217 protein-coding genes and 3 tRNA genes (1 of these 220 only partly in view) are annotated in these 224,087 nt (G+C 64.9%); 114 read left to right on the top strand and 106 right to left on the bottom strand.

Features of this window, described 5'->3' with window-relative positions:
* Window positions 1–46: 46 nt before the first annotated feature.
* Complete coding sequence (locus NDI89_RS13300; protein WP_277522093.1) at window positions 47–1,252, top strand: methionine adenosyltransferase; 1,206 nt, start codon at window positions 47–49, stop codon at window positions 1,250–1,252.
* Window positions 1,253–1,268: 16 nt separating this feature from the next.
* Here NDI89_RS13300 and NDI89_RS13295 read toward each other — a convergent pair whose 3' ends face one another.
* A complete protein-coding gene (locus NDI89_RS13295) occupies window positions 1,269–3,173 on the bottom strand; it encodes a serine hydrolase domain-containing protein (RefSeq protein WP_277522092.1) in 1,905 nt (634 codons plus the stop codon).
* A 235-nt stretch (window positions 3,174–3,408) separates the two neighbouring features.
* Between NDI89_RS13295 and NDI89_RS13290 the strand changes: the two genes are divergently transcribed.
* From NDI89_RS13290 to NDI89_RS13280, 3 genes are all read left to right on the top strand, one after another.
* Window positions 3,409–4,662 (top strand): MFS transporter, encoded by a 1,254-nt coding sequence (locus tag NDI89_RS13290; protein ID WP_277522091.1) that lies wholly within the window; start codon window positions 3,409–3,411, stop codon window positions 4,660–4,662.
* 72 nt (window positions 4,663–4,734) lie between these two features.
* On the top strand, window positions 4,735–5,913 hold the full coding sequence (locus tag NDI89_RS13285) for a tRNA sulfurtransferase (protein WP_277522090.1): 1,179 nt from the start codon (window positions 4,735–4,737) through the stop codon (window positions 5,911–5,913).
* 292 nt (window positions 5,914–6,205) lie between these two features.
* Window positions 6,206–6,817, top strand: a complete 612-nt coding sequence (locus tag NDI89_RS13280) for a DUF5804 family protein (protein ID WP_277522089.1) — start codon at window positions 6,206–6,208, stop codon at window positions 6,815–6,817.
* 72 nt (window positions 6,818–6,889) lie between these two features.
* On the opposite strand, the gene NDI89_RS13275 is transcribed toward NDI89_RS13280, so the two are convergent.
* Together NDI89_RS13275 and NDI89_RS13270 are read right to left on the bottom strand one after the other, a co-directional pair.
* Complete coding sequence (locus NDI89_RS13275) at window positions 6,890–7,576, bottom strand: hypothetical protein (RefSeq protein ID WP_277522088.1); 687 nt, start codon at window positions 7,574–7,576, stop codon at window positions 6,890–6,892.
* A gap of 147 nt (window positions 7,577–7,723) precedes the next feature.
* Window positions 7,724–8,707, bottom strand: a complete 984-nt coding sequence (locus NDI89_RS13270) for a PLP-dependent cysteine synthase family protein (RefSeq protein WP_277522087.1) — start codon at window positions 8,705–8,707, stop codon at window positions 7,724–7,726.
* A gap of 157 nt (window positions 8,708–8,864) precedes the next feature.
* On the opposite strand from NDI89_RS13270, the gene NDI89_RS13265 reads away from it, so the two are divergent.
* Together NDI89_RS13265 and NDI89_RS13260 are read left to right on the top strand one after the other, a co-directional pair.
* The gene (locus tag NDI89_RS13265; protein WP_277522086.1) at window positions 8,865–9,194 is read left to right on the top strand and encodes a VOC family protein; all 330 of its coding nucleotides are present in this window, start codon (window positions 8,865–8,867) and stop codon (window positions 9,192–9,194) included.
* 101 nt (window positions 9,195–9,295) lie between these two features.
* Window positions 9,296–9,670: a TlpA family protein disulfide reductase gene (locus tag NDI89_RS13260; protein WP_277522085.1), complete on the top strand. Its 375-nt coding sequence runs from the start codon at window positions 9,296–9,298 to the stop codon at window positions 9,668–9,670.
* A gap of 63 nt (window positions 9,671–9,733) precedes the next feature.
* Here NDI89_RS13260 and NDI89_RS13255 read toward each other — a convergent pair whose 3' ends face one another.
* The 6 genes from NDI89_RS13255 to thyA all read right to left on the bottom strand — a co-directional run bounded on the left by NDI89_RS13255 (window position 9,734) and on the right by thyA (window position 15,790).
* Window positions 9,734–10,126 carry a PIN domain-containing protein gene (locus NDI89_RS13255; RefSeq protein ID WP_277522084.1) on the bottom strand — a complete coding sequence of 131 codons (393 nt, stop codon included), beginning with the start codon at window positions 10,124–10,126 and terminating at the stop codon, window positions 9,734–9,736.
* Complete coding sequence (locus NDI89_RS13250; RefSeq protein ID WP_277522083.1) at window positions 10,123–10,353, bottom strand: P-loop NTPase family protein; 231 nt, start codon at window positions 10,351–10,353, stop codon at window positions 10,123–10,125. The genes NDI89_RS13255 and NDI89_RS13250 overlap by 4 nt, the downstream gene beginning before the upstream one ends.
* A gap of 109 nt (window positions 10,354–10,462) precedes the next feature.
* Window positions 10,463–12,658, bottom strand: coding sequence for a thioredoxin domain-containing protein (locus NDI89_RS13245; RefSeq protein WP_277522082.1), 2,196 nt, complete (start codon window positions 12,656–12,658; stop codon window positions 10,463–10,465).
* 309 nt (window positions 12,659–12,967) lie between these two features.
* Entirely contained in the window at window positions 12,968–13,471 is a 504-nt protein-coding gene (locus NDI89_RS13240) for a calcium-binding protein (RefSeq protein WP_277522081.1), read from the bottom strand.
* 760 nt (window positions 13,472–14,231) lie between these two features.
* Entirely contained in the window at window positions 14,232–14,777 is a 546-nt protein-coding gene (locus tag NDI89_RS13235) for a dihydrofolate reductase (RefSeq protein WP_277522080.1), read from the bottom strand.
* On the bottom strand, window positions 14,774–15,790 hold the full coding sequence (gene thyA / locus NDI89_RS13230; RefSeq protein ID WP_277522079.1) for a thymidylate synthase: 1,017 nt from the start codon (window positions 15,788–15,790) through the stop codon (window positions 14,774–14,776). The genes NDI89_RS13235 and thyA overlap by 4 nt, the downstream gene beginning before the upstream one ends.
* A gap of 176 nt (window positions 15,791–15,966) precedes the next feature.
* Here thyA and NDI89_RS13225 point away from each other — a divergent pair, with 176 nt between their 5' ends.
* The 4 genes from NDI89_RS13225 to purD all read left to right on the top strand — a co-directional run bounded on the left by NDI89_RS13225 (window position 15,967) and on the right by purD (window position 19,547).
* Window positions 15,967–16,554: a hypothetical protein gene (locus NDI89_RS13225; RefSeq protein WP_277522078.1), complete on the top strand. Its 588-nt coding sequence runs from the start codon at window positions 15,967–15,969 to the stop codon at window positions 16,552–16,554.
* Window positions 16,551–17,165: a DUF2238 domain-containing protein gene (locus NDI89_RS13220; RefSeq protein ID WP_277522077.1), complete on the top strand. Its 615-nt coding sequence runs from the start codon at window positions 16,551–16,553 to the stop codon at window positions 17,163–17,165. Before NDI89_RS13225 ends, NDI89_RS13220 begins: the two co-directional genes overlap by 4 nt.
* Before the next feature lie 124 nt (window positions 17,166–17,289).
* Window positions 17,290–18,108, top strand: coding sequence for a hypothetical protein (locus tag NDI89_RS13215; protein ID WP_277522076.1), 819 nt, complete (start codon window positions 17,290–17,292; stop codon window positions 18,106–18,108).
* Between the two features lie 146 nt (window positions 18,109–18,254).
* Window positions 18,255–19,547: a phosphoribosylamine--glycine ligase gene (gene purD, locus NDI89_RS13210; protein ID WP_277522075.1), complete on the top strand. Its 1,293-nt coding sequence runs from the start codon at window positions 18,255–18,257 to the stop codon at window positions 19,545–19,547.
* Between the two features lie 42 nt (window positions 19,548–19,589).
* Here purD and NDI89_RS13205 read toward each other — a convergent pair whose 3' ends face one another.
* The 4 genes from NDI89_RS13205 to NDI89_RS13190 all read right to left on the bottom strand — a co-directional run bounded on the left by NDI89_RS13205 (window position 19,590) and on the right by NDI89_RS13190 (window position 23,319).
* Entirely contained in the window at window positions 19,590–20,948 is a 1,359-nt protein-coding gene (locus NDI89_RS13205) for an aminotransferase class III-fold pyridoxal phosphate-dependent enzyme (RefSeq protein ID WP_277522074.1), read from the bottom strand.
* Between the two features lie 57 nt (window positions 20,949–21,005).
* Window positions 21,006–22,307: an MgtC/SapB family protein gene (locus tag NDI89_RS13200; protein ID WP_277522073.1), complete on the bottom strand. Its 1,302-nt coding sequence runs from the start codon at window positions 22,305–22,307 to the stop codon at window positions 21,006–21,008.
* A 122-nt stretch (window positions 22,308–22,429) separates the two neighbouring features.
* The gene (locus NDI89_RS13195; RefSeq protein WP_277522072.1) at window positions 22,430–22,705 is read right to left on the bottom strand and encodes a PadR family transcriptional regulator; all 276 of its coding nucleotides are present in this window, start codon (window positions 22,703–22,705) and stop codon (window positions 22,430–22,432) included.
* A gap of 467 nt (window positions 22,706–23,172) precedes the next feature.
* Complete coding sequence (locus NDI89_RS13190) at window positions 23,173–23,319, bottom strand: hypothetical protein (protein ID WP_007142875.1); 147 nt, start codon at window positions 23,317–23,319, stop codon at window positions 23,173–23,175.
* A gap of 445 nt (window positions 23,320–23,764) precedes the next feature.
* On the opposite strand from NDI89_RS13190, the gene NDI89_RS13185 reads away from it, so the two are divergent.
* On the top strand, window positions 23,765–24,490 hold the full coding sequence (locus NDI89_RS13185) for a DUF7117 family protein (RefSeq protein WP_277522071.1): 726 nt from the start codon (window positions 23,765–23,767) through the stop codon (window positions 24,488–24,490).
* Window positions 24,491–24,571: 81 nt separating this feature from the next.
* On the opposite strand, the gene NDI89_RS13180 is transcribed toward NDI89_RS13185, so the two are convergent.
* The 4 genes from NDI89_RS13180 to glyA form a co-directional block, all read right to left on the bottom strand.
* Window positions 24,572–25,465: a bifunctional methylenetetrahydrofolate dehydrogenase/methenyltetrahydrofolate cyclohydrolase gene (locus NDI89_RS13180; RefSeq protein ID WP_277522070.1), complete on the bottom strand. Its 894-nt coding sequence runs from the start codon at window positions 25,463–25,465 to the stop codon at window positions 24,572–24,574.
* 98 nt (window positions 25,466–25,563) lie between these two features.
* Entirely contained in the window at window positions 25,564–26,376 is an 813-nt protein-coding gene (locus NDI89_RS13175) for an alpha/beta fold hydrolase (RefSeq protein ID WP_277522069.1), read from the bottom strand.
* Window positions 26,377–26,458: 82 nt separating this feature from the next.
* A complete protein-coding gene (locus NDI89_RS13170; protein WP_277522068.1) occupies window positions 26,459–27,415 on the bottom strand; it encodes a hypothetical protein in 957 nt (318 codons plus the stop codon).
* Window positions 27,416–27,571: 156 nt separating this feature from the next.
* Window positions 27,572–28,819: a serine hydroxymethyltransferase gene (gene glyA, locus NDI89_RS13165; protein WP_277522067.1), complete on the bottom strand. Its 1,248-nt coding sequence runs from the start codon at window positions 28,817–28,819 to the stop codon at window positions 27,572–27,574.
* A gap of 156 nt (window positions 28,820–28,975) precedes the next feature.
* On the opposite strand from glyA, the gene NDI89_RS13160 reads away from it, so the two are divergent.
* Entirely contained in the window at window positions 28,976–31,159 is a 2,184-nt protein-coding gene (locus NDI89_RS13160; RefSeq protein WP_277522066.1) for a hypothetical protein, read from the top strand.
* A 6-nt stretch (window positions 31,160–31,165) separates the two neighbouring features.
* Here NDI89_RS13160 and NDI89_RS13155 read toward each other — a convergent pair whose 3' ends face one another.
* Window positions 31,166–31,303 (bottom strand): hypothetical protein, encoded by a 138-nt coding sequence (locus NDI89_RS13155; protein WP_277522065.1) that lies wholly within the window; start codon window positions 31,301–31,303, stop codon window positions 31,166–31,168.
* A gap of 264 nt (window positions 31,304–31,567) precedes the next feature.
* Here NDI89_RS13155 and tbsP point away from each other — a divergent pair, with 264 nt between their 5' ends.
* The 7 genes from tbsP (at window position 31,568) to NDI89_RS13120 (ending at window position 36,693) form a co-directional block, all read left to right on the top strand.
* A complete protein-coding gene (tbsP, locus tag NDI89_RS13150) occupies window positions 31,568–32,386 on the top strand; it encodes a transcriptional regulator TbsP (RefSeq protein WP_277522064.1) in 819 nt (272 codons plus the stop codon).
* A gap of 350 nt (window positions 32,387–32,736) precedes the next feature.
* On the top strand, window positions 32,737–33,027 hold the full coding sequence (locus tag NDI89_RS13145; RefSeq protein ID WP_277522279.1) for a hypothetical protein: 291 nt from the start codon (window positions 32,737–32,739) through the stop codon (window positions 33,025–33,027).
* Window positions 33,028–33,187: 160 nt separating this feature from the next.
* Window positions 33,188–33,892 (top strand): RNase P subunit p30 family protein, encoded by a 705-nt coding sequence (locus NDI89_RS13140; protein ID WP_277522063.1) that lies wholly within the window; start codon window positions 33,188–33,190, stop codon window positions 33,890–33,892.
* Window positions 33,876–34,508: a class I SAM-dependent methyltransferase gene (locus NDI89_RS13135; RefSeq protein WP_277522062.1), complete on the top strand. Its 633-nt coding sequence runs from the start codon at window positions 33,876–33,878 to the stop codon at window positions 34,506–34,508. The genes NDI89_RS13140 and NDI89_RS13135 overlap by 17 nt, the downstream gene beginning before the upstream one ends.
* Window positions 34,505–34,990, top strand: coding sequence for an Rpp14/Pop5 family protein (locus NDI89_RS13130; protein ID WP_277522061.1), 486 nt, complete (start codon window positions 34,505–34,507; stop codon window positions 34,988–34,990). The genes NDI89_RS13135 and NDI89_RS13130 overlap by 4 nt, the downstream gene beginning before the upstream one ends.
* Window positions 34,991–34,994: 4 nt before the next feature.
* Window positions 34,995–35,768 (top strand): archaeal proteasome endopeptidase complex subunit alpha, encoded by a 774-nt coding sequence (gene psmA, locus NDI89_RS13125; RefSeq protein WP_277522060.1) that lies wholly within the window; start codon window positions 34,995–34,997, stop codon window positions 35,766–35,768.
* Window positions 35,769–35,967: 199 nt separating this feature from the next.
* Window positions 35,968–36,693: a ribosome assembly factor SBDS gene (locus NDI89_RS13120; protein ID WP_277522059.1), complete on the top strand. Its 726-nt coding sequence runs from the start codon at window positions 35,968–35,970 to the stop codon at window positions 36,691–36,693.
* Window positions 36,694–36,722: 29 nt separating this feature from the next.
* Here NDI89_RS13120 and NDI89_RS13115 read toward each other — a convergent pair whose 3' ends face one another.
* The gene (locus NDI89_RS13115) at window positions 36,723–37,040 is read right to left on the bottom strand and encodes an FUN14 domain-containing protein (protein WP_277522058.1); all 318 of its coding nucleotides are present in this window, start codon (window positions 37,038–37,040) and stop codon (window positions 36,723–36,725) included.
* Window positions 37,041–37,353: 313 nt separating this feature from the next.
* Between NDI89_RS13115 and hflX the strand changes: the two genes are divergently transcribed.
* The 3 genes from hflX (at window position 37,354) to NDI89_RS13100 (ending at window position 40,296) form a co-directional block, all read left to right on the top strand.
* On the top strand, window positions 37,354–38,658 hold the full coding sequence (gene hflX, locus NDI89_RS13110) for a GTPase HflX (protein WP_277522057.1): 1,305 nt from the start codon (window positions 37,354–37,356) through the stop codon (window positions 38,656–38,658).
* Window positions 38,659–38,782: 124 nt separating this feature from the next.
* Window positions 38,783–39,940 carry a thiolase family protein gene (locus tag NDI89_RS13105; protein ID WP_277522056.1) on the top strand — a complete coding sequence of 386 codons (1,158 nt, stop codon included), beginning with the start codon at window positions 38,783–38,785 and terminating at the stop codon, window positions 39,938–39,940.
* The gene (locus NDI89_RS13100) at window positions 39,937–40,296 is read left to right on the top strand and encodes an OB-fold domain-containing protein (RefSeq protein WP_277522055.1); all 360 of its coding nucleotides are present in this window, start codon (window positions 39,937–39,939) and stop codon (window positions 40,294–40,296) included. The genes NDI89_RS13105 and NDI89_RS13100 overlap by 4 nt, the downstream gene beginning before the upstream one ends.
* A gap of 13 nt (window positions 40,297–40,309) precedes the next feature.
* On the opposite strand, the gene NDI89_RS13095 is transcribed toward NDI89_RS13100, so the two are convergent.
* Window positions 40,310–41,041 (bottom strand): DUF7547 family protein, encoded by a 732-nt coding sequence (locus NDI89_RS13095; RefSeq protein ID WP_277522054.1) that lies wholly within the window; start codon window positions 41,039–41,041, stop codon window positions 40,310–40,312.
* Between the two features lie 139 nt (window positions 41,042–41,180).
* Between NDI89_RS13095 and NDI89_RS13090 the strand changes: the two genes are divergently transcribed.
* The 4 genes from NDI89_RS13090 to NDI89_RS13075 all read left to right on the top strand — a co-directional run bounded on the left by NDI89_RS13090 (window position 41,181) and on the right by NDI89_RS13075 (window position 45,133).
* Entirely contained in the window at window positions 41,181–41,840 is a 660-nt protein-coding gene (locus NDI89_RS13090; protein ID WP_277522053.1) for a DUF7504 family protein, read from the top strand.
* A 191-nt stretch (window positions 41,841–42,031) separates the two neighbouring features.
* Window positions 42,032–43,840: an AAA family ATPase gene (locus tag NDI89_RS13085; protein ID WP_277522052.1), complete on the top strand. Its 1,809-nt coding sequence runs from the start codon at window positions 42,032–42,034 to the stop codon at window positions 43,838–43,840.
* Between the two features lie 63 nt (window positions 43,841–43,903).
* Window positions 43,904–44,656, top strand: coding sequence for a ribonuclease H-like domain-containing protein (locus NDI89_RS13080; protein WP_277522051.1), 753 nt, complete (start codon window positions 43,904–43,906; stop codon window positions 44,654–44,656).
* Between the two features lie 81 nt (window positions 44,657–44,737).
* Window positions 44,738–45,133, top strand: coding sequence for an acyl-CoA thioesterase (locus tag NDI89_RS13075; protein WP_277522050.1), 396 nt, complete (start codon window positions 44,738–44,740; stop codon window positions 45,131–45,133).
* Between the two features lie 15 nt (window positions 45,134–45,148).
* Here NDI89_RS13075 and ddfA read toward each other — a convergent pair whose 3' ends face one another.
* A complete protein-coding gene (ddfA, locus tag NDI89_RS13070) occupies window positions 45,149–45,442 on the bottom strand; it encodes a DdfA family disk-determining factor (protein ID WP_277522049.1) in 294 nt (97 codons plus the stop codon).
* 248 nt (window positions 45,443–45,690) lie between these two features.
* Between ddfA and NDI89_RS13065 the strand changes: the two genes are divergently transcribed.
* On the top strand, window positions 45,691–46,314 hold the full coding sequence (locus tag NDI89_RS13065) for a DUF7998 family protein (RefSeq protein WP_277522048.1): 624 nt from the start codon (window positions 45,691–45,693) through the stop codon (window positions 46,312–46,314).
* 6 nt (window positions 46,315–46,320) lie between these two features.
* The gene (locus tag NDI89_RS13060) at window positions 46,321–47,535 is read left to right on the top strand and encodes a hypothetical protein (protein WP_277522047.1); all 1,215 of its coding nucleotides are present in this window, start codon (window positions 46,321–46,323) and stop codon (window positions 47,533–47,535) included.
* 241 nt (window positions 47,536–47,776) lie between these two features.
* Here NDI89_RS13060 and NDI89_RS13055 read toward each other — a convergent pair whose 3' ends face one another.
* On the bottom strand, window positions 47,777–49,159 hold the full coding sequence (locus NDI89_RS13055) for a heme-copper oxidase family protein (protein WP_277522046.1): 1,383 nt from the start codon (window positions 49,157–49,159) through the stop codon (window positions 47,777–47,779).
* Between the two features lie 92 nt (window positions 49,160–49,251).
* On the opposite strand from NDI89_RS13055, the gene NDI89_RS13050 reads away from it, so the two are divergent.
* The 3 genes from NDI89_RS13050 to NDI89_RS13040 all read left to right on the top strand — a co-directional run bounded on the left by NDI89_RS13050 (window position 49,252) and on the right by NDI89_RS13040 (window position 50,316).
* Complete coding sequence (locus NDI89_RS13050) at window positions 49,252–49,680, top strand: MoaD/ThiS family protein (protein WP_277522045.1); 429 nt, start codon at window positions 49,252–49,254, stop codon at window positions 49,678–49,680.
* 93 nt (window positions 49,681–49,773) lie between these two features.
* Window positions 49,774–50,079, top strand: a complete 306-nt coding sequence (locus tag NDI89_RS13045) for a CGCGG family putative rSAM-modified RiPP protein (protein WP_277522044.1) — start codon at window positions 49,774–49,776, stop codon at window positions 50,077–50,079.
* A gap of 105 nt (window positions 50,080–50,184) precedes the next feature.
* Window positions 50,185–50,316, top strand: a complete 132-nt coding sequence (locus tag NDI89_RS13040) for a DUF7577 domain-containing protein (protein WP_277522043.1) — start codon at window positions 50,185–50,187, stop codon at window positions 50,314–50,316.
* 36 nt (window positions 50,317–50,352) lie between these two features.
* Here NDI89_RS13040 and NDI89_RS13035 read toward each other — a convergent pair whose 3' ends face one another.
* Window positions 50,353–51,570 (bottom strand): TIGR04347 family pseudo-SAM/SPASM protein, encoded by a 1,218-nt coding sequence (locus tag NDI89_RS13035; RefSeq protein WP_277522042.1) that lies wholly within the window; start codon window positions 51,568–51,570, stop codon window positions 50,353–50,355.
* A complete protein-coding gene (locus NDI89_RS13030) occupies window positions 51,567–51,929 on the bottom strand; it encodes an Htur_1727 family rSAM-partnered candidate RiPP (RefSeq protein WP_277522041.1) in 363 nt (120 codons plus the stop codon). Before NDI89_RS13030 ends, NDI89_RS13035 begins: the two co-directional genes overlap by 4 nt.
* Before the next feature lie 147 nt (window positions 51,930–52,076).
* On the opposite strand from NDI89_RS13030, the gene NDI89_RS13025 reads away from it, so the two are divergent.
* Entirely contained in the window at window positions 52,077–53,198 is a 1,122-nt protein-coding gene (locus NDI89_RS13025; protein ID WP_277522040.1) for a TIGR04053 family radical SAM/SPASM domain-containing protein, read from the top strand.
* Between the two features lie 450 nt (window positions 53,199–53,648).
* Here NDI89_RS13025 and NDI89_RS13020 read toward each other — a convergent pair whose 3' ends face one another.
* Window positions 53,649–55,487, bottom strand: coding sequence for an acetyl-CoA carboxylase biotin carboxylase subunit (locus NDI89_RS13020; RefSeq protein ID WP_277522039.1), 1,839 nt, complete (start codon window positions 55,485–55,487; stop codon window positions 53,649–53,651).
* Between the two features lie 163 nt (window positions 55,488–55,650).
* On the opposite strand from NDI89_RS13020, the gene NDI89_RS13015 reads away from it, so the two are divergent.
* The gene (locus NDI89_RS13015) at window positions 55,651–56,805 is read left to right on the top strand and encodes an SPFH domain-containing protein (protein WP_277522038.1); all 1,155 of its coding nucleotides are present in this window, start codon (window positions 55,651–55,653) and stop codon (window positions 56,803–56,805) included.
* A 31-nt stretch (window positions 56,806–56,836) separates the two neighbouring features.
* On the opposite strand, the gene NDI89_RS13010 is transcribed toward NDI89_RS13015, so the two are convergent.
* The 3 genes from NDI89_RS13010 to NDI89_RS13000 form a co-directional block, all read right to left on the bottom strand.
* On the bottom strand, window positions 56,837–57,610 hold the full coding sequence (locus NDI89_RS13010; protein ID WP_277522037.1) for a hypothetical protein: 774 nt from the start codon (window positions 57,608–57,610) through the stop codon (window positions 56,837–56,839).
* A gap of 280 nt (window positions 57,611–57,890) precedes the next feature.
* Window positions 57,891–58,241 (bottom strand): DUF8022 family protein, encoded by a 351-nt coding sequence (locus NDI89_RS13005; protein ID WP_277522036.1) that lies wholly within the window; start codon window positions 58,239–58,241, stop codon window positions 57,891–57,893.
* 4 nt (window positions 58,242–58,245) lie between these two features.
* Window positions 58,246–59,790: an acyl-CoA carboxylase subunit beta gene (locus tag NDI89_RS13000; RefSeq protein ID WP_277522035.1), complete on the bottom strand. Its 1,545-nt coding sequence runs from the start codon at window positions 59,788–59,790 to the stop codon at window positions 58,246–58,248.
* Between the two features lie 158 nt (window positions 59,791–59,948).
* Here NDI89_RS13000 and NDI89_RS12995 point away from each other — a divergent pair, with 158 nt between their 5' ends.
* On the top strand, window positions 59,949–61,292 hold the full coding sequence (locus NDI89_RS12995) for a sodium-dependent transporter (protein WP_277522034.1): 1,344 nt from the start codon (window positions 59,949–59,951) through the stop codon (window positions 61,290–61,292).
* A 143-nt stretch (window positions 61,293–61,435) separates the two neighbouring features.
* On the opposite strand, the gene NDI89_RS12990 is transcribed toward NDI89_RS12995, so the two are convergent.
* The gene (locus NDI89_RS12990; protein ID WP_277522033.1) at window positions 61,436–62,170 is read right to left on the bottom strand and encodes an SDR family oxidoreductase; all 735 of its coding nucleotides are present in this window, start codon (window positions 62,168–62,170) and stop codon (window positions 61,436–61,438) included.
* A gap of 126 nt (window positions 62,171–62,296) precedes the next feature.
* On the opposite strand from NDI89_RS12990, the gene NDI89_RS12985 reads away from it, so the two are divergent.
* A complete protein-coding gene (locus NDI89_RS12985; protein ID WP_277522032.1) occupies window positions 62,297–62,992 on the top strand; it encodes a glycerophosphodiester phosphodiesterase in 696 nt (231 codons plus the stop codon).
* 24 nt (window positions 62,993–63,016) lie between these two features.
* On the opposite strand, the gene NDI89_RS12980 is transcribed toward NDI89_RS12985, so the two are convergent.
* Both NDI89_RS12980 and NDI89_RS12975 read right to left on the bottom strand, forming a co-directional pair.
* A complete protein-coding gene (locus NDI89_RS12980) occupies window positions 63,017–64,840 on the bottom strand; it encodes an MBL fold metallo-hydrolase (RefSeq protein WP_277522031.1) in 1,824 nt (607 codons plus the stop codon).
* 157 nt (window positions 64,841–64,997) lie between these two features.
* Window positions 64,998–65,324 (bottom strand): TRAM domain-containing protein, encoded by a 327-nt coding sequence (locus tag NDI89_RS12975; RefSeq protein ID WP_277522030.1) that lies wholly within the window; start codon window positions 65,322–65,324, stop codon window positions 64,998–65,000.
* 222 nt (window positions 65,325–65,546) lie between these two features.
* Here NDI89_RS12975 and NDI89_RS12970 point away from each other — a divergent pair, with 222 nt between their 5' ends.
* Window positions 65,547–65,840, top strand: coding sequence for a PadR family transcriptional regulator (locus NDI89_RS12970; protein ID WP_226006274.1), 294 nt, complete (start codon window positions 65,547–65,549; stop codon window positions 65,838–65,840).
* 153 nt (window positions 65,841–65,993) lie between these two features.
* Window positions 65,994–66,239, top strand: a complete 246-nt coding sequence (locus NDI89_RS12965) for a DUF7861 family protein (RefSeq protein WP_277522029.1) — start codon at window positions 65,994–65,996, stop codon at window positions 66,237–66,239.
* A 42-nt stretch (window positions 66,240–66,281) separates the two neighbouring features.
* On the opposite strand, the gene NDI89_RS12960 is transcribed toward NDI89_RS12965, so the two are convergent.
* The 7 genes from NDI89_RS12960 to NDI89_RS12930 form a co-directional block, all read right to left on the bottom strand.
* Window positions 66,282–66,671 (bottom strand): secondary thiamine-phosphate synthase enzyme YjbQ, encoded by a 390-nt coding sequence (locus NDI89_RS12960; RefSeq protein WP_277522028.1) that lies wholly within the window; start codon window positions 66,669–66,671, stop codon window positions 66,282–66,284.
* A 62-nt stretch (window positions 66,672–66,733) separates the two neighbouring features.
* The gene (locus NDI89_RS12955) at window positions 66,734–67,759 is read right to left on the bottom strand and encodes a HEAT repeat domain-containing protein (RefSeq protein ID WP_277522027.1); all 1,026 of its coding nucleotides are present in this window, start codon (window positions 67,757–67,759) and stop codon (window positions 66,734–66,736) included.
* 126 nt (window positions 67,760–67,885) lie between these two features.
* The gene (locus tag NDI89_RS12950; RefSeq protein WP_277522026.1) at window positions 67,886–69,904 is read right to left on the bottom strand and encodes a SpoVR family protein; all 2,019 of its coding nucleotides are present in this window, start codon (window positions 69,902–69,904) and stop codon (window positions 67,886–67,888) included.
* A complete protein-coding gene (locus NDI89_RS12945) occupies window positions 69,897–71,225 on the bottom strand; it encodes a YeaH/YhbH family protein (protein ID WP_277522025.1) in 1,329 nt (442 codons plus the stop codon). The genes NDI89_RS12950 and NDI89_RS12945 overlap by 8 nt, the downstream gene beginning before the upstream one ends.
* Window positions 71,216–73,501, bottom strand: coding sequence for a PrkA family serine protein kinase (locus NDI89_RS12940; protein ID WP_277522024.1), 2,286 nt, complete (start codon window positions 73,499–73,501; stop codon window positions 71,216–71,218). Before NDI89_RS12940 ends, NDI89_RS12945 begins: the two co-directional genes overlap by 10 nt.
* 26 nt (window positions 73,502–73,527) lie before the next feature.
* Window positions 73,528–75,600 (bottom strand): PrkA family serine protein kinase, encoded by a 2,073-nt coding sequence (locus NDI89_RS12935; protein WP_277522023.1) that lies wholly within the window; start codon window positions 75,598–75,600, stop codon window positions 73,528–73,530.
* Window positions 75,597–75,827 (bottom strand): hypothetical protein, encoded by a 231-nt coding sequence (locus tag NDI89_RS12930; RefSeq protein WP_277522022.1) that lies wholly within the window; start codon window positions 75,825–75,827, stop codon window positions 75,597–75,599. Before NDI89_RS12930 ends, NDI89_RS12935 begins: the two co-directional genes overlap by 4 nt.
* Before the next feature lie 392 nt (window positions 75,828–76,219).
* On the opposite strand from NDI89_RS12930, the gene NDI89_RS12925 reads away from it, so the two are divergent.
* Entirely contained in the window at window positions 76,220–76,651 is a 432-nt protein-coding gene (locus NDI89_RS12925) for a DUF5820 family protein (RefSeq protein ID WP_277522021.1), read from the top strand.
* 97 nt (window positions 76,652–76,748) lie between these two features.
* Window positions 76,749–77,195 carry a UPF0179 family protein gene (locus NDI89_RS12920; RefSeq protein ID WP_277522020.1) on the top strand — a complete coding sequence of 149 codons (447 nt, stop codon included), beginning with the start codon at window positions 76,749–76,751 and terminating at the stop codon, window positions 77,193–77,195.
* A gap of 135 nt (window positions 77,196–77,330) precedes the next feature.
* Here NDI89_RS12920 and NDI89_RS12915 read toward each other — a convergent pair whose 3' ends face one another.
* Window positions 77,331–77,684 (bottom strand): winged helix-turn-helix transcriptional regulator, encoded by a 354-nt coding sequence (locus NDI89_RS12915; RefSeq protein WP_277522019.1) that lies wholly within the window; start codon window positions 77,682–77,684, stop codon window positions 77,331–77,333.
* Window positions 77,685–77,808: 124 nt separating this feature from the next.
* Here NDI89_RS12915 and NDI89_RS12910 point away from each other — a divergent pair, with 124 nt between their 5' ends.
* The 4 genes from NDI89_RS12910 (at window position 77,809) to NDI89_RS12895 (ending at window position 80,465) form a co-directional block, all read left to right on the top strand.
* Window positions 77,809–78,438 carry a flavin reductase family protein gene (locus NDI89_RS12910; RefSeq protein WP_277522018.1) on the top strand — a complete coding sequence of 210 codons (630 nt, stop codon included), beginning with the start codon at window positions 77,809–77,811 and terminating at the stop codon, window positions 78,436–78,438.
* Window positions 78,439–78,630: 192 nt separating this feature from the next.
* Window positions 78,631–79,242 (top strand): DUF1326 domain-containing protein, encoded by a 612-nt coding sequence (locus tag NDI89_RS12905; RefSeq protein ID WP_277522017.1) that lies wholly within the window; start codon window positions 78,631–78,633, stop codon window positions 79,240–79,242.
* Between the two features lie 21 nt (window positions 79,243–79,263).
* Complete coding sequence (locus NDI89_RS12900; RefSeq protein WP_277522016.1) at window positions 79,264–80,055, top strand: DUF2182 domain-containing protein; 792 nt, start codon at window positions 79,264–79,266, stop codon at window positions 80,053–80,055.
* 236 nt (window positions 80,056–80,291) lie between these two features.
* Window positions 80,292–80,465 (top strand): hypothetical protein, encoded by a 174-nt coding sequence (locus tag NDI89_RS12895; protein WP_277522015.1) that lies wholly within the window; start codon window positions 80,292–80,294, stop codon window positions 80,463–80,465.
* A gap of 132 nt (window positions 80,466–80,597) precedes the next feature.
* Here the strand turns inward: NDI89_RS12895 and NDI89_RS12890 are convergent, their stop codons facing one another.
* On the bottom strand, window positions 80,598–81,020 hold the full coding sequence (locus NDI89_RS12890; protein WP_277522014.1) for an SRPBCC family protein: 423 nt from the start codon (window positions 81,018–81,020) through the stop codon (window positions 80,598–80,600).
* 119 nt (window positions 81,021–81,139) lie between these two features.
* Between NDI89_RS12890 and NDI89_RS12885 the strand changes: the two genes are divergently transcribed.
* The 4 genes from NDI89_RS12885 to NDI89_RS12870 all read left to right on the top strand — a co-directional run bounded on the left by NDI89_RS12885 (window position 81,140) and on the right by NDI89_RS12870 (window position 87,058).
* On the top strand, window positions 81,140–82,060 hold the full coding sequence (locus tag NDI89_RS12885; protein ID WP_277522013.1) for an ABC transporter ATP-binding protein: 921 nt from the start codon (window positions 81,140–81,142) through the stop codon (window positions 82,058–82,060).
* On the top strand, window positions 82,057–83,940 hold the full coding sequence (locus NDI89_RS12880; RefSeq protein ID WP_277522012.1) for a PrsW family glutamic-type intramembrane protease: 1,884 nt from the start codon (window positions 82,057–82,059) through the stop codon (window positions 83,938–83,940). The genes NDI89_RS12885 and NDI89_RS12880 overlap by 4 nt, the downstream gene beginning before the upstream one ends.
* Window positions 83,930–85,078, top strand: a complete 1,149-nt coding sequence (locus NDI89_RS12875) for an ABC transporter permease (protein WP_277522011.1) — start codon at window positions 83,930–83,932, stop codon at window positions 85,076–85,078. The genes NDI89_RS12880 and NDI89_RS12875 overlap by 11 nt, the downstream gene beginning before the upstream one ends.
* 108 nt (window positions 85,079–85,186) lie before the next feature.
* Entirely contained in the window at window positions 85,187–87,058 is a 1,872-nt protein-coding gene (locus tag NDI89_RS12870) for a formate/nitrite transporter family protein (protein ID WP_277522010.1), read from the top strand.
* A 205-nt stretch (window positions 87,059–87,263) separates the two neighbouring features.
* Here the strand turns inward: NDI89_RS12870 and NDI89_RS12865 are convergent, their stop codons facing one another.
* Window positions 87,264–87,479, bottom strand: a complete 216-nt coding sequence (locus NDI89_RS12865; RefSeq protein WP_277522009.1) for a hypothetical protein — start codon at window positions 87,477–87,479, stop codon at window positions 87,264–87,266.
* 730 nt (window positions 87,480–88,209) lie between these two features.
* Here NDI89_RS12865 and NDI89_RS12860 point away from each other — a divergent pair.
* The gene (locus NDI89_RS12860; protein WP_277522008.1) at window positions 88,210–89,184 is read left to right on the top strand and encodes an aldo/keto reductase; all 975 of its coding nucleotides are present in this window, start codon (window positions 88,210–88,212) and stop codon (window positions 89,182–89,184) included.
* Window positions 89,185–89,428: 244 nt separating this feature from the next.
* Here NDI89_RS12860 and NDI89_RS12855 read toward each other — a convergent pair whose 3' ends face one another.
* Together NDI89_RS12855 and NDI89_RS12850 are read right to left on the bottom strand one after the other, a co-directional pair.
* Window positions 89,429–89,977, bottom strand: a complete 549-nt coding sequence (locus NDI89_RS12855; protein WP_277522007.1) for a twin-arginine translocation signal domain-containing protein — start codon at window positions 89,975–89,977, stop codon at window positions 89,429–89,431.
* A gap of 265 nt (window positions 89,978–90,242) precedes the next feature.
* Window positions 90,243–90,791: a DUF8170 family protein gene (locus NDI89_RS12850; protein WP_277522006.1), complete on the bottom strand. Its 549-nt coding sequence runs from the start codon at window positions 90,789–90,791 to the stop codon at window positions 90,243–90,245.
* Window positions 90,792–90,931: 140 nt separating this feature from the next.
* Between NDI89_RS12850 and NDI89_RS12845 the strand changes: the two genes are divergently transcribed.
* Window positions 90,932–91,345, top strand: a complete 414-nt coding sequence (locus NDI89_RS12845) for a helix-turn-helix transcriptional regulator (protein WP_277522005.1) — start codon at window positions 90,932–90,934, stop codon at window positions 91,343–91,345.
* A 41-nt stretch (window positions 91,346–91,386) separates the two neighbouring features.
* Here NDI89_RS12845 and NDI89_RS12840 read toward each other — a convergent pair whose 3' ends face one another.
* From NDI89_RS12840 to NDI89_RS12830, 3 genes are all read right to left on the bottom strand, one after another.
* Window positions 91,387–92,604, bottom strand: a complete 1,218-nt coding sequence (locus NDI89_RS12840; RefSeq protein WP_277522004.1) for an MFS transporter — start codon at window positions 92,602–92,604, stop codon at window positions 91,387–91,389.
* A gap of 98 nt (window positions 92,605–92,702) precedes the next feature.
* Entirely contained in the window at window positions 92,703–93,242 is a 540-nt protein-coding gene (locus tag NDI89_RS12835) for a CBS domain-containing protein (RefSeq protein WP_277522003.1), read from the bottom strand.
* A gap of 239 nt (window positions 93,243–93,481) precedes the next feature.
* Window positions 93,482–93,838, bottom strand: coding sequence for a DUF555 domain-containing protein (locus NDI89_RS12830; protein WP_277522278.1), 357 nt, complete (start codon window positions 93,836–93,838; stop codon window positions 93,482–93,484).
* 332 nt (window positions 93,839–94,170) lie between these two features.
* Between NDI89_RS12830 and NDI89_RS12825 the strand changes: the two genes are divergently transcribed.
* Together NDI89_RS12825 and psmB are read left to right on the top strand one after the other, a co-directional pair.
* Window positions 94,171–94,341 (top strand): hypothetical protein, encoded by a 171-nt coding sequence (locus tag NDI89_RS12825; protein ID WP_277522002.1) that lies wholly within the window; start codon window positions 94,171–94,173, stop codon window positions 94,339–94,341.
* Between the two features lie 249 nt (window positions 94,342–94,590).
* Window positions 94,591–95,322 (top strand): archaeal proteasome endopeptidase complex subunit beta, encoded by a 732-nt coding sequence (gene psmB, locus NDI89_RS12820; RefSeq protein WP_277522001.1) that lies wholly within the window; start codon window positions 94,591–94,593, stop codon window positions 95,320–95,322.
* A gap of 196 nt (window positions 95,323–95,518) precedes the next feature.
* On the opposite strand, the gene NDI89_RS12815 is transcribed toward psmB, so the two are convergent.
* Window positions 95,519–96,643, bottom strand: coding sequence for a Gfo/Idh/MocA family protein (locus NDI89_RS12815; protein ID WP_277522000.1), 1,125 nt, complete (start codon window positions 96,641–96,643; stop codon window positions 95,519–95,521).
* Window positions 96,644–96,921: 278 nt separating this feature from the next.
* On the opposite strand from NDI89_RS12815, the gene NDI89_RS12810 reads away from it, so the two are divergent.
* Window positions 96,922–97,617, top strand: coding sequence for a ThuA domain-containing protein (locus tag NDI89_RS12810; protein WP_277521999.1), 696 nt, complete (start codon window positions 96,922–96,924; stop codon window positions 97,615–97,617).
* An 85-nt stretch (window positions 97,618–97,702) separates the two neighbouring features.
* Here the strand turns inward: NDI89_RS12810 and NDI89_RS12805 are convergent, their stop codons facing one another.
* From NDI89_RS12805 to NDI89_RS12795, 3 genes are all read right to left on the bottom strand, one after another.
* A complete protein-coding gene (locus NDI89_RS12805) occupies window positions 97,703–98,995 on the bottom strand; it encodes a TIGR00341 family protein (RefSeq protein ID WP_277521998.1) in 1,293 nt (430 codons plus the stop codon).
* Between the two features lie 112 nt (window positions 98,996–99,107).
* Window positions 99,108–99,959: an eIF2B alpha/beta/delta subunit family protein gene (locus tag NDI89_RS12800; protein WP_277521997.1), complete on the bottom strand. Its 852-nt coding sequence runs from the start codon at window positions 99,957–99,959 to the stop codon at window positions 99,108–99,110.
* Window positions 99,960–100,040: 81 nt separating this feature from the next.
* A complete protein-coding gene (locus tag NDI89_RS12795; RefSeq protein ID WP_277521996.1) occupies window positions 100,041–100,364 on the bottom strand; it encodes a DUF5783 family protein in 324 nt (107 codons plus the stop codon).
* 116 nt (window positions 100,365–100,480) lie between these two features.
* On the opposite strand from NDI89_RS12795, the gene NDI89_RS12790 reads away from it, so the two are divergent.
* From NDI89_RS12790 to NDI89_RS12765, 6 genes are all read left to right on the top strand, one after another.
* Window positions 100,481–100,804 (top strand): DUF7969 family protein, encoded by a 324-nt coding sequence (locus NDI89_RS12790; protein ID WP_277521995.1) that lies wholly within the window; start codon window positions 100,481–100,483, stop codon window positions 100,802–100,804.
* 319 nt (window positions 100,805–101,123) lie between these two features.
* Window positions 101,124–102,200, top strand: coding sequence for an Mrp/NBP35 family ATP-binding protein (locus tag NDI89_RS12785; RefSeq protein ID WP_277521994.1), 1,077 nt, complete (start codon window positions 101,124–101,126; stop codon window positions 102,198–102,200).
* Window positions 102,197–102,454 (top strand): DUF7976 family protein, encoded by a 258-nt coding sequence (locus NDI89_RS12780; protein ID WP_277521993.1) that lies wholly within the window; start codon window positions 102,197–102,199, stop codon window positions 102,452–102,454. Before NDI89_RS12785 ends, NDI89_RS12780 begins: the two co-directional genes overlap by 4 nt.
* A gap of 230 nt (window positions 102,455–102,684) precedes the next feature.
* Complete coding sequence (locus NDI89_RS12775) at window positions 102,685–105,546, top strand: FIST N-terminal domain-containing protein (RefSeq protein ID WP_277521992.1); 2,862 nt, start codon at window positions 102,685–102,687, stop codon at window positions 105,544–105,546.
* 328 nt (window positions 105,547–105,874) lie between these two features.
* Window positions 105,875–106,882, top strand: a complete 1,008-nt coding sequence (locus tag NDI89_RS12770; protein WP_277521991.1) for a helix-hairpin-helix domain-containing protein — start codon at window positions 105,875–105,877, stop codon at window positions 106,880–106,882.
* Between the two features lie 211 nt (window positions 106,883–107,093).
* Window positions 107,094–107,696, top strand: a complete 603-nt coding sequence (locus NDI89_RS12765; RefSeq protein WP_277522277.1) for a uracil-DNA glycosylase — start codon at window positions 107,094–107,096, stop codon at window positions 107,694–107,696.
* Window positions 107,697–107,718: 22 nt separating this feature from the next.
* Here NDI89_RS12765 and NDI89_RS12760 read toward each other — a convergent pair whose 3' ends face one another.
* Entirely contained in the window at window positions 107,719–107,937 is a 219-nt protein-coding gene (locus NDI89_RS12760; protein ID WP_277521990.1) for a hypothetical protein, read from the bottom strand.
* A 113-nt stretch (window positions 107,938–108,050) separates the two neighbouring features.
* Here NDI89_RS12760 and NDI89_RS12755 point away from each other — a divergent pair, with 113 nt between their 5' ends.
* Complete coding sequence (locus NDI89_RS12755) at window positions 108,051–108,791, top strand: hypothetical protein (protein WP_277521989.1); 741 nt, start codon at window positions 108,051–108,053, stop codon at window positions 108,789–108,791.
* A gap of 41 nt (window positions 108,792–108,832) precedes the next feature.
* Window positions 108,833–108,916, top strand: a tRNA-Ser gene (locus NDI89_RS12750).
* Between the two features lie 525 nt (window positions 108,917–109,441).
* Here NDI89_RS12750 and citE read toward each other — a convergent pair.
* Genes citE through glmS form a run of 5 tightly spaced genes read right to left on the bottom strand, consistent with a single transcriptional unit; the run spans window position 109,442 to window position 114,766 of the window.
* Complete coding sequence (citE, locus tag NDI89_RS12745; RefSeq protein WP_277521988.1) at window positions 109,442–110,485, bottom strand: L-malyl-CoA/beta-methylmalyl-CoA lyase; 1,044 nt, start codon at window positions 110,483–110,485, stop codon at window positions 109,442–109,444.
* 54 nt (window positions 110,486–110,539) lie between these two features.
* A complete protein-coding gene (gene mch, locus NDI89_RS12740) occupies window positions 110,540–111,604 on the bottom strand; it encodes a 2-methylfumaryl-CoA hydratase (protein WP_277521987.1) in 1,065 nt (354 codons plus the stop codon).
* Window positions 111,597–112,868 carry a methylaspartate ammonia-lyase gene (locus tag NDI89_RS12735; RefSeq protein WP_277521986.1) on the bottom strand — a complete coding sequence of 424 codons (1,272 nt, stop codon included), beginning with the start codon at window positions 112,866–112,868 and terminating at the stop codon, window positions 111,597–111,599. The genes mch and NDI89_RS12735 overlap by 8 nt, the downstream gene beginning before the upstream one ends.
* Window positions 112,869–114,302, bottom strand: coding sequence for a methylaspartate mutase subunit E (locus NDI89_RS12730; protein ID WP_277521985.1), 1,434 nt, complete (start codon window positions 114,300–114,302; stop codon window positions 112,869–112,871). It lies immediately after the preceding gene.
* 8 nt (window positions 114,303–114,310) lie between these two features.
* Window positions 114,311–114,766: a methylaspartate mutase subunit S gene (gene glmS / locus NDI89_RS12725; protein ID WP_277521984.1), complete on the bottom strand. Its 456-nt coding sequence runs from the start codon at window positions 114,764–114,766 to the stop codon at window positions 114,311–114,313.
* A 164-nt stretch (window positions 114,767–114,930) separates the two neighbouring features.
* Here glmS and mct point away from each other — a divergent pair, with 164 nt between their 5' ends.
* The 3 genes from mct to NDI89_RS12710 all read left to right on the top strand — a co-directional run bounded on the left by mct (window position 114,931) and on the right by NDI89_RS12710 (window position 116,746).
* The gene (gene mct, locus NDI89_RS12720; protein ID WP_277521983.1) at window positions 114,931–116,106 is read left to right on the top strand and encodes a succinyl-CoA:mesaconate CoA-transferase; all 1,176 of its coding nucleotides are present in this window, start codon (window positions 114,931–114,933) and stop codon (window positions 116,104–116,106) included.
* 116 nt (window positions 116,107–116,222) lie between these two features.
* Window positions 116,223–116,492 carry a type II toxin-antitoxin system HicB family antitoxin gene (locus tag NDI89_RS12715; RefSeq protein WP_277521982.1) on the top strand — a complete coding sequence of 90 codons (270 nt, stop codon included), beginning with the start codon at window positions 116,223–116,225 and terminating at the stop codon, window positions 116,490–116,492.
* A 2-nt stretch (window positions 116,493–116,494) separates the two neighbouring features.
* Window positions 116,495–116,746: a type II toxin-antitoxin system HicA family toxin gene (locus NDI89_RS12710; RefSeq protein ID WP_277521981.1), complete on the top strand. Its 252-nt coding sequence runs from the start codon at window positions 116,495–116,497 to the stop codon at window positions 116,744–116,746.
* A gap of 251 nt (window positions 116,747–116,997) precedes the next feature.
* Here the strand turns inward: NDI89_RS12710 and NDI89_RS12705 are convergent, their stop codons facing one another.
* Window positions 116,998–117,162, bottom strand: coding sequence for a hypothetical protein (locus tag NDI89_RS12705; RefSeq protein WP_277521980.1), 165 nt, complete (start codon window positions 117,160–117,162; stop codon window positions 116,998–117,000).
* 426 nt (window positions 117,163–117,588) lie between these two features.
* On the opposite strand from NDI89_RS12705, the gene NDI89_RS12700 reads away from it, so the two are divergent.
* From NDI89_RS12700 to NDI89_RS12665, 8 genes are all read left to right on the top strand, one after another.
* A complete protein-coding gene (locus NDI89_RS12700; protein WP_277521979.1) occupies window positions 117,589–117,861 on the top strand; it encodes a hypothetical protein in 273 nt (90 codons plus the stop codon).
* A 213-nt stretch (window positions 117,862–118,074) separates the two neighbouring features.
* Window positions 118,075–120,267 (top strand): PAS domain S-box protein, encoded by a 2,193-nt coding sequence (locus NDI89_RS12695; protein ID WP_277521978.1) that lies wholly within the window; start codon window positions 118,075–118,077, stop codon window positions 120,265–120,267.
* Window positions 120,268–120,323: 56 nt separating this feature from the next.
* The gene (locus tag NDI89_RS12690) at window positions 120,324–120,650 is read left to right on the top strand and encodes a DUF5785 family protein (RefSeq protein ID WP_277521977.1); all 327 of its coding nucleotides are present in this window, start codon (window positions 120,324–120,326) and stop codon (window positions 120,648–120,650) included.
* 75 nt (window positions 120,651–120,725) lie between these two features.
* Complete coding sequence (locus NDI89_RS12685) at window positions 120,726–121,496, top strand: GTP cyclohydrolase III (protein WP_277521976.1); 771 nt, start codon at window positions 120,726–120,728, stop codon at window positions 121,494–121,496.
* Window positions 121,497–121,580: 84 nt separating this feature from the next.
* The gene (locus NDI89_RS12680; RefSeq protein ID WP_277521975.1) at window positions 121,581–122,189 is read left to right on the top strand and encodes a CBS domain-containing protein; all 609 of its coding nucleotides are present in this window, start codon (window positions 121,581–121,583) and stop codon (window positions 122,187–122,189) included.
* A 102-nt stretch (window positions 122,190–122,291) separates the two neighbouring features.
* Window positions 122,292–123,515, top strand: a complete 1,224-nt coding sequence (locus NDI89_RS12675) for a phosphoglycerate kinase (protein ID WP_277521974.1) — start codon at window positions 122,292–122,294, stop codon at window positions 123,513–123,515.
* The gene (locus tag NDI89_RS12670; protein WP_277521973.1) at window positions 123,484–123,999 is read left to right on the top strand and encodes a GNAT family N-acetyltransferase; all 516 of its coding nucleotides are present in this window, start codon (window positions 123,484–123,486) and stop codon (window positions 123,997–123,999) included. Before NDI89_RS12675 ends, NDI89_RS12670 begins: the two co-directional genes overlap by 32 nt.
* A 12-nt stretch (window positions 124,000–124,011) precedes the next feature.
* Window positions 124,012–124,085: transfer RNA gene (locus tag NDI89_RS12665), tRNA-Thr, on the top strand.
* Window positions 124,086–125,524: 1,439 nt separating this feature from the next.
* Here the strand turns inward: NDI89_RS12665 and NDI89_RS12660 are convergent.
* Window positions 125,525–126,556: a hypothetical protein gene (locus tag NDI89_RS12660; protein WP_277521972.1), complete on the bottom strand. Its 1,032-nt coding sequence runs from the start codon at window positions 126,554–126,556 to the stop codon at window positions 125,525–125,527.
* A 243-nt stretch (window positions 126,557–126,799) separates the two neighbouring features.
* Entirely contained in the window at window positions 126,800–127,420 is a 621-nt protein-coding gene (locus NDI89_RS12655; RefSeq protein ID WP_277521971.1) for a universal stress protein, read from the bottom strand.
* A 119-nt stretch (window positions 127,421–127,539) separates the two neighbouring features.
* On the opposite strand from NDI89_RS12655, the gene NDI89_RS12650 reads away from it, so the two are divergent.
* The 4 genes from NDI89_RS12650 to NDI89_RS12635 all read left to right on the top strand — a co-directional run bounded on the left by NDI89_RS12650 (window position 127,540) and on the right by NDI89_RS12635 (window position 131,207).
* Window positions 127,540–128,367 carry a DUF6159 family protein gene (locus NDI89_RS12650; RefSeq protein ID WP_277521970.1) on the top strand — a complete coding sequence of 276 codons (828 nt, stop codon included), beginning with the start codon at window positions 127,540–127,542 and terminating at the stop codon, window positions 128,365–128,367.
* 160 nt (window positions 128,368–128,527) lie between these two features.
* The gene (locus NDI89_RS12645; RefSeq protein WP_277521969.1) at window positions 128,528–130,099 is read left to right on the top strand and encodes a long-chain-fatty-acid--CoA ligase; all 1,572 of its coding nucleotides are present in this window, start codon (window positions 128,528–128,530) and stop codon (window positions 130,097–130,099) included.
* Window positions 130,099–130,899, top strand: coding sequence for an enoyl-CoA hydratase/isomerase family protein (locus NDI89_RS12640; protein WP_277521968.1), 801 nt, complete (start codon window positions 130,099–130,101; stop codon window positions 130,897–130,899). Before NDI89_RS12645 ends, NDI89_RS12640 begins: the two co-directional genes overlap by 1 nt.
* Window positions 130,900–130,991: 92 nt before the next feature.
* Entirely contained in the window at window positions 130,992–131,207 is a 216-nt protein-coding gene (locus NDI89_RS12635) for a hypothetical protein (protein ID WP_277521967.1), read from the top strand.
* Window positions 131,208–131,224: 17 nt separating this feature from the next.
* Here NDI89_RS12635 and NDI89_RS12630 read toward each other — a convergent pair whose 3' ends face one another.
* Complete coding sequence (locus NDI89_RS12630; RefSeq protein WP_277521966.1) at window positions 131,225–131,680, bottom strand: dCTP deaminase/dUTPase family protein; 456 nt, start codon at window positions 131,678–131,680, stop codon at window positions 131,225–131,227.
* Between the two features lie 105 nt (window positions 131,681–131,785).
* Between NDI89_RS12630 and NDI89_RS12625 the strand changes: the two genes are divergently transcribed.
* Both NDI89_RS12625 and NDI89_RS12620 read left to right on the top strand, forming a co-directional pair.
* Window positions 131,786–132,739 (top strand): mechanosensitive ion channel family protein, encoded by a 954-nt coding sequence (locus NDI89_RS12625; protein WP_277521965.1) that lies wholly within the window; start codon window positions 131,786–131,788, stop codon window positions 132,737–132,739.
* A 63-nt stretch (window positions 132,740–132,802) separates the two neighbouring features.
* Window positions 132,803–133,471 (top strand): O-methyltransferase, encoded by a 669-nt coding sequence (locus NDI89_RS12620; RefSeq protein ID WP_277521964.1) that lies wholly within the window; start codon window positions 132,803–132,805, stop codon window positions 133,469–133,471.
* Here NDI89_RS12620 and NDI89_RS12615 read toward each other — a convergent pair.
* From NDI89_RS12615 to NDI89_RS12605, 3 genes are all read right to left on the bottom strand, one after another.
* Complete coding sequence (locus NDI89_RS12615; RefSeq protein ID WP_277521963.1) at window positions 133,456–133,914, bottom strand: hypothetical protein; 459 nt, start codon at window positions 133,912–133,914, stop codon at window positions 133,456–133,458. The two genes, NDI89_RS12620 and NDI89_RS12615, sit on opposite strands and share 16 nt — an antisense overlap.
* Before the next feature lie 110 nt (window positions 133,915–134,024).
* Complete coding sequence (locus NDI89_RS12610; protein ID WP_277521962.1) at window positions 134,025–137,525, bottom strand: PAS domain S-box protein; 3,501 nt, start codon at window positions 137,523–137,525, stop codon at window positions 134,025–134,027.
* A 136-nt stretch (window positions 137,526–137,661) separates the two neighbouring features.
* A complete protein-coding gene (locus tag NDI89_RS12605) occupies window positions 137,662–138,114 on the bottom strand; it encodes a hypothetical protein (protein ID WP_277521961.1) in 453 nt (150 codons plus the stop codon).
* A 138-nt stretch (window positions 138,115–138,252) separates the two neighbouring features.
* On the opposite strand from NDI89_RS12605, the gene NDI89_RS12600 reads away from it, so the two are divergent.
* The gene (locus NDI89_RS12600; RefSeq protein WP_277521960.1) at window positions 138,253–138,786 is read left to right on the top strand and encodes a hypothetical protein; all 534 of its coding nucleotides are present in this window, start codon (window positions 138,253–138,255) and stop codon (window positions 138,784–138,786) included.
* A 49-nt stretch (window positions 138,787–138,835) separates the two neighbouring features.
* Here the strand turns inward: NDI89_RS12600 and NDI89_RS12595 are convergent, their stop codons facing one another.
* Entirely contained in the window at window positions 138,836–139,651 is an 816-nt protein-coding gene (locus NDI89_RS12595) for a mechanosensitive ion channel family protein (RefSeq protein ID WP_277521959.1), read from the bottom strand.
* 741 nt (window positions 139,652–140,392) lie between these two features.
* On the opposite strand from NDI89_RS12595, the gene NDI89_RS12590 reads away from it, so the two are divergent.
* The gene (locus NDI89_RS12590) at window positions 140,393–141,163 is read left to right on the top strand and encodes a creatininase family protein (protein WP_277521958.1); all 771 of its coding nucleotides are present in this window, start codon (window positions 140,393–140,395) and stop codon (window positions 141,161–141,163) included.
* Between the two features lie 37 nt (window positions 141,164–141,200).
* Here the strand turns inward: NDI89_RS12590 and NDI89_RS12585 are convergent, their stop codons facing one another.
* Together NDI89_RS12585 and NDI89_RS12580 are read right to left on the bottom strand one after the other, a co-directional pair.
* On the bottom strand, window positions 141,201–142,439 hold the full coding sequence (locus tag NDI89_RS12585; RefSeq protein ID WP_277521957.1) for an outer membrane protein assembly factor BamB family protein: 1,239 nt from the start codon (window positions 142,437–142,439) through the stop codon (window positions 141,201–141,203).
* Window positions 142,436–143,581 (bottom strand): outer membrane protein assembly factor BamB family protein, encoded by a 1,146-nt coding sequence (locus NDI89_RS12580; RefSeq protein WP_277521956.1) that lies wholly within the window; start codon window positions 143,579–143,581, stop codon window positions 142,436–142,438. Before NDI89_RS12580 ends, NDI89_RS12585 begins: the two co-directional genes overlap by 4 nt.
* Before the next feature lie 172 nt (window positions 143,582–143,753).
* Between NDI89_RS12580 and nikR the strand changes: the two genes are divergently transcribed.
* Window positions 143,754–144,179 (top strand): nickel-responsive transcriptional regulator NikR, encoded by a 426-nt coding sequence (nikR, locus tag NDI89_RS12575; protein WP_277521955.1) that lies wholly within the window; start codon window positions 143,754–143,756, stop codon window positions 144,177–144,179.
* Window positions 144,180–144,265: 86 nt separating this feature from the next.
* Here the strand turns inward: nikR and NDI89_RS12570 are convergent, their stop codons facing one another.
* Window positions 144,266–144,784, bottom strand: a complete 519-nt coding sequence (locus NDI89_RS12570) for a hypothetical protein (protein ID WP_277521954.1) — start codon at window positions 144,782–144,784, stop codon at window positions 144,266–144,268.
* A 213-nt stretch (window positions 144,785–144,997) separates the two neighbouring features.
* On the opposite strand from NDI89_RS12570, the gene NDI89_RS12565 reads away from it, so the two are divergent.
* From NDI89_RS12565 to NDI89_RS12550, 4 genes are all read left to right on the top strand, one after another.
* Window positions 144,998–145,375, top strand: coding sequence for a cupin domain-containing protein (locus NDI89_RS12565; RefSeq protein WP_277521953.1), 378 nt, complete (start codon window positions 144,998–145,000; stop codon window positions 145,373–145,375).
* A gap of 140 nt (window positions 145,376–145,515) precedes the next feature.
* Window positions 145,516–145,941: a hypothetical protein gene (locus NDI89_RS12560; RefSeq protein WP_277522276.1), complete on the top strand. Its 426-nt coding sequence runs from the start codon at window positions 145,516–145,518 to the stop codon at window positions 145,939–145,941.
* A gap of 97 nt (window positions 145,942–146,038) precedes the next feature.
* A complete protein-coding gene (locus tag NDI89_RS12555; protein WP_277521952.1) occupies window positions 146,039–147,190 on the top strand; it encodes an acyl-CoA dehydrogenase family protein in 1,152 nt (383 codons plus the stop codon).
* Between the two features lie 198 nt (window positions 147,191–147,388).
* Window positions 147,389–149,362, top strand: coding sequence for a PAS domain S-box protein (locus tag NDI89_RS12550; protein ID WP_277521951.1), 1,974 nt, complete (start codon window positions 147,389–147,391; stop codon window positions 149,360–149,362).
* Here NDI89_RS12550 and NDI89_RS12545 read toward each other — a convergent pair.
* The gene (locus NDI89_RS12545) at window positions 149,359–149,931 is read right to left on the bottom strand and encodes a HalX domain-containing protein (RefSeq protein ID WP_277521950.1); all 573 of its coding nucleotides are present in this window, start codon (window positions 149,929–149,931) and stop codon (window positions 149,359–149,361) included. The two genes, NDI89_RS12550 and NDI89_RS12545, sit on opposite strands and share 4 nt — an antisense overlap.
* A 298-nt stretch (window positions 149,932–150,229) precedes the next feature.
* On the bottom strand, window positions 150,230–152,203 hold the full coding sequence (locus NDI89_RS12540; protein WP_277521949.1) for a 3-hydroxyacyl-CoA dehydrogenase/enoyl-CoA hydratase family protein: 1,974 nt from the start codon (window positions 152,201–152,203) through the stop codon (window positions 150,230–150,232).
* A gap of 115 nt (window positions 152,204–152,318) precedes the next feature.
* On the opposite strand from NDI89_RS12540, the gene NDI89_RS12535 reads away from it, so the two are divergent.
* The 6 genes from NDI89_RS12535 to NDI89_RS12510 all read left to right on the top strand — a co-directional run bounded on the left by NDI89_RS12535 (window position 152,319) and on the right by NDI89_RS12510 (window position 162,199).
* A complete protein-coding gene (locus NDI89_RS12535; RefSeq protein ID WP_277521948.1) occupies window positions 152,319–153,464 on the top strand; it encodes an acyl-CoA dehydrogenase family protein in 1,146 nt (381 codons plus the stop codon).
* 906 nt (window positions 153,465–154,370) lie between these two features.
* A complete protein-coding gene (locus tag NDI89_RS12530) occupies window positions 154,371–155,117 on the top strand; it encodes a helix-turn-helix domain-containing protein (protein ID WP_277521947.1) in 747 nt (248 codons plus the stop codon).
* Window positions 155,118–155,207: 90 nt separating this feature from the next.
* Window positions 155,208–157,820, top strand: a complete 2,613-nt coding sequence (locus NDI89_RS12525) for a heavy metal translocating P-type ATPase (RefSeq protein ID WP_277521946.1) — start codon at window positions 155,208–155,210, stop codon at window positions 157,818–157,820.
* A gap of 295 nt (window positions 157,821–158,115) precedes the next feature.
* Window positions 158,116–159,996, top strand: a complete 1,881-nt coding sequence (locus NDI89_RS12520; RefSeq protein ID WP_277521945.1) for an L-aspartate oxidase — start codon at window positions 158,116–158,118, stop codon at window positions 159,994–159,996.
* 78 nt (window positions 159,997–160,074) lie between these two features.
* Window positions 160,075–160,665, top strand: a complete 591-nt coding sequence (locus tag NDI89_RS12515) for a DNA-3-methyladenine glycosylase family protein (RefSeq protein ID WP_277521944.1) — start codon at window positions 160,075–160,077, stop codon at window positions 160,663–160,665.
* Window positions 160,666–160,924: 259 nt separating this feature from the next.
* Complete coding sequence (locus tag NDI89_RS12510) at window positions 160,925–162,199, top strand: hypothetical protein (RefSeq protein WP_277521943.1); 1,275 nt, start codon at window positions 160,925–160,927, stop codon at window positions 162,197–162,199.
* A gap of 90 nt (window positions 162,200–162,289) precedes the next feature.
* Here the strand turns inward: NDI89_RS12510 and katG are convergent, their stop codons facing one another.
* The 5 genes from katG to NDI89_RS12485 form a co-directional block, all read right to left on the bottom strand.
* Window positions 162,290–164,437, bottom strand: coding sequence for a catalase/peroxidase HPI (gene katG / locus NDI89_RS12505; protein ID WP_277521942.1), 2,148 nt, complete (start codon window positions 164,435–164,437; stop codon window positions 162,290–162,292).
* Window positions 164,438–164,733: 296 nt separating this feature from the next.
* The gene (locus tag NDI89_RS12500) at window positions 164,734–164,988 is read right to left on the bottom strand and encodes a PRC-barrel domain-containing protein (protein ID WP_277521941.1); all 255 of its coding nucleotides are present in this window, start codon (window positions 164,986–164,988) and stop codon (window positions 164,734–164,736) included.
* 100 nt (window positions 164,989–165,088) lie between these two features.
* Window positions 165,089–166,432, bottom strand: a complete 1,344-nt coding sequence (locus tag NDI89_RS12495; protein ID WP_277521940.1) for a RimK family alpha-L-glutamate ligase — start codon at window positions 166,430–166,432, stop codon at window positions 165,089–165,091.
* Between the two features lie 90 nt (window positions 166,433–166,522).
* Window positions 166,523–167,992 (bottom strand): flippase, encoded by a 1,470-nt coding sequence (locus NDI89_RS12490; protein WP_277521939.1) that lies wholly within the window; start codon window positions 167,990–167,992, stop codon window positions 166,523–166,525.
* A 437-nt stretch (window positions 167,993–168,429) separates the two neighbouring features.
* A complete protein-coding gene (locus NDI89_RS12485) occupies window positions 168,430–169,182 on the bottom strand; it encodes a GNAT family N-acetyltransferase (RefSeq protein WP_277521938.1) in 753 nt (250 codons plus the stop codon).
* Between the two features lie 185 nt (window positions 169,183–169,367).
* Between NDI89_RS12485 and NDI89_RS12480 the strand changes: the two genes are divergently transcribed.
* The 6 genes from NDI89_RS12480 (at window position 169,368) to NDI89_RS12455 (ending at window position 174,371) form a co-directional block, all read left to right on the top strand.
* A complete protein-coding gene (locus NDI89_RS12480; protein ID WP_277521937.1) occupies window positions 169,368–170,450 on the top strand; it encodes a succinylglutamate desuccinylase/aspartoacylase family protein in 1,083 nt (360 codons plus the stop codon).
* Window positions 170,451–170,613: 163 nt separating this feature from the next.
* Window positions 170,614–171,039 (top strand): succinate dehydrogenase, cytochrome b556 subunit, encoded by a 426-nt coding sequence (gene sdhC, locus NDI89_RS12475; RefSeq protein WP_277521936.1) that lies wholly within the window; start codon window positions 170,614–170,616, stop codon window positions 171,037–171,039.
* A complete protein-coding gene (locus tag NDI89_RS12470) occupies window positions 171,039–171,404 on the top strand; it encodes a succinate dehydrogenase/fumarate reductase transmembrane subunit (protein WP_277521935.1) in 366 nt (121 codons plus the stop codon). Before sdhC ends, NDI89_RS12470 begins: the two co-directional genes overlap by 1 nt.
* Window position 171,405: 1 nt before the next feature.
* Window positions 171,406–172,278, top strand: coding sequence for a succinate dehydrogenase/fumarate reductase iron-sulfur subunit (locus tag NDI89_RS12465; RefSeq protein WP_277521934.1), 873 nt, complete (start codon window positions 171,406–171,408; stop codon window positions 172,276–172,278).
* A 3-nt stretch (window positions 172,279–172,281) separates the two neighbouring features.
* On the top strand, window positions 172,282–174,120 hold the full coding sequence (locus tag NDI89_RS12460) for an FAD-binding protein (RefSeq protein WP_277521933.1): 1,839 nt from the start codon (window positions 172,282–172,284) through the stop codon (window positions 174,118–174,120).
* A gap of 92 nt (window positions 174,121–174,212) precedes the next feature.
* Window positions 174,213–174,371, top strand: coding sequence for a hypothetical protein (locus NDI89_RS12455; RefSeq protein WP_277521932.1), 159 nt, complete (start codon window positions 174,213–174,215; stop codon window positions 174,369–174,371).
* Window positions 174,372–174,400: 29 nt separating this feature from the next.
* Here the strand turns inward: NDI89_RS12455 and NDI89_RS12450 are convergent, their stop codons facing one another.
* Window positions 174,401–174,595 carry a XapX domain-containing protein gene (locus NDI89_RS12450; protein WP_226006173.1) on the bottom strand — a complete coding sequence of 65 codons (195 nt, stop codon included), beginning with the start codon at window positions 174,593–174,595 and terminating at the stop codon, window positions 174,401–174,403.
* 270 nt (window positions 174,596–174,865) lie between these two features.
* Between NDI89_RS12450 and NDI89_RS12445 the strand changes: the two genes are divergently transcribed.
* Window positions 174,866–175,087: a MarR family transcriptional regulator gene (locus NDI89_RS12445; protein ID WP_277521931.1), complete on the top strand. Its 222-nt coding sequence runs from the start codon at window positions 174,866–174,868 to the stop codon at window positions 175,085–175,087.
* 232 nt (window positions 175,088–175,319) lie between these two features.
* Here the strand turns inward: NDI89_RS12445 and NDI89_RS12440 are convergent, their stop codons facing one another.
* Both NDI89_RS12440 and NDI89_RS12435 read right to left on the bottom strand, forming a co-directional pair.
* Complete coding sequence (locus NDI89_RS12440) at window positions 175,320–176,135, bottom strand: HD domain-containing protein (protein ID WP_277521930.1); 816 nt, start codon at window positions 176,133–176,135, stop codon at window positions 175,320–175,322.
* Window positions 176,136–176,203: 68 nt separating this feature from the next.
* Complete coding sequence (locus NDI89_RS12435; protein ID WP_277521929.1) at window positions 176,204–176,683, bottom strand: redoxin domain-containing protein; 480 nt, start codon at window positions 176,681–176,683, stop codon at window positions 176,204–176,206.
* A gap of 211 nt (window positions 176,684–176,894) precedes the next feature.
* On the opposite strand from NDI89_RS12435, the gene NDI89_RS12430 reads away from it, so the two are divergent.
* Window positions 176,895–177,209 (top strand): Sec-independent protein translocase subunit TatA/TatB, encoded by a 315-nt coding sequence (locus NDI89_RS12430; RefSeq protein WP_277521928.1) that lies wholly within the window; start codon window positions 176,895–176,897, stop codon window positions 177,207–177,209.
* Window positions 177,210–177,225: 16 nt separating this feature from the next.
* Window positions 177,226–177,298, top strand: a tRNA-Arg gene (locus NDI89_RS12425).
* Window positions 177,299–177,538: 240 nt separating this feature from the next.
* On the opposite strand, the gene NDI89_RS12420 is transcribed toward NDI89_RS12425, so the two are convergent.
* From NDI89_RS12420 to NDI89_RS12385, 8 genes are all read right to left on the bottom strand, one after another.
* On the bottom strand, window positions 177,539–178,780 hold the full coding sequence (locus NDI89_RS12420) for an acyl-CoA dehydrogenase family protein (protein ID WP_277521927.1): 1,242 nt from the start codon (window positions 178,778–178,780) through the stop codon (window positions 177,539–177,541).
* A 131-nt stretch (window positions 178,781–178,911) separates the two neighbouring features.
* Window positions 178,912–179,679 carry an SDR family NAD(P)-dependent oxidoreductase gene (locus NDI89_RS12415; protein WP_277521926.1) on the bottom strand — a complete coding sequence of 256 codons (768 nt, stop codon included), beginning with the start codon at window positions 179,677–179,679 and terminating at the stop codon, window positions 178,912–178,914.
* Entirely contained in the window at window positions 179,676–181,295 is a 1,620-nt protein-coding gene (locus NDI89_RS12410) for a long-chain fatty acid--CoA ligase (protein WP_277521925.1), read from the bottom strand. Before NDI89_RS12410 ends, NDI89_RS12415 begins: the two co-directional genes overlap by 4 nt.
* Window position 181,296: 1 nt before the next feature.
* Entirely contained in the window at window positions 181,297–182,013 is a 717-nt protein-coding gene (locus tag NDI89_RS12405; protein WP_277521924.1) for an ABC transporter ATP-binding protein, read from the bottom strand.
* Complete coding sequence (locus NDI89_RS12400; RefSeq protein ID WP_277521923.1) at window positions 182,010–182,777, bottom strand: ABC transporter ATP-binding protein; 768 nt, start codon at window positions 182,775–182,777, stop codon at window positions 182,010–182,012. Before NDI89_RS12400 ends, NDI89_RS12405 begins: the two co-directional genes overlap by 4 nt.
* On the bottom strand, window positions 182,774–183,964 hold the full coding sequence (locus NDI89_RS12395) for a branched-chain amino acid ABC transporter permease (RefSeq protein WP_277521922.1): 1,191 nt from the start codon (window positions 183,962–183,964) through the stop codon (window positions 182,774–182,776). Before NDI89_RS12395 ends, NDI89_RS12400 begins: the two co-directional genes overlap by 4 nt.
* A complete protein-coding gene (locus tag NDI89_RS12390; RefSeq protein WP_277521921.1) occupies window positions 183,961–184,854 on the bottom strand; it encodes a branched-chain amino acid ABC transporter permease in 894 nt (297 codons plus the stop codon). The genes NDI89_RS12395 and NDI89_RS12390 overlap by 4 nt, the downstream gene beginning before the upstream one ends.
* 23 nt (window positions 184,855–184,877) lie before the next feature.
* A complete protein-coding gene (locus tag NDI89_RS12385) occupies window positions 184,878–186,203 on the bottom strand; it encodes an ABC transporter substrate-binding protein (protein WP_345781971.1) in 1,326 nt (441 codons plus the stop codon).
* A gap of 336 nt (window positions 186,204–186,539) precedes the next feature.
* Here NDI89_RS12385 and NDI89_RS12380 point away from each other — a divergent pair, with 336 nt between their 5' ends.
* Genes NDI89_RS12380 through NDI89_RS12350 form a run of 7 tightly spaced genes read left to right on the top strand, consistent with a single transcriptional unit; the run spans window position 186,540 to window position 195,255 of the window.
* Window positions 186,540–190,355, top strand: coding sequence for an ATPase, T2SS/T4P/T4SS family (locus NDI89_RS12380; protein WP_277521919.1), 3,816 nt, complete (start codon window positions 186,540–186,542; stop codon window positions 190,353–190,355).
* Window positions 190,352–192,415 (top strand): type II secretion system F family protein, encoded by a 2,064-nt coding sequence (locus tag NDI89_RS12375; RefSeq protein ID WP_277521918.1) that lies wholly within the window; start codon window positions 190,352–190,354, stop codon window positions 192,413–192,415. Before NDI89_RS12380 ends, NDI89_RS12375 begins: the two co-directional genes overlap by 4 nt.
* A gap of 1 nt (window position 192,416) precedes the next feature.
* The gene (locus NDI89_RS12370; RefSeq protein WP_277521917.1) at window positions 192,417–192,953 is read left to right on the top strand and encodes a DUF7287 family protein; all 537 of its coding nucleotides are present in this window, start codon (window positions 192,417–192,419) and stop codon (window positions 192,951–192,953) included.
* A 4-nt stretch (window positions 192,954–192,957) separates the two neighbouring features.
* Window positions 192,958–193,578 (top strand): DUF7288 family protein, encoded by a 621-nt coding sequence (locus tag NDI89_RS12365; RefSeq protein ID WP_277521916.1) that lies wholly within the window; start codon window positions 192,958–192,960, stop codon window positions 193,576–193,578.
* A complete protein-coding gene (locus NDI89_RS12360) occupies window positions 193,572–194,024 on the top strand; it encodes a hypothetical protein (protein ID WP_277521915.1) in 453 nt (150 codons plus the stop codon). Before NDI89_RS12365 ends, NDI89_RS12360 begins: the two co-directional genes overlap by 7 nt.
* A gap of 2 nt (window positions 194,025–194,026) precedes the next feature.
* Complete coding sequence (locus NDI89_RS12355; RefSeq protein ID WP_425607760.1) at window positions 194,027–194,506, top strand: DUF7266 family protein; 480 nt, start codon at window positions 194,027–194,029, stop codon at window positions 194,504–194,506.
* Window positions 194,506–195,255 carry a DUF7289 family protein gene (locus NDI89_RS12350; RefSeq protein ID WP_277521913.1) on the top strand — a complete coding sequence of 250 codons (750 nt, stop codon included), beginning with the start codon at window positions 194,506–194,508 and terminating at the stop codon, window positions 195,253–195,255. The genes NDI89_RS12355 and NDI89_RS12350 overlap by 1 nt, the downstream gene beginning before the upstream one ends.
* A gap of 25 nt (window positions 195,256–195,280) precedes the next feature.
* Here NDI89_RS12350 and NDI89_RS12345 read toward each other — a convergent pair whose 3' ends face one another.
* From NDI89_RS12345 to NDI89_RS12305, 9 genes are all read right to left on the bottom strand, one after another.
* On the bottom strand, window positions 195,281–196,600 hold the full coding sequence (locus NDI89_RS12345) for a hypothetical protein (RefSeq protein ID WP_277521912.1): 1,320 nt from the start codon (window positions 196,598–196,600) through the stop codon (window positions 195,281–195,283).
* Window positions 196,601–196,739: 139 nt separating this feature from the next.
* Entirely contained in the window at window positions 196,740–197,648 is a 909-nt protein-coding gene (locus tag NDI89_RS12340) for a CheR family methyltransferase (RefSeq protein WP_277521911.1), read from the bottom strand.
* Complete coding sequence (locus NDI89_RS12335) at window positions 197,645–198,160, bottom strand: chemotaxis protein CheD (protein ID WP_277521910.1); 516 nt, start codon at window positions 198,158–198,160, stop codon at window positions 197,645–197,647. The genes NDI89_RS12340 and NDI89_RS12335 overlap by 4 nt, the downstream gene beginning before the upstream one ends.
* Window positions 198,157–199,425, bottom strand: coding sequence for a chemotaxis protein CheC (locus NDI89_RS12330; protein WP_277521909.1), 1,269 nt, complete (start codon window positions 199,423–199,425; stop codon window positions 198,157–198,159). The genes NDI89_RS12335 and NDI89_RS12330 overlap by 4 nt, the downstream gene beginning before the upstream one ends.
* The gene (locus NDI89_RS12325) at window positions 199,422–200,027 is read right to left on the bottom strand and encodes a chemotaxis protein CheC (RefSeq protein WP_226006140.1); all 606 of its coding nucleotides are present in this window, start codon (window positions 200,025–200,027) and stop codon (window positions 199,422–199,424) included. Before NDI89_RS12325 ends, NDI89_RS12330 begins: the two co-directional genes overlap by 4 nt.
* A gap of 34 nt (window positions 200,028–200,061) precedes the next feature.
* Window positions 200,062–203,763, bottom strand: a complete 3,702-nt coding sequence (locus tag NDI89_RS12320; protein ID WP_277521908.1) for an Hpt domain-containing protein — start codon at window positions 203,761–203,763, stop codon at window positions 200,062–200,064.
* On the bottom strand, window positions 203,756–204,964 hold the full coding sequence (gene cheB, locus NDI89_RS12315) for a chemotaxis-specific protein-glutamate methyltransferase CheB (RefSeq protein ID WP_277521907.1): 1,209 nt from the start codon (window positions 204,962–204,964) through the stop codon (window positions 203,756–203,758). Before cheB ends, NDI89_RS12320 begins: the two co-directional genes overlap by 8 nt.
* Window positions 204,961–205,323: a chemotaxis protein CheY gene (gene cheY / locus NDI89_RS12310; protein ID WP_006181855.1), complete on the bottom strand. Its 363-nt coding sequence runs from the start codon at window positions 205,321–205,323 to the stop codon at window positions 204,961–204,963. Before cheY ends, cheB begins: the two co-directional genes overlap by 4 nt.
* Before the next feature lie 136 nt (window positions 205,324–205,459).
* Window positions 205,460–206,257: a chemotaxis protein CheW gene (locus NDI89_RS12305; protein WP_277521906.1), complete on the bottom strand. Its 798-nt coding sequence runs from the start codon at window positions 206,255–206,257 to the stop codon at window positions 205,460–205,462.
* Window positions 206,258–206,611: 354 nt separating this feature from the next.
* Here NDI89_RS12305 and NDI89_RS12300 point away from each other — a divergent pair, with 354 nt between their 5' ends.
* Entirely contained in the window at window positions 206,612–207,070 is a 459-nt protein-coding gene (locus NDI89_RS12300) for a chemotaxis protein CheW (RefSeq protein ID WP_277521905.1), read from the top strand.
* A 46-nt stretch (window positions 207,071–207,116) separates the two neighbouring features.
* Here NDI89_RS12300 and NDI89_RS12295 read toward each other — a convergent pair whose 3' ends face one another.
* From NDI89_RS12295 to tfe, 3 genes are read right to left on the bottom strand one after another with little or no spacing between them, the layout of a single operon-like run.
* Complete coding sequence (locus NDI89_RS12295; RefSeq protein WP_277521904.1) at window positions 207,117–207,887, bottom strand: DUF5803 family protein; 771 nt, start codon at window positions 207,885–207,887, stop codon at window positions 207,117–207,119.
* A gap of 1 nt (window position 207,888) precedes the next feature.
* Complete coding sequence (locus NDI89_RS12290) at window positions 207,889–208,584, bottom strand: DUF2110 family protein (protein ID WP_277521903.1); 696 nt, start codon at window positions 208,582–208,584, stop codon at window positions 207,889–207,891.
* Window positions 208,584–209,108 carry a transcription factor E gene (tfe, locus tag NDI89_RS12285; protein WP_226006133.1) on the bottom strand — a complete coding sequence of 175 codons (525 nt, stop codon included), beginning with the start codon at window positions 209,106–209,108 and terminating at the stop codon, window positions 208,584–208,586. Before tfe ends, NDI89_RS12290 begins: the two co-directional genes overlap by 1 nt.
* A gap of 707 nt (window positions 209,109–209,815) precedes the next feature.
* Between tfe and NDI89_RS12280 the strand changes: the two genes are divergently transcribed.
* Window positions 209,816–210,829, top strand: a complete 1,014-nt coding sequence (locus tag NDI89_RS12280) for an MBL fold metallo-hydrolase (RefSeq protein WP_277521902.1) — start codon at window positions 209,816–209,818, stop codon at window positions 210,827–210,829.
* A gap of 35 nt (window positions 210,830–210,864) precedes the next feature.
* Here the strand turns inward: NDI89_RS12280 and NDI89_RS12275 are convergent, their stop codons facing one another.
* Window positions 210,865–211,140 carry a hypothetical protein gene (locus tag NDI89_RS12275; protein ID WP_277521901.1) on the bottom strand — a complete coding sequence of 92 codons (276 nt, stop codon included), beginning with the start codon at window positions 211,138–211,140 and terminating at the stop codon, window positions 210,865–210,867.
* A 194-nt stretch (window positions 211,141–211,334) separates the two neighbouring features.
* On the opposite strand from NDI89_RS12275, the gene NDI89_RS12270 reads away from it, so the two are divergent.
* Both NDI89_RS12270 and NDI89_RS12265 read left to right on the top strand, forming a co-directional pair.
* Entirely contained in the window at window positions 211,335–211,724 is a 390-nt protein-coding gene (locus tag NDI89_RS12270) for a cupin domain-containing protein (RefSeq protein ID WP_277521900.1), read from the top strand.
* A gap of 2 nt (window positions 211,725–211,726) precedes the next feature.
* Window positions 211,727–211,909, top strand: coding sequence for a hypothetical protein (locus NDI89_RS12265; protein WP_277521899.1), 183 nt, complete (start codon window positions 211,727–211,729; stop codon window positions 211,907–211,909).
* Between the two features lie 64 nt (window positions 211,910–211,973).
* Here the strand turns inward: NDI89_RS12265 and NDI89_RS12260 are convergent, their stop codons facing one another.
* Window positions 211,974–213,548: a class I adenylate-forming enzyme family protein gene (locus NDI89_RS12260; RefSeq protein WP_277521898.1), complete on the bottom strand. Its 1,575-nt coding sequence runs from the start codon at window positions 213,546–213,548 to the stop codon at window positions 211,974–211,976.
* A gap of 126 nt (window positions 213,549–213,674) precedes the next feature.
* Between NDI89_RS12260 and NDI89_RS12255 the strand changes: the two genes are divergently transcribed.
* Window positions 213,675–214,328, top strand: coding sequence for a hypothetical protein (locus NDI89_RS12255; RefSeq protein ID WP_277521897.1), 654 nt, complete (start codon window positions 213,675–213,677; stop codon window positions 214,326–214,328).
* Window positions 214,329–214,373: 45 nt separating this feature from the next.
* Here NDI89_RS12255 and NDI89_RS12250 read toward each other — a convergent pair whose 3' ends face one another.
* On the bottom strand, window positions 214,374–214,937 hold the full coding sequence (locus tag NDI89_RS12250) for a tRNA (cytidine(56)-2'-O)-methyltransferase (RefSeq protein ID WP_277521896.1): 564 nt from the start codon (window positions 214,935–214,937) through the stop codon (window positions 214,374–214,376).
* Window positions 214,938–215,146: 209 nt separating this feature from the next.
* On the opposite strand from NDI89_RS12250, the gene NDI89_RS12245 reads away from it, so the two are divergent.
* From NDI89_RS12245 to NDI89_RS12235, 3 genes are all read left to right on the top strand, one after another.
* Window positions 215,147–215,623 carry a cupin domain-containing protein gene (locus tag NDI89_RS12245; RefSeq protein ID WP_277521895.1) on the top strand — a complete coding sequence of 159 codons (477 nt, stop codon included), beginning with the start codon at window positions 215,147–215,149 and terminating at the stop codon, window positions 215,621–215,623.
* Window positions 215,624–215,677: 54 nt separating this feature from the next.
* Window positions 215,678–216,043 (top strand): cupin domain-containing protein, encoded by a 366-nt coding sequence (locus NDI89_RS12240; protein WP_277521894.1) that lies wholly within the window; start codon window positions 215,678–215,680, stop codon window positions 216,041–216,043.
* A gap of 89 nt (window positions 216,044–216,132) precedes the next feature.
* Complete coding sequence (locus NDI89_RS12235) at window positions 216,133–216,354, top strand: DUF8119 family protein (RefSeq protein WP_277521893.1); 222 nt, start codon at window positions 216,133–216,135, stop codon at window positions 216,352–216,354.
* Window positions 216,355–216,432: 78 nt separating this feature from the next.
* Here NDI89_RS12235 and NDI89_RS12230 read toward each other — a convergent pair whose 3' ends face one another.
* The 6 genes from NDI89_RS12230 to acs (NDI89_RS12205) all read right to left on the bottom strand — a co-directional run.
* Entirely contained in the window at window positions 216,433–216,894 is a 462-nt protein-coding gene (locus tag NDI89_RS12230; RefSeq protein ID WP_277521892.1) for a universal stress protein, read from the bottom strand.
* Window positions 216,895–216,896: 2 nt separating this feature from the next.
* Window positions 216,897–218,582 (bottom strand): sodium:solute symporter family transporter, encoded by a 1,686-nt coding sequence (locus NDI89_RS12225; RefSeq protein ID WP_277521891.1) that lies wholly within the window; start codon window positions 218,580–218,582, stop codon window positions 216,897–216,899.
* Complete coding sequence (locus NDI89_RS12220) at window positions 218,579–219,025, bottom strand: DUF4212 domain-containing protein (RefSeq protein WP_277521890.1); 447 nt, start codon at window positions 219,023–219,025, stop codon at window positions 218,579–218,581. The genes NDI89_RS12225 and NDI89_RS12220 overlap by 4 nt, the downstream gene beginning before the upstream one ends.
* 58 nt (window positions 219,026–219,083) lie before the next feature.
* Window positions 219,084–221,063: an acetate--CoA ligase gene (gene acs, locus NDI89_RS12215; protein WP_277521889.1), complete on the bottom strand. Its 1,980-nt coding sequence runs from the start codon at window positions 221,061–221,063 to the stop codon at window positions 219,084–219,086.
* A 267-nt stretch (window positions 221,064–221,330) separates the two neighbouring features.
* Window positions 221,331–223,550: a bacterio-opsin activator domain-containing protein gene (locus NDI89_RS12210; RefSeq protein WP_277522275.1), complete on the bottom strand. Its 2,220-nt coding sequence runs from the start codon at window positions 223,548–223,550 to the stop codon at window positions 221,331–221,333.
* A gap of 132 nt (window positions 223,551–223,682) precedes the next feature.
* Window positions 223,683–224,087: the 3' portion of an acetate--CoA ligase gene (acs, locus tag NDI89_RS12205; RefSeq protein WP_277521888.1), read on the bottom strand. Its footprint extends 1,596 nt past the window's final position; only the last 405 of its 2,001 coding nucleotides appear in the window; the start codon falls outside the window, past its right edge; it ends in the stop codon at window positions 223,683–223,685.

Here is a 224,087-nt window from a genome sequence, read left to right as displayed (position 1 = left end):
ATCTGTTTCCGCAAGTTATACGAACTCGCTCCGTCAAGTCCCGACAATGAGCGAGCGGAACATCCGGATCGAGTCGATCGACCGGCAAGCGGTCGAGGATCAGGAGGTCGAAATCGTCGAACGAAAGGGGATCGGACACCCCGACTCCATCTGTGACGGGATCGCCGAGAGCGTCGCCGGGGCGCTCGCACGCGAGTATCTCGATCGCGTCGGCGAAGTACTTCACTTCAACACCGACGAGACGCAACTCGTCGCCGGCGAGGCCGCGCCCGCGTTCGGCGGCGGCGAGGTCGTCGACCCCATCTACCTGCTGATCGTCGGCCGCGCGACCAAACACTACGAGGGCCGGACCATCCCCGCCGAGACCATCGCGCTGCGGGCCGCGCGGGAGTACCTCGAGACGAATATTCCCCAGCTGACCGTCGGCGAGGACATCGTCGTCGACGTCAAGCTCGGCGAGGGCAGCGGCGATCTGCAGGAGGTCTTCGGAGAAGACGAAGTCAGCGTGCCGATGGCCAACGACACGAGCTTCGGCGTCGGCCACGCGCCGCTGACGGAGACGGAACAGATCGTCCTCGAGACCGAGCGCCGGCTGAATGGGGAGTACGCCGAGGAACACCCCGAACTCGGACCGGACGTGAAGATCATGGGCAAGCGCGAGGGCGACGAGATCGACGTCACCGTCGCGGCGGCGATGGTCGACGAGTACATTGGGAGTCTGGACGAGTACATTGAGGCGGTCGAGTCCGTCCGCGAGTTCGCCGACGGCGTCGCGCGCGAGTACACTGACCGCGCGGTCGACGTCCACGTCAACACGGCCGACGACTACGACGAGGGCTCGATCTATCTCACGGTCACGGGGACCTCCGCCGAACAGGGCGACGACGGTTCCGTCGGGCGAGGCAACCGCGCGAACGGGCTCATCACGCCCAACCGCTCGATGTCGATGGAAGCGACGAGCGGGAAGAACCCGGTCAACCACATCGGGAAGATCTACAACCTGCTGTCGACGGAGATCGCCGAGGGGGTCGTCGGCGAGGTCGACGGGATCCGCGACCTCCGCGTCCGGCTTCTGAGCCAGATCGGCCGGCCGATCGATCGGCCCCACGTCGCCGACGTCCAGGTCGTCACTGACGAGAGCGTCTCGGTCGCGGACGTCGAAGACGACGTCGAGGCGATCGTCGATCGGGAACTCGCGGACGTCACCGAAATCACCCGCAGCGTGATCGCGGGCGAACTGTCGACGTTCTGACCGCCCGAGCCGTCCGCTACGGCCAGAACAGGTTCCAGTAGCGGAACAGCCAGAGCAACACCGCGAGCGCACAGACCACTGCGGTGTAGTGTACGCGGACCGGACGACTCCAGAACCCTTCGAGCCACGCCTGAACGACGTAGCCGACGGCCACGAGCGTCGCGGCGGCACCGGCGATCGGCAACACGAACAGCAGCCCGAATCCGCGGGGCGGTCGCTGGAGCAGCGAGGGTGCGTCGAGAGTCGACACGAGTGCGAAGGCGACGACGACCGCGGCGACGAACCCGAACAGCAATCCGCCGGCGCCCCCAGCAGCCAGCCGCGCCCGTCGCGGCGGTCCCGACCGCGACTGCGGCGACCCGCGATATCGGCGCACGGCCGCGGCGAGGGGCCATCCCAGGCTCCCCGAGAGCGCGACGAGGGACGCGCCGAGCGCGAGCCCGGCCTGGACGGACAGGTCATCGAGCCGCGTGATGGGCACGGCCGCCCACGGCATCCCGTCGCTCGAGAGCGCCGCGATGTCGTCCCCGTCCTCGTGGAAGACGAGCGTCCGCTGGCCGTCGACCCGACGAAAGACGAGCGGTTCGACCTCGACCCAGCGGCTGGTACTCCCGGTGTCCGTGACCAGCGTACCGTCGTCTTCGATTCGCACCTCCACATCGGCGGTGTACGTCGAGAGCAGCAGTTTCCCGTACGTCGTGTGCTCATGGACGGGAAACGGTCGGTAGCTGCCCTCGATCTCGTCGGCCCGTTCCGGCCGTCCCGCCGGCGTCAACGCCGCGTCGGTGGTCGGCACGTATCGATCGAGGAAGGCGTCCTCGAACGACCCCGCCGCCGCGCCCGTCTGACTGCCCTGAAACGAAACGAACAGGCCGAGGTCGAGTTCCGGAACGAGGACGAGCTGGCTCCCGTAGCTTGGCCCCGAGCCGCCGTGATACAGGATCCGTACGTCGTCCCTGATCCGTTCGAAGAACCCGAACGCCATCCCGTCGAGTTCCTCGTGAGGGGAGAACCACTGGCTGTGCATCATTTCGGTCGCCCCTCTGGAGAGGATTCGCCCCGCATCGGTGCGACCGGCCCCGAGATGCGCCAGCATGAACTGCGCCATGTCCGTCCCCGTCGACCACAGTCCGGACGCCGGCGGGACGTTGGAGTGCCAGGGAAGCGCATCGACGAGCGCGTCGCGGTCGTCCCCCTCGAGGTGGTCGGGAACGGGCGCGAACGTGCTTCGGTCCATCTCGAGCGGGGCGAATATCTCCCGCCGGGCGTACTCCTGAAACGACGATCCGTCGACGTCGGCGACGAGCTGTCCGGTCACCGCGGCCGCGTAGTTCGTGTAGCCCATGAGCTCGCCCGGCGGGCGAATCCGTGCCGGTCGGTAGCTGCTGATCGACTTCGCGAGCGGCTGGCGGTGAGCGAGGTCCCCGACCGTATCGTTTCGCGACCGGATTTCGAACCCGGGAGTGTGCGTCGCCAGATGAGCGAGCGTGATCGGGTCGTCGTACGCATCTGGAATCGACACCGACTCGAGGGAGTCGGTCACGTCGCTGCGGGGGTCGATCTCCCCGCGCTCGACGAGTTGCATCGCCGCGGTGAAGGTGACGAGTTTCGAGATCGACCCGGTCTGGACCGGCGTCTCGGTCGCAGTCACGTCCGTTCCGTCGAACACGGTCTCTCCGTATCCCTTCGAGAGCGCGACCGAGCCGTCGTGGACGACGGACACGACGGCACCCGAAGCGTCGGTCTCCGCGAGTTCCGACTCGACCGCGTCGTCCACGAAGGCCTCGAGGTCGTCGTGATCGACCGGATCGGGATCGCTATCCGTCGACTGCGCGCGGCTCGGGACGCTGCCGGCGGCCAATGCAGCGCCGGCACTGGCACTACCCGCGAGAAAACGCCGACGGTTGCAGGGAGAGGGCATTACGTAATGTGATTGAAACGGGACACAAATGTTTTCTGATACACATTAATACGGCAACAGTAAGCAGTCTCGTCGAGTCCCGACGGGCTCGATTCGTTCGACCGACAGTCGTCCGGTGAAACCGTTGCCGATGGCGATTGCACAGTGTGGGGGCCGGCAGCGCGCGACCCCATCGCAAGACCCAAATCGACCCGCGGCTTGCGTGTCGAAACGAAACGGGAGAGAGCGAGCACCAGTGTCACCGCCATCGAGCAGTTCGGATCGCGTCGTCTACGCCGTCGTCGCGAGCACCTTCTTCGTCGGTTTCGGCGGCGGGGTCGTCTTTCCGATCCTGCCGAACCTCGGCGAGGTGCTGGGGATCTCGGCGTTCATGGTCGGCGTCATTCTCTCGGCGAACCGCTGGACGCGACTGGTGGCGAACGGGCCGGCGGGCGTGCTAGTCGACCGAATCGGGACTCGAACGCCGTTCGTCGTCGGGCTGGCGGTCGAGGGGCTGGCGACGTTCGGCTACGTGATCGCGATCAGGTCCGCGACGCCGGAGCTCTGGTTCGTCGTGGCGCGGGTCACCTGGGGGATCGGGAGCGCGCTCGTGTTCGCGACGGCGTACACGATCACCGCCGACGTCAGCGAGGCCAGCTCGCGGGGCACGAGCATGGGCATCGTCCGGGCCGGGATCACGTTCGGCTTCCCCGCGGGCATGGTGCTGGGCGGCATCGTCAGCGAGGTCTACTCCAACGTCTGGGCGTTCGCCCTGGCTGCCTCCTTCGCCGGCCTCGCGAGCGTCATCGCGTTCTTCATCGTTCCCGAGACCCACGTCGAATCGACCGACTCGTCGATCAAACCCTGGGACTTCGAGACGACCCTGCCCGCGCTCACCGTCGGGCTGGTCAACTTCGGGCTCTACTTCGCGTACATCGGCGTCCTCTTCTCGACGCTGGTGCTCTACCTCGAGGTCGAATCGCTGACCCTTTCGGTCGAGCTCGCGGGTTACGGCATCGACTACGGGGAACAGGGCACTTCGGGTCTGTTGATGGCAGTGTCCGCGCTCTCGGGCGCGGTCTTTACCATCTCCGGTGGCAAGATCAGCGACGCCGTCGGCGCTCGGATGCCCGTCCTGATCGCGTTCCTCGCGACGAGCTGTGCCGGCTTCGTCGTGCTCACGCTCGCCCCGTCGTTGGGTGCCGTCGTCCTCGGCTGTATCCTGATCGGCGCTGGACAGGGCGGCGTCGGCGGTCCGTTGACGGCACTGCTCGCGGACCTCACGCCCGAGGATCGGATGGGCAGGGCGATGGGAACCAACAACATCTTCGGCGACGTCGGCGGCGGTCTCGGACCGCTGCTCTCCCTTCCGTTCGCCACCGCCGTCGGCTACGACGTGCTGTACGCCCTCAGCGCGATAATCCCGCTGATCGCCGGTGCCGTTCTCGTCGCCGGGATCTACTCGTACACCGGCAGCCTGAGCCCGACCGTCGAGGAATCGATCGCGTGACCGACGGTGGCCTCCTCGAGAGCGACCCCGACCTCGTAACCCCCTTATAGCCCGAACCGTCTATCACAGTCCATGCACCCCCCGGGAGCCGATACCGTCCTCGTCCGTCACGGGGACCTCAACACCAAGAGCAACACGGTCAAGCGGTACATGGAGGACCGCCTCGCGGAGAACCTCGAGGCCCTCCTCGCGGACCGGTCGATTCCCGGCGAGGTCGAGCGCCGGTGGAACCGGCCGCTCGTTCACACGAGCGCGGACGCCGTCGAGGCCGCGACCGACGCCGCGACGGACACCTTCGGCGTCGTCTCCGCGAGCCCCGCCCTGACCGTTAGCCCGGAAAAGGAACGCATCCTCGAGGTGGTCGAAGAGACCGCTCGCGAACACTACGACGGCGGGACGTTCGCGGTCGACGCCCGTCGGGCGGACAAGAGCCTCCCCTACGATAGCGAAGACCTGGCTCGCGAGGCCGGTACGACCGTCTGGGAGGCCGTCGAGGACGCGTTCGAACCCGAAGTCGACCTCGACGATCCCGATCTCACGTTCGGCGTCGAAGTGCGCGAGGACGTGGCGTTCGTCTACCTCGAGACGGTCGACGGACCGGGCGGGCTCCCGCTCGGATCGCAGGAACCGGTCATCGCCCTGGTCAGCGGCGGGATCGACTCGCCCGTCGCCGCTTACGAGATGATGAAACGCGGCAGCCCGGTCGTCCCCGCCTACGTCGACCTCGGCGACTACGGCGGAATCGACCACGAGGCGCGCGCCATGGAAACGGTCCGGATCCTCTCGGAGTACGCGCCGAACTTCGACATGCAGGTCTACCGGATCCCGGGCGGCGAGACGGTCGATCTCCTCGTTCGGGAGATGGAACAGGGCCGGATGCTCTCCCTGCGACGGTTCTTCTATCGCGCCGCCGAAACGCTGGCCGAGCGCATCGACGCGGACGGGATCGTCACCGGCGAGGCCGCCGGCCAGAAGTCCAGCCAGACGGTCCGGAACCTCGGCGTCACCAGCCGCGCCGCACGGCTTCCGATCCACCGCCCGCTGCTGACCCGGGACAAACAGTACATCGTCGCACAGGCCCGCGAGATCGGCACCTTCACCGACTCGACGATGAACGCGGGCTGCAACCGCGTCACCCCCGATCAGGTCGAAACCAACGCGCGACTGAAACCGCTCCTGCGGGCCGAACCCGACGACCTGCTCGAGCGCGCCGAGGAAGCCGCGAAAAATGCAGAACTGATCGAACCCTGAACCGGCGTCACGAATCTCGGTTTCACCCTCCTCGTAGCTGATGCACTGAACCACCGCTCGGGCGGGACTGAAAGGGGCTGATCCGATCGACGAAGACGGACGACGCAAGCACTACAGAGGTGAGCGAAGCGAACCTCGAAGCGCGCAGCGAGTCCATCGAGTCGATCGGATCAGGGGCTTTCACTACGGTCGCGGTCCCGGATAGATCCGTGTTACGACAACGGTCTGACCCCCCGAGGAACGCATCTAGAAGCCGAAACCGACATTACACCGTCGCTCCGACCACACAGTAGTGACCCGCGTCTGTCTCATCGGCGAGGCCGGGACCAACCTCCAGTACGAGCTGCTCTCCCGCGAAACGGCTCGCGAAGCGCTGGCGACCTACGACCTCGAGCGACCGTTCGAGAACTCGCTCGCCGTCCGGACGGTGAGCATCGGGGCCGCCGTCTCGCTGCTGAACGACCTCAACTGGTATCTCACCCGGTTCGTCGACGAGGTACTCGTCCAGGAGCCGAGCATCAGCGACGACGAGTGGCTCTCGCGGCCGCTGGCCACGGAGCTCCGAAACGGGGCCCTCGAGCCCGCCGAAACCGACGAATTCTGCAAGCTGTACGGGCTCGAGCGAGTGGACCCGGAGCCCGACACCCCTGCCGGAGCCGCCGATTCGACTCCGAGAACGGACGACGGCCCGAGCGGGGAGACCGACTCCGCGGGAGACGGCGAACCGTCGGGGGGCGCGGACGACTCGAGCGACGCCGACCGGCCGGGCGTCGCCGAGCCGACCCATCGGCTCGTCGAACCGCTGTACGTGCGCCGAACCGACGGCTCGCTTCCCGAATACGATCTCCGAGCTGTCGAGGAAACGCTCGTCGTCCGCCTCACCGAATCCGAATACACCCCCTGACGCGGCACCCGTTCGGAGCGCGGTCGCGCGAACACCGCCGATCGAGACGGAGGGACGATCTACGGGTGCCGGCTACTCCTCGCTATCGCTCGCGCTCGCGGATGCGCTGTCGCTCGCGATTCCGATCCCGTGGCTCTGTCCGTTTCTGTCGACGATGCTCGCGGAGACCGCCGTTAGCCGCTCGGAGTCGAACGTCGCTCGAACGAGGCGGCCGACGGTCACCTCCTGCGTGATACAGGCCTCGTCGTCGTCCGATTCCTCTCGAACCGCGGCCTCGAGGGCGAGCGCGTCGTCCCCGTCCTCGCCGTCCTCGATACCGATCGATTCGAGGGCCATCCCGTGGCAGGGGTTCGGCGCGCCGGCCTCGAGCGGCACCAGGACCGACGTCTCGAAGTCGGTCGCCTCGACGAATTCGGACAGTTCGTCCGGTGGTTCCTCCCGCTCGTCGAGCCAGTCTTCGGCCCCGGTGCGCTCGAGCAACAGGGACGCATCCGGCGATTCCGACCGGTCCGGGGACTGGAACGCGTGGGTTTCGTGCCCCGCCAGTTTCTCGGGCGGAGTCGATTCTCCATCGGTGTCGTCACCGTCGGTCGATCCCTCGTCACTGTCGCCGTTGCCGCCGCTGTTATCGTCCGAATCGCCGTTTCCGTTGCCGTTACCGTTCGATTCGTCGCCGGTGTCGTCGGAGAGACAGCCAGCCGAGAGCGCGAGTATGGACCCGGCTCCGCACAGCACCGTCCGTCTGGAGGGACGTGTCATCCTGATTCGCGATACGATGGGATGATTAAAGTGTATTCTGGAAGGTAAAAGAGTCATTTTCGCTAGGGAGATTCGGAACTGATCCTCCGCCTGCAGCGGGTGAAGCGGCCGAAGGCGACCGATAGAACGACGAAACCGGAGGTCCGATCAGTCGAAAAGTCCAGTCGAGAGATACCGTTCGCCGCTGTCCCAGAAGACGGTGACCACCAGCGGGCAATCGTCGGCCGCCTGTCCGCCGTCGGTCTCGGGCGATGCCGACTGTCGCCCCTCGTCGAACGCGGTCGGCACCTCGGGGCACGTGACGTCGGGGTCGGCGATCTCCCGTGCGACCCGCTGGGAGACGAGACTCGTCGCACCGCTGGACTGACCGACGAGGATCCCCTCCTCGCGTGCGAGGCGGCGACACTCCTCCTCGGCGTCCTCGAGTTTGACGGTCTCGACGCGATCGAGCAGGTCGAGATCGAGGTTGTCGCTGATGAAGCCGGGCCCCATCCCCTGGAACTCGTCGTGGCCGGCCTCGCCGGTCGAGAGAACGGCGTTTCTGGCCGGTTCGACGGCGACGATCTCGATGTCGGGGAACTCCTCGCGGAGTCGCCGTCCGATTCCGGATATCGTGCCGCCGGTCCCGACGCCGGCGACGAGGGCGTCGACCTCCCGATCGCCGACCTGTTCGACGATCTCCTCGCCGGTCGTCTGATAGTGGGCCTGCGGGTTCGCGGGGTTCTCGAACTGGCCGAGCTGGACCGCCCCCTCCTCCTCGAGTTCCTCCGCGCGAGCGCGGGCGTCTGCCATCTCGCCGTCGACCAGCTCGAGGTCGGCCCCGTACGCCGACATGATCTGCTGGCGTTCCTTCGATTTCGAGGCCGGCATGACGATCGTCAGGTCGTAGTTGCGAGCCGCAGCGACGAGCGCGAGGCCGATCCCGGTGTTTCCACTCGTGGGTTCCACGAGCCAGTCGCCGGGTTCGATCAGTCCGTCGCGTTCGGCGGCCCGGATCATCTCGCGGGCCGGCCGGTCCTTGGCCGAGCCGCCGGGGTTGAACGATTCGACTTTCGCGGCGACGGTCGCTCCCTCCGGCGAGTCGACCTGGACGAGCGGCGAGCCGATGGTGTCCAGGATGCTCCCTTTCATTGGCCCGCTGTAGGTGTTCGAGACGTAAACCGGTGCGGGACCTCGGCAGGACGTGCCGGTGTGTCGGACCGACCACTGGGACGCTGTCAGCGCCACCGATCGAGCCGGACACGATACCCGTTTGAAATTTTTTGACCCCGTGTCGCGACCAGCCGGTATGGACGGCATCGTCTTCTTTCGGACGGAGCGCCACGACGACGTGATCGACTTCTACCGCTCGCTCGGGGCTGACGTCTGGCTCGAGCAGCCGGACTGTACTATCCTCGAGGCGGGCGCGTTCCGGTTCGGATTCTGCGACAGGGACCGTGCGGATACCGACGGGATCGTCACGTTCGTCTTCGACGACCGCGACGGCGTCGACGAACGATACGAGCAGCTGGCCGACCGAGCCAACGGTGAGCCTGCGTTCAACGAGACCTACGATATCTACCAGTTCTTCGCGTCGGATCCCGAAGGGCGGACGGTCGAATTTCAGACGTTCGAGTGAGCAGCCGTTCGCCTCGGCGTTTCGAAATCCTCCGAGAGCTCGTCGAGACGCATCCTGCCAGAAACACTGCGGTTAAGCCGCCCGATGCACAACCCGTGTGTATGAGTCTCGAGACGATGCGGCCGAACCCCACGTGGGACGCTGCGTCCTACGAGGACGCGGTCGACACGCTCGCAGCGCGCGGCGACGAACTGGTGTACAAGATCTGGGCCGGGGACTGGTGCAAGGACTGTCGCGCCCTGTTGCCCGATTTCGGTGCGGCGCTCGAGGCGGCCGACGTTCCCGACGATCGAATTCAGGAGTTCAGTCTGGATCAGGACAAACAGGGTCCCGGCGTCGAAGAGTACGACATCGAATACATTCCGACGATCGTCGTCGAGAACGACGAGGGCGAGGAGGTCACCCGCTTCGTCGAGGAAGAGGACGTCCCGCCGGCGGTCTGGTTGGCTGGGGAAATCCAGGGGGAATTGGCATAACCGTTCCACTCTCTGCCTACAACGTCGGACAGCGAGTTGGGTATCAGTGAAGTCGTGAATCCATCAGTACGTTTCGACGGTCACCCCGAGTGCGCGGAAATCGTCGGTATTGGCCGTCAATACCGGCTCGTCGTATCGATCCGCAACGGCCGCGATCATCGGATCGACCTTATCAATTCCGCTTTGACCGCCGGCATCGATATCTGCTCGAGCGAGTAATCGACCGGCACGTTGGGCGACCTGATCCGTCTGTTCGATAACCGGATACATCCGAAGAGCGTTCCGAACTGCCCGACGCTCGTCCTCGTCACCGAAGGTAGCACCGTAGGAAAGTTCCATGACTACCGGTGCTGGGACCCGCTGGACGGTTCCCTCTTCGGACAACTGCTTCCCTTTCTCGAACGCGTTTCGCTGGCCATCGAAGAGATCAATAAGAAACGACGTATCGAGTATCATTCGAACCGCTCGCGAAGTTCCCTTTTATCCTCGACATCTCGCTGGCGTTTGTCTTCCAGATGATCTCGCATCGCGTCTGCTGTTTCGGAGGACAGGATGCCGGCAACGTCCTCTGGATCGGGGCCCCCGATAAGCCGGCGGAGCGTCTCTTCCATCGTTTCGTCCTCGCGTTTGTGAGACGTGACGAACTCGTGGAACTCCTCGGAAATTCGCACCGATTTGCTCATGCGTTGTCGTATACTCGGGTATACGACCTTATCAATGGTCGGGTGTTATCGAACTCGGCTGTGGACAGTCCGATGGAAAACTGCCCGCCCGGTTCGAACAGTAAACAGTCTAGAACGGACTCCCCGATTCGTCTCTCGTCTCGCTCGAGCCGACGGCATCGGCGTTCTCACCGAGCCACTCGAGGGCATCCTCGACGTCGTGGGTCGGCGGGGAACACGTCCGATCGCGGCAGACGTACAGCGTCGGGTCGCCGTCGCGCGCCTCGCGGCCAGCCCAGATCGCAGGCGCATCCCCGAGTCTCAGCTGATCGAGCCAGCTCTCCAGACCTGTTTCGGTAGACGGCCGAAGTGCGAAGAGTCGGTCGGGCAGATACCGCGACGCGAATCGCTCGCGCCACTCGTCGGGGAGTTCGTCGGCGGCGACCGTCACCTCGAGCGCGCCGGCCGCGAGCCGGTCGGCGGCGAGAGAGAGCGTCGCGTGCTCGATCGCGCTCGCCTCGATGGTGTTCGCGTGGGTCTCGAGGACGGTGGCGGCGATTCCCTCGAAGTCCTCGGCGGCGAAGGCGTCGAGCGCGAGCAGGGTTTCGACCGCGACGCCAGTTGCGGAGGGGGTCGACTGGTCGCCCAGTTCCTGCGGCCGAGTAACCAGTGACTCGCCGCTCTCGGGCGTGAAGTAGAGCGTCCCCCGGTCCGCGTCCCAGAACTCGGCCTCGACGACGCGAGCCAGCTCGAGGGCGAACGCGAGGTGGTCGACCTCGCCGGTTGCCTGATAGCAATCCAGCGCGCCCCGCGCGAGGAAGGCGTAGTCCTCGAGGTAGCCGTCCACCTTGACGTCGCCGTCCTTGTATCGCCGCGAGAGCCGCCCTTCGTCGTCGTCCCAGAGCCGGTCGCGAACGAACTCGAGCGCGTCGACGGCGGTCTCGGCGTACTCGTCCTCGCCGAGTACCAGCGCGGCCTCGGCGTAAGTCGAGATCATCAGGCCGTTCCAGCCGGCGAGCACCTTCTCGTCGCGGTCGGGTCGAGGCCGTTCCTCGCGAGCCTCGAACAGTTTCTGACGGGCGGATTCGAGTCGCTTCAGGATCTCGCTCTCCTCGAGATCGAACTGGGCGGCGAGTTCCGACACCCGAGCCACGCGGTTGGGCTGATTCCGGCCCTCGAAGTTGCCCGACTCCGAGATGTCGTACCGAGCGCAGAAGAGGCTCGCGTCGGTCTCGCTCTCGAGGACCTCGCGTACTTCGTCGGGCGTCCAGACGTAGAACGCCCCCTCCTCGCGCTCGCCGGTCTCGGGCGACTCGCTCTGGGCGTCGAGGGTGCTGAAGAAGCCGCCCTCGTCGTGGGTCAGCTCCCGGTCGACGAACGCGAGGGTCTCCGAGACGACCGTCGCGTAGCGATCCCGGCCCGTCAGCTGGTAGCCCGACAGGAAGGCTCGCGGGATCTCCGCGTTGTCGTACAGCATCTTCTCGAAGTGGGGAACCGTCCAGTCCCGGTCGACGCAGTAGCGGTGGAAGCCCCCGCCGACGTGGTCGTAGAGCCCGCCCGCGGCCATCGCGTCGAGGGCCTCCTCGAACACTTCGAGACACTCCTCCCGGCCGGTCCGGTCGTACGCTCTGGCGAGCACGCGCAGCCGAGCGGGCTGTGGGAACTTCGGCCCGCCGGATCCGAAGCCACCGTACTCGCGGTCGGCACTGCGGAGGATCGCGTCCGCGGCCGTCTCGAGCACGTCGCTCGAGGGCGGGCCCGCAGACCCGGGGGCATCGGCATCCGCCGCGTCCGGCGTCTCCTCGAGCCGGTCTTTCGCGGCGTCGGTCCACTGCTCGGCGCGGGTCTCCATCTCGGGGCGGTCCTCGTCGCTCGCCCAGGAGTCGCTGATTCGCTCACAGAGGTCGCGAAAGCCGGGCTGACCGCGTTGCTCCTCGGGCGGAAAGTAGGTCCCGATGAAGAAAGGCTTGCCCTCGGGGGTGAGCCACGCCGAGAGCGGCCAGCCGCCCTGCCCGGTCACGAGCTGGCAGACGGTCATGTAGATGCTGTCGACGTCCGGGCGCTCCTCGCGGTCGACCTTGATCGGGACGAAGTTCTCGTTGAGCACGTCGGCGACGGCTTCGTCTTCGAAGCTCTCCTCTTCCATGACGTGACACCAGTGACACGCCGAGTAGCCGATCGAGAGGAAAATCGGCACGTCCCGTTCGTTGGCGGCCTCGAGGGCGGCTTCGTCCCACGGCTGCCAGTTGACGGGATTGTCCGCGTGTTGGCGCAGATACGGGCTCTCCTCTTCGTCGAGCCGATTGCGCCGAGTGGGATCGTCCATGGGTGTTCCTACGGCCGACGCGGCTAAAAGCCACAGGTGATCCGGACCGACCGCTCTCCTCCCCGCTCGAGCGACGGTACCGATGCCACTCGAAAGGCTGAACGTGCAAGGTAGTCGAACCCGGACTCGAGCGGGTGCAGTGTCGAGTTCCGGAACGATCAGCCCTCGCTTCGGGACCGATTACTGATTCATCGGACTACTCCTCGGCTCCGTTTACCAGTCGTCTGGCGAGTGGTTCCACACGGTCGACGAACTGAGTCCGTACTATCGGCGCGCGGATAAAACGCGAGATGAAGGAAAATGATCGGATTAGTTTCCGACGCTGCTATTATCGGTCTCCGTCTCGTTGTTGCTTGGCGTAGCTACAGCGTCGTCTTCTTCGTCGTCTTCCTCGTCTTCTTCATCGTCTTCTTCGTCGGCGCTGCTATTGCCACTTTCACCCGGGGTGGCCTCGACCAGACTCAGTTCGGCGTTACGGAACTGGCCGTCCGCGCCCATCGTCTCGCTGTCGCCGGCACTGAGGTCGACATCTTCGGACATCAGGAACCCCAGTTGCGGGGCTGACCCGCCCAGGTCGTAGCTGATGATGTAGATGTCCCAGTCGTCCGGCGTGTCGAACTCGTCTTCCAGTCCGGCTTCGCTGAACAGTTCGTCCTTCGTTCCGTCGTTCAGCGCGGAAGCGACGGTGAACTCGACGCCGGGTTCGTAGTCGTCTGCGAACACGACCACGCTACCGCCGTCCTGGGCGGCTGCAGTTCCTGCACCTGCAGTTCCGAGCGCTACTGCGCCCGCAGTGAGGGCACCTTTTTTCATAAACGATCGCCGCGTGTCGTCGAATAATCCGCTGTCAGTCTCTTCTGTCATGTCTCTCACTCTGAGTCCCCTGTTGGGGGTAGATGCTTCTTCCCCCAATTTTCGCATAAGTGAGGACCATCGTTTCACCGTCCATGGAGCCTTGTGATCACAAATAGCTCTTTGCCCCCCTCTCTCGATCCCCTTTTCCCGGTTCCCGCCGAGAATGCGATTCGTGTCAGAAACGATTTGTTATCCGTCGGAACGGACTCGAGTAGTTGAATCTCTTAACTGTTACAAACCGTCTCGGACGGCGGCCGTGATCGGCCGGTCTCGCTCCAGTGGACGTCGGTCGAGGTGCTGTGATTCGCCTTCGATAGCCGGTCTGCAGTCGGGTTCGGTTCGCGTCACTCCCGAACCCGAAACAGATGGTTTCCTCGGAGTGATCACCGGAACGTCACCGCGCGAAACCCGTTTCATTTCACGGCCGTCACCGACCACGCCACGAGTCCGTGACTCCCCCGCGCCCACGGAACCGCCGAACGCCCGTTTCGATCCGCGGACAGTGCGAGAGAACGCCGGCCGACTTCGCGCTCCACTCTCGAGAACGAGCGGAGGCCGCTGACGGCATCGATTTCACGAAACGGGGCCGAATCACCTCCGCATCGTCCGGCTTCGTCGACCGGTGGGCCCGAAACGAGCCGCAAACGCCGAATTGCGTCGTCGGAAAGAGGGTATATATCGGGCTCGAGGCGATCGGCGGACGTCTCTCCCTCAGCACTCACTCCCCGCGGATGTACTCCACAAACGCGAACCCGCCGCGGTCGTCCCGCTCGAGTTCACGCCACTCCTCGCGATCCCACTCGGGGAAATACGTGTCTCCGTCCGGATCGTCGTGGACCTCGGTCACGACGAGCCGATCGACTGCGGGCAGGAACTGCTCGTAGACCGTCGCCCCGCCGGCGACGAAGATCCGGTCGGCGTCGCCGTGGCGCTCCCGCGCTGCCGTCTCCGCCGTCTCCACGGCCGCCTCGAGTCCGTGCGCTACCATCGCATTCTCCGGCGTCTCGAGGTCACGACTCGTCAGGACGACGGTCGTCCGGCCGGGTAGTGGTTCGCCCAGCGTCTCGAGGATCCCCTCGTAGGTCACCCGGCCCATGATCACGGGACAGTCCATCGTCGTCTCTTTGAAATGCGTGAGGTCGGCCGGAATGTGCCAGGGCATGTCGCCGTCCCGCCCGATAACGCCGTTGTCCGCGACGGCGACGATCGCGACGAGCTCGCGGTCCGTCTCGACGGACGGCACCTCCTCCCGATCCCCGCTCATTCGGCCACCGAGAACTCGATCCCGTCGTGGGACTCGTAGCCTCGAAGCTCGACGTCCTCGTATTCCAGTTCGTCGATCGAGACGTCCGCCACCTCGAGCGTGGGGCGCTCCAGTGGCTCCCGCGAGAGCTGCTCGAGCAGGCCGGGGACGTGATCGAGTCGTTCGTCGCCGTCGGCCTCGGGCGGCGTTTCGGACTCGAGCCACGCCTTGATGTCCAGATAGTCCTCCTTCTCGTCGGCGTCGGCCAGCTTCGACTGGAGGGCCTCGAGGTTCTCCGCGTACCAGTCGCCGCGCGCGCCGCGGCCGCAGTAGACGTGCGTGTCGACGACGGTGTGAGCGAAGGTCCCGGGCTCGAAGCCGGTCTGCTGGGCGATCACTTTCGTCAGAAGGGCGTAGGCCGCGATGTTGAACGGGATGCCGAGCGCGGTGTCGCCCGACCGCTGCGTGAGATGGCAGTTCAGCCGGTCGCCCTGCACGTTGAAGACGAACGAGTAGTGACAGGGCGGCAGCGTCGAGACGGCCGCGTTGGCGGGGTGCCACGCGTTGACCACGAGCCGCCGGGAGTTGGGCGAATCGGAGAGCGTGTCGATCACGTACTGCAGCTGATCGAAAGTCCGCCGGCCGTCCGCTTCCTCGGTCACCCACTGCTGGCTTTCGTCGGGCCAGGATTCGCCCTCGAGTCGCGCCTCGTCCTCGGGAACCGGGAACCGCCGCCAAAAGCGGCCGTACGCGGTATCCAGCCGCCCCTCGTCGTCGGCCCAGGCGTCCCAGATCTTGGTCTCCTCGCGGAGGTCGCGGATGTGTTCCGCGCCGGAGAGATACCAGCAGACCTCGTGGAGCATCGAGTTCCAGCGGTAGCCGTCCATCTCCTTGGTCGTGAGCAGCGGATACCCCTCCTGCAGATCGACCTCGTAGTGCTCGCTGAACGACGAAATGGTGTCGACGCCGGTCCGGTTGGGCTTGTGCGTCCCCGTCGTGAGGACCGCGTCGACGAGCTCGAGGTACTGTCGCATTGAGCGTGACGTTCAAACCGTGCGAATTTATCGGTATCGATCCGGGGACCGAATCGGTCGAGCGGACCGTGCTCTCGAGGCGGTCGATCGCCGCGATCCAGCGGGGGACGTCGCCGGCTCGTCTCTGCCGGATGCGTGGTTCGGATTTTAGTGTCACCGCACCGTCCTAGCAGGTAGTGACGCTCGAGGGTCTCGTCCACGACGAGCGGACGAACGCCGTCATCGGATGGGTACTGCTCGGAATCGTGGCGCTCGACGGGATCGAAGGGGTGCTGCGGGACGTCCCCCTCTGGGGCGGCTTCGAACTGATCGTCGTGGTCGTCGCGTCGATACCGGCGCTCGTGACCCGCGACTGGACGGCGATGGTTTCCTGGCCGCTCCTGTCGGTCGCCGCGATCGCAGTCGTCGCCAGAGCGGCCGGCTTTCCGCTCGAAGCGGCGGCGTATCTCGTCATCGCGACGCTCGCACTCGTCGTCGTCGTCGAACTCGACGCGTTCACGTCGGTCGAACTGACTCGACGGTTCGCGGTCGTCTTCGCGGTCCTGACGGCGGTCGCGCTGCAGGCGCTCTGGACGGTCGCCCAGTTCTACTCGGACCAGTGGCTCGGGACCGAATTCCTGCGTTCACAGACCGAACTCCAGTGGGACTTCGTCATCGTCACCGCAGTCGGGCTCGTTCTGGGCGGGTTCTTTCAGTGGTACGTCGCGCGATTCGAACCCGTCGGTGCCGTCGGCCGACCGACGAACGACTCGAGGTCAGCATGAGACTCGGCGAGACGCTCGGGCTGTCGGACTCTCAGGAGCGACGTATCGTGCGCGCGCTGCAACTCGTCTTGCTCGCGCTCGTCGGATACGGAGCGGCGACGGGCCGGTACAGCATCGCCGTGACGGCCGGTCTCGCGCTCGCGATCACGCTGTTGCCGGCGGCGTTGCGCCGGGAGTACGGGTACTCGATGGACGCCGGGCTCACCCTCTGGATCACGGGGGCGGTCGTCCTCCACACCGTCGGGGCGCTCGGTCTCTACGAGTGGTATCAGTGGTACGACGAGATCACGCACACGGTTTCGGCGAGCGTGATCGCGGGACTGGGTTACGCCTCGTTCCGAGCGGTCGAACTCCACACCGACGAGATCGACGTACCGCCGAAATTTCGATCGGTGTTCATCGTCGTGTTCGTCCTGGCGGTGGGGGTCTTCTGGGAGGTACTGGAGTTCGCCTTCGGCGGACTCGTTACCGTCTACGGGATCGACGACATCGTCACCGATTTCGTGTTCAACGCCGTCGGCGCGGTGATCGTGGCGGTCTGGGGGACGGGATCCGTCGGCGAGCTCGTGGGATTCTTCAGGGGGCGACTGCGCTCCGATTCGAACGGGTAGGTCGTCGGCAGTCTTCGGATCCTCGGTCGCGCGCGACCACTGTCGACGGCTGCAAGAGCCAGCACGAGTACTATCCTGTGATGGGGCGAACGGCCGCGTGCCCGAGAGGGACACTCGATTCACCATGACCGACCAGCCGATTCAGCAGTCACGGCGACGGTTCGTAACGCGGAGCGCAGCCGCCTCTGCCGCGCTGGGGCTCGGAGCGACCGGGAGCGCAGCGACGGGAGAAGCGACCGCACAGAACGAAGACGGGGGCACGGACGGCCAGTTCCGGGAGGGGATCGCGACTCGAGCGGCGTACTTCTCGGGTGCCGTCTTTCGGGTCGTCTCACCGCCGCTGAACGACTCGCCCGCCGTCGGCGACGTAGACGTGTTGGAGAGCTACGACGCGCGCGTCATCGAGCATTTCAATACCAACGATCAGGGGTATCTCTTCGTTCCGGCGGACGCCGCCGTCACGGAAGGCGAGGTGTACGTGTTCGACGACCGACTGCGGGACCGGGCCGCCGACGCGTTGGCGGTCGAGAACCTCCTCCGCGTCCAGTATCGGCCGCTCACCGGCGCGGATCTCCCGTTCGAGATCGAGGAGGGCGAGGACTTCGAGATCCTGGAAGGGGCCGGCGGTGAAGCGGCCGTCCGTCCCGACGACTTCTACTCGAAGGCCCTGTTCGAAATCACCTCGGGACCACAGGGCTGGATCCCGCAGGATATCGAGCAGAGCGGCCTGTTCACCGACTACAACACCGTCCACGCACAGTACCTGGGCACGAACGAGCGGTTCCTCTTCTTCCCGCAGGAGGGCGCGCAAACTGAAACCGACCGGCTGTACGTGATGCGAGACGACGCCGAAATCTTCGACCCGGCGGGCAATCTGGTCGCCGCCGAGTTCACGCCAGTCGACGAGGGGAGCCTCACCTTCGACGACGAATTCCTCCGATAGCAGCCGATCGTCGTCGATCCGAGCTCGTTCCGGCCGCCGGCTCGGTCGGCGTCACTGGCCGCCGCCGGAAAATATATCCACGGTTGTGGATACTTCCAGCCGACAAAAGAGCAACGCTTACAGGTTCGTGCGTTTCGTTTTCGACCATGCGAGAGAACGTTCTGTTGATCGGGGGTGGCGGCCGCGAGCACGCCATCGCCCGCGCGCTCGAGGACAGCGAGGCCGACCTGTACGCCTGTGCCGGCAACCGGAACCCCGGTATCGCCCGCATCGCGTCCGGGTTCGAGACGCTCGAGACGACCGATCCGGCGGCCGTCGTCGACTACGCCGAGGACGTCGGCGCGACCATCGCCGTCATCGGCCCCGAAGCGTATCTCGAGGCCGGCGTCGCGGACGCGCTCGAGGCCGCGGGAGTGTACCCGTTCGGCCCGAAAGAAGCGGAGGCCCGCATCGAGACGGACAAGGCGTTCCAGCGGGAGTTCATGCAGGAGAACGACGTTCCGGGCTGTCCGGACTTCGAGACGTTCGACGACATGGAGGCCGCGTGCGACTTCATCGACGAGTACGACGGCGACCTCGCGATCAAGCCCGTCGGTCTCACCGGCGGCAAGGGCGTCAAAGTCATCGGCGATCAGGTCACCGCCGAGGAGGGCAAGGCGTACATCCGCGAGTCCGACTACGACCGGATCGTCCTCGAGGAGCGGCTGATCGGCGAGGAGTTCACGGTCCAGGCGTTCGTCGCCAACGGCGAGTTCCGGACCGCGCCGGCGGTGCAGGACCACAAGCGCGCCTACGAGGGCGACGAGGGCCCCAACACCGGCGGCATGGGCAGCTACTCCGATGCGAGCGACGAACTGCCGTTCATGACCGAGGACGACTACGACGAGGCCGTCTCGATCATCGAGGCCACCGTCGACGCCCTCGAGGATTACCGGGGCATCCTCTACGGCCAGTTCATGCTGACCACCACCGGCCCGCGCGTCGTCGAGTTCAACGCCCGCTTCGGTGACCCCGAGGCGATGAACACGCTTCCCGTGCTCGAGACCGACTTCCTCGATGTCCTCACCGCCGCTCGCGACGGCGAGTCGCTGCCGGACCTCGAGTTCGCCTCCCGGGCGACGGTCTGCAAGTACGCCGTGCCGGAGGGGTACCCGACCGATCCCGAAGCCGGGGCGAAGGTCCAGGTCGACGAGGAAAGCGCCGGCGACGCGCTGCTGTACTACGCCAGCGTCGACGAACGCGACGACGGCATCTACACGACCACCTCCCGATCGTTCGCGCTGGTCGGCGTCGCCGACTCGATCCCCGCGGCCGAGGAGATCGCAGAAGACGCGCTCGCAGTCGCCGGCGAGGAGGGGCTGCGCGTGCGCCACGACATCGGCAAGGCGGATCTCATCCAGCGTCGAATCGATCACATGAACGAGCTTCGCGGGGAATAACGAGTCGACGCCGATAGGCGACGATACCGTCTCCACACCCACCTACGCTGCAATTTCGTCCGAAACGTCCGCGATCGACTCGAGCAACAATCTCGTCCCCAGCTCGATCTCCCGTTCGGTGACGTCCAGCGGCGGCAGCAATCGAAGCGTTTTGTAGCCACAGCCCAGCGTCAACAGGCCGCGGCGGAACGCGCTCTCGAGGACCGCGTCGCGGCGCGCTTTCGTATCGAACTCGACGGCGAGCATCAGTCCGCGGCCGCGGACGTCGATCGTGCCGGGCGCGTCACCGTCTTCGACGGCGTCCTCGAGTCGCATCCGCAGCTGGTCGCCTCGCTCGCGGACGTTCGCGAGCAGGTTCTCCTCGTGGATCGTATCGATCGTGAGCACGCCCTGCATGGCGGCGATGAGGTCGCCCGCGCCCCACGTCGAGGAGAGCCGACCCGTTTGCTCGGGGAACACGTCGGACCGCGAAATCGTCGCGCCCACGCGCAGTCCTTTCGCGCTGGTGATGACGTCCGGCGTGAGATCGAGGTGATCGACGGCCCACAGCTCGCCCGTGCGCCCCAGTCCGGACTGGATCTCGTCGGCGACGATCCGGAGCCCGTACCGGTCGCGGAGCGCCTCGAGGTCGCGGGCGAACTCGGGGTGGGCGACCCGGTAGCCGCCCTCGCCCTGGATCGGCTCGAGGATGAGGTAGGCGACTTCGTCGGGGTCGACGACGCCGCGTTCGGGGTGGAGCGCGTCCGCGACGACGTTGCCACCGGGGCCGTCCGTTCGCCATCGGGTCTCGTAGTCGTCGTCGGTCGCAGGGTACGGAACGCTGACGACGCCCGGGATTTCCGGAAAACCGCTTCGGTGGACGGCTTTCGAACGGTTGAGCGAGAGCGCACCCAGCGTCCGGCCGTGGAAGGCGCCATCGAAGGTGAACGCGCGGTGCCCGCCGGCGGCGTAGCAGATCTTGATCGCGTTCTCGACCGCTTCCGCACCGGAGTTCGAGAGGAAGACCCGGTCCATGTCGTAGTGGTCGGTCATCGCGATCAATCGATCCATCAGCTGCGTCGGGCCGGGGAACTCGGGGTCCTCGGGCGAGCCGCCCCCGCTGACGTAGAAGTCCTGTCCCGCGATCTTGAGCGGGTCGACGACGCCGAACTCGCGGAGCTTCTCCCGTATCGTCGGGTTGTTGTAGCCGAGCGGCGCGGCCGCGACGTGGCTCGTGAAGTCCAGCAGGACGTTGCCGTCGACGTCGGTGCAGAACGGGCCGACCGCCTCGCCGCTCGCGTCCCAGACGAACTCGTAGACGTACGTGCTCGGCGCGGCGAACTGATGGTGGTACTCGACCCACTCGCTGGCTCGTTCGCCGGGGATCGAGTCGACCTGTGGTTCGACCGTTGCTCGGTCCATACAATATCTACGCCAACCGTTAAATAAAAGTAATGTGTTCGAGCCGTCGAACCGGCGTTACACGACGACGAGGACTACCGCGGCCAATCCGCCGCCGACCAGCAGAACCGTGCTGTAGGCAGCGATCCGGTTCCGAAACCCGTCGTTCGTCGACGTCGCTGCCAGCAGCGCCTTGACGACGATGCTCGAGACCGTCGCGAGCAAGATCGCGATCGTCGCCTCCGGTGCCCCCAGTTGGCCGCCGCGATAGAGGACGACCGCGGACGTGGTCGCACCGGCGCTCGAGACGAACCCGCTGGCCACGGCGGTCGCGTAGAAGCCGAGCGTCCCGAACCACGTCTCGGCCAGCGACCCGAAGACGAGAACGACGAGGAAGACGGCGCCGAACCCGAGCGCGTTCTTGAGCGAGAACGGACTCTCGAGTTCCATCGGACCGGATTCGCTCCAGTCTGCGGTGAGGGCCGCGACCGCGAAGGCCAGCAGGATGACGGTTCCCAGCGGGACGATCGCTTCGATGAGGATGTCGGTGCCACCGCCCGCCGTGAATCCGACCGCGATCGCGAGGTTTCGGGTCGCCATGGCGGCGTTCGCGAGCAGGATCGCGGCGACGGCGTAGGAGGCCGCTTCGGGCCGCTGGTTGACGTGGTCGAGCATCGTCCCGACGACGGCCGTCGAGGAGGCCAGGCCGCCGAAAAAGCCGGTGATCGCGATGCCGCGGCCGCCGTAGGTCGAGACGATCGCGTAGTTGACGATCCCGATTCCCGCCACGGCGACGACCATCAGCCAGATGACCTGGGGCTCGAGCGGGATGGTGATGCCGGCGATGTCGAACTCGTATCTGGCCGGGAGGATCGGGTAGATGACGAAGGCGAGAATGGCGAACTCCGTGGTCGAGCGCATCTCCTGCCGAGAGAGTCCCCAGGCGAACTCGTGGAGCTCCCGTTTGAGTACCAACAGCAGCGACGAGAGAACGGCGACGGTGACGCCCTCGAGGATGAACCCGACGGCGACGAGCACGCCGATACCGTAGGCGACGAGCATCGACACCGACGTCGTCAGCGAGAGACCGGTATCGGCCGGATCCTCCTCGGTGAGCCCTTGCACGGCGAGCAAGATACCCTGGACGACGACGAGCACCCCGCCCAGAACGAGGAGCCCTTCGCCGATATCGCTCTCGAGAACGAGGACGGTAAAGACAGCGCCGAGCAGGCTGATCAGCGAAAACGTCCGGATCCCCGCGGACTTCTGGGACCACTCGCGCTCGAGTCCGAGGAACATCCCCAGCGCACTGGCCAGTGCGAGTCTGACGACCGTCTCCTCGAGGGGCGCGTCGGCGATCTGCAGCACGACCTCACTCACTGCTGATCGTTTGCCACGACCGTACATAAGCGACGCGCCGGAGCCGAGCCATGAAGGGGCCGGTAACGTAGCCACTCGGTGGAACGGAACGAGCCCTGACGGAATCGAACGACGTCCGAAAGCTACAGATCGACGTACTGAGCCTCCCAATCGCGGCGCGCCTCGAGTTCGCGGCGGCCGCGGCGGGTGAGCGTGTAGAAGTTCGTTCGACGATCGCGCCGGCCCTTTTCGACGAGGCCCTTGTCGACGAGGGTGTCGAGGTTGGGATAGAGTCGCCCGTGGTGGATCTCCTTCTCGTAATACTGCTCGAGTTCCTCTTTGATCGCCAGTCCGTGGGGCTCGTCCTCGCCAGCGATGACGTAGAGCAAGTCACGCTGAAATCCTGTCAGGTCGTACATTGGGAAAGTACCAATCTTACTTACTGTCGAATTTTAATAAGGCTATCGGGTTGTTTCGACCGAAAGGGGGCTATTACCAGTGAGCAGTCTCGTTTTCAGCCCGGTAGACTCATAACCCCCGTGACGAATCGACCGCTAAACCACACATAATGAGCAGTTCATGTTTACTGTTCAGGAATTGTATTACGGTACTATTATATGTTTGGGGGATGTATTAACGGGATTTATTATATGAATAATGGTTCGGCGGTGTCGACACTACGAGAGTAGCGATTTCGAAACAGGAAAGCAGATCGCGTGACGGAAAAGTGTCACGCGATCGCTTGCCGCCCTGAATTGGTCCCCGCTGACGCTTCGGCCCTCCAAGCGAAGCGTCACGTGGACGATGCTGTGGAGACTACTTAAATGTAACGACACGGTGCGGAGTAGTGGCCGACGAGAAACGACCCCGCCACGCTCGGGCGCGATTAGATGTGCTCTTCCTCGAGTACCCACCCGATCGCGCGCTTGTAGTACGTGAACATCTCCTCGACGCCGTCGTGTCGCATCTCGTCGCTCTCGAGGTGCTCTTTGAGGAATTCGTACTGCTCTCGGATTTCTTCTTCGTCGCGCATACCGGTGACTTTCGGCCGGGGAGGCAAAAAAGCCGTCACGCTGACGGTCGGTGGTGGCCGGGAGTGGGGGACCTCGCGCTCCGTTTCCGTCGGGAAGGACGGAGTTTCGGTGCTGAAACGATTCTCAATGGTCGTCCGGGAAGAGCGATGTAAGACGGAACTCGGCCTGCAGGAACCGATCGTGAGTTATCAGTCGCTCTCGTTTTCCGTCGTGGCCTTCGCTAGCTACCCGATAATACTGTATTGAACGACGCCGAACGATCGATGATTGTCACCGTGCTCGCATCTTCACGGGCGCGCCGTGTCACGAGAAAGGGGACAGCACCTCTCAGATCGCAAGGCTAACTCGAAGCCTCGTGAGAATCACTCCGTGGGTCGACCGGGATCGTCACTCCCGCGTGACGGGTCCGGTGGGACTTTTGCTGTCCCGACCGTAGCGACATCCATGAAGATCCGGGGTGAGCGCGAGTGCACGGAGTGTGGGACGCGCTGGTCGTATTACGAGACCGGGAGCGTCGGGTGTCCGGCCTGTGGGAGTCTGCGAAGCGTCGGCGTCGACGAACGCACCGAACACACCGATCTCGAGGTCGCGTTCGACCTCACCCCCGTTCGGAACGCGATCGACGAGACCTCGACCGACGAGCTCGCCGACCGGGCACGGGACCGATGTCGCGAGTACGTTCGCCGCCGGGGGTTCGTCAACGCCGGCACCCTTCGCGAACTCGACGACGACTACCTCGCCGCGATCGAACTCCTCCACGTCGCGGACATCGTCGCCCGCGAAATCACGCTCGAGGAGCGCGAGGAGCTCTACTTCCTCTCCCTGCTCCGGGATGCCGATCGAGGTGAGCGCCCCTCCGTGGAGGAGGTCCCGGAATCGCTCCAGGCCGCTCGCGGACTCGCGTACGCGAACGCGGTTCGCGAGTACCGCCGCGACGTCCGGACCTGGACGGAAGATCGGGAACTGACGGCGAGCGAACGGACCGCCCTCGAGACACTCGGCGAGCACGTCAAGCGGATTCGGATGCTCGACGGGGACGTCGATCCGCGGATCGCGGAGCGACTGATCGGCGCGACCCGCGACCTGGCGAACGGATTGCGCGGCGACGAGGTCGCACTCTCACAGGCCGAGGAACGGCTTGACGCGCTCGAGTTCGGGTCGATCGACTGACGGAACCGAACGAGCGATTCGGACGACCGACTGCAAAACGATCCGCAGAGACGACTTGCAAACGCGGTACCGGGTCGGAGTTCAGGGAAGCTCGACGTCGACGTCTCGCTGCAGGCTCGCGGCCTTGACCGTGTTGTAGAGCAACATCGCGCGCGTCATCGGGCCCACGCCGCCGGGGACGGGCGTGATCGCGCTGGCCTTCTCTTTCGCGCTCTCGAACTCGACGTCGCCGACGAGTTCGTAGCCCTTGTCGGTGTCCGCGTCGACGCGGTTGACGCCCACGTCGATGACGACCGTACCGTCCTCGAGCATCGAGCCGTCGACGAGTTCCGGGACGCCAGCGGCGGCGACGACGATGTCCGCGCTCCGGGTCTTCGCGGCGAGATCGTCGGTTCGCGAGTGACAGACGGTCACCGTCGCGTTGCCGTCGTCGGCCTTCTGGATCAGCAGATTGGCGAGCGGCTTGCCGACGATATCCGAGCGGCCGACGATGGTCACGTCCTTGCCTTCGGTGTCGATGTCCGCCGACTCGAGCAGTTTCTGGACGCCGTGTGGCGTGCAGGGACGGAAGCGGGCGTCGCCGGCGACGAGCCGGCCGACGTTCTCGGGGTGGAACCCGTCGACGTCTTTGATCGGGTCGACCCGGCGGATCACGTCGCGGTAGTCGACGTGGTCCGGCACCGGGGCCTGGACGATGTATCCGTGAACCTCGGAGTCCTCGTTGAGGTCCGCGATTGCGTCGTACAGCTCCTCGGGCGGAGCATCGCCGTCGACGTCGACGTGATGGCTCTCGATGCCGACCTCCTCGCAGTCGCGCTGTTTCATGTTCACGTAGGTCTGGCTCGCGGGGTCGTCGCCCATGAGCACGGTCGCCAGTCCCGGTCGCGAACCCGCGTCGGCCAGCGTCTCGATCGCAGCCGTCAGATCGTCTCGGATCTCGCTCGCGACGGCGTTGCCGTCGATGATCTCTGTCATTACTCGAGTGGGCGGCCGCGAGGCTCATTAATCCCCGGATTCGTGCTCAGAACAGCTCTATATCTGGCAAGAATATACACGCTCGTGTATATATCGTCTCAGAATCGCTCGTCGAGGAACGATCTGATCGCGTCGGTGGCGGGGCCCGGATTTTCGAGGTTCGACGTGTGGCCGGCCTCGGGAATCAGTTCCATCTCGGCGTCGGGGAGTTCATCGAGCATCGGCTCGGCTCTCGAGGGATCGATCGAGGGGTCCTCCTCGCCGTGGACGATCAGGACCGGAACGTCGATCTCCGAGAGTCGGTCCGTCACGTCCGGCCGGTCGAGCCAGGAGTGTAACTCGTTGTAGACCGCCGCGCCGGGATAGGTCGCCCAGCGGTCGACCCACGCCTCGACCAGTTCGGGGTTCTCCTCGCGGGTCGTCTCGCCGAAGAGGTACCCCGTCACGCCTTCCGCCAGATCCCGCGGGTTCGCATCGGTCGATCCCTCGAGCGGTTCGACCAGCTCGCCGTAGACCTCCCGTTCTTCGGCGGTGTGCGGCGCCGCCATCGAGTCGATCAAGACGAGGCCGTCGACGCGCTCGGGGTACTCGAGCGCGAACCGAAGGCCCATGAAGCCGCCCATCGACATGCCGGCGATGACGGCGCTGTCCTCGCCGATCCCGTCCAGTAGCGCATCGCAATCGTCGGCCAGATCCCGCAGATCGTAGCCCGGCGCGTATCGGTCCGTTCGCGCGCGTAGATCATACGCAACGGCGCGGTATTCGTCCTTCAGGGCCCTGAGTTGCGGTGCGAACATCGTCCGGTCCATCAGCGTCCCGTGTGCGAAGACCACCGGCTGCCCCTCCCCGACGTCGGTCGTCAGCGCGTCGGGTCTGGCTCGATACATGTCGGCTGCGGAACGCTCGGTCATGGGCAGAGATAACGTAACACATGTAGAAAAAGCTACGTCATCCGGAACGACGCGAGAGGCAGCGACCGATACCCCGGGCGGATCAGTTCGTCTCGCTTCGATCGGCGGTACCCGGTTCCGAAACGTCCCACTCGGCGGTGTCGCTCGCGTCGGTCACTATCAGTGCGTACTCGTCCTCGAGCCCCCGATACTCGGTCGTCCCCGCCGCGTCGATCAGTACGCTGGCCTGACGCTCGTGAACCGCCCGCGCGACGGCCAGCGCGTCGGGATCGACGTCGACGTCGTTCGCTTCGAGTTCGGGGCCCAACCGGTCCGTCCAGACGTCGGCCTCGAGCAGGCAGACGGCCCGGTGATCCGCGGAGAGCGGCGGGACGCCGGCGACGTGATCGCCCGTCCCGACCAGATCCAGCCGCTCGATCGCCTCGAGGAGTCCGACGACGTCGGTCTCGGCGACGTCGCGCTCGGTCTCGTCGAGGGCCGATTCGAGTACGTCGGCATCGATCGGCGCGCTCGTCGTCTCGGGGCGCGGTGTCGGATCGCCCCGTCCTTCGTGTTCGACGATCCCCTCCGCGACGGGATCGCTGTCGTCCGCGACGCCCGGCAGCGGTTCGGCGCGATACGAGCGGCCGTCGTCGAATCGAACCGGAACGAGTCCGATCGTCTCGCCGGCGGTGATGGCGTCGAACAGCAACGGGTCGTCGGCGTCGTACTCCTCGAGATCGAGGCCGAGTCCCGCCGGCGGGTCGGCGCGCACCAGCGGGTCCGGAACCGGCGCGACGATCTCGCCGTCCTCCTCGCGGAGTCGCCGCGGATACGGCGCGTCGCCGGCGGCCGCTTCCTCGATTCCGGCGAACACCAGCATCGGCTCGTCCCCGTAGTCGTCGACGTCCCAGTCGATGTGGTCGCCGCTCGACGCGCCCGCGTAGTCCGCCACCGGCGTCACCTCGATGCCTAGCGCCGATGCCGCCGTCTCCGTCGCCTCCCGGAGCTCGAGCAGTCGATCCTCGTCCAGAATCGTCCCAGTCGGGCGTGTGGCCATGGCGGCGGTACGGCGACTCCGTTGAAAAACCGCGTGCCGGCGAGTGACAGGGGTCCGCTCCCTCGAGCGGAGACGGAGTCGATGTCCCACTGGCTCGGTGCGGCACGGGGAAAAACGGTCGAACCGATGCGTCGGCGCGTAACCGATCGGGACGGCTTACTCGTACAGCGGGTTCTCCTCGCACAGCGTCGCGACTTCGTCGCGGACGGCCTCGAGGACGGCCTCGTCCTCGGGAGCGTCGACGACGCGGGTGATCAGGTCGCCGACTTTTCGACAGTCGTCCTCGTCGAATCCGCGCGTGGTCAGCGCCGGCGTGCCGGCGCGAATGCCGCTCGGGTTGAACGGCGAGCGCGTCTCGCCGGGCACCGTGTTCCCGTTGAGGACGATGCCGGCTTCCTCGAGCGCCTCTTCGGCGTCGCCGCCGGAGGTGTCCGGGTGGCTCTCGCGGAGATCGACGAGCACGAGGTGGTTATCCGTGCCCTCGGAGACGAGCGAGAGACCGTTCTCCGTGAGGGACTCGCCGAGAGCCTTGGCGTTCGCGACCGTCTGCTCGGCGTAGTCCTCGAACTCGGGCTCGAGGGCTTCCTTGAAGCCGACGGCCTTGCCGGCGACGTTGTGCATGAGCGGGCCGCCCTGTCCGCCGGGGAAGACCGCCGCGTCGATGTCGTCGGCGTACTCCTCGTCGCACATGACGATCCCGCCGCGACCGGCGCGGATCGTCTTGTGGGTCGAACCGGTGACGAAGTCGACGATGCCGACCGGCGAGGGGTGGACGCCGGCGGCGACGAGGCCGGTGATGTGGGCGATGTCCGCGAGGTGGAGCGCGTCGACGTCGTCGGCGGCCGCCTGAACGCGTTCCCACTCGATCTCGCGCGGGTACGCGGAGTATCCCGAGACGATGATGTCGGGATCGAACTCGGCGGCGTGGTCCGCCAGATCGTCGTAGTCGATGTAGCCCGTTTCGGGATCGACCTCGTACTGTTCGACCTCGTAGAGCTGTCCCGTGAAGTTCGCCGGATGGCCGTGACTGAGGTGGCCGCCGTGGTTCAGATCCAGGGAGAGGATCTTGTCGCCGGGCTCGAGCATCGCGAAGTAGACCGCCTGATTGGCCTGCGTCCCCGCGTGGGGCTGGACGTTGACGTGCTCGGCACCGAACAGCTCCGTCGCGCGGTCGATCGCGAGCTCCTCGACCTCGTCGGCGTACTGACAGCCGCCGTAGTATCGCTCGCCGGGATACCCCTCGGCGTACTTGTTCGTCAGCGCGCTCCCCTGCGCGTCGATGACGGCCTCGCTGGCGTGGTTCTCGCTGGCGATCATCTGTAGCGTCTCTCGCTGGCGGTCTACCTCGCCCTCGAGGGCGTCTGCGACGGCGGGATCGACGTCCCGAACCGGATCGTGGTTCATATCCGAAATGCGGTCTGGCGGCTGTATAAGTGTACCCTTCCCCGGCAAGTCGAGCCACTACCCGATCGGGAATCAGTTCCGTCCGAGCGCGGCTTCCCAGGAAATTCATCTCAGCCCGATACAACTAACTTGTCTCAGTGACATTCAGCCAACCGAATGATAGAGTGGGCGGTAGACGGCGACACCCTCCACGTCACCGACGCGGACAACGCCGAGCTAACGGTCAACGGTGACGAACTCGTCGTCGACGACTCCGGCGTCGACATCTCGCGTCCGGTCGACGACACGATCGTCCTGACGACGGACGAGCTTCGGTTCCCGCACGCGGTCGTCTACGCGTTCTCGCTCGGTCTCGAGGACCAGTACGAACTCGACCCCGGCGGGGACCCCCTCACGCTGTCTCCCGGCGAGTACGTCGTCGACGTCGACACGGAGATCAAGGCGTATCTCCGGTTTTCCGGCGGTGCAACGATCCAGAAAACCGAGGACTACGAGTCGATCATCGTCTCCTTTCCGGACCGAACTCGCGTTATCCTCGGCGTCCGGTGCCGTCACGAGTTCCCCGCCGGCACCATCACCGTCCCCGACTCCCCCTCGGCGATTGCTGAAGCCGTCACCCACATGGCCGCCTCGCACAAAACCGACGGACCGGACCGGTCGTACCCCACCCTCCGTGGCCACCCGTCGCTGATCGAGCACGGCGATTCCCTCGAGGTCCCGGAGTACATCCGGTCCGACACTCCCGAGAACGGGATCGAACTGATCGTCCCGCCGGACTACGAGTCGTTGTTCACGACTGCGCCGCTGGCGTACTACGTGCAGGCGACGGTGCGGACGACGGAGGAAGTGCTCGGGAACCGACCCAGGTCGGATCGTACCCAGCCGCGACTCCGACTGCTCGATCACGCGATCGAAGAGGAGCTTTCACCGATGCCCGAGCTGGAGCGCGACGTCGAGCGACTGCTCCGGAAGACGTTCTTCCTGGACTGCCTGGTGCGTAACGTCGGCCCCTACGGAACGAACCTCTCGGAGCGCAGCCTGCTGGATGCCCTCGGTCTCGATGCGGAGGCCCTGTACCACGCCTCGCTTCAGGATCGACTCGCCACGTATCTCGACGTCCCGTACGCGGCGATCAAACACCGCCTCCCCGAGTGGCACCTGTCGACGTACGTGACGCCGACCTACGACAGCGTCGAAACGCTGCCCTTCCTGCTCGATCGGTTGAGTATGATTTACACCCCTCGGACCTCCGAACTCGAGGGGCAGGAACTGGTCGAACGCTCCCTCGAGGACTTCTATCGGGGTCAGGGACCAGCTCCCAGCGCGGGGGCCGGGGCCGGAACCACTTCCCGAACGGGCGCCAGTAACGCGGGACCGATCGATTCTTACAGGGCCAGTACCGGACAGGTCGCCTCGGTTGACATCGTCAAACCCGAACTCCGGGGCGGCCGAGCGCACGGCTGGCTCGCGGACGGCGTTCCGATCGACGTCTTCAAATCCGCTCCCGAGGCCTACCACAACCGACTCGACTTCCTCGAGCGGGCGAGCGACTCGACCTCGATCTGCGTCGTGCTCAACGATCCCGAAATGGCCGGCGAACACGACGACGTCGCCGAGATCTACCGCCAGCGATCGGAGGACCTCTCGATGGACGTGACCGTCGCGGAGTCCCTCGAGACCGATGCGCTTGCCGGGATCTTCGAGGACGATCACGATTTCGTGCACTATATCGGCCACTGCGAGACCAGCGGACTCCGCTGTCCCGACGGGACGCTCGCGACCTCGAGTTTGAGCCGGTGTAACGCCCAGACGTTCTTCCTCAACGCCTGTGGCTCCTACTACGAAGGGATGCAGTTGATCGAAAAGGGGAGCGTCGCCGGTGCCGTGACGTTCACGAAAGTCCTGAACGACCACGCGGTCAAGGTCGGATCGACGTTCGCCAAACTGCTGGTCCACGGCTTCAGCATCGAGCGGGCGATGGGACTCGCCCGCAACCGAATCATGATGGGCAAGGATTACGCCGTCGTCGGAGACGGGACCCACTCGCTCGTCCAGGGTGAAAACCAGCTCCCGACGACTGCGAAACTCGAGGAACTCGACGAGATCGATGGCGAACGGCAGTACCTGCTGACGCTCGATTGTTACTCCACGCGGGTAACCGGCTCGTACTATTTCCCCCACACCGACGGTAACGAGTACGCCCACCTCTGCGGGAACGAATCCAGTTTCACCCTCACGGAGTCGGCGCTCGCAACCATGCTCGACGAAACGGCGGCGTCGGTGATCTACGACGGAGACATCTACTGGTCGAAAGAACTGAGTCGCCAGTTCGAACGCTGACTACGGTTACGGCCCGCCGTACGTACTGACGCGCTTCGCTCGTGCGGGAAACCGTCCCGTCGGACGATCGGTCTCTCGCATCGTTCGCGCTCGGTCGACCAGCTCCTGAACGACCCACCACGGTCGCACATGTCGAACACCCATACGATACCGACTAACACGCTTCCGATATATAGATATTGGTGATGCGGATACCAGTCAGACGATCGTCATACGCCGCGCCGATTGATCGAATTACCGACAGTGGCGTTCAACGTTCACCGACGCATGTAAGTGATAGCCATCATTCATCGGCGAACTAACGAATTATGGGACAAAAATTACCGGTACAGGCCCGAGAGGAGAAGTTCTGGTGTGCAAACGGCCACCAAAATTAAGTAGACCGCTCTCGATTACTTCTGTATAGGCATGACCTCGAATTTACTAAACCACCAGATTGACGATATCCTCGAGTCAGTGCTCGGGGATGCGAGCGGTGACGTGTACATGGTTAACCCGTCGCGGGACGCCATCGAAGAGTTCGTTTCCGTCGCGACCGCATTCGACGGCGACCTGCCGTCGGTACACATGCTCGCCGACGAGCGGACGCTGAAAGACGTCATGGACGACTTCATCGTCGCCTCGAACGCCGCCGACCTCATCAGCGAGGGCGCGCTGTCGCTGCGCACCCTCGACGAGGCGCCCGAGAACTCGCTGCTCGTCAGCGAGGACCGCGTCATCGCACTCGTCCACGCCGGCGACCGCGTCGGCGGGCTCATCACCGACGACGACAGCTTCGTCGACGACACCTACGACACGTACGCCGGTCGCTGGGAGGACGCCGCCGACTTCAATCTCCGGACGCCCCCGATCACGAACGTCCGCGAAACCCTCTCCGACGAGATCAGCCCCGCCGCCGAGGAAGACTTCACCGCCATCCTCAACTCGCTCGAGACCGCCCGCGGCGACGGCGACGGCCTCGACGAGGTCACCATCTCGCTGCTCGTCGCAGCCAAGAACGAAGCCCTGCTCTACGACATCAGCAAATGGGGCGAGGACGTCGGCATCGCCTCCAAGGCGACGTTCTCCCGAACGAAGACCAAGCTCGAGGACATGGGCCTGATCGACACCGAGAAGGTCCCCATCGACGTCGGTCGTCCGCGGCTCCGCCTGAAGATCGGCGACGACCGCCTCAGCGAGGCCGACAACGGCCAGCTCGCGACGGTCGCCCAGTCGATTCTCAACTAGAACCGAAATTTTACTCTGCGTTCTGGCGGACTGACGACAGCGTAGCTGTCGCACAGTCCGCCGTCACTCGGTAAAATTTCGATCAAAAGCACTCCTCCTTCCGTTCGTTCGTCCCTCCAGTCCTCACTCACATCAGTCGTCGGCCCGCTCGCTCACCCTTCGGGTTCGCTCGCGGTCGAGATCGTTCAACTGCCTGCCCTCCCCCGGGTCACGCGCCCTCACGTTCGTTCGGGCGCGCTCCCGGCCATATAATTCTATACTCGCTTCAATAACGGATTAGGAGTTCGTTCCGGCGGAGCGTACGGTCGGCAGATACATATCCGCCGTGATTGTAGTGTCGGCTCGATGTGATGATGGACACCCGGCAGCTCTATGTCGTCGGTTTCGGACTGGGACTGATCGGCAGTCTCGTGACTGTCGTCAGCCTTGCACTCGCTGAGTTCGTGACCAGCGCGGTCATCGGGCTCGGAACGATGTTCACCCTCGCGCTTGGTCTTGTCAACACCTTCACGAGGGAGGATTTCGATCGGGACCATTCGTTGACTTACCGCGTCGTCAACTGGGGCGGTGCCGTCATCGTGGTCGCTCTCGGCCTCCTGATGCTCACAGTGGGGATCGTCTCATTCAGGACGTTCGTGTGACGGTTCTCCCGTCATCGGCCGACTGCGTCACTCTCCTCTCTGGGACTTTCAGCTACGGCTTGGGACTACCGAACAGTCTTCCAGAGGTAGAATTCGGTGTTCGATAGGTCGGTGTCTGCATGGCGCAAACCCCAAGTCGACGCCGTGAGACGGGTCACATATGTACGAGGCCGTCCACGCCCATCCCGACGGACAGAGCACGGTCGCCCGCTTCGCGAAGACGGCGGCCGACTACGGCTACGAGGGCGTGGTCGTGCGCAACCACGACGACGCTCGAGCGACGTACGACCCCGAGCGGATCCGCGAGGAGTACGGGATCGACGTCGTCGAGGGCGTCGAGATCCGTGCCGACGATCCCCAGCAGGCGAGCGGGTCGGTGGGGAACTACCGAACGTCGGAGACGATCGTCGGGATCCACGGGGGGACGACGGCGCTGAATCGCTTCGCCGTCGAACAGGCGAAGGTCGACGTGCTCGCCCATCCGATGACCGGGAACGGGGACGTCAATCACGTTCTGACCAAAGCCGCCGTCGAGAACGGCGTTCGCCTCGAGTTCGATCTCTCGGGCGTGTTGCGAGAGAGCGGCGGTCGCCGCGTCCGGATCCTGCAATCGCTGCGAAAGCTCCGGGAGATCGTCGATCACTACGACGCGCCCTACGTCGTGAGCGCCGAGCCGACTTCCCACCTCGAGTTGCGAGCACCGCGCGAACTGAGAGCGCTCGGCGAGCGGATCGGCTTGTCCGGCGCGTTCGTCGACGACGGCCTCGCGGAGTGGGGACGGCTGGCCGAGCGCAATCGCCGCGTCGACTCCGAGTCGTTCATTGAGCCGGGGGTCCAACGGGGACGGTATGAAGAAGAGCCTTGAGGAACACGCCGCCCGCTTCGACGAGAAGGCCGGGGAGTACGACGACTCGAAGTCCGACGAGTACCACGCCTGTGCGAATCTCGTCGTGGAACACGCCGCTCCCGAACCCGACGACGTCGTCCTCGATCTGGCGACCGGAACGGGTGCGATCGCGCTCGCACTCGCCCCCGACGCGAAGCGCGTCGTCGGCCGAGACATCAGCGAGGGCATGCTCGAGGAAGCCACCGGGAAGGCCGCGGACGCGGGACTCGAGAACCTGTCGTTCGATCACGGCAGCTTCCGGGAGCCGAACTACGACGGGCCGGTCGACATCGTCACCTCGAACTTCGCCCTGCACCACCTCTCGGACGAGGAAAAGCGCGAGGCGATCGCCGTGATCGCCGACCTCGAGCCGCGCCGGTTCGTCCTCGGGGACGTGATGTTCTTCGGGGAGCCCGATCCAGAGGAGCCGTTTTACTCGCCCGAGGTCGACGATCCGGCGACCGTCGGGGAACTCGCGGACGCCTTTACCGACGCCGGCTTCTCGCTGACGGCGGTCGAGCGCGTCCACGACCAGGTCGGCGTGCTGGTCGCGGAGCGGAGTTCGACCGCGGACGAGGCGGGAGCCGAGGAATGAAACACCTTCCGAAGCATCTCCGGCCGCGCTGGCGCTATCTGGCCGTCGAACTCGAGACGTGGCCGGACGAGCGAATCGGGAGACGGTCTTTTCAGCGGGAGCTGTGGTACGCGGGCCAGAACTTGCTCGGCGATCCGGGGAGCGCCGACGCCGAGCTGTCGGTCGTCCGGTTCGGGTTCGCCGACGGACGGGGAGAAGCGATCGTCAAGGCCCGACGCGGAGAGACCGAGCCGGCACGCGCGGCCCTCGCCTGTATCGACGAGATCGACGGCGCTGCGGTCGGCCTCCGCGTCCGCGGTATCAGTGGCACGATCCGGGCCGCTGAAGAAAACTATTTAGGACGCGACGGGCAAGATTCGGGAGAGAGAAACGTCGTGTTCGGGAACGAAGAGCGAGTCGCCGTCCTGCGGGACGGCGTTGGGGACGTGCGACTCGATGAGGCGTTCGTGGGCGCGACAGACCTCGATTACGATTTAATGTGATACTATGCAGGGACAACAACAACAGCAGGCATACGACCGCGGCATCACGATCTTCTCGCCCGACGGCCGACTCTACCAGGTCGAGTACGCTCGCGAGGCGGTCAAACGAGGCACGGCGAGTATCGGCGTCCGAACGAACGACGGCGTCGTCCTCGCCGTCGACAAACGAGTCCCCTCCCCGTTGCTCGAGGACTCGAGCGTCGAGAAGATCCACAAGGCCGACGACCACGTCGGGATCGCCAGCGCGGGCCACGTCGCTGACGCCCGCCAGCTGATCGACTTCGCGCGCCGCCAGACGCAGGTCAACCAGCTGCGCTACGGCGAACCGATCGGCGTCGAGACGCTGACCAAGGAAGTCACCGACCACATCCAGCAGTACACCCAGGTCGGCGGTGCCCGACCGTTCGGCGTCGCCCTGATCGTCGGCGGTATCGACAACGGCGAACCGCGCCTGTTCGAGACCGATCCGTCGGGGACGCCCTACGAGTGGAAGGCGCTCGCCGTCGGCTCCGACCGCGGCGAACTCCAGACCTACCTCGAGGAGAACTACGACGACGAGGCCGACCTCGACGGCGGCATCCAGCTCGCCCTCGACGCGCTCGCGTCCGTCAACGACGGTTCCCTGCTCCCCAACGAAGTGGGGCTGGCGACCGTCGACGTCGAAACCGAGTCCTTCGAGCAGTTCGACCACGACCGAATCCGGTCTCACCTCGAGGAGAACGACCTCCTCGACACGGGCGAGGACGAGGACGAAGCCGACGACGAATCGGCCGAGTAATCGAGGCGTCGATTCCGCGCTCCGACGACCGTTTTTTACGCGATCGCTCCGGAGTACCGCGGCCGGCTACAGATCGCGACCGGCGGCGACTCAGTAGGGCCCCGGGCAGTCACGGCCCGACACGGCACACCGCGAACCGAGCGCGATTTCCCGGTCGGGTCGGGAAACACTCTTTTCATTGGCGGCGGAACCGTCACGTATGATTTCGCTTGACGAGGCAGTGACGGCGCGACTCGAGTCACACGGGGCGCGCTTCGAAGTGCTCGTAGATCCCGACGCGGCGCTGGAGATCAAACGCGACGAGTTCGACGGCGACCTCGAGGACGTGATCGCCGCCGAGGACGTCTTCGAGGACGCCTCTCGCGGAGATCGGCCGGCGGAGGCCGATCTCGAGAAGGTCTTCGATACCACGGACCCCCTCGAGATCATTCCCGAAGTGATCAAACAGGGGGAGATTCAGATCACGGCCGATCAGCGCCGCGAGATGCAAGAACAGAAGCGCAAGCAGTTGATCGATACCATCACGCGCAACGCGGTCAATCCGCAGATGGACAACGCGCCCCATCCTCCCGAGCGGATCGAGAACGCCCTGGAAGAGGCCGGCTTCACCGTCGATCCGATGGAACCGGTTCAGGAGCAGGTCGACGACGCGCTGGACGCGTTGCGGCCGGTGATCCCGATCCGGTTCGAGGAGGTCACCGTCGCCGTGCAGGTGCCCGCCGATCACGCGGGGAGCGCGCAGGCGAAGATCCGCCAGTTCGGCGACCTTGAGCGCGAGGAGTGGCAAAACGACGGTTCGTGGATCGGCGTGCTCACGTTCCCGGCGGGGCTCCAGAACGAGTTTTACGACACCGTCAACGAACACACGAGCGGCAACGCGGAGACGGAGATCGTGAAGGACAAAGACGATCTGAAGACGCGATAGCGGAATCGCCGCCGAATCGGCCGTCGTCGCTATCCGCGCTTGAATCCGACCAGAAAGCCGCCGGTGAAGCCAGCGCCGATCGACAGCGTCGAGATCATCGACTGGAGCCAGCTGATGTCCGCCGCGTCCTGTGCGCGCGTTTGGGTCTTCAGCAGGCCCGCCGACAGCCGGTTCCAGTCGACGATGAGGATCCCCTGTGACTCGAGGTAGCGAAAGAGCATCAACTGGACGCCGACGATGACCGCGAGGAGCTTCGCGAGCTTCTTCGTCGCGAACCCGATGAGGCCGCCGATAGCCGCGCCGCCCCCGAACTCGAGGCCGAGGGTCGTGGGGTCGAGATCTATCATTATACGATCCCTATCGAATCAGTTCTTATGACTGTTGCGGTCGGATGCGTCTCGGGAGCGTTCGAGCGGTCTCCGAGCGAATCCGAAGACGGTGGCGGGCGCGGGATTCAAGACGGTTCACCGCGTACGGATGCGTATGAATCACGTGCGTCCAACGGAGGTGCGCGACCGGCATCGTTGACGTAGTCCGGTCTCCGCGGCAGCGCCCGCGATACCAGTGGAACCGTCGTGTGCGAGCGAGGAGTCACACGGTCGACCAGCGACACCGCTCGGACCACTGCCGTCCGCGCCCGGGATACACACAGCCACTCGCATGAACACGATAGTCGTCAAACGCGTCGATTCCGGGACGGCCGACACGAGCGAGATCCGCGATCTGGCTCGCGCGGCGGGATACACCGTCGTCGGCGAGGTCACCCAGTCCAGACGCGCCGATCCGGCCCTCCAGATCGGTGAGGGGAAAGCGGAAGAGGTCGCCGCCCTCGTCGAAGAGACCGAGGCGACGACCGTCATCTTCGACAACCGGCTCGGTCCGTATCAGACGTACAACCTCGGACAGCTCTTCCCGGCAGGTGTCGAAGTCATCGACCGGTTCACGCTGATCCTCGAGATATTCGGCCAGCGAGCACAGACGCGGAAGGCCCAGCTCCAGGTCGAGTTGGCCGAACTCCGGTACGAACTGCCCCGCGCAGAGGCGAAGACGAGCCTCGCCAAGCGCGAGGAACACCCCGGCTTCATGGGCCTCGGTGAGTACGACGAGAGCCGCGAGCGGGACATCAAGGCCCAGATCAGCCGGATCAACGACGAACTCGAGCGGATCGAGCAGACCGAACAGCACCGCCGGGAGCGCCGGCGCGATTCGGGGTTCGATCTCGTCGCGCTGGCCGGCTACACCAACGCGGGAAAGTCGACGCTGTTGCGCCAGCTCGCGACCGACCTCGAGGTCGAGGAAAACGAGGAGCTCCATCCCGATCTGGACCCGACAGCCGAGTCCCAGGACAAGCTGTTCACGACGCTGGGGACGACGACCCGGCGCGCGGCGATCGATCGGCGGGACGTGCTGGTGACCGACACCGTCGGATTCATCAGCGATCTGCCCCACTGGCTGGTCGAGTCCTTCAAGTCGACGCTGGACTCGGTCTACCGGGCGGATCTGGTCTTGCTGGTCGTCGACGTCAGCGATCCGGTCGACGAGATCCACGAGAAGCTGGTCACCTCCCACGACACGCTCTACGAGCGCAACGAGGCCCCGATCGTGACCGTCCTGAACAAGATCGATCAGGTCAGCGACGAGGACCTCGCGGAGAAGCGCGAGGCCCTCTCGTCGCTCGCGCCGAACCCGGTCGCGGTCAGTGCCAAGGAGGGTCTCAACGTCGACGGCCTGCTCGAGCGGATCGACGACGAACTGCCCGACTGGGAGGAGGAACGGCTGATGCTGCCGATGACCGACGACACGATGAGCGTCGTCTCGTGGATCCACGACAACGCGAACGTCGACGACGTCACCTACGGCGACGAGGACGTCGTCGTCTCCTTCGAGGCCCGCCCGGCGGTGGTCTCGCAGGCGCGCTCGCGAGCGAGCGAGTTGCGGACGACGGCCGCGGAATCGGCATCCTGAAGCCGTCACCGGTTCGCTCGAGCCGACGGTATACGTCGATCCCGGACCGGTCCGGTTCCGCGCCGGGAGCGCGATCGATGTCGCGACCCTCACTTATAAATCGCTGACTCGAGTCCGGTAGGATATGGAACGTGTTGCGATTATCGGCGCCTCGATGACGCAGTTCGGGCAACGCGAGGGGGAGTGGATACAGGACCTCCTCGCGGAGGCCGGAATCGAGTGTCTCGAGGATGCAGGTGTCGACGCAGACGACGTCGAGCACCTGTACGTCTCGAACATGGCGAGTGGCGAGTTCGAAGGGCAGACGGGCGTCCCGAACGCGCTGGCACACGACCTCGACGCGATGCCGGCGTACACCCAGCGCGTCGATCAGACGAGCTCCAGCGGGGGTGCCGGGATCTTCGCCGCCTGGCAGTCGGTCGCCAGCGGGGCCAGCGACATGACGCTGCTCGTCGGCGGCGAGAAGATGACCCACAAGACGACCGGGGAAGCCACGGACGTCATCGCATCGCTGACACACCCCGTCGAGTACAAGACGGGCGTCACCTTGCCCTCGTTCGCCGGCCTCACCGCCCGCCACTACCTCGAGCGCTTCGACGCCCCCCGCGAGAGCCTGGGGAAGGTCGCGGTCAAGAACCACAAGAACGGCGTGGACAATCCCCACGCCCAGTTCCAGAAGGAGGTCGACCTCGAGACGATCCTCGAGTCGCCCATCGTCGCCGACCCGTTGCGGCTGTACGACTTCTGCCCGATTACGGACGGCTCCGCGGCGCTCATGCTCTGTCCCGAGTCGGTCGCACGGGAGTATACGGACGACTACGTCGTGATCTCGGGGATCGACGGGGCGACGGACACGCACGTCGTCCACGAGCGCGAGGATCCGACCGTGATGGGGGGCGTCGTCGAGAGCGGGAACGGCGCGTACGAGATGAGCGGCCGCAGTCCCGAGGAGATCGACGTGGCCGAGCTCCACGACATGTTCACCATCCTCGAGTTCCTCCAGATGGAGGGGCTGGGCTTCGCCGAACAGGGCGAAGCCTGGCAGCTCGTCGAGGAGGGATACACGGAGCGCGACGGCGAACTGCCGATCAACACCTCGGGCGGGCTCAAATCGAAGGGGCACCCCCTCGGCGCGAGCGGTGTGGCACAGGGCGTCGAAATTTACGAACAACTCGTCGGCGAGGCCGGCCCGCGACAGGTCGACGCGGACGTGGGACTGTGCTGTAACGTCGGGGGCTTCGGTAACTGCGTGATTACGACCATCATGGAGGCTGCACAATGAGCATGGACGCGACGCGCTACGAGGACGGATCGATCAGCTACCCCGGTCACCCGCGGGGACCGGGCGGGGCGGAACCGGTCGAAACGGTCGACCTCAGCGAATATACCGCCGAGGTCGTGACGTGGACGACCAGCACCGCGACGCCGCCCGGCGTCCGCCAGCCCAACCATCTCGCCATCGTCGAGTTCGACGTGGACGGCGAGTCAGTCCGCGCGATCGGGCAATTGACCACCGGCGACGTCGAGACCGGCGACGAGGTGCGGCCGGTGTACGTCGACGAACTCCGCGAGCCCGGTGCGGGCATCAGGGAACCGGAGAGTCAGGAGTGGGACGGCTACCGGTTCGAACCGGTCTAGCGATTAGGCCGTCTCACTGGTCGCCGCTTCCGTTTTCACCGTCGTCATCGGCATCATCGGAGTCAGCAGCGCCCGCGCCGTCGCCGCTCTCGCTCGAGTCGTCCTCTTCCCCGTACTGATCCCGGAGCGTCTCGAGTTCGGCATCGACGTCGACGGCCGAGTCGTCCTCGTCGTCGCGATCCGTCTCCATCTCGGGGTCGCTCGGCGGTCCGTCCGCGATATCGATGCCGACGCCGCCCTCGGACTCCGATCGATCGAAATCGGACGGATCCGACTCTCGCTCGGCGACGTCCCGAAGGCGGCTGTCGACGTCGTCGCGGAGTTCGCGGGCCTCCGCGAGGAGGTCGCGAGCCTCGTCGTCGGCGGGGAGTCCGCCGCCCGAGGCGGCACGCTGGAGCTCGGCCAGAACGGTATCGAGCTGCGAGAGCGTCGTCCGGCGGAGGTCACTCGCCCGCTCGCTCGTCGCCTCGGCGGCCGCCGACGTTCGGTCTCGGGCCGCTCGCTCTGTCCGAACGACCTTCAGGCTCCGCTGGAAGGCCTCGAGCGCGCGAACGCTGGTCTCGAGGACGGCCAGCGCGGCTGGGAGGGCGACTTCGTCGGTGAACCGCAGTAGCTCTCGGGGCGTCGGTGGTCGGAGCGACGGACGGCGACGCGAGCGCGAACCGTCGAGTTCGTTTCGGAGGTCATCGATGGTCCGCGTCAGTTCGCGAACGGCGTCGACGAGCTCGTCGTCGTGATCGGCCATACGAAATTTACGATCGCCGGTGTAAAAAACCGGCCGGTCGGAACGGCCCTCGGCGGCCAGTAATTGCCGCAGCTATCCTTTTTCGGACCGGTGTGTAGCCACAATTTTTATACGCGCACCGCGTGACCGATCGAACAGGATGGAAGACGAGCGAGGGGGAGTCGTGCCGGACCGTGCGTCGTTCACACGGACCCTCGGTACGCTCAAGCAGGAGGGGAGCAACATTTTGCTCGTCGGCGCGGCGGCGGGTACACACGAGACGGCCTGTCACCAACTGCTCGGTGCAGACGAGCGCGACTCTCGATACCGACTCTTCGTGACGGCGGGGGACGATCGAATGGCCGCAAGAGACGGGGATGACGTTGCGACCGACCGGGTCCGAACGATCGATTCGAGGTCGGTGCTCGAGATCGGCACGGCGACGGACGAGACCGAGACCGATCGCCCGTCGCTGGGAACGCTCGGGATCGAGATCGTCGAGACGATCAACGACTTCGACGATGCTGCGAACGGATTTTCACCGTCGGAACTTCGCGTCTGCATCGATTCGCTCGTTCCGTTGTTGCAGACGTACGACACCGAGACGGTGTTTCGGCTGCTACACATGACGACTGCACGGGTCGATCAGGCGAACGGAATGGGACACTACCACCTCCCGCTTGACCCCGACCACGACGCCGTCAACCTCCTCGAGCCGATGTTCGACGCCGTCGTCACGGTTCGCTCCCGGAACGGGACGGACGAACAGCGGTGGTATCTCCGCGAAACGGATACGACGACGGACTGGCTCGAGCTATAGGTCGCGACGATCGCGTTCGATTTCTAATAACAGATCCGACAAGACCGCCGTCGAAACCATCGACCGGAATTCCGCGGTCGGAAGTAGGACGGCTTTCCCGTCGGTTTTCGGCCGATGCGTCGCCAGCAGCATCGGTGTTCCGCCACAAGTTCTATATATCGAACGAACTATCCGTTCAAAGAGTAGCATACATGGTCGACGCTAGTACTGAGCTTCTCGGCGGAGCCGCCGTAACTGTCTTCCTCGCGCTCTTGTTCTTCGGCGTCGTCGTCCTCTGGGACGTCGCTCTCGCCCTCCGGAGCGTCGGTGACAAGATCGACAAGCTCGAGGACAATATCGACGACGATCTGACGGACATCGCGCACAGTCTGGACAATATGTCGAACGCGCCCCGCGGTGGTGGCGGAACGCAGCTTCACCTGAGCGGCGGCACGATCAGCTCCGGTGGCGACCCGAACCACCAGGCCCAGCAGCCACAGCACGCGGGCCAGCAACAGGCAGCAGGTCCACAGCAGGCTGCGGCCGGTCAGACGGGGTCGCCCGGCGCACCCGGGGCGGGGCCTCAGTCTCAGTCAGAGCACCACCAGCAGCCTCGAGCAGCCGGCGAACGGGCCGGATCGAGGGAGGAACGGCCCTCGAACGAACACTCCGCCGACCAGGACGCGGATCCCTCGGACGAAGCGGAGGGCCGAGAACCCGCAGACGAGACGGACGAAGCCGACGAAGGGGATACCGAGGCGTCGATGGAGGAGGCCGTTTCCGAGGAGCCTTCAGCATCGGATGCGGAACCAAATGCTGACGACGAACAGCCGCAACATCCGCGAGCCGAGCACAATCGCGGCCGATTCATCACGTCACCCGACCGAACCGCCTGGTACGCCACGCCACTGGACCGTGACGCGATCGACGCGGCCGGTCCGACGATCGCCGGCGCACTCCCCGACGGCTCGGAATCCGGAATCGACGAATCCGAAATCATCGCGGCGGGACCAGGTGACTCGAGCGAGTCGGATTCCTCCGACGAGGAGCAGACCGCGGCGACCCCCATGCCGGGCGCGGGGACGGAGACGGCGGTCGACGAGGACGCCGATGTCGACGACTCGACGGAGCCCGTTGCTGACGACGAGCCGACGGACGATACGCAGGCCGATTCGAAACCCGATGCCGACGAGGATCACGAGCCCGCGAGCGACGGTGACGAAACCACAGAGGAGAGTGACGAAGACGAGAGCGAGGTCGAGGCCGACGGGACGACCGACGACGGGATTCCGCAATCCCCCGACGAAATCGACGTTCTCGAGTTCGACGACGAAGCGGACGACGTCCCAGAGGACCCGTCGTCCGCCGACGCGGAAGGAGAGAGTTCGCCCGGCGATACCGACGGCGATGCCGGGCGTGAGACGGAGCGGAAAGCGGATCTTCCGGACGAGAAGGAGGCGGGAACCGACGTTCCCGATACCGTCGACGAGCGGAGCGAGACCGACGTATCGGCCCTCGAATCGACGACCGACTCGAAGGCAGCCAGAGAACCGGAGACTGAAACGACCGACTCCGAATCCGAGGACGATGGCGACGAACCGGCCGCGGGCGCGCTCTCGAGCTTCGAGTTCGAGGAGGGGCAGTTCGAGGCCGACGAGCCGGACGTGACCGTCGAGGAGGCCGTGGACACGATGAACGAGGACGCGCCGGCCCCGGAACTCTCGAGCCACCGATTCGACGTGCGGGCGGAGGAGACCGACGACGGCAGCGCGGTGCTGACCCTCGAGTTCGGTGCCGAGACGATCGATATCACCGGTTCGACGGAACGGTTACTCCAGTATCAGATGCAGAGCTTCGCGGAGAAGGACTCGACGCCCGACGCTGACGTCACCATCGGTCGAGACCGGATCGTGATCGAGATCCCCGACTCCGACGGCGGGGCCATCCAGCAGTGGGGCGAAGCGGCCGTCAGCATCATCGACCGGACGCTGTACCTCTCGGACAACAGCGACGACAGCTAAGCCGTCGGGACCGCGTCGCCGCCGATCCAAGCGTTTTTATTCACACCGTACCCCTGCACTGGTGTGCGAATCGAGAACAGTTTCATTCCCGTCCGCGGCGTCGGGGAAACCACCGAACGGCGCCTGTGGGAGAACGGCATCACCCACTGGGACGAGTTCGACGGCAGCGTCGTCGGGTCGACGCTGGCCGATCGGATCGAGACGTTTATCGACGACGGCTGGACTCACCTCGAGCGCGGGGACGTCTCCGTCTTCGCCGAGGCGCTCCCGGCGTCCAGTCGCTGGCGGTGTTACGAGAACGTCAGTTCCGAAACGTGCTTTCTGGATATCGAGACGACCGGACTCGACGCGTCGTGTAACGACGTGACGACCGTCAGCCTCCACCGCGGCGGCGAGACGAAGACCTTCGTCAAGGACCGCGATCTCACGAGCGAGCGCCTCGAGCGGGAACTCGACGACTCGGCGCTGCTGGTGACGTTCAACGGCCAGCGCTTCGACGTGCCCTTCCTCGAGACGTGTTTCGACGTCGACGTCGACGTTCCGCACGTCGACCTCATGTACCCCTGCAAGAAGCTCGGGCTCGACGGCGGGCTGAAAGCGATCGAGCAGGAAGTCGGTATCGATCGGGATATGCCGGATATCAGCGGGCGCGATGCCGTCCGTCTCTGGCACGAGTACGAACGCGGCGACGAGAGCTCCCTCGAGACGCTCGTCGAGTACAACCGAGCGGACACGCGCAATATGGAGCCGCTCATGGAGATCGTCGCGGATCGGCTCCACGAGAACGTCTTCGAGGCGGCGACGGCCGACGACTGAGCGCTCGCGTCCGTTTCCCAGCGATCTACGGACAGCAACGAGCAGCCAACTATACGGCGGCGAGTGCCGTACCGTCCGGTGATGGACGACTACAGCTACGAGACGACCGTCGACGTTCGGCTCCGCGACATCGATTTCATGGGTCACGTCAACAACGCGACCTACGCGACGTACCTCGAGCAGGCCCGAGAGGACTTCTTCCGCGACGTGCTCGATATCTCGCTGGTCGAGACGGACACGGTGTTGGTCCACCTCGAGATCGAGTACGCGAGCCCGATCGAGGCCGACGACACCGTCACGGTCGCGCTTCGCGTCCCGAAACTCGGTGACTCGAGCATCCCGATCGAGTACGAAATCCGAGCGAACGGATCGCAAGCGGCCAGCGCACACACCGTTCAGGTGCTCGCCGATCCGGACACTGGCGGGTCAAGGTCCATTCCGTCGGCGTGGCGGACGCGAATCGAACGACACGGGTGACCGGGGTAGCAGGGGTTACTCGAGGTCGCCGTCGCGATCGGAGACGTCGACGTCGCCGTCGTTCGTGACGACGACATCGTAGCCACAGAACGGGAATTCGACGCGCCCGGTCGGTCGGTCGCTGCCGTTTTCGCGGGTCGCAAAGAGCGAATCGAGGGCTTCCGGGTTGATTACGTCGTAGAGGGCGTCGTACTCCGGGGGCTCGAGTTCGACGGGATCGATCCCCTCCGCTTCGGCGACGGCAGCGATAACGTCGAAGCTAATAGACTGCGCGGCTGATGTGTCCGACTGATCGACTGAGAGTAGCATTGACCGGACCCTTTTTTCGATCGGATATAAATCCTCTGGCCCCAACCCGTGCTTGGACATCAATTGTGTACAAAGTATACCACTTCTGCACATCAATGTATTTATTTTAGTAAGAATAAGTAATAATTTTATGTAAGTCAGTATTTCTAAAACTGTTCAGGGGACGACAGTTATTGCGCAATCACCGGTTGTAGATGTTCGAATCACGGAAATCGCCGGGTCTCGGACCGCACGTGTCTCACTCGAACATGTTCGCAACGAAGTACTGGACGGCCCGCGACGAAGCACGGCGTACGATGAATCCCTTTTCGAGCGGCCGATCGACGGACGGGGATAGTTTCGACGAGCCGGGATCGTTCGTCGCCGACCACGTCCCGGATCCCGGAGCGTTCCTCGAGGGGCACGACCTCCTCGAGGGTGACGAGCACGTCGCGTTCCACGATATCACGCGAGACCTCTTCGAAGAGCGGGGCGTCTACGACGCGACCTTCGGCTACAACCTGGCGCGGCTCAACCTCGACCGGCGACATCCCGACGCGGGATACCGGTACGCGGTCGACGCCGACGACCCGAGCGTCCTTCGGGCGGAGTTCAGTCCGACCACCGAGTTCTGCCCGCAAGCCGACGCGCTCGTCAAGGGCTCGTTCCGCGCGTGGAACGGCCTGAGCGATCGCCACGAGTACGATCTCGTTCGCGTTCGGGTCCGCCCGACGCACCACCAGTCCGACTCGCTCAACGAGACCCTCGAGGAGATCGAAGCGCAGTACCGCGAGTCCGGCGAGGTCCCGAGCGAACCGGTCGGCGGATCGGCGGAGAGTACCACCGACCGGGGACAGGGGGAAGACCAGACGACCGTGCAGTCGCCCTTCTGATCACCGATGGGTTCGGAGGGCGGACCCGCGACCGCTACGGTCACGCGCTGGTCCCGAGCTTTCGTCGCGGCGGGCGTCGGCTTCTTCCCCGCGTGGCACGTCGCCGTCGCGATCGGCCTGCCGCGAACAGCGACGGTTCCGCTCGGCGTGTTCGGGTTCGTCTTCCACGTCGTCTTCGGCAAGGCCTACACGCTCGTCCCGTCGTACTTCGCCCGTGAACTGGCCGTTCCACACGCGCCGGCGGTCCATCTCCCGTTCGCACTGTTCGGGACGGTCGCGACGGTCGCCGCAGCGACCGGCATCGGTCCGCCGACGCTCGCGGTCGCGGGTGCGACGAGCTGGCTCGTCGGCTGTCTCGTCTTCGTCGCCGTTCTCTGTTGGACCGTCCGAGACAACCCGACGGGCCGGGAGACCGGCACCGGCACGACCGATACCCACCGGGTGCGGGTCGACCGGCTCGCGAACGCGGCCGTTCCCGTCGTGCTCGCGTACCTGCTCGTCGGGTCCGCCCTCTCTCCGGCCGCCGAAATCGGCCTCGAGCTACCGGGTCTGCCGGCGAACGGAGCGGCGGCGACCCACGTATTCGCGGCCGGAACGGCGGCACTGCTCGTGTTCGCGATCGGGTCCCGGCTGTTACCGCGACTGCTCGCGGCCTCAGTGAGGCCGCCGCTCGTCGCGGTCGTCTTGCTCGCCGGCGTCGTCGGCCCGGCGCTGCTCGCGGTCGATTTCCGAGGCGGATCCCTCTTTCACGCGGGTGCCGGACTCCAGGCGACCGCGCTCGTCGGCTTCGCCGCCGCGATTCTGGACCTGTCCCGACAGAGCGACCGTCGACGGGTCGGCCACCGGGCGATCGTCGCTGCGGGCGGCTGTGCTGCACTGGTGGCTGCGCTGGGACTCGCGTTCGCCTTCGCCCCCGCCTCGAGCCTCCCCGCCTCCGCGTTCGACGCCCACTACCGGCTCGCGGTCGGCGGCTTCGTCGGGCTGACGATCGTCGGCGTCACCTACCACTTCTATCCGCCGGCCGTCGCCGCCGCACCGGGGATCGGGGACCGGACTGCGAGGGCGTCGGTCGCGGCACTCGTCGCAGGTCTGGGACTCGAGGCCGGCGGGCTGCTCGCGTCGGTCTCGCCGCTGGTAGCCCTCGGTCGCTGGCTGGCGGTCCTCGGGGCGCTCCTCTACGCCGCGGTCATCTGGACGATCTTCCTCGAACGGGCGGGGTGACGGATCGGGCCGATCTACTCCGCTCGGCGCCCGAGCCAGCGGACCGCGGGCGTCGCGGTGATCCTGCGGACGACGGTCGAGATCGGGACGACAGCGCCTGCGACAGCCCACAAACCGTCGCCAGCGGAGTACGGCGACCGGTACCGGGTACGATCCGATCGAGGCTGCAGAAATCGCCCGTCGACGACTCGCCGTGCTCGTACCGTCTCCGAAACGCTGGCGTCGGTCGTCTCGTTTCCCGTTACTGCTCCGCCGAGACGCCGACATCGGGCTCTCCGGGGCTCGTCGCAGAGGAGTCGTCGCTCGAGCCGAGCCGACTCGCGAGCACGCCGGCGATCCCGTCAGGACCGTGTCGGTGGATGGTCAACAGCATGTTCGCGACGAACAGTGCGACGCCGACCGCGGCGAGGACGCTGCTGGCCGTGATCGCGGCCGCCGGAAGACCGGCGAGCGGGGCCACCGCGAGCCCACCGAATCCGCCGAGCGTCGTCCAGAAGTCGGCCCGCTCGAGGCGATCGTCGTAGAGGTCGTCGATCATCGGCACCTGTTCGAAGCCCAGCCGGTCGCTGTAGTGTTCGATCCAGATGATGAAGGGAACGATATGGTAGAGCGAGCCGATGACGACGAAGCCGAAGACGCCGAAGAGGAGGAGGTTCCGCGCCCCCGGATGGCCGAACAGCGACTCGAACGCCAGCGGATCGGCCCACCACGTGGGCCCCGCGAGGGCGATCCACGCGAACAGCGCCGCCACGACGACCCAGTACCGAGCCAGCATCGGGGACCGCTCGACCGTCGCACCGGCCAGCAGTCGGCCCACGACGACCGCGAACGCGAGGAGGCCGACGGCGAGGCCAACCGCGCCGACTCGAGCGAGGGGGTCGATAGCGAGTCCTCGCCCGAGCGCGAGCGCGGCGAGCCCCGCCGGGAAGCACACCTGCTCGAGCGCGAGCAGCCCCTCGTCGAGCCGATCCGGATCCGCCTGCGTGAACATTTTCGTCAGCTGGAAGAGCGCGCCGACGACCGTCGCGAGCAGGGCGCCGAACAGCGCGAGCGTCGCGTGGGAGAGATGGATTCCGGCTCGAGTCACCCCGATCGAATCGAACACCGGCGTCGTGAAGTCGATCGCCAGCGCGAGGCCGAGCGGCGCGACGAGCCCGAACGACGCGAGCGCGAGCGCGAAGTGCCGTTCGGTGAAATCGAACGGGCGCGCGCGTGAGAGCGTTCGCCCGACGTTGTAGACGAACGTCCAGATCCCGGCGAGCATGAGCGCACCGCCGACCGGAAGCCACGCGAGCGCGCCGGCGAGCAGCGCCGCTGCGAAACCGACCAGCCCGGCGACGAGGAGCCACAGCTGCGCGACCGCCAGCCGTCTCGAGTGAATCGTCGCGCCGGACCAGACGGGGACGAACTGCGTCATCGCGCCCATGATCGTCACCCCGACCCAGCCCACGAGCAGGAGGTGCAGGTGCGCCAGCCCGGAGAGGCCGGGCAGCGTCGCGACGGTCATCACGACCCCGCCACCGACGCCCGCGACGAGGAATCCCAGCGCGAGCACGAAGTGCCGCAGCGGGATCGCCATCGGCGGCTGCTGATCGGTCCGGAGCCCGCCCGGTATTCCGTTCATGGACGGGCGTACGCCCCGGACGGCCGTCCCCTTCCTCCCGAACACGTTCGGAAGTGAGTGTTTGCTCGCTCGTCCCGTACGACCGATGACCCATGGGAACCAATCAGGCAGCGACCGCCGGCGACCGACGATCGGACCAGACGAGCGACCGAGCGCTCGACACGACGACCGTGACCGTCCGCTGTACCGGTCACGTCCGCACCGCCGTCGGCACGCACGAACTCGAGTTCACCTTCGAAGGGGACCGACTCCGGGACTTCCTCGAGGACTTCTTCGAAGAGTACGACCTCGAAGACATGCTGATCGCCGAGACCGAAGCGGACGCGACCCACAGCGGCTGGGCCCCGGTGCCCGACGATCTGCCCGGAACCTGGCGCAAGAATCCGGAGGGCGACCAGACCAGGCCGTACGCGCGGGTGTGCATCAACGGCCGCTTCAACGAACACTGCGGCGGCTTCGAGGCGGAACTCACGGACGACGACCGCGTGGCGCTGATCTACCCGTTCATGTTCTGTTGTTGACCGTGCCGCTAGCAGCGGTGTGACGAGCGGTTCGTCACGGGGCCGAACCGGTTCGGCTCAGACCTTAGGCCCGTCCGGGACCGAGTCACATCTATGAGCGAAACCGCCTCCGACGTCGAACCCGTCACGCGCCGCGACCACGAGGCGTCGTGGTCGGCGAACCTCGAGGGACCCGAACACGCCGCGAACCGAGAACTCGTCGTCGAACAGGCGAAAGACGCGATCGACGCGACGGCCACGGGTTTCCACGTCAACCTCGTCACCCACGGCGAACACGGCCGTCCCGAATCGTATCTCTGGGAGGAACTCGAGGCCGCGTTCGAGGGGGTTCGGCTCGAGTACGTCGATCGGTGTGGCTGTGGCGGGCACGTGACCCGCGCCCACGTCGGCGACGACTGAAGGGGCGATAATCGGGGTGCCCGCTGCGGTCCCTCGCGACCGTGTCGTCGTTCCCTTGCGATCGTCAGGCGGAGGGCTATTTGTTCGCGTTCGATAGTGCCCACGATGGGTACTCGAACGCGGACGATCGACGAACCGGTCACCTGCCGGGCGTGTGGAACGGAGAACGAACACAGCTACACCTACTGCCGCCACTGTCTCGAGCAGCTTCCCGCGCGGCCCGATTCCAGCCGCTGAGCGAACCCGCCGTCCGAGAACTGCGAAGCGGCGTCGTCAATCCGCGGCACCGCCGACGACGGAGCCGCCACCTTCCCCGCGCACCTCGTCGTCGCGCAGGTAACACTGCGGATCCGGCGCGAAGAGGTCCCCGGTCGTCGCCAGCGCCCGCAACCGAGAGGCCCCGCGACAGATCGATTGATACTGACAGTCCGCACACTTTCCCGTCAGGCGTTGCTCGCGGTTTCGGAGCGCCTCGAGCAGCGGGTTCGACTCGTCCTCCCAGATTTCGCCGAAGGGACGATCTCGAACGTTGCCCAGACTGTACCCCTGCCAGAACTGCGTGAGGTGGACGTTGCCCTGATAGTCGACGTCGGCGACCCGCTCGCCCGTCGGGTCGCCGCCGTTTCGCTCGAGGTAGTCGTACACCGCCCGCGCTTTCGCCTCGCCGAAGTTCTCGCGCGCGTACTCGACGAGGAACGCGGCGTCGGCGTAGTTGCCTACGAGCAGGGTCTCGATCTCCTCGCCCCGGTCGTGATACTCGAGGGTCAGGTCGGCCACTCGTTCGATCGCCTCCCGTTTCTCGACCGGGGAGAGATCGGCATCGACGATCTCCGCGCCTCGGCCGCCGTAATCGAGGTGATAGAAACAGAACCGGTCGAGTCCCTTCTCCGCGAGCAGGTCGACGACCCCCTCGAGGTCCGGTGCGTTGGCCTCCGTGATCGTGTAGCGGAGGCCGGTCTTGAGACCGGCCTCGAGGCAGTTCTCGATACCGCGGACGGCGGCGTCGAACGCGCCGTCCTCGCCGCGGAAGCGGTCGTTTCGCTCGGGCAGGCCGTCGACGGAGATCCCGGCGTACTGGAGCCCCGCATCTCGTAACGCGTCGGCTTTCTCGCGAGTGAGCAGTGTCCCGTTCGAGGACAACACCGGCCGGAGGCCGCGATCGGCCGCGTAGGAGACGAGTTCGATCAGATCGTCGCGGACGAGCGGTTCGCCGCCGGAAAAGAGGACGACCGGCGCACCGTACGCCGCGAGCTGGTCGAGGAACGACTTCGCCTCGGCGGTCGTGAACTCGCCGGTTGCGGGTTCGGTCTCGGCGGCGGCGTAGCAGTGCGAACAGTAGAGGTTACACCGGCGGGTCGTGTTCCAGACGACGACCGGTCGCCGCTGTTTCTCCTCGGTGATCTGGGGTTTGTCCGACCCCTCGGCCGCGTCGTAGCGCAGGCCGTCTCCCTCGGCGTCGAGGTCACAGAGCAGCTTGCTGATCGAGATCACAGGCTGTTCACCTCCGAGGCACCGGCGGTCTCCTTGTAGACGCGCGGTTCCTCGCTCTCGTCGTCATCGCCGTCATCGTCGTCGCCCGCAGCCTCGTCTGACCGTTCTTCTGCCGTCTCGGCGAGGCCGCGCGTCGAGTACCGCTCGACCGCGTCGGCCGGACAGAGCCAGACGTCGGCGGCGTACCAGCCGAACAGGCGAGACGCGTGTTCGTGCGCCTCCGTCCCGCTCGCCGCGGCGACGCTGCCGACGTGGCGCATGGGGTCGTCCTCCGCGTCGCGAACGAAGACCTCCCACTGCCGAGTCGGGTTCCCTCGCTCGTCGCTCTCGACCGCCGACCGGCGTGCTTTCTCGACCATATCCGAACGTTCGAGACGATATCCAAGGCCGTTCCGCGACCTCCCAGCGCGCGGGAATACCCCGCCGATCGGACGAACATCTTCCCGTCTTCCCGAGCCGCGGGAACGAGAGGGGCGTTTTCGGTCGTCCCGTTCCCAGTCCCCGCTATGCGTCCCGGCACTCTCGACACGTCCGAGCGACCGTTCGTCCTCATCTGGGAGCTCACCCAGGCCTGCGGGCTCGCCTGCGATCACTGTCGGGCCGACGCCGAGCCCCAGCGACACCCCGACGAACTCTCGACGGCGGAGGGGAAGGAACTGCTCGAGCAAGCGGCCCGGTTCGGCGACGGCCAGCTGGTCGTCCTCTCGGGCGGTGACCCGCTCGTCCGCGACGACGTCGCGGAACTGATCGCCTACGGCGACGAGCTCGGTCTGCGGATGACGATCACGCCCAGCGGAACGGGGTCGCTGACCGCCGACCGCATCGAGTCGATGGCCGACGCCGGGCTCAAGCGAATGGCGGTCAGTCTCGACGGCGCTTCGCCGGAGTCTCACGACGCCTTCCGCGGTGAGGACGGGAGTTTCGAGGAGACGATCCGGGCCGTCGAGGACGCTCGAGCCGCCGGTCTCCCAGTGCAGGTCAATACGACGGTGTGTCGGCAAACCGTCGACGAACTCCCCGCGATCCGCGACCTGCTGACCGAGATCGGGGCCGTCATGTGGAGCGTCTTCTTCCTCGTGCCCGTCGGTCGGGGGCGCATCCTCGAGCCGGTCGCGCCCGACCGGGCCGACGCGGTGATGGAGTGGCTGGCCGAGGTCAGCGAGACGGAACCGTTCGGCGTCAAGACGACCGAGGCACCTCAGTACCGACGGGTCGCGATGCAGCGCGAGGCGGATGCGGACGGTGACGAGGGCGCGAACCCCGGCGTCAAGCGCCGGACCGGTATCGTCGCGGGCGACGGCTTCGCCTTCGTCAGTCACACGGGCGAAGTGTTCCCCTCGGGATTTCTCCCCGAATCGGTCGGCAACGTCCGCGATCGACCGGTCACCGAGCTCTACCGCGAGTCGGACCTGTTCCGGTCGCTTCGCGATCGCGATCAGCTCTCCGGCAAGTGCGGCGCCTGTCCCTATCGCAACGTCTGTGGCGGGAGCCGTTCGCGCGCGTTCGCCCACACCGGCGACCCGCTCGCGAGCGATCCGCTCTGCCCCTTCGTTCCCGAGGGCTACGACGGCCCGCTCCCCTGGGACGACGCGGACGGCGAGACGCGCGGCGTCTCGAGCGGCGACTGACATCGATTTCGGGCGCAATTCGAGTCGGACGGAATCGTGGGGTAGCCACGGTCGAGGCGTTTCGCGCGTCAGCCGTCCGACGGCTGTCCGATCGGCTGTGCGCTGCGTCTCGAAAAAATCGGTTCGACGGCCGCGACCGTGTCGGGTGAGTAAACAACCACTACTGCGGCACTGCCCCGCGAGTGGCACGGTCTCGGATCTCGTCGAGGCGATTCGCTGGAGTCGCTATACAGACACACGGGTTGACGTAGCGACTGCGGTCACCTGCACGCATCAACCGACGAGAACCCGGGTGGTGAATCGGGTTCGATGGAGCGCGGGCATCCGTCGACCTCCATCGCCGCTCGAATGCCTACGTCGGGAACGCGTGCGGATAGATCGATGCGACACCACTCCCTTTGCCGTTCTCCCGAAGACATTCGGACCCCCTCGAGTCGACGCGACGCCGGATTACTCGAGGACGACCAGCACGTCGCCCATGTCGACGCTATCGCCTTCCTCGACGGCGATCTGCGTGACCGTCCCGCCGCGGGACGCGACGATGTCGTTCTCCATCTTCATGGCCTCGAGGACGACCAGCACGTCGCCGGCCGCGACCTCGTCGCCCTCTTCGACTTCGATGTCGAGGATCGTCCCCTGCATCTCGGCGTCGACGGTCTCGCCTTCGCCCTCGAGTTCGGCACCGCCGTCGCTGCCCGAGCCGCCCGCGGGCTCCGGTCGGCTCGCCTGTCCGCCTGCATCCACGTCGCCAGCGGGGATAGCGGGTGCGCCGTGTTCCTCGAGTTCGACCTCGAAGCGTTTGCCGTTGACCTCGACGGTGAACTCGCGCTCGACGGCCTCCTCCTCGTCGCCGCCCGCGCCGCCGTCGCCGATGTCGCCGCCCCACTGCTCTTGGGCCTCTTCGATGCGGCTCTCCTCGAGTTCCTCGTCGAGGTACTTCGTGGTGTGCGTACTCTGCACGAACTCCTCGTCGGTGAGCATCAGCCGGTGGAACGGGATGATCGTCGGGATGCCCGCGATCTCGTACTCCCGGAGCGCGCGGAGCGAGCGCTCGATGCACTCGTCGCGGTCCTCGCCCCAGACGACCAGCTTCGCGATCATGGAGTCGTAGTCGGTGACGAGTTCGTCGCCCTGCCGCAGGGCGTCGTCGAGTCTGACGCCGATCCCGCCCGGCGGGTCGTACGTGTCCAGCGTCCCGCCGGTCGCGGGGGCGAAGTCGTCGGCCGCGTTCTCGGCGTTGATCCGGAACTCCATCGCGTGGCCGTCGATGTCGACGTCCTCCTGCGCGAAGTCGATCTCCTCGCCGGCGGCGACCTGGATCTGGCGCTTGACGATGTCGATGCCGGTGATCTGCTCGGTGACCGTGTGCTCGACCTGGATCCGCGTGTTGACCTCGAGGAAGAAGAAGTTCGCGTCCGGTCCGAGGGGACCGTCGCGGCCGGGCTCTTCCTCGACGAGGAACTCGACGGTCCCCGCGTTGGTGTAGTCGGCGGCGGCGACGCCCCGGCGGGCGGCCTCGCCGATCTTCTCGCGGAGCTCGTCGGTCAGCGCTGCGGATGGACCTTCCTCGATGACCTTCTGGTGACGGCGCTGCAGCGAGCAGTCGCGCTCGCCGAGGTGGCGCACGTTACCGTGTTGGTCCGCGACGATCTGGACCTCGATGTGGCGCGGCTGCTCGAGGTAGCGCTCGAGGTAGACCGAGTCGTTGTCGAAGTAGGCCTCGCCCTCGCGTTTGGCGCTCTCGAGCTGGTCCTCGACCTCGCTCTCGTCCCAGACGACCTTCATCCCGCGGCCGCCGCCGCCGCCTTCGGCCTTGATGGCGATGGGGTAGCCGTGTTTCTCCCCGAACTGCTTGACCTCCTCGGGGTCGGTGACTGGGTCGGTGGTCCCCGGAACGATCGGGACGTCGGCCTCCTGCATGATCTTGCGGGCCTTGGTTTTCTCGCCGAGCGACTCCATCGCACTGCTGGACGGCCCGATCCAGGTGATTCCCTCGGCGTCCTGGACTTTGCCCGCGAACTCGGCGTTCTCGGCGAGGAACCCGTAGCCGGGGTGGATGGCGTCGGCGTCGGCCTTCCGCGCAGCCTCGATGACGGCGTCGTGATCGAGGTAGGAGTCGGCCGCGCGGGCCGGTCCCACGTTGTACGCTTCGTCGGCGTAGCGCACGTGTCCCGAGTCCTTGTCCGCCTCGGAGTAGACGGCGACGGTCCCGATATTCAACTCTTCGCACGCCCGCATGACGCGGACCGCGATCTCCCCGCGGTTTGCCACGAGAACCTTCCTGAACATTCCTGTGGAAACCGTCGTCAGGGACCTACCTTACTTTTTCGCAACGGGTTCGACACCGCGACGGATCCCGCCCGTCGGCCACCGGCCTCCCGCGAGCCGATCGGAACGCGTCTCATGGTAGTTATGGGCAAGCGTTATCCGATCTGAGGACCTGATACACACGATGTACGAGTTCATACTCCGCCCGCTGCAGGCCCAGTCCGTGCTCGAGGATCCCCTCCTGATCGTCGGGCTCGTCGGACTCCTGCTCGTCGTGATCACGGTCTGGCAGATGGTCGAGATCGTCGACGCCTACGACAGAGCGGCGCTGACCGTTTTCGGGGAGTACCGCAAGCTGCTCGAGCCGGGGCTGAACATCGTTCCGCCGTTCGTCTCCCGAATTTACACGTTCGACATGCGAACCCAGACGCTGGACGTCCCTCAGCAGGAAGCGATCACGCGGGACAACTCGCCCGTGACCGCCGACGCCGTCGTCTACATTCGGGTCATGAACGCCAAACGCGCGTTCCTCGAGGTCGACGACTATCAGCGCGCCGTCTCGAACCTGGCCCAGACCACGCTGCGCGCCGTGATCGGCGACATGGAGCTCGACGATACGCTGAGCCGACGCGAGATGATCAACGAGCGGATCCGCACCGAGCTCGACGAACCCACGGATGAGTGGGGGATTCGAGTGGAATCGGTCGAGGTCCGCGAAGTGACCCCGTCCGCGGGCGTCAAGGGCGCGATGGAGGAACAGACCTCCGCCGAGCGCCGCCGGCGCGCGATGATCCTCGAGGCGCAGGGCGAACGCCGCAGCGCCGTCGAGAAAGCGGAGGGTGACAAGCAGTCGAACATCATCCGCGCCCAGGGTGAAAAGCAGAGCCAGATCCTCGAGTCCCAGGGTGACGCGATCTCGACCGTCCTCCGCGCGCGCTCGGCGGAATCGATGGGCGAACGCGCGGTCATCGACAAGGGCATGGAGACCCTCGCGGAGATCGGTCAGGGCGAGTCGACGACGTTCGTCATGCCCCAGGAGCTCACCTCGCTGGTCGGCCGCTACGGCAAGCACCTCTCGGGCAGCGACGTGAAGGGCAACGGGACGGACCTCGAGAGCCTCGAGTTCGACGACGAGACCCGTGAGCTGATCGGTCTGGACGACATCGCCGACATCATCGGCGAGATCGACGAGCAAGCCGAGATGGACGTCGAAGCGATGGAAGAACAGGCTCGAGCGATCAAGGAGGGGCAGGACGTCGGAATGGAGGCCGAAGATCCGATCACGATGTCGGAAACCGGGGACGGAGCCGACGCGGAACCGGGCGCCGACGCGGAGTAGCCACGCCCCTCGAGCGGGGGATCTGCCGCCGTCAGTCGGTAGTGCTCGAATTCACTCGTTCTTCGATCTCGTCACGGCCCTCCTCGAGCCACGCCGGTTCGCTCGGTTCGACGGCCGTGATCTCCTGTGTGAACTCCTCCGTGACGAATCGCCGGTCACCGTCGGCCGTCAGTTCGCCCTCGAGCGTGTAGCCCGCGAGATGGCCGTCTTCGGCGAGCGCGAGCGTGAAGGAGACGTTCTCGTAGCGCCCGAGTCGGTCGGTGTGGCCCTCGAGGCGATACCGCTCGTCCGATCCGTTCTCGACCGTGACGGTCTCGACTGCGTCGTAGGCCTCCTCCAGGGGGATGGGCGGAGCCGGTTCGATGGATCGGGTCGAATCGGCCGTGTACGTGACCGTTCCCGACTCGGTCGTTCGAACGATCGGCAGTTCGGTGTCGATCCAGTGATCGTCGATCACCGTTTCGGTCCCGTTTCCGGAGACGGTTCGCTCGACGCGGGCGGGCGATCCGGTCGGCGCAGCGACTACCGTTTGCGTCTCGCGCTCGACGACCGTTCCCGCTTCGTCCCGAACCACCGTCTCCCGGCTGCTCCGGTAGGATTCGTGATCGAACGCGTCGTAGTGCGCGCTGAGGAGGAGATAGCTGTCCGTCACTCCCTCCTCGGTGAGCCCCGGGAGGAGTTCGCTCTCGTTCGCGTCGTTCGCCGTGGAATCGGTCCCGTCGTCGACGAGGCCGCCACAGCCCGCGGTCATCACGACGAGGACGACCAGCAGTGTGACGGTATGGACACGCGTACTGTCAGGCATCCGTTTCAGTGTTCGAAAGCGGCAACGCGGGCAGTTGACGGGCCCCTGAACCGATATTTCGTTCTCGAGGACCGAATCGAACGAATCCGGACCGTTCAACCGACTGGTTCGCGGAGGGTGACCGTCCCATATAGTGTCAAACACCCTTCTATACTATGTCTTTTCTGCACTACCCCAACGGCTGCAAGCCGGCGTCTATGGGCGTGAAAAGACCGCTTCGGGGTCGCTGCCGGTGGAGAACCGCGATCGGATCGGTTCAGAATCGCCGTCGGGACCGCCGCTAGAACTGCTTCGTCCGCCCCGCGGCCGACCACGGATCGGTCGGCGCATCGCGCGGCACGCGGACCGTCCGGTGTTGCTGTGCGCGGACCCGACCCGCGAAGGCCCAGCGCTCGTCGTCCCACGTCTCCTCGCCCTCGGTCGCCGCCGCGGCGGCCGCGAGCGCGTGGTCGTGGAGGTGGGCACCGATCGCGGCGGCGATCGCTGCAGCTTCCTCGTCGTCGGCGTCGTCCGGGAGATCGAGCGTGACGTCCCCGGGCAGGACCGCCTCGAGTCCGGCCGCCTCGCCTTCGGCGGCGGCTTCGTCCGTGGACGGAGCCGCGCCGTCGGCGGTGGGCTGTTGTGAAGTCATCTGACTACAGCGGGATGTTGCCGTGTTTCTTGTCCGGGTTCTGTTCGCGCTTGGTTTCGAGCATCTCGAGGTCGCGGATGAGCCGGGGCCGGGTCTCCGTGGGGACGATGACGTCGTCGAGGAACCCTTTGTCCGTCGCGGTGTAGGGGTTCGCGAACTCCTCGCGGTACTCCTCGATGAGTTCGTCGCGGAGTTCGTCGGGGTTGTCGGCCTCCGCGAGTTCCTCTCGGTAGAGGATGTTGACGGCCCCCTGCGGGCCCATGACGGCGATCTCGGCGGTCGGCCAGGCGTAGTTGACGTCCGCGCCGAGGTTCTTCGACGCCATGACGCAGTACGCGCCGCCGTAGGCCTTCCGGGTGATGACCGTCAGCAGCGGGACGGTCGCCTCCGCGTACGCGTAGAGCAACTTCGCGCCGTGACGGATGATCCCGCGGTGTTCCTGATCGGTGCCGGGCATGTAGCCGGGGACGTCGACGAAGGTGACGATCGGGATGTTAAAGGAGTCACAGAAGCGGACGAATCGCGACCCCTTCATCGAGGCGTCGACGGTCAGCGTGCCGGCGTTGACCCGGGGCTGGTTGGCGACGAGGCCGACCGAGCGCCCGTCGAGTCGGCCGAAGCCGACGACGATGTTCTTGGCGAAGTTGTCCGCGACCTCGAAGAACGAGCCCTCGTCGACGACGCTATCGATGACATTGGTCATATCGTAGGGCTTCTGCGGGCTCGGCGGGACGATACTCTTGAGATCCTCGTCGCGGCGGTCGGGGTCGTCCCAGGGCTCGACGCGGGGCGGATCCTCGACGTTGTTCTGTGGCAGATAGGAGAGGAGCCGCTTGATATCGTCGAGGGCCTGCTCCTCGCTCTCGCAGGCGAACTGGGCGACGCCGGTCTTGCCGGCGTGGGTCATCGCGCCGCCGAGTTCCTCGTGGGTGACCTCCTCGCCGGTGACGGTCTTGGTGACGCCGGGACCGGTGATGTACATGTGGCTCGTGTCTTTCACCATGAAGATGAAGTCGGTGATCGACGGGGAGTAGACCGCCCCGCCCGCACACGGGCCCATGATCCCCGATATCTGGGGGACGACGCCGCTGGCCTCCTGATTTCGCCGGAAGATCTCCGTGAAGCCGGCGAGGCTCTTGACGCCCTCCTGAATGCGGGCCCCGGCGGAGTCGTTGAGCCCGATGACGGGCGCACCGACTTCCATCGCCATGTCCATCACTTTGCAGACCTTTTCGGCGAAGACTTCGCCGAGCGAGCCGCCGAAAACGGTGAAGTCGTGGGCGAAGACGAAGGTGGTCCGTCCGTTGACCTCGCCGTAGCCCGTGACGACGCCGTCGCCGGGGATCTTCTTCTCCTCCATCCCGAACTGGCTCGTCTGGTGGGTCCGGAGCTGGTCGAACTCCGTGAACGTGCCGTCGTCGAGGAAGTAATCGATCCGCTCGCGGGCGGTCATCTTCCCCTTGTCGTGTTGCTTTTCGATTCGGGCTTCGCCGCCACCTTTTCGGGCTTCTTCGCGGAGTTCCTCGAGTTCGTCGATGCGGTCTTCCATCGTCACGTCGGGAACACCCCTGCGCGATTCATACGCCGTTGTGCGAGGACCAACTGGAAAAGGATTCCGTAACACCCTCACGATTAATAACTCCCCATCTGGCAAATGATAGAACGGCCACGAAAAGTTATATAGGGTTGTTTTTTATAAAAGCGGGTATGGCACAACGCGAATCATGGGCCACACGAACAGGATTCATTCTCGCTGCAGTCGGAAGTGCAGTGGGGCTAGGTAACGTTTGGCGATTCCCGTATCAGGTGGGAGAGTACGGCGGCGCGGCGTTTCTCGTGTTCTATCTCCTCCTGATCGCGTTCGTCGGGTTCCCGGTCATGATGGTCGAGTTCGCGATCGGCAGGTACACCGACCGAAACCCCGTCGGCGCGATGAAACAGATCGGAAGTGGAGTCTGGTCGAAAATCGGCTGGGTGTTCCTCGTCGCCGGCTTCGTCATCCTCTCGTACTACAGCGTCGTCGCCGGGTGGATCCTCCAGTACACCGTCATCGGACTGCAGGGTAACTACGCCGCCGGCGGCGCCGGCGCACAGTTCGCAGCGACCACCGGCGGGCTGACGTCCGTGCTCACGCACGCGATCTTCATGGCCGCCGTGATCGGAATCGTCGCGTTCGGCATTCAGGACGGAATCGAGTTCTCGGTCAAACTGATGGTGCCCGCGATCCTCGCGCTACTGGTCGGGCTAGCGGTCTACGCCGGAACGCTCTCCGGCGCCGGCGAGGCGTACGCGTACTACCTCTCGCCAGATCTGGGAACGATGGCAGCTAACTGGACCGAAATCCTCCCCGCAGCGGCCGCACAGGCGTTCTTCACGCTGTCCCTCGGGATGGGCGTGATGATCACCTACGCGTCCTACCTCGGGGAGGATCGAAACCTCGCCAAGGACGGCGTCATCATCGTCGGCCTCGACACGCTGATCGCGTTTACGGCCGGGCTGGTCGCGTTTCCGATTCTCTTCACCGCCGACCTGACGGAGACCACCGACGGTCCAGGCTTCATCTTCGTCAGCCTCTCCGAGGCGTTCAGCAACATCCCGCTCGGCGGCGTCCTCGGTGCGATCTTCTTCGCGACCGTCTCGATCGCCGCCCTCTCGAGCGCGATCAGCATCATGGAGGTCGTCACCTCGTACCTGATCGACGAATACGGGGTCGACCGAAAAGTGGCAGTGGGTGCCCTCGGGACCGCGATATTCCTCCTGGGCGTTCCCGTGGCCTACGATCAGTCGGCGTCGTTAGTCTGGCTCGTTGTGTACGACGGGATCGCAAACCAGATCCTGCTCATCCTCGGCGGCCTGCTGTTGGCGATCTTCGTCGGCTGGTTCGCCACCGATCTCGGGCTCGAGGAACTCGACAAGGGCGTCCGGGACCTCGGCGCCTGGGGACAGGCCTGGATCTGGATCCTCCGGGTGCCGGTCATCGTCCTGTTGCTGGTGGTCCTCTGGCAGAACGCGACCGGCGTCTACGAGAGCTTCGTCGGCATCTTCGGCTGAGGTCGCGGATCGCCGACGTCGAACCGACTCGCTTTTTTCGGCCGCCGATACGACAGGTCCCGACGGGCGGTCGCTCGTACCGTCGGTCGTCGAACGCAGCGCCTGCCGTCGGCCGCTTCGCAGCGGGCCCAGGGCGGATCGATTCAGGCCTCGCCGTACACCGGCACGGCAGCACCGCTCGTCACCGCAGCCCCGTCGCTACAGAGGAAGGCCATCACGTCCGCGATCTCGAGGGGATCGACCCACTCGTCGTGATCCGCGTCGGGCATCATATCCCGATTCATCGGGGTGTCGATCACGCTCGGCATGACGCAGTTGGCCCGCACGGTCCCGCGATTCTCTTCCGCTAACGTCTCCGTCAGCAGCCGGATGCCGGCTTTCGTGATCCGGTAGGGGCCGTCGCCCTCGCCCCCCTCGAGCGACGAGCGGGCACTAATGCTCACGATCGATCCCTCCGTCTCCTGCAGATGGGGGACGGCGTGTTTCGACGCGAGGAAGGCCGTCTTCAGATTGATGTCCATCAGGAGTTCGAACTCCTCGAGATCGGTGTCCTCGACGTGGTCGCCGCCGCGCCACGTGCCCGCGATATTCAGGAGGTGGTCGATTCGGCCGTGGTCGTCGACGACGGACTCCACCAGTTCCGCGACGTCGCTCTCGTCGGTCAGGTCCGCCTCGTAGAAGGCGAGGTCGGGTTTCTCATCGGGTGCATACTCGAGCTGGCTGTCCTCCTCGTCCGGCGCGACGACGTCGACGGCACAGACCGTCGCACCCGCCTCGAGGAACCGGTCGACGGCGGCGCTGCCGAGCGCGCCGCTCGCACCGGTGATCACCGCGACGGTTCCGCTGAAATCGACGTCGAAATCCGTTCTCGCTGCCATACCAAACGGTGTGTTGTCCGGTCGCATCAAAGCCGGGGTGTGGTTACGAGTGGTACGTATCGGACTCGATACAGCGGCTGCAGTCGGGGGGACGACTGAAGTCGTCGCGACGCGATATCTCACTGAATGCGCCTCGTCGCCCACCGTGGATTCGCCGCAAGCGCTCCCGAGAACACGATCGATGCCGTCCGGACCGCTGCCGAGTACGCCGACGCCGTCGAGGTCGACGTGCGACGCTGTGGCTCCGGCGAACTCGTCGTCGTCCACGACGAGACGATCGATCGCGTCACCGACGGCTCCGGCGCAGTCGCTGAGACCGCACTTTCGGCGCTCAGGGACCGCACCGTCCTCGAGTCCGACGAGTCGATCCCGACCCTCGCCCGACTGCTCGAGGCCGCCCCGCCTGCCGTCGAACTCACGCTCGAACTCAAGGAACCGGATATCGCCGCGGACGTCCTCGACACGCTCGACGACGCTGCCGTCGACAACCGCGTCGTCACGACGTCGTTTCTGCCCGCCGAGTTGCGGACGATTCGCGACCGCGACCCGGAGCAATCGATCGGACTGCTGGTCAGCCGCCGCCTCGAGACGCCGGTCACGACGGCGATCGAACTCGACTGTGACGTGCTCGGCGCGAACCGGTGGCGCTGTCTGGCGACCGGGATCGTCCCGCGGGCGAGTGCGGTGGGACTCGAGGTTCACGCGTGGACGATCGACCGACGAGCGACGGCGGCACTGCTCGCCCGTCGCGGCGTCGACGGCGTGATTGCGGACCGACCGATCGACCTGCCGTCTCCCGAGCCGGGGTCGATGACACCGTGAGCGACGACGCCGGTCGGCCCCCGCTCAGTCCTCGAGCAGCCCGGCTCGCTCGAGTTCGTCCCGGACGATGTCCCGGACGTCGGCCTCGCTCCGCCCGGTATCCGTTCGCGCGGCGGCCACCTCCTCGTTCAGCGCGGCCATGATGTCGAAGACGTCCTCGAGTTGCTCGTAGGCGTTGTCGGGCTCGCTTTCGAACATCTCGGGGGACAGTGCCGCCGTCTCGGGATCGCCCTCCCGTTCGACGGCGATCGGCGTCAGTCGCCGGCTTCGCGTGACGCTGTCGACGCTGTCGACGTTCGTCGCGAGGTGGTTCCCGAGGTGTTCCTGCGCGTAGTCCGGGCCGTGGATCAGGGCGATCGTCTCCGGGTCGACGGTGCGGGCGAACTCGAGCAGGCCGTGCTGGGCGGCGTGACCGCTGAGACCGCCGACCGTCGTGACCCACTCGGCCGGAATCGTCACTCGCGTAGCGGGTTCGCTCGCGCCCTCGGTCGTGATCCAGGTCACGTTGTCGGCTGCGGGCCAGTCGGTCCCGAACGGAGTGGCGTCGGTCGTGAACTCTACGTCGTCCGTTCCGGCGTCGACCTGGTTCTGGATCGTTCGGCCGACCGTCTGCTGGGCCTGATAGCCGGTGAGCAACACCGTCGCGGAGTGAAAGCGAGACGCGAGCTCGACGAGATAGCGCGGTGAGTTCCCGCCGGTCAGCATCCCCGACGGCGAGACGATGATCGGTACCTTGCCCCCCGAAGACGGGTCGGCGTCCTCGAGGATCGCCCGCCGATCGGCGTCGCTCTCCGGGAACTCGACCTGCGGCGGCGAGAACGGGGTCGCATCGCCGCTCTCCCGCGCCCGGTTCGTGATCGCCTCGGACATGTACTCCGCGTCCGTGACGTACTCGTGATAGAGGGCCGTCGCCTCCTGTGCCATACCGTCGACCACGAGCCGGACGCGGTCGCTGAGGTCGCCGGGAAGCGTGTGCAGCCGATCGGAAAACAGTAACTGGAGGGTCTGGGACCGGCCGACGGCGAAGGTCGGGATCAGGACCGGCTCGCGATCGTTCAGTGCCCGCTCGACCGCCTCGTAGATGGTCGTCTGTGCGTCGCCGAACGACGTGTGGCTGTGTGTCGCCCCGTACGTCGACTCGAGGAAGAGGAGGTCGGCCTGCGGCGGCGGTGTGATGTCCGGCAGGTGGTCGGCGCGGCCGCCGAGATCGCCGGAGAACACGACGCGGTAGCCGCCCGTCTGGAGCACGAGCCACGCCGAGCCGAGCAGGTGGGCGGCGTTCCCGAGTTGAAAGACCAGCGGATCCCGATCGACCGCGTCCGCGATACCCTCGACCCGACCACCGCCGTAGTCGACGGGCTGGAAACGATCGAACACCGCCGAGACGTCCGCCTGCGTGAACCGCTGGCTCTTCCCGTCTCGGTTCGCCTCCCTGCGGTGGATCTTCAGCGAGTCCTCGAGCAGGGTTTTGGCGAGGTCGACCGTCGGCCGCGTCGCGATGATCGGCGCGTCGTCGTCGAGGAAGCCCCGGGCTTCGAGTACCGGCAGTCCGCCGCAGTGGTCGATATGCGCGTGCGTGAGGAAGACCGCGTCGACCGAGCCGGGCTCGAGCCCGCGGAAGTCGGGATAGTCGTCACCCTCCCCCTGATTCAGGCCGCAATCTACGAGGTAGGTCCCGTACTCGGTGTCGACCTGATAGCAGCTCCGGCCGACTTCGCGATCGCCGCCCCGCGGGGTGACGACGAGCGGCCTGTCCGGGGAGGGTCGGACGTCGGCGTGCTCGAGCGGATCGAACGTCTGATCGGCGTCGGCGGGAATCCACGGTGTTTCGGGATTTATTCCAGTCATTACCGTACTGTAAGTCCCGTCACATATGGGGTCTTCGGTTGCTCGAGGCGATCGGCCTCGGAGCGATGGAACTCACCGCCGGCTCGGAGCAGTGACCGTGCACTCCAGCGGTCGGACGGGCCGACAAGTGGACCGATCGGGCGGAAAAGGTCGTCGGCTACGAACCCGTTTCGACGAGCTCCGCCTCCCCGTAGGTCTCGTCGACGCTGGTAACCCGGACCGTCGCCTCGATCGCCGAAACGTCCGCCTCGAGGAAGAGGACGAATCCGCTCTCGGTCTTGCAGACCAGCGTCCCGTCGGATTTCCGGTCGACGATATCGACCGTCACGGTGTCACCCGGTTCGGGTTTCCCGCCCAGCGGCTCCCCGCACCGCCAGCAGTCGGTCTCGTACTCCGGAGCGCTTTCCGGCGCGTTGTTCGCCCCGCATCGAGGCGCGTCGCACTTGATGAACGAGTCGTGTTTCCCCGGTTGATAGCGTCCCACAGCGCTACCGAAGCTACTGGCCGATAAAAACGTGGCGCCGATACGGTACCGGCCCGGGACCGAGCACGTCGCGGGCCGGGTCTGCGAATCGGTCGTCGTCGGTCGCCGCGTCGAGGCGGGAGGCGGGCGAGCGCGTACCCGATCCCGCTTTCGGACGACGAGCGGATTATATCTCCCATCTGGTATCGGAATTGTTATGCGACAACAGAGTGAATCTCCGATATGTACGATCTCACCGGCTTCCAGCGAGACTTGCTGTACACGATCGCTGGTCAGGACGACCCGCACGGACTCGCGATCAAAGAGGAACTCGAGGACTACTACGAGAAGGAGATCCACCACGGACGGCTCTATCCGAACCTCGACGAAGTCGTCGACAAGAGCCTCGTCGAAAAGGGCGAACTCGACCAGCGAACGAATTACTACACGATCACCGCCCGCGGCCGCCGCGAACTCGAGGCCCGACGCCGGTGGGAAGACGACTACGTCGACGAACTGTTCTCGGACTCGGAGTGACGTCGGCGACATCCCGTCTCTGAGCTACTCGGACGGGCGTTTCGAGGATCGATCCGGAGTGGCTACTCTACCCGTCGCTTCGCGACTGGGCCAGCGCCGATCCGCCCGCGGGGATCCGCTATCCTCAACGTCCCGCCTGATGTCCGTTCACACGTGAACCACGACCGAATCCACGCTCGGAAACCGACGCACGATATCGAGCGCTGGTCCGTCGGGACGATCGAGCGGATCGACGAGCGGGACGGACACCACGTCTTCGACGTGCGAACCGACGAGGGAGACACGGTCGAGCTCGTCGTCACGGCCGCTATCCGGGAGTTGGTCGTCAGTAGACTCGACCTCGAAGGGAACGAGTCGCCGGTCGGCGCTCGAGTCTGGTATCGGAAACGCGGCGGCTGATACCTCGAGGCGGATCGCGAGCGGAAGCGATCGACGCGACTCCTACTGGCCGACGGTCGTCACGGACAGCGTTCGGGTTCGCGGCCCGTCACACTCGACGAGCAACACCGACTGCCAGGTCCCCAGCGCCAACTCGCCGTCGTCGATCGGAATCGTCACGTCGGGGCCGATCAAGGCGGCTCGAAGGTGCGAATCCGCATTGCCGTCCAGTTGGTCGTGCGCGTGGCCCTCGTCGGGAACGAGATCCCGCAGGAACGACTCGAGGTCGCCGCGAAGCCGCGGTTCGTCCTCCTGAACGACGAGCCCGGCCGTCGTGTGTTCGACGAAGGCCGCGCAGGTCCCCGACTCGAGGTCGTCGGGTACCCCCGCGGCGATGCGATCGGTCACGTCGACGGTCGTCAGTCGGGACTCGGTCTCGACGGTCAGTTCCATACTCGAGTGTAGGACGGCGAGGAGAGAGTCGGTTTCGGTCGAAGACGGGCGGGACAGTGACGTCAGGTGAGCCCCTTCAGCGCCCAGGTAGCGCGGTCGCGCACGTTCGGTGCCGGATCTTCGCTCGCGAGGTCCGCGAGTCGGGGAGCGGCCGCGTCGACCCGTCCGTGGCCGAGCGCGATGCAGGCGGTCGCTCGCACGTGTGGCTGCTCGTCCGTGAGTAAGTCGAGCAACTGCGCGCGAACCGGTTCGACCGCCGTGGGGATCTCCGCGGCGACGCGGGCGATCGTGACTGCGGCGACGGCTCTCGTGTCCGGATCGGGACGCGAAAGCGCCGCCCCGAGGTCGACACAGAGCGGTTCGACCGCGGCGGGATCGCTGTGAGCGACGTCGCCGAGGCATCCGATCGCCGCGTGTCGCAACGCTCTATCGTCGTGATCGGCGAGCGCGCCGGCGTGCGTGACGAACTCGAGGGAGGGCACCGTTCCGTCGGCTCGCACCAGTCGACGGAGCGCCCGGAGCGATGGGAGTCCGTTTTCGACCGGATTCGCCTCGAGTGCGTCGGTGAGAACCGCCACCGTCGGTTCGATCGCCGTCGGTTCCGCCGTCGAGACGGCGGCGATCGCCTCGAGCCCCTGCCGGTCGTACCCGCGTCGCCGCTCGAGTACGTCCGCGATCGCTTCGGTATGGTCGGCGACGACGTCCGGTCGTTCGGCCGCGACTGCGGCGATACATCGGAGAAGTTCCCGCGCGACCGGTCGGTCGGCGTGCTCGACGGCGACGGCCACGATCGACCCCGTCGACGGTGCGACGTCGGTCGGTGCCCGGGCCGCCAGATCAGCGAGACAGGCCGCGATCTCGTCGTGAAAATCGACCTCGGGGCGCTCGAGCAGCGTCCGGAGTTTCGGAACCGTCGGGGCACACGCCGCCGCGTCGTCCCCGTCGTCGATCGCGGTGCGGATGCGATCGACTGCGGCTCGTTGCTCTCCCGGATCCTCACTGTCGAGTCGTGCCAGGACTGACGGCAGGTCGACTCCGGTGGCCCCCCGGCCCCGGGGATCGACGGCCTCGTCCCCTTCCCCATCCATCGTGTCCCAGCATTCGACAAGTGAAGTAAAAGCGTTCTGGCTAACGGTCGCTGAAACGTCGTTTATTCCGTCACAAATGCGTCAGAAATGCCGGTTTCGGTTCCGAGAGTGAATGGGCCCTGACCCTCAGGCGAGCCACTCCTCGGGTTTGGTGTCGTAATCGACGTCGTCGGCCGCGAGGTGGTCGACCTCTTCCCAGGGGACGTCCTCGGTCGTCACCGTCTCGCCGTCGTATCGGATCAACTTCCCCTGCTCCTCGGGTTCCGGCTCGCGGTTGCGGCGCTTTGCGACCTCGATGTCGTGTTCGTCGACCTCCTTGACGATCGTCAGCAGGTTCACCGGACGGCCCCACAGTTCGAAGATCCGCTTGAGCGTCTCCGTGGCCTGCCCCAGATCGAGCATGACGCCGTTGTACTGGTGGCCCAGCAAGAGCTCGTTCGCGTTGTCGTAGTTGCCGTCGTACACCGCGATCGTCGGCTTCCCGAAGTTGGTGAACTGCAACAGGAGCTTCTTCTTGACGTCCTCGGCCGCGTCGCTGGCGACGTGGAACTGCCCCGTCGCCTGCGAGTGCTCGTAGGTGAAGTAGTTGTTCTCCGTGATGAACTCCTGGGTCAGGAACTCGTCGAGGAAGGTCACGTCGTTGTGACTCTCTCGAACGTCGAACATCCGGTCCCAGCCGGCGGCGAAGTCGACGTCCGCGAGCGCCTCCTCGACCGACGAGTAGCGGGCGTCGTCGAACAGGTAGCGACCGATCCGCTCGAGTTCGCTCTGGGTCACCCGGCCGAGGAACCCGCGGTTCTGGCGCTTGACCAGCGAGTAGTGACGCCGAGCCAGTCCCTCGTAGGTCAACACCTTCCAGGGATACTTTTCGACGTCGATCTCGCCCTCGCGGGCCCGCTCGAGCGCCTCGCGGTCGACCCACTCGTCCGGAACGTCCGCGAGCTGATCGAGCGTATCGGGGGTGACGTTTTCGATCGCCGCGGGCGGATCGAGGGTCTCGAGGACGTTCTCGAAGTCGACGACGTCGATGAGGTTGCGCCAGGAGACGCCCTCGACGCGCAGCAGGGCCTCGAGGACCTCCCGGCGGTTCGTGGTGTTTTCGACGTACTCCCACAGCTCCATCCCGAGACTGTAGGGGTTGAGGCCGCCGGAGGCGAGGACTTTCGCCATGTGATCGGCGTAGTTGAGGAACTCGTCGTCGCCGGCGAAGACCTCGTCGGTCATCATCGTCGACTCCCAGTAGGCCGCCCAGCCCTCGTTCATCACCTTCGTCATCTTCTGGGCGGCGAAGTAGTAGGCCTCCGCGCGCATCATGTCGAGGATGTCCCGCTGCCACTCCGTCATCTCGACCGCGCGTTCGGCCTCGTCGTCGTACTGCTTCCCGTGTTCGCGCACGAACGCCAGCAGGTCCTTCTGGGGCTCCTCGGGGAAGGTCGGTGCGATGTCTTCCTCCTCGAGCTTCTCGACCCACTCCTCGTTGAAGACCTCGCCTTTGATTTCCTCGGAGAGCTCGAGTTCGTCTAACTTCTCGGCGAGGTCCTCGTCGATCTCCGCGCCGGCCGGCCCGTCGACGTCGAGGCGGCGGCTGAACACCTGATGCTGATCGATGTTGTCCTCGAGCGAGAGACAGTGATCGATCCACTTCTCGACCTCGGCGCGGTCGATCTCGGGATCGGACATGTACTCGTCGATGGCCCGGGCGTGGCGCTCGAGCATCGCAGCGGCGTTGACCTGGTCCTCGTCGGCGCGCCCGCTGGTGAACAGGCCGAACCAGTCGTTGTTCGCGAAGAAGTCCGAGTGGGCCTCGACGTGGGTGATGACCGCCTTCTGGTCGGCGACCGTGTTCGACTCCTGGAGGAACGCGTGGGCCGGGTTGTCGTTGTTGACGATCTCGAAGGCCTTCCCGCCGGCGTACTGGCCCTGCTTCTGTTGCTTGTCGTACTGCATGCCCCACCGCCAGTGGGGGTATCGACTCTGGAACCCGCCGTAGGCGATGAGCTCGTTCATCTCGTCGTAGTCGATGATCCAGTACTTGACCGGGTACGGCTCGAGGCCGAGCTTCACCGCCAGGTTCCGGGCCTCGTCGACCGGTTCCTCGAGGTCGCTGGCGATCGCCTGTTTGCGGAATCTGTCTGTATTACTCATCGGTCTCACTCTCCGTCGAGAGGATGTCGTAGATCGCGTCGGTCACGTCCGACTCGTCGTTGACGTAGGCCACCGCGACGTCGTCGGCGTCGGTCCCGAAGTGGCGCTCAAGCTCCTCGGCGTGGGTGGCGTTGATCGCGTTGCCGCTGGGCTGGGTCTCCACGTAGGCGTGGAGGTTCGCCGGGATCCGTTCCATCATCGGGATCACGTGCTCTTCGGTGTCGTTGCTCGAGTTCTCGGAGTCCCCCGCCGCGAAGACGTAGCGGTTCCAGTCGGTCCAGGGATACTCCTCTAACAGTTCGTTCGCGAGCTCGTACGCGCTCGAGATCTTCGTGCCGCCGCCGCTGCGGATGCCGAAGAACTCGTCGCGTTCGACCTCCCACGCGTCGGCGTCGTGGGCGATGTAGACGAACTCGGCGTTGTCGTACTTGCCCTGCAGGTACCAGTCCAGCGGCGTGAAGGTCCGCTCGACGAGTTCCCGCTTCTTCTCGCGCATCGAGCCGGAGACGTCGCGGATGTTGACGACGACGACGTTCTTCTCCTTCTCCTCGATGATCTCGGGGTGACGGTAGCGCTCGTCTTCCCGGCGGAAGGGCACGTGTTTGATCCCCTCGCGGCGGATCTTCTGCTGGACGCTCTCGCGCTCGACGTTCGCTTCGACCTCCTCGATCGAGGACCATTTGCCCCGTTCGTCGTCCGGAATATCGTCGTAAGCCTCCTGGATCCAGGCCATCGACACCGGGAGGCTCTCGCCGCGAGCCCACTCGAAGACCTCGCGGGGGTCGATCCCCTCGACTTTGCAGAGTTCGCGCAAGAACTCCTCGTCGAAGTCCATCGCGAGCTTGCGCTTGAGCCCCTCCTTGAACATCCGCTCGAAGTCGAGCGTGCTGTTCGGTCCCGACCGAGTGAGATCCGTGAACGGACCCTCCTTCTCCTCGACGACTTTCTTGCCCTTCGGGTCGAGATCGAGGCCGAGCTCCTCGTCGAGTTCCTCGGCGAACTCCTCGGGATCCATTTCGTAGTACTCGTGCTCACCGCCCTCCTCGCCGGGGTCGCCGTCCTCGCCGTCGTCGTCGCCCGGCTGGGGCTGGGGCTGCCCGACCGGCTGGCCCGTATCGGGCGTACCGTCCTCGCCCTGCCCGACGCCCCCCTTATCGCGCTGGTCGTACTCGAACTCCGGCAGCGAGACGATCTTCACCGGGATCTTGATTTCGCCCGGCCGGCTCTGGCCGAGGTCGCCGTACTGAATGAAGTCGGCGAGGTCCTCGCGACGCTGCTCGCCCACCTCGCGGAATCGCTCGAGGTCGTCTCTCAGTCCCATCTGTAACTCACCTGTCCCATGACGTGTCGGCTGGTCAGTTCGGCCGAGGCCTCGGAGTAACCGAAGAGATCCACCATCGTCTCGATGGTGTTTTCCTTGACCGCGGCCGTCTCGGTCCCGCTTGGCGGGTCGCTCCACTGTCGCGGGTCGAAGTCCTCGAAGGTCCGCTCGACGTCGTCCCAGTCGTGGCTCTCGAGGACCGTCTTGATCACCGGAATCGCGGTGAGATCGACGTCCTCGACCGAGAAGTCCTCGTCGCGGTGCTCCCAGGCGTGGCGATTCAGCGACGTGATGACCTTCTCGCGGCGGAAGTTCCGGACGCTCTCGCGGGGCTGGTTCCCCTCGTATTCGGCCTCGGAGAACCGACCCAGGTGCTCGATTTCGAACAGCTTCATCGTCAGCGGATCGGGCTCGACGCGCTCGCCCCGGTCGTTGTACAGCGGTTCCTCGGTCTCCCAGGCGTAGACGTGTTCGACGTATTCGGCGACGGTCTCCTCGTCGACGCGTTTGTCGTGCATGATGGCCTCGATGACGTCGCTCTCCTGCTGGTCGTAGATGTAGTTCTTCACGGGGACGACGCGGTTCTCGAACTCCGAGCGTTCGCCCGTCGAGAACACCGGCGCGTCGATCAGCCCCTCGACCATGGCGTTCAACACGTCGCGGGGCATGACGACGTCCTCGACCGCGAGGTCGGCGTGGTGGCGGTCCCGGTCGGTCTGGAGCAACTCCGCGAGCGTGTCCCGCGTGTACGTGACCGGGATCCCGTGATCGCCGTCGTTGCCGTCGTCGTCGAAGTCGAACTCGTCCTTTTCGCGGCGGCTGTCGCCCTCCTGGAGGTAGCCCTGATCGTAGATCAACGCCTTGTCGACGAGGTCCAGCCCGTTGGGGAGGTTCTCCTCGTCCAGTCGCGTGGCGACCGCGTACAGCGCGGCCGCCTCGATGGCGTGGGGTGCGAACTCCTGCACGCGCGTCTCCCCGTCGCGATCCTTGACCGTCACCGTCACCGGGGCGCGGATCCGATCCGCGAGTTCGTCGTAGCTCCCGGCCTCCCAGACGTTCGTCTCGTCGGTCAGCTCGCGCCGGATGAGCTCCGTCTCGAGGCTCAGGTTCGTCAGGTAACCGAACCGGTGCTTATCGAGGCGACGCTTGAGCGCCTTCAGGGGGTCCATGCCGTTGCGATCGGAATGCTGGTTGAGCTGGGCCTCGAGATCGGGGTTCGAGATGATCAGCATCTGGGAGTCGACGTCCATGCCGATCCCCTTGTCCAGTTTGACCGACTGCTCGTCGGGGACGTTCAGCAGCTTCTGGAGCAGGTCGGCGTGCTGGGCCGCGTCCTCGACGACCGTGAGGACGCCGTTCCCCTGCGAGAGGACGCCGTCGTAGCTGAAGGCCTGCGGGTTCTTTCGGCCCCGCGAGTCGAGCTCCTGAAGCATGCCGTGCATCCACGAGCCGACGAGGCGCTCCTTTGGCGGGCCGTCGTCCTCGGAGTGGAGGACGCCGACGCCCTGGCCCACGTCGACCACGTAGTTCTTCACGCGGAGGTGGCTCTCGTCAGTGATCGCCGAGAACAGTTCCTCCTCGCCCTCCCTGCGGTATCGCTCCTCGAGGAAGTCGTACGCCTCGCGGGAGAACGGATCGAGTTGCGCGTCGACCTGGATCGGGACGTGATCGTCGAGTTCCCCGTTGAGTTCCGCGAGCAGGTCCTCGCGGACGTTCTCGGGGAACACCGAGAGCGGGTGGGCCTGCACGGGGCTCTCGTACCAGTCCTGGTCGTCGGGTGCGCTGACGTCGTCACCGTAGCTCAGTCCGCGATCGCTTCCCTCGGCGGTCGAGATGTTCCACTCGACCGTGTATCGGCGGCCGTCTGGCGTCTTCGAGTACTCGCGGAGCCCGTTGACCAGACAGCGTTTGAGCTCCGACTTGCCCGTCGCGGTCGGTCCCTCGAACCAGATGATCTTCTCGTCTTTCGCCCGGCCCGCGGCGATCGACCGCAGGTCGTCGACGAACCCGTTGAGTACCTCGGTGTTACCGAGGATGGCGTGTTCGCCGTCGTTGTGCGGGTCGTCGAAGAAGCGGTAGCGCTCCTTCTCCTCGCCCTCTTCGACGACGGTTCGGGTACCGGCGGCCTCGATCGCCTCGAGCAGGTACTTCGAGGCGTGGGAGGCGATCGAGGGGTTCTCGAAGATTCGATCGACGTAGGCGGCGAGGGTCATCGGCTCCTCGTAGGTCTCCTCGAGGGCGCGGTCGGCGTCGGTGACGTAGTCCTTGCCGGTCATGTTAGTCGACCTCGTGTCCGGTCATGTCAGTCGTCCATCTCGGCTTTGGCGACCTCCGCGCCGGCGAACTCGAGCACCTCCTTGGCTCCGCCCTCGGAGTACCCCTGTTCGATCAGCGCGTCGATCCACGCGGAGCGCTCGTCGTCGTCGAACTCGTTGGCGCTGACCAGCGCGGAGAAGTTGATGTTGTGCTTCTTGTCCTCCCAGAGCTTGCGCTCCAAGGCGCGGCGCAGGCGCTCGTTGTCCTGCGGGTTGAACGCCTCGCCCTCGCGGGCGCGTCGGGAGACCCAATTGCTCACTTCCTGCCGGAAGTCCTCCTTGCGGTCTTCGGGAATGTCGAGTTTCTCCTCGACGGAGCGCAGGAAGGTCTCGTCGGGTTCCTGCTCGCGGCCCGTGAGTTCGTCCTCGATGGTGTCGTCGTCGATGTAGGCCATCACGTGGTCCATGTACTTCTCGCCCTGGCGCTGGATCTCGTCGATGTCGTAGGCCAGCGCGTGGCGGACGTCCTCGATGGCTCGCTCCTTGTACTCCTCGCGGACCGTCTCGAGGTAGCGGTAGTACTTCTCGAAGTTGTCCTCGGGAATCGAGCCGTGGTGCTCGAGGTTCTCCTCGAAGAAGTTGAACACCGTCAGCGGCGAGAGGAAGCCGCGCTGGCGGTGTTTGGAGTCCATGATCGCTTCGGCGATCTCGTCGCCGATGAAGCGCGGCGAGATGCCGACCATCCCCTCGCCGATCTCGGCTTTCGCCTCGGCCTCCTCCTGGAGTTTCTTGATGTCGATGTCGTCGCCCTCGTCGATCTCGCCGTTGTAGGCCTTGGCCTTCGAGAGGAGCCCGACGGTCTCCGTGTCGGGCTCTTCGATGCGCGTGAGGACGCCGAAGAGACCCGCCATCTCGAGGGTGTGGGGTTCGACGTTGATGTCGGGGACGTCGGCGTTTTGCAGCATCTTCTCGTAGATGCTGGCCTCGTCCTCGTAGCTGAGGACGTACGGGAAGTCGATCCGCTTGGTGCGGTCGTTGAACGCCTCCATCTTCTCGTCGCCCTTCTTGTCCTTGTACTCGGGCATGTTGGTGCGGCCGACGATCACCTGATCGATGTCGATCCGCGGGTTGTTCTTGGGCTTGATCGTCTGCTCCTGGGTCGCGTGGAGGAAGTCGTAGAGGAACTCCCGCTGGAGTTTGAGCAGCTCCTCGCCGGAGAAGATGCCGCGGTTCGCGTTACAGAAGGCCCCCGAGTAGTCGAACGCGCGCGGGTCGCTCTCGCCGTAGATCGCGATCTTCGAGTAGTTGACGTCGCCGGTGAGCTCCGTCTCGTCCTGATTCTTCTTGTCCTTCGGTTCGAACGTCTCCAGCCCCTGGCGTTTGTTCTCGTCGGCGACGAAGCGGACGATCTCGACGTGGTTCTCGAGGACCTGCTTGAGGTCGTCGTCGTAGTAGGCGAGCAGCCTGTCCATGTAGAACTCGCTCTCGGGGTCGAGCGCCTGCTCGTTCTGAATCGTGTACGGCGCGTCCAGGTTCTCGTTGAGGTCGTCGATGACTTTCTGGCGCTGCTCCAGGGGAAGCAACACGAGCGGGTCCTGATTCATCGGGGACCGGACGGTGTCGTCGGCCGGATCCTGGTCCTGAATGACGTCACAGAGGTTCGTCCAGCGGAAGGTGTACATCCGCCCGTCGTCGCGCAGCGTGTAGTCCTCGAAGTACTTGCGGACCTGCTTGTCGAAGTGGGACTTCCCGGAGCCGACCGGCCCGAGCAGGAGCTTGATCCGGCGCTCGGGACCCAGCCGACGGGCACCGGACTTGACCTTGTTGACGAACTCGTGAATCGACTGGTGGATCACCTTCCCGTAGAAGGTGTTCTCGCCGTCGCCCAGCGGATCCTCGCTCGCGAGCTGGTACTCGACCATCCCTTCGGTCTCGTCGTAGGTGGTGCCGTAGTAGTCGAACATGTCCGCGACGCGCTGGTGCGCGTTGCGGGCCACCTTCGGGTCCTCGTAGACCTCCTCCAAGTACCAGTCGAAGGACTTGGTCTCCCGGAGGTCCGCGGGCATCGATTCCTTGTAATCCGTACTGAGCTGCTCGAGTGTTTCGATGTCACCGGTCATGGTATCATTGCCAGTTTCGGGGGTTCCCCGTCTGCAGTGCGGTCGTCCGTAACGGGACGGAACGGGTGCGTTGACGTCGTTCGACCAGCCGTCGCATCGCGTGGTCGAACCGTCGGAATCCGTCGCCTCGCGTCACCCGACGTGAGCGCGTCGTACTCGTCGGACTCCTCGAGTAGAGTCTCCCGGAGCGCAACCCTGTCGCGGGCGGCGTCGATCTGCCGTGTCATGTCGTCAATCACCACCTCACGTTGTGCGACGTCCCTCGCGGGCCTCACACAACGGCGCGCCGGGGACGGGCGCGGAGTGGAATCGGTCCGGCAAACGGATACCGATAGTATTTAATGAGTGGGTAATCCAGCCACTTAACCTTAGCCCCAAAAGGTATTTATCAGGACTTTATTTCAATCAAATATTGCGAGAACTATATTTTGACAGTTGGTACCACAGCACACGTTCGATGGGGTGCGGCATAAGTCGTCGGCCTGCAGTCTCCGACTCGAGGCGCGCGCGCCGACTCCTCGGAGGACGCGAGGCAGACCAACCAGCTGGCTCCGCCACCGATCCGAACGGGCGATCGCCCTGCGACGGGGATTTAGGCCCGGCAGTTCTAGCCGACGCCATGTCGGATTCGGAGACGGACGCGGAGCTGGACCGCTCGCGGCTACCGAACGCCTGGACCGTCTGGAGTCAGGGAGACCAGGGACGGCTCGTTCTCGCCTACCGTCCGGACGTCTTCGACGCGGCGGATTTCCCCGCGGCCTGCCTGCCGACGCTGTATCTCACGCACGGCAAGCGAACCCGGCGTCCCGGCGTCAACCCCGCCGATACCGCCGACTCCGAGGACTGGTACGTCACGCTCTATCTCGAGCCGGACGTCTCGCTGAACGAGACGCTCCGATTTCCGAGCCGGGAGGAGGCCCTCGAGCGAACGATCGAACTCGCCGCGGCGTTCGACGACGGCGAAATCGACTACCGGGGACTCTACCAGGTCCCTCGAGAGACGTACTTCGAGCGACTCGACGAACTCACCGGGCCCGACACTGACGACTGAGCGCCTCCGGATCCCGACTCAGGGCGGGTTCGTACCAGGCCGCTTCTCGCCCGGCCGGGACGTGACCCTTAACCGCCAGTGGCAACTACCACATTCCATGTCGACCGTTACGCTCATCGGCTCTCGGCTCGCCGAGCCGGGAACCGAGTTCGTCTACGAGGGGGAAGCCGACGGCTGTACCGGCTGCCCGTATCGCAGTCAGTGCCTCAATCTCGAGCCCGGAACGAAGTACCGGGTCACCGCCATCCGCGAGAACGCCCAGACCCTCGAGTGTGCCATGCACGACAGCGGGGTTCGAGCCGTGGAGGTCGAACCCGCCACGACGCGGGCCAACATCGTTTCGAAGGGGGCCTTCGCCGGCAGCAAGACGAGTCTCCCCGGAACCTGTCCCTACGTCGAGTGTCCGAGCCACGAGTACTGCGAACCCGACGGCGTCGACTTCGACGAGGAGTACCGCATCGCGGAGATCATCGGCGAGCCGCCACACGACGTCTGCCACCTCGATCGCTCGCTCGAGCTGGTCGAACTCGAGACGGACGAGTGACCGCCCGGCGAACGAGTCGAAATACGTTCCTGTTCTCCCGCCGTCTCGATTCGGAGTTCGGACCGCAAAACGAGATCGAATCGCAGTTCCTGTCGTGCGAGACACGAACGGACGCGGTTTCCGGGCCAGTCCCGTCTACTCCGCCTCGAGTTCGCTCTCGTCGAGCCACGAGCCCGCCCAGCACTCGATCTCGCTGAAGACCGGCTCGAGGGACCGACCTTTGTCGGTCAGGCTGTAGAAGGTGGCGACGGGGGCGTCCTCCTCGATGCGGCGTTCGACGAAGCCCATCTCACCGAGATCGTCGAGCACGCGCGAGAGGGTTCGGGCGTTCGCGCCCGTCGAGCGCTTGAGTTCGTTGAAGCGCTGCTCGCCGTCCAGCAGTTCGTGGAGCACGGCCAGCCGCCACTGGGAACCGATCTGCTCGAGGGACGTGATGACGGGACAGGCGTCGTCGTGTCGCTCGCGGGACTTCGTCTGGGGTGAGGACATGGGACAGCCTACGTCACGAACTGCTTTAGTAGTTCGCATCCGAACCGGGTATCACAATGTTAGCCGCTTGCGGCCGAGCGCACGAGATGTCCCCGAGGACGGACCGGCTTCCGGAGGGCGTCCGATGAGTGACGACGGGTCGACGAGTAGCGATGAGAGCACCGCCCTCGAGATCGACGCCGACGAGCACGAGGGGTCGCTCTATCGAATCCTCTCGAGTGCGGTCGTCCCGCGGCCGATCGCGTGGGTGAGCACCCGGAGCGAGGACGGCGTCGACAACCTCGCACCGTACAGTTTCTTCACCGTCGCCTCGGTCGAGCCCCCGATCGTGCTCTTCGCGCCGGTCGACGGTGCCGAGGGGCTCAAGGACACCCCGCGGAACGCCCGGGACACCGGCGAGTTCGTGGTCAACCTGGTCACCGAGGACCTCGTCGAAGCGATGAACGAGACTAGCGCCACCCTGCCAGCGGGAGAGAGCGAGTTCGATCACGCCGACCTCGAGCGCGCCGACTCGGCCGCCGTCGCCCCGCCGCGGGTCGCCAGTGCGAAAGCCGCCTTCGAGTGCACCCTCCACGACCTCGTCGACGTCGGCGGGTCGACCCTCGTTCTGGGCGAAGTTCGCCACGTCCACCTCGACGAGTCCGTCACCACCGACGGGAAAATCGATATCGACGAGGTCGAGGCCGTCGGCCGCCTCGCGGGGAGCATGTACGCGCGGACGAATGACCGGTTCTCGCTCGAGCGCCCGCCGTAGAGTACGGGGTTCGAGAAACACGTTCGAGGAGGTCCGACGAGGAAGTCCGGTTCTCGATCGGCGTCTTAGCCCCACGTCAAGAGCCACGGATACTGCTGAAAACGGCCAGCAATCGGCAACTGTGTGGATATACTGCCCTGCTAACTGAAGGATTTAATACGGCATATGTTGGCGTATCTCATGGGGTGGACAATGACCGATCGATGGCAACTCGAGGGAGACTACGTCGAAGCCTGTAACTGTGACGTCACGTGCCAGTGTATCTGGCTGGAACCGCCCGACGACGACGTCTGTACGGTGTCGCTGGCGTGGCACATACGGGACGGGAAATACGGCGACGTGGACCTGAGTGGACTGTCCGTCGGAATGCTCATCGTCACTGAAGCGGGCGTCATGTTCGATCCCGATACAGGGTGGGACGTCGTCCTCATCATCGATGAGGCGGCCGACGAGGACCAGCGAGCCGCGCTCGAGGACATCTATTTCGGCCGAGCAGGGGGTATCTTCGCTCCCGTTTCCGACACCCACATCGAGAGCGCCGAGGTCGCGACCGTCCCGGTCACGTTCGACCGCGACGGGGCGGACTTTGCCGTGGAGATGGGCGACACCGTCTCCATGGAGGTGATCGGGAAAACTGGCTTCAACGAGGAACTCGGTACCATCTCACCGCACCCGCTCACGAAGAGCCGAGAGATGCAGACTGGAAAATCGACGACAGCTACCGTCTCCTATGGCGACGAGTTCTCGTGGGACGTCTCCGAGAACAACTCGTATCTCGGCGACTTCGAGCTGACAAACGCCTGAGACGCTCTCTCGTACACGGTCATGCGTACACGCGAATCGCTTCGGGACCGATTCAGTCACCGACCCACTTCCGTCGTCGCGCTCGTGACGTACGTGATCGCTCTGTTCGCGTGGATAGCAGTCATCGAACACTGGGTTCCGACACCGGGATCGACACACGGGTTGGGTTTGTCCGACCCTGGGGCACCGGAAGCGATAGCGCTCTCGAACGGGGTCACCGGTATCCTCCTCTACCTGTGCATGTGGGGAACGATGATGATCGCGATGATGTATCCGTCCTCGGTGCCGCTCTTCCAGCTCTACTACGGGACGCTCGAGGGGACGACGAAAACGGGACGAGCGGCGCGGATGGCGGCGTTCATGGGGATGTACGCGCTGGTCTGGTCGCTAACGGGGATCGTTCCACTCGCAATCAACGTTGCGATTCCGGTCGCCGCCATCGCGAGCGAGCAGGGCGGCCTCCTGTGGGGCGGGGCGCTCCTGCTGTTGGCGGCGTATCAGCTCTCCCCGTACAAGTACCGATGCCTGCGATACTGCAGATCGCCGCTCGGGTTTCTCATGTCCCACCACCGGACCGGCGTTCGTGGTGCCCTCCGCATGAGCTGGCAGTTCAGCGTCTTCTGCGTCGGCTGTTGTTGGGCGCTGTTCGCGTTCATGGTGGTCGTGGGCTCGATGAATATCGTGTGGATGGCGCTCATCGCGATCGTACTCTCGCTCGAGCGGACGGTGACGTGGGGCACGTCACTGGCGTACGCGGTCGGGATCATCGCTGGCGTCGCCGGAACCGGTCTCGTCGCCATCACTATCGTGTAAGAGCGAGCTGGGGACGGGGGCCCTCGCATTCAAGAGATATCGAAAGCCAGTCTTGGGAGTCTGCACGCCCCGGACGTTTCAGACCGGGCCCGATGGAGTGGCGCTTCCGTTCTATGAATTGACTCATTGGAGTTCGTATCTAGCACAAATATGCTGGACGGGATGCGGGACGACCCGTGCTAGTCTCGCTCGATCCGAATCGAGTTCGTTATCCGCTGGAGTCTCTGAGAACGGTTGTGACCTCCCCAGAGTCCCGCTCCGACGAGGGCCAAACGCTGTCGAGTCGTGGCTACCGGATCACCGTCGACGACGGTCGTGACTCGTTTTTCGCGATCTCTCTCGAGGATCCCGACAACGAGGCGGCGTGGATCATGTCCGACACCGTCCGAACACTAGACGACGTGCGATAAGTCTGTTGTCGGGTTATCATCCCCGGTTGCCGTGTCAGAGAGGACCCCCCGACTGACGGTCAGCAGTTCGATTGCTTCTCGTAGGTATCCCCACTCCGACGAAGCGATGGCACTCTCGATCGGTTCGTACTGCTACCGGACGACTGTTTCGTCGACCTCGAGCAACGACTCGAGGTTCTCCACCGCCCGCAGGCAGACGGGGACGTACCCCGAGGCGAGCAGCGGGAGTTCGATGACGATCCGACAGCGTTTGTCGCCGAGCTCGTCGACCCGGTGTCCGGTCGCGGGGATCCCGGTGACGCGCCAGGTCCACCGGCGTTCCGTACACGAGGTGATCCGAAACGGAAGCCAGGCCCCGGGAACCCGGATCCGTCCGGTCGTGTCGGGCCGAATCCGGCGGTCCGTCGCTTCGACGCCGGTTATCAGCGGTGACCACTCCGGCCACTGCGTCGTATCGACGAGTGGGTCCCAGGCGTCGGCCGCGGGAACCTGGACGACCTGGGAGACCTCGAGGCGGCGACCGTCGACCGTTCGTGCGGTCCGAACTCGAGTCATAACCGGGGCTACGCAGCGCTCGGCTATGGGGTTTGGGTGGCTCGCCGAACGATCGCCTTCTCCTGACAGTAAACAGCCGCTAGATTTTACTGAGGCGGCCCCCTCCGTCGCGGTAACGAATGGCGATACTCGAGGTGGACGACCTCCGGAAGGAGTACGGCGGATTCACCGCGGTCGAGGGGAGCTCCTTCGAAATCGAGCGCGGAGAGGTCTTCGGCGTCGTCGGCCCCAACGGCGCGGGCAAGACGACCACGCTGAAGATGCTGGCGGGGTTGATCGAACCGACCGCCGGCACCGCCGTCGTCGCCGGTCACACGCCCGGTGAACCCGCAATGCAGCGACGGCTCGGCTTTCTCCCCGAGGAGTCGCCGCTCTACGAGGAGATGACGGCGGTCGACTACCTCGAGTTCTTCGCGGACCTCTACGACGTCCCGACGGACGCCGCCCGCGAACGGATCCACGACTCGCTGGACCGCCTGGACCTCGAGCACCGCGACAGGCGGATCGGCAACATGTCGAAGGGGATGCAACGGAAGGTCGCGATCGCGCGGGCGCTGGTGAACGACCCCGACGTGCTGATTTTCGACGAGCCGGCGTCGGGACTGGACCCGCTGACGACCAACTATATCATCGAGTTCACCCGCGAGCTGAGCGACGAGGGAAAGACCGTCGTCTTCAGCGCGCACAACCTCTTCCACGTCGAGAGCATCTGCGACCGGATCGTCATCATGAACGACGGGCGGATCGTCGCTCGCGGCACGCTCGAGGAGATCCGGGACGCCCACGGCGGCACCGAGTACCACGTCTACGCGACGGCCGACGGCAGCGAGGGCGTCGAGGACGGGCACTCGCCATTGGAGGTGACGCGCGAGAACGGGCAGGTTCGCCACGTCGTCGGCGATATGGCTGCCGTCGATGCGATTCGAGAGACCGTCGAAGCGGACGGCGGCCGCGTGACCGATATCCAGACGAAGACGCCGAGCCTCGAGGAGATCTTCCTCGAGGTCGCACGCGAACCGACGGCGGAGGCCGAGGCGTGAGCGGCGGTCGTCTCCGCAGGATCGTCGCGTCCGCACGCCGTCTCGCCCGGCAGTGCCGCGACGTCGTCGCCCGCACGAGCAGGATCGCCCGCTGGGAGGTCTCCCGGAGCGCCGGCACCGTCGATCGGAAGACCGTCCTGGCGCTCGTCGTGATGGCGCTGGCGATCGGGACCGCGGGCGTGTCGGTTTCCGACTCGGGACTCGGCCTCGAGCGGGAGATGTACGTCGCCGGCGTCGACGAGGAGAGTCGCTATTACGACGTGGCCGTCGAGAGCGAACAGTTCCGGGCAGTGCCCCTCGACGATATCGAAGCGGACGGCGGCGGAGACTCGACCGCCGAGACCGCGACGATTCGAGGCGACGCGAACGTCGACGTCGTCGTGACTCGAGACGGCCGCGTCGGACACGTCGGCGACAACGGGGCGGCCGCCTACGACGCGTTTCGCTCCGCCGTCGAGGACTACAATGCGGAATTGATGGACGATGAGGCCGATCAGGCGGCCGCGTACCCGGTGCTTGTTTCGCTCGAGTACCAGGAACGCGACCCCGACGGGTCGACCGACTCCGGAGCGGACGACGGAAACGACGCTGGGAGCGGGGACGGAACCGGCGGGAGCACCGACGGGGACGGCTCGGCGACTGGCGGCGGTGGCTCGAGCGGGACGGGTGACGGAGACGGTCGGATGCAGGTACCCAACGTCGGTGACGGCGGTACGTCGACGTCGGCGGGGACGCCCGGTTCGATCGCGCCGCCGTTCCCGTTCGAATCGCTCGTCCTCGCGTTCCTGTTCGTCGTGCCGATGAATTTCGTCATTCAGGCCTACGGAAGCACGATCATGGACGAGCGGGTCAAGCGACGGGGAGAGCTACTGTTGGTCTCGCCGGCGTCGCGGTACGAGATCGTCGGGGGCAAGACCCTGCCGTACTTGCTGGGGCTCGTCGGGATCGTCGCCGCAATCACGTACGCGATCGAAGGGGGACCGATCGCCGTTGCTGCGACGCTCCCGATCGCGCTGGTCTTCCTGGCGGCGACGTTCGCCGGCGCGATGCTGGCCCGCTCGTTCAAGGAGCTGACCTTCGTGACGGTCACGATCAGCGTCGTCCTGACGACGTACACGTTCATTCCGGCGATCTTCACCGACGTGAACCCGATCGCGCTGATCTCGCCGCTGACGCTGGTCGTCATGGACCTCCAGGACGAATCGGTTCGACTCGGAGAGTACCTGTTTTCGACCGCGCCGTTCTATCTCAGCGCGGTCGTCCTCTTCCTGCTGGGAATCGGTGTCTACCGCGAAGAGGACATGTTCGCCCAGAAGCCGATCCCGACCAAAGTCATCGACGCGATCGCGAGCCGCATTCACAGCCGGTGGAGCGTTCCGCTGCTGTCGGTCCTCTTCATTCCGTTCGTTTTCGCGGGTCAGTTGCTCGCCGTCGCCCTGTTGTTCGCCGTTCCGGAGACGGTGGCGGTCCCGGTCATCATTATTATCGCCGCAGCGATCGAGGAGGTCGCGAAGAGCATTCACGTCTACGCCGGCTTCGCCCGGTCGCGTTTCGACGCGACGCTGAAGACCGGTGTGGTGCTCGGCGTCCTCTCCGGAGCGGGCTTTTTCGTCGGCGAGAAGATCACCCACATCGTCCAGTTCGTCGGCCTGCCCGAACTAACGGTCGGAGCCGCCGCGTTCGGTCCGGCTCCGAGCGTCTCGAGCGAGCCGGTACTGTACCTCGCGGTCTTGCTCGCACCGCTCGTCTTGCACGTGCTGACGGCCGTCTGCTCGGCGATCGGTGCCAGCAGCGGTCGGAACGGCTATGCGATCGGGTTCCTCGTCGCGACCCTCGTTCACGCGGGCTACAACCTGGGGGTGCTCGCCCTTGTCGCGTGATCGCGGTCGCGAACGGGAGTCGATTCAGCGGGGTCCGAACCCGCCGGTCCGTCCCGACGGCGGTACCGAGTCGAGGTCGACCTGGGGGGCGCGCTGGGCGGTCGCTCGCCGGGAACTCGCCTCGCTGCGCTCGGAGAAGACGATCATTCTGGCGCTGTCGATCCAGCTGTTCATCGCCGCGTTCTCCTCGTTTCTGGTCGTCGGACTCGTCTCCCTGTACGATCCCGGCTCGGTCGACGGCTATCAGACCGAGATCGCCGTCACCGGCGACGACACCGATACGCTTCTGCGGGTTGCGAACGGACAGGACGGCGTCACGGCCGAGCGCTACGCCGACCGCGAGAGGGCCTACGACGCGTTCGACGACGGAAGTGTCTCCGCCGTCCTCGACGCCGACAGAAACCCCGACGGCCAGCTCAGCGTCAGGGCCATCGTCCCCGAGGAGGGGTTGCGCACGACGCTGCTCGTCGTCCAGATCCGGAACACGCTGGAGAACGTCGAACGCGTCGAGCGGCAGCGAAACGCCGACGACGGGCGGCTCGAGCGGTCGCCGGTACCGGTACCCGAATCGATTCAGGCGAGCCCCTACGTCGGCTTCACCTACACGATCTTGTTGCCGCTGTTGTGCTTCCTGCCCGTGTTCATCAGCGGCTCGATCGTCGTCGACTCGCTGATCGAGGAGCGCCAGCGCGGGACCCTCGAACTGCTCCGGGTCGCGCCGCTCTCGCTCGCGGAAATCGTCGACGCGAAGCTGGTGGCGACGGCGGCGCTGGCCCCGCTGCAGGCGATCGCGTGGTTCCTCCTGCTGGCGGTCAACGGGACCGCGATCGCGGCGCCCGTCGCCCTGGTCGTCCTGGTGGCCGCGCTCTCGTTGCTCGTCGTCACCGTCGGGGTCGCGGTCGCCCTGTGGGCACCCGATCGACGGCAGGCCCAGCTGCTCTACTCCATGGCCACCGTCGGCGCGCTGGTCGTGGCGACCGTCCTCCCCGAGCACCCCGCGAACACCGTCGCGAAGTTCGCACTCGGCAACCCGACGGCCGCGACGTGGGGCCTCCTCGCCGCGTACTGTCTGGTCGCGATGGGCGCGTTCCTCGCGCTCAGGCGGGGGATTGGCGGGCTCGAGCCGGACGCGCTGTAGGCAGACGTTCGTACAGTTCGGCCGACACGTCTACCAGAAGCAGAACGCTCCGTTCGTTGCGGTGCGAGATGCTAAACCATTAGTTCCTCTACCAACGCGTACCTGTTAATGAGCAATCCCAACGGACCGGATCAAGAGCGGGCGGACCGGGACCCGCCCAACGTGAACCGGCAGGCCGAACAGCGGCCGGAACAGGAACAGGTCCGAGAAGCCGTCGAGCGGTCCAGAAGCGGCGCGCCGGCCGTCGGCGCAGTCGTCCGCGATCGCTTCTCCTCCGACGAGATCTTTCAGCGGATCGTCGCCGCGGCCGACGAAGAGGTCACCTCGGGCGGGCGCGAACTGTTCTTCAGCGGCCTCGCCGCCGGCTTCGCGATCACGATTACGTTCTTATTGTACGCCACGCTGACGGCGACGACTGACGGACATCCGATTCTGAGCAAGCTGTTGTATCCGCTGGGATTCATCTACATCATTATCGGCGGCTACCAGCTCTATACCGAAAACACGCTGCCGCCGGTCGCGTTGACGCTTGAGCGACTGGCCAGCATCCCCGCACTGCTTCGCCACTGGACGATCGTTCTCGCGGGCAACTTCGCGGGCGGTGCGCTCGGTGCGATCGCGCTCTCGTACGGTAACGTGTTCGACGCCGACTCGGCGGCTGCTGCGATGGATCTCGCCGAGAAAGGCGTCAACACCCCGTGGTGGACACTGTTCTCCAAGGCCGCGTTCGCTGGGTTGATCGTCGCCGGCGTCGTCTGGATCGTCTACGCATCGCGGGACACGATCTCGCGACTCGTCGTCGTCTACCTCGCGTTCCTCGCCATTCCGCTCGGAAACCTGTTTCACGTCGTCGTTTCCTTCACGGAGATGCTCTATATGGTTTTGGCGGGGAATCTCGACCTGTTTGTCGGGTTGACCGGCTTCGTCCTGCCGGTCTTGCTGGGCAACACCATCGGCGGTATCGTCCTCGTCACGGTCGTCAACTACTTCCAGACCAGCGAGCACCGCCTCGAGTCGGCCCGCTTCGAGGGAGCCGACCGCCAGCTCTCGGTCAAGGAGTGGCTGTTCGGCAGCTACGCGGGCCGATCGTACGTTCCGTTGATCGACACCGCTGAAACCCACGCGAGCGACAACGGTGACTATCGGATCCTCGTTCCGATTTCGAACCCCCGAACGGAATCGACGATCGTCGACCTCGCCTGCAGGATGGCCAGCGGTCACGAGCACGCGACGGTCCACGCCGTCCACATCGTCCAGATGCCGGGTCGCACGTCCATGCGATACGGTGCGGGACAGACGGAACGAATCGTTTCCGAATCCGAACAACGGATGGAGAGCGTGCGCCAGCGGGCGGCGTCCTACGACGTCGACTTCGAGACGTCGACGGTCGTCTCCCACCGTTCGTTCGAGGACGTCTTCGACACCGCGGAACGCGAGAACGCCGATCTCGTGGTATTGGGCTGGGGCGACGACCGACCGTGGGGTCAGGGTCGCGCCGAAGGCCGAATCAACGAGCTGACGAGCAACCTCCCCTGTGACTTCCTGATTCTCAAGGATCGGGACCTGGACACCTCGCGCGTCCTCCTCCCGACGGCCGGCGGCCCGGACTCGGATCTGAGCGCCGAGGTCGCACGCACGCTGCGCGATCAATCCGGAGCCGAAATCACGCTCCAGCACGTCGTCGCCAGCTCCGACGATCGCGAGCGGGGCGAGGAATTCCTCGCCGAGTGGGCCGCCGAGCGCGACCTCGAGGACGCCGACCTCGTCGTGGACGATTCCGGCAACGTCGAACGCGCGATCTGCCGAGAATCGAAGAACCACTCGCTCGTCCTCATCGGGGCGACCGAGGAGGGAGTCATCTCGCGGCTGATGAGCGACTCGCTGCACATGGACGTCGTCAACGAGGTCGACAGTTCGGTCCTGCTGGCCGAGCGGCCGAGCGAGCGCACCGTCGTCCAGCGGCTGTTCGGTCACTGGTAACGAGAGCGATTTCGGAAGATACTCACCGTTTCACCGGGGCGTAATCGGACTCGAGCCCCGTTTCCGAGCCGACCGGTCGGTCGATGGTGGAGACCGCGTAGTGGTGTCGACGGTAGCGTGAGTCGACGCCGTGGTGGTGTGTTCGTGGTTCGACTCCCGATACGACCGATCGGCTGCTCAGCGAGGCTCGAGCGCCGAGCCCCAGTTACTCGCCGTCGTCGCCTTCGCCGTCAGTTCCGTGGACGCTCTCCTTGTGAATCAGTCCGGGCGCGACCGAACAGCCACAGGGTTCGACGGTGCCGCTGTGCGGGCCGCTCGAGGTCAGCGCGGTAATGGGCTGGCCGCAGCTGGGACACGAGAGGAGCGGTGACTCCGATCGGATTCCGTCTCCGTCATCGTCTGCCGTATCGTCACTACACATCGCGATCACCGCTCGCGGTTCGCAGCAGCGTTGAGACGCGTTCAGTCGTGTGGTTCTGTCGTCGTGCGGGACGTTTATATCCCGGTAGAATGAACGGAATCATGGCGTCCGAATCCTTCATCGGGTTGGGAAGCCACGTCTCGGGTGCTCTATCACCCGGGGCATTTCAATGCAGCCCCCGTGCCGCTGGAGACCGGCTTCCAGTTTTCAGTTTAACATGAAATTACTTATATCTACTGCTAACTGAACGAAACAGGAGAAGCCGACCGGCTCCGTTTCGGGTCGATCAACTGGCGTGTGGTGGCGCGCGCTGTCGGCCGTCCGAACGAAACGTGAGGACGGTCGTCGATGCCGTGCGAGGGATGAGCGAACGGCGAAGTCGTTCGAGAGGCGCTTTGCGCCGCTCGTGATGACGAGACGCCGTAGGCGTCTCGAACCACCGTGAGCGACGGGAGTGAGCGAATCGACTGGGGAGGGCGTGGCTATTCCCTGCTGCCACGATAGCAGGACACGTTCCGTTTTTCGTTCCACTTTACGACCGTCCAAGTCACGGCATGTCCTCCAGTTGACGGCCGCCTCGTCGTTCACAGTCGATCCGCCACAACCGGGCTCCCGCGCTGCCACAACAGACGCCCCGTGCGTTCGAGACCCGTAGACGGACCGAAATACATGCGTTGTCATCGATTGCCACAGCACGTACTGTTTTCTCCCCGGTTTCCGTACTGTCGCTATGGAGTACACGACCCTCGGTTCGACCGGGATGCAGGTGAGCCGCCTCTGTCTGGGCTGCATGAGCTTCGGCTCGAGCGACTGGCGCGAGTGGGTCCTCGAGGACGAGGAGAGCAAGGAGATCATCGACCGGGCGCTCGACCTCGGGATCAACTTCTTCGACACCGCGAACATGTACTCGCGAGGCGAGTCCGAGCGGATCCTGGGCGAGGCCCTCGAGGGCCACCGCGAGGAGTCGGTGGTCGCGACGAAGGGCTTCTTCCGGATGCGCGACGACGACCCGAACTCGGGCGGGCTCTCCCGGAAGGCGATCGAGCAGGAACTGGCCGCCAGCCGCGAGCGACTGGGAATGGACACGATCGATCTCTACCAGCCCCACCGCTGGGATCACAAGACGCCGATCGAGACGACGCTGCGGGCGCTCGACGACGCCGTCCGACGCGGACACGTTCGGTATATCGGTGCCTCCTCGATGTGGGCCCACCAGTTGGCCGACGCACTGCACACGAGCGACTCGCTGGGCCTCGAGCGGTTCCAGACGATGCAGAACCACTACAACCTCGTCTACCGCGAGGAGGAACGCGAGATGCTACCGCTCTGTCAGAAGGAGGATATCGGCGTCGTTCCGTGGTCGCCCATGGCTCGGGGCTACCTGACGCGCCCCAACGAGGAGATCGACGCCACGACCCGCGGCGAGACCGAGGAGCACATGTACGACCACCCCTATCGCGAGGGCGGCGGCCGGGAGATCAACGACCGTGTCGCCGATCTGGCCGACGACAAGCACGCGACGATGGCCCAGATCGCGCTCTCCTGGCTGCTGCACAAGGACTGGGTCGACGCCCCGATCGTCGGCACGACCAGCGTCGAGCACTTAGAGCAGGCCGTCGAAGCGCTCGAGATCGAGCTCTCGGAGTCGGATCTCGAGTACCTCGAGGAGCCCTACGAGCCGGTGCCGGTGTCCGGTCACAGCTAAGATCGGTTGTTCGTCCAGTCCGGCCGCGGTCGGCGGCGTCCCCGACGCAGTCGACGTGCTCTCGAAACCGTCGGCGAGACACAGGTCGCCTCGAAAGCGTGCCCTGCTGGCTCGCCGCGGGAACGCCGGCGAACGACGCGTTAAGGACGGCGTCAGCGCACTCTCGTTCAAAAAAGATCGCTCCGTGTAGCTCGCGTCCACTCCGTGTCGATCTATCCGCGATGGACTGTCCGTACGACTAGTGTCAGCCGGATTGCCACCAGTCGTCGTGGTCGAGGATCGACTGCGCGACCTCGTCGCTGATGGGGTTCGCGTTGATGGTGATGAGTCGCTGGTTGTCACTGAACGGCGTCCACTCCTGGTTCATCTCGAACACCTGCGGCCAGTTCTGGCCCTCCTCCGGCTCCGGAATGTAGCCGAGATCTTCGTTGAACTGACCGAGGTTGGTGTCCTCTGAGATGAACAGCGGAACGATCTCGCCGCTGTTGAGCCACCGAATGTGGTAGGTGTTGTAATCCGTGAACCAACTGTCCTGTATGTCTCCGTAGTTAGGGGTCCACTCGACGACATCGGAGACGATGGCGAACCGCGCCTCGGGGTGGAAGTTGTTGGCGAAGATGAGCGCACCCCACGATTCGTCGACACTGTCGATGACACCGTCGTCCTGAGCGGTCGCGGTGCCCGCTCCCGCACCGACGAGCGCCATCCCAGCGGTCGCTGCAGCACTCTGTTTCATGAACTTTCGTCGCGTCGACTCCTCGCTATCCGTAGTCGGGAATGACTCCTGATCCATAGTAGCCTCCACTCGCGACTAGCGCCTCAGTCGTCCAATAAGGACAGAGATAGTTTCACCGAGCACTCGACCATAGATACGGTTTCGGCTCGGACAGCCTCGCGTTGTGACCACGAAGTATTGGGCTGTGTCCAGTAATTCGGTTTTAGGACCATCACAGATATCTGATCGCGCGTTCAGCGACGTGCGTCGACACCGGACCGAAACGTCGCAGGTACGTGCGTTCAACAGTTCGAAACGCTGATATAAACGCTCGAGTCGGCCACTACGAGAGCCCCTCGACGGCCTCGATGAGTTCCGATTCGGTTTCCCACCGATACAGCCGCCCGTTCTTCTCGAGCAGGTCGAAGACGCCGTCCTGCATCCAGTTATAGGGTCGATCCTCGTCCGGATACGTTCGCTTGAGCACGTGCGTCTTCTCGAAGTACTCCTCGGTGCCCGCGAGCAGCCCCTGCTCGACGAGAAACCCGCTGGGCTCGCGCTCGGCGACCCCGACGACGTGGGTGACGAGGTCCGCGACCAGACAGAACTTCTGGATACCGTTCTCCCACTCGCCGCGGAGGTCGACCATTCGGAAGGCGTAGGCGTCCGATCGGCGGTTCAGCCGATCGACGACGAGGTTCAGTCGGCGGATCGGTTCCCGATCGTAGTTCCCGAGCACGAAGTACGACCGGTCGCTTTCGTACACCGGCCGTAACTCGCTCAACGCGTGGAGGATCTCCTCGTTATCGGTGAGCGAGAGCTCCTCGGCCTCGAGTCGCTCCGATGCGCTCGTGAGGACTGCCTCGGGGACCGGTGGATCGTCGTCTGTCATACCCGGCGATTATCGCGAATTGGGGATAGTAGTTGCCGTGTGATTTCCGTTTCCGATAGCGTCCGACGCTGCCGGCAGGTCACCCCAGAGTAATTTACTCGAGGATAAACTACTTGGTGCCACGCTCCGTAGCGGGCCGTATGAGCACTGACGTGGGGACTCCCGAGGGGGCGAACACGCGGGCACTCGTCCGGTTCGTGACCCAGGAAACGCGATTCGCACTGCTTTCCAATATTCTCCAACACCCCGACGGGCTGCCGTCGATGTACGAACTCGAGCAGCTCAATCCCAGCGTGAGCGACGCGACGGTCTACAAGCACGTCCAGAAGCTGATCGACGCCGGGATCGTCGAGTCGGTCTCGCTACCTGACGATCGACGACAGCAGGGCTACCCCTGGAAATTTTACCGATTGACCGACGAGGGACGCGAGTTCCTCGAGAACCACAACCTGCTCGCGGCCGAGGAGACCCTCCAGCGGATCTACGAGACGATTTCCGATAAGCCCGAGAAGATGGTCAAATACGAGAACGCGCCGCGTCCCGACCTCGAGTAGCGGTTCGCGTACCGATCGATCGAGGTCGCCCGGAACCAACGCTATCCCCTTCCGCCGGCCAACTTCTCCGATTCCGGCAGCGTTCGAAGCCTGAGCATGGCGATCGTCCCGATCAGCGGCCCGATCGCGAGCGGGGCGAACGCCCACTGCCAGCCGACGGCGCGCTGGACGATGGGGACGAGCTGGATCGACCCGATAGTGATGAGGAAGCCGACGGCCGTCTGGAGCGTCAGCGCGGAGCCGACGTAGCTGTCGTCCGCGAGTTCGGAGACCGCCGTCGAGAACTGTGCGGAGTCCGCGACGATGACGAAGCCCCAGACGAGCACGAAGGGGGCTACCACGGCGAGACTGGAGCCGTAGACCACTCCCGCGAGGAGGCACGCGGCTCCGGAGACGATCATCGACGCGCTGGTGACGAGCGATCGACCGACGCGGTCGGCGGCGGATCCGGCGAGCCACGCGCCGATTCCGCCGACGGCGATCGTCCCGAACGCGAGCAGCGCCGCGCGCTGTTCGGGGTTCGCCGTCCCGCTGGTCTCGAAGCTGGCCAGGAGGTAGACCGGGATCCACGTCCAGACCGCGTACAATTCCCACATGTGGCCGAAGTAGCCGGTGTTCGCGAGGACGACGCCGCGGTCGGAGACGATGCGACGGATCGCGCCCGGGTCGAAAGGCGCCGTTTCCGGCTGATGCGGGCCGTCCTCGTACGCCAGCGCGAGGAGCCCGCCCACCGTTGCGATGGCCGCCGTCCCGTACAACACGAGTCGAGGCTGTCCGATTCCGCCGGCGGCCCGGAGGAGGTGTGGCGACGCCGAGCCGACGGTGAGCGCGCCGACGAGGACGCCGATGGCGAGGCCGCGGCCCCGGACGAACCACGAGGCCATCATCTTCATGCCGGTCGGATAGACTCCCGCCAGCGCGACGCCAGTAAGAAATCGAAGGACGATAGCCGGGACGCCGCTGTCGACGGCACCCGCGATGAGGGCCGTCGACGCCGCGCCGGCGAACGCGCACCCGGCGAAGAGGGACCGCGGTCGGACGACGTCAGCGACGGTCAACGAGGCCGAAACGAGCGCGCCCACGACGAACCCGAGTTGGACGGCGTTGGTCAACCAGGCCGTCTCGGCGGGCGTGAGGTCCCACATTCCGGCCAGCTCCGGTCCGACCGCCGTCCCGCTGAACCACAGCGTCATCGCGAACAGTTCCGCGACCCCCACCAGGACGAGCGCGCGCCACTTGGTCCCAGCAACTGCTGCCATTGCTCCGAGATGCGGCCATCGTCAAATAAAGCCCGCGGCCGATCGAATCCGTCACAATCGGCCGTCCCATCGCGATGGAACGGCCGGCCCCGATCCGATCAGGACAGGCGCGCGGCGATATCGGCTTCGGTAATGATGCCGACGGTCTCGCCGGCTTCGGTGATCATCACGGCCTTGTAGTGCTCGAGGAGGTTGCTGATCTCGTCCAGAGTGGCGTCTTTCGAGACGGTCGGGAAGCTCTCGCTCATGTGTTCTTCGACGGGTTCGTCTCGGTCCTCGGAGTCGAGGTGGACGAGGTCGCCCTGACTGATCGATCCCACGGGAATCCCGTCCTGAATGACTGCCAGCTGCGAGTAGGCTTCTTCCTCCATCTTCTGGGCCGCCTGACTGACGGGATCGTCGGGGGCGACGCTGACAACGGCCTCGTTCATCAGATCGTCGGCGCGGATGACGTCGCTCTCGGCCTTCTCGAGGGCGTTGACGATCCGCCGGAGCGTCGACAGGCGCGGGTCGACGTCGCCGCCTTCGATGCGGGCGATCAGCGGCTGGGAGACGTCGGCCGTGTCGGCCAGTTCGCTCTGCGTGAGCCCGAGTTCGGTACGGCGCTGACGGAGATCCGCGGGCGTCGGGAGTTCCATACGCATCCATAACTACGGGTTATAGAAAGTACTTTGGGTTGGATCTAACTCGCGTGACAGATCGGACGACGGATCGAGACCGCACTCGCTTCCGAAAGGAGGAGAAGCCGAGCACCGCCCGATCGTCACGGATCGCGCACCTGTACGAACCGATCGCTCGAGAAACGACTACCGATCTCGGTCGGGTTCAGGGTACGGCGCGGCGTCAGAAGACGAACCGGGTACGCGACGGTGTGGCCTTACTCGTCTTCCGGTTCGGTCTCGATGATGTCGACGACCGACAGCGGCACGTCGCGCAGCGCGCCGCCGACCTCGCTCTTTGCGATTCGGGAGGCGTGCTCCTCGCCGTCGGCGTTGAAGACCTCCATCTCGAGTGCGAGGCCGACGAGCGCGGTGTCGGCCGCGATGAAGGCGGAGTCGAACGGTTCGCCACAGGCCGGACAGCCCGTCGCGCCGACCTCGACCTCGACGTAGTCCATGTCTTCGCTGTTGAGTCGCTTCCCGGCTTCGCTGACGGCGACGCCGATCGCGTCGTCGATCGCATCGACGTCACGAACGAGCCATGCCGCTTCCATCGCGACGAGATAGTTGCCCATACCGTTCCGACGGTCCGGGGGGTTTCCTGCTTTGCGGTTCGTCGGTGGCGTCGCCCCGTCGAGCCACCACGTCACACGCTCACTCGCGGCGCACTGGCGCTCGCGAGGTGCGTACGCGAACCGGATGATTCCCATAACTTACGAGAAATCACCCCATCGATTCCCTCAGCCATAGCCATGGATCGGCTCGAGTGCGCCTCGAGTTGTTCGCACGGAAAGTGAAATTGAACCGCATGCGGGCGGCGACCCGGTCGGGCACGAACGACCATTATGAATGAGATATCTGGGGGAAAGTTTATATATACCCTCCGTCTGGGCATCGGTGAACGTCGATGATATCCCGCGCGTACCACGCGACCCTGTTCGCACTGTACCAGCTGTGCATTATGCTCGGCATCGCCGCGATGCCACTCGCCATCGCCGCCCGGCAAGCCGGATTCACCATTCCGGTCCACCGCGTCCTCGCCAACGTCGAAGCGGCCTACGAGTCCGCACAGCACTGATCGAGCGGTAGACGCCGTCTGGTTTTGCCGCCCATCGACCGGCGAGCCCCTCGGCCGCCGACCCGATCGATCGCGGACCGCACCGCTGGACCGGTGCGCCGCTGAACCGACCCGAAGCGTGTCGAACTGCCCACCGCTCGAGTACCGATAGCGCGCCGCTCGAGCCATCTCGATTCCGAGCGCGCGGAAGCGGAAACCAGAGCGGTGACCGCCGGTGTTTTATACCGTCCCGGTCGTATGCTTCGATCAATGCATACGCCCACACACGACTCGGACTTCTCTCGGACGGTCGATAAGTTGGCCGACGATCCGAACCCCTACGAACCGGCGGTCGGATCGATGCCGGAAAACGATATGAGCCAGGCAGACCTCGACAACGTCAACAAGACCGGGACGACGACGATCGGTATCTCCACCGCCGACGGCGTCATCATCGCGACGGACATGCGCGCCAGCCTCGGCGGCCGATTCGTCTCGAACAAGAACGTCCAGAAGGTCGAGCAGATCCACCCCACCGGCGCGCTCACGCTCGTCGGCAGCGTCGGCGGTGCCCAGTCGTTCATCTCGACGCTTCGCGCCGAAGTCAACCTCTACGAGGCCCGCCGCGGGGAGAACATGAGCATCGAGGCGCTGGCGACGCTCGCGGGCAACTTCGCCCGCGGCGGCCCGTTCTTCGCCATCCACCCGATCCTCGGCGGCGTCGACGATCAGGGCAGCCACGTCTACAGCATCGATCCCGCCGGCGGCGTCATGGGCGACGACTACACCGTCACCGGCAGCGGGATGCAACTCGCCTACGGTCATCTCGAGCAGGCCTACGAACCGGACATGTCCAACGAGGAGGCGAAGACCGTCGCGGCCCGCGGCATCAAGTCCGCCGTCGAGCGCGACACCGGCTCCGGGAACGGCGTCTTCCTCGCGGAGATCACCGGCGAGGGCGTCGACATCCACGGCCATCACGACTTCGACGACGTGCTCTAGATCGGGAAGCGAGCGAAACGAGCGGTTTTTGCGGCTCTCTCGGGTCCGGACAGCGGTCGCACCGGTGTGGCTTTCGGCTCCGTCTCGGAGTTCCTCGCCCGTCCGTCGCGAGACATCGACACAAGCGGCGCGACCGGTGTTTCACCGGCTCCCGATCCGTCACAGACGAGAACCGAACGCAAAAGTATCGAGTCGGTCAGTCGAGCCGAGCCGCCTGCTCGAGTTGCGCCTCGCTGATACGGGAGTCAGCGAGCGTCGTCGCCCGGCCGGACTCGCTCGAGCGATAGATCGCGTCGATGACGCGCTGGACCGTCAGCGCTTCCTCGACCGTGTTCGTCTCCGGAGCGCCGGTCGTCGCGATCGCCTCGAGGAACCGTTCGTCCTGTTCGGTATAGCCGGTCACCGCGGCGTCGCCGGTCATGTCGACGTTGGCGTAGTGATCGCAGCCGGCCGTGCCGGCCTCGAGGATCCGCAGGTCGGTGTCGCCGATGTCGAACTGGGCGCCCGCATCGGTGCCGCGCACGCGGAAGTCCATGCTCTCCTCGCGGTTGGTCGCCCACGCGGCCTCGAGCGAGATAGTCTGGCCGTCGGCACAGCGGATGAAGGCGCTGACGGAGTCGTCGACGTCGTAGGTCTCCGCCTCGGCGTCCCAGTTGTCGCCGAACCCGTCGGGATCGGCGTACTCTTCGCTGGTACCGAAGGTTGTGCGCGAGACGCCGCTCACTTCGACGATCTCGGGGAAGTCGAGCGCGTAGAGCGCGAGGTCGAGCGCGTGAACGCCGATATCGAGCAGGGAGCCGCCGCCGGCGAGTTCGGAGTCGGTGAACCACGAGCCGGGGCCGGGAACGCCGCGCCGACGGACGTAGTTGGCTTCGACGTGGGTGAGGTCACCGAAACGGCCGCGCGCGTGTTGCTCGTCGAACATGGCCATCGACGCGGCGTGTCGGTTGTGGAACCCGACCATACAGATCCCCGCCGATCGGGCCGCGGCTTCCGCGATCCGCTCGGCGCTTTCCAGCGTGTGCGCGAGCGGCTTCTCGACGAGAACGTCCAGGTCTCGCTCGAGAGCCGCGACGGCGATCGGTTCGTGGAACCGGTTGGGCGTCGTCACGATGACGGCGTCGACCGCGTCGTCGGCGACGAGTTCGTCGTGGGTCTCGTACGTCCGCGCGCCGTACTCCTCGGCGAATCGGTCGCGTTGTTCCGGAACGAGGTCAGCGCCTGCGACGACGTTCGCGCCGAGTTCCGTCACGCTTCGCGCGTGGAGATTGCCCATACCGCCCAAGCCGACGATACCGACGCCGATCCCGTCGCCGATCATGTCCGAACCCTCGATCTCGGTGTCACAACAGCGTGGAGGGAGTGAGAAACCAGCCATTTCGACATCATTTGTGTTCGATCCCGTTCCATAGAGAGTGGCAGTCGGGCGATCGAAATAAGGGTTGTGACCGATTAATCTGTACAATCACTTCATATTTCACGAGTTACTATACTATTACGGAACCGAGTACCATATCGGGTGAATAAATATGGTATTTTTTCGTGAATGTATTCTCGCGAATCGGCCCAGCTAAGGCTCCGGCCGCGGACCGGACCGGTATGGTCACCGTCACGATCTGGAACGAGTTCCGTCACGAACGCGAGGACGACGAGGTCGCGGCCGTCTATCCGGACGGCATCCACGAGACGCTCGCCGACGCGCTCGCGGACGATCACACGGTCCGAACCGCGACGCTCGACGAGCCCGAGCACGGCCTCACGGACGAGGTCCTCGAGTCGACCGACGTGTTGCTGTGGTGGGGCCACGAGGCCCACGACGAGGTGAGCGACGCCGTCGTCGATCGGGTACAGGAGCGCGTGCTCGAGGGTATGGGACTGCTCCCCCTCCACTCGGCCCACTACTCGAAGCCGTTCAAGCGGCTCATGGGAACGTCCTGCAGCCTGCAGTACCGCGAAGACGGCGGCACCGAGCGGCTCTGGGTCGTCGACCCCGGCCATCCGATCGCCGACGGGCTCGCGGAGTCGATCGAACTCCCGAAAACGGAGATGTACGGCGAGCCGTTCGACGTTCCGGAACCGGACCGACAGGTGTTCGTCAGCTGGTTCGAGGGCGGCGAGGTGTTCCGCAGCGGCTGTTGTTACCGGCGCGGAAACGGCCGCATCTTCTACTTCCGGCCGGGTCACGAGACGTATCCCATCTACGAGAACGAGGCGATTCGGCGGGTGCTTCGCAACGCCGTCGAGTGGGCTGCCCCGACCGAAGGCTCGCCGCGGACGTTCGGCCAGCGGGAGTAGCCACTGAAAGTCAGTGTACAGCCGATCGAACGACGTTTCGATTAGTGTGTGAATCGTTTCAGTGGCACTAGGGGTCACGCCCGGGTCATCCGCTTCGCCGGGTCGCGACGAGCTCGACGACGACCTCGAGATCGACGTTCGCAGCCGCTTCCAGCCGTTCCCGAACCGTATCCGCGAAATCGGCCGGCAATCGCTCACCCGGCGGTCGTTCGACGAGGACGGTCACGACGGGGGTTTCGTCGGCGTAGACGTCGACGAGTTCGTAGTCGACGGCAACCTCCTGGAACTGTAGATCGGGACCGTCGGCCGGCGGGTCCTCGCTCATCGCTTCGAGTTCGGTCCGAACGTCGTGTTCGACCGCTGCAGTCTGATACGTGCCGTAGGTGACGCCACCGAGAACGACGGAGAGGACGGCGATCGCTACGAAGAGCACGATCACCCGGGAGCGAAGTCGATCGTAGACGCGCCCGATGTCAGCGGACCGGTGTGGCCTGTACCCGGACGCCCACAACAGGAGCAACGCCGTGAGGTTGATCGAGAGTATATTGACGAGCACGAGCGTGCCGGCTGTGAGGACGACCTCCGAATTCCCCCAGGCGATACCGAGTCCGGCCGTGGCGGCGGGCGGAACGAGCGCGACGGCGATCGCCACGCCGACGAGAACCGAGCCGACGTTGCGAGTGAGGCTGACGACGGCAGCCACACCGGATCCCAGCGCGAGGAACAGCGCGAGCACGTCCGGCGTGATGCGTTCCTCGATCTGGGGTACCGTCGTGATATCGAACCCCGGTGGAAGCAACACCGTTCCTCTGAGTAGCCAGCCGATTACTGCGGCTGTCGCGACTGCGACCGCGAGTCCGGTTCCCTGAAGCACGATACCGCGTGTCGCGAGTCCATCATCGTTAACGACGACGCCGACGCTCGCAGCGAGCGCGGGTCCCATCAACGGCGCAACGACCATCGCACCGATGATCGTCGCTGCGGAATCGAGCAACAGGCCGGCCGTCGCGATCGCCGTACTCACGACGAGCAGGCTGAAGTAGGTCGACGCCGCCGGTGCGAGATCGGCCGCTCGAGACTGGAGTTCCTCCCGGGAAATCCTGGTACCCGAAAACCGTCCCGTCAGAGCATCGGTTCGACTCGAGACGATCGTTTCAGCCTCGGTCACAACCGTGTACGAGCGGTCGTCGAGGCCCGCGTCTCGGAGGTCGGACAACAGCGGTTCGACGGCCGACGGCGGAACGGGGACCGAAACCAGCGCTTCGAACTCCCCGCGATCCGTGTCCCGCGAGACTGTGTAGTCGACGCCGGCAGCATCCGCCGTCTCGAGTACGAGGTCCAGCTCGCCACGGGGCACGAATACCTGTACGAGACGCATACGCCCACTACACCGGTGATCGGCATAGTCTATTGTCACACGATACCGACTATCAGACTCACGGGGAGATTCGATCGCTCCCGTCCGAGACGGAGACCGGAACCGGTCCCGCTCAGAACTCCTGGCGACCCTCGTCCGTAATAACGCTCTCGAGCAGGTCGACCGGCGTCGCGTCGTACGCGGGATTCTCGACGTCGAACCCGTCGGCAGGTTCGGGCATCACCTCGCTGCCCGGCCGGTACTCGTTCTCGAAGACGAACCCCTCGCTGACGATCTTCGAGGCCGAGCCCAGTACGGTGACCGGCACGTCCAGCTGTGCGGCCGTCGACGCGATCGGAAACGTGCCCACGCGGTTGTACAGCGTCCCGTCGACGATACAGTCCATGCCGACGACCACGCGGTCGCACTCCTCGAGATAGATCCCGTGTGCGCTGTCGGTGAGTAACGTCGGGTCGACGCCCTCGAGATCCGCGAGCGTCCGGGCGGTCTTGCGACCGATGTACCGCGGCCGGGCCTCGGTGACGTAGACGTCGAACGTCTTGCCGGCCTCGGTGGCCTGCTCGAGGGCCTCGATCACCGTCGAAGAATAGTCGTGGGTCAGGATCGTCGCGCCGTCCGCGAGGAACGCCGCGGCGTTTTCGGCGGCCAGTCGCTTGCCGGACTCGATCCGCGAAACGACCGCGTCGATCGTCTCGCTGGTGAGTCGTCGCGCCTCCTCGACGCTGTCGGGGTCGGCGTCGATCACGTCGTCGACGATCTCCCGAACGGCGTTCTGGAGCGACGCGTGGGAGGGGTTCGCCCGCCGCAACACGGAGCCGTTGCGCTCGAGCCCGCGGATGTACTCCTCGACGGTGGCGAACTCCCGCTCGGTCAGCTCCTCGAGGGCCCGGGCGGCGCGTACGGCAACCACCGAGGAGCTGTGCGTCTGCATCTCGCGGATTTCCTCGGCCGTCTCGTCGATCATACCCGGATGGTTTTCGGTCAGCGCAAAAGGTGTTCCGGGACCTCGCAGCCGTCCCGTCGCGATCCCGTCACTGGCTCGCCCTCACGCGGTCTCGTCGAATCCGAAAATCCGCCGTAGCTCGCGCTCGATCCGGTCGACGAACGCCTCGAGGACGGCCTCGAACTGTTCGTGCTCGGCCGCCGCCCCGGCTCGTTCTCGCGGGTTCTCGGGGAGCTCGACCCGGAATTCGCCGTCCCCGTCGTAGAATGGCTCACTCTCGCTGAGCACCTGTCGATCGATCGCGCGGAGCACCGCCGAATCGTACTGGCCGTGTAGCTGTTGGTAGGCCGCGGAGTAGGCCTCTTCGAGTTCCTCGAAATAGTAGACGTACTTCTCCTCGAACTTCTCGGGGTCGAACTCCGTCATAGGCCTCCGTCGGCACGCTGTCCGGTAAACCGTTCGGGATACGGTTCAACGATCGAGTGGCCGAAACACCAACCGGTGCCCGCAGGCTTACGTCCGCGAGCCCCCTAGATCCGCCGATGACCGTCACCGTCCGATACACCTGTCCTCACTGCAACGCCGTGGTCAGCCTCGAGCGACCCCCGGATCTGGCGGACCGGTCGGTCACGAAGGTCGCACAACCGGGTTGGGAGTATGCGAGCCCGGACGATCCCGACCGCGAATCGGCGGACGGGATCGAATTCCTCTGTGGCGAAGACGGCACCGTCACCGATCTCGAGGGGGACCCCATCGACGGCTGTGGCCGCCCCTTCTATCTGAATTTCGTGCGCTACGAGCGGGGAGTGGAACTCGATCCCGATCCGCCGACCTACGGCGGGCCGCGGTTCGATTTCAACGGATAAGTCCCTGTGACGTGGTTGAGTCGCACGTATTGGTCCCGCGAACGACCAGCGGGAGTGAGCGGCTTTTCTCCTGAACGAAGTGAACGAGGGCTCGGAAGAACTGCGTTCTTCCGGTGTTTTGGCCCAGATTTTTTCGAGCGGTTCGACCGAGCCCTGCGAGGGTGGTCGTTCGAAACGGCGGAGCCGTTTCGTGACTGAGCGAAGCTGGACGTACGTCCCGTCAGACTTCGCGATGTCCGGGAAACCGACGGTTTCTCAGCAACCCGAAGAAAAAAGGCGGGAACACAACCCTTTTCGACGCTGGCAAGTACCTAGTGACATGGACGAAGCCGCCGTTCGCGACCGCCTTCGGGCGGTCGAGGATCCGGAACTCGGCGACGACATCGTTTCGCTCGGACTCGTCAACGACATCACCGTCGACGGCGACGAGGTCGATATCGATCTCGCACTGGGCGCTCCCTACTCCCCGAGCGAGAGCGACATCGCCGCCGAGGTGCGCGAGGTGCTCACCGCCGAGGGCCTCGAGCCGGACCTGACCGCGAGCGTGCCCGATCGCGACGATCTCACGAGCGAGGAACAGGTACTGCCGAACGTCAAGAACGTCATCGCCGTCGCCTCCGGAAAGGGCGGCGTCGGCAAGTCGACCGTCGCGGTCAACCTCGCCGCCGGGCTCTCGCAGCTGGGTGCCCGCGTCGGCCTCTTCGACGCCGACGTCTACGGGCCGAACGTCCCGCGGATGGTCGACGCCGACGAGCCGCCGATGGCCACCGAGGACGAGACCCTCGTTCCCCCCGAGAAGTACGGCGTGAAACTCATGAGCATGGCCTTCCTCACCGGCGAGGACGACCCGGTCATCTGGCGCGGTCCGATGGTCCACAAGGTCATCACCCAGCTGACGGAGGACGTCGAGTGGGGCCACCTCGACTATCTCGTGGTCGACCTCCCGCCGGGGACCGGCGACACGCAGTTGACGATGCTCCAGACCATGCCCGTCACCGGCGCGGTCATCGTCACGACGCCCCAGGACGTGGCGCTGGACGACGCCCGCAAGGGCCTCGAGATGTTCGCCAAACACGACACGGTCGTGCTGGGGATCGCCGAGAACATGTCGACGTTCGCCTGTCCCGACTGCGGCGGCGAACACGACATCTTCGGCTCCGGCGGCGGCGAAGACTTCGCCGAGGAGCACGAACTCCCCTTCCTCGGCTCGATCCCGCTCGATCCCGCCGTCCGCGAGGGCGGCGACGGCGGGAAGCCGACGGTCCTGAAAGACGGGGACGACACGAGCGACGCGCTCCGAACGATCACCGAGAACGTCGCCAACAACACCGGGATCGTCCACCGGCAGGGGATCTCTCAGAGCCGTCGCAACGAGGCCGCTTCCCCCGACCGATGAGCTCGAGCGGTGACGACGAGGAGGCCGGCATCGACTCGGATGACGGCTTCGAGCCCGATCCCGAGCGCGTCGAACGCCTCCGCGAGCTCGCCGACGACGTTCGCGGTGACACCAGCGAGAGCAAACAGCTCGCGAACATCCTGTACCGGACCAGCGACCTCTACGACGAGCGCGAGGAGACCTCTCCCGAAGAAATCGTCCGCAACGTGAAGTTCATTCTCGAGGTCAACGAGCGGGGCGGTCTCGAGCGCTGAGCGCTCGACTCGAAACCGCTCTATCGAATCCGTCGGTTCGAACGACTGCAGGCGCGGCTCTCGGCCCACCAAATAATATGAGAAACAGACATGTTCGGCCGGTGAAACTGCTATACCGTTCTCATTGGTTCTCAAATGCTAGTAACAAACACTGTGTGTGTTTGACATACATTAAATTTGGCCGACAAGTTCTTACCTATTCTATTCGTTTGTCTCCTATGGACGATGGTTTGCAAACGGAGACAGGGGGTCCGAACTACGCCGTACAGTTCGGGGCGGCTCTCTTTGTCGCGGCAGTTGTCATGGCGGCGGCCGGACATTTCGGTGGCGTTCTCGGACTACTCGCTGGTGCGATAGTCGTCGGCGGGACGGGAACTGTCCTCGGTCGTCGCGTCGACAGTGAGCACGAGGACGTCGTTTCGAGCGTCGAAGCGGTGATCGACGAACCCGATCCGGCCGTCACTGACGGCGGGATTCGGGAACTGGATACCGCCTTCGAAAAGCGCGTCACCGAGAATCGCCAGCTCCGGACGCAACTCGACGACCTCGAGTCGGAGCTCGAGGGCACTCGGCACCGAAACGAACGTATCAAGTCCCAGACCGAAGCGTTACAGGACGCGATGCAGCTGTGTGCCGCCGGCCAGCTCACGCATCGGATCGATTCCGACGAGGAGTCACCGCTGGACGTGGCGGACGACTTCAACGAGATGATGGACGAACTCGAGGGAACGATGCGGCACCTCAAGGACTTCATCGCGCTCGTCGTCTCCTCGAGCAACGAAGTGATGTCGGGAACCGAAGAAGTCAGCGAAGCGAGCGACGAGATCAGCGCGACGATTCAGGAGATCGCGGAGGGTGCGACGGTGCAGTCCGAGCGCCTGCAGTCGGTCAACGGGGAGATGGAGAACCTCTCCTCGAGCATCGAGGAGATCGCGAGTCTCTCTGACGAGGTCGCGACGCTGTCCGAACGGACGACGGAAGTCGGTCGCCAGGGACAGGAAGCAGCGAAAACGGCGATCGATGGGTTGAACGAGATGGAGGACGGGTCAGCGGAAGCGGTCGAAGCGATCGAGACGCTGCAAACGGAGATGGAGGCGATCGACGAACTGGTCGAGTTCATCAGCGAAGTCGCCCGCGAGACGAACATGCTCGCGTTGAACGCCAACATCGAGGCGACTCGCAGCGGCGGCGACGGCTCCGGCGAAGGGTTCGCCGCGGTCGCGAACGAAGTCAAGGAGCTCGCTGCGAAGAGCAAGGACGCCGCCGAAAACATCGAGAAGCGTATCGCGGACATTCACGAACAGACCGAGGTCGCGACGAACACCGTTCGAGAGACCGAAGATCGCGTCGCGGAACACACCGATTCGGTCGAAAACGCGCTCGAGGCACTCGGGGAAATCGCGGAGTACGCCGAGGAGACCAACCACGGCGTCCAGGAGATGCACATGGCCGCAGACGAACAGGCGAAGTCGACACAGCAGGTGGTCGCGCTCGTCGAGGAGACGGCCACGATCAGCGATCAGACCTCGGACCTGGCCGAAGACGTCACGGCTTCCGCGGAGGAACAGACGGCCGCGCTCACGGACGTCTCCGACAGCACCAAACAGCTCGCCGAAAACGCGAACTGGCTCAGTGACACCCTCGACATGTACAAAGCGCGCCAGGACGTGCCGGCGATGGATCGGCAGTCACCGACCGAACTCGCCGGTTCTCCGTCCGAGGGACAGGCGTCGACAGGAAGTGGTGACGTCGCTTCGGCATCGTCGACGACCGACGCGACACCCGAAACGTCGTCCCGCTCCGAGACGGCCTCGAGTTCGCCGGAGGCGGCCGGCTCCGATGAGTTCACGTTCGGGAACACGACTGAGACCACCGGACTGCCGACGAAGTTCCAGACGGGGATGGCGACCGGTGACGATAGTTTCGATACGGGGCGTCGTGCAGCGACGATGGCGTTCGACGACTTGGGTACCGACCGCGTCGACTTCTGTCAGGTCTTCTGTTCGCCCGAGTACGAGTACGCCGACGTCCTCGAGGGGATTCGCGACGTCATCGGACCGGACGCGAAGTTGATCGGTGCGTCGTCGTCGGGCGAATTCACCGAGAAGGCGGTGTCAGACGGAACCGTGACGGTTTCGCTCGTCGCCAGTGACACGATCAAGTTCTTCACGGGACTCGGTACCGATCTCTCCGATGGGGTCGCGAGTGCAGTGAACGAAGCGGTCGAAACGCTCCCCGCCTCGGTCGATGGGTACCCGCACCTCTCGGCGATCAACCTCCACGATGGCTTGGCCGGGATCAGCGACCAGATCGCGGTCGTCACGCAGCGGAACCTCGGCCACGATGTCAGCTTCGCCGGCGGCTCCGCGGGTGACGACCTCGCGATGGAGGCGACGCACGTCTTCCACGGCGACACCATCGCGAGCGATTCGGTGGTCATCGGCCTCATGGCCTCGAAGGAACCCGTGACGATTACGGTCGACCACGGTCACTCACCCATCTCCGAACCGATGACGGTGACGAAGGCCGAGGGCGGAACGGTTCTCGAGATCGACGGCAAGCCGGCGTTCGAGGCGTGGCGCGAGTCGGTCGAGTCGTACCTCGCTGAGACGGGCCAGCAGGTCGACTTCGATGCCGTCGAGAACGAGAGCATGGAGCTGCTCGGACTCCTGACGGAGTTCGAGTTCGGAATCGAGGAAGGCCACGGGGCGATCAGTGACGGATACAAGATCCGCTGGCCCGGGTTACGGCTCTCGAAGGAGGGGCCGCTCGACTTCCCCGTCGGCGTCCCCGAAGGGACGGTGGTTCGCGTGATGCACAGCCCCGCGGACGAGCAGATCGTCTCCGCACGCGATACGGCCACTGCGGCGATTCGGGACGCACCCGGCAACGTCGCCGGCGGCTTCATCTACGACTGTGCGTGTCGTTCGATCATCCTCGGTGAGAACTTCGACGAGGCGGTGAACGCGATGGACGAGGAACTGGGAGTTCCCTTCAGCGGGTTCGAGACCTACGGCGAACTCTGCATGGAACGCGGACAGATGAGCGGCTATCACAACACGACCTCCGTCGTGATGTTGCTCCCGGAGTGAGCCTCGGTCGGGGTGATACCGTCACCGTCCTACCCGCGCCCCCTTGTTCTTCCTCTCCCGGTCGTATACTGCGTGTCGAGTCGATGGAAGGTGATTCAGCCGGGACTACGCCATGCCCGGCCCGAGCAACGGCGGTCTATCTACGATCGCGGTGAGAGATGAAACGCGAAACTGCGAGACGGCACCGCATCGAGATCGCATGCCAATCTGTGGTATCAAATACCCTCTAAAACCATTTAGGGGTTCGACTTATGCGTGTGGCCGCTGTCCGTCCGACCAGGAAACAGCGACGGGGCATCGATTCGTTCCGTCACTGGTACCACCAGCCATGACCGACACCACATCACCCATCGAACGCACGTTCGAAATGCAGCGCCAGTCGATCGAACAGAGCCAGCAGCTATTCCGGCAGGGACTCGCGTTCCAGGAGAACGCCGCCGAGACGTTCCTGCGGAACAGTATGGCGATGCAGCGAAGCGCCCAGCGTCAGGGAACCGAACTCGCCCGACAGCTCATCGACGCGCAGCTCGAGGCCCTCGAGTCGGTCCTCGACGAGGACGGGTACGACATCCGGTCGACCATCGACGAGGGATTCGAAGAGGGAACGGAACAGACACAGCAGCTCCTCAACGACGGATTCGAGCAGGTCGCGGAGCTGTTCCGGCAACTGCTCCACGCACAGCTCGACGCGCTCGAGTCGGCGCTCGACGGAAACGGGTCGGACGTTCGATCGACCGTCGACCGGCAGTTCGACGAGTTCGAGCGGAGCCAGGATCGGGTCTGGGACGAGTTCGAGACGGAATTCTTCCACGCGGTCGAGGATCTCACCGATCAGCAACGGCGGGTGCTCGCCGAGTCGATCGACTCGGTCCTCGACGCACAGGCGGAGACCGAACAGCAGACGATCGAGATCGTCGACCGAGCCGAGGAAACCGTCGGAACCGTCCAGCGCCAGACCGAAGAGGTGACCCAGAGCATCCAGCAGGGAACCGACGCCACGATGCGGACGGCGCAGGGCGAAGCCGAATCGGTCGCCGAGACGACTCGAGAGAGCGCCCAGGAAACGATCGACGACGCTGCCGACGCGACCGAAGAGCTGGCGGTCGATACGACGGACGCGATCGAAACCGCGTCCGAGCAGGGGGCAGACGCTACGGAGCGGAACCTGCAAGCCATCGACGGAGTCGGCCAGACCTACGCCGACCGGCTCGCGGAGGCGGGCATCGAAACTCTCGCAGACCTCTCCAGGACGGAAGCGAACACCGTCGCCGAGGCCGCAGAGATCTCCCAGGCCCGCGCAGCCGACTGGATTCAGGCCGCCCAGTCCCACACGTAATCGACCATCGAAGGCACTGGCCAGCGGGAGTCCGCATCCGGCAGTTCGGTTCGTGAGCCCATTTCGCCCGGCGCATCGTCGTCTGCCGACGCTGACGATCACCGACTTCGGTTCTGCGTGCCACCCGCCGGCCAGACGCGTTCCTTTTCTTTTCCGCTTCCGAAACGGGAGTGTGGACGCGAATCAACGGTCTCGAGCGAACCCCTACGGGATGGACGAGGCGTGTCGGAACTGCCCGGCGCTCTGTGAGACGCGCGCGCAGGTCGTCCACGGCTACGGCGACGTCGGCGCGGACTTCCTCTTCGTCGGCGAGCGACCGACGGATCGGGCGGACGAGGTCGGCGTCCCGTTCGCCGGCGAGGGCGGCAGCGACGGCGACGGCGGGCTGCGGCGGATGCTCGAGCGCCTCGGGCTCTGTGACGTCACGTCGCCGGCGGACGCGCCCGGGCTCGAGAACGTCTACCTGACGAACCTCACCCGCTGTCGCGATCCAGACCGGGAGCCGACCGACGAGGAGATCGGCAACTGCGACCCGTACCTCAACGCCGAGATCAGGATGATCAACCCCGAAATTCTCGTCCCCGTCGGCGAGCGCGCGCTCCGGGAACTCGGTGCGGAGTACACGACGACGCCGGTCGACGAGCTCGCGCTTCCGGACGACCACGCCGCGCGGATCCGGGGCCGCGGGTTCGAACTCGTTCCGATGATCGAGCCCAGGGAGCAGTCCGACGCGGAGACGCAGGCGTGGCTCGAGGCCTTCGTCGAACTGATGGCCTCCGATTACCGGCAGACGAAGGGGCGGCAGGAGCGGTGAGAATCAGCGACGGCGCGAGCGACTACCAGTAGGGGTTCGCACGCCAGCGTTTCGAGCCGATACCCGAGGCGATCAGCGCGCCGACGGCGAGGACCGCCACGACGAGGACGCCGATCGTCGGCGCGAAGAACGCGCCGGGTGAGTCGAGCAGGTAGCCGGTTCCGAATCCGTACGCGCCGAGGACTGCCAGCGCGGCGATGACGAGCGTTCCCAGCAGTCCGGCGATCGTTCGTTCGTCCATATCAGGGCCGAGGGACTACACCACTATAATTCGTTATCATTTCAGCGTCGGGATCCGTCGCTCGAGCCCCGAAAAGCGCCGCGTTCAAGGACCGTGCGATCGGAGGACGAAGCATGATCGTCGTCGTTCCGGTCGATCCGCCGCGGGCGGGGCTCGTCCTGTCCGCACTCGTCGACGGATCACCGCTCACCGAAACCGAAGCCGTCGCGCTCTACGAGGCGACCGTCGCCGACGTCCTGTGGGCCGTCTCCTCGAGCGGCGGCGACCTCCTGATCAACTACCGCGATGCGGAGACACTCCCCAACGCACACGCGGACGGCGACCCCGAAGCCGAGGTCCGGGCGCTCGCGCTGGACGCGCTCGGCGAGGACGCCGACGTGCGGTTCGAACGACAGGTCGGCTCGAGTCGCTCGGCCCGCGTCGGCAACACCGTCACGCACCTGCTCGAGGAAGAGGGTGCTCAGAGCGTGGGAGTGCTCGAGCCGACGGTACCGCTGGTGGGTCGGACGGAAATCGACGGCGCGGCGATGTCCTTGCGGCGTCACGAGGTCGTGCTGGGACCGTCGACCGGCGGGGACGCGTACTTCGCGGGCTTTTCCGAACCGATCGACTTTGCCGATGCGTATGCAACGCCCGAACTGTCGACGCTGGCTGGGCGGGCGGCCGATGCGGGACGGGGTGTGGGATTCGCGCCGATGCTTCCGACCGTCTCGAGCCCGGCCGGGTTGCGTGAAACCGTCGCCGGACTCGAAGCCAGACGGGCCGCCGGTCGGCCGGGTGCCGAGGCGACGGCGGCACTGGTGGACGAACTGGGGATTACTGTCGGGGAAGGCGGCGCGCTCGAGCGCGAATAGACCGACAACCCTTTTTGAACGTGTGGAGAACGGGTAAGTGAGGTGGGGTGGCAGAGCGGCCCAACGCGCCTGCCTTGAGAGCAGGTGGCTGTCAAGCCTCATGGGTTCAAATCCCATCCCCACCGTCTTCTCACGAGCACAATACGACGAGCACCGCGAGGAGTATCGCGAGTGAGAAGACGACACGTTGGGATTTGAATCAGGGAGGAGCTTGGCTCCGACCGTGGTTCGAATCCCATCCCCACCGTTTTCCGCGAGAGAATACGACGAACGCAGTGAGGAATCTCTCGAGCGGAGAAGGAACGGTGGGATTTGAATTAAGTCGCGCGCAGCGAAGCGAGCATGCCTGGGCGTAGTTCGAATGAGATACCCTAAACGAAAACAGCAGTCCTGCTATCGTGGTAACAGGGAATCGCCACGCCCTCCCCAACCGATTCGTTCGCTCGCTGTGCTCGCTCACTCATCCCTCGCACAACGTCGTCGGCCGACTTCGCTTTGCGAGGCGCTCAGTCGGCCGACAGCGCGCGCCACCGCACATCGGGAGGACGGATCAGGTGTCACAGAGAGAATTGACGTGCTACTACTGAGACGGATTTATCAGCTGAAATATGAGATCGGTTGATCGGCGAGCTCAGATCCTGCTCAGGACCTCAGCGGTAGGACAGCTCGAGCTCCCGCGCTCGGTCGAGCAACTCCGCATCGTAGTAGTCCTCGGTCTGTGCGGGTCGGATGTCGTCGATCGCGCGGACCTGCTGGACGGTGTTGCGGAAGTTCTTGAAGGTGGCTTCGTCGACCATCTGGCCGTCGATGGTGACCGCGCCGGTGCCCTCGCGTTTGGCCTCGTTGAAGCGCTCGATCTTGTGGACGTCGCGCTCGAGTTCCTCGGGCGTGGGCATGTGGACGGTGTTGGCCTGGATCGTCTGCTTGGGGTACAGCGACCAGGAGCCGTCGAGGCCGAGCTGGGCCTCGTGTTCGACCTGATCGGCGTACTCGTCGGCGTTGTAGTAAGTCAGGCCGGCGCGCTCTTTGAACAGGTCGTCGAAGGGGCCGCCGATCGAGAGCAGGCCGCCGGCGCTGGCTTCGTTCGAGAGCGCCTCGAGGAGGCCGTCCCAGCGGGGCATGCCGTCGCCGAGGTCGCGGCCGCCGAGTTCGGCCGCGTAGTCGACGGGGCCGAAGACGAGCGCGGTGAGTCGGGAGTCTTCACCGAACTTGGAGATCTCGCGCAGGTCGGAGCGGGCGCGGCCGGTCTCGATGATGATCGAGAGGCCGATCGAGCCGTCGTCGTAGCCGTGCTCGGCCTCGGCGTCGGCGACGACCTCGGCGGCGCGTTTCACGTCCTCGAGGCGGCCGACCTTGGGGACGACGACGCCGTCGATCTCGTCGCCGATCTCGCCGACGAGGCGGTCGATCTGGTTGCGGCCCTTGTCGCAGTACTCCTCGTCCTCGTAGCTCCACTCGACGCGGGGCCAGATCTCGCCGGGGAAGTCGTACTGGGGAACCTTCTCGATGGTGTTCTCGAGCCCCTCGGCTTTCATGTCCGGTGCCGTCCCGTCTTCCATGTCGGGGACGAGCCAGTCGGGGGCCTGGAACCCCTCCGCCTCGAGGGCGGAGGTCAGATACTTCGCCGAGTCGTCTTTCGGAACGGCGGCCGGTGCGGTCTGGAACGTGCGGCAGAGTCGAATGTCGTCAGTCATGTGTACGTGTCTGAGTTCGTAGTTGTCTGCAGTCGATTATGATGTTCGATCGTGTCAGTTAGAACGCTTTCGAATCTCGGCGGTTCGCGTCCCCGAGTAGACGGGTTCGTCGTCCTGGTTGAACGCGATGTGCTCGAACGTGACCGTCCCCGCCTCGTCGCTCGAGGCGTCGTCGTCGGCCTCGATCACGCGCGTAAAGGCGTAGACGGTGTCGCCCACCGCCACGAAGGTGTGGAACGATTCGTCGTCGAAGCCGACCTCGCGCCAGGTCTGCTCGTCCGAGCGAGCGTGGCCCAGTGCGGTCGATCGGGTCACGTCCCCGTAGGTGACGATGTTGCCCGACGGCGAATCGGCCATGACGTCGACGTTGTGGTGCTGTTTGGCCGTATTGAGCGTTGCCAACGGAAGTGAAGCGACGGTGACGTCGTCCTGCGTGCGACCGCGCTCGTGGCGGTAGGCGACGGCGGCATCGCGGTCGTCGGCCTCCTCGAGCGCCTCCACGAAGTCCTCGTAGTAGCCGCCCTCGGGTGCGACGAACTCGTCGGGGAGTTCGGGGCCGTCGCCGTCTCCTTCAGCGGCCGCCGCCCCGCTCCCGTCCGTCGCCATCGGCTCGCGCCGCGGAATCATGTTCGTCCGCTCGTAGGAGCAGAGGACGTCGCCGGTCTCGGCGTCCTTGCCTCGAGTGCGCCAGGAGACGATGCCGTACTCGGGTCGGGAACTCGAGGTCGCACAGTTGACGACCTCGCTCTCGACGTGGAGTTCGGTGCCCGCGTAGACGGGCGACTCGGGGAAGCGGACGTCGGTCCGGCCGAGGAAGTAGCCGCCCTTCTCGCTGAGGTCCTCGACGGTGATGCCGAGCGTCGCGGCGGTGAGGTAGTCCGGGTGGATCGGCGGTTCGTCGAACCCGCGCTCCGCGGCGGCGTCGCTCCGCCAGTAGGCGGGGTCGTGGTTGAGCGTCTGGCTCATCCACTGTTCGTTGCCCCACTCGGTGAGCGTGAGACCGGGGTCGTGCTCGATGAGGTCACCCTCCTCGAAGTCCTCGAAGCAGTTGCCCTTCTCCTTGGTCTCGACTTCCTCGAGCGCCTGTGCGAACGTGTCGGGGTCTGTCCAATCAGTCATCTGCAGTCACCTCGTCAGTCTGTTGTCGGTCCCGCTCGCGGCGGGCGATCGTCCGTCGCATCTCGTTCTCGACGATCATGTACCCCTCGTCGAAGCCCATGCCGGGCTTGGCGAGCACCTGCGCGGCGTTCGTCGCGAGCGCGACGTGGGCGCAGGCCCGCGCGGAGGTTTCCGTCTCGTTGCAGGTGCCGCCGAGGTAGGCGCGCGTGTCCGTCCCCTCGCAGTAGCGGACCGCCTGTCCGCTACGGTGGATGCCGCCCAGATCGGGCGTCTTCACCTGCACGAGGTCGGCTGCACCGGCGTCGACGAACGCCTGGACGTCCTCGAAGGTGTTACACCACTCGTCGGCGACGATTCCGACGCCGACGTTGGCGTCGGCGAGCCCCTCGCGGAGCTCGACCATCGCGTCGATCTGGTCCGCGCGGTTCCCGACGTCCATCGGCCCCTCGATCTGGATCGGGTACGGCGCTGCGGCCGCCTCGAGCGCGGCGAAGTAGTCGACGACCTCGTCGCGGTCGTAGGGAGCGCCGAAGATCTCCCCGATCATGCCGTAGACGTCGATGTGGAAGCGGGGCTCGTAGCCCTCGGGGCCGAGTTCCTGGGAGCGCTCGACGAGCCACTCCACGTACTCGAGGAGCGTCTCCCCGTTCTCGCCGATCTTCTCGACGCTGTTGATCAGGGCGTGGGGCAGGACGGGAACGCCCTTGACGAACATCTTTTCCGTATTGTTGTAGCGGTCGTCGCCGGACTGCCCGAAGACGGGCACCGGCTCGGTCGCCGGCTCGGTGCCGAGCGCGTCGGCCATCACGTCCGTGCGGGTCGTGTTCTCGGCCTCGGCGGCCGCTGCGAGCAGGGCCTGCGAGACGCCGTATCGGATCGCCGTGTGGAGGCGATCGCCGTCCACCTGCAGCTCCTCAAGCAGTTCCGCATTGGCGAGGAAGTCGGTCGCGTCACGACCCACGAGTTCGTCGGCGACGGGGCCCTCGATGACGGGCGCGTACTCCTCGGCCTGGAAGAGCGGGTCGCGGCCGCCGGCACCGGAGTACTGGACCGCGGCGCAGTCGCCCCGAAGGACGGAACCGTCCGCGAGTTCGATGTCGACGATGAGCGTCTCGCCGGCCTGGCGAATCTCGTCGAAGCCGTCGGTGACGGGCTCGCCCTCGTAGGTGAAGCCGTCGTGTTCCGCTCCCTGTTTGATCGCGCGCTGGTCGTCGAAGAAGAACCCGGAGTAGCCGGGCGTGGCGTGTAATCCTGTGATTTCCATTTAGACGTCACCCTGCGGTCGGCCGATGAGTTTGCCGTCGCTGATCGCGTCGACGTCGTCCGCGACCATCCGGAACGACTGGTCGCGGCCCTCGGTCGTGGCGCGTTGTGAGAGTCTGGCCTTGTGAATTTCCTTGATGTCGTCGTCCATCTCGAGATCGGCCCACTCGAAGATGCGGACGCGACCGTCGTCGTCCCGCGCGGGGAGGACGGCACCCTGTGCGCTGTCGCTCGGTGCGAACGGCACGTCGAGCGCGCCGGAGTCGAAGGCCTTGAGCGTGCCCTGGACGACGTCGCCGTCGCCGTGCTCGAAGATGGTGTCCATCAGACACCGGGTCTCGCGCTCGATGAGGTCCTGTTCCTCCTCGATACCGTCGATGTCGATCTTCTGCTCGATGGCCATGTCGATGACCTGCCGGGTCGTGCGGAGGCCGGCCGAGTTGGCTTCCATGGTCGGCACACCCTGGAACTCCTGGGGCGACTTGGTGATGACCTTGTCCGGCTGGGCGATGGCGGCGGTCATGCCGCCGAGGCTGATGACGCCGTTGGCGCGAGCCTCGTCCGGCGGGAAGCCGCCCATCCACTCGTGGAAGACGGTGGTGACGACGACCTCGTCGGGCAGGTACTCGTTGCCCAGCTTCTTGAGCGCGTGCAGCGCGGCCACGTCCTGGACGATGTTGCCGACTTGGCCGTAGCCGAGCGTGATCGATCGCACGCCCTGTGTCGCCGCCAGCTTGCCCTCGACGATCATGATCGCGATCGCGATCGAGGGCGGGACGAGGGTCCCGGTGAGGGGACCGAACGGCTCGCGGTTGATCCGCACGCCGCGTTCGGTGTAGGCCCCCGCCAGCCGGTCGACGAACTGCCACTTCTCGATGGTCTCCTCGAGCCCGTGGCGCTTCGTGTACGGAATGTTGTAGGAGATCGGGCCGCCCTCGAAGCTCTGGAAGCCGCCGGCGAAGGTGATCGCCGCGAGCAACCGGGCGTCGGGCGTCCCGTGACGGACCTCGATCGGCGCGTCGACCGCGTCGATCAGTTCCCGGCAGCCGTCGACCCCGTGGTTGACCGCGGGGAAGCCGTTCAGGGTATCGTCGCCCGTCTCGAGGGCCTTGTCGAGCCCCTGCTGGGCCTTCTCGTACTCGTTGTCGCGCGTGTACGAGTCGATCGTCGTCGGCAGGAGATCGGCCTGCCCCTCTTCGAGCAGGTACTGGAGGAGTTCGATCTGATCGTCGAGCCGTGGAACGCCGGCTCGCGGCTGCAGGAGGGGTTTGTCTGCCGACTCGAGGACGTCTGCGAATCGCTTGTGATCCGGCAGCGACTCGTGGTACTCGATGGCGTCCTCGAAGTCGACGCCCTCCCCCGTCGGCCAGTTCGATCGGATCTCTTCGTCGATACGCCGTAGCTCGTCGGACGGAATGCGTTCGTCTCGTATCATCTAGACATCTAGGAGGTAATAGTCGCTCGCTCCGACTCCGTCGGCGAGATCTGGAGGTCCTCGCGGAGCGCAGCGATCGCGTCCTCGGGATCCGTTTCGGAGTCGAACACGCGGTCGAACCCGAGCTCCCGGAACGTCTTCCGGGTCTGCTCGAAGTCGTCCTGTCCGACGGCGAGGTTACCGCCGATGTAGCTGACCGCGTCGACGCCCGCGTCCTCGAGGACGCTGTGGAATCCCTGGCAGTCCTGCTCGGCGTGGCCGTAGAGCGAGGAGACCAGTACAGCGTTCGCGTCGTGGGTCTTCGCCGCGTCGGCGAACTCCTCCTGAGAGGTCTGAACGCCGAGGTTCACGACATCGAAGCCGGCTGCACTGAAGGCTTGCTCTAAGATTGTGATGCCAACGACGTGGGCATCGGAGCCGATCACGCCGAGGACGACCGTTTGGGACATCGTATCCGAAACCATGATGGACCACCGTATAAACCTAATGATCTTCCATGATAATACTCCTTAAACATCCTAACAGCGTCTCTATGTTGGATGTTCACACGACCGTTGGTACGAAGAGACAAACTACATGATCGATGGTAAGGGTTTTGGTAGTGGTTTCGGAAGGGACGACTACAGATATGGGTGCACTCTCGAACCTTCGCGTGCTGGATCTGACCCAGGTGCTCGCCGGGCCGTACTGTACGATGTTGCTCGCGGACATGGGCGCGGACGTGGTCAAGATCGAGCGCCCGGGCGGCGACATGATCCGGTCGAACCCGCCGTTCGTCGACGACCCCGAGGACGAAGCCTACGGCGGCTACTTCCAGAGCGTCAACCGGGGGAAGAAGAGCATCGAACTGAACCTCGGCGACGACGAGGATCGCGCCGACTTTCTCTCGCTCGTCGAAGAGGCCGACATCGTCGTCGAGAACTACCGGTCGGGAACGATGGAGAAGTACGATCTCGGCTACGAGACGCTGACTGAGTACAACGAGGATATCATCTACTCCTCGATCCGCGGCTTCGGCGACCCGCGAACGGGCGAGACCGACCGACAGGGCCAGCCCTCCTTCGACCTCATCGCGCAGGCGCTCGGGGGCGTCATGGAAACCACCGGGCAACCCGACGGCCCGCCGACGAAGACCGGTCCCGGCGTCGGGGACCTCTTCACCGCGACGCTGAACTGCATCGGCATCCTCGCGGCGGTCAATCACCGCGAACAGACCGGCGAGGGCCAGTACGTCGACACCGGCATGTACGACTCGATGCTCAGCTTCACCGAACGCGCCATCTACCAGCAGTCCTACACCGGCGAGGCCCCTACCCGTCGGGGCAACTCCCACCCCACGCTGTTTCCCTACAACGCCTTCGAGACCGACGACGGCTACGCCGTCATCGCCGCCTTCAACAACAACCACTGGGCCGAGCTCTGCGACGTGATGGACCGCGAGGACCTCGCCGAAGAGTATCCCACCACGCCGGAGCGACTCGCGAACCGCGAGGACCTCCGCGAGGAGCTCGCCGACTGGGCCCTCGAGCAGACCAACGACGAACTCGTCGGCATGCTCGAGGGTCGGGTCCCCGCCGCACCCGTCCAGAACACCGAGGAGATCTTCGACGATCCGCACGTCCACGCTCGAGACATGCTCGTTCCCGTCGAACAGCCCGGCGCGGACAGGGACGTCGAGATCGCCGGCACCCCGATCAAAATGACCGAGACGAACCCCGAACCCCGCGGCCGCGCGCCGCTGCTCGACGAGCACCGCGAGGAGGTACTGGGCGAGACGTCCGACGCCGAAGCGGCCGACGACTGAGCACGCTCCGGAAGTATCTCAGCCAACGACTGTAGAACCGGGACGAGAAGCACGTCTCCTCGTTCCAGTCGCTGAGCCGAATATTTATACGAATCGTCGGACAACGTTCGAATACAATGGCCAGTTCGACGAGTGACGGGAGCGTTCACGACGGAGAGATCCGTCTCTGGCGGGAAGAGGACTGGTGGATCGCTACCGACGTCGAAACGGGCGTCACGACACAGGGCGACTCTCGAGGCGCTGCACTCGACAACCTCGACGAAGCAGTTGCATTGCACAACGGGGATACTGGTCGGGAACCTACCGACGCAGAACTCCGTAACCTGGGTATCGATCCCGCGGAGAACACGACTGGTGATCGAGACCCGCCAGACGTCCTCGAATAGGGATGGGGCGGCGCACGTTTTCCGGCAAAGAGGTCGTGAAAGTGCTAGTCAACGTTGGTGGATTCGAATGGCGTCGGACGACCGGTGACCACGCCCACCTGTATTACGAACACCCAACGAACGAAGACGATCGTCGGCAGGTAACGGTTCCGCTTCACGACGAACTTCGAACAGGAACGCTCCGTGATATCGCTGACAGCGCAGGTGCACGGGACTTCGAAGCGTTTTGTGACTGGCTCGACCACAACGCATAGTCCTTTAGTCGAGTACTCGTCTGACAGCAGTCGACCCCATCAGTCGCCGGCAGTCGAGCGTTCGGTCGGCGATTTCGTTGCCAACTAATTCGAGTGGGTAGTCGTACTCTACTGCGAACAGTCAGACTCGAGCGGCCCCGCATCCGAGCCGACCGGCCGACGAACGGTCTCGACGGAGTCGGTGGTGTGATGATCCCGAATGGGGTCGTCGACCGGCCGGCTGATCGTCGGGGACTCGAGTGAGCCCCGATCTAGTCTCGCTCGAGCAGGCCGGGCGGGACGGAGCAGCCGCAGGGACTGGCCGAGCCGGTGTGGGGACCGGTGACGGTGACGAAGCTGACGGGATCGCCGCAGCTGGGACAGTCGGGGAGCGGCGAAGAGTCCCGCCCGGGACTCGCGCCGACGTCGCCCTTCATCGAACCCTCCCCATCGCTCGAGGCCCCGAATACGGAGCCAATAACGGTTGTGGCAGGTGAGCCGGTTGTCGTGCGGGACGTTTATATCCCGGTAGTATGTATGGAATCATGCTTGCAATCCCTGTTCGGGATTTGGAAGCAGGCCTCGGGTGGTTCCAGCACCCGGGGCATTTCGATGCAGCCCTCTGTGAGGTCCGCTTCCGATTTAATCTCCAACCTGTCCCAACTTATAATTACCGATGAAAATTGGGATTTTCGACGGAGGCTCGAGTCCGATTGCCCTCGACTGCTCGAGCCATTGACGTTCCCGAGCGACTCCGAGTGACCGGTGCGGCTGTGTGCGGGTTCGAGACGGTCTCTCCCCCGATTCAGTTTCTGCGACGCGACGGAGCAGTTATACGCGCTGGCCGCCAGTAACGTATACTCATGCCGAACGAAATTTTCACAGACCCTGAGACTCCGGCCGACGAGTGGGCGGATATCCGCATGACCGATCCGGAAGCGAACGAGTGGGATGTCGATTTCGTCGTCGCCGGCGGCGAAGTAGGCTACGTCGACCTTCGGATACGACCGGAACTCCTCGCCTCCTTTATCGGCTGTCTCCTCGACGACGTCGACGACGATCGGGCCAGTGCGATCCTGGCCGACATCGCCGACCAGACCAACATCGATCTCGGCGATGGGACCGGTGAGCAGTAACCGGACCGAAACCCTGGCCCCCCGTCGACGCGGTTCGGGGGTACCCGCTCGACCGCGAGATCTCGAAACGCTGTCGTCGGTACGACCCTTTCCGATTCGACGACTTACCTTTGCGATACTAATTCAGAAAAATCGACCGAAGACGGCACATATCCGGAGAACTCGAGTGGGGTTGGCCCCAATCTATATGCCCGTCGTCCCGAGAGGGACTCCATGAGCATCCGAGACGAACCCTTCCCGGGAAGCGTCTCGATGGATCCGATCCGCGTATTACACGTGGACGACGACCCCGAGTGTACGGCGACGGTGGCCGAGTTCCTCGAGCGAGCGACCGTCCCGATCGAACCGCTGGGTGCGACCACCGCGAGCGATGCGCTCGAGCGCCTCGAGACGACCGAGATCGACTGCATCGTCTCGGCGTACGCGCTCCCCGACACGGACGGACTGACGTTTCTGGCGACCGTCCGGGAGTCCCACGAGGACCTCCCGTTCGTCTTCTTTACCGGCTCGGGATCGGAGTCCCTCGCGAGCGAGGCGATCGGTGCCGGTGCGACGGACTACGTGCCGAAAGGCGAGGGCGACGAGCAGTACGCGAGGCTGGTCGACAGAACTGTCAACGCCGTCGAAACGGCTCGTGCCCACCTGCGACGGGATCGTCAGGTACAGGCCATCGAAACCGCTCAGGAGGGTATCAGTCTGATCGACGCCGACGGACGGTTGGCGTACGTGAATCGGGCCTACGCCGACCTCTACGGCTACGACCCGGACGAGATGATCGGCGAGCACTGGGAGCTGCTCTACCCCGCCGAAGACGTCCGGGCCGCCCACGAGGAGATCATTCCGGCGGTGATCGATGAGGGTGACTGGCACGGCGAGACGACGGGTCTCCGAGCCGACGGCAGTACGTTCGTCGAATCCCACTCGCTCTCGACGACCGGCAACGGCGACATGATCTGCATGGTCCAGGACATTACGGACCGCAAGGAGCGCGAACGCACCCTCGAGCGCTACGAGACGATCATCGACGCGCTGGGTGACCCCGTCTATACGGTCGATGCCGACGGGCGATACGAGTTCGTCAACGACGCCTACGCCGAGATGACCGGCTACGAAAAACGCGAGCTCGTCGGGGAGCACGTGTCGTTCCTGCTCGACGGGGCCTCCGTCGAGCGGGGCGAAGACTGCGTCCGCTCGCTGCTCTCCGAGGACACCACTGGGTGCCAGGGGACCTACGAAATCACCGTCGAGACGAGCGACGGCGAGTCGATCCGCTGTGAGGATCACGTCTCGTTGCTCCCGCTGGAGGACGGCCGCTACAGGGGCGTCGCCGGCGTCGTTCGCGACATCACCGAGCGCACGCGGCGCGAACGCGAACTCGAGCAGTACGAGACGATCCTCGACACGATCCCGGACGAGGTGTACAGTCTCGACCCCGAGGGCTACTTCACCAGGGTCGTGCCGCCGATCAATGCCGACGTGACGACGACGGGGTACGCCCCGGAGGAACTGGTCGGCGAACACGTTTCGCGGATCATGGACCCGGACGATATCGCCGAGGGAGAGGCGGAAATCGTCGCGCTGCTGAGAGACGACGACCGCAAACACACCTCCTTCGAGATGGACATCATCACGGTCGACGGGACGCGGGTTCCCATCGAGAACCACATCGCGATCCTTCCGCCCGACGACGACGGACGGTTTCGGGGAACCGTCGGCGTACTGCGCGACATCACCGAGCGCAAGGCCCGCGAGCGCGAGCTGAAAGCACAGAACGAGCGACTCGACCGCTTCGCCAGTATCGTCTCCCACGACCTCCGGAACCCGCTCAACGTCGCGCAGGGCCGACTCGAGCAGGCCCGCGAGAACCCCGACTGTGACGGCGAGGACCTCGAGGCCGTCGCCTGGGCCCACGACCGAATGGCGGTTCTGATCGAAAACATCCTGGCGATCGCACGGGAGCGCGATCCGAGCCCGGAGACCGAACCGATCGAGCTCGCGACGCTCGTGGAAGACTGCTGGCGACACGTCGAGACGGCCGACGCGACGCTCCGAATCGAGACGGACGCCGTCGTTCGAGCCGATCGCGCTCGGCTGACGCAACTCCTCGAGAACCTGATCCGCAACGCCGTCGAACACGGCGGCCCCGAGGTCACGCTCACGGTCGGCGACTGCACCGACGGGGACGGCGATGGCTTTTTCGTCGCGGACGACGGCCCCGGTATCCCGCCCGCTGAACGCGAGAACGTATTCGAGAGCGGGTACTCGAGCGACGGCGGCGGAACCGGCCTCGGGCTCGCGATCGTCGAGCAGACCGCCGGCGTACACGGGTGGACCGTGACCGTCAGGGAGGGAGAACGCGGCGGTTCGCGGTTCGATATCACTGGTATCGATCTCATCGACCGGTGACGAGGCGACGGCTGCGAGGAGTAATCCTTTTGCGGGACCCCTACGCACGTTCGGGTATGAGTACCGATTGGCCGGTCGATCCCGACGGCGAGGAGGGCAGCGAGGGAATGCGCAAGTTCGACATGCGGATCATCGCGGACAAGGTCGACGAGGAGGAGGACTTCCCGATGGTTCGCGACGAATTCGTCGAGGAGTACGGCGACTACCCGATCCGGATCAATTACAAGACGGTGGTCCCGCTCAGCGAGATCTTCGAGTACGTCGAACCCGAGGAGTTCGAGACGCTGCTCGACATGCACAAGGCCGTGGGCGCGGCGATGCGCGAGGGGGACTTCTGGCTGTACCACCCGAAGGGGAAAAACCCCGAAAAGAAACACGCCTGAGCCCCGCTCTGCAGCCCCATCACGAATCTGGATTACGTATCACTTATACGACGGCGTTCGAAAGAGTCGGCCACCGTGACTAACACGCAGGTTACGCTCGTTCAGATCGACAACTACGGGCCGTGGACAGTGACGCCGGAGCCACGGCGGGAGGCCGACCTCCAGACCATGCAGTCCCGGCTGTTCGCGGATATCTCGCAGTTCGTCGGCAACCGCGGCGGGTACGTCTTCTTCACCCGCTTCGACAACATGATCGCGGTCACGAACGGCTGCTCGCTCGAGGACCACGCCCTCCTCCAGGAGTCGGTCGGGAACCGCTATCCCGTGACGCTCAGCCTCGGCGTCGCGACCGGCACGAGCCCCGTTCACGCCCTCTCGGACGCGACCGAACGACTGCAGGACGCCGGCAGCGCACAGGACAAGGACCGCCGCGAGTGTCTCGAGGGCCGTGTCATCGACGACCCCCACCGGACCGACGACGACGTCCAGATCGCCCACTTCGACGTGGTCAACGCGACCGGCAACTACACGGACGAACTCAACGCGTTCGACACCTTCATCGAGATCGAACAGGGCTACGCGGAACTCATGCGACACATGCGGTACACCCACGAGAGCCTCTCCTTTTTCGTCGGCGGCGACAACGTCATCGTCGTCTGTCCTGACCTCGAGAAAGGCGATTACGAGGAAGCGGTCTCCCACGTCGCGGAGGCCGTCGACGTGGAGATGCAGGTCGGCGTCGGCCGCGGAGTCAGCGCCCACGAGGCGGGCTTCGAGGCGAAACACGCCCTCGAGACCTGCCGGGCGGACGGCACCCGGGTCGAACTCGAGTGGGAAACGTCCTAACCACCGGAGTTCGTAGACTTCGCCGCCGGTTCGGTTAAGTGTGACGGAGGTAGCTTTTAGCCTGTTCGTGGGATTCATTCACACATGGAATCGGAACTATCAGTCAGAGACGTCTTGACGACCGACTACGTCGGCGTCAGCGAATCGGACTCGCTCCGCGGTGTCGTCCGGCTCATGCGGGAAGAACGAACGAGCTGCGCGCTGGTGGTTCGGGGCGCGGAACCGGTCGGCATCGTGACCGAGTGGGACGTGCTCGGGCTCGTCGCCGACGGCCACGATCCCGACGACACGACCGTCGGCGACGTGATGACGACGCCGGTTATCACGGCGGGTCCCGACCGGTCGCTCACCGACGTCGCTACCACGATGGCCCGACAGAACATCCGCAACGTCGTCGTCGAAGACGAGACCGGGATCGTCGGGCTGGTCACACAGCGCGACGTCATCGCCGCTGCGGGCTCGTTCCAGGCGACGATGACCCCCGCTCGCTCGAGCGAGCCGCCGATCGACCGCGACCGCGCGGTCGCCGACCCCGCAGCCGCTCCGCTGAACGACGAGGGCGAGACCGGCGTCCGCCCCAACGGCGGCGACGAGTACACGACCCAGGGCGTCTGCGAAGCCTGTGGTTCCCTCGCTGATTCGCTGTGGGACGCCAACGGGCAACTGGTCTGCTCCGACTGCCGGACAGTATGACCAGTTGACAGCCCGAAAAACGGCATGCGGAGTGTCAACAACCATCAGTCCGTATCTCTCCGATAGAAAGACCTTTCGGGAGGCGCGGTGGACAGGTCGATAATGATCGAGACCCTCGACGACCTGACCGTCGAAGGGACTACCGTCGGTGTCCGCGTCGACGTCAATAGTCCGATCGACGACGACGGGACGCTCGCGGACGACGCTCGACTCCGCGCTCACGTCGATACGCTCGCGGAACTGCTCGACCGCGGCGGCCGCGTCGCCGTCCTGGCCCACCAGGGCCGCCCCGGCGGCGACGATTTCGTCTCCCTCGAGTCCCACGCCGATCGGCTCGCCGAACTGCTCGGCCAGCCCGTCGATTACGTCGACGCGACCTTCACCGAAGCCGCCCGCGAGGCCGTCAGGGACCTCTCGAACGGCGACTGCGTCGTCCTCGAGAACACGCGCTTCTACAGCGAGGAGTACATGGAGTTCGACCCGGAGCGGGCGGCTCGAACCCACCTCGTGGAGGGGCTCGAGCCGGTGCTCGACGCCTACGTCAACGACGCCTTCGCCGCGGCCCACCGCTCGCAGCCGTCGCTCGTCGGCCTCCCGACCGTCCTTCCCGGCTACGCCGGCCGCGTGATGGAAACCGAACTCGACGTGCTGGGATCGATCGAGGAGACCAGCGAACCACGGGTCTACGTGCTCGGCGGCGCGAAAGTCTCGGATTCGATCGACGTCGCCTGGTCCGTCCTCGAGAAGGGGCTGGCCGACCACATTCTCACCGCGGGCGTCGTCGGCAACGTCTTCCTCGTCGCGGACGGCGTCGATCTCGGCGACGCGAGCTCGGATTTCATTTACGATCAGGGCTACTGGGACGAGATCGATCGCGCCGCCGACCTGCTCGACGCCTACGGTGACCGGATCGCGCTCCCCCGGGACGTCGCCGTCGACCGCGGCGAGGACCGCCACGAACTCGGCGTCAACGCCTTGCCGCCCGGCGACGGCGAGGCCGCGATGGACATCGGCGAGTCCACGCTGGACTACTACCGACGGATCCTCGCGGACGCGGAGACGGTCATCCTCAACGGCCCCGCCGGGGTCTTCGAGGACGATCGGTTTCAGACGGGGACCCGACGGCTCTACGAGGCCGCGACCGACATTCCGACGAGTATCGTCGGCGGGGGCGACACGGCCGCCGCCCTGCGCAGACTCGGCGTCGACGGCTTCTCCCACGTCAGTACCGGCGGCGGGGCCGCGCTACGGATGCTCACCGCCGAATCGCTTCCCGCCGTGACCGCACTCGAGAATGCACCCCAACGACCCGCAGCCGACGATTGAACCGGCCGCTCGGGACGACCTCGATGCCCTCGCCGAGCTCTGGGTTCGCCTCGCGCGGGACCAGCGTCAGTACGATGCGGCCGTTTGCGCCGATGCGAACCGCGAGACCATGCGCGAAACGCTCGCGGCGTATCAGGTCAACGACGGCCTGCTCGTCGCCCGCGTCGGCGAGACGATCGCCGGCTTCGCCTCCATTACTGTCGAGCACGGCTCGCTCGAGCTCGATACCGACCGCGGCCTGCTCTCGAATATCTACGTGAAACCCGACTATCGGGATCGCGGGATCGGCTCCGCGCTGCTCGAGGCCGCCGAAGAATCGCTCGCCCGGCGGGGCGTCGACGTGATGCTCCTCGAAGTGATGGCCGGCAACGAGTCGGCCCGTCGGTTCTACCGCCGCGAGGGGTACGACGAGTTCCGGGTGACGATGGGGCGCTCGCTCGCGGATCCGGACGAAAACGATACACATTCAAAGGAGGACGGCTAACCAACGGCCTGCGCCAGGGGAGCATGGGCGGTTCATGCACTCGACTTGTAATCGAGACTTCGTGGGTTCAAATCCCACCCCTGGCTTTTCTGCTCGCGAACGGACGTGAGCGAGCGAAACGTCTCTACGGGATTTGAAGCGAGAGCGGAGCGGAACGACCGTAGTTCGAATCCCACTTCCGATTTTCTCTCGAGACCGAGCCAAGGAGCCCATCCGTATCGCCGGCCACAAATCCGAATCCGCAAACGGGACCACTCTCGAGCGGAATCGCCGCTGAAACGCCACCGGTCGCAGCCCGATGGACCGGCGACTGTTCGAAAGGATTACATAATAGTGTGAGATATCCAACTATGGGGGTCACTCCCTGCCCCCGGCGGAACAAAAGGCAGTCCGTAGCGATCGGGACCGAAAGGGCCGGTGGACGCACGCGACAAAGCCTCTCGTGGCCGAGGACACGGCCGCCAGGGGCGACGTCCGTGTCGAAGCCCGTCGCTGATAGGGCCCGGTCGCCGGTCTGTCTCATCGAAAGCCCCCTGGGGGCGACGCGGGACGCCGAGGCTCGGCGATAACGCACCGTGCGGAAACCGAGTCGAAGAACTCCCGCGGAGCCGTCCGAACGCGTGCGGTCGGGCAGTCGCGACCGACTCGAGTACCACATGCTCGCCCCATACCGATTTATTCCGCCCTCGTCCGAGGTCCGGGACGGAAGGCCCACGCCGACCGGCTGTGTATCGAAACTGTTAATAGTGATATCTAACAACAATTAACCGCCTCTGCATCCCCATCCAGAGGCCCCCCTCTCCCCACTCCATCTTCCGTTTTGGGACAGCGAGTTCGAGAGTCCCCCCTCGCGACGAGCCGTCGGTGACCGCCGATTGAAACCGAAGCGGTCGCGGTTGCGTTCGTCGCAGCTCTCCGTCACGTGAGACAGGTGAGTCTGCCGAAGAGACTACCCGGCCAGTCTCGCGAGCGAAAGCGACCGGTAGTGCGCGATCAGCATGCTCGGGACGGCGATTCGGCGGTCGGCGAGCCGTTACCAGAGTCCGAGTTGATTGCCGATGACGAGAAACGCGAAAAACAGAGCCGCTATCGATACCAGAGCCGCAACCTCGGGCGAGCCGATCCGGTCGAGAAGCCGGTCTACTCGCCCTGGGCTTGCGGTAGTTCTCCCCATCGAAGACAGTTGGTCCTCACTACTTGCCATACGGTACCATGCGAACACACTCACAAAAAGATACCTGTCGCGGAACTGTCCCTGCGGAACTGGTTCGATCTGGAACGAGAGTTCTCCGGAAGAAGTAGCTCTCGTCCCGGATCGGTTCCGACGATCGCCGTTTCGAATTCGAGCGCAATCGGGTCGAATCGGCTGCGCCGATGGGAACTCGGCGCATCCACGACAGTCGGCTCGCTATCCTCGACAGATTCGACGACCCGAGGGGCTAGACCCGTCTGTCCTCGAGGGTAGCAGCCACCGCGAGCACCCCACCGACCTCGACGGCATCGTTCGTTTCGAGAGTCAAGATGCTCAGCCGGTGCCAGTCCCGTCAGCGGTGACGTCGACCTCCCAGAGGGACTCCGAAGTGAATCGCCCGTCCGTACAGATCACCCAGACGATGATCGGGCACGTCTGACAGAGGCCCTCCTCGACCGTCAGCGACACCGTGTCCGTGGTCCCGCTGATCTCGGACGTTCCGATGATCTGGTCCGCCTGGCCGAGCCACCAGACGACGCGCTCGAGCCGTCCGTCCGGATCGGCGACGTCGACCTCGAGGGCTGTCGGTTCCGCTCGATCGACGGGCAGCCGCCCTGGTTCCGGACGCGCGTCGTCGATCGTCGGTGACGGTCGCCCGTCGGGCGTGACGTTGACCGTCCAGTCGACCCGGTAGTTCCCGACATCGGTATCGATTCCGGCCGTTATCTCGTGGCGACCCGCTGACTCGGCCGTGTACTGCCAGTAGTGGGCGTGTCGCTCCGCGTAGTAGATCGACTGCCACGCGGGCCCGACCATCGAGTCGCCCACGCGGTCTCCGTTCGCCCACCAACTCGTAAACTGCGACGCGTTCGGATCGACGGCTCCCGCTTCGAAGAGAACCGTCGTTCCCGGCCGGACGGCGAGGTCCTCAGCCGGACGGCTCCGCTCGGCCTCGAGTTCGTCGACCCCGAGCACCGTGACCGTTCGCTCGGCCGAATCGCCGGCGGCCGTGACTCGAAGCGACACCTCGCGATCCTCGGCCGCCGGTTCGACCCGGCGGTTCCCGGAAAACGGCCGCTCCGTCTCTCCCGGGCCGAGCGTGAGGGTGACGGCTCCAGCCGGTTCGCCGTCGACCGTGTACTCGACGGTCGGACGCACCGACCGATCCGTCGCGTTCTCGAGTTCGGCCGTCCACTCGAGCGAGTCGCCGCCGTCGATCGGGTCGGTTACGTCCGCGAGTCGGACGATCACGCCCGAGCCGTCGGCGACCGGCCGTTCCCCGTCGGACCGAGATCGGACCGTGCGAGCCGAGACGGGACCGATGCCACTCGCCGCTGTGCCTCGCAAGAGCGATCGCCGATTCACGCTGTGTCCCCCATTCGTGACCGTCGACCGGAATCCCGAACAAAAAGCAGTCGCTTCGTTACGAGGGGATAACGGATCGTTTGCTCGGTATGGGGCCCCCGAACGGACGTTGGGTCTCCCTACTCCGTGGGTGGGTCGACGAACGCTCTCACCGCGTACTGGTATCGAGATTTCCCCGGGTTCGCTTCGGACTCGCGTCGAGTTCGCTTCGGGCGTGTGGTCGCTCGGCGTCGCGAACGGTCGTTACTCGGTTTCGGGTCCCGTCGCGACGCGCCCCTCGCTCGTGACGGCGTCGACGTGGACGTGAAGGGGTCCCCTATCGGTCTCGAGGGGCACGATCCAGGAGGCGCTGGTCCGATGTGGCTCCTCCGGAACGGTCACGTCCTCGTACCCCTCTCGCTCGGCCGTCTTTCGGGCGATCTCCGCGGCCTCGTCGGGGTCCTCGATCCGGATATCCTCGGTCAGACGAACGGTCACGACCGGCACGTCGGCCATTCGGACGATTCGCTCGGTAACGCTGCCGACCAGCACGCGGTCGAGCCCGGTCCGGCCCTGCGTGCCCATGACGATCATGTCGATCCCGTGGTCGTCGGCGTACGCGAGGATTTCCTCGTGAGGCACGCCCTGTTCGACCGCGGTGACGACGTCGACTCCCTCCCGCGTCGCTTCGGTCTCCACGCGCTCGACCGCCCGTTCCGCGGCCGGGATCGCCTCGTCGGTCTGCAGCGTTCCCAGTGGCCCCTCCGGAACGACGGACAGCGCGTGAACCGTGGCGTCGAACCGACCCGCGATCGTCAGGCCGTGATTGATCGACCGGCGAGTCCCGTCGCTCCCGTCCGTCGGGATGAGGACGTCCTGATACATGTTGCGGGAGATTAGGTGTGCGTTCGTAAATACCCTCGAGTCCGTCTGTACGGGGACGGTCCTCCACAGGAAGTCAACCGAACGACAGGAATATATATTTCGGACGATCAAGTGAAAATATGATAGGACGATTCAGACGCGGATTCGTCGCCGTCGATGCCAGCCTCGACGTGTTTCGAGCCCGTCCACGCCTCGCGATCCTCCCGCTGTTGAGCCTCGCCGTCGTCGGTAGCGCGTACGGAGCTATCGCCGTGGCGATGCTACACTACGGGCTCGTGACTGCCGTGTTCACCAACAATTTCGTGAAGTACGGTGCGATGTTTGCGGCAATCGCCGTCGCCTCGGGGATCGGGGTCTTCTTCAACGCCGCAGTCGTCCACTGCGCGGCTCGACACTTCGCGGGGGAAGAGCCGACCGCCCGCGACGGGCTGGCCGCCGCGTGGGACGCCCGCGGCCGGATCGCGAAGTGGAGTTTGCTGTCCGCGACTATCGGCACCGCCCTCTACATCGCCGAGGACAACGTCCCCGGAGTCGGGACGCTCACCCGGTCGATCCTCGATCTGAGCTGGGGGCTCCTGACGTTCTTCGTCGTTCCGGTGATCGTCACGGATCGCACCGACGCGCTCAGATCGGACCTGCGAAAGAGCGGCGGTGCGTTCTCCCGAACGTGGGGCGAGAGCATCTCCGCCACCGTCGGAATCGGGCTCGTCCTGCTTCCGGTGAGCGTGTTCGGACTCGTCCTCCTCGGCGTCGCGTTCGTTTCAACGCCGAACATCGGGGCGTACGTGGTGGGAATCGCGGGCGGCGCCCTCCTCGTCGCGACGATCGTCGTCGCACAGGTTCTCGGCATGATCGTTCGCACCGCACTCTATCGGTACGCGGCCACCGGCGAACGGGTCGGTCCGCTCGAGGACCTCGATCCGAACGGGGTTTTCCCCGAGGACTGACTCCATCCCGGCGGATCCCGGACCGCACGCCGAGTTCGATCCCCGATTTCTGTCACTATCCGATACGCGGCAACGCCCTTATCGCTGGTAAGGAAAGCCGCCGTCGTCGTCGAACGATGTAAATCTTTTTTACGATACACGCAAACGTATGGCACGGAGTATGACAAATCTTGTCACTAACGTCGCGGACGCCGTCGCGGACCACGGCGACAACACCGCGATCAGTTTTCGGGGGTCGGAGACGAACTACGAGGAGTTCTGGGGGCAAACGGGTGCCTTCGCGAACGCGCTCGAGGAGCGAGGGCTCGGCGAGGACGACCGGGTCGCGCTCTATCTGCCGAACGTCCCGCCGTTCCTGATCGCCTTCCACGGGACCCTTCGGGCCGGCGGCGTCGTCGTCCCGATGAATCCCCAGTACAAAGCTCGAGAGATCGGCCACCTGCTCGGCGACAGCGAGGCGAAAGTCGTCGTCGCCCTAGCCGACCTCGTCCCCTTCGTCAGCGAAGTCAAAGACGAGACGGACGTCGAGCACGTCGTCAGCATCGGCGGCGACGCCGAGGGCGCCACGCCGCTCGAGGAGTTCCTCGAGCCGGGCGATCCCGACATCGCTGACCGCGACGACGACGACGTCGCGGTCCAGCCGTACACGTCCGGGACGACCGGCCAGCCGAAGGGGGTCCAGCTCACCCACAGCAACCTCGCGTCGAACGCGAACTCGGCGTCGAAGCTCATTCCGGACGGGATCCGGCCGGACGACAAACAGCTCGGCGTGTTGCCGCTGTTCCACATCTACGGGATGACCGTCGTGATGAACACGGCGCTCTTCAACGGCGCTGCCTTTTACCCGATGGCCTCGTGGGACGCACAGGACGCCGTCTCGCTCATCGAGGACGAGGAGCTGACGATCATGCACGGCGTGCCGGCGATGTACAACGACGTCATCAACCAGCCCGACGCCGAGGAGTTCGACCTCTCGTCGGTACGGCTCTGTGGCGTCGGCGGCTCGGGCATCCCCGTCGAGGTCCTGCGCCGGTTCGAGGAACTCTACGAGCCGAAGGTCTACGAGGGGTACGGCCTGACCGAGACCAGTCCGATCACTCACTTCAACAGCCCGCTCGACGGCCGTCGCGTCGGTAGCGTGGGCAAAACCGTTCCCGACGTCGACTCGAAAGTCGTCGACGAGGACTTCGAAGAAGTCCCGCCGGTCGAGGAGGGGCCGATCGACGAGGAGAACGCCGATCTCCGCGATATCACCGGCGGGATCGTCGTCGCCGGGCCGAACGTGATGAAGGGCTACTACCGCCTGCCCGAAGCGAACGAGGAAGCCTTCACCGAGGAGGGCGGCCGGCGCTGGTTCCACACCGGCGACATCGGGTATCAGGACGAGGACGGCTTCTTCTACGTCGTCGACCGCGAGAAACACATGATCGTCACCGGCGGGTACAACGTCTACCCGCGGGAGGTCGAAGAGTTGCTCTTCGAGCACGAGGACGTCGCCGACGCCGCCGTGGCCGGCATCCCCGACGACCGCCGCGGCGAGACCGTCAAGGCGTTCGTCGTTCGCACTCCGGACGGCGACGTCACGGAGGAGGAGATCAAGGAGTACTGCCTGACCAACCTCGCGGAGTACAAGCACCCACGCGAAGTCGAGTTCGTCGAGGAGCTCCCGCGAACCACGACCGGGAAAGTGCAGAAATTTAAGCTTCGCGAGCAGGAGGGGGGTGACGAATAATGTCTCTCGGTGACGACGTCCTCCTCGAGATCGAAGACGAGGGGGTCGCGACGATTACGCTCAACCAGCCGGACCGACGGAACCCGCTCTCGGAGGGAATCAGCGCCGGGCTCAGCGAGGCCTTCGACGAGATCGAAGACAGCGACGCCCGCTGCGTGGTCGTGGAGGGCTCGGGCGGCTCCTTCTCGGCCGGCGGCGACATCGAATCGATGGTGGAGGGCATCGAAAACGAGGTTCCCGCCGACGAACGGGTCCGCACGCTCGAGCGGTCGACGAACGAACTGATGCGGCGGCTGGTCGAGTTCCCGGTGCCGACGGTCGCGGCCATCGACGGTCCCGCAGTCGGTGCCGGCGCCAACCTGGCGCTCGCCTGTGACATGCAACTCGCTACCGAAGACGCCGTCTTCGGATTCGTCTTCCGGCAGGTCGGACTGAGCGTCGACGCGGGGACTTCCTATCTCCTCCCCCGGGTCGTCGGCGAGAACGTCGCGAAGGGGCTCGTCCTCACGGGCGACATCATCGGTGCGGACCGCGCCCTCGATCTCGGACTGGTCAACCACGTCTACGGGGCCGAGGAGTTCGACGAGCGACTCGAGGAGTTCGTCGGGAAGATCGTCTCCGGCCCGCCGATCGCGCTGCGTCACGCCAACCGCCTCCTCGGCGAGGGCCTCGAGAAGTCCCTCGGGCAGGCCCTGACCGACGAGGCGACGGCACAGGGGATCGTCTTCGAGACCGAGGATCACGAGGAAGGCGTCAACGCCTTCTTCGAGGATCGCGATCCCGAGTACGAAGGTCGATAGGCCGGCCACCGCCGGTTCGGATGTGGCTCCGAATCGTTTCGTAACGGACGCTCTTCGAAATTATTTTGATGTTTTTGTTAGAACGCTTTCCTATGTCGCCCTCCCCGCTCCGCGATCTGATCCGGTCGCCTGCCGGAATCGTACTTGTTCTTCTCTGGCTTGTGACAATCGGATACGGTTTCGTTAGCCCCAGTTCCGTCTTCGTCTATTTCATCCTCCCGCTCGGCGTCCTTGGCGTAGTCGCTCTCCTATTCCTGTTTTATCGACTGGTGGTTGCCGTCGAACACATCGCCTACGAATCGGAGTGATTTTCCTCGAGACGCAGTTACTCGATCGATGCTGACCCGTTCCCGACGGGGACGAGCGTCGATACCCGCGCGTTCTCCTTGATCTTGAGCCCGCCGTCGGCGACCGTCAGCGGGATCAGGGGCAGGTGATCGCGGACCTGCATCGAGGGATGCGAGCCGCCGCGAGCGAGCAGTTCGTTGCGCGGCTGGAGCTGTGCCGGCTCAGAGAGGTCGGTGAGGAACTCGTTGTGCTGGAGCACGTACTGGCCGCCCTCGAGGTGCCACCAGCCGAACTCGTCGTGTGGGTGTTCCATCTCCGTCGGGACGGGCTCGAGGTCGGCGTCCTCGAGTTCGTCGCCGCCGAAGTCGAGGCGGCCGGCGGCGGCGACCTCGTAGACGGCGCTGACCGTCAGATCGACGCCGTGATCGGTGACCTGTACCGGTTCGTACACCAGGTTGTCGACGGCCTCGGAGAGGGGATGGTCGGGGGACATGTCGCGTGGAAAAACGGTTTCGAGAACAAAAAAGGATACTGTCAGTGACTCCACGGAGTCGCCGCCAACACAATCGTTTTCACTCGCGCATCGAAACCCGCTGGAGTGAACAGGCTCCTGGGGATTTTCTCGCTGATCGTTTCGGTCGTCGCCACGGTCGCTGCGAACGCGGTGTCGACGGGTGATCTGACGTGGCTCTCGACCGGGGGCATCGAAGGCGGCGTCATCGCACAGAAGACCCTGCTGGCGGTCGCCGTCGTCGCCGGAACCTACGGAATCTATCATCTGGTGCGGCATCTGCTGGTTCGGCGGATCGCGAGCAAGCGCCGTGCCCACGACGTGCGGAACGTGCTCCGCTTCGGTCTCGGTGCCGTGACGATCATCGGCCTGCTCGGCGTCCTGACGGAGCAGTGGGTCGGCGTGCTCTTCTCGCTGGGTATCGTCGGGTTCGCGGTTACCTTCGCACTCCAGCAACCGCTGTTCTCGCTGATGGGGTGGATCTACATCATGGTCAAACGCCCCTATCAGGTCGGTGACCGGGTCCGAATCGGGGACGCCAAAGGCGACGTGATCGAGGTCGACTTCCTCGTGACCACGCTGTGGGAGATCAACGGCGAACTCGTCTCCTCGAATCAGCCCTCGGGTCGGGTCGTGACCCTGCCGAACAGTACCGTCCTCTCGTCGGAGGTCTACAACTTCTCGTGGGAGGAGTTTCCCTACGTCTGGAACGAGATTTCGATCCAGCTCTCCTACGAGACCGACCTCGCGTTCGCCCGGCAGGAACTGACCGACGTCGCCGACGACTACCTCGGCGAACGTATGGCGCAGAACATCGCCCGCTACCGCGAACTCCTGGCCGAGACGCCGGTCGAACTCGAGGTTCGGGACGGTCCGACGGTCAACGTCGTCCAGCAGGAGTCGTGGGTCGAGCTCCGACTCCGATACCTCGTCCACCCGCGACGAGGGCAGCGGGCGAAAAACGACCTCTACGAGCGGATTCTCGAGCGATTCAAGAAGAATCCGGATCGGATCTCGTTCCCGGTGAGTCGGAACCGGTAACGGCTCCCGGGGAGTCCGGTCGGACTCCCCGAACCCTATGGGCTGGGGATCGTATACTCGTCCATGACCGACGTCCTCTCCGACGAGATTGCCCGCTTCGTGCGCGCAGTCGGCCCGGATCCCGACGAGACGCTGATCGAGATGGACGAGTACGCCGCCGCCGAGGGCTTCCCCCACGTCGGCCCCGATGTCGGCGCGTTCCTCCGATTCGTGGCCCGACTGAACGAGGCCGAGCGCGTCTTCGAGTTCGGCTCGGGCTACGGCTACTCGGCCTACTGGTTCGCCGACGCGCTCCCCGACGACGGCGAGCTCGTCCTCACCGAGGTCGACGAGGCCGAACTCGAGCTCGCCCGGGAGTACATGGCCGCGGGCGGGTACGACGGACTCACGACGTACGAACTCGGTGACGCGATGGAGAGTATCGACCGCTACGACGGTCCGTTCGACGTCGTGCTGATCGACCACCAGAAGGAACGCTACGCGGACGCGTTCGAAGCCGTTCGATCGAAGATACCGGTCGGCGGCGTCGTCGTCGCCGACAACGCGATCACGGCGAGCGTCGTCGACTTCGACGCGCTCCTCGAGTGGGCCGAGGGCGGCTCGCCGACGGCCGTCGACGAACACACGCGGGGAGTGATCGACTACCTCGAGACTGTCGGCGCGGATCCGGCCTTCGAGACGGTCGTCGTTCCGCTCGGCGAGGGGATCGCAGTGAGCTATCGAGTCGAGTAATCGGACGTCTCGCCGTCGAACACGGCGTCGTCGGGGTCGTCGACGGGGACGGAGGAGCCGTACTCCCGGAAGCCGAGAAAGATCGTCGCTCCGGCGGCACCGAGCAGCGTGGCCCACGTGGCCCCCGACACGGCGACGACCGTCACCAGCGTGGGGCCCGGCACGGTCGCACCGATCGCCTCGAGACCGATCGCGTGGATCGCAGCGATTCCCAGAAACGCGATCCACAGTCCGAGTGCCGTGTGAGCCAGGGTCTGCCGGGTCACGGATTCGGCATCGCGTGCGAGACAGTAGACGCCGCCGACGGCGAGCCCGGTCGCTCCGAGCGTGAACCCGACCCCGTCGACGACGACGGTCGCAATGCCGGCGACGGCGAAACAGGCGAGTGACGCGGCGAGCGGGAATCGGTCCGAACCGTCTCTCGTCGGAATCACGTCGGACACGGCTTTGGCGAGTTGAGTAGGCGGCCGGTTATATAGCTGTTGGCTGGCCTCCTCGAGCGGATCGCTCGAGCCTCGGTCGTGGCGTCGCCGGTCTCGGTGCCCCGGGGTGCTCAGTTCGCGGCCGCGTCGGTAGCTGACAGGGTAATCGAGAACGTCGCCCCGTCACCGGGTTCGGAGTCGACCCGGATCTCGCCGCCGTGGCGCTCGACGATCCGGTGACAGAGCGCGAGGCCGATCCCCGTTCCGTCGTGGGTCTCGTGACTGTGGAGGCGCTGGAAGACGCGGAAGATCCGGTCCTGATCCGACGGGTCGATGCCGATCCCCTCGTCGCGGACCGAAATCTCCCAGTCGCCGCCGTCGCGGTCGGCGCTGACGTGGATCCGCGGGGGTTCGTCCCCGCTGTACTCGATCGCGTTCGCGAGCAGGTTCTGGAACACCTGTCGAAGCTGGCTCGCGTCGCCGGCGACGCGAGGGAGCGACTCCGCCGTGATCTCGGCGTCCGTTTCGTCGATACGGACCTGGAGATCCTCGCGGACGGCCGCGAAGACCGCATCGAGATCGACCGGCTCGAGCGGGTCGCCCTGCGTTTCGACCCGGGAGTACGCCAGCAGGCCGTCGATCATCTCGCGCATCCGCTCGGCACCGTCGACGGCGTAGTCGATGAACTCCTCGCCGTCCGCGTCGAGCTCGTCCGCGTACCGTCCCTCGATCAACCGGAGATAGCTCGTGACCATCCGCAAGGGCTCCTGCAGGTCGTGCGAGGCGGCGTATGCGAACTGTTCGAGTCGCTCGTTCGATTCCTCGAGCTTGCGCTGGTACTCGGTTCGCTCGGTGATGTCCTGGACGACGAGCATTCCACCGGTGACCTCGCCGCCGGTCCGGACGGGGAGGGTCGTAGCCCGGAGCTGCCGGTCGCGGTAGGCCAACTCGAAGGATCGCTCGTCGCCCTCGAGTGCGGCCCGAAAGTGCGGTTCGATCTCCGCGACCAGTTCGTCGGGGTAGCGTTCGTAGATCGACTGGCCGATTGCGGTTTCCCGATCGATGCCGATCTCACCGAGGAGCTGCCCGCCGGCGGCCGTGTACCGCAGTTCGTCGTCGAACAGGGCGACGATCCCGTTCGGGAAGTTCTCGGCGAGAGTTCGATACCGCTGTTCGCTCGCCTCGAGTCGACGCTGTCGTTCCTTCCGTTCGGTGACGTCCCGAACGACGCCGATCCGTTCGCCGTCAGTACCGGTAGACGCGATCGACGTCACCGTCGCCTCTATCGGAACCCGATCGTCGGATTTCGTCTCGAGTTCCGCTTCCACCGTCGGCAGCCGGGTCTCGTCCGCGGCGATATTCCGGGCGAGTTCCATCACTTGCTCGTCGACGACGAGCGAGGCGTGGCGCCCGAGCAGTTCAGCGCGATCGTACCCGGTGAGAGACTCGTAGGCCTCGTTGACCGTCGTGAACCGGCCGTCGTCGTCGAGCACGTAGATGCCGTCTTCGACGGTTTCGATTATCCGCTCGTACTGCTCCAGTTGCCGCTCGCGTACCTTTCGATCGGTGACGTCTCTGAAGTAGACCGACAGTCCCGTCTCGGAGGGGTACGCCTGGATCTCCATCCAGATCTCGAGCGTCTCGGAGTAGCGCTCCCACGACACGGGGCGTTGGGTCTCCATCGCCTCCCGATAGCGGTCGGCCAGATCGGATCTCGTGCCGTTCGGGAACGTCTCCCAGATATTCCGGCCGACGAGTTCCGACTCCGAATAGCCGAGCAGCGTCGCCGCGCGATCGTTGACGTGCGTGAACCGCCACTCGTCGTCGAGCGCGTAGAACGCGTCCGAGACGCGCCCGAGTATCTCGCCCAGCTCGGTCTCGAGTTCCCGCTTGCGGCGTTCGAGGCGTCGCTCCTGTTCTTTGAGCGCGGTGATGTCTTCACCGGCGGAAATGACTCGCTCGAGCGACCCGTCGGGACCGAGGACGGGAACGGCGGTAATCGAAAACCACGTCTGCTCCCCGGACGCCCCTTCGATCAGCAGCACCTCGTCGCGAACCGGATCCCCGGTCGCCCTGACGCGTGCCGAGGGACCCTCCTCGGAATCGATCCGCTCCCCATCGGCGTCGACGACGGTCTGCCGAGCGAGGAGGTCGGTCTCGCCGAGCGCCTCGCCGGCGAGCCCGAGCGCCGTCTGCGCGTGTCGATTCGCCAGCACCGTCTCACCGTCGGCGTCTTCGACCGATATCGCGACCGGAGCGGTCCGGAGGAGCGCCTCGGTCTGCGAGCGCTCGCGCTCCAGCGTCCGTTCGTGACTGATGCGATCGAAGGTCATCTCCAGACTCGAGGCGACGATCTTCGCGAGCGAGAGATCGGCGTCGTCGAACGCGGTTCGCTCTTCGGAACCGATGATGACGACCCCGTGATCGCCGATCGGGAGACAGATTTCGCTCCGAATCGGCGTCTCCGGGTTGTAGACGTCCGAGTCGGCTCTGACGTCGTCGTAGATAGCCGGCTCGCCCGACTCGAAGACGCGCCAGGCGATGCCCTCCCCGTCCGCGAACGTCGGGTGCTCGTCGATCAACTCGCCGGCCGCTTCGGACCAGGCGATCGGCTCGAGCACCGCCGTTTCCGGATCGTGGAGGAAGATGCCGTTGACGTCGAGGTCGAGAACGTCGACGAGGTGACGACAGGCTCGATCTGCGACCCCTTCGCGCGTGTCGGCCTCGAACCAGTCGCGAACGGTTTCGTTCAACCGGCGGAGCTGGGAGGCACGCCGGTGCCGACCGGTGATATCGTAGTAGAGCTCGACTCGACCGCCCGCGTACGGTCCCGATTCGATCGGACTGCTCCGGTGCTCGAGCCAGCGCTCCTCGCGGGTATCACCCCCCGTGACGTGACATTCGAACCGCTCCGTGTCGCTGTCGTCGTCGTAGGTCGACTCGAGAATCTCGACGAACCGATCCGAGTCGTCGATTCGCGTGCGGATCGTCTCGTCGACCAACTGCCGTTTGTCCCGGCCGATCACCGGCGTCGAGTCGAGACCGAAGTATCGTTCGGTGGCGTCGTTGATCCACGCGACGTCGAACTCCGGGTCGAGCACGAATACGCCGACGTCGGCCCCTTCGAACACTGTCGTAATCGCATCGAACGACGGGTCACCATTCGCTTCGGATTCCGGATCGGCGTCCCCCGCTCGAGGCTCGATTCCTCGGACGAGGCCGACCGTTCCCCGTCGATCCTCGCCGGCCGGGACCGTTCCGAGTCGGAGTTCACAGCGAAGCCAGCTCTCGGTCGCAGTTCGAATTCGACTCTCGACGACGGCGGTGGTGGGTTCGGGGGGACCGTCGCCATCGGCCGCCGCTTCGCCGGATCCGGCCGACGAATCTCGACCGAGGGCCTCGATTCCGGATTCGCCCAGCAGCAGCGAAACGTGCTCGCCGCGGATCGCTTCGCGGGCCCGGCCCGTCATCTCGAGGAGGGTGTCGTCGATCGCAACGATTCGATCCTCGTCGTCCAGCTGAAACACGCCGTCCGGAACGGTATCGACGAGCGTCCGATACCACTCGAACGCCGCTCGATCGCCGTCGTCGCTCCAGGGAACTGGATCCGTCTGTTCCACCCGTTCGGTCATTGGCTCACAGAGGCCGCTCGAACGGATAAGCCCAGCGCCGAATACGCCACTATTCGAGTGTTTCACTGCTCCTTACAACAGAATTCGGCGGTCGTACTCTCGGTAGCCGATCGACAGATCGGCCCGTCGGATCGTATTACTCGTCGCCGCCGTCAGTGAGGACCCGTTCCTCGGGCGTCGGTCGGCCGGGATGGATCCCGTACCAGGCGAAGGCGTAGAGGACCGTCATCGCCACCGCACAGCAGACCATCGCGCCCGCGATGGACTCGAGGGCCAGGCCGACGACCGGGCCGGCGAACGCGTCACCGACGGCCGCTGCCGACTCGCTGTCGGGTGCCGTCGCGAGCGCGTAGGGGAGAAACGCCGCGAAGGCGAGCAGCCACCATCGTTTCGCTCCGCGGCGGAGTCGTACCGTACTGGACTCCCGTGCTGTACTCGTGACGCCGGCGACGCCGAGCGCGATCAACAGGAGGGCCGGAACGGTTCGAGCCGAGGTGTCTAAGCCGGTATTAACCGCGACGCCGGTCGCGACGATCGCTACCGACCCGGCGAGGACCGGAACCGAGTGGTTTGGGCCTGAACGAGGCATTCTGAGGCCCGGTAGTAATCGATTGCACAAAACTCCCGCGGACCGGCGATCGTCCGGATCGACTGACTTTCCGTCGGGAGACCACATCGGTACAACAAAGGACGTATTACCGGTGCCCGCAACTCGAACGTGAGACCAATGAGGGAACGCGACGGAGCCGAACCCGCGACGGCTCTTCGGCAGCGCGTGGCGGCCGCGACGGATCGGATAACCAGCGTCGTGTCGCGAGTTCCGGGAACCGCGATCGCGCGGTCCGCGGGACGATTCTGGCAGCGACACGCTCGGGAGCGCCCCGACCAGTACCAGGCGTCGATCACCTTTCCGACCGCTCCCGATCAGCCGACGGTCGGCGAAATCCACGACTGGATCGAGGCCCTCGAGCACGCCTTCGAGGGACGCCTCGACGTCTACGCTCGGCGGGGACGCGTCGCGGTCGAGACGGATCGCGTCTCGGCCGCGCTGTTCGATGAGGACGAATTCGACGCGCTCTGTGAGCGGATCGAAGCCGGCTACGACGGGTCACACTCGGTAGCGCACCTGAAAAAGTGGCGGCGGAACGGGGACCGGCTCGTGCGAGCGCACGTGATCGTCCCGGTCAAACCGCTCTTTCCGCGCGAGGAGGGTGACGGTCCGGAACCGGATCGGACGGCGGCCGGGATCGAAGCCGACTGATCGTCGCCCAGTCGGGACCGCCTGCGGTGGGCCGGCCGGCGGAGGCCGGTCAGTCGTCCTCGCTCGGTCCCGGGCCGGGCTCGGAGCCGCGCTCCCGATCGGCGCTCCGACCGCTGTCGGTTCGGTCACCGGTTCGGGACTGGCCCCCGGATGACTCGCCCTCGCTCGGTGCGACGTTGCTCGTCCGTCCCATCCAGTTGTCGATGTTCTCGGAGACGTAGTCCTTGCCGCCCCAGCCGAAGGCGATCCCCGCGCCGATGGCGACGGCCGCGCCGAGCCCCCAGGCGAGCGCTCGAGCGAACACGTAGAGGATGCCGACGTCGATTCCCATCGTGTCGAGACCGATCACGATCGCCGTGAAGTAGAGGAACACTCGAGCCCCGTTCGCGAACAAGCCGGTGTAGGCCGACTCCGTCGCCGCCCGGGTCCGCTCGATGGCGTCGCCGATGAAATCGGCGATGACGAACCCGAAGGTGATGACGAGCAGTCCCGCGATGAACGCCGGCAAGTACGAGACCGCCGTCGAGATCCACTCCGACAGCGTCGCGATCGCGAGCGCGTTCGCGGCCGCGAGGATCGCGAGGCCGTAGACGAACCACTTCGCCAGCGACCCGAACGCGCTCGAGACTGACTGTTCCGTCCCGCCGAGTATCCGGCCGAGCGGCGTCTCGAGGACCATTCGATCGAGTTCGACGCCGTCGGCGATCCGCCCGACGACGCGAGCGGCCAGCCGACCGACGATCCAGCCGATGAAGAGGATCACCAGCGCGCCGATTATCCGCGGGAGGAACGTTATCAACTGTGCGATCGGATCCTGTAACCAGTCCGGCACCTGTGCTTGAGCGGGGATGTACGGTGGGAACATGGACGATTCGCGAGTGGTCGCGTTCGTCCTTTGTAATTGAGTGCCTATCAATCAGTCATGAAACCAACCAATCACGGCCGATGTCGGTACCGCGATTGAAGTGTCCGTTACGGCGAATTGCGCGGTAATCGTACCGTGACGGATCGATACGGATTCGCACCGAGCCGAGAAAACCGGTCGCGCTCGATTACGGAACGGACCTCGAGCGGTCGTGCGATAAACGCGTTTTGCGACCCCGTTCGAAATCGGGGCCGCCACGACGGGACGCGGGTCGCGATTGCCGTTCGTTCCCGGCCGACCGAACCTGTCTAGTTTCACTCATGGGATGTGGCCGATGTCCCGTCGAAGATCGACCGGTGTTCGGTGAGTAGACGCCGGTGGCGCCGGCACGGAACACGACTGATCGCGCCGTAATCGACGGATCCGGATTATGCGTTTTTCGGTTGCAATAGTATCTATATACTCGGTTCGATCACCCATAGCTCGAATATAGTTCCCGATCCCGAATCAGAACGATAGTTTGTCGGAAAAAAGACGACGGCGGTTCGTCACCCACTCGGTGAGCGACCCGATTTCGGTAATACGATATTACCCGTCAGCCCCGTCATCGTCAATTTTCGCCGGAGCGATCCGAACTCAGATCGTTTCCGGGCGCGATGTCGAGTCCGTGTATCGGAATCGGGAGCATCCGGTCGCGTCTCGGACACTACGCTATTGGTGATCCGCGCACGAGGGACTACCATGTATCTCGCAGACGAAGCCTGGCCGGATCTGGAGACGTACTTCGAATCGGAGTCGCTCGCGCTCGTCCCGCTGGGGTCGACGGAACAGCACGGGCCGCATCTCCCGGAGGCGACGGACCACCTCATCGGGGAAGCGTTCGCGCGGGAGGCCGCCGACCGGACCGGCTACCTGTGTACCCCGACGATCAACGTCGGCGTGAGCGGTCACCACCGCCAGTTCCACGGGACGATGTGGGTCGAGCCGCCGGCGTTCAGGCAGTACATGGAATCGCTGACGCGGAATCTCACCTCTCACGGCATCGATCGGGTGATCTACGTGAACGCCCACGGCGGGAACGTTCCGCACCTCCGGGAGGTCGGCGGTCGACTCCGCCAAGACGGGGTCGCCTACGCGATCGAGTGGATGTGGGACGAGTCGATCCCCGACCTCGTCGACGACCTGTTCGAACAGAACGGTCCCCACGGCGGGCCGAAGGAGACCTCGATGATCCAGTATCTCGAGCCCGACCTCGTCCACGACGACCGCCTCGAGGAGGCAAGGGATACCGGGATTCCGAGCGTCGAGGCGGCCGGAACCGTCAAACACGGATCGCGGACGTTCTTCGACGCGGCGGACAATACCGACAACGGCGTGCTGGGGGATCAGACGGATGCGTCGGCCGAAAAGGGCCGGCGGCTCTTCGAAGCGGCGAGCGATCAGCTCGTCCAGCTCTGCGAATGGCTCGCCGCGCAGGAGTTCGAGGACCTCCTACCGAAAGACCACGTGTAGGCCGATCCGACACGGCTCGGACCCCGGGCCGCGGCGGTCACGGGAGTTCGAAGCAGCGGAGCGCCCCGGTTTCGAGAACGAGAATCGAGTCAGCTCGGGTCCGAACCGACCGTATCGAACCGGATTCCGACTCGAGTTCCTGGACGCCGTCCAGTTCGCCGGTCGCCCGGTCGATTCCGTACACGGACCGCACTCGGTCGGACACCCAGACGCGGTCGGTGCTCACTGCGGGCTCGGGCGGCGGTCCGCGGGCCTCTACGAACCGGAGACGCCACTCTCGGTCGCCGGTCTCCGCGTCGACGGCGTAGTAGCCGTCGTCCTCCGCGCCGAAGTAAACGCTTCCGTCGGCGAGTGCCGGACGATTCCTGACTCTGCCGAGCGATTCCGCCCGCCAGCGCCGCTGCCACGCCGGTACCGAAACGGCGTTGATGCCCTCCCGATCGGGCACGTAGAATCGATCACCGACGGTCGTCCACCCGCGGGAGGCGGACCGGAACTCCTCGCCGTCGATCGACCCGTCGGCCGTCGCGATCCGATAGCTCCCGTTCCAGCCCCCGACGAAGATCCAGCCGTCGACCGGTGCCGACACCTGCGACAGTAACACCGGCGAGTCGTCGACCGCGAGGAAGTCCTCGCGGGTATTCCGCCACTCGATTCGGCCCGTCGATCGGTTCAGCGCCGTCACCGCCCCGCCCTCGTCATCCGTAGTATCCGACAGAACAATGACGTTTTCCGAACCGAGCGCGATCCCAATGTGCTCGGAGTGGACCGTCTCTCGCTCCCACAGGGTCGTCCCGTCGTCCGCATCGAGGAGCCGAACCGTCCCTGCCTTGATCCCGACAGCGAGGACTTCCTCGTCCGACGACAGCTCGATCGCATCCTCGTCCGGGAGGGGCGCCTCGAGCGAACGGGACCAACGCGTCGTTCCGTCGGCAGGCGATACCCGGACGACGGTGGCCGGATCACCGCCCGCCGCGTAGAGCGCGCCGTCGCCGCTCGCCTGCTCGAGGGCGGCCACCGTGCCCGTCTCGAGATCGGCCACCCACCGCTCCTCGAGATCGTACGACGAGACGGAGTCCGGGGTTGGTTCGTCGGGCTGGTCGTCAGTTTCGGTCGTCGGTTCCGTCGCGTCGCCGTTCGACTGGGTGCCCTGCTCGGTCTCCTCGCGCAAGTTGAGGCAGCCGGCGAACAGCCCGATCGCCATCGTTCCGAGCGCCGTCCGACGGCGGTAACGGTCGCGCACGTCGGCTTCGGAATCGTCGTGTTCCGCCGTCATTGCGCTTGCACCTCGTTGTCCCGCGGTACCGCCTGAACTGCGCCGTCGACGTAATAGATCGCGGAGTCGCTGATCGCCGGCGGCCGCCGCTCCATTCGCGGATCCAGGCGCTGCTCGAACAGCTTTCGGCCGTCGTCGGCGTCGTATCCGAGGAGGGTCAGTCCGTTCGGTGCGACGTAGATCCGTCCGTCGCGGTACCGGACGTCGCTCCCCCCGCCGCGCGCCTCCCAGACGACCGCTCCCGTGTCCTGTTCCAGCGCGTACGTAGTAGCGCCGACGGTGAAGTAGACGCGGCCTCGAGCGGCGATCGGCGTCTGCGGGTGGTTTCCGCCCTTTTCGACGGCGTGCTCCCAGACGATCTCGCCCGTCTCCGCGTCGAACCCCGCTACCAGCCCGTAGCGGCCGGCAATCGTGGCGACGCCGTCACCGAATGCGACCTCGGAGATCAGGGCGTCGTCCTCGATCGGCGTTTCCCACAGCACCTCGCCGGACTCGGCGTCGAGGCCGTAGACGGTACTGACGTCGTTCGGTAACCTGTCCACGTCCCCCTGATCGGTCGTAACGATGATGCCGTCGCGTTCGGTCGCGCCGTAACCCAGCGTCCCCTTTCCGCGGAACGACCACCGCTCGCTCCCGTCGCGACGGTCCAGCGCGTAAAACGTCGAATCGTCGGCCAGATAAAGCGTGTCGCCAGTCACGATCGGTCGCGACAAGTTGACGCCGACGTCGGCGTGGAACCGTTCCTCTCCGGTGGCGACGCCGAGGCCGTAGGTTTCGCGTGAGGAGGTGACGAACACCTCTTCGCCGGCGACGTGGACGAGCCGGGGTTCATCGCCGACGTCGAACGCCCACCGTTGTTCGCCGGTAGCGGCGTCGAGCGCGTAGAGCGAATCGTCGACGCTTCCGGCGAAGAGTGACTCTCCGGCCAGCGTGGGCGGCGTCGCCATTCCGGCCTGCGCACGGAACGTCCACGGCTCCTCGACTGCGGGCGGGTCAGCCCGGGTCGGCGAGACGTTCCCCTCCGTTGCTTCGGACCCGTTCGACGAGTTTTGTTCTCCCAATTCGGGTCTGAGACACCCGCTCGTGGCGACGGTGATCGCAGCCGTCGCGATGGCTGCCCGTCGAGACACTCCCCGTGACATACCATGACAGCTAGAGACGACCGCAATAGCAGTTTCGGCTCGAACGAATCTGTCGAAAACGGTCATGAACTCGCGATATCCGAGCGATGAAACTCGGCCGGCGACGGTTGTATCGCGCTCGCCCGCCCGATCGATAGTAATCCTTAATAGATTCTCCCCCTCGAGTTATTACATGGCAGTCGTCAGCGTCTCGATGCCCGACGAACTCCTGGAGCGACTCGACCAGTTCGCCGAGGAGCACGGGTACACCGGCCGGAGCGAAGTCGTCAGGGAAGCCTCGCGGAACCTCCTCGGCGAGTTCGAGGACACTCGACTCGAGGAGCGAGACCTGATGGGAATCATCACCGTCCTCTTCGACTACGAGACGACAAGCGTCGAAGAGCGGATGATGCACCTCCGCCACGAACACGAGGACCTCGTCGCGTCGAACTTCCACAGCCACGTGGGCGATCACTACTGCATGGAACTGTTCGTCCTCGAGGGCGAACTCGAGGACATCTCGACGTTCGTCGGCAAGATCCGCGCGACCAAGGACGCGCTGACGGTCGACTATTCCGTCATCCCGGTCGACAGCTTCGACCCGCTCGCGCAGGGATAGCGTCGCTGCACGATCGACACGGAACGGATGGATCGAACCGACACGCGGTTTCGGGGCTGCAATGCTCTCGACGCGTCGGAACCGATCTACTCTCGAAGGTGTTCCAGTATCTGCAGGAAGCGAAACGCGAGTTCGTTCCGCTGGGAAACCGTCGCTCCCGCCACGTCCCGCAAGTCGTCGATTCGGTCCGCGTAGTCGTCGTTCACGATCAGTTCCAGCTCGGAGTCCGTTCGCTCCCGAAATTCGGTCGCGACGGTCTCCAGTTTCGTCGCCGACGCGTCCGGGACGTTCGGACTCCAGAACTGGAACCGATGGGACTCGGACGGACCGAACACCCGATCGACGTATCTCTCCGCGTTCCGGAACTTCGCCGCTACCCTGTCACGGTTCTCGTCGGAATTCCCATACCCGAGTCCCCCGAGATGGGTTGCGACCTCACAGGTGATGACCTCCCGTTCGCCGGCGGGTTGGATGCCGATCACGTCGACTTCCATCTGGTCACCCGCGACCGGGGAGTGTTGGCCGTAGGCGACGACCTCGCATTCTTCGACCAGTTTGAGGTACGCACCGACCAGCATTTCGCCGGCTCTCGGTTGTGGTGCCATGGCCACTGCGTTTGGACGGGGTCGTGATAAGTACTCAGATCGAGACCGTTCCCTGATGTGATATTCGAGTTCTCGTCCATCAGCTGTCCAGTTTCCGCGCCGTGAGCGCCAGCCGGACCAGACGGCAGTCCGTAGTGTTCGCCGGCTCGTGGACGCCGCCGAACCGGGAGGGGAGACAGTATAGTTTTACTGCCATCCCTCGAAAGGGACCGTATGACATACCGGAAGGTCAACTACGAAGACGTCGAGCAGGTCTCGAGCGCGATGCACTTTCTCAGCGACCCGCTCGAGACCGAGCAGGTGGGGGTGACGGTGGCGCGCTGCGATCCCGGCTGGAACAGTAAGCCCCACGACCACACCGACAACGAACACGAGGAGATCTACGTGCTCATCGAGGGCGACGCGACGGTGGTCGTCGACGACGAACCGGTGACGATGGAGGCCGGTGACGCGCTGTGGATCCCGCCATCGTCGACGCGCCAGATACGGAACGGGGACGCTGAGAGCGCGTTCGTCCTCGTGAGCGCGCCGAGTATCGCGGACGACGACGGCGACGGCGACGAGTGGCTCCTTTCGGGGTTCGCCGGGTAGTCCCAGATCGGGACGAAACCGCTCGATCCAGCGCCCCGAAGATCTGCGGGACGATTTAGTGACCTCGGGTGGTCGTCTCCGGCAGGTGAGTCCCGATTTACTCGAAACACCACGCGGTCGTGTCGGTCGTCATCGCCGGGATACTGGCCGCCCTGCTTCCCCCGATCTCCCTCTTCGGTGTTCCCGTTCCGGCCGTGATCGTCGTCGCGTACGGTACCGCCGTCGGCGTCTTCATCGATCTCGATCACTTCCTCATCGCTCGATTCAAGACCGGCTCCTGGGACGCCGTTCGCTTCTGCCTGTCGAACCCGCGTGCGGCGGTCGCCGACCAGTCGAAAATCTTCGAACCCGGCGACGTCGGCGTCCTCTCGCGACTCCTGAGCCACGTGGTGATCGGCGGCGTCGCGGTCCCGCTGCTCGCACTCCTCAGCGTCCCGCTCGCGATCGTGACCGGCGTCGTCCTCTACGCGCACCTGCTTGCCGATCTCGTCTGGGACATCCGGCTGCTCGAGCGACACGCCGAGACGGCGGCCTCGACGGACGATCTCGCGGATATCATCGGATAACGGTCCTCTGGTCCGGACGAACGGTCGATGCCGCGAGCGATCTGGGGTTGCAATATTCGACCCCGGGTATTTCCCCGCGTGCGACCGTCATACTGGTATGGAACTACTCGACGACAGCATCGTCCCGGAGCACGCTCACGACGTCAAAGCCGAAGCTCGCGAGTTCGCACGCGAGCACATCAAACCGAACGCCCAGGAGTACTTCCAGTCGGGCGAGTATCCGGAGGAGATCCTCGAGGCCGGCCGGGACGCCGACCTCGTGGCGCAGGATATCCCCGAGGAATGGGGCGGCCGGGGGCTCGATCTCGCGCAGTTGCTCGCGATGACCGAGGAGTTCTATCGGGCCGACGCGGGGATCGCGCTGACGCTCCAGCTGGCGAGTTTCGGCTGCGAGATCACGTACGAACACGGCACCGACGAGCAGTGCGAGGAGTACATCCGCCCCGTGGCGGAGGGCGAGCAGCGCTCGGGACTCGCGGTGTCGGAACCGGACACCGGGAGCGACCTCGCGGGGATGCAGACCACGGCCGAAAAGGACGGCGACGAGTACGTCATCAACGGCGAGAAGTACTGGATCGGCAACGGCGTCGAGGCCGACTGGATAACGCTCTACGCACGCACGGGCGACGACGATGACAACCGCTACGGGAATCACTCGATGTTCATCGTCCCGACCGATACCGACGGCTACGACGCCGAACACATCCCGGAGAAGATGGCGATGCGCGCCTCGAAGCAGGCCCACATCGAGTTCGACGACTGTCGGATCCCCGAGGAGAACCTGATCGGTTCGGAGGGTGACGGCTTCATGCTACTCGCGGACTTCTTCAACCACGGCCGCGTCGCCGTCGCCGGCCACGGGCTCGGCATCGCCGCGGCCGCGATCGAGGAAGCCTGGGAGTTTACCCACGACCGCGAGGAGTTCGGGAAGACGATAAGCGACTTCCAGGCCGTCCAGCACGGCCTCGCGGACATGCTCGTCGAGTTCGAGAGCGCCCGAACGCTCGTCTGGCGCGCCCGCGAGAAAGTCGAAACGCAGGACGACGCCGGCTACTGGGCCGCGATGGCGAAGACCAAGGCGACGGAGACGGCCGTCGACGTCGCGGAGCAGGGCATGCAGTTCCACGGCGGGCGCTCGATCCTGGACGAGCGCCGCATCGCTCGCGTCTACCGCGACGCGCGAATCCCGGTCATCTACGAGGGAGCGAACGAGATCCAGCGCAACCTGATATACGGACAGGCGCCCTGAGTACCCGCTCGAACCCGGCGCTAGCACGGTCCTTGATCCAGATTCGTCGCGCTGAATTGCGTCGGCGTTACCACCCCTTCCGTTCCGACCTCCCCGCCGAGACGACGTAGTCGAAAGAACAATCTTCCCCACCGTCATTTGCCCGGACAAGACTGGTACCGTCGTGATGGAGATGCCCGCAGCCAGACTACAGTCGTCATGAGCCGGCCACGCGTGCTCTGCGTGAGCAGCAACCGCTCGACGCGAGCATCGATCACGCTGTCGCTCACCGACGCACCCGTCGACGTCGTCATCGCCCAGCGATCCGCCGAGGCGATCGACCGGCTCGAGCGGGAGCTGATCGACGCGGTCGTCATCGACGCGGGGACCGTCGCGAACGTGCCGGCGCTCGTCGACGCCGTCGAGTCCGAGGCCCCCGGCACGCCGACGTTCGTCCACTGGGACGAAACCGCCGACGACGGTGCCGTACTGGGCGACATCATCGACCGGGCCGACGACACGACGTCGGCGACTCGGCTGGCGAACACGATCACCGACCGCATCGACGTCAGAGCCGGTGCCGAGAGACGGGCGGACATCAGCCCCGATGCCACCGCGAGCGATTCCGACGCCGGCGGGACTCCGTCGTCGATTCCGGATCTTCCCGACGACCTCGAGGCGCTCGTCGGTCGCGTTCGGTGCCGACTGGTCGACGCCACGTCGACGCTCACGGTCGAACGAGTGCTGCGCGAGGAGTTGACCGATAACGACCGGTTCGCGTTCGCCTGGGTCGGCGAGTACGATCGGGGCGAACGCGCGATCATTCCGTGGCTCTCCGACCCTGACGCCATGGAGTGGCCGCTGCAACGAACGTTCAGCATCGGACCCGGCGATCACCCGCTGCTCGAGCGAGTGATACGAACCCGCAACCTCGAGTACCGACAGTACGACGACGACAGTCGCGACGCGGTCCCGTTCGGCGACCGCGCGTACGATCACGGGGTGCGGTCGGTCGCCATCGCACCGCTCGCCGCGGACGGCGAACTGTACGGCGTCACCGTCGTCTACGCGACCGAGCCGATTTCCGGTCACGAACGGGCCGCGATCCGCTCGAGCGTTGCAGCCGCATCGCACGTCCTCGAGACGATCGCCGTCCGCGGCCGACTCAAACAGCAAGAGCGAACCCTCCACCGGTACGAGCGACTCGTCGAAACGGCGGGTGACGGCATGTACGTCCTCGACGATGCGGGGCATTTCATGACGGTCAACGACGCACTCGTCGAGATGACCGGCTACACCCGCGAAGGACTACTGGGCGAACACGCGTCGATCCTATTCGATTCCGGCGACGTCGCGGCCGGCGAGGACATTATTCGATCGCTGCTCGAGACTGGGAACAACACCGATACGCTCGAACTCGACCTCGAAACGAAAGCCGCAGAGACGATCCCCTGCGAAGCACAGATCGCCGTCCTCGTTCCCGGCGGCGACTTCCTCGGCTCGGTCGGCGTGCTCCGCGACGTAACCGAGCGGAAGCGAAGCGAACGGAAACTCCGGGAGCGCAACGAGCGACTCGACGCCTTCGCACGAATCGTCAGTCACGACCTCCGCAATCCCCTCGGCGTCGCTCAGGGGTACCTCGAGTTGCTCGAGGACACGGGCGATCCCGAGTACGCCGACAAGATCCACGACGGCCTCGACCGAATGGAGTCGATCATCGAGGACGTCCTCGCCATCGCCCGCGAGGGCGAGTGGGCCACCGAGACCGACCCCGTCGACCTCGAGTCGGTCGCCCGCGAAGCGTGGGATCACGTCTCGACCGAGGGGGTGTCGCTGTCGGTCACGGATACGATGACGCTCGAGGCCGACCGGTCGCGACTGCTGCGACTCCTCGAGAACTGCTTCCGCAACAGTATCGAACACGGCGAAACGACCGCGACCGTTCGCGTCGGTCTACTCGAGGGCGGGCGGGGAGGCGAACGCGAGCGCGGTTTCTATCTCGAAGACGACGGCGATGGGCTCCCCGACGAACTCAGGGACCGGATCTTCGATCCGTCCGTGTCGTCGTCGGCGGAGGGGCTCGGAATCGGCCTCTGGATCGTCAGAGAGGTCGCTACCGGACACGGATGGTCCGTCATCGCGACGGAAAGCGACGGAGGAGGGGCTCGATTCGAGTTCGAAACCACGGGCTAGTTCTCGGACTGCAGGTCCTGGAACGCGCCGACGAAATCGTCGTGGGAAGACATGCCGGACACCGTCTCGTCGACTCGCTCCGCGAGCGTGTCGACGCGGTCACGAAGGTCCTGATACTCCTCGTTATCGGCGAGTTCGCGGTCTGCCTTCTCGGACTCGAGCAGCGCCTTCTTCGAGACGAGCGCGTAGTACTCCTGAATGTCGGACTCGTAATCCGAGCGATCCGCGACGTCGTCGACCATATCGACGAGTTCGTCCTTCGAGACCGGTTTGACGAGGTAGTCGTCGAACCCCATCTCGATGATGTCGAAGTCCGGATCCACCGCCGTCACCATGACCACGCGGGAATCGTAACCCCGATCGCGGATCTGCTCGAGGACTTCGTCACCGGAGAGTCCCGGCATTCGCCGGTCCAGCAGGACGACCTCGACGGAGTCGGCCATCTTCTCGAGCGCTTCCTCCCCGTCGTACGCTGTCTCGACGGCCCACTCGCCCTGCAGCCACGCGGCGAACAGATCCGCGAGACGAGCTTCGTCGTCGACGACGAGCACCTCGGGCCCGTCACTCATTGGATATCCCCTCCATTCTCTTCATCGAATACAGCCACGCGTCACCAATGGTACCTCTCTGTGATAAATCTCGCGACCAAACATCAGTTTTCATATCAATATCGGCCTCAAATACGTTCTACTATCCAGTTATTTATCCTATTTGCCGAGGAGGAGTGTCAGTCTATCGGTACGGCTCCGCGACAGCCATGAGAACGGTCCGCAAGAAAGACGGCGGAAGCGGAGCGATGGGACCGAATCGAGACGCGATACACCGACCGAAACCGCTCGTTCCCCGCAGCGCCGATACTCGCGTGAGTTACTTCCCTTCGAACTCCGGCTCGCCGTCCCCCATAAAGGCCGTAATACCCTCCATCAGGTCGTCCGTCGCCATCAGGTGGCCAAAGGCCGAGGCCTCGTACTCGAGCCCGGCGTCGGTATCGTCGCGGCCGGCGAGCATCGCGCGTTTGGTGAACTTCTGTGCGATCGGCGGGCCGCCGGCGAGATCGGTCGCCAGCTCGAGTGCGCGGTCCTCGAGCTCGTCGTTGTCGACCCGTTCATTGACGAAGCCGTAGTCTGCCATCGTCTCGGCGTCGTAGCGCTCGGCGGTGAGGATGATCTCCTTCGCGCGGCCCTCGCCGACGATGTGCTTGAGACGCTGGGTGCCGCCCCAGCCGGGGATCAGTCCGAGATCGATTTCGGGCTGGCCGAACTCCGAGCGGTCGCTCGCGACGCGCAGGTCGGCACAGGTCGCCAGCTCCATCCCGCCGCCGAGACAGAACCCGTCGATCCCCGCGACCACGGGCATGTCGCAGGCCTCGAGTTCGCCGAACGTCGACTGGCCGAGCCGCGAGAGTTCCTGTCCCTCGAGCGGGTCGACACCGTTGCCGGCCATGCCCTGGACGTCCGCACCCGCGGAGAACGCTTTCTCGCCCTCGCCGGTGATCAGGAGCGCGCGAACCTCGTCGTCGGCTTCCAGTTGCTCGATCGCGGCCGACAGCTCCTCGAGCAGGTCGTCGCTGATCGTGTTCATCCGGTGGGGCCGATCGATGACGACGTGACCGACCATGTCGCCGGGGTACTCGACGCGGATCGTCTCGAACGCGAGGGCGTCCGAGTCCTCGTCGGCATCGTAGAAGCCGCCTTCCGCGGCCCGCTCCGCGAGGTACTCCGCGGGCGCGTACCGCTCGTGGCCGGTCTTCTCGTGGGCCTCCTCGAGCGTCTCGTGGAGAGTCGCGAGGCCGTACTCGTCGACGAGCTTGACCGGGCCGTCGGGGAAGCCGGCCCCGAGCTGGACGGCCTCGTCGATGGATTCCGGCGGGGCGACGTCGCCGCCGATCAGCTTGGCGGCCTCGTTGGCCATCGTCGCGAGGAGTCGCTCCTCGACGAACTCGGACTGCTGATCCGACGGGATCTGCACGCCCTCACCGTTTTCGTAGTCGTAGAAGCCCTTGCCCGTCTTCTTTCCGAGTTCCTCGTTCTCGACTTTCTCCACCAGCAGCGGTGCGGGTTCGTAGGCCTCGCCCAGCACCTCGTTCATGTACTCGAGGACGTGGTAGCTGACGTCGTTGCCGACCTGATCGCCGAGTTCGAAGCTGCCCATCGGCAGCCCCATGCCGTACTTGGTCGTCGAGTCGACCTCTGCGATGGTCGACTCGTCGTTACTGACGAGCCACGCCGCCTCGTTCATCAGCGGCACGAGGATCCGGTTGACGATGAAGCCGGGCGAGTCTTTGTGGACTCTGACCGGGGCCTTGTCGAGGTCCTCGGCGAGTTGCTCGGTGACGTCGAGCGTCGCGTCGGCGGTTTCGGCGCCCGAAATCACTTCGACGAGGGGCATCCGAACCGGCGGGTTGAAGAAGTGCATCCCGCAGAACTGTTCGGGACGCTCGGTGAACTCCGCGAGATCCGTAATCGAGAGGCTCGAAGTGTTCGTCGCGAAAATGGCGCGATCCGGCGCGGCGCCCTCGAGTTCGGTGTAGACGTCCTCCTTGATCTCCATCTGTTCGGGGACCGCCTCGATGACGAAGTCGGCGTCGCTGACCGCTTCTTTCATGTCGACCAGCGGCGTCACGCGGTCGAGGGCGGCGTCGGCCTCCTCTTGGGTGAGCTGGTCGTTTTCGGCAAGCTTGTTCAGCGACCACTCGATCTGGTCGTAGCCGTTCTGAACGAACTCGTCTTTGATGTCGCGCATGTTCACGTCGTAGCCCGCCATCGCGGCGACCTCCGCGATACCGTGGCCCATGTTTCCCGCACCCAGAACTGCGATGGTGTTGATATCCTCAAGGTCCATGGTCAGATATCCAATTCGGACCCGTTTCAACGTTTCCCTCTCACCTAATAGAAACTATACTTCTGTTTACTACTGGTTACAAAGGTCTTTATCGTTCGGATAATAACGACTATTCATGGAATTCGGACTCAACGAAGAGCAAGAGCAGATTCGCGAAGAGGTCCGCCGGTTCGCGGAGAACGAGATCGAGCCCCACGCCGAAGAGTACGACACCGCGGAGAAGTTCCCCCACGAGGTCGTCGACAAGGCCGTCGAGATGGGACTGGTCGGCTCCACGATCCCCATCGAGTACGGCGGTGCCGGCTACTCGACGCTCGAGTCGGTCATCATCGCCGAGGAGCTGTTCTCGGTCGACCCGGGGATCGCGCTCTCGATCATGGCCTGTTCGTTCGGGACCGAGTCCATCCGCGAGTTCGGGACCGAAGACCAGAAGGAACGCTTCCTCGAGCCCGTCGCTACCGGTGAGAAGATCTCCGGCGCGGCGATCTCCGAACCCGACACCGGCTCGGACGTCTCCTCCGTCTCGACGCGCGCCGAGAAGGACGGCGACGAGTGGGTGATCAACGGCAACAAGATGTGGATCACCAACGGCAGCGTCGGCGACTTCTTCGTCGCGCTCTGTAAGACCGACCCCGACGCCGAGAGCCGCTACGACGGCTTCAGCCAGATCGTCATCGAGTCCGACCGCGACGGCTTCAGCGCGGAGAAGATCACCGGCAAACTCGGCATCCGCGCCTCCGACACCGCCGAACTCATCTTCGACGACGTCCGCGTCCCCGAGGAGAACCTCATCGGCGACCGCGACGCCGCGTTCCTCCAGCAGATGCAGTTCTTCGACGCCACCCGAACCGGCGTCGCCGCACAGGGACTGGGCATCGCCAAGGGCGCGCTCGACGCCGCCCTCGAGTACGCGGAGGACCGCGAACAGTTCGGCCAGTCCATCTCGGAGTTCCAGGCCATCCAGCACAAGCTCTCGGAGATGGCCACCGAAACCGAGGCCGCCCGCAACCTGACCTACAAGGCCGCCTGGAACGTCGATCAGGGCAACGACATCACCAAGCTCGCCTCGATGGCCAAGGAGTACGCCTCCCGCGTCGCCGTCGACGTCGCCAACGAGGCCGTCCAGATCCACGGCGGTGCCGGCTACGTCAACGACTTCCCCGTCGAGCGCTTCTACCGGGACTCGAAGATCACCCAGATCTACGAGGGCACCACCGAGATCCAGAAGAACGTGATCGCGCGGGAGCTGCTGGACGACTAACGAACGAAATTTTACGCTGCGGTCTATCGCGGTCGCGATCCCGCGACCGCGATGTCCCTCGGTAAAATTTCGATCAAAAGCACTCCTCCTTCCTCTCCGCTCGCTGACTCGCGGTTTCACCGCTCGTCTATCCGCGGCGCTACGCGCCGCGCAACCGCTCGCTCCGAGTCAGTCGTCGGCCCGCTCACTCCCTTCGGTCGCTCGCGGTGGATATCGGGTAAGTGCCTGCCCTCCCCCGAGTCGCGCGCCCTCACAGTCGTTCGGGCGCGCTCCCGGCCATTTTCTCGATTCAATTTCGAAACGGAGAGACTCGAGACACGTTTCGGCTGACTGAACGGCAAGTAGTCTCGAGGAATCGGGTGATAGAGATCTCGACTGGCCGCCGGAGCTCGAGGCAGCACCCGAAATCAGTCGTTCTCGCACTCGATCAACCCGGGCGAGACCGAACAGCCGCAGGGACTGGCGGTACCGGTCTGGGGTCCGACGGCGGTGACGAACGTGACGGGATCGCCACAACGCGGGCATACGGGGTTCGAGGACTCGACCTCGGACCTCGATCGATCACGCCGCATCGCGACCACGGTCCGCGAGCCGTCTCGGTTGGGAAATCGGTACTGAAGGTGACTGTGGCGGGTGATTCGACTGTCGTGTGGGACGTTTATGTCCCGATGGAATGTACTGCGTCATGCTTCCTGAACTCTCACGGGTCTGGAAGCCAGTCTCGGGTGTGCCATCACCCGGGGCGTTCGTTCCGCTACCGCCCCCACCGCTTGAGACGCGGCCTCCGCTTTGATTTCGTTCACACGTATTATTATATCTAATGGCAATATGCATTAGTTGAGGTTAATTCGGCGCCGAGTCTGCTGAGCGGGAAACCATTTGTCACGTCGGCCCCATGCACTCACTATGAGAGAGTTCGTCTTCGCCCTCGAGTACGACCCCGGAACGAATCCGGTCGCGGACGCCCTCGAGGCGCATCCGGACACGACGGTTCGGTCGCTGTCGTGTCACGTGACGCCGGAGAGCCTCTGGCGCGTCGATCACGCGACCGGCTCCGCGGAGGGGGTCGAGGCGCTCGAGGCCGCCTATCGGGAACCTTCCTACTGTGCGGACTGTCTGGTCAGGAACGATTGCGGTGCCGACTGCGAGACGCAGGTCCTCGACCGCTCGAGCGACGAGCTCGTCGTCTACACCTACTGGGACCGGACGGACGTCTGTACGTCGGTTCCCCATCTCGCGCTCGAGTACCTCGGCGAGGGGCTGCTGTTCGAGACCTACCGGGAAGGTCGGCGGTACCGCTGGCGGATCGTCCTCGGGAGCGACGCGCCGATCCACGACTTCTTCGACGCGCTCGGCGACGAGGTCGGCGAGTGTGCGGGCATGGAGATGCTGCGGCTGACCGATCTCGATCCTGACCGGACCCGCCCCGAGTCCGACGACGCGCTGCCGGCCGAACAACGGGACGCGCTGCGGGCGGCCGTCGAACACGGGTACTACGAGACGCCCCGACGGATCGATCTCTCCGCGCTCGCGGACGAACTGAACGTTCCGCGGTCGACGCTCTCCTACCGCCTTCGGCGGGCCGAAGCGAGCCTCGCGACGACGTTCGTGACGGAAGACGACTCGCTCGAGACGCTCGCGGCGGGTCACTGACGGGCCCCCGACCGACCCGGTCGCGCGAGGGAAATCGAGTTGGCGCACGCCGAATAACCGGTATAGGTAACGAGCGAGTAGAGACGGGTAATGAGCGACTCCCGACCACCGACGCCGCCGGGTTCGGAGACGGATCCCGAGAGCTCGAGTCGGACCCTCGAGCTCCGGATACCGGACATGGACTGTCCCTCCTGTGCCGGGAAAGTGACCAAGAGCGTCGAGCGACTCGAGGGAATCGACGACCTCGACCCGCGAGTGACGAGCGGCCGGCTCGTCGTCGAGTACGACCCGACGCGGACGAGCGAGGACGCGGTTCGCGAGCGCGTCCGTGCGGCGGGGTACGCGATCGAGTCGGCGGGAACCGAGCTGTCGGTGTCCGTCCCCGACATGGACTGTGCCTCGTGTGCCAACAAGGTCGAGAACGCGCTCGAGGGCGTCGACGGCGTCAGAGAAATCGAGACCCGTCCCGCCTCCGGGCGCGTGACGGTGACGGTCGATGCCGATACCGGTCCCGAGACGGTCGTCGACGCGATCGGGTCGGCGGGGTACGACGCGATGCCGATCGGCGACGACAGCGATCCGATGGGCGGTAGCGAACCCGTCTGGAAGAGCCGACGGGCCGCCATCACCGGTGCAGGGGCAGTCGCGGTCGCCGTCGGCATGGCTCTCGAGTTCGTCTTCACTGCTGCCGATCCGACGCTGTTTACGGCCGTCGGTCGGAGCTACGACCTCGCGGCCCTGCTGTTCGTCGCCACTGCGGCCGTCGCCGGCGCGCCGATCTTCCGGAACGGCTACTACTCCGCGCGCAATCGAAGCCTCGACATCGACTTCCTGATGAGCGTCGGCATCGTCGCCGCGGTCGCCGCCCACCACCCCTTCGAGGGGGCGATGCTCGCCGTCCTCTTCAGCATCGCCGAGCTGCTCGAGCAGTTCTCGATGGACCGCGCGCGCGACTCCCTGCGAGAGCTGATGGACCTCTCGCCGGATACGGCCACGGTCAAGCGCGCCGACGGCTCGGAGGAGACGATCCCGGCCGAGGAACTCGCGATCGGCGACCGCGTCGTCGTTCGGCCCGGTGAGAAGATCCCCGCCGACGGTACCGTCGTCGACGGCGAGAGCGCGGTCGATCAGTCGCCGATCACGGGCGAGAGCGTGCCCGCGGACAAGACCGAGGGCGACGAGGTGTTCGCCGGGACGATCGCGGAGTCCGGCTATCTCGAGATCGCGGTCGAGAGCGAGGCCGGCGACTCGACGATCGACCGGATCGTTCGGCTCGTCGAGGACGCCGAGCGCGAGCAGACCAAACGCGAGCAGTTCGTCGACCGGTTCGCGAGCGTCTACACGCCGATCGTCGTCGCGCTCGCGATCGCGGTCGCCGCCGGGCCGCCGCTTCTGGTCGACGCTGCCTGGAACACGTGGTTCCTGCGCGGACTGACCCTGCTGGTCATCGCCTGTCCCTGCGCGTTCGTCATCTCCACGCCGGTCAGCGTGGTCTCGGGCATCACGAGCGCCGCGCGCAACGGCGTCCTCATCAAGGGCGGGCGTCACCTCGAGGCGGTCGCCGAGAGCGACACGCTCGCGGTCGACAAGACCGGGACCCTCACGACCGGCGATCTGTCGGTGACCGACGTGGTTCCCCTCGAGGGGGCCGACGAGGACGACGTCCTCCGACGAGCGAGCGCGGCCGAGCGCCGGAGCGAACACCCGATCGGGCGAGCGATCGTCGGCTACGCAGCGGAACGGGGGATCGAGGCGGACGATTCCGACGTCTCGGGCTTCGATGCGATCACCGGCAAGGGCGTTCGCGTCGATATCGACGGTGAAACGCACTACGTCGGGAAACCCGGTCTCTTCGAGGGCCTGGCGGACCTCGAGCACGTCCACGCGACCACCGACGGCGGGACGGTCCTCGAGTCGGCGGACACCGACTCCCGGCCCGACTGCGAACGCGACGGCTGTCTGGACGTGGTGAGCGAGGTCATCCCGAGGCTCGAGGCCGAGGGGAAGACCGTCGTGGTCGTGGGCACCGAAGACGGCCCCCTGGGCGTCATCGGCGTCGCGGATCGCGTCCGCCCCGAGGCGAAGTGGGCCGTCTCCAGGCTCCGGGACGCGGGCGTCCGCGTCGTGATGCTCACCGGCGACAACGAGGGGACCGCCCGCGCGATCGCCGAACAGGTCGGGATCGACGAGTACCACGCCGAGTTGCTCCCCGACGAGAAACTCGAGTGGATCGAGCGACTCGAAGGCGAGGCGCTACGCGCCTCGGGTGAATCGAGCGGAGAGCAAAGCGACTCGCGAGATCGTCCCGGCGACGGCGGTCACGTCGCCATGATCGGCGACGGCATCAACGACGCGCCCGCGCTCGCGACCGCCAGCGTCGGGATCGCCATGGGCGCGGCGGGGACCGATACGGCGCTCGAGACGGCCGACGTCGCGCTGATGGGCGACGACCTCACCCGTTTGCCGTACCTCTATCGCCTTTCGAACACGGCGAACGGCGTCATCCGACAGAACATCTGGGCGAGTCTGGCCGTGAAAGCGATCCTCGCGGCCGGTGCGGTTCCCGGCATCGTGACGGTCATTCACGCGGTCGTCATCGGCGACATGGGAATGAGTCTCGGCGTGACGGGCAACGCGATGCGCCTCGCGAACGTCGAACCCGACACGCCAGAGGAGTTCGAGGGAGGCACCGACGAACTGTAACTCGCGTGCTGGGTCGAGCCCTCGCCCGAGACGAGTTTCGGTATCGGTAGCGACCCCGCCGACGAGTCGGAGCGTCGTTCGATCACGGCCGCCGACGTTTCTCGACGGCCGAAGCGACGAACCGTACACGATAGGGGAGACAGTCAGCGCGGCGTGAAGAGCAAATGCGAACCGGTCTCTGACGGGTGTTCTCTCGCTCACCGTATCGGGTTATAGTACCGCTTCAGTACGTCTAACGCACATTCTGCATCGTTCGGGACGATACCTAAACGCGCTCGTCGCTAATATCCTATCGATGACAGAAACACCGTCAGACGGCCACGGAACGGCAGCCGACGACTACATATCGTCGAGTCTGGGACGAGCCACTGCCGGCGTCGAGAACCGCATCGAGACCGAGGGCGACCCGCAGTCGGCCGGCGGCCTCGAGTACGAGGTGGTCACGACGCCCGTGCTCGTCGTCGGAGCTGGGGCGGCGGGCGCTCGCGTCGCCATCGAACTCGCCGAATCGGGCGTCGAGCCGCTCGTGATCGGCAAACGCGACCACGGGGACGCGCACACGACGTGGGCGGCCGGCGGCGTCAACGCCGCGCTCGGGTCGCTCGACTCCGAGGACGACTGGACGATCCACGCGGCGGACACGTTCAACGAGGGTCACCACCTGAACGACCCCGACGCCGTCGAGCTGACCGCACGGGAGATGCCCGACCGCATTCGCGAACTCGTCGAGTGGGGGATGTCGTTCGATCGAACGGACGACGGCGAGATCAACCAGCGGTACTTCGGCGCGCAGTCCTACCGCCGCACCTGTTTCGTCGGCGACCGGACCGGCGAGGCCATGCTCGAGACGCTGATCGGTCGCGCTCGCGACCTCGAGATCCCCTACCGCGAGAACGTGATGATCACGCGCTTGCTCTCCGACGGCGAGCGCGTCGACGGGGCCGTCGGCTTCGACATGGAGACCGGCGAGGGGCTGGTGTTCCGAACGAACCACGTCGTGCTCGCGGCGGGCGGGTTCTCCGCGCTCTATCACCGCCACTCCTCGCGGGACGACGAGAACAACGGCGACGGACAGGCGCTCGCGCTCGAGGCCGGTGCACGATTGCTGGACCTCGAATTCGTCCAGTTCCACCCGACGGGGATGGTCGGCGAGCGCTACGGCGAGGAGTGGGACGGCCGGCTGGTGACCGAAGCGGTCCGCGGTGAGGGCGGCCGGCTCTACAACGCGGAGGGAGAGCGGTTCATGGAGCGGTACTCGCCCGATCAGATGGAACTCGACGCCCGCGACGTGGTCGCGCGAGCCATCGCACAGGAGGTCAGCGAGGGCCGGGGCACCGACGACGGCGGCGTCTATCTCGACATTTCCCACCGGGATGCCGAGTACGTTCGCGAGCGCTTGCCGTCGATGGTCGACCGCTTCGAGTCCCTCGGCGTCGACATCACCGAGGAACCGATGGTGGTCGCGCCGACGGCCCACTACACGATGGGCGGCGTCGACATCGACTTCCGAACGGGCGAGACCGGCGTCGAGGGCCTCTACGCGGTCGGTGAGACGGTCGCGGGCGTCCACGGCGCGAACCGCCTCGGCGGGAACTCGCTGGCCGAAACCGTCGCGATCGGGAAACTCGTCGGCGACCACGTCGCGAAAGCGGTGACCGGCGACGACGGCGACCCCACGGTTACCGACGGCCAGCGTGCGCTGGCCGAACGGGAGTTTCGGGCCCTCAGCGAGCTCGCCGCGTCGGACGGGGCCGTCACGCCGACCGAACTCCTCGCGGACCTCGGCGACCTGCTGTGGGACCACGCCGGGATCCTCCGCGACGAGGCGGGGCTCCGGGAGGGGCTCGCAAAGGTCGATGCGCTTCGGGATCGAACGGCCGACCTCCGCGTCGAGGGCGGACTCACCTCGAAGGACTTCGAGTACGCCGTGGACCTCTCGGCGAGCCTCACCGTCGCCGAGGCGATGCTCCGGGCGGCCCTCGAGCGTACCGAATCCCGCGGCGCTCACTACCGGACGGACTACCCCGAGACCGACTCCGACTGGCGAGTCACCCTCGTCCACGCGGCCGGGACGAACGGGCTCTCGATCAGCCGCCGCGGCGTCGCCGAACCGAGCCCGGCCGTTCGTGAGGCCCTCGAGGAGGGATACGAACTCGACTACCACCACCTCGAGTGAGTGGTCCCGGTCCGACCGGGTGCCGCTACCGAGACGCATATGCGTTCTCGCCCCCCTACTCCCGTATCCACCCTTTACATGAGAGAAGAGGCACACTCCGTTCTCCGAGAGGATCCCGTCATGGCGGGTCTCGTCGACCGACACGATCCCTACGCCGAACGCGACTGGGACGAGTACGAGCGACTCTGTATCACGATCATCAACCAGCAGCTCTCGACGGCCAGCGCGGCGGCCGTCCGAGAGCGCGTCTTCGACGTCCTCGAGGGCGACGTGACGCCGGCCTCCGTCCTCGCTGCGGACGAGGCGGCGCTCCGGGATGCGGGGCTCTCTCGAAGCAAGGTCGAGTATATCCGGAACGCCGCGAACGCGTTTCGGGAGAACGACTACACGAAGCGCGGGCTGGCCTCGTCCTCCGACGACGAGGTCGTCGACCTCCTCACCGACATCAAGGGAATCGGCGCGTGGACCGCGCGCATGTACCTCATGTTCGTCCTCGAGCGACCGGACGTGCTCCCCCTCGGCGACCTCGCCGTTCGTCGCGGGATCGAGCGACTGTACGCGGACGGCGACGAACTGACTCGGGCGGAGATGCGCGAGATCGCCGAGCCGTGGCGACCCTATCGGAGCGTCGCGACGCGGTACATCTGGGCCGAGTACGAGTCCGAGTGACCGCAACCGCCGTCGATCGTCGTCGCTCGCGGCGCGACGGTATCCAGTGACCGGCCGCCGACCGACTCGCTGAACGGTTCTCTAGGGTAACGGTCTGCTACAGCCCACTCGAACCGTGAAACAGTCACCGCCCGAGAGGGAAACAGCGGATTACGGCCCGGCCCGTGCCGGCAGAACGAGGGGTCTCGAGAAATGAGACAGTGTTCCGACGGAATCGCCCTGTCGACTGAAGTACGGACCGGTCGCAGTTCGTGGCGAGATGGCAAACGAGACACCCTCGAACGACGCGGACGCACCCGATCAGCGACGGATGACGACGGATACCGAGCGAATCCGAGAGTGGGCCGAGGCTCGCGACGCCGTTCCGGTCAGCGTCCGAGACAGCGACGGCCACGGTCACTCCTTCGCTCGCCGCGACGAGATGGGTGAGCACCACGAGGAGTACACCTGGGACGAGTTCGAGCAGCGGTTCGAAGACGACGACCTCGTCTTCGTCTATCACGAGGCGGAACCCGCCGGCGATGAAATGGGCTTCTTCGAGATCGTCGAGCGCGAGCACGCGTTCGAACGGGCCGACCTCGGACGGGACGAAATGGAGGAGCAACTCCGCCAGGGCGAGACGGTGACGACCGAAATCGTCGAGACGCAGGTCGTCGAGACCGAGGTCGTCGAGCGGGACACGATCGAGAGCGAGGTCGTCGACACGGACCTGGTCGAACGCGAGATCGTCGATTCCGAGCTCCTGTCCCGCGAGGTCGTCGAGACGGAATTCATCGCCGACGACATGATCGAGGTGACCGTCGACGAAACCCGCCTCGACACGATCGAGGAGATCGAACGCTACATCGTCGAGAGCCGCGTCGTAGACGTAGACATCGAGCAAGACCAGGAGATGGAAAGCGACGTCGTCCAGACGGACATCGAACTCGAGAGCGTGCAGCGATCGATCCTCGAGAGCGACGTCGTCCGGTCGGACGTGACCACCGACGAGGTGCTCGAGCGGGAGGTCATCCAGAGCCAGCGCACCGAGGGCGACGCCGTCCAGAGCGAACTCATCGAGCGGCGGACGGTCGAGGAGGAGCTCGACGAACGGTTGGAGATGCGATACGTCCTCGAGGAGTCCGAGCTGGTCGAGTCCGACGTGGTCCGCAGCGAGACGATCGAGGGCGAGATCATCGATATGGAGGAGTACGAAACCATGGAGACCGGCGAGATGGAAGCCGGTGCCACGGGTGACGAGTCGATGGCGAGCGGCGAGTCCGGCATGGGAACGTCCGACGAGATGGCGGGCGCGTCGGCGGTCGAACTCTCCCACGACGATCAGGGGAAGGACGTCGTCGACGAGTCGGGACAGCAGATCGGAATGGTCGCCGAAGTCGAGGGCCAGACGGCGTACGTCGATCCGGAACCGGGGCTGACGGACCGACTCAAAGCGCGCATGGACTGGGGGAGCCACGGCGACGACGATTATCCGATCGAGTCCTCGCAAATAATGGAGATCACGGACGACGAAGTCGTCATCCGGAGCGAGTGATCGCTCGGAACCCGTTCCGATCGGGCGGGAATCGGTCCGGCGAAAGCGGTTGTCGACTTCTCTGCGATCCGCGTCGGTACGGAGACTCGATTATTCGAGGTCGAAGCGATCGAGCTGCATGACCTTGCTCCACGCGTCCACGAAGTCATGCACGAAGTCCGCTTCGGCGTCGTCGGAGCCGTAGAACTCCGCGATGGCGCGGAGGCGGGAGTTCGACCCGAAGATGAGGTCGATGCGCGTCCCCTTCCACTCGAGTTCGCCCGTGTCACGATCGCGTCCCTCGTACACGTTCTCGGCGTCCGAGGCCGGCTCCCACTCCGTGTCCATGTCGAGCAGGTTCACGAAGAAGTCGTTGGTCAGCGTCCCCGGTCGGTCGGTGAAGACGCCGAGATCGGACCCCTGGTAGTTCGCGTCCAGCGCGCGCATGCCGCCGACCAGCACCGTCATCTCGGTCGCCGTCAGGTCCAGGAGATCGGCCTCGTCCACCAGCAACTCCTCGGCCGGTTGGTCGAGCCCGCTCTCGATGTAGTTCCGGAACCCGTCGACGTTCGGTTTGAGCGCCTCGAACGATTCGACGTCGGTCTGTTCCTCGGAGGCGTCCGTCCGTCCCGGCTCGAACGGAACGTCCACGTCGTAGCCGGCGTCGGCCGCCGCCTGCTCGACGGCCGCGGCACCGCCCAGCACGATGAGGTCGGCGAGGGAGACCCGAACGTCGTCGGATCGGGAGCCGTTGAATTCCGCCTGGATTCCCTCGAGGGTCTCCAGCACCGTCTCCAGCTGATCCGGCTCGTTCACTTCCCAGCTCCGCTGGGGCTCGAGGCGAATGCGGGCCCCGTTCGCGCCGCCGCGCTTGTCGCTGTCGCGGTACGTCGACGCCGACGCCCAGGCGGTCTTGACCAGCTGCGGGACGGACAGGTCCGTCTCGAGGATCTCCGTTTTGAGCTCGGCGATCTCCTCCTCCCCGATCAGATCGTAGTCCGCGTCCGGGAGGGGGTCCTGCCACAGCATCTCCTCGTCGGGGACCTCCGGCCCGAGGAACCGCTCGGGCGGGCCCATGTCGCGGTGGGTCAGCTTGTACCAGGCCTTCGCGAAGTTCATCCCGAACGACATCGGGTTCTCCTGGAACTCCTCCATGATCTCACGATAGTCCGGATCGCGCTTCAGCGCGATGTCCGTCGTGAGCATCATGGGCGTGACTGATTCGTCGGGGTCGTGGGCGTCCGGCGCGGCGTCCTCCAGTTCCTCGTCGAGCGGGATCCACTGCCAGGCGCCGCCGGGACCCTTCTGGGCCGCCCACTCGTACTCGAGCAGGTTGTCGATGTAGCCCATGTCCCACTCGGTCGGCGATTGGGTCCAGGGACCCTCGATGCCGCTGGTAATCGTGTCGCCGCCTTTACCGGTGCCGTGATCGTTCTTCCAGCCGAAGCCCTGCTGCTCGATCGGTGCCGCTTCCGGTTCGGGGCCGACGTTTTCCTCGGGGTCGTCGGCGCCGTGGACTTTCCCGAACGTGTGTCCGCCGGCGATGAGCGCGGCCGTCTCCTTGTCGTTCATCGCCATGCGGTCGAACGTCTGGCGGATGTTCTTGGCCGACAGCTCCGGGTCGGGGTTTCCGTCCGGCCCCTCCGGGTTCACGTAGATGAGCCCCATTACGGACGCGCCGAGCCCCGCCTCGATTCCGCCGGGCTCGTCGAAGCGCTCGTTCGCTTCCCACTCGTCTTCGGGCCCCCAGTAGACGGACTCGTCGGGCTCGAACGCGTCCTCGCGCCCGCCGGCGAAGCCGAACGTCTTGAATCCCATCGATTCGATGGCGACGTTCCCCGCGAGGATCATCAGGTCGGCCCACGAGATCTTCCGGCCGTACTTCTGCTTGATCGGGAGGAGCAGCCGGCGCGCCTTGTCGAGGTTCGCGTTGTCGGGCCAGCTGTTGATCGGCGCGAAGCGCTGTCGCCCGCCGGCCGCACCGCCGCGGCCGTCGGCGGTGCGGTACGTGCCGGCGCTGTGCCACGCCATTCGGATGAACAGCGGCCCGTAGTGACCGTAGTCGGCCGGCCACCAGTCGTGGGACGTCGTCATCAGCTCTTCGAGATCCGCCTTCACCTCCTCGAGGTCGAGTTTCTGGAACTCTTCGGCGTAATCGAAGTCCTCCTCCAACGGACCGACGTCGCGAGCGTTCTGGTCGAGAATCTCCAGGGGCAACTGATTCGGCCACCAGTCGCGATTCGATTTATTTCCTGACATGACGGTATCGTACGGTTATAAAATAGGATCAGGGAATAATAGGTCTTCCGATCAGAACTTCTGTTTCGTATTTTGCGCACTAAATTTCCGGTAGCAGAAAATACGGTGGCAGTCTCGTTTCCCTCGATGCCGACTCGAACACGATACGATGCGATATCGACTGTGCGACGCCGCCGAGCGACTCGCTCCCGATGGCCGAATCGAAACCGCTCGGATCTCGTCGATCTCGGGCGAAGCCGACGTCGGACGGAGCGATGCGAGAGGCGGCCGGTCTGCGGGGCACAGCACCGTCCCGATCACCCCGAGTCGCGCTTCGTCAGATCGACGACCAGGTAGTCGTCGAGGTCGCTCATACAGCGGGCCGGGACGACGATTTTCCCGTCATCGTTCGTGTCGATCCCTCGGAGATCGTCGATAGTCGGCGTGAGGAATAACCGTTCGAGCTCACCCGTTTCGACGTTCATCGTAATGGTGTGAACCGTTCCCAGTTCCACCCCATCGGATCTCATCACTGGCGTCTCGGAGAGCGCGGAGGCGAGGACCGTCGTCATGCGAGTCGCTGTTCGCGAGACGAGTCAATAAAATAACCGGTACCGATGGCGATACGTAACGAATCGCCGTCTCGAAAGCTACCCCGAATCGGCCGGCCGATTACTCCTCTTCTTCGGGCGTATCACTGGCGTCGCTATCGATGCGGCGGCTCACGTCGACCTGGTAGTTCCCCAGAATGTCGCGTCCGAGCAGGACGGGATAATCCATGTGGCTCCGATCCTCGACGCTCGCCGTGACGGTGTGCTGGTTGCCGCCGACGCCGACGACGACGTCGACGACCGGACGGCTCTTCGACTGTTTGCTGCTGCCGGAGCGGATGCGCGTGATGGACTTGATCGGGCCGGCACCGATGTCGGCCGCGAGGCTGGTGTCGATGCTCGTCCGCGTCGCGCCGGTGTCGGACTTCGCGAGCACCGACTTCGAGCCGCTCGTTCCGGAGAGGACGACCTCCTCGGTGTAGCCGATCACGGCCGGCTCCGTATCGTTCGTGATCGCCTCCGCCGGCTGGGCCGCCGGCCGGGAGTCGTCGAGGACGTTGGAAATATCTCGGACGCGGTCGTCGTCCACCTCGCCGCCCGCGCGTTCGATCGCCGTTTTCGCGATATAGGGCGCCGGGCTCACTTGCGTCGCTTCGTAGAGTCCCTTGAACCCCGCCGTCGGGTTGACTTCGAGGACGAACCAGCCCTCGTCGCCCTCGACGAGGTCGACGCCGGCGTAGTCGAGACCGACGACGTCGGCCGCGCGACGGGCCATCTCGGCGGCTTCTTCGGGGAGATCGTCGGTCGCGTCCTCGACGGAGCCGCCGAGCGCGACGTTGGTTCGCCAGTCGTTGTCCGGCGCGTAGCGGTACATCGCGGCGACGACCTCGCCGCCGACGACGTAGACGCGGAGGTCGCGGTGGCGGACGTCCTCCTGGTCGACGAGTTCCTGCAGGAAGGCGTATCGGTTGCCCACCTTCGCGTTGATCGGATCGTCGGGGCCGACTTTCCAGGTCCCGCCCCCGTGCGTTCCGATCGCGGTCTTGTACACCGCTTCCTCACCGTATCGGTCCCGTGCGGCCCGCAACCGGTCGCCGCTGAGCGCGAGCGTGACGTCCGGCGTCCGGATGTCGTTCCCCGCCAGCGCGGACGCAGTCGAGAGCTTGTGGATCGCCGTCAACACCGCGCTCGGCTCGTTGAGCGTCGGCACGAGCTGGGAGAACGTGTTCGCGAGCCCGAGCTCCTCGGCGGGCTGTTCGGTGTTCGAGAGCAGCATTCGGTTCGCGATCACGTCGACGTCGGGCTCGAGGACGGGACTGCCGTCCGCGACGCTGATCGACGTGTTCTCCGCTCGAAGCCACTCGGAATCGTGCCCGAGATCTTCGACGGCGTTGAGAATCGCCTTGGTTTCCTTGCTCGTATGAAGGCTCAATACCCCGACAGTCACGGGATCGGCACCGACCATACGGACTACACACCGAACCGTCGGATAAGTATTGGCAGTTCGTTCGATTTCGGTTGAGAGAACGATAAGAATACGGCAGGAGCAATCGGTTCAGCCGATGACGGACCGCACCTGTCTCGGGTCGACCAGCCCGCTCATCACCGCCAGTACGCCCCAGGTGATCGTCCCGACGGCGATCGCACCGACCAGCATGAACAGGCTCGAGATCAGCGGCGTCACCAGCAACACGGCCACCGCCATCACGCCGGTGATCCCGCAGACGAGTCCCGTCGTGCGGGCGATCCGAACGACGTTCAACTCGAGTTCGGTGTGGACGATGTAGAGGTTCACCGCGACGTACACCGAGTGGGTCGCCACCGTCGCGATGGCAGCGCCGACGACGCCGACGGTCGGAATTAGGAGGACGTTCAGCCCGAGGTTGGCGACGGCCGTTCCGCCCTTCGCGACGGCGCGCGCTCGAGCGCGTCCGAGATAGTCCAGACTGTCGCTGGTCAGGTTCGTGATCGCCTGCAACACGACGAACCCGGCGAGCACCTGAAGCACGGGCACGGCTGCCGCGTAATCACTTCCGAACACCAGCGTCAGGAACGGGCCGGCGACGATCGCGAGCCCGACGGCCGCCGGGATGTACAGCAACAGGACGTTCGTCAGCGACGTCTCGTAGATCCGTCTGGCCTCCTCGAGTTGGTCGGCGGCCTTTTGTTCGCCGAAGTTCGGCGAGATGGTGAATCCGAGCGACTCCGCGGGGGCGAGCACGAAGTCGGAGATTTGCTTCGCGAGGGTGTAAAAGGCGACGGCGGCGGGGTTGAGGAAGAACCCGACCAGCACGATGTCGATCTGCTTGTCGATGACGTTCGCGCTCCGGGTGGCCGTCAGCGGGATACTGTACTCGATGAGCCGCCGAGAAAGGCCCTCTTCGTACTCGTCGGCCCTCTCGTGTTTCCGGAGGAAGCCGTAGTAGAGGATGCCGATCCCGAGCGTAGCGGAGATCGCGTAGCCGACGATGTACCCGAAGAACGCCCCGAGCGCACCGAGGCCGGCGAGCACGAAGGCGACGGCGAAGAGGAACCGACCGGTCCCGCTGACCGCCTGCACGAGCGCGCTGTAGCCGAGGTGATTGAACCCCTGAAACGCCACCTGCGAGAAGGTGCTGAGCGAGAAGACGACGAGATAGAGCACGCCCGCGGCGAGAAACGGTGCCGCTCCCGGATCGCCCAGCGCGATCGCGATCCGCTCGTGAAAGAGCAACAGGACGTACCCGACGACCGTCAGGAGGACGATCTTGGCCGTAATCACGGATCTGATCAGGTACGGAACCTGACCGGGATCCGTCTCGCGGTACTCCGAGATGTACCGCGCGACGGATTTGCTGAGTCCCAGATCGGCGAATAACTGAATGATGGTCAACACCCCGATCGCCCAGTACAGCGCACCGTACCCGCCCGGGTCGAGCAGGTACCGTGCCAGAACGAACATCAACAACGCGCTCGAGACCATGTAGATCCCGCGCGCGAGGAGCGTTGCCTTGAAGCCGTCGACGATGTGATCCGCTCTGTTCATACTCGGTGTGGGGGATGAGACACTCGTGACCGACTGCTGCCAGGGGCGTGAGCGACCAACGTAGACGGAGACTCGAGCGAGCGAGGGATTGTAATGGGGGGGCAACAGCCCGAAACCGGCCACAACGGGACTGCCGAGAGGGCCATTCTCGAGACGCGGTCCCGACGAACCGAACCAGCGGACCCAGTCCGCTGATGGTGCCTCTGTATCGTCGCTCAAACCGTCGAAATCCGCGCGTACAGGTAACCGAAACTTGAAGTCAGTTCTGAGAGACAGAGACGCGGTCGTCAATCACCCGGCTGACGACCGGTTGCCGGCGATCGTTCGAGTCGAGCGGAAGCGTCGACCGATCCCGTCACTCGCATTCCGCGGCCGGACGCCGCGATCGGCGACGATGACGCACCGGATGCTACGGTCGGGACGGCGGTTTCGCGCGGCTAGAGGTACGACGCGTCCCAGCGGGTCGCTTTCCGTCGGTTGCCGCACCTGTTGCATTCGATCCGCCCCATCGCGTCCATCGCGTTGTCGACCGAGTCGCAGTTCCCGCAGAACCACGCGTATATGTCGTTCCGATCCGGGCTCTCGTAGGCCGTGTAAAACGGCGACTGCGTCCCGCGGGTCGCTTCACCGTAGCTCACGTAGATCGTCTCGCCGTCGGCCGCGACTTCGTCGACCGCACCCCACTCCCCGTCGTCCTCGAGGTCGCCTTCGACGTAGACGTTCTCGGTGAACGTCTCCGATCCGATCTCGACCTCGCGCTGGTCGGCCCGGTTGAAGCCGTGGCTCCGGTAGAACTCGTTGCCGCCCTCGTTGTCCGCGAGGACGAAACACCGGATTCCGTCCGCACCCTCCTCGAGTAAGGCTTCGCGCGTGTGGACGAGCAATCGCACGCCGGTCGCGTCGCCGCGGTGATCGGGGTGGACGTGCAACCAGAGGAGGTGGCCGGTACTGGGGTGTTGGCCGACCACCTCGCTCTGGGAGAACCCGGCGATTTCGCCGTCGCGTTCGACGATCAAGAAGAGGGTGTGGTCGTCCGCCAGCTCGTCGGTGAGCGAGTCGCCGTACCACTGCTCGATCGCCTCGTCGATGGTTTCCTCCGCGAGAAAGTCCGTGTACGTCGAATTGAGCGAATCGTGGGCGATCGAGCGGATCGCGTCGGCGTCCGAGTCGGTTGCGTGGCGAATCTCCATGGGTGTCCATAGCACAGCCAGATACAAAACGTATGCCCACAGTCCCGGATATTGATCGACGGTGTCGGGGAGAAACCGGTTTTTCTCCGGGAAAAGTAGCGTGCAATGGCTCGGGATCACGCGCTGGAACGGACTCGAGAAACTGAAGGGAGAACATTCACGGTGGTGCCGCCGGAGAACGTCGTATGAGCGACGACGAAGCGACCGGGCCGCCCGACCAGTCGGGCGAGTCCGACGCGTTCACGTACAACGGCGGTCGGGTCGATCCCGGCGAGTCGGCGAACATTCGATACGGTATCAGCGAGACGTATCTCGGGGATCCGGTCAGAATCCCCGTTACGGTGATCAACGGCGAACATCCGGGGCCGACGGTCTTCCTCTCAGCGGCGGCCCACGGCGACGAACTCAACGGGATCGAGGTCGTCCGCGAGGTCGCCCACGACTGGGATCACTCGGTGCTTCACGGGACGCTCGTCTGCCTGCCGGTGATGAACGTCCCGGGTTTCCTCGCACAGGAGCGATACCTCCCCATCTACGATCGGGACCTGAATCGGTCGTTCCCCGGCCGCGAGGGATCGACCAGCGCCAGACGGATGGCCCATCAGATATACACGAACTTCATCGAGCCCTGCGATCTCGGGATCGACTTCCACACGTCGACGCGCGGGCGAACGAACATGCTCCACGTTCGGGCGAACATCGAGGAACCGGGCGTCGAGAGACTCGCCAAGGCGTTCAGTTCCAACGTCATCATCGCGGGCGAGGGTCCCTCGGGAACGCTCCGACGGGAGGCGACCGAAGGCGGGATCCCGACGATCACCGTCGAGATGGGCGAGGCCCACCGGTTCCAACGGCGACTGATCGACCGCGCGCTCACGGGCGTCGCGAGCGTGCTCGCCGAGTTCGGGTGTCACCACGAGTCGTCCGTCCACTGGCCCGGCTGGCGGACCGTCATCGACGACGACGACGAGAAGACGTGGCTCCGCGCGGACGCCGGCGGCATCGTCGACATGAAGCGCGGCCGCGGCGCGCTCGTCGAGGAGGGCGAGGTCATCTGTACCATCACGAACCCGTTCAAGGAAGAGGACGACATCGTCACCGTCGAGGCCCCCTTCACCGGCCTCATCGTCGGCGTTCTGGAGAACCCCGTCGTCTACCCGGGGAACCCCCTCTGTCACCTCGTCGGGCTCTCGCCGGACACGCTCACGGCGCTCGAGCGCGAGCGCACCACCGAGCGGTCGCGCTCGGACCTCCGGCAGGACGACTGACCGGACTTCGTAGTCGACCGATCGGACGACCACTCCCGAACCGATTCGGGAGTTTGCAGCGCGAACTGGTTGCTTTCCGTCTCTATCCGGCCGCACCGAAGTCCTGCTAGGAGAGATAAAAGTAACTTCTATACCGCCGCGGTCAAACGGTCCATACGAGAGTATGAGTCAGTCTTACAATCGCGGCCTCATCGAGGACTTCGGTCGCTGGAAGGAGTTCTCGGCCGGCATGTGGGCGTGGATCTTCCACAAGTTCACCGGGTGGATGCTGATCGGCTACCTGTTCACTCACATCGCCGTGCTGAGCACGTCTGTCGGCGCAGCGGGGAACGAAGCTGCAATCATGGCGGAGTCGGACGTCTACACCACGACGCTACAGGGACTCGAAGGGCTGTTCCTCATCCGACTGCTCGAGGTCGGCCTGCTCGCGGTGGCCGTCTTCCACATCCTGAACGGCCTCCGCCTGCTGATGGTCGATCTCGGGGTCGGACTCGAGGCACAGGACAAGAGTTTCTACGCTTCGCTCGTTCTGACGGGTGCGATCACGGTTGCGAGCGTTCCGACCTTCCTGACCGGGGTGTCCCTCTGATGGCGGAACAGTACTCCTCCTTTACGCCCGGCGGGACGCGCTGGTTCCTCCAGCGGGTCACGGCGGCGTTTCTGGTGGTCGTTCTCGCCTTCCACTTCTTCCTCCTGCACTTCGTCAACCACGCCTACGAGGTAACGTTCTTGGGCACGCAGGCCAGAATGGAGAACGTCGGATACCTGTTGACGATGGTGTTGTTCCTGATCACCGCCACGTTCCACGGCGTCAACGGCGTTTATAACGCGCTGGTCAATCAGGGACTGGAGGGCACCCAGAAGAAGGCCGTGCTGGCAGTGCTGGTCGTCGCCAGCGTCGGGCTCGTCGCCCAGGGAACCTACGTCGCACTGACGATGTCGGGGATGATCTAACATGAGCACACAACAAGCCGAACCCGAAAGTCAAGAAGCACCGGAAGATCCGGAGATGAAAGGCGCCGAGTCGCCGGCAGCGGAGCAGCAGAAAGGCGGCGGGATGGTCGACGAGCAGGCCGAAAAGGAGGCCGAACTCGAAGGGGAAACGGTCCACATCAAGGTGTTCCGCTACGACCCCGAAGTCGAGGGCAAGCAAGAGCCCCGATTCGACGACTTCCACGTTCCGTTCACGAAGGGGATGACGGTCCTCGACTCCGTCATGTACGCCCGCGACGAGTACGACTCCTCGCTCACCTTCCGTCACTCCTGCCGGCAGGCCGTCTGCGGCTCCGACGCCTTCTTCGTCAACGGCAAGCAGCGACTCGGCTGCAAGACCCAGATCTCGGACCTCGAGCAGCCGGTCCGTATCGAGCCGCTGCCCCATCAGGAAGTCGTCAAGGACCTGGTCGTCGACATGGACCACTTCTACGACCAGATGCACGCGGTCGAGCCGTACTTCCAGGACGAGGACACGCCCGAGACGGACGCGCTCGAAGAGCAACGCCAGAGCCCGGAAAACCGCGAGAAGATCAAGATGTCCTCGCGGTGTATCTGGTGTGGCGCGTGTATGTCCAGTTGTAACATCGCGGCCGGCGACAACGAGTACCTGGGCCCCGCGGCGATCAACAAGGCCTACAAGTTCGCGATGGACGACCGCGAGGGCGAGGAAATCAAAGAGCACCGACTCCGCATTCTCGAGCAGGAACACGGCGTCTGGCGGTGCCAGACCCAGTTCTCCTGTACCGAAGTGTGTCCGAAAGACATTCCGCTCACCGAGCACATTCAGGAGCTCAAGCGGGAAGCAGTCAAGAAAAACCTGAAATTCTGGTAATCCATGTACGAACACGACGTTATCGTGGTCGGCGCCGGCGGCGCCGGCCTCCGGGCCGCGATCGCAGCGCACGAAGCGGGAGCCGACGTGGCGATGGTCACGAAGCTCCACCCCGTCCGCAGCCACACCGGCGCGGCCGAGGGCGGCATCAACGCCGCGCTCCAGGAGGGCGACGACTGGGAGCTCCACGCCTACGACACCATGAAGGGGTCGGACTACCTCGGCGACGCGCCGGCGGTCGAGACCCTCGCCCAGGACGCCCCCGAAGAGACGATCAACCTCGAGCACTGGGGGATGCCGTTCTCCCGCGAGGAGGACGGCCGCGTCTCCCAGCGGCCGTTCGGCGGGCTCTCGTACCCGCGGACCACGTACGCCGGCGCCGAGACGGGCCACCACCTGCTGCACACGATGTACGAGCAGGTCGTCAAACGGGGCATTCAGGTCTACGACGAGTGGTACGTGATGAACATGGCGACGACCGACGAGCCGGACCCGAACGATCGGGAGTGCCACGGCGTCGTCGCGTACGACGTTCAGTCCGGGAAGATTGAAGGCTTCAAGGCGAATCAGGGCGTCGTCCTCGCGACGGGCGGCCCCGGGCAGGCCTTCGATCACACTACCAACGCCGTCTCCTGTACCGGCGACGGCCACGCCATGGCCTACCGCGCGGGCGCGCCGCTCGAGGACATGGAGTTCATCCAGTTCCACCCGACCTCGCTGCCCTCGACGGGCGTCCTCATTTCGGAGGGCGTCCGCGGGGAAGGCGGGATCCTCTACAACAGCGAGGGCGAGCGGTTCATGTTCGAGCACGGCTACGCGAACAACTCCGGCGAACTCGCCTCGCGCGACGTCGTCGCTCGCGCCGAACTCACCGAAGTCGACGAGGGCCGCGGCGTCGAGGACGAGTACGTTCACCTCGACATGCGCCACCTCGGCGAGGACCGCATCATGGACCGCCTCGAGAACATCCTCCACCTCGCGGAGGACTTCGAGGGCGTCGACGGCCTCGTCGAGCCGATGCCGGTCAAGCCCGGCCAGCACTACGCGATGGGCGGCATCGAGGTCGACGAGAACGGCCAGACCTGCGTCGACGGCCTCTACGCCGCCGGCGAGTGCGCCTGCGTCTCCGTCCACGGCGGCAACCGCCTCGGCGGGAACGCCCTGCCGGAACTGATCGTCTTCGGCAAGCGCGCCGGCCGCCACGCCGCCGGCGACGACCTCGGCGAGCCGAAGATCCGGACCGGCTACGGCGACGACGTCGAGGACGAGACCGAGACCGAGCTTCCGGTCGCACCGGGCGAGGCGGGACTCGACACGACCGGCGGCGTCGCCGCGGACGGCGGCGTCACGGCCGACCCCGAGGGAATCCTCGAGCGAACCGTCGAGACCGCACGCGAGCGCGTCGACCGCCTGATGGACAAGGAAGACGGCGTGCAACACGCCGAGATCCGCGCGAAGCTCCAGCAGGCGATGACCGACTACGTCAACGTCTTCCGCACGGAAGAGGGCGTCAAGAAGGCGCTCGAGATCATCCGCGAGTGCCGCCAGGAGTACCAGGACGTCTACGTCGACGACCCGTCGCGAACGTTCAACACGGACCTCCAGCAGACGATCGAGACGCGGAACCTGATCGACGTCGCGGAGTCCATCGCGCTCGGCGCGCTCGTCCGCGACGAGTTCCGCGGCGCCCACTGGCGCAAGGAACACCAGGAGCGCAAGGACGAGGAGTGGCTCAAGCACACGCTCATCTCCTGGGACGACGGCGAGCCCTCGATCTTCTACCGCCCGGTCATTCTCGAGGGCCAGAACAAGACCTACGAGCCGAAAGAGCGCAGCTACTGACGACGGCGCAGTCGTTTTCGTTTTCGCGGTAATCCGACCGGAGCTCGCTGCGAGTAGAATCGCTTAAACCGTTCCCGACTAATGCGATCCGTATGGGTACCGTTTCACTGCTCGTCGTCGCGTCTTTCCTGGGCAACTCCGTTCTGGCCGGCCCGCTGCTGTTCATAGCGGTCGTGTTCTCGCCGGCGGCGGTCCTGCTGACGCTCTGGATGCTCATGCAACACTTTTTCAGTAGCGAGTCTGCAGCCTGAGGACGCGGCCGGCGGCCACCGCTCGATCCCTACAGTCCGAGTACCTCGAGCAGATCCACGCCGACGTCGAAATACTCGATCAGCTTGTACCCGACGTAAATCCCGACGATGCCCATGATCCCGGGGAGTTCGGGCGGTGCCGGAATCGGAATATTGAGAAACCGAAACAGTGCGCCGGTCAGCAACCCAGTGAGGAGCGCGAGAACGGTGATTTGCGTCGACATTGCGTGTCCTACCATTCTCGAGTGAGTCTACAAAAGCGGTCCGTCTGATTCAGCCCTCGCGGCGAGCCCGCGATCTGCTGGCACGAATCGCCGGTCACGACGATTGCCTATCCCCCAGTCCGGCTGCTCAGCCGATTCGCAAGTTATTTTGACCGCGATTCGACGGTAGGCATTCCCGGTTTCGACGAAGCGAGACAGCCGTCTCACGACCAGGTTTTCGACGATCGTTGTAGATGGCATTTATTATCGTCGAAATACAGAGCATCGAGTATGAATCAAAGGACGACGGACCTCGACGTATCGATTCCGACCGATCTCGACTCCTCGCGCGCGAAACTCGTCTACCTGTACGTGGCTGCGGGGAACGGGGCGACCGCGGACGAACTCCGTGACGATCTGGCGGTCACGAAAGGGACGGTGCTCTCGATTACCGGTACGCTTCGGGATCGCGGCTATCTCGAGCGGCGAGACGGGCGGTACGAGATCGCTTGAGAAGAGAGTAACAGCGCCGACGGGCCGGGAGCGAGTTCCGAGCATCGCGAGGAACTCGCGACTCGGGGGAGGGCAGGCCGTTCACCGGTACTCGCCGCGAGCGCCGAAGGCGCGAGCGGGCCGACGACTGATGTGGAGGACGCTATGCGTCCGGAACGGAAGGAGGAGTGCTTTTCATCGAAGTTTTGCCGAGGGCGCGGCGAAGCCGCGCCCGCAGCGCAAAAGTTCGTTTCTAGAGCTCGATCCGTTCCACCAACTGCTCGCGGTTCTCGTTCGTGTTGAGGGCGACGATTCGGATCTGGTCTTCGAGACCGGAGTCTTTGAGCTTGGCCTTGAGCAGGTTGTCGACCTGGTAGACGCCGGCGGCGTTGGTCATCGCGATTTCGACCATGACGGGCGTGGTGTCGCCCCGCTGGAGCGATACGCGACTGATGGCCTGACTCGAGAGGGTGTTGATTCCGCGGCCGCCGGATTCGTAGGGGATCCGCGAGCGCCCTCGTTCCATATCGAGGGCGTCGGCGACGCGGATGACGCCCGCTTCGGTGGTCAGCGGCGTCTCGGCCGTGTGGTGACAGAGGATGGCGTGGAGCACCTCGCCTCTCATCCGGACGGTATCGGCGACGTCGTAGAACTCGGGGAGGACCCGGTCGAGGATGTCCGCGGCCAGCGGGATCGAGTAGTAGGCGTGACTGTCGCGGTGGACGACGTGACCGACGTCGTGGAGGGTCGCCGCGAGCGCGATGATGACCGCTTCGTCCTCCTCGTCGAGTCCCTGCTGACGCGCACCGTTGAAGTCGACGTCGCCGGCCTTGAGTAGGTCGTACAGACACAGCGCTCGGTTGCGGACGATCTCGATGTGCTTCGCGCCGTGATCGTTGTACCGCATCCGATCGACCGCGTTGACGTTCTGGGCCTCGAGGTAGGTCGTGATCTCCTCGTCGTCGTCGACGAACTCGAGGACGGCGTTGAGTTTCGCGTCGGGAAAGTTGTGATCGGCGTCGGGAGCGTAGACGCGGCGGGAACCGTCGTCGGCGGCGGGGTCGCTCATGGGTGAACGTCGGCTGCGGACTAAAAAAGACCTGCGACGGTCGCGCGTTCGCGGGTGCGTGGAACGGCTCAGGCGAGCTCTTCGACGGCCGCCTCGACCTCGTCGTAGTCGGGTTCGACGCCGGGGTCGTCGCTGACCCACGAGTACGTGATCTCGCCGTCGGCGTCGATGACGAACACCGATCGCTTGGAGACGCCGTAGACGCCCAGATCGGCGAAGTCCATCGAGATGCCGTAGGCGTCGGTGATCTCCTTATTGTAGTCGCTGAGCAGGCCGAACTCGAGGTCGTTTTGCTCGCGGAACTCGTTGAGCGTGAACGGCGAGTCGCGGCTGATGCCGTAGACCGTGGCGTCGAGGTCATTGAAGGCGGCCAGACGGTCCTGGAACGCACACATCTCGGTCGTGCAGACGCTGGTGAACGCGCCGGGGAAGAAGGCGAGGACGATCGGCGCGTCGGTCTCGAGCGCGTCGGTGAGGGTGAACTCTTCGATGTCGCCGTTTGCGAGCGGTGCGGTGAAGTCGGGCGCGGCGTCTCCGGTTGTTACCATCGTCCGTCTATAGCGTGTTAGGCGGAAAGACAGTTTCGTTTGCGGAACGATTGGACTTCCAGTGACGATGCCGAACCGCTATCGTTCACCCTCTTGTCGTGTGTTTCACACGCGCCGGCGAATATCGTTCGCAAACGGACTGTCGCGGGGGCTTGCTTATCTCAGTGGTCCAAAAAGGTTATAATTGCCAGCGGGTAAGCAACGCATAGAGATGGTAGCCGAAATTGCACCGCTGTTCATTCCCGGCGGCATGGGGCCTCCGGAACTCGCCATCATTCTCGTCATCGCGGTCTTGCTCTTCGGGGCGAACAAGATCCCGAAGCTGGCACGATCGACCGGTGAGGCGATGGGTGAGTTCCAGAAGGGGCGCGAGAAAGTCGAAACGGAGCTCGAAGAAATGCGAGAGGGCGGCACCGTCAGCGAGACGGACTCCGACGACGAGGAGTTCGTCGACACGGAACCCGTCACCACCGACGAGGAGACGGCCGGCGAGACCGGAACCGAGACCGAGACGGAAACCAACTGACGTTCTTTTTCGACCGGGGCGTGTGGCCTAGCGGATAGGGCAGGAGGTTCCTAACCTTCTGATCGTGGGTTCGAATCCCGCCACGCCCGTGCAACGAGCCACGGAGTGGCGAGTGAATCGGCATGGCGGATTCGAATGAGAGAACGGGAAGCGAAGCGAGCCGTTCGCGTGGTTCGAATCCCGCCACGCCTGTTTACGTTCCACTCGAGCGACGAGTAGCGACGGGTCTCGAGGATTTCGACCCGTCACGGTCTAGACGACTATCCCATGCAAACAGTAAACACACATCGGAGACGGAAACGATCGACGGAGGACCACCGGACTCGTCGTCAGTGTCCGCCGCTCCGTTCCCGGTTGGGGTCACCGAAGCGGGTCAGCGGCTCGAGTTCCTCCTCGGGAACGTCCTCGAAGGCCGCACGAGCGATGACGCGGCGGTGGACCTCGTCGGCGCCGTCGACGATGCGGAACTGCCGGACGGACTCGTAGAAGTCGGACAGCGGGAGGTCCTTGCCGATGCCGTTCGCCCCGCAACACTGGACGGCCAGGTCGATGGCGTCCTGAGTGACGTTCGCGGTGAACACTTTGCACATCGAGACGGGGACGCGGGCTTCGTCGCCGGCGGCGATCCGGTCGGCGGCGTCGCGGATCCCGGTCCGGGCCATGTGGAGTTTCGTCTCGGCGTCGGCGATCCGGTGGCGAAGGGACTGCTTGTCCGAGAGCGCGGAGTCGAACCCCTCGCGTTCGCTCGTGTAGGCCTTCGCGATGTCGAGCGAGCGCTGGGCCATGCCGGAGTAGCGCATACAGTGGGTCAGTCGGGCGGGCCCGAGTCGCTCCTGCGCGTGGACGAACCCCTGATTCAGATCGCCGAGCAGGTGTTCTTCCGGAACGCGAACGTTGTCGTACCGGATTTCGGCGTGGGAGATACCGTGCCCGCCGCCGCCCATGTGGGGAACGTCGCGGATGACGTCGACGCCGTCGGCGTCGGCCGGCACGAGAAAGAGCGAACAGCCCTCGTAAGGATGGGCGTCCGGGTCGGTCCGCGCGAGGACGATCAGCACGTCGGCCTCGACGCCCTGCGTCGTCCACCACTTGTGGCCGTCGATGACCCACTCGTCGCCGTCTCTCTCTGCACGGGTCTGGATCATCTTCGGGTCCGAACCGGCACCCTGCATCGGCTCGGTCATCGAGAAGCCGGACCTGATGTCGCCCGCGACGAGGGGCTCGAGGTAGGTTTCCTTCTGTAACTCGTCGCCGGCGAGCTCGAGGAGGTGCATGTTCCCCTCGTCGGGCGCGTCGACGCGCATCGCGACCTGACCGAGAAGACTGCGGCCCGCTTCCTCGAAGGCGGGCAGCGAATCGCGGAAGCTCAGCCCCATGCCGCCGTACTCCTCGGGGATCTGCGGTGCGTAGACGTCGTATTCGCGGGCGGCCTCGCGGAGCTCCGCGACGGTGCCGCTCGAGACGGCCATCCCGCCGGCTCGCTCGCGTTCGATCGGCAGGACGACCTCTTCCATCAAGTCGTTGGCACGCTCGGCGACCTCGCGCGCCCGGTCACTGTCATTGTATCGCATACCGGAGATAGCCCCGCTCGAAGGCTAAGCGTTCGGAGAACTTCCAGACGGTCGCAACTACCCCCGTGATTTTTCATCGAAAACGGAATCGGCCGAACGTGATCGGTTCGAACGCGCGGAAGGTCGGACTTCTAGCGCGCCGTCCAGCCGCCGTCGGCCGCGAGCACCGAGCCGGTCACGTAGCTCGCGGCGTCGCTCGCGAGGAAGACGACCGGGCCGGCGATCTCCTCGGGGTCGGCGAACCGATCGAGCGGGGTGCGGTCGACGATCGACTGTCGAAGCTGTTCGTTCCCCTCGAGTTCCTCGGTCAGTTCCGTCGAGACGTAGCCCGGCGCGACGGCGTTGACCCGGACCTCGGGGGCCCAGTCCAGGGACATGCTCTTCGTGAGGCCGACGAGCCCGTGTTTCGAGGCGACGTAGGGGTGCTGACGCGGGAGCCCGACCAGGCCGCCGACGCTGGCGACGTTGATGACGGAGCCCCCGTCGCTCTCGAGGAGATGGTCTGCCGCCGCGTGCGTGACCTCGTAGGCACCGTTCAGGTTGACGTCCAGCACGCGGTCGAGGCTCTCGGTCTCGACGTCTTCCGGCCGGCCGAGCGCGTCGTCCGGATTGAAGCCGGCGTTGTTGACGACGATGTCCACGCCGCCGAACTCGTCGGCGGCGCGGTCGATGACGTTGCGGACGGCGTCGGGATCCGTTACGTCGGCGGGGACGGCGAGCGCGTCGCCGCCCGCGTCCTCGATGTCCGCGGCGACGGCCTCGATTTCGTCCGTCGAGCGCGCGCTCGGGACGACCGCAGCCCCCGCGTTCGCCAGTTCGACGGCGATGGCGCGGCCGATGCCGCGTCCGCCGCCCGTTACCACTGCGACCCGTCCGTCGAGATCGAATAACTCGCTCATCGGTCCTCCGTTTCGGCGGTGTCCACGTCAAGCTTTTCGCGCAGTCCCTGCTTGTCGAACTTCCCCGTCGCCGTCTTGGGAATTCGCTCGAGGACGCGGATCTCGTCCGGAAGCCACCAGTCGGGCTGCTCGAGCGTTTCCCGGAGGTGGTTCTGCAACTCTTCCTCGTCGGGATCGGCGTCCTCGGCAGCGACGACCGTCGCGAGCGGTCGTTCCTGCCACTTTTCGTGGGGAACGCCGACGACCGCCGCCTCGACGACGTCCGGATTGGCCATCAGGGCGTTCTCGAGCGCGATCGAGGAGATCCACTCGCCGCCGCTCTTGATGACGTCCTTCGCTCGGTCGACGACCTCGATGTAGCCGTCCTCGTCGACGGAGACGATATCGCCGGTCTTCAACCAGTCACCCTCGAAGTCTTCCTCGTTCGCCTGCGGACGGTTGTAGTATTCCGTGATGACGGTCGGCCCACGAACGAGGAGTTCGCCCGCGGACTCGCCGTCCCACGGGACGTCCTCGCCGGCGTCGTTGACCACGCGCATCTCGAGGCCGGGCGAGAGCAGGCCCTGTTTCCGGCGTTTCTCGTACTTCCGGCTCGGATCCCAGTCGGCCATGCTGGATTTCGGCCGGGAGACCGAGCCGATGCTCATCGTCTCGGTCATCCCCCAGGCGTGTTCGACGGTGACGTCGAACTCCTCGTCGTAGCGGCGCATCATCTCCTCGGGGGCGGCGCTGCCGCCGACGACGATCCGCTCGAGGCTCGAGAGGTCGCCGCCGTGCTCGTCGACGTGCTCGAGCAAGTTGATCCAGACCGTCGGGACGCCGGCGGTCATGGTGACGCCCTCGCGTTCGATCAACTCGAGCAGGTCGGCGGCGCTCGGCGACGGGCCGGGGTAGACCTGCGTCGCGCCGGCCATCGTCGCCGCGTAGGGGAACTCCCAGGAGTTGACGTGGAACATCGGGACGACGGGCATGACGACGTCTCCCTCCTCGATGCCGAGGCCGGCGGGGGTCATCACCATCATCGCGTGGGCGTAGATCATCTTCTGGGTGTACTCCACGCCCTTCGGCCGGCCCGTGGTGCCGGAGGTGTAACACATGCCGGCGGGGTATTCCTCCTCGAGCTCGGGCATCTCGGACTCCGCGATCGGCTCGTGTTCCGCGATCAGGTCCTCGTAGGCGACGGCGTCCACGTCGGTCTCGGGAACCGTCTCGTCCATCACGACGACCTGTTCGACGGAGAGCTCCGACCAGAGTCGCTCGATCGTCTCGAAGGGGTCGCCCGGATCGACGAACAGGACGTCATCGTCGGCGTCCTCGACGATGTAGACGATGTCCTCGTCGCCGAGCTGGACGTTGATCGTGTGCAACTGCGCGCCCGACAGGGGGGCGGCGTAGTAGGTCTCGAGGTGGCGATGATGGTTCCACCCGAACGTCCCGATCCGGTCGCCGGGACCGAAGCCGCGATCCGCCAGCGCGGCCAGCAGCGACCTGACGCGTTCGCCGAACTCCCCGTAGGACGTATCGACGGTCCCGTCGTGCGTCCGAGAGACGAGTCGGGTCTCCGGAAAGAGGTTCGTCGGCCGCCAGAAGAACGGGCGGATCGTCAGGTCGGTCACGTCAGGCCACCTCCTCCGGCGAGACGGCGAGGTACTTCTCGAGCAGATCGTCGCGTTCGCGGATCTCGTCGATGGAGCCTTCGAAGACGATCGACCCGGTGTCGATGATGTACCCCCGCGTCGCGAGATCGAACGCGAAGTTGACGTTCTGCTCGGAGAGCAGGACGGTCACGTCCTGCTCGACGACGTCCTGAAGCATATCGCGCAGGTCGTCGACGATGACGGGGGCCAGCCCCTCGGTCGGTTCGTCGAGTAACAGCGTCGACGGCCGCTGGACCAGTGCCCGAGCGACCGCGAGCATCTGTTGTTCGCCGCCGCTCAGGTTCTGGCCGTTGTTCGACCGCAGGTCGTCGAGGATCGGGAACAGCTCGTACATCTCCTCGACGGGTCGGGGGTCGTCCGCGAGCTTGTGTGCGAGGACGATGTTCTCGTGGACCGTCAGCGTCGGGAAGACGCGCCGATCCTCGGGAACGAGATTGATCCCGAGTTCGTTGATCTCGTCCGGCGATTTCCCCACGATCTCTTCGCCGCGGTATCTGATACTGCCGCGTCGCGGCGGGGTGGCTCCCATGATCGAGCGCATCGTGGTCGTCTTCCCGGCTCCGTTCCGGCCGAGCAGTGCGACGACCTCCCCCTCCGCGAGGTCCAGCGAGACGTCGTGGAGGATGTGGCTGTTGCCGTAGTAGGTGTCGATGTCGTCGATTTCGAGAACGGTCATACGGTCTCACTTCCGAGGTAGGCTTCGGTCACTCGTTCGTCGCTCAGTACCGCCTCCGGCTCGCCGTCGGCGAGCACCGCACCCTCCGCGAGGACGACGATCCGATCGGAGATGTCAGTGACGACGCCCATGTCGTGTTCGGTGACGATGAACGTCGCGTCGATGTCCCGATTCAGTTCCCGAATCAGCGAGACGATCTCCTCCGTCTCGGTCGGGTTCATTCCCGCGGTCGGCTCGTCCAGGAGGAACACCGACGGTTCGATGGCCAGCGCCAGCGCGATCTCGACGTTGCGCTTCTCGCCGTGACTCAGCGTATCGCACTTCGTCTCGGCGATCTCCGTCAAGTTGGTGAGCTCCATCAGGTCGTCGATCTCCTCGTTGAGCTCCTCGTCGGCGTCCGGACGCGAGCGCATGTCGAACGTCCGTCCCTCGTGGGCGATCCGTGCGACCTGCAGGTTCTCGCGGACCGTCAGCCCCTCGAAGATGTTCGTGATCTGGTAGGACCTCGAGAGACCGCTGCGTGCGACCTCGTGCGGTTCCGCGTCGGTGATCTCGGTCATGTCGCCGTCCTTTCGGAGCCAGATTTCGCCGCTGGTCGGCTGCAACACCCCCGTGAGGAGGTTGTAGAACGTCGTCTTCCCGGCCCCATTGGGACCGATGATGCTGGTGACGTGCTGGTCGTCGAACTCGAGACTGACGTCGTCGGTCGCGACCAGGTCACCGAACTGCTTGCGGAGTTCCTCGGTTCGGAGGACAGTCGTCATCGGTCAGTACCCCCGTCGTCGGATCGTCCGGTGGTGGATCGTGACATCATACTTCCGAGTTTCTCGCCGATCGATTCGCGAACGAACGCCGTCGCGGCGTTCGCGCCGCCGCGGTCGTACGCCGCCTGCACGTTCCGGAGCCACGCACCGACCATGGCCAGTCCGCCGGCCGCCCCCTGCTTGAAGTAGAGGACGACGACGATGAGCATGATGCCGAAGAACAGCTCCCAGTAGGCCTCGAGCGCCGGGAATCGGCTGATTCCCCAGCGGACGTAGTGATAGAGGAACGCGCCGACGATCGGTCCGCCGAAGTAGCTCGCACCGCCGATGACGGTCGCGACGACGGGCGTCGCGCTCATCGACCAGTGGGCTTCGTTGGGCGTCGCGACGCTCGAGAAGCCGGCGATCAACACGCCGGCGATGCTGACGAACAGCGCCGAGACGATGAACGTCATCCAGCGGTGGACGCTGACGTTGATCCCGAGGGCCGCGGCTCGGTCGGGACTCTCGCGGAGCGCCTTACAGATCGTTCCGAACGGCGAGTTGACGATCCGCCAGATGCCGTAAATCGAGATCGTCACGACCGTCGCCGTGATGTAGTAGTAGATCCGGCGGCCGGCGAGTCTGAACTCCGTTCCGCCGAGTTCGACCCCGCCGAGCGCCACGAAGATGCCGTCGGAGCCGTTGGTGAGCCCGTAGGGGTCCTGGAGGAGCAGCGAGTAGAACAGCATCCCGAAGGCGAGGGTGATCAGCGCGAAGTAGATCTCCTCGAGGCGGACGCTGAGGTAGCCGACGGGGATCGCGATCAGGAGTGCCAGAGCGACGCCGGCGATCCCGCCGACGACGAAGGTGGCGAGCGGGGCGAGTCCGGTGCCGACGATCTCGGCGATCGCCGACTGGTAGTCGCGAAGTACGATCGCGAGCCCGTACGCGCCCGCGCCGAAGAACATCGCGTGACCGAACGAGAGCAACCCGGTGTAGCCATACAGGAGGTTAAACGCGACGGCGAACAGCGCGATGATCAGGAACTCGGTGAAGAGGTAGACCTGGAACTGCGGGCCGACGGAGACGACGACGAGGGCGAGCAGGCCGAGCAGCGCGAACCGCTCGGTCGTCCAGCCGTTGCCGATCGCCTGGCGTCCGACGTTCCCGATTCGGTCGACGAGACCGTCGTTTTGCGTACTCATTCACCGATCCCTCCGAACAGTCCTTCCGGTTTGAGGAGTAATACGATGACCATAGCGAGGAACGGCACTGCGATACTGCCGGCATCGAAGAACTGGGGGACGATGCTCTGCATCATGCCGACGAACATCGCGCCGACGAAGGCGCCCGAGAGCGACCCGAGGCCGCCGATGACGACGATGATGAACGCGTCGATGATGACTGCCTCGCCTAGATTGGGTCCGATCGATTGCATCGGAGCGGCGAGGGCACCACCGAGTCCCGCGAGGAAGCTTCCTGCGAAGAAGACTGCGGTGTATAGCCGCGGTACGTCGACGCCGAGCATCGACGCCATCTCCCGGTCAGACGAGGTTCCGCGGACCAGCGAGCCGAAGTACGTTCGTTTGATGAACAGCCAGAGACCGACCATCACCAGCGCCGCTGCGATGACGACGAACAGCCGATAGGCAGTGAACTGACTGCCGCCGATCGACATGGTGAAATTGAGCGCGTCCGGCATCGGCGTCGAGTACGGCTGTGATCCCCAGATGAACCGAACGGCCTCGTGTGTAATGAGGACGAAGCCGAACGTGACGATCAACTGGTCGAGATCGCTCTCGGCGCGTTCGTACAGCGGCCGGATCGTTACCACCTCGATCGCGGCCCCGACGATCCCGACTGCGATCGCGCCGACGACGATCGCCAGCCAGAAGTTATCGACCACGTTCGTCACGACGCTCAGTGCGAAGTACGCGCCGAGCATGTAGAGCGCGCCGTGTGCGAAATTGAGTACGCCGAGCACGCCGAAGATCAGGCTCAGGCCCACGGCGATCAGGAACAACCGACTCCCGAGGCTCAGACCGATAACGACGTCTCCGACCCCGATGAGTGGAAATATGTTTACAGGATTCATGGCAATAATGATGCTGATCGGGTTTACAGGCCCGGCGGCAGATCCGAGCCTTCGAGTGCGCCTCGGACGTCGGCCGGTGCGGCCTCGTACCGTTCGACCGGCTCGAGCACGTTACTCTCGTATTCGTCCGAGTACGTGACCTCGCCCCAGATGGACGCGACCGACGCCTGGTTCGTCTCGGTGAACTCGTACTCGCCGACCGGACCAGTGTGCTGCATCCCGCTGAACTGATCGACGAGATCGCCGGCGTTCGTGCTGCCGCCCTCCTCGATGGCCTTCTTGTACAGATACACTGCTCGGTACGCACCTTCGGCGTTGTACGTCGGCAGGGTGTCGTACTCCTCCATGTAGGTCTCGAGGAACGTGTTGTTCTCCTCGGTGTCGGGAACGAAGGGATCGTAGCGGGTAGACGCCCACTCGCCCTCGGGAAGCGGACTCCCGTCGGAGGGGAGATCCGTCCCCATCCCGACGCTGAACAGCGTGTGGTCGATCTGGTCGAACCAGCCGGAGTCTTCGGCCTGTCCGAGGAACGTCGTCAGGTCGGAGCCCCACAGGGGCGTAATGACGGCGTCCGGCTCCGCGTCGAGGATGGAACTGATGTACGGGGAGTAGTCGCTCGTCGCGAGGGGAGGATACTGCTCGGTCGTGAAATTGGCGTCGACGCCCATCCCTTCCGCGAACGCCTGAAAATAGGCCCAGGTGTCGTACCCGAACGCGTAGTCGGGACCGATCGTCGCCCAGTCGGTCGCGTCGAGTTCCGACGCGACCTGCGCGGCACCGTACATGTCGTGGGCGACGGTGTTCGAACACCGGAAGACGTAGTCGTTACCCACCGAATCCTCCGACTCGCCCTCCGGGGAGGTGACGTACGGCGTCGCCGCGTGCGTAATCATCAGCGGCATCTGGCTCTGCTTGATCTGCGGGGCGATGTTCTGTGCGACACCGCTACTGTCGAGCCCCATCAGCCCGTCGACGCCGTCCTCCTCGATCAGACTCGTCATCTGCTGGGTCGCCGTGCCGGAGTCCGCCTCCGTGTCACGTACGATTACCTCGACGTCGTTCCCGTCGATACCACCGTTGTTGTTGATCTCCTCGACGGCGAGATCGTACCCGCGCTCGGCTTCTTCGCCGTACAACGAAGCGAAGCCGGACAGGATGTTCATCGCACCCAGCGTGACGCTACCGCTTCCACCGCTGCCGCCGCCGAGACAACCGGCGATCGACGTGAGTCCCGCGCCAGCCGTTGCCGTTTTCAAAATCGTTCGCCGATCGTACCCGGTCCCACTCGTCGATGAGCCGATTCCGTCCGCATCTCGTGTAATGTTCTTGTCAACCACTGTCAACCACATCAGACCGTGGGTAAGGACTATATATAAACATGATGTATAAATTCCCACATTTCCTGGTCTGAGTTACTCGAATTTCAGTCGAATTTCCTACCGCCGTCTTCGACTTTCCAATTTTCTAATTATATTTGATAGACTCAATATACATAATAATTACTTCACATAATATAGAACACTTTATCGATCTTCGGACACAATATTGTATTGATAATACTTCCCACCTAATGTATTACTTCCGGCATGTAACACGAGAGACCCTCGAAATTCGGCGTATTCAAGATTATCAAACCTGGTAATCGGCGGATGAGTTTTTTGAGGGGTGAAGGTTAGTTGAGCGCAATGGCTATTGACGAGGCCGACCAATCGGATGCCGGGGACTTTTCTGAGGGGGACCCATCCGACTCTGCGTCGGAGGACGAGCGGTCTTCTGCCGCTGACCCGACATCGAATTCGGGAGTCAGCGTCGGCGAGTACACCTGGGAAGAGTTCATGAACGAGTACGGGTACGGCGACGACGTGTCCGCCCTCTACCCGGATGCGGGACAGACCGAATCAAGCGGCCAACTCGGACTGAGCACGAGCTCGGACGCCGAGTCGACCGTCCCCAGCGGGGACGACTGGAACCGGGTCGAGTTCGATCCGGAATCGTATCTCGGTCACCACCCCGACGATCTCACGGACCGCGTGCTGCCATCGGCCGGCGACCACGCAGCAACGCTCGAAGCGCTCTTCCTCGACCACGTCGATCCGGAAACGACACCGGTCGTCAAGGATATCTGGTCCTGGGAGCACTACAAGTGGGAGTACTACTACGAAGACGACGGGAGTCGACCCCGCGACAGTAACGGCGAGATCGTTCCTCACGACGAGGAGGACGCCCTCGGGTTCGATCCGGACACGTTAGAACAGCGGCTCGCAGCCGCCAACGATACCGCACTGGAACTCGACGACACGGTCGACGAACGGACCGTCAACGTCCAGGAAGACCTCGACGAAGACGAATTCTTCTCCACGGCCGCGGGCAACACGACCGTCGTCAACCGCTACGACCTCGAGAAGGCCGTCCCCTTCGAAAAGAAGACCCACTTCCGCGAAGTCGAGCGCTACTGGGTGAACAAACCCTACGCCTGCGTCGTGATCTTCCACTCGGAGAAGGAAAACGAGAAGAAGTACTACATGGTCGAGCCCTACCGGAACGAGATCGAACTGGAACTCCAGGAGTTCCTCTCGGGCAAGCTCCGGAAGGCGATCAAGTACTCCGAGGACGGGATCAAAGAGAAAGCGACCGAAGACGGCCGCCGAGACGTCATCGAAGACGAGACCCGTCGCCTGTTGAAGCGGTACGACCTCTTCGAGGCGACCTCCGGGAAGGCATCGAAGAGCATGCTCGAGACGGTTCGCGGCCTCCTCGACGATCCGGAGGACGTCGAGGTCGAAGACGTCGGCCCGAGCCAACTGGAGGGGATCGAAGTCCGACCCGAACCGGCCGTCCTCGCGGACGATCCGGACACGTTGAACGAGTATCAGGTCGAAAAGTTACTGTACCTGCTCAAGCGCGATTTCATCGGCTACGAGCGCATCGACGGGATCAAACACGACATCAACGTCGAGGACATCTCCGTCGACGGGTACAACTCGCCGGTGTTCGTCTATCACTCCGAGTACGAACAGATCATCACGAACATCTACCACGGCGAGGACGAGCTCGACGACTTCGTCGTCAAACTCGCCCAGCGCTCGGGGAAAGGGATCAGCAAGCGACTGCCACAGGTCGACGCCACGCTTCCGGACGGCTCGCGTGCGCAACTAACGCTCGGCAAGGAAGTGTCCGACCACGGGACCAACTACACCATCCGTCAGTTCAAGGACGTTCCGTTCACCCCGGTCGACCTCATCAACTGGAACACCTTCTCGCTGGACGAGATGGCGTTCCTCTGGCTCGCCATCGAGAATCACAAGAGCCTGATCTTCGCCGGCGGTACCGCGTCCGGGAAGACGACCTCGCTGAACGCCGTCTCGCTGTTTATCCCCTCGAGCGCGAAGATCGTCTCCATCGAGGACACCCGCGAGGTCGAACTCCCACAGCGCAACTGGATCGCCAGCGTCACCCGACCCTCGTTCTCCGACGACGAGCAGGGCGACGTCGACGAGTTCGACCTGCTGGAAGCCGCACTGCGCCAGCGCCCAGACTACATCGTGATGGGCGAGATCCGTGGCGAGGAGGGCCGGACGCTGTTCCAGGTCATGTCGACCGGGCACACCACCTACACCACGTTCCACGCCGACTCCGTCGACGAAGTGCTCAAGCGGTTCACGACGGACCCGATCAACGTCTCGAAGACGATGTTCACGGCGCTGGACCTGGTCTCGATCCAGACCCAGACCCGGGTGCAGGGACAGAAGGTCCGCCGGAACAAGTCGCTGACGGAGATCAACCACTACGAGGCCGAACACGACGAGATCAACGTCCAGGACGTCTACCAGTGGCAGGCGGAGACCGACGAGTACCTCAAGATGGGGGACTCGAACACCCTCGAGGAGATCCAGTTCGACCGCGGGTGGAGCAAAGAGAAACTCGAGGAGGAACTGTTCAAACGCGAGGTCATCCTCGCGTACCTCATCAAGAACGGGCTGAACACGTACGCGCAGGTCGCCGCGACGGTGCAGGCCTTCATCAACGACCCCGATACCATCCTCACGCTCATCGCGAACGGGCAACTCGAGGACAGTCTCGAGGACCTCCGAGAGATGGAAAGCGTCCTGATCGACGTCGATCCGGAGAAAGAGGAGCTCGTTCCCCGTCCGGAGTCGACCAGCGAGACGTACAATCTCTCGATGGACATCCTCGAACGAGCCGAAGAGTCGATGTTCGAGCAGTACCGCGGCGAGGTTCCGAGCGGGCTCGCGAGCGCGCTCGGTGACGTCGAGGAAGAGACCACGATCGACGTCGACCGGGCCGATAGCGACGAGTTCGAGTTCGGCGGCGATGTCGACGACACCGTCGACGAGAGCGACTGGGAACTCGGCGACAGCTCGACGGCGTTCGCCGGCGAAGGCGCTTCGGCCGACGCCGGCGGTGAGCCGGCGTGGCTCAGCGAAGACACCGGGTTCGACGTCGATAGCAGCGGAAGTGACACCGCGGGAGCCGTCGAAGCGGGCGACAGTGACGCGGTCGCCGGCGAACTCGAGGCCGGCAGCGCGGGTGCCGCATCCGACTCGAGCAGCGGTCCGCAGGACGGCGCTGCAACCGAGACCACGGAATCGACGGCGGAGCTCGACGCCGATGTACCGGCCGGTCCGAGCGACGATACCGTCGACCGCGCCACGGCGGGTGGAACGGTCGACGCTGGCGCTACTGAGTCAGGTGGACCGACGAACGAATCGACGGTACTTCCCTCCGACGACGCCGACGACGGTGACCTCGGTGGGCTGTTCAACGATATGGGAGAGACGATCGAGAAGATCGACGATGCCAACGCGGGGCAGGCAACCGCGACCGATGACGCGGGGGCCACCACCGGCACGGACACCGATACCGCCGGGTTCGACTCGATGTTCCCGGAAGACGATCTCGATTCGATCTTCGATCCGAACGCTACGGACGACGAGCCGACGGACAGCCTCGGCGAGCAACTCGAGAACGGGGGAGAATCCGCCTCGGGGTCACCGGCGGACGATGGTGCGTCCTCGAGTGACGCATCGGCCGACGAGCGCGAACCGCCGACGATCGACATCGACAGCGAAGCGGCGAGCGGAGAGCCGGACGAACGCGCCGGTGACTCGCCGGCGACAGGCGACACAGGAGACAGTGCCGACGACGAGGCCACTACTGGTACCGACCGCGAACCGCCGACGATCGATATCGACGATGGCACTGGTGACCCGCCGGACGGCTCGGACGCCGAAGACGGGGACGACGCCCGCGACGACTCGGCATCGGCGGGGGACGGCGATGACTCGATCTTCGGCGACGAATCCGACTCGATCTTCTCCGATGACGACGAATCGGACGCGGCCGACGACGAGGGCTCGCTGTTCGACGGGAGCGAGTCGGACGAGGAATCGATCTTCAGAGACGACGAGTCGGCGGAATCGTCGGAGAACGACGGCAGTATCTTCGACGACGACGGACGTGACGAGGAGACCGACTCATGAGCCTCCAGACCGACGACAGTGGCGGGTCGGGAATGTCGGCCAGCTCCGACGCCCTCGGCGATCGGTTCTATCCGATGTACGACCGGTTGTTCGGTGAGGACAGCGAATTCGTCGCCGATGTCGAGACGAAACTCGCACAGGCGCGGATGACCGATACGGTCGAACTCTACCTCTCTCGAGCGCTGGGAATCGGCTTTATCAGCGGGTTCAGTCTCTGGATGATCGGGCTGATGCTCGGCTATGCGGTCTTCGCCATCGGTCTCCTTTCGAACGAGCCCATTATCGGTATCCCGGTCGGTACCGGGCTCCTCCTCGATATCATCGAGCTCCTTCGCGTCCCGGCCGTCGTCCTCTTTACCGGACTGGTACTCGGTTCGATCGGGTTCGGGATCGGGTTCGGCTCGATGGTCGCGATCCCCTATTCGCGCGCCTCAGCCCGCAAGCGCGAAATCAATATGCTGCTGACCGACGCGGTCTCGTTCATGTACGCCCTGTCGGTCGGGGGGCTGAACCAACTCGAGATCATCGAGGCGATGGCGCAGGCCGACGACACCTACGGCGAGGTCGCAAACGAGTTCCAGAGCATCGTCAAAGAGACCGAATACTTCGACATCGATTACCGGACCGCAATCCGGAAACAGGCACTCGAAACCCCCAGCGACGATCTCTCGCAGTTCCTGACCGACATGCTCTCGATCGTCAACAGCGGTGGCGACATGGAGAGCTTCCTCGAGGACAAGAAAGAAAAGCACATGCGAACCGCGAAACAGGAACAGGAACTCACCCTCGAAACGCTCGAGTTGTTCGGGGAGATGTACATGACGCTGTCGCTGTTCCCGCTCCTGTTGATCATCATCATGGTCATCATGCAGATGATCCCGAACGCAGGGGTCTCGAACAATATGCTCTACATGACCGTCTACGGACTGATTCCGATGATCGGGATCGGCTTTATCGTCCTCGTCTCGACGGTCAAACACGACGAGCCCGGCGACGGCTACCTCTCGATGGGGAACACCGAGCAGCGAACCGAAACCGGCCAGAACGACGGACTGCTGAGTCTCGGTCTCGTCGAGCAGTTCACCGGGACCCACAGCGTCTTCGACCGGATCAAGAACCGCGAGGGGACCTACGAAACGCTCGAGGTCTTGCGCAAGCCGCACCTCTTCTTCCGGGATAACCCGCTGGTTACTCTCGCACTGACCGTTCCCCTGACGCTCGTTCTCGTCGTGACCGCGATGGTAAACGGAATGACGCCGATGTCATGGGACGAGCTCCTCCGGAACCCTATCTGGGGAACGTTCATTTATCTATACTTGCCGCTATACATCATGGGACTTCCACTCGCAATCTTCCGAGAATGGAACGTTCGCCATCGAAACTCCGTCGTCAACCAGCTCTCGGAGGACCTCCGGAAGCTCTCGAGTTCCAACGACACCGGGCTGACGCTGCTCGAGTCGCTCAAGGCGGTCTCCGATACGACGAGTGGCAAGTTGGCCCGTGAGTTCGAGATGATGCACACGAAGGTCAACTACGGGACGAGCCTGAAGGAGGCACTCATCGAGTTCAACAACAAGTATCACATCCCGCGGCTCGCTCGGATCACGCGACTGGTCACCGAAGCCCAGGAAGCGTCGAACCAGATATCCGACGTCCTTCGGACGGCTGCGCGTGCGAGCGAGAACCACGACGACATCGAACGCGAGCGGAAATCCCGAACCCGGATGCAGATCGTGATCATCATCATGACGTTCATGACGGTGCTCGCGGTGATCGCGATCCTCAAGACGCAGTTTATCGATACGATGGCCGGTCTCGAAACCGCCGATAGCGGTGGCGGTGGCGGCGGTGGCGGAGGGGGCGCCGCCCAGGGAGCAAATTTCAGCGAGAACATCAACGTCGACATGCTGTCGGTGTTGTTCTTCCACGCAGTGACATTGCAGGCGATTATTTCCGGGTTCATCTGCGGGTACATCCGGGACGCGGACCTGCTCAGTGGATTGAAATATGCGATCGGACTGTCCGCGGTTGCACTCATCGGCTGGACGCTGGTGGCCTAATATGATCGGGAAACGGACACAGGATCCGAACCGAGATGACGCCAGGCGACCGCGGACGATTTCGATTTCGCTGGCCGATCGGGGACAAACCACGCAGGACTTCGCCGTCGGTATCGGCGTCTTCCTGCTGGCGATCGCGTTCGTGTTTTCGTTTCTCCCGTCGGTCATAACGCCCTACGACTCCTCCGTCGGCGGTGCGGAGACGGCACAAGCGGACCGGATCGCGGATCTGATCGTCCACGACGTCTCGACGGAGACGCCAAATGAGATCGCCAGAGGTGGGTTCGGCAGTCGATATGCGAAAGAGAACCTAACGGCCGAACTCGGCCTTCGGGCGAGCGACAGCGACAACGTTGTCTTCGATCGGGTGAACGTAAGTGTCGAGACGTTCGACGGAAATCCCGTTGATACATCCCAACTTTCCGGTGGGGAGGTATACGATGACCAGTCTGCAGCGAGTTCCGCACGCATCGTTACGCTCGATCCAGCCAGTAATAAATGTGATCCCGCCTGTCGGCTCGTCGTGAGGGTCTGGTGATAGCATGTCCGATTCAACTACTACCACCGAACGCGGGCAGGCCTACACTCTCGAGGGGTTCATCGGTGCCATGGTCGTCCTGCTGGCGGTCCTCTTCGCGCTACAGTCGGTCGTGATCACGCCGACGACGGGCGGATTGGCCGATCGAACGGTCCAAGAGCAGGTCCAGCAGGAGGCACGGGATATGATGGTCGTTTCGAATCAGGACGGGAACCTCTCGAATACGACCCGGTACTGGAACGGATCCGGCGGTTTCAACAATACCGACCAGCCTCCGGCACCAGATGAATCCAATCGGACCTACTCCGTAGACCGATTTGCGAACGAATCCGCCCTCGGCCATCTCCTGAAGGATCGATTCAGCGAGACCGGGTGGAGCTACAACGTCGAACTTCATACCAATAGCAGCAATCAGACGCTGGTCTATCAAGGAAATCCACCGGCCAGTGCCCTGACGGCGAGTTATACGGTTACGCTATACAATGACCAGAACATTACGGCGGATGGTGATGACCGCACGCTTGAAGAAGCAGCGGCTGATGGCGACGAATCGATCCCACAATGGAATCCAGGCGACGAGACGGCCATCTACAACGTCGTGGAAGTGCGGGTGATACTATGGTGAGCCACACGCGCGATCGCGCGCAACTGATCCTCATCGGCGCGATCACACTCGCGTTCATCATTCTGGGTATCGTCGTCGTCTTCAACGGCGCCCTCTACACGGAGACCCTGTCTTCCGGCGGAACGACACAGAGTGCGAGCAACGCTGACGTAGTCGAGTACGAGGTCGAACAGGGTGTTAGCTGTATGCTTACGGGAGTCGAGGATGACCTAACCGGTAGCTTGACCTCTGCACCTATAGAGGAGAACGTGACGGAGTTCAGCCAGGCCTATCAGAATACGACGGCGAAATCGACACCGACAGCCGTGAATGTAAGCCTCGATACTACGAACATCATTTCCGCTTCCGACATAGACTCTGTAACTGTAATAATTACGTACGATTCGAACAGTCTCAGTTACGAACAGGAGAAGACCATCGAGCCGGAGGACTGCCCGACCGAATGACCATGATCGAACGACACACAGCACGAGACCGTGGCGTTTCGATCACGGTCACGCACGTCCTGACGATCGGGATCACCACGATCCTCATCGCCGGCCTGCTGACGAGTGCCGGAACCATGCTCGAGACGGAAACAGAGCGCAGTACCGAGGCATCGCTCGAGACGATCGGCGAACGGATGGCAGACGAGATCGGCAACGTCGATCAGATCGCGGCGACGAGCACTGACAACGTGACGATCACGACCGACCACCCGCGAACGGTCGCGAACTCCCGATACACCGTTGAGCTGGGCGAAGACTGTGAGGCCCCGTTGCTCGATGGATCCACTGATTGTCTGATACTGACGGCATCGAACACCAACGTGGTCGTCCACGTCCCGATCGAGACCGAGGAAGACATCGATTACGGGAGCTCGGCACGCGGCGGGACGATCGAAATCGTCTACGACGGGTCCGATATCTCAATCAGGAGCTGGTCATAATGAAGACGACGGACACACTGACGACTGGCCGAGACTCGACGGATACCCGTGCGGTTTCCGACGTACTCGCGTTCATTCTCGTCTTCGGGATCATCCTCAGCTCCGTCGCGCTGTTGTCCACGATGGGAATGCAGGCCATGACAGATTATCAGGAGAACGAACAGCTTCGAAACGCCGAACGCGGAATGGAGGCGCTGACGGTCAACTTCAACGACGTCCTGCGCTACGGCGGAATCGAGAAACGGTACGGCGAACTGTCGCTTCGCGAGGGGAGAGCCAGTACCGGACCCAGTGGGACGGAACTCGAGATTTCGCTCGACGACGATACGAAAACCGCTGACCTGGGCGAATTCGCGTACACGTCGGACGGGACGCGGATCGTATACGAAGGCGGCGGCCTCGTCCGCCAGGAGGAATCGGGAACCTGGAGTCACGTCCTCAAACGACCACAGCTCCGCTGTGGGAATGACACCGCAGTCGTTTCTCTGGTGACCGTTTCGGCGGACGAGGGGTCGATACAGACCAGCGGCGGACTCGGATTCACCATGTCCGTGGAAAATCGGAATAGCAAGGTCTATACTGACCAAAACCGCGTGAACGTTTCCGTCGTGGACACGGAGTACGACGCCGCCTGGAATTCGACACTCGAGAGCGGCGACTGGGAGCGAGACGGGACCACGGGCACGTGCGAGTTCGACGACACCGGCCGAGTGGTCGTCACGATCGTCGACGTGGACGTCGAGTATTGAGCGAGGCGACCCCGTTCCGACTCCGTCACTCGGCTTCCCAGTCCCCGGACAGCATCGCTCGCAACCCGGCGCGAGCGGCCAGGGCCTCGATGCGGGCAGCGTGATCGTCGACGTCGCCCGCGGTGGCGAGATAGAGTCCGTTCGAGAGCTGCGTCGGCGCACTCATCGGCGTCCCGTCGGCGTGGGTCGGTTCCGCGTTCAGGACTGTGTCGTCGCTATCGTCCGGGCTCCAGGGGACTGTGACACCCGAGAGCCCGCGGTCGAAGAGGTATTCGGCTGTGCCCACGAGTGCCCCCTCCGGCGTCGAGTGGCCGATCGCCCCGATCGAGCCGCGCTCGTTGAAAAACCGGACGACGTATTCGCCGTCCCCCGTTCCGTCCGTCCCTCCGTCTTCGGTACCCGCTTGCGCGTCCGTCTCTGCGTCAGTGCTCGAGCCCTCGGCATCGGTGTCGCGAGCGGTGGCTCCCGCTCGGTCGTCCGACTCGGGTCCAGCGGTGTCGTCGGTGTCCCACTCGAAGCCGGCGCCCTCGCTCGAGTCGGAAGTGCGTTCCCAACGGGGCCGGGTCGCGTTCGATTCGTCCTCGGCGGCGTCATCGCTGGTCGGTCCCTCAGCGGTCGGTCCGGATCGAGCGTCGGGATCGGTACTCGTCTCGTCGTCGGCAATCGCCGACTCGCTGAACCGAATCGAGACGTCCGCTGTCGTCTCCTGATCGTCCGGGCCGTCGTCGGCGAACGCGACGACGAGCTGGTCGAGAAACCGCTCGGCAGCGGACTCGAGCTCGCCGGCGTACACGTCCCCCTGACGGGTAGCCGCCAGCAGTTGATCGACGATCGCATCGACGAGCCGCGGTCGTTCGATAGCGAGCCGTCTGGCGACGTGGGTCCGGGAGTGGTGCTCGAGGCGCTGGCCGACCGTGGCTCTCGAGTACTCCCCGACTGCGGAGTCGTTGTCCGCGAGTTCGGAGAGCGTGAACGCGTGAGAGTCGGCGTCGGTCGATCCGGACAGCAGGAGGTACTCCCGACCGTTCGTGTAGATCGCGCGATCGACGCCCGTCCAGGCCATGACCGTCTGCAGCGCGTTCGCTCGGGACTTCTCGAGCGACTCGTCGTACGCCTCGATGGCGACCACCAGCGCGGGAACGCCGTCGATCGTCGGCACGTACGCGAGTCGCGTCTCGTCGACGGTCCGGTCGGTCGCACACGAGTCGGCACGGAGGTCCCAGCCGAGCGTCTCGAGGAACGGCTCGACGAGCCAGGTCCGGGTTTCCTGACGGGATTCCGGCGGGGACGAATCGACCAGCGCCGCGCTGCGAGCGACGAACGAACGGAGGCCGAGCGAAGGCATTCGTCGGGTGTACTCGGCGAACCGTCATGTAATAACTGGTTGTCTTCCAGCGGCCGAACCCGGCGTGGCGGGATCGAGGATACGACTCTCTGCGGTGGTCGGTTCAGAAGCGATCCGGCGTTCCTATCCGCGGCCTGCGTTACGAGTCCGAGCCGCGATCGGTCGCCGCGCCGTCCGTTCCGGGCGGTTCGCGCTGATAGATTCGGAGGCGAGCCTCGCGGACGGCGAAGGTCGACTGGAGGGTGGGCGGAATCGTCTCGGCCTTCCCGATGACGAGGTAGCCGTCCGTCCGGAGCGATCGGGCGATCGTCGCGAGCATCGGCTCCTTGTACTCGTTGTCGATGTAAATGAAGAGGTTGCGACAGGTGACGAGATCGAATCCGGACTTCGGCTCGTCGTTGATCAGGTCGTGGCGCTGGAAGCGGACGTTTCGCTTGATTTCGTCGTTGATTCGATAGGTACGACCGTCCACGGCGACGTACTCTTCGTAGTCGTCGAGAAAAGAGAGCTGATCGTCGAGATCGATCGTTCGCGATTCCTCGTACACGCCCGCTCGAGCGGTTTCGAGCGCGGGGGAACTGATGTCGGTTCCGAGGACGTAAACGTTCGATTCGTCGATCTGCGGGTCGGCGTGGGCGAGCATCGCGAGGGAGTAGGGTTCCCGACCGTCGGCACACGCAGCGCTCCAGACGCGGACGGTGGTGTTGTTCGCGGAGAGCGTTCGGAGGATCGTTCGGATCCCCTCCCAGACGTCGGGATTTCGAAAGAAGCCCGTGACGTTGATGCTCAGTGCCTCGAGCAGCGCGTTCTGTTCATCCGGATCCGTGCGCAGTTTCTCGAAGTACGCGTCGTACGTATCGCTTTGGGTGCGCCGCATCCGCGAGGAGACGCGTCGGTCGAGGTAGCTGTCGTTGTAGTGACTGGTCGCGAAGGCCAGTTCGTCCTCGACGAACGTTAGCAGCTCCGAGAAGGCGTCGGCAGTCCCGCTGTCACTGTCGGTACCGGTATCGGGATCAGTGCCGGCGGCGCCAGCACCGTCGCCGCTCACAACTCCGTCACTCCGTTGTCGCCGTCGGCCGTTTTCACGGTGAGCGTGCCGGTTCCGGGGGTAAACTCCACGGTACGGCCGTGTTCGCCGCCGACGTCTTCCCCCTCGAGCGGGACGCCGAGTTTCTCCAGTTCCGTCTTCGCGGCGGCGATGTTTCGCTGCCCGACGCCGTCGCCGAAGCTCTCGAACTCGAACATGTCGCTGCCGCCGGCGATCTTCGCTTCGACGGCGGTGTAGTTGGCTCCCTGCTCGACCATTCGCCGCAGGAGTGCGCGAATCGCCGTGTCGGCGTACTTGCCCGGCTTGCGGTCGCTGTTGTCCGCAGCGTCACCGTCGGGCAACATGACGTGTGCCAACCCGCCGATTTCGGAGTTCGGATCGTACAGCGCGATTGCGAGACACGAACCGAGACCGTAGGACTTGAGCGTATCGTCGCCGTCGCTGACGACCAGTTCCGAGATGCCGACCTGGACCGGCGTCGGTGCGCCTGGTTCGGTGCCGTACGTTTTCATGTGTTATCGACTTCCTGAAACTCCGCCGTCGTCGGCGCTTCTTCGATCCGATCGACGTCCAAGTTGTTCAGCGCCCGCTCGAGATCCGACTCGTCGGGGATGGCGTACACTTCGCAGTCGAACTCCCGGCCGTCGGCCACGACGACCGTGTCGAAGACGAACGCGTAGTCCTGGTTCTCCCCGAGCTGGATGATCACCGGGTCGACCGCCGCAGCGCCGATGTCGTGGATGAACTCCGGCGTCGAGTGATCGATCGTCGTATCGAGGACGTTCGCCCACCCGTCGAGGAACCCGCTCGCCATGATGTTGCCGAGTTCCTTGATCGCGCTGGTCCCCATCTCGCCGAAGCCCTCCTCGTCGATCTCCATGGGAACCATCGCGTCGACGATCTCGTGGGCCGACTCCTCGTCGAACAGGAAGAGGAGATAGCCGCTCGGCATCCCGTCGAACTCGAAGGCGACGCCGACGAGTTTCTCGTCGGCCACCTGTTCCGGAATCGCCTCGAGCGAGACGAAGTTCAGCCGCCGGATGTCGACGCTGGTATCGATCCCGGTCAGGGTCGTCGCCGTCTTGGCGACTTCTTCGGCGCCGCGTTCGGCCATCCGGTCGAAGCCGTCGAGTTTGTCGTACTCGATGCCCTCGCTGGTGCGCAGTCGCTCCAGGAGCTTCGACATCGACTCGCGTTTCGGGAAGAGGTAGTGGTTGAACCCGACCTCGGTGCCGACGGTTTCGATCCGGCTCTGGAAGAGCAAGGCGAGGTCGTCCTCGACCGGCGCCTCGTCGATGTCGCCGAAGAACGGCTCGGCGGTTTTGCCCTCCACGAATTCGGGGGTCGAGACGTCGATGACGGTCTCGAGGACGTCGGCCCAGCCGTCGATGAACCCGCTGTTCATGATGTGACCGACCTCGGTGGCTGCGCTCTCGGTCATCTCGTCGAACCCGTCGAGGTCGCTGACGTCGGTGTCGACGTCCGCGTCGGGGCCGGCTTCGGCGAGCAACGTTTCGACGATGCGGAGCGCGTTCTCGCGCTCGAAGACGACCACGGAGTAGCCCTCGATACCGCCGGTCAGCTTGACCCGCACGCCGACTTTGTCCGTCGAATCCTCGAATTCGCGGCGGATCTCCTCGCCGCGCATGAAGTTGAGCTTGGTCACGCCGACTTTCGTTTCGACGTCCAGCATGTGGGTCAGGCGGCCCGCCGCTATTCCGGCTCCCTCTCGCGCCATCCGGTAGAACGTGCCGAGCGCGTTGACGTCGAGTTTCATGCGGGTTGGACTTCGATGCCGTTGACCATTTCGACGAACTCTTCGAGGTCCGGGAAGGCGTAGATCTCGGCTTCGATCTGGTAACTGGGAACAGACAGGTCCGAATCGAAGAACAGCGCGAGGTCGTCGCCACCCAGACTCGCCGTCCGGGTCACGATGTCTTCCGTCGGTGCGTAGACGAGCTGGGGCGCGGCGATGTCGATCGCCCGCCCGAGCACGTCGGCCCAGCCGTCGATGAATCCGCTCGCCATCATGTTGCCCATCTCCTCGACTGCGCTCCGGGCCATCTTGCCGGAGACGTCTCCCATGTCATCGACGACGTCGCGAAGCATGATCGCCGTGATCTTCTTCGCGCTCGCCTCGGGGAAGAGAATGAGGATGTGCCCGTGTGGAGGGTCCAGCAGTCGGACGCGGACGCCGACCCGCTTGCCGCCGTCGAGCTGTGACTCGATGTCCTCGACGTCGATGAAGTTGGTCTTCGTCACCTCCATGTGGGCGTCCTCGCCGGTCAGTTTGCTCATGTTGTCGGCGACGCCGTTCGTCCCGACTTTCGCCATCTCGTTTATGAAGCTCAGCTTGCGTATATCGACCATCATCGTCATGGATTCCTCCGTTGGTGTGGGTGTTCGCTTTTATTCATAGTGTTGACACGTCTAGGATGTTGACTACTTCCCCTCGTCCCCGCACCGTCGCACCGCTGAGCCCCGGAATGCCGCCCATAACGCCTTCGAACGGCTTGACGACGACCTCCTGCTGGCCCTCTACGTGATCGCAGTGCAGCGCTACCTCCCGGACGTCGTCGCGAATGCGGACGACCATCCCGTTGCCGTTTCCACCTGGCGCCGGCGTCTCGAGGACGTCGGCCAGTTGGATGACGGGATACTCGCCGTTTTCGCCGGCGAGAACGGACTCGTTCCCGATCGTCTCGACCGCGGTAGCGGGTTCGATATCCTGGACGGCCTTGGTCGGGATACCGAACTCCTCGCCGCCGCTCTCGACGAACAGGATCTCGTCGATCGCGACCGTCACCGGAAGCGTCATCGTGACGGTGGTCCCCTCGCTCTCGTCGCTATCGACCGAGACGGTGCCGTCCAGGTCCTCGATCGTTCGTTTGACCACGTCCATCCCGACGCCGCGGCCGCTGACGTCCGTCACCTCGTCGGCCGTCGAGAGGCCGGGATGGAAGATCAACTCGTAGGCGTCCCCGTCGGGCATGGATTCCGCTTCCGCCGCGTCGAGAACCCCGGCCTCGATTGCCTCGGACCGCAGCCGATCGGGATCGAGTCCGCTCCCGTCGTCCTCGACCGTGATCGTGACCTGGTCGCGCGCCCGTTCCGCACGCACTTCGACCGCACCTTCGCGGGGTTTGCCGGCCTCTTCGCGCTGTGCGGGCGGTTCGATCCCGTGGTCGACGGCGTTGCGAACCAGATGGATCAACGGATCGCCGATCCGGTCGAGAATACTCCGGTCGAGTTCGACGTCTTCGCCGGTCATCTCGAAGGCGACTTCCTTGTCCTGATCGCGGGCGATGTCGCGGACGACCCGCGGCAGCCGGTTGGTCACCGTCTGCAGCGGGACGAGCCGGATGTCCATCACCGTCTCCTGCAGATCCGTCGTCAGGTCCGACAGCGCGTCGAGTTCCTTCTCGAGGGCCGCTCCCTCGTCGGTCTCGTCCGCCGCGTGCCGGAGTCGGACCCGGCTCGTCACCAGTCCCTCGACGAGCGTGAGCAGGGAGTCGATCTGTTCGACGTCGACCCGGACCGATTGAATCTGGCCGGCCTCGTCCTCGGCGTCCGGTCGGTCGGACGTTTCGGGGAGCGAGATGTCCGGTATCTCCATCTCCGGCTCTTCGACGGTCCGCACCACGTCTTCCTCGCCGTCGTCGTCGTCCGATTCGACCGCGTCGTCGCCGAACGACGAGACGCCGTCCAGACTCGATTCGACGCCCGTTTCGGGATCCGCCGTCGAATCGAAGCCGGAGTCGGCGGTGTCGAACTCGTCGGTTCCGGCGAACGCATCGTCGGGTTGCTCCTCGAGCGGGTCGTCGAACGCATCGTCATCGGGGTCCGAGAAGCCGACATCCTCGAAGTCGTCATCGGCGTCCGAGAAACCGGCGTCCTCGAACGGATCCGAGTCGTCCTCGGCCGACTCGAGGTCGTCGTCGAACGTCGCCGTCGGTTCGAATCCGCTCTCGGCGGCGTCGCCGAACGATTCGCTTGCCGACTCGTCGACGGTCTCGGCTTCCGCGGCATCGTCCGGCTCGTCGGGCGTCGCACTCTCGTCGGTCTCGAGGTCGGCCGTCGCGGGTTCGTCCACGGGTTCGGCGCTCTCTTCGGCCGACGGAGACGTGGCCACCTCGTCCGAATCGAACGCGGTCGCGTCGTCTGTCTCCTCGTTCTCATCGTCCGTATCGGTACCCGACGCCGTTTCCTCCGCGGACTCATCCTCAACAGAGGGCGACGCTGTCGGGTCTTCGATACCACCCGCATCGGACGGATCTTCGACAGCACCAGCATCGGCCGAGCCATCGTCACCGATGTCCGCGTCCACGACAGCGCCACTGTCGGCTTCGTCGGCCACCGTGTCGTCAGCCACCGTCCCGTCAGCGACCGGTTCGTCGGTCGTCGTCTCCGCACCACCCTCTCCGTCACTCGTCGCGTCAGCGACGGCGTCCTCCTCGGTTAGTACGTCGTCGGACGTCTCCGATTCGAAATCAGTTCCGTCAGACGGCCCGCCGCTCGGCACGGCGGCTTCCGAATCGGCTGGCTGAGAGTCGTCGTCCTCGGTCGACGATGACGCCTCGAGACCGTCAGCGGACGATGCGTCCGCCTCGCTCGCCGTCGCCGCCGCGTCGTCTTCGGTATCCGTCGCCGCGACGCCGTCGTCGTCACCGAACTCGACCGCGTCGGTCGCATCGGATCCGTCCCCGTTCGCCGGCGACGTCACGTCAGCGTCCGTTCCAGCGGTCGTCTCCTCGGTACCGGCGGCCTCGACGGCGTCCGTCCCGTCGGAGGCGCTCTCACCGTCATCGGCGGGATCCGCATCGACGAGGATGTCGTCGACCGCATCTTCGGACGGTTCTACGTCCTCGAGGAACGAATCGTCGTCGGCCTCGTCGCCGAGGAGTTCGTCCATATCGACCTCCTCTTCGTCGTCGAACTCGTCGAACTCGAGCTCCTCGAGTTCGTCCTGGAGCTCGTCGAAGCCGACCATCTCGACTTCGTCTTTGAGTTCGTTGAACACCGCGCCGGCGTCCTCGACTTCCTCGTCTTCGGCGTCCTCCGTCGGTTCCACACCGGAGCCGGCCGCGTCGGCGGATTCCGGTTCGGGGAGGTTCGCGTCGTCCTCGAGGGAGTCGGCCGGCGGTTCGCCCGGTTCGGCGTCGAGCTCGTCGACGGCTGCGTCGTCGAGCAGATCGTCGAACGAGCCGGCTTCGCCCATGTCCTCGAACGCGTCGAGGTCCTCGTCCTCGACGTCTTCGACCATCTCGTCCAAGTCGTCGAACTCGTCGAACTCGTCGAGCAGATCGTCGACCTCGAGGTCCTGTGCTTCGTCGGACGAGATGCCGCTACCGGGTTCGGACTCCTCGGCCGGCTGTGCTGGGGCCGACTCCTCGTCGAACCCGTCGGTGGCGTCGACGATTTCGAAGTCGTCGACCTCTTCGACCGGCTCGAGTCCGGACGCGATCGCGGCCTCACCGACCGCCGTCGCGAAGACCGCGTCGAACCGGTGCCCGTACTCCGCGCTCTCGATCGTCTCGCGAGGCGGATCAGTTCCGATCAGATCGAACGCATCGATCAGCGCATCGACGACCAGTTTGCCGTTGTTGACGCCCGCCTCCTCGGCGATCGCGAGACGGGCCAGGTAGACGTCGTGATCGTCGTCACCCGGGGGATCGAACCGCGAACAGACGTCGGCGATCTCGTCGGGCGCGGGCCTCGTGATCCCGGCGACCGCATCGTCCGACTCCGCCAGGTGGTCCCGAAGCGCTCGGATCGTCGCCGAGGGATCGGTCTCGATCTCGCCGTCGTCGGCGACCTCGTCGACCATCGTCTCGAGTTCGTCGACCGCGTCGAAGATGCTGTCCATCAGCTCGGTCGTCACCGGGATCTCGTCGGCGCGGACGGCGTCGAGCAGATCCTCGATCGCGTGGGCGAGATCGCTGGCCGATTCCAGCCCCATCGCCCCGCAGTTACCCTTGAGGGTGTGTGCGATCCGGAAGATGTTCTCCATCGCCTCCTCGTTATCGGGATCTCGCTCGAGGGTGAGCAAGGCGTTGTTCAGTTCCGTTATCCGTTCTTCGCTTTCCTGAACGAAGTCTGTCAGATAATCAGTCATCGTTCTCACCGTCCGTCGTAAACGCGTCGACGATTGCGCCGACGATGCCGTCAGCGGGCGCGATCGTGTCGACACAGCCCGTTTCGATTGCCTGACAGGGGATGCCAAAGACCGGACTCGTCGCCTCGTCCTGTGCGATCGTCCGACCGCCCGCGGCCTTGATCGCCTCGATTCCGGCCGCACCGTCTCGGCCCATTCCGGTCAGGACGACGCCACAGAGCCCGTCCGAAACCCGTTCGGCCGCGCTGTTCATCGTCACGTCGATCGCCGGCCGGACGCCGTGGACTCGATCGCCGTCGTCGACCCGCAAACGGAGCGCGTCGCCGACGTCGTTCGCCACCTCGAGGTGAAAGTCCCCGGGCGCGACGGCGGCCTCGCCGGGACGGAGTCGATCCCGATCTGCGGCTTCGCGCACGTCGTACGCGCTGCGCGAGTCGAGCCGGTCGGCGAACCGCTCCGTGAACCCGGGAGGCATGTGCTGGACGACCAGCACTTTCGCCCCGAGCTCGGGCGGGAGTCGTTCGAACAGCCGTTCGACGATCTTGGGCCCGCCGGTCGACGCACCGAGGACGATCGTGGGCGCAACCGTCCGGTCGCCCTCGAGGGCGACCGGGGTCGCGTCCTCGTTGGACTCCGATCCGATTCCGGGGACCATCTCTGGTCCGGACGGTCCGCCGTCGCCTCCGAGCGGGACGTCGGCCCCACCGCCGGCGACGGCATTGCGAGCGGCGCCTCGGCCTGCACTGCCGGTTCGCCCGGCCCGGGTCGCATAGGCCGTTGCGGAGGCTCGAGCGAGCGCCACCGACGAGACGTCGGCTTCGGCGAGATCGTCGACTTTCTCGACGACCTCGTCGCTGAGATGCGCGATGTTCCGGGAGTCGGAACCGTCGGGCTTGTGAAGGAAATCCGCGGCCCCACGCTCGAGCGCATCGAGCGTGGCCTCCGCCCCGCGTTCAGTGTGAACGCTGAGCATGAGAATCGGGGTCGGGTTCGTCGTCATGATTCGCTCGACGGCGTCGATTCCGCCCATTTCGGGCATTTCGACGTCCATCGTTACGACATCGGGATCGAACGCGGCCACGGCCTCGATGGCCTCGGACCCGTCTGCGGCCGTTTCGACGTCGTAGTCTGCCGCCTCGAGCGCGTTGCCGATGACTGTCCGCATAAACGTCGAGTCGTCGACAACGAGTACTCGCGTCATGCAGCGACGACGTCTGAAAGTGCTTTTCTGACGCTGGGCTCTTCGAACGGTTTCGTGACGTAGCCGTCCGCGCCAGCCTTCACGGCGAGTTTCATTTTCTCACGCTGTCCGACGCTCGTACACATGATGACGCGTGCGTCCGGATCGATCTTTTTGATCGCCGCGGTCGCTTTGATGCCGTTGCATTTGGGCATCACGATGTCCATCATGACGATGTCGGGATCGTGTTCTTTGTACAGTTTGACGGCTTCAGCGCCGTTTGACGCCTCTCCGAGAATGCGGTAATCCTGCTCTAATATCTGACGCAGTAGATTCCGCATAAAATGAGAGTCGTCTACGATTAGCACCCCTGTCGACATTCAGTAGTACACCAAACTCTCGTAGAGATACAACTACCATAAATGCTTTCTCTCGATTATCAGTCGTGATAAACGTCGAATACGCCCCGAAGACACCGCTCAAAAGGCCATATCAGATCTGGGCCGTTTCCTCGATTCAGTCGGGTTGACCGGACGCTAATAGCAGGCGGTCGACATCGACCAGTGCGGTCGCTTCGACGACGATCTCCTGGATCGATTCCTCGTCCTCGCCGCCGTCGTCCGGTTCCGCGGCCTCCTCGGTCGGTTCGATCTCGAACGCCTCCCCGACGGACTCACCGAGTCCACCGGCCGTTCCGTGGGCCGACGACAGCGCCGCGGATCCACCCGCACCGGACACACCGTTGGGCTCCGTCTCGGGTGCCGCACTCGCAGCGGCGTCGACGGGCCCGTCCGACACCGCACCCCCGACATCGAGGCGTGACTTCCGCTCCTGGGTGACGAGTGCGACGAGTAGGGGATGCTCGAGGACGTCTCCGGAGAACTCGCTTCCCTCGATCGCGTCGGCGTGGAGGATGTCGCTCTCTGCGACCGTCTCGACGCCGATGACCTCGTCGACTCGAATCGCGACCGACTGCTGGTCGCTCGTCCGATCGAGCACGAGCAGGCGCTCGCGACCCGGGCGGGATTCGGTCACCGGAAAGTGGACCGTCGGATCGATAACGGCGGTAATTTCGCCGCGAAGGTCCATCAGGCCCTCGATGGCGGGGGGCGCACGCGGGACTCGCGTCAAGTCGTCCGACGGTTCAGTGATCGTCCTGACCGCGTCGACCGGTAGCGCGAGGCGGTGTTCACCGATCCCGACGAAGATGAACTGGACGAGTCGCTCCTGCTCATCCTCGTCACCGTCCGAGTCGCGAGTGCGGTCGTCGTCGGTTCCCATTCCGAGAAGCTTTTCCGAGAGATCCGGGGCCATGGTCCTGTTCGTGTATCAGGTTCCATCAATAAAACGTTGACTCCACCGTGGGTGTTCGATAATTTGTCATTTTATGCGGTGTCGGTCTCCGATTCACCGTGCCCCTCCAGCTCGCTTCGGCGTCGCTCACGGAGTCGAATTGGTATCCGTCTCGATGACGGAAATAAAGTTGTCTTAGTGACACTTTCGGAGGGGGGGGGGGTTGTCGACTCCACGACGATTCGCCACCGAACGCGAACGACAATACGGTTTTCTCACACCACTCGGAAATCGTTCTCGTTCACATACATATATGTATTATTGGATGTAGTCCATCGGAAGGTTTATTCTCGTAACGCCCCTCCCTCAGGGAGAATGGGTACGTCCTCGAACGGTAACGGGACCGGCACCAGCGATAGTGTAAAAGTTCTTACGTTCGGTCTCGAGGGGACGCAATACTGCGTCGAGGCCGAGTCGACGGCCTCCGTACTCGAGGTCGCGGACGGCACCTCTCTGGCGGACGCCGACGATCTGTGGAACGCGGGGACGATCACCGTCGCCGGCGAACTGGTCAGAGTCGTCGACCTTCCCCGGATAGTCGGCTCGTCGTCCCGGTCGTCTGCCCGCGTCGACGAGCCGAAACTGCTCGTCTTTTCGGTCACCGACGACGACGGCCGCTACTACGGATGGTTGGTCGACGACGTCGACGTGACCAGAACCGTCCGAACTGCGTCGCTCGAGGCCCCGAGACTGGACACGAGCCACGTCAAGGGCCGACTCGATATCGGCGGCGAAGAAGTCCTCTGGCTCGATCAGCGGGCGATCCACGCCTGAGAGGGATTTCGTCTCGGAGCCGGTATGGCGTCTCGACGGGGATCGATCACGGAAAGCCGGGCGGTCCGCCGTCCGAGTCGTCACCGGCATCCACGTCGAGGCCGAACTCCTCTCGCTCCTCGCGGAGCCGTCTGACTTGCCGATAGTAGTAGGCGATACCGATCCCGCCGAACAGGACGACGACCCCGACGAGGCCGAGGAACAGCGTGATATCCCGCGCGAGATAGTATCGAAGCGAGATCGTGGTGTCGACGCTCTCCCAGTAGAGGCGCTCGCGATCGTCGACGACCTCGCGCTCGTACCCGTTCGGCGCGACGTCGCCGAACAGGAAGTTCGACGTCCGGTGGCCCTCGGGGACCGTGACCTCGTAGGAGCCCTCGACGTACGCCGGCAGTTGGAAGGTCTTCCGTCCGGCTTCGCCCGAGAACGCGAGCGTCCCGTTCTCGTCGGGTACCTGGACGGTCGTCTCCGATTGACCCTGTTCGACCTCGAGTTCCGAGCCCGTTAGCTCGGTACCGTTGGGATACCAGTAGCGGACGCTATCGACGTCCAACGGTTCGTCGCGGTAGAGGGACGATCTGTACAGCGACAGTTCGCCCGTGCCGTTGAGGTCGTAGACCGCCCGGAACTCGCCGTCTTCGATCAGGCTGCCGTCCTCGAGATCGATGGCGACGTCGGCATCGCTGTCGCGGAGATCGCTGTAGTCCGCCTCCCGATCGAGCTGCTCGTCGGAGATACCCCCGGAAAGCGCCGAACATCCCGCTAACCCTGCGAGAAGTGCGACCGCGACCGCCGCGAGGACGAGCCGTCGATTCATGCTAGGGAACGATACAGCGGAGTTCGGCCGGGAGATACTCGCCGACGCTGGCGAGCAGCCCCGGCGGATCGGTGTTCTCGGTACAGATGACGCTCTGCTCGAGCAGGCCGAGTCGCTCGACGGTCACGTAGTCCTGTGCGTGGCCAGCACGGTTGAGCGTGGCCCGTACCTCGGCCCGCGTCGCGCTGTTGACGTTGAGCCGGCCGTCGCCGCGGGTCCACTCGTAGAGGCGGTCCTGCTCGGCGTCGGCGAGCCGGGACGGCTCGCTATCCGCGTCGTCGCTATCGCCGCCGTAGACGAACTGGAGGGGCAAGTGCTGGACCAGCCCGTAGCGGTCTCGGATCTGCGTCGCCGATCCCGGGCCGAGCCCGAGTTCGTCCACCGGGATCCGCACGCCTTCGCCCTGCCCCGCGTCGAGGACGAACCCGTCCTCGTCCCAGGACTCGAGCGTCCCGACGTAGGTCTCGCCGGCCTCGAGATCCGGGACGATCTCGCCGAACTCCTCGCGGAGGACGTTCCGCGCGACGGTAGCGTCCTCGCCCTCGATCGTCACCGACGGGAAGTCGTCGTGGCGAACGCCGATCTCGAACTCGACGTCGAGTTCGCCGATCTCGTTGGTCACGAGCGAGCGCAGCGAATCGAGTGACCGCTCGCGGGCCTCGCCCTCGACGTACAGTTTAGTTGCGAGTACGACCATCAGGCGTCCGCGTCGATGTTGAGTTCGTCCTCGAGGTCGTCGAGGCGGTCGTCCATCGCGGTGACCAGTCGATTGTTGTCCATCGATTCCAGCGGCGAGCCGCACTCGGGGCACTCGAAGTTGAAGTCCATCGCCTCGCCGAACTCGAAGCGGATGGAACAGATCTCGCAGAGATAGAACTCGTGGTTGCGCTCGTACTCCCGGCGCTCGTCGAGCGCCTCGCGGAGCCGGTACATCTCCTCCTCGAGGTTCTCCGGAATGTTGTCGTACTCGAACGTCCAGAGGTAGGTCAGCCACCCCGAGTCCTCGTCGCGCAGCCGCCGGTACGTGGCGAGATCGTTCTCGTACAGAATGAACAGCGCGCGCCGCACGTCGTTCAACTCGAGGTCCAGTTCCTCCGCGAGCTCCTCGTCGGTCACCTCGCCGTCCGGAGGTGCCGCCGCGACGGGCATCCCCTTGGGACCGACCAGCTCGTGCAAATATTTCTGGATCACCGGGTCCTCGAGCAGGTCCTCAAAAGCCATTACCCGTATGTAACGCCATGGAGCCATTAAAGCTTGTCAAGTGACCCCGCCTGCGATGGCGTGCGATCCGTGTGTCGCCACCGAAACCCGGCGACCACTGACGGGATACCCTGTACCTCGGACCGATCATACCACGTGCCGTGGCGAACGCTGTTGGCCGCCTGAGTGAGAACGAGGGCGGCCAACGATGCCGTGCGAGGGATGAGCGAACGACCAGCGGGAGTGAGTGAATCGGCTGGGGAGGGCGTGGCAATTCCATGCCGCCAGGATGGGCAGGTCAGTAACCGTCGTTATCGCTGCTTCAGAAACAGCTGTCAGAAATCGGTTCTCGAGTAATTCTGCGAGAATAACCGTCCCGCCTTACGAATCGTCGGACGCATTCGTGCGTAGTCGTATCGCGATCCAAAGGATCGCAGGAGAAATGAGAAAGAGCAAAACAATACCGAAACCCAAGCCCTCCGGTGGGAGTACCGAAAAAACCAGGACCAAAAGGAGACTACACAGGAGGGCGATGATGATATTGAGCCAGAACAGTATCGCTTCGACAGCCATTATTTTAAACCACTGGGAAAGTTCAGTAAAACCTTCCAACGGTAACGATAGTGCCTGCACGTATCGTTCAACAGAGAAATCACCGCACCAGTTTCGGAACCCGTCAGAAAATTCGAGCGCGACGCTTATACCGCTGGATCGACCTGTTCGTGACAATGACTTCCGACGCTTCCTGTCGCGCCGTTCGCGACGACGCCGCCCGCTCGCGGATCCACCGCCTCGAGTTCGACGTCCCCTGGCCGCCCAAACACGTCGCCGCCTACCTGCTCGAGGGGCCGGAACCGATCCTGATCGACGCTGGTGCGCCCGACGAAACCGGCGGGGCCGAACACGAGGGCGAGTCGGAACTGCGCGAGGGCCTCGCCGAGTTCGGCTACGAACCGGCCGACGTCGACCACGTACTCGTGACGCATATCCACAGCGATCACATCGGCCAGCTCCCCGCGCTGCGGGCCGCCGGCGCGACGGTTCACGCGCCGAAGGCGGGAATCGAACGACTCGAGGGCGACCTGGACGCCGTCCAGTCCGGGCTTCGAGCGACGGCGACCTCGGCGGGCTACAGCGGCGACGCCCTCGAGACGGTGATCGAGGAGGAACTCGACTCGCGCCGCCGGGACCGGCGACTGGTCGATCGCGAGACCGCCCAACCGATCGATCCCGCCGACCCCCTCTCCGTCGGCGGTCGCGAGTTCACGGTCTTCGAGACGCCGGGTCACGAGATCGACCACCTGTGTTTCGAGACGACCGTCGAGGGCACGGACGTGCTCTTCGCGGGCGACGCGCTCATCGAACCGTTCCGCGCCGGGGCCTTCCAGGTCGGATTCCATCCCGGTGCCTACGACGCCGTCGAAGCCTACTACGAAGCTATGGACCGGCTGACCGAGACGACCGCGACGCACGTCTTCCCCGGCCACGGCCCCGTCTTCGAGGACCCCCAGCGCGTCGTCGAGACGACGCGGGAACGGCTGGACGCGCTGCTCGAGGAGACGGCGGCGGCGCTCGCGGAAATCGAACCCGCGACGCCGCTGTCGATCGCCGAGGAGCGCGTCGGGAACGTCCGCTATCACGCGCCCGTGCTCGATACGCTCGGGGCGCTCGGGACGCTCGAGAAACAGGGGACCGTCTCCTACGAGATCGACGACGGCGTTCGGGACTACGAGACGCAGTGACCGCTCGCGGAGCACCGCTCTGATCGGAGTTGGGGTCAGTCGGCGGCGGACTCGAGGGGCACCTCGCAGTGTTTACACCGGTCGCGGTCGGGGTCGTTGGGTGCGCCACACTCCGAACAGTTGATCCGGGCCGGCGGCTCGCCCCCCGATTTCATCGAATCGACTGCGAGCGCGACGAGGAGGAGGAAGATCCCGAGTATCAAAAACCCGAACGGGTTTACAGCCAACATGACGACCATCACGTACCCGAGGACCGCGAGTATCGGAACCCCGACGATCACGTAGAGTATCTCTCGTGACACTTCGTACATGACTGCAACTCTCCAGTTTGTGATCAAAAGCGTTTCGGTGGGAGTGTGACAGTAGATCCGTGTTTTCGGCAGTGTATCCCGACTCGATGGTCTCGGTCATCGACTGCAGAGCGGTCAGCCGATGACCGGTCGTCACGAGGTGACTACATACGCCACTCTCCCGTACCCTACGTGTCGGACTCGAGTTGAATACGATGAACCAATCCAAAGAAGAGCTAGCAGTAGTCATGGAAACGCCGGACGCAGTGGTCCAACATCAAGCGGGCTTCGGTGGGGCAACCGAAGACGACGAGATGGCCGCAGAACACTTCCGAATCAGCGCCGGGACCGATCTCACGCCCCTCCTGGAGGGGTTACACGAAGATCGGTGTCAGTGCCCACACTGGGGGTACGTGATCGATGGCGAAATCACGGTCCAGTACTCCGACGGCTCCGAGGAGGTAGACGAGGCCGGCGACCTCGTCTACTGGCCGCCGGGCCATACCCTCTGGGTCGGCGACGATGACGCGGAGTTCGTCCTGTTTAGCCCGCACGAAGAGCACACGGACGTCTTCGACCACATGGCGACCAGGATGGAGGACTGACGATGGCGACGACTCCGGAACGAGAGCTGGCTGCCGTGTCCTGTCCCCACTGCGAGCGAGAAACGGCCGTCTCGATTCCGAATACGGACGTCGAACTGGAAGTCAGACGGTCCGTCGCACTATTCGGCGACCATGCCACAGTCGCGTGTCCGGACGGCCACGCGTTCTGGGTGTACTTCTGTTGACGAACAGAACGCTCCAATCTGCGCGGCGCGTTCGTCGAACGAACGCACTGGCTGGGTCGCCGGTCTACTCCTCGTCCTCGAGTTTGTACTTCTGAACCTTCCCGCTGGTCGTCCGCGGGAGCTCGTCGATGAACTCGACCTCGCGGGGGTGTTTGTACTCGGCGACTTCCTCGAGACAGAACTGTTTGATCTCGTCGGCGGTCACGTCGCTGCCGGGTTCGACGCCGGAGGCGGGGACGACGAACGCCTTCGGCACTTCGTTGCGCCGCTCGTCCGGGATCCCGACGACGGCGGCGTCCGCGACGGCCTCGTGCTCGAGCAGGAGCCCCTCGAGTTCGCTGGGGTAGACGTTGTACCCGCCGCTCACGATGACGTGTTTCTTCCGGTCGACGATCTCGTAGTAGTTGTCGCCGTCGCGGCGGGCGACGTCGCCGGTCCGGAAGTAGCCGTTGTCGGTGAAGGCGGCGTCCGTGGCCTCGGGCATATTGTGGTAGCCCGTCATCACCTGCGGGCCGCGCACGAGGAGTTCGCCCTCCTCCCCGGGTCCGACCTCCTCGCCCGAATCGTCGACGATCTTGCAATCGGTCATCCGCAGGGGCTGGCCGATCGTGCCGTGTCGGAGGCCGAACGTCGAGCCGCTCTGGGTGTGGGTCGCCCCGTGGGTCTCGGTGAGACCGTACCCTTCGGAGATGTCCACGCCGGCGGTCTCTTCGAACCGTTCCTGGACCGCTGCGGAAAGCTTCGCGCCGCCCTCCGACGCCGACTCGAGGCTCGTGAGATCGTACTCGCCGAAGTCGTCGGCTTCGACCATGTCCGCGTACATCGTCGTCACGCCGACGAAGTGCGTGATCCCCTCGTCCTCGATCAGTTGCATGCACTCCTGAGGGTCCCACTCGAGCGCGCTCCGGAAGTAGAGCCGCCCGCCGCCGACCAGCGGCTGGAGCGCGGTGTGGGTGAACCCGGTGATGTGATACAGCGGGAGCCAGGTGAGGCTGCGGACGTCTTCGGGTTCGACGTCGACGTTGGAGGCGGTCAGCGGCCACATGAGCTGTGCCCGCGTATTGGCGTGGGTGAGCTGGACGCCCTTCGGATCGCCGGTTGTTCCCGACGTGTAGGGCAACAATGCCACGTCGTCGTTCGCGCGCTCGACCAGGGTCGGCTCGCCCCGCAGTTCCTCGAACGCGTGGTCGTCCGGATTCCGAGGCCAGTCCTCGCTTCGGATCGTGATGATTTCGAGGTCCGTGTCGGCGTCCTCGAGCGCCTCGTCGACGACCTCCCGCAGCGCCGGGTGGGTGACGATGGCGCTCGCCTCGGTGTCCTCGAGCTGGTAGGCCACCTCCCGGCGCTTGTACTGGGGATTGACCGGCGAGATCACAACGCCGGCTTTGAACGCGCCGATCGAGGCGATCAGGTACTGCGGACAGTTCGGCAGGAAGAGAAGCATTCGGTCGCCGGGCTCGAGGCCGATGTCGTGGAGTCCGCCGGCCAGTTCCGCAGTCCAGTCGCGTACCTCGTCGTGAGTCCAGCGCCGGCCGTGGTGTTCCATCGCCTGCGCATCTCCGTGATGGGCCGCGGTCTGATCGAACAGTGTCGCGACGTTGCCGTCAAGTGCGGAGTCATCGACTGCGTCCAGGTCCATGTATCGTGATACCGAAGGTCACGATAAAAGGTTTTCCTCGCTTACATCTAACGGCCGAACCGGTCGAGGGCTCATCGATCACCCGAACGATACGCTTAGGAGTCGTCATGTTGTACCGCCAATAGGATGCTCCGCGAGTCGCTCGCCAGGTTTCGCGACCGGATCGATCCGTCCGATATCGTCGTTTCCGCGGGCGTCGCCGTCGTACTCCTCCGTCTCGGAGTGGACGCGAGCCTGATCGGAACGGTCCTCGGGGCCGCAGTCGTGACGCCGCTCGCCGAACCGCTCCTCGAGCGATTCGATATCGGCCCGGGTATCGCCGGAATCGCCTTCGGTGCGTTCGCCATCGCTGCCGGCGTCGTTCAACTCCAAGACGGCGGCCGCCTGTTCGGTGGGTCGTTGCTCGCCATCGGGTTCTGGATCTGTCTCGATGGGGTCTATACGTGGCGTACTGGGGACGGAACTGCGCGTGACGAAGAGGACATGACGGAAGACGAGCTCCTCCTCGTCGGCGAGCACAACCGCTGGCTGCTCGAGGAACTCCGCGCGGCCGACCGACCGCTCACGAAAGCGGAAATCTGTGACCGCACCGGACTGCTGGACGAAGATTTCGAGCGCTTGCTCGAGATCCACGGCGATTCGGGACCGATCGAGCGGGTCGGTAACGGATACGCGATCGACGAGGACGAGATGGGTGCCAGCGCGTTCGTTCGGAACGTCGTGTATGCGGTTTTCGCCCGTCTCTTCCGTCCGTTCCGACTGTTTCGGTCGGCTGGTTGAACGCCGGGCTAGCTGACTCAGCGCGACGGCGACACGGTTTCCCCGTCACTCTTCCCGTTCCGATTCGGACTCCGTCGGTTCGACGCGCTTGCCCGTCTCCTTCGGAATTACCTGCCGGTCAGCGTCGTCCCACTCCCGCTCGAGTTCCCGCCCCTCGAACAGCCGGTCGAGGAAGACGGCCAGCCCGGCCACCTCGGAGTGGGGCTGGTTGGTGACGCCGACGTTCCAGTCGGCCGCCTCGTAGACGTCGAAGGGGACTTTCTCGGAGCCGACGACGAGCAGGAGCGGCTCGCCCTCGGTCGCGTGTGCCGCCCGGATATCCGCCTCGACGTCCTGAACGCGCTCGCCGTACATCGTGAGGTGGACGACCCGCCCCGCCCAGTTGTTGATCACTCCCTGCGGCGACCCGGTGAGTTCGGCCTCGAAGGGACCGCCGAACCGGTCGGTGATGTCCGTCACGGTCTCGAGCGACTGGCCGGCGTTGTCGGGAAAGAGGACGCGATCGGCTCCCAGCGCCCGGGCGGTCAGGCCGACGTGGGTCGTCATCCGGTCGTCCCGGCCGGGGCGGTGGCCGAGCCGGAGGACGGCGACCTCGCTGTCGTCGTGCATGCGTCTATCCACTCTCGGCGGCGGTTAGGGGGTTTCGTTTTCCGCCCGCTGCCGCCCGATCGGGTTCGACCCGCGACGGATCGGGACGGAAAACGACCGACGTCCCTCGAGACGAGCGCCGGATCTGCGGTGGCGCGCGCTGAAGGCCAACCGGTGAACCGAACAGTGCGACGCAAATCCATACGTACTCGACGTGAGTGGGATACCGTATGCGAAAGACGAACGAATCCGACGTCGAGTGGAAGGAGTACGACCACGGTGAAACCGCGTTCCGCCGGAAGGAACTCTCGAACGCCGTCGACGCGTCCGACCTCGGCTGTAGCCTCTACGAACTCCCCGCCGGTATGCGGTCGTGGCCCTACCACTACCACGCGGCCAACGAGGAGGCGATCTACGTGCTGGCTGGCGAGGGGAAACTCCAGACGCCGGACGGGCTCGAGCCCCTGAAGACCGGCGACTACGCGACGTTCCCGGCGAACGAGGGGGGCGGCCACAGAGTCGTCAACGACGGCGACGAGCCGCTCCGATACCTGGCGATGTCGACGATGAACGAGCCGGACGTGACGGTCTACCCGGATATGAACAAGTTCGGCGTCTACGTCGGCTCCCCGCCGGGCGGCCGCGAGGACCGCTCGCTCGAGGGCTACTACCGCATCGACGACGAGACGGACTACTGGGAGGAGTGACGACGCCGGCGGATCGGCGGAATAGTTATGGCAGGAGGGGCGTATTTTAATTCTATGAGGTCCGTAAACAAATCCGACGTACCGGCACTGAGTCGAGACGACGGGCTCGTTTCTCACATCCTGCACTCCCGGCGAGACGCCGCGGGGACGGACTTGACGATCACCTGGGTGGACGTCGAACCGGGCGCACGGCAGCTCCGTCACGAACACGACCCCGAGCAGGTGTACGTCATCGTCGCCGGCGAGGGCGTGATGACCGTCGGCGACGACGAACGTGCGGTCGAGGCCGGCGATCTGGTTCACATCCCGGCGAACACCGAACACGGGCTCGAGAACACCGGCGATACCACCCTCGAGTACGTCTCCGCGGCGACGCCGGCGTTCCCCGAGCGCGATGTCGACGAGTTCTACGACGAGTGACCCGGCACGGTCGTCGAGACGTCGATAGGCTTTTTCGGCCCCCTGCGAAACACTCGCGTGATGACTCAGTCCGACGCGGTGATCGGCCGATGACGGACGTTCGCGAGTGGATAGCGACCGCCCGCGAAGAACGCTGGGGGATACTGACCGATCTCGCGTTCGCGGTCGTCTGGGTGACGCTGGTCGAACTCATTAACTACTTCCTCGAGCCCCCGACCACGGTGTACTATCTACTCATGCTCGCCGGAATCGTCGCGTACTTCGGCTTCCTCTGGAACTTCGACCTCGCGACCAGCCAGCAAAACCAGTAGGGTCCTCACGAACGATCTCCGCCATCGCTGTCGCTGGCCGGAAAGCGTCACAAAAAACGCGCCGCAACCCGCGTGTCGCTACTCTCGTCCGTCGGCGTCGACGACCAGAACCGGCGTGTGCGTCGACCGGAGCGTCCGTTCGGTGACGCTACCGAGCAGTGCACGTCGGATGCCCGACCGCCCGTGGGATCCCATTACGACGAGGTCGATGCCGTTGTCCTCGACGTAATCGGCGATGAGCGAGTGGGGCTTCCCGGCCGAGACGTGCTCGACGGTCTCGAGGCCGCGCTCTCGAGCCCGGTCGGCCACGTAGCCGGTGGCCTTTTCGGCCCGCTCTCGCACTTCGGTCATCTCGCCGTACTGGCCCTGTTCGATGCGATCGAGCTGTTCGCCGCCGAGGCTCAGACTCATCGAGTCGGTGTCGATCACGTACAGCGCGTGGAGTCCGGCTTCGTACTTCTCGGCGAGGTCGACCGCGTGTTCGACGGCCGCCTCCGAGGTCGAACTGCCGTCCGTCGGAACGAGTATTTTCTCGTACATTGTTAGTCGTCTGCTGGAGTTTCGCCACCATCAGTGACGACGTCTTCCGCCGTCTGCTGTTGGGTCATCGGTTCGGGGCTGTGACACTGGCGCACGACCCGTTTCGTTTCCATCGGCGGTTCGTCGGTCACCATCGAGACGACGATGGTGATGGTGAAGACGATCGGGACCGCGATCAGCGCCGAGCCGATCGCGGGCATCCACTGCGCGAGTACCGGGACGAACGCGCCCTCGACGCTGCTGATATACGTCGGCACCACTTCGTTGATCATCGAGATGCTCCAGATGCTCAGTCCGGTGAGCATTCCGGCGAGGGCACCTTGCCGGTTCGTGTTCTCCCACCACATGCCGAGGAAGAACATCGGGAACAGCACCGAGCCGGCCAGCGAGAACGCGTAGGACACCAGCGCGGCGATGGGTGCCGCGGGGTCCAGTGCAGCGAGCGTCGTCAGCACGCCCAGCGCGATAATGCTCAGGCGGCCGACGAGGATCTGCTGGCGCTGCGTGGCGTCGGGGTTGATGATGTTCGTGTAGATGTCGTGGGAGATGGCCGACGAGCCGGCGATGAACAGTCCGGCGACCGTCGCGATCGCTGCGGCGATGCCGCCCGCTGCGATGAGTCCGACGAACCACTGGGGCAGTTCCGCCAGCTGGGCCGCCAGCACGACGATGACGTCGCCCGCGGCACTACTCATGCCGGGGTCGCCGTACACTGCGCCGACGTTCTCGCCGTAGAGGTCGGTCCCGAAGGCCGCGAACGCGGGGGCGCTCCAGTACAGCAGGCAGATGAAGAACAGGCCCCACACTGTCGACCAGCGAGCCGTCCGCTCGCTTTCGACCGTGTAGAACCGCACGAGCACGTGTGGAAGTCCACACGTGCCGACGATCAACGAGAAACACGTGGCTATCCACAGGTAGTAGCTCCCGCTCACGAAGGGTTCGCTGAACTCGCTGCCGAGCTCGCCTATCAGTGCGCCGTACTCGATGTGGGGAAGCACCGTCGAGTACCCCTGGGTGAAGCCGACGACGTAGAGGCCGGCGATGAACGCGATGATGAGGATGGTGTACTGGACGGCCATGTTCTTGGTCGCGCCCAGCATCCCCGAGAGCGTCAGGTAGCCGACCGTGATGGCCATCATGAAGACGACCATCGACTGGTAGCCGGAGAGTCCCGGGAGGCCGATGTCACCGAAGATGTACAGGCCGACCAGACCCATCCCGCGGGCCTGCCCGATCGCGTAGACGAACCCGATGAGGAACGTCGTGATGGCCGCGATCGCGCGTGCGGCGTCGGAGTTGAAGCGGTCCCCGACGAAGTCCGGCGCGGTGTACTTCCCGAACCGGCGCAGCTGTGCGGCCATGAAGATCAGCAGGATGAAGTAGCCCGTCGTCCAGCCGACGACGAACGCCAGGCCGTAGAAGCCCGACAGTGCGATCAGGGCCGCCATCCCGAGATACGAAGCGGCCGACATCCAGTTGGCGCCGATCGCCATCCCGTTCTCGACGTTCCCGATCGATCGTCCCGCGACCCACATGTTCTCCGTGTCGGCCACGCGGAAGACGAAGCCGATGGCGAGGAACAGGAGCAGCATCGAGAGGACCAGGATCGCCGGAACGAGCTTGAACGAGACGTTCAGTCCCTCCGGAAGGAGGCCGCTCTGGAGAACGACGTTCGCAGCGCCCGTCATTCGTCGATCCCTCCGTCAGTCGCCGCAGCGTCTCCGCCGCCGCGTCCGGTTTCCTCGGCCGTCTGATGTTCGATACCGTACTTCGCGTCGAGCGCGTCGCGCTTGCGGGAGTACCAGAACGAGAGGATCAACGCACCGGTCGGCGCGACGGTCGCGACCAGGAAGTAGTGCAGCGGGAATCCGATCACCGGCAGTTCCGTCGTCATCACGCCCGGAGCGAGCCGCGTCATCGTTACCGGTCCGAAGACGATGACGAACCAGATCACGAAGCCCGTCCAGACGATGCGAAGGTGGTCGCGCATGAACGGCGTGCTCGGATTCAGCAAGTTCACCTCCGCACTGAGATAGTCGGTATCTCGGTGGGATTGGCCGGGTTGTCCGGCCATCCCCCCGTCCGTTGCGGTCCGATTGTCAGTCGAATCGTGGCTGTTATTATCTGTCATATGTTTGCGAGTCGTATTCTCGTGTCGTCTGTCATTCTCGAAAATCGAAATGGGAGTGTTAGTCGCTCGAGACCTGTTCTGCGATGTCGTCGACGACCTCGGGGTTGCGCAGCGTCGAGGTGTTCCCGAGCTCGTTCCCGCTCGCGATGTCCTCGAGCAGGCGACGCATGATCTTGCCCGAGCGCGTCTTCGGCAGTTCGTGCGTGAAGACGATCTCCTCGGGCTTGGCGATCGGCCCGATCGAATCGAGGACGGCCTGCATGGCCTTCTCCTCGAGTTCGTCTTCCCGATCCTCGTAGCCGTCTTCGGGGATGGCGTAGACGTAGACGGCCTCGCCTTTGACCTCGTGCTCGCCGCCGACGACGGCGGCTTCGGCGATCCCCTCGACGCCGACGACGGCCGACTCGATCTCCATGGTTCCCAGCCGGTGGCCGGAGACGTTGATCACGTCGTCGACCCGGCCGAGGATGGTGATGTAGTCGTCCTCGTCGATCTTCGCGCCGTCCTCGGGGAAGTAGACCCACTCGTCGGCGTCTTCGTCGGAGTACTCCTGCCAGTACTCTTCGATGAACCGCTCGTCGTTGTCGTACAGGGTGCGGAGCATTCCGGGCCACGGGTTGTTGACCGTGACGTAGCCGGCCTGGCCGGCATCGACTTCCTCACCCTGAGCGTCGACGACGCGGGCGTCGATGCCCGGCAGCGGCGGCCCCGCCGAGCCGGGTTTCATGGTGTTGATCCCCGGCAGCGTCGTGATCATCATGCCCCCGGTCTCGGTCTGCCACCAGGTGTCGACGATCGGGCACTCCTCGTTACCGATGTGTTTGTAATACCATTTCCACGCGCGCGGATTGATCGGCTCCCCGACGGTGCCGAGCAAGCGCAGCGAGGAGAGATCGTGGTTCTGCGTGTACTCCTCGCCCCACTTCATGAACGCGCGAATCGCCGTCGGCGCGGTGTAGAAGATGTCGACCTCGTTCTTCTCGACGATCTCCCACAGCCGGTCCTTGTCGGGATAGTCCGGCGTCCCCTCGTACATCACTGACGTCGTGCCCAGCGCGAGCGGGCCGTAGACGATGTAGGAGTGGCCGGTAATCCAGCCGATGTCCGCCGAACACCAGTAGGTGTCGTCGGCCTCGATGTCCAACACGGCGTGGCTCGTCCAGGCGCTGTAGGCGAGATAGCCGCCGGTGGTGTGTTTGACCCCCTTCGGCTTCCCGGTCGTCCCCGAGGTGTACATCAGGAACAGCATGTCCTCGGCGTCCCGCGGAACCGGCTCCACCGTCGACCCCTCGTGGTCGGCCACCAGCTCGTCGTAGTCGTGCTGGTTGTCCGCGAGGTCGTGTTCGAGGTCGTCGCCCAGTCGGTCGACGACCACGACGTCCGAGACCTCGTGCTCGACGCCCTCGAGGCCCTCGTTGGTCTTCGAGATGTGATCGAGCGGGTCTCCGCGCCGGTAGTAGCCGTCGCAGGTGACGAGGTACTCGCTGTCGGCGGAGTTCATCCGCGTCGCGAGCGCGTCGGCCGAGAAGCCGGCGAAGACGACGCTGTGTGGCGCGCCGATGCGGGCACACGCCAGCATGGCGATCGGCAGCTCCGGTACCATCGGCATGTACAGCGTGACGACGTCGTCCTCCTCGACGCCGAGGTCCCGCAGCGTCGCGGCGAAGTCCTCGACCTCGTCGAGGAGCTCGTCGTAGGTGTAGGTGCGCGTCTCACCGAGTTCGCCCTCCCACTCGATCGCGACGCTGTCGCCGCGTCCCTCCTCTACGTGCCGGTCGAGGCAGTTGTACGAGGCGTTGAGCTCGCCGCCGGTGAACCACTCGTAGAACGGTGCGTCTCCGTCCTCGAGGACGGTGTCGTACTCCTCGTCCCACGAGAGCAACTCGGCCGCGCGCTCCCAACACTCCGGCCAGTTCTCCTCGAACTCGTCGTAGATCCCCGGATCGGTGACGTTTGCCTGCTCGACGAACGACTCGGGGGGCTCGAACGCCTCCTGCTCTTCGAGTCGCGCCTCGAGATTGGCATCCTCCTGTGACATGGTACACCCACTCAATGGATAACCCACTTAGTAAAGACGGCCTCTAGTTGTGCAAAATCGACCCGATAGTGAGAGGAGAATCTAGCATATAATGACTATATTAGGGTGTGATAATCGATCGGTGGGCCGGTCACACCCCGGTTCGTCGCCGGCGCGACGGGTTGGTTCCCCTCGACTCGCGCCCCAGATAACAGTATATTGATACCACTGATCGGTACGTCTAGAGACTTAATTCGGTGCCGGTGCCGGCCGCCGATACGGGGTCGGTCACCCGCCCGGTTCGTCGAAGAACGTCCGGAGTAACTCGTGTTGGCCTTTCCGCAGGTGGTTGTGCAGGGTCGGCGAGGAGACCCCCATCGCGTCGGCCACTTCCTCGGCCGTGCTCTCCCGGGGCCAGTCGTAGTAGCCGCCGAAGTACGCCGCCCGGAGCGCGGCCTCCTGACGGTCCGTCAACCGGTCTTCGAGGCCCTCGCGAAACTCGCGGGCGGTCTGAACGGTCCGTTCGGCTTCCCGTTTTCCGAGGAGTTCCGAGTCGGGGAACGCGGAGCGAAGCCCGTCGACGATCGTCCGGAGGTCGGCGTCGGCCGCGCAATCGCCGGTGATCGTCGCCGATCCGCCCTCGAAGACCGCCTCGTGGACGGTGACGCCGTATTCGGTCAACGTGAGGATCGGAGACGACCCCCGAAGGACGAACTCGACGCGCCAGCCGTCCTCGTCGGTCTCGACCAGCCGACAGTCCTCGATCCAGGGCGCGTCGTCGGCGAGCTCGAACACGTCGGCCGGCGACGCCCCTTCGAGCCGGACGTAGGACAGCTGGGTCGACTCCCCGATCGGGACCAGCGAGTCGAGTTCGAAGCGGCAGTCGAGCCGGCGCGAGGCGTCGACGAAGAACGATCCGTCGTCCCGGCAGGCGATCTCGAGTTCGACGACGCGGTCGGAGAGCAGGAGGTTCCGTCGGCGGATGGAGGCGACGGCGTAGCCGACCTGCCGGCCGATCGTCGCGAGCCACGCGCGTTCGTCGTCCTCGAACGCGCCGTCGCGTTCGGTCGCGACCGAGAGCGTCCCGTAGACGGTGTCGCCGTAGGCGAGGGAGACTCTCGCGACGGCTCCGTCGAACGAGGTGTCGCCGTCGAGGGTCGCCGTGACGCCGTCCGCGACGCTCACTCGCCCGTCCGGCCCGGACCCGCCGTCGTCTCCCGGGGGCGACCGCTCGAGTGGTGCTGTCGACCCGTCGTTGCGCCACGCATCGGGAACGACTCGCTCGACCGAACCGGGGTCGATGCCGCTGGCCGCACGCCACTCCCGGCGGCGATCCGAGATCGTCGCCCGGTCGATCCAGGCGAACGCGTAGGCCCGCCCGTCGGTGAGTGCGGTACAGGTCGCGGTCTCGATCTCTTCGTGGTCGGTCGACTCGAGCAGCGCGCGGGTCACCGCACGGTGACGCCGGGCGACCGCGTACAGATCGTCGAGCTCGTCACGTCGCTCCCGAACGGCCTCGAGTTCCTCGCGGGCGGCGGTGCCGTCGCGGACGAACACGGCGAAGCCGTGATGCGTTCCCTGGTCGTCCCGCAGGGGCGAGACGACCTCGGTCGCGTGGAACTGCGAGCCGTCCTCGTGAACCCGCCAGCCGTCGGTTTCGACGCCAGACTCCTCGAGCGCCCTCGAGAGCGTCCGATCGGGAACGCCGGCGTCGACTGCCTCGTCGGTGTAGAACGTCGAGACGTGCGTGCCGACGATTTCGCCCGCCCGGTAGCCGAACAGCGCGGCCGCGCTGCGGTTCCAGCGTTCGACGTAGCCGTCGGCGTCGAGTCGGACGAGCGCGTAGCGGTCGCTGGCCGCCAGCAACAGTCTGACGACGCTGTCGTCGCCCACCGCCCGACCGGGCTGTGGGTCGCCCGAGCGGGGGCTCGAGGGCCCCTCGACGGCGTCGAAGGCGTCGACGATCTCGGCGTCCGCCGGCTCGGGGAGGTACGACTCGAGGGCTTCGAAGCTCTGCCAGCCGCCCGTAGCCTTGACCACTCGCGGATTGACGTCGTGCTCGACCAGTGCGGTGTGGGCGAAGTACTGCCGGAGGTCGCTGGTGGAGGCGTCGGCGAGCCCGGATTCGTCGAACAGGTCGCCGGCACGGGTAGCGACGTCCGAGACCAGCATCTGGAGCCGGCGGGGGGTGACGGTGAATATCCGGTCGTCGGGCGAGAGGTCGTTACTCCGGGCGTACCGCCGGAGTTCGCGTTCGACGCGGGTCGGCAGGTACGCGGTGCGGGTTCCCCGGTCGTCGTCGGTCGGAACCCGCATCAGGTACCGCGGCGGATCGATCCGCACCTGCTCGATGTCGTCGATCGCGAGCCGCGGCAGCTCGGTCGGCCGAAGCCCGACGTCCCCGCAGAGCCGGACCACCAGCGCCTCGCGGTAGGTTTCGGCCGCGTCGAGCAGCGATTCGTACTCCCGCCGCGTGAGCACTGCCTCCCCGGTCCCCTCGAGGCTCATCGGTTCTGGTTCGCACATTCTAGAGACGCGAACATAATTGTATCGCCTCTCCCCGGCATCCGACTCGGCATTGCGATTCTACCCGGTTCGATGAAGGACCAGCGGTTTCGCGTGAATAGAATCACCGAAGCATCAGCGATGCGGCTCGTCGCGGTCGCCGTCCGTCCCGATCTCGGCCTGGATCTCCCCGACGATCTCCGGGTTCCGGAGCGCGCTCGTGTCCCCCAGCTCTTCGCCGTTGGCGACGTCCTCGAGCAGTCGGCGCATGATCTTCCCCGAGCGGGTCTTGGGGAGCTCCGGCGTGAATATCACCGCGGCGGGCCGGGCGATCGGGCCGATCGCGGACTCGATGTTGTCGAGGATCGCCTGCCGAATCGCCGCGTCGGATTCGTAGCCGCGCTCGGTGCTCACGTACGCGTAGATCTCGGTGTCACCGGTCTCGCTCGAGCGGCCGACGACGGCGGCCTCGGCGACGCCGTCCACGTCGGCGATCGCGTGTTCGACCTCCATCGTCCCGAGGCGGTGGCCGGAGACGGT

Origin of the sequence: Natrinema salsiterrestre, from assembly GCF_029502005.1 — an archaeon.
In the GTDB taxonomy this organism is placed as follows: domain Archaea; phylum Halobacteriota; class Halobacteria; order Halobacteriales; family Natrialbaceae; genus Natrinema; species Natrinema salsiterrestre.
The sequence above is the reverse complement of the archived record's forward strand: the minus strand, read 5'-3'. Positions and strand labels throughout refer to the sequence as shown.

Coding starts and splice junctions, on each gene's coding strand:
- NDI89_RS13300 (WP_277522093.1), top strand. CDS start 47: ATGAGCGAGCGGAACATCCGGATCGAGTCGATCGACCGGCAAGCGGTC.
- NDI89_RS13295 (WP_277522092.1), bottom strand. CDS start 3,173: ATGCCCTCTCCCTGCAACCGTCGGCGTTTTCTCGCGGGTAGTGCCAGT.
- NDI89_RS13285 (WP_277522090.1), top strand. CDS start 4,735: ATGCACCCCCCGGGAGCCGATACCGTCCTCGTCCGTCACGGGGACCTC.
- NDI89_RS13275 (WP_277522088.1), bottom strand. CDS start 7,576: ATGACACGTCCCTCCAGACGGACGGTGCTGTGCGGAGCCGGGTCCATA.
- NDI89_RS13270 (WP_277522087.1), bottom strand. CDS start 8,707: ATGAAAGGGAGCATCCTGGACACCATCGGCTCGCCGCTCGTCCAGGTC.
- NDI89_RS13265 (WP_277522086.1), top strand. CDS start 8,865: ATGGACGGCATCGTCTTCTTTCGGACGGAGCGCCACGACGACGTGATC.
- NDI89_RS13260 (WP_277522085.1), top strand. CDS start 9,296: ATGAGTCTCGAGACGATGCGGCCGAACCCCACGTGGGACGCTGCGTCC.
- NDI89_RS13255 (WP_277522084.1), bottom strand. CDS start 10,126: ATGATACTCGATACGTCGTTTCTTATTGATCTCTTCGATGGCCAGCGA.
- NDI89_RS13250 (WP_277522083.1), bottom strand. CDS start 10,353: ATGAGCAAATCGGTGCGAATTTCCGAGGAGTTCCACGAGTTCGTCACG.
- NDI89_RS13245 (WP_277522082.1), bottom strand. CDS start 12,658: ATGGACGATCCCACTCGGCGCAATCGGCTCGACGAAGAGGAGAGCCCG.
- NDI89_RS13240 (WP_277522081.1), bottom strand. CDS start 13,471: ATGAAAAAAGGTGCCCTCACTGCGGGCGCAGTAGCGCTCGGAACTGCA.
- NDI89_RS13235 (WP_277522080.1), bottom strand. CDS start 14,777: ATGAGCGGGGATCGGGAGGAGGTGCCGTCCGTCGAGACGGACCGCGAG.
- thyA (WP_277522079.1), bottom strand. CDS start 15,790: ATGCGACAGTACCTCGAGCTCGTCGACGCGGTCCTCACGACGGGGACG.
- NDI89_RS13220 (WP_277522077.1), top strand. CDS start 16,551: ATGAGACTCGGCGAGACGCTCGGGCTGTCGGACTCTCAGGAGCGACGT.
- NDI89_RS13215 (WP_277522076.1), top strand. CDS start 17,290: ATGACCGACCAGCCGATTCAGCAGTCACGGCGACGGTTCGTAACGCGG.
- purD (WP_277522075.1), top strand. CDS start 18,255: ATGCGAGAGAACGTTCTGTTGATCGGGGGTGGCGGCCGCGAGCACGCC.
- NDI89_RS13205 (WP_277522074.1), bottom strand. CDS start 20,948: ATGGACCGAGCAACGGTCGAACCACAGGTCGACTCGATCCCCGGCGAA.
- NDI89_RS13195 (WP_277522072.1), bottom strand. CDS start 22,705: ATGTACGACCTGACAGGATTTCAGCGTGACTTGCTCTACGTCATCGCT.
- NDI89_RS13190 (WP_007142875.1), bottom strand. CDS start 23,319: ATGCGCGACGAAGAAGAAATCCGAGAGCAGTACGAATTCCTCAAAGAG.
- NDI89_RS13185 (WP_277522071.1), top strand. CDS start 23,765: ATGAAGATCCGGGGTGAGCGCGAGTGCACGGAGTGTGGGACGCGCTGG.
- NDI89_RS13180 (WP_277522070.1), bottom strand. CDS start 25,465: ATGACAGAGATCATCGACGGCAACGCCGTCGCGAGCGAGATCCGAGAC.
- NDI89_RS13175 (WP_277522069.1), bottom strand. CDS start 26,376: ATGACCGAGCGTTCCGCAGCCGACATGTATCGAGCCAGACCCGACGCG.
- NDI89_RS13170 (WP_277522068.1), bottom strand. CDS start 27,415: ATGGCCACACGCCCGACTGGGACGATTCTGGACGAGGATCGACTGCTC.
- glyA (WP_277522067.1), bottom strand. CDS start 28,819: ATGAACCACGATCCGGTTCGGGACGTCGATCCCGCCGTCGCAGACGCC.
- NDI89_RS13160 (WP_277522066.1), top strand. CDS start 28,976: ATGATAGAGTGGGCGGTAGACGGCGACACCCTCCACGTCACCGACGCG.
- NDI89_RS13155 (WP_277522065.1), bottom strand. CDS start 31,303: ATGGGTGTTCGACATGTGCGACCGTGGTGGGTCGTTCAGGAGCTGGTC.
- tbsP (WP_277522064.1), top strand. CDS start 31,568: ATGACCTCGAATTTACTAAACCACCAGATTGACGATATCCTCGAGTCA.
- NDI89_RS13145 (WP_277522279.1), top strand. CDS start 32,737: ATGATGGACACCCGGCAGCTCTATGTCGTCGGTTTCGGACTGGGACTG.
- NDI89_RS13140 (WP_277522063.1), top strand. CDS start 33,188: ATGTACGAGGCCGTCCACGCCCATCCCGACGGACAGAGCACGGTCGCC.
- NDI89_RS13135 (WP_277522062.1), top strand. CDS start 33,876: ATGAAGAAGAGCCTTGAGGAACACGCCGCCCGCTTCGACGAGAAGGCC.
- NDI89_RS13130 (WP_277522061.1), top strand. CDS start 34,505: ATGAAACACCTTCCGAAGCATCTCCGGCCGCGCTGGCGCTATCTGGCC.
- psmA (WP_277522060.1), top strand. CDS start 34,995: ATGCAGGGACAACAACAACAGCAGGCATACGACCGCGGCATCACGATC.
- NDI89_RS13120 (WP_277522059.1), top strand. CDS start 35,968: ATGATTTCGCTTGACGAGGCAGTGACGGCGCGACTCGAGTCACACGGG.
- NDI89_RS13115 (WP_277522058.1), bottom strand. CDS start 37,040: ATGATAGATCTCGACCCCACGACCCTCGGCCTCGAGTTCGGGGGCGGC.
- hflX (WP_277522057.1), top strand. CDS start 37,354: ATGAACACGATAGTCGTCAAACGCGTCGATTCCGGGACGGCCGACACG.
- NDI89_RS13105 (WP_277522056.1), top strand. CDS start 38,783: ATGGAACGTGTTGCGATTATCGGCGCCTCGATGACGCAGTTCGGGCAA.
- NDI89_RS13100 (WP_277522055.1), top strand. CDS start 39,937: ATGAGCATGGACGCGACGCGCTACGAGGACGGATCGATCAGCTACCCC.
- NDI89_RS13095 (WP_277522054.1), bottom strand. CDS start 41,041: ATGGCCGATCACGACGACGAGCTCGTCGACGCCGTTCGCGAACTGACG.
- NDI89_RS13090 (WP_277522053.1), top strand. CDS start 41,181: ATGGAAGACGAGCGAGGGGGAGTCGTGCCGGACCGTGCGTCGTTCACA.
- NDI89_RS13085 (WP_277522052.1), top strand. CDS start 42,032: ATGGTCGACGCTAGTACTGAGCTTCTCGGCGGAGCCGCCGTAACTGTC.
- NDI89_RS13075 (WP_277522050.1), top strand. CDS start 44,738: ATGGACGACTACAGCTACGAGACGACCGTCGACGTTCGGCTCCGCGAC.
- ddfA (WP_277522049.1), bottom strand. CDS start 45,442: ATGCTACTCTCAGTCGATCAGTCGGACACATCAGCCGCGCAGTCTATT.
- NDI89_RS13065 (WP_277522048.1), top strand. CDS start 45,691: ATGTTCGCAACGAAGTACTGGACGGCCCGCGACGAAGCACGGCGTACG.
- NDI89_RS13060 (WP_277522047.1), top strand. CDS start 46,321: ATGGGTTCGGAGGGCGGACCCGCGACCGCTACGGTCACGCGCTGGTCC.
- NDI89_RS13055 (WP_277522046.1), bottom strand. CDS start 49,159: ATGAACGGAATACCGGGCGGGCTCCGGACCGATCAGCAGCCGCCGATG.
- NDI89_RS13050 (WP_277522045.1), top strand. CDS start 49,252: ATGGGAACCAATCAGGCAGCGACCGCCGGCGACCGACGATCGGACCAG.
- NDI89_RS13045 (WP_277522044.1), top strand. CDS start 49,774: ATGAGCGAAACCGCCTCCGACGTCGAACCCGTCACGCGCCGCGACCAC.
- NDI89_RS13040 (WP_277522043.1), top strand. CDS start 50,185: ATGGGTACTCGAACGCGGACGATCGACGAACCGGTCACCTGCCGGGCG.
- NDI89_RS13030 (WP_277522041.1), bottom strand. CDS start 51,929: ATGGTCGAGAAAGCACGCCGGTCGGCGGTCGAGAGCGACGAGCGAGGG.
- NDI89_RS13025 (WP_277522040.1), top strand. CDS start 52,077: ATGCGTCCCGGCACTCTCGACACGTCCGAGCGACCGTTCGTCCTCATC.
- NDI89_RS13020 (WP_277522039.1), bottom strand. CDS start 55,487: ATGTTCAGGAAGGTTCTCGTGGCAAACCGCGGGGAGATCGCGGTCCGC.
- NDI89_RS13015 (WP_277522038.1), top strand. CDS start 55,651: ATGTACGAGTTCATACTCCGCCCGCTGCAGGCCCAGTCCGTGCTCGAG.
- NDI89_RS13010 (WP_277522037.1), bottom strand. CDS start 57,610: ATGCCTGACAGTACGCGTGTCCATACCGTCACACTGCTGGTCGTCCTC.
- NDI89_RS13005 (WP_277522036.1), bottom strand. CDS start 58,241: ATGACTTCACAACAGCCCACCGCCGACGGCGCGGCTCCGTCCACGGAC.
- NDI89_RS13000 (WP_277522035.1), bottom strand. CDS start 59,790: ATGGAAGACCGCATCGACGAACTCGAGGAACTCCGCGAAGAAGCCCGA.
- NDI89_RS12995 (WP_277522034.1), top strand. CDS start 59,949: ATGGCACAACGCGAATCATGGGCCACACGAACAGGATTCATTCTCGCT.
- NDI89_RS12990 (WP_277522033.1), bottom strand. CDS start 62,170: ATGGCAGCGAGAACGGATTTCGACGTCGATTTCAGCGGAACCGTCGCG.
- NDI89_RS12985 (WP_277522032.1), top strand. CDS start 62,297: ATGCGCCTCGTCGCCCACCGTGGATTCGCCGCAAGCGCTCCCGAGAAC.
- NDI89_RS12980 (WP_277522031.1), bottom strand. CDS start 64,840: ATGACTGGAATAAATCCCGAAACACCGTGGATTCCCGCCGACGCCGAT.
- NDI89_RS12970 (WP_226006274.1), top strand. CDS start 65,547: ATGTACGATCTCACCGGCTTCCAGCGAGACTTGCTGTACACGATCGCT.
- NDI89_RS12960 (WP_277522028.1), bottom strand. CDS start 66,671: ATGGAACTGACCGTCGAGACCGAGTCCCGACTGACGACCGTCGACGTG.
- NDI89_RS12955 (WP_277522027.1), bottom strand. CDS start 67,759: ATGGATGGGGAAGGGGACGAGGCCGTCGATCCCCGGGGCCGGGGGGCC.
- NDI89_RS12950 (WP_277522026.1), bottom strand. CDS start 69,904: ATGAGTAATACAGACAGATTCCGCAAACAGGCGATCGCCAGCGACCTC.
- NDI89_RS12945 (WP_277522025.1), bottom strand. CDS start 71,225: ATGGGACTGAGAGACGACCTCGAGCGATTCCGCGAGGTGGGCGAGCAG.
- NDI89_RS12940 (WP_277522024.1), bottom strand. CDS start 73,501: ATGACCGGCAAGGACTACGTCACCGACGCCGACCGCGCCCTCGAGGAG.
- NDI89_RS12935 (WP_277522023.1), bottom strand. CDS start 75,600: ATGACCGGTGACATCGAAACACTCGAGCAGCTCAGTACGGATTACAAG.
- NDI89_RS12930 (WP_277522022.1), bottom strand. CDS start 75,827: ATGACACGGCAGATCGACGCCGCCCGCGACAGGGTTGCGCTCCGGGAG.
- NDI89_RS12925 (WP_277522021.1), top strand. CDS start 76,220: ATGTCGGATTCGGAGACGGACGCGGAGCTGGACCGCTCGCGGCTACCG.
- NDI89_RS12920 (WP_277522020.1), top strand. CDS start 76,749: ATGTCGACCGTTACGCTCATCGGCTCTCGGCTCGCCGAGCCGGGAACC.
- NDI89_RS12915 (WP_277522019.1), bottom strand. CDS start 77,684: ATGTCCTCACCCCAGACGAAGTCCCGCGAGCGACACGACGACGCCTGT.
- NDI89_RS12910 (WP_277522018.1), top strand. CDS start 77,809: ATGAGTGACGACGGGTCGACGAGTAGCGATGAGAGCACCGCCCTCGAG.
- NDI89_RS12905 (WP_277522017.1), top strand. CDS start 78,631: ATGACCGATCGATGGCAACTCGAGGGAGACTACGTCGAAGCCTGTAAC.
- NDI89_RS12900 (WP_277522016.1), top strand. CDS start 79,264: ATGCGTACACGCGAATCGCTTCGGGACCGATTCAGTCACCGACCCACT.
- NDI89_RS12890 (WP_277522014.1), bottom strand. CDS start 81,020: ATGACTCGAGTTCGGACCGCACGAACGGTCGACGGTCGCCGCCTCGAG.
- NDI89_RS12885 (WP_277522013.1), top strand. CDS start 81,140: ATGGCGATACTCGAGGTGGACGACCTCCGGAAGGAGTACGGCGGATTC.
- NDI89_RS12870 (WP_277522010.1), top strand. CDS start 85,187: ATGAGCAATCCCAACGGACCGGATCAAGAGCGGGCGGACCGGGACCCG.
- NDI89_RS12865 (WP_277522009.1), bottom strand. CDS start 87,479: ATGTGTAGTGACGATACGGCAGACGATGACGGAGACGGAATCCGATCG.
- NDI89_RS12860 (WP_277522008.1), top strand. CDS start 88,210: ATGGAGTACACGACCCTCGGTTCGACCGGGATGCAGGTGAGCCGCCTC.
- NDI89_RS12855 (WP_277522007.1), bottom strand. CDS start 89,977: ATGGATCAGGAGTCATTCCCGACTACGGATAGCGAGGAGTCGACGCGA.
- NDI89_RS12850 (WP_277522006.1), bottom strand. CDS start 90,791: ATGACAGACGACGATCCACCGGTCCCCGAGGCAGTCCTCACGAGCGCA.
- NDI89_RS12845 (WP_277522005.1), top strand. CDS start 90,932: ATGAGCACTGACGTGGGGACTCCCGAGGGGGCGAACACGCGGGCACTC.
- NDI89_RS12840 (WP_277522004.1), bottom strand. CDS start 92,604: ATGGCAGCAGTTGCTGGGACCAAGTGGCGCGCGCTCGTCCTGGTGGGG.
- NDI89_RS12835 (WP_277522003.1), bottom strand. CDS start 93,242: ATGGAACTCCCGACGCCCGCGGATCTCCGTCAGCGCCGTACCGAACTC.
- NDI89_RS12830 (WP_277522278.1), bottom strand. CDS start 93,838: ATGGGCAACTATCTCGTCGCGATGGAAGCGGCATGGCTCGTTCGTGAC.
- NDI89_RS12825 (WP_277522002.1), top strand. CDS start 94,171: ATGATATCCCGCGCGTACCACGCGACCCTGTTCGCACTGTACCAGCTG.
- psmB (WP_277522001.1), top strand. CDS start 94,591: ATGCATACGCCCACACACGACTCGGACTTCTCTCGGACGGTCGATAAG.
- NDI89_RS12815 (WP_277522000.1), bottom strand. CDS start 96,643: ATGATCGGCGACGGGATCGGCGTCGGTATCGTCGGCTTGGGCGGTATG.
- NDI89_RS12810 (WP_277521999.1), top strand. CDS start 96,922: ATGGTCACCGTCACGATCTGGAACGAGTTCCGTCACGAACGCGAGGAC.
- NDI89_RS12805 (WP_277521998.1), bottom strand. CDS start 98,995: ATGCGTCTCGTACAGGTATTCGTGCCCCGTGGCGAGCTGGACCTCGTA.
- NDI89_RS12800 (WP_277521997.1), bottom strand. CDS start 99,959: ATGATCGACGAGACGGCCGAGGAAATCCGCGAGATGCAGACGCACAGC.
- NDI89_RS12795 (WP_277521996.1), bottom strand. CDS start 100,364: ATGACGGAGTTCGACCCCGAGAAGTTCGAGGAGAAGTACGTCTACTAT.
- NDI89_RS12790 (WP_277521995.1), top strand. CDS start 100,481: ATGACCGTCACCGTCCGATACACCTGTCCTCACTGCAACGCCGTGGTC.
- NDI89_RS12785 (WP_277521994.1), top strand. CDS start 101,124: ATGGACGAAGCCGCCGTTCGCGACCGCCTTCGGGCGGTCGAGGATCCG.
- NDI89_RS12780 (WP_277521993.1), top strand. CDS start 102,197: ATGAGCTCGAGCGGTGACGACGAGGAGGCCGGCATCGACTCGGATGAC.
- NDI89_RS12770 (WP_277521991.1), top strand. CDS start 105,875: ATGACCGACACCACATCACCCATCGAACGCACGTTCGAAATGCAGCGC.
- NDI89_RS12765 (WP_277522277.1), top strand. CDS start 107,094: ATGGACGAGGCGTGTCGGAACTGCCCGGCGCTCTGTGAGACGCGCGCG.
- NDI89_RS12760 (WP_277521990.1), bottom strand. CDS start 107,937: ATGGACGAACGAACGATCGCCGGACTGCTGGGAACGCTCGTCATCGCC.
- NDI89_RS12755 (WP_277521989.1), top strand. CDS start 108,051: ATGATCGTCGTCGTTCCGGTCGATCCGCCGCGGGCGGGGCTCGTCCTG.
- citE (WP_277521988.1), bottom strand. CDS start 110,485: ATGACTGACGACATTCGACTCTGCCGCACGTTCCAGACCGCACCGGCC.
- mch (WP_277521987.1), bottom strand. CDS start 111,604: ATGACTGATTGGACAGACCCCGACACGTTCGCACAGGCGCTCGAGGAA.
- NDI89_RS12735 (WP_277521986.1), bottom strand. CDS start 112,868: ATGGAAATCACAGGATTACACGCCACGCCCGGCTACTCCGGGTTCTTC.
- NDI89_RS12730 (WP_277521985.1), bottom strand. CDS start 114,302: ATGATACGAGACGAACGCATTCCGTCCGACGAGCTACGGCGTATCGAC.
- glmS (WP_277521984.1), bottom strand. CDS start 114,766: ATGGTTTCGGATACGATGTCCCAAACGGTCGTCCTCGGCGTGATCGGC.
- mct (WP_277521983.1), top strand. CDS start 114,931: ATGGGTGCACTCTCGAACCTTCGCGTGCTGGATCTGACCCAGGTGCTC.
- NDI89_RS12715 (WP_277521982.1), top strand. CDS start 116,223: ATGGCCAGTTCGACGAGTGACGGGAGCGTTCACGACGGAGAGATCCGT.
- NDI89_RS12710 (WP_277521981.1), top strand. CDS start 116,495: ATGGGGCGGCGCACGTTTTCCGGCAAAGAGGTCGTGAAAGTGCTAGTC.
- NDI89_RS12705 (WP_277521980.1), bottom strand. CDS start 117,162: ATGAAGGGCGACGTCGGCGCGAGTCCCGGGCGGGACTCTTCGCCGCTC.
- NDI89_RS12700 (WP_277521979.1), top strand. CDS start 117,589: ATGCCGAACGAAATTTTCACAGACCCTGAGACTCCGGCCGACGAGTGG.
- NDI89_RS12695 (WP_277521978.1), top strand. CDS start 118,075: ATGAGCATCCGAGACGAACCCTTCCCGGGAAGCGTCTCGATGGATCCG.
- NDI89_RS12690 (WP_277521977.1), top strand. CDS start 120,324: ATGAGTACCGATTGGCCGGTCGATCCCGACGGCGAGGAGGGCAGCGAG.
- NDI89_RS12680 (WP_277521975.1), top strand. CDS start 121,581: ATGGAATCGGAACTATCAGTCAGAGACGTCTTGACGACCGACTACGTC.
- NDI89_RS12675 (WP_277521974.1), top strand. CDS start 122,292: ATGATCGAGACCCTCGACGACCTGACCGTCGAAGGGACTACCGTCGGT.
- NDI89_RS12670 (WP_277521973.1), top strand. CDS start 123,484: ATGCACCCCAACGACCCGCAGCCGACGATTGAACCGGCCGCTCGGGAC.
- NDI89_RS12655 (WP_277521971.1), bottom strand. CDS start 127,420: ATGTATCAGGACGTCCTCATCCCGACGGACGGGAGCGACGGGACTCGC.
- NDI89_RS12650 (WP_277521970.1), top strand. CDS start 127,540: ATGATAGGACGATTCAGACGCGGATTCGTCGCCGTCGATGCCAGCCTC.
- NDI89_RS12645 (WP_277521969.1), top strand. CDS start 128,528: ATGACAAATCTTGTCACTAACGTCGCGGACGCCGTCGCGGACCACGGC.
- NDI89_RS12640 (WP_277521968.1), top strand. CDS start 130,099: ATGTCTCTCGGTGACGACGTCCTCCTCGAGATCGAAGACGAGGGGGTC.
- NDI89_RS12635 (WP_277521967.1), top strand. CDS start 130,992: ATGTCGCCCTCCCCGCTCCGCGATCTGATCCGGTCGCCTGCCGGAATC.
- NDI89_RS12630 (WP_277521966.1), bottom strand. CDS start 131,680: ATGTCCCCCGACCATCCCCTCTCCGAGGCCGTCGACAACCTGGTGTAC.
- NDI89_RS12620 (WP_277521964.1), top strand. CDS start 132,803: ATGACCGACGTCCTCTCCGACGAGATTGCCCGCTTCGTGCGCGCAGTC.
- NDI89_RS12610 (WP_277521962.1), bottom strand. CDS start 137,525: ATGACCGAACGGGTGGAACAGACGGATCCAGTTCCCTGGAGCGACGAC.
- NDI89_RS12605 (WP_277521961.1), bottom strand. CDS start 138,114: ATGCCTCGTTCAGGCCCAAACCACTCGGTTCCGGTCCTCGCCGGGTCG.
- NDI89_RS12600 (WP_277521960.1), top strand. CDS start 138,253: ATGAGGGAACGCGACGGAGCCGAACCCGCGACGGCTCTTCGGCAGCGC.
- NDI89_RS12595 (WP_277521959.1), bottom strand. CDS start 139,651: ATGTTCCCACCGTACATCCCCGCTCAAGCACAGGTGCCGGACTGGTTA.
- NDI89_RS12590 (WP_277521958.1), top strand. CDS start 140,393: ATGTATCTCGCAGACGAAGCCTGGCCGGATCTGGAGACGTACTTCGAA.
- NDI89_RS12585 (WP_277521957.1), bottom strand. CDS start 142,439: ATGACGGCGGAACACGACGATTCCGAAGCCGACGTGCGCGACCGTTAC.
- NDI89_RS12580 (WP_277521956.1), bottom strand. CDS start 143,581: ATGTCACGGGGAGTGTCTCGACGGGCAGCCATCGCGACGGCTGCGATC.
- nikR (WP_277521955.1), top strand. CDS start 143,754: ATGGCAGTCGTCAGCGTCTCGATGCCCGACGAACTCCTGGAGCGACTC.
- NDI89_RS12570 (WP_277521954.1), bottom strand. CDS start 144,784: ATGGCACCACAACCGAGAGCCGGCGAAATGCTGGTCGGTGCGTACCTC.
- NDI89_RS12565 (WP_277521953.1), top strand. CDS start 144,998: ATGACATACCGGAAGGTCAACTACGAAGACGTCGAGCAGGTCTCGAGC.
- NDI89_RS12555 (WP_277521952.1), top strand. CDS start 146,039: ATGGAACTACTCGACGACAGCATCGTCCCGGAGCACGCTCACGACGTC.
- NDI89_RS12550 (WP_277521951.1), top strand. CDS start 147,389: ATGAGCCGGCCACGCGTGCTCTGCGTGAGCAGCAACCGCTCGACGCGA.
- NDI89_RS12545 (WP_277521950.1), bottom strand. CDS start 149,931: ATGAGTGACGGGCCCGAGGTGCTCGTCGTCGACGACGAAGCTCGTCTC.
- NDI89_RS12540 (WP_277521949.1), bottom strand. CDS start 152,203: ATGGACCTTGAGGATATCAACACCATCGCAGTTCTGGGTGCGGGAAAC.
- NDI89_RS12535 (WP_277521948.1), top strand. CDS start 152,319: ATGGAATTCGGACTCAACGAAGAGCAAGAGCAGATTCGCGAAGAGGTC.
- NDI89_RS12530 (WP_277521947.1), top strand. CDS start 154,371: ATGAGAGAGTTCGTCTTCGCCCTCGAGTACGACCCCGGAACGAATCCG.
- NDI89_RS12525 (WP_277521946.1), top strand. CDS start 155,208: ATGAGCGACTCCCGACCACCGACGCCGCCGGGTTCGGAGACGGATCCC.
- NDI89_RS12520 (WP_277521945.1), top strand. CDS start 158,116: ATGACAGAAACACCGTCAGACGGCCACGGAACGGCAGCCGACGACTAC.
- NDI89_RS12515 (WP_277521944.1), top strand. CDS start 160,075: ATGAGAGAAGAGGCACACTCCGTTCTCCGAGAGGATCCCGTCATGGCG.
- NDI89_RS12510 (WP_277521943.1), top strand. CDS start 160,925: ATGGCAAACGAGACACCCTCGAACGACGCGGACGCACCCGATCAGCGA.
- katG (WP_277521942.1), bottom strand. CDS start 164,437: ATGTCAGGAAATAAATCGAATCGCGACTGGTGGCCGAATCAGTTGCCC.
- NDI89_RS12500 (WP_277521941.1), bottom strand. CDS start 164,988: ATGACGACGGTCCTCGCCTCCGCGCTCTCCGAGACGCCAGTGATGAGA.
- NDI89_RS12495 (WP_277521940.1), bottom strand. CDS start 166,432: ATGGTCGGTGCCGATCCCGTGACTGTCGGGGTATTGAGCCTTCATACG.
- NDI89_RS12490 (WP_277521939.1), bottom strand. CDS start 167,992: ATGAACAGAGCGGATCACATCGTCGACGGCTTCAAGGCAACGCTCCTC.
- NDI89_RS12485 (WP_277521938.1), bottom strand. CDS start 169,182: ATGGAGATTCGCCACGCAACCGACTCGGACGCCGACGCGATCCGCTCG.
- NDI89_RS12480 (WP_277521937.1), top strand. CDS start 169,368: ATGAGCGACGACGAAGCGACCGGGCCGCCCGACCAGTCGGGCGAGTCC.
- sdhC (WP_277521936.1), top strand. CDS start 170,614: ATGAGTCAGTCTTACAATCGCGGCCTCATCGAGGACTTCGGTCGCTGG.
- NDI89_RS12470 (WP_277521935.1), top strand. CDS start 171,039: ATGGCGGAACAGTACTCCTCCTTTACGCCCGGCGGGACGCGCTGGTTC.
- NDI89_RS12465 (WP_277521934.1), top strand. CDS start 171,406: ATGAGCACACAACAAGCCGAACCCGAAAGTCAAGAAGCACCGGAAGAT.
- NDI89_RS12460 (WP_277521933.1), top strand. CDS start 172,282: ATGTACGAACACGACGTTATCGTGGTCGGCGCCGGCGGCGCCGGCCTC.
- NDI89_RS12455 (WP_277521932.1), top strand. CDS start 174,213: ATGGGTACCGTTTCACTGCTCGTCGTCGCGTCTTTCCTGGGCAACTCC.
- NDI89_RS12450 (WP_226006173.1), bottom strand. CDS start 174,595: ATGTCGACGCAAATCACCGTTCTCGCGCTCCTCACTGGGTTGCTGACC.
- NDI89_RS12445 (WP_277521931.1), top strand. CDS start 174,866: ATGAATCAAAGGACGACGGACCTCGACGTATCGATTCCGACCGATCTC.
- NDI89_RS12440 (WP_277521930.1), bottom strand. CDS start 176,135: ATGAGCGACCCCGCCGCCGACGACGGTTCCCGCCGCGTCTACGCTCCC.
- NDI89_RS12435 (WP_277521929.1), bottom strand. CDS start 176,683: ATGGTAACAACCGGAGACGCCGCGCCCGACTTCACCGCACCGCTCGCA.
- NDI89_RS12430 (WP_277521928.1), top strand. CDS start 176,895: ATGGTAGCCGAAATTGCACCGCTGTTCATTCCCGGCGGCATGGGGCCT.
- NDI89_RS12420 (WP_277521927.1), bottom strand. CDS start 178,780: ATGCGATACAATGACAGTGACCGGGCGCGCGAGGTCGCCGAGCGTGCC.
- NDI89_RS12415 (WP_277521926.1), bottom strand. CDS start 179,679: ATGAGCGAGTTATTCGATCTCGACGGACGGGTCGCAGTGGTAACGGGC.
- NDI89_RS12405 (WP_277521924.1), bottom strand. CDS start 182,013: ATGACCGTTCTCGAAATCGACGACATCGACACCTACTACGGCAACAGC.
- NDI89_RS12400 (WP_277521923.1), bottom strand. CDS start 182,777: ATGACGACTGTCCTCCGAACCGAGGAACTCCGCAAGCAGTTCGGTGAC.
- NDI89_RS12395 (WP_277521922.1), bottom strand. CDS start 183,964: ATGAGTACGCAAAACGACGGTCTCGTCGACCGAATCGGGAACGTCGGA.
- NDI89_RS12390 (WP_277521921.1), bottom strand. CDS start 184,854: ATGAATCCTGTAAACATATTTCCACTCATCGGGGTCGGAGACGTCGTT.
- NDI89_RS12385 (WP_345781971.1), bottom strand. CDS start 186,203: ATGTGGTTGACAGTGGTTGACAAGAACATTACACGAGATGCGGACGGA.
- NDI89_RS12380 (WP_277521919.1), top strand. CDS start 186,540: ATGGCTATTGACGAGGCCGACCAATCGGATGCCGGGGACTTTTCTGAG.
- NDI89_RS12375 (WP_277521918.1), top strand. CDS start 190,352: ATGAGCCTCCAGACCGACGACAGTGGCGGGTCGGGAATGTCGGCCAGC.
- NDI89_RS12370 (WP_277521917.1), top strand. CDS start 192,417: ATGATCGGGAAACGGACACAGGATCCGAACCGAGATGACGCCAGGCGA.
- NDI89_RS12365 (WP_277521916.1), top strand. CDS start 192,958: ATGTCCGATTCAACTACTACCACCGAACGCGGGCAGGCCTACACTCTC.
- NDI89_RS12360 (WP_277521915.1), top strand. CDS start 193,572: ATGGTGAGCCACACGCGCGATCGCGCGCAACTGATCCTCATCGGCGCG.
- NDI89_RS12355 (WP_425607760.1), top strand. CDS start 194,027: ATGATCGAACGACACACAGCACGAGACCGTGGCGTTTCGATCACGGTC.
- NDI89_RS12350 (WP_277521913.1), top strand. CDS start 194,506: ATGAAGACGACGGACACACTGACGACTGGCCGAGACTCGACGGATACC.
- NDI89_RS12345 (WP_277521912.1), bottom strand. CDS start 196,600: ATGCCTTCGCTCGGCCTCCGTTCGTTCGTCGCTCGCAGCGCGGCGCTG.
- NDI89_RS12335 (WP_277521910.1), bottom strand. CDS start 198,160: ATGAAAACGTACGGCACCGAACCAGGCGCACCGACGCCGGTCCAGGTC.
- NDI89_RS12330 (WP_277521909.1), bottom strand. CDS start 199,425: ATGAAACTCGACGTCAACGCGCTCGGCACGTTCTACCGGATGGCGCGA.
- NDI89_RS12325 (WP_226006140.1), bottom strand. CDS start 200,027: ATGACGATGATGGTCGATATACGCAAGCTGAGCTTCATAAACGAGATG.
- NDI89_RS12320 (WP_277521908.1), bottom strand. CDS start 203,763: ATGACTGATTATCTGACAGACTTCGTTCAGGAAAGCGAAGAACGGATA.
- cheB (WP_277521907.1), bottom strand. CDS start 204,964: ATGACGCGAGTACTCGTTGTCGACGACTCGACGTTTATGCGGACAGTC.
- cheY (WP_006181855.1), bottom strand. CDS start 205,323: ATGTCGACAGGGGTGCTAATCGTAGACGACTCTCATTTTATGCGGAAT.
- NDI89_RS12305 (WP_277521906.1), bottom strand. CDS start 206,257: ATGGCCCCGGATCTCTCGGAAAAGCTTCTCGGAATGGGAACCGACGAC.
- NDI89_RS12300 (WP_277521905.1), top strand. CDS start 206,612: ATGGGTACGTCCTCGAACGGTAACGGGACCGGCACCAGCGATAGTGTA.
- NDI89_RS12295 (WP_277521904.1), bottom strand. CDS start 207,887: ATGAATCGACGGCTCGTCCTCGCGGCGGTCGCGGTCGCACTTCTCGCA.
- NDI89_RS12290 (WP_277521903.1), bottom strand. CDS start 208,584: ATGGTCGTACTCGCAACTAAACTGTACGTCGAGGGCGAGGCCCGCGAG.
- tfe (WP_226006133.1), bottom strand. CDS start 209,108: ATGGCTTTTGAGGACCTGCTCGAGGACCCGGTGATCCAGAAATATTTG.
- NDI89_RS12280 (WP_277521902.1), top strand. CDS start 209,816: ATGACTTCCGACGCTTCCTGTCGCGCCGTTCGCGACGACGCCGCCCGC.
- NDI89_RS12275 (WP_277521901.1), bottom strand. CDS start 211,140: ATGTACGAAGTGTCACGAGAGATACTCTACGTGATCGTCGGGGTTCCG.
- NDI89_RS12270 (WP_277521900.1), top strand. CDS start 211,335: ATGAACCAATCCAAAGAAGAGCTAGCAGTAGTCATGGAAACGCCGGAC.
- NDI89_RS12265 (WP_277521899.1), top strand. CDS start 211,727: ATGGCGACGACTCCGGAACGAGAGCTGGCTGCCGTGTCCTGTCCCCAC.
- NDI89_RS12260 (WP_277521898.1), bottom strand. CDS start 213,548: ATGGACCTGGACGCAGTCGATGACTCCGCACTTGACGGCAACGTCGCG.
- NDI89_RS12255 (WP_277521897.1), top strand. CDS start 213,675: ATGCTCCGCGAGTCGCTCGCCAGGTTTCGCGACCGGATCGATCCGTCC.
- NDI89_RS12250 (WP_277521896.1), bottom strand. CDS start 214,937: ATGCACGACGACAGCGAGGTCGCCGTCCTCCGGCTCGGCCACCGCCCC.
- NDI89_RS12245 (WP_277521895.1), top strand. CDS start 215,147: ATGCGAAAGACGAACGAATCCGACGTCGAGTGGAAGGAGTACGACCAC.
- NDI89_RS12240 (WP_277521894.1), top strand. CDS start 215,678: ATGAGGTCCGTAAACAAATCCGACGTACCGGCACTGAGTCGAGACGAC.
- NDI89_RS12235 (WP_277521893.1), top strand. CDS start 216,133: ATGACGGACGTTCGCGAGTGGATAGCGACCGCCCGCGAAGAACGCTGG.
- NDI89_RS12230 (WP_277521892.1), bottom strand. CDS start 216,894: ATGTACGAGAAAATACTCGTTCCGACGGACGGCAGTTCGACCTCGGAG.
- NDI89_RS12225 (WP_277521891.1), bottom strand. CDS start 218,582: ATGACGGGCGCTGCGAACGTCGTTCTCCAGAGCGGCCTCCTTCCGGAG.
- NDI89_RS12220 (WP_277521890.1), bottom strand. CDS start 219,025: ATGACAGATAATAACAGCCACGATTCGACTGACAATCGGACCGCAACG.
- acs (WP_277521889.1), bottom strand. CDS start 221,063: ATGTCACAGGAGGATGCCAATCTCGAGGCGCGACTCGAAGAGCAGGAG.
- NDI89_RS12210 (WP_277522275.1), bottom strand. CDS start 223,550: ATGAGCCTCGAGGGGACCGGGGAGGCAGTGCTCACGCGGCGGGAGTAC.